We start from the raw sequence: 230,686 nt of genomic DNA on the forward strand, positions 1-230,686 counted from the left end.
CTGAGCATGGTTTCATCTCTCATAAACCATGCTGCATTTAATGCAAACCCAGCATGGTGAGCGCAATATCATTATGCGCTTTAGCCTTGGTATTTTTGGAACACCAACGATGCATTAGTACCGCCAAATCCAAAGCTGTTAGACATCACGAGATTGAGCGCCTGTTCACGGGTTTTCGTCACAATGTCCAAGCCTTTGGCAGCTTCATCGAGTTCGTCAATATTGATTGATGGTGCAATAAAGCCATGTTCCATCATAAGCAGGCTGTAAATTGCTTCATGCACGCCAGCAGCGCCTAGCGCATGACCTGTCATAGACTTACTGGCGCTTATGGCGGGGCTATTATCCCCAAATAAGCTTTGGATTGCTTCAAGTTCTTTTACATCACCCACGGGTGTAGATGTGCCATGGGTGTTCAAATAATCAAGCGGTGCATCAATGCCTTGAAGTGCTTGTTTCATGCATCGTATCGCGCCCTCACCCGAAGGTGCAACCATGTCGTAACCGTCGGAGGTTGCACCATAGCCTACCAATTCGCCGTAGATTTTAGCGCCGCGTTTAAGCGCATGTTCAAGCTCTTCCACCACCACCATGCCGCCGCCCCCGGCACTAACAAAGCCGTCGCGATTGGCATCATAAGTGCGCGAGGCCACCGCGGGATTTTCGTTGTACTTAGTAGAAAGCGCGCCCATAGCGTCGAACTGACTCGATAAGGCCCAGTGAAGCTCTTCGCCACCACCGGCAAAAATCATATCTTGCTTACCAAGCTGTATCATTTCCCAAGCGTTACCAATACAGTGCGCACTGGTTGCACAAGCCGATGAAATTGAATAATTAACGCCTTTGATTTTGAAAGGGGTCGCTAAGCAAGCAGATACTGTGCTGCCCATACAGCGGGTAACCATGTAAGGCCCCACTCTGCGGACCCCTTTGTTTCTCAGGGTATCAGCGGACACAACCTGATTGTCTGAAGATGCCCCGCCAGACCCAGCAATAATGCCCACGCGCTCACTCGAGTATTGGGACTCTTCGAGGCCGGCATCAGCAATCGCCTGCTCCATTGATAAATAAGCATAACTTGCAGCATCTCCCATAAAGCGCAGTGCCTTGCGGTCAATATGTTCTTTTAAGTCAATTTGCGGGTTACCCCACACATGACTACGCATGCCCATCTCGGCAAACTGCTCAGAATACCGAATACCTGATTTGCCCTCACGCAACGAGTCTAAGACTTCCTGTGCATTATTGCCGATACTAGATACGATCCCCAGACCAGTGATCACTGCTCGCTTCATATTTCACCTTTAAATTAAACCTGTTGCTCGTCTGTGCGAGGCTTTATACTCAGCCCACGCGCAAGCACGCTTTATCGAGAAAGTGGTTATACTGGCATATAACCCATTACAAATTAAGCGCTGATTGTTAATCATTCATTAAATCTTTACAAATATTCTAAAGAAGCTGTATGAAATTACACCACGCCAAACTCTCGTTTAATCAAAATGGAACGCCATGCTCAGACGCCTTTGACGACGTTTATTATTCTAAAGATGATGGCCTTGCAGAGAGCCGTTTTGTATTTATAGATGGCAATGATTTAATGCAGCAGTGGCAAAACTGGCCTAATACCCGCTTTTGCATTGGCGAGACCGGCTTTGGCACCGGTCTAAATTTCATGCTGACGTGCAGGCTTTTTGAGCAATTTTTAAGCGACCACCCAAATGCTCCCCTGCAACATCTGCATTTTGTTAGCCTTGAAAAATACCCCATTGAAAAGCGCATGCTCGAAGCGATACATCAACAGTGGCCAGACTTGCACTCAATAAGCAAGGCCTTAATAGACCAGTATCCCCCTGCGCTTGAGGGCATTCACCGCAGCCTTTATACATTTAACACCGCCCATCACATTACGCTTGATTTAGTGCTCGATGATGTGATGAGCGGCATAGCTCAGGTTCCTCGTGATGAAGCGGGCTTGGTGAACGCTTGGTATTTAGATGGCTTTGCCCCTAGCAAGAATCAAAGCATGTGGCACGACGATGTATACAAGCAAATGGCATATTTAAGCGCACCTAATGCCACGCTTGCGACCTTTACTGCGGCTGGCGCGGTAAAACGTGGACTGCTTGCTGCTGGTTTTTCAGTGCATAAAATCAAAGGGTTTGGACGCAAGCGCGAGATGATTAAGGCTGTATTTTCAAGCGCCAACCAAGACCTGAAAAAACCTTCAAACACAATACCTGCACAGGCGCCATATTTTAACCGACACCAGCAAGCTAGCTATCCTAAAGACGCCCACATTGCCGTGGTGGGTGCGGGTATTGCCGGCGCTATGTTAGCCCTGCGACTAGTTGAACAAGGTAAGCGAGTAAGCCTTATTTGCAAAGATAAAGAACCCGCTCAGGGTGCGTCAGGAAATCCGGTCGGCGGATTTTACCCACAACTTAATGCCGAGGCTGGTATTAACAGTCAGTTTTTTGTACATGCTTTTTTATACGCTAGGCGCTTTTATGACAGTTTGCTGGCAAAAGGCATCCATTTTGACCATCACTGGTGCGGCGTTTTACAACTGGCTTTTAATGATAATACGCAGCTTCGTTTAGATAAAATGCAACAGCGCGAACTGTGGCCTGATGAGCTTGCACAAGTGATTAACGCGCAACAAGCCTCTGCTATTGCCGGTGTACCGCTGATTCAAAATGCCTTACATATAGGCCTTGGCGGCTGGATTGCGCCTATTAGTTTAGTTAAGGCCTGTTTAGCCCATGCAGAAAAAACCCAGCGCTTGAGACTGCGTTATGAACACACATTGTCTGCTTATAAAAGCCTAGAAGATGAAAAAAGCGGGGTTGAGCTTACTTTACAAATGGCCTCTGGCGAGACTCACAAAATGCATGCAGACGCACTTGTTATGGCTGCAGGAGCAGACACCGATTCGCTTTGCCAACACAAACTGCCCATGCGCCTGACTCGCGGTCAGGTTGAGGCCATGCCTGCCCATAGCGTGACCAAAAACTTAAAAGCCGTGTTATGCCACAAAGGTTACTTCACACCCGCGGTTAACGGACACCACGCCTTAGGCTCGAGCTATGTGAAAGATGATATGAACACTGAACATAGGCAAGCTGAAGTGAGCAGCAATATTCAGATGCATAAAAAAGCCATGAAAATGTCGGCCTGGGTAGATGCTTTAGAACAACAAGAAAAAACCAACATTAGCGGCCGAGCAGCCATTCGATGCAGCACCCCCGACCATTTACCGATGGTAGGCGCCCTACCCGATATAGACAGGCAACGTGTTGAGCTTGCTGATTTGTACAAAGCCTTACCGCTTAGTCACTATGCACAGGGCAGCAAACATCAGCACGTGTTTGTGCTAAGCGGCTTAGGCTCACGCGGGATTACCACTGCTCCGATTTTAGTCGACACACTGGTTGCTCAGATTTGCCAGCAACCATTGCCGCTTAGCATTAAGCTACTTGATGCACTAAGCCCTAATCGCTTTTTAGTACGAGAGCTTATTCGTCAACAGCCTTCATCTGATTAACATAGGCCTTAACGAAGCACATAGCCTGTGCTGGCCGCTTGCGCAACAAAACTAGGAATAAGCATTGTTGCTGATGAAACCACTTGGTTAGTCGATACCGAAATAATACGAGCATTTACAAATACGCCGTTTGCCCGCTCAATCAAGGTGCCAGACAGCACGTGATCCATCACTTTGTTTTTACTTAAGCGCATAACATCGCGAGAAAAGGCTATATCGCCTCTAGCGCTTACTTCTAGCGCCGGCATCAGTTTATGGTCAACAACAGGCAAGCCTAACTGCTGCATTTCACTGATAAGATATTCTGCCAGTTGGTTCCCCAGCACAGTAGTGTTTTGTAAGCTTTCATCTAGCTTCACAAATGAGCTTATTCCCACGCGTGACTGCGCGCTCAAGCCATAACGATTTTTCATCAAATCCATCGCCAATTGAGCGGCATAATCCTCTATTGATTTATAGGTAAATCGCGGACGAAAGGACTCTAGCTGATGATAGGCAGACATAGCGTGCATATCGGCGGTGCCGGTGGTGACATCTAAATGTTCATTGCCCGAGGCATAATCGCTGGCATCTATTTGATTATACTGTTCACCGGTCATAGCCATCTCTGGCGGAATGCCACCCGCGGCATTTTGCTGTTCGCGCATCAAATCTGCAATGGTTTGCGGCGGCGTGTAACCCGACATAAGCAGTTTACCGGCCGCGCACCCCGTTAGCAGCACTACCGTAACGCAGGCGAAGGCAGTCTTAACTATGTTCATACTATTCTCCCTGAATGATGCGAACACCATCAACAATCTCGTTCTGACGACTTGATTCACTGGGTAATAAAGCTTCAACAACGTAAAACGGAATAAAGCTTTGGGCGCTTGCAACCACCACCTTAGACTCCATGCCCAGCATTCTTGCATTTACAATAAAACCACCTTGATGCTTGGTCATTGTGCCGGTAAGCACATACTGAATGGGCGTACTGTTGTTCAGGTCTAAGAAGTCTCGAGATAGCACATAGTCGCCGGTCTCAGTGACGCGAATAAACTGCGTCGCTTTAAATTCAACCACAGGCATTCTGAACTTATGAAATTCGTGCACAAACGACTCTGCCATTTGCTGGCCAAGCAGGTTTGTTTCTCGTAGGTCACTGTCAATGAGAGAAAAATGCGTAATGGCAACAGGTGTGCGTTCGGTCACATATTCCATATTTCCCACTAAGTCTTGCGCCATGTTGCGAACGTAATGCCCTACATGACGAGTGAGCGGCAAGCTTTTGAATGCCCCCGGCGTGCTGCCAATCATCACTGGCTTTTCCATCGAACCAAATGCATCGATACCGCCGTTATTGGCGTTTGGTAAGGGCTGGTTAGCTTGAGCGGGCACGTCAACAATAGCAGAACTGAGTTGGGCGTTTTGCTCTGGTTCGGGCGTTTTACCGCTTATATGATGCATTCCCGGGATGCTTGAGCATCCGGCAATAACAAGGCAGCCTAATAAAGTGCTAAACAATTTCATGGACTAATCTCCAGAAGGTAAATAAGGTTGTGTAGGGTGACTGCTACGGTAGAGCATACCGTTGCGCATAGTGACTTGCTCTTGTTGCCAAAATAACTCGGCGGGGAAAAACTTTGTGGCTGCTGCAATCACATCTTTGTTACGCACGTTAATAATTCGTGCATTGACCATCGCACCGTTTTGTTGTTCGGTGATGGTGCCGGTGATGTAGTAATCAATCGCTTGAATCGCGCGCAAATGCTCTACATTACGTGAAAGTGCGCGTTCAGAATCGCTGCCCATGATTATCGTGTTAGTGGCTTTGTAGTCTTGCGCGATGAAACCGCGACGCACCACTTCGGTCGTTAAGCCCTGCTCTAGCTGATGGCCCAACAGCATTAAAGGACCTTGTTGTGATAAGTCTTGCTGCATAGTTGCCACTGGCACAAAACCTACCACCGCATAGCGGTACTGTCGGTCTGCGGTGAGGTTAGCAAATAACTCTTGCGCTAATTGATGAGTATAAAGCTCAGCGTTGCCCAAAGCAGCCGGCCATGCTTGACTTGCTCGCGCAGGTTTTTGTACTTGAGCCGAATTATTGGCGCAACCGCTGAGGCCCAATAGCACCAACATACTGAGCATACACAGTACAAAAGCCGCCGCACTGGTCATAGAATTTCGCATAATTATTGCCGCTTTCAGTCTTAAATGAGTATCCATGGTCACGGCTTTGCAAAAATGATTCCAAAATGTCGAATGGCTTGAGTGATTAATTTATAAGGTGTTAAAAGCCGCGTATTGCTTATGCTGACCAAGCGGATAAACGCGTTTGCGAGCATGTTCAATTAGGAAAGCACGATGTAAATCAACATGCGAGCGGCAAAATACCTGCTATATTTTCGCATGGCGTCACCGCATGAGGCGGACAGGTTTTGCCGCTTTTGTGCATACATGAGTTTACGCTTCTCGTTTTTTCAGCACACACCGTGTTAATGCAGTGACTTGACGACATTATTGTTTGATTGCATTCTCGTTGCAATATTATTCCACCGTCTTAAATCAATAAAACATCAAGGATGTGACACATGAAGTACCAACTTGCCCAAGTAAATATAGCCCGCTTCAAAGTGCCCGCAGAAGACCCAGTTAATGCAGATTTTGTGAATAACCTCGACCGCATCAACGCCATCGCCGAAGCGCAAGATGGATTTGTGTGGCGCTTTAAAGGAGCAGGCAATAATGCGCTTGACATACAACCCTTTAAAGACCCTAACATGGCCATAAACATGTCGGTTTGGCAGGATATGGACAGCCTAATGAGTTTTGTCTACCGCAATGTTGAACACAGAACGATTATGCGCAGACGCAAAGAGTGGTTTGATAAACTAGACATCTACATGGTGCTTTGGTGGATTGAGCAAGGAACCCTACCCACCACACAAGATGCATTAGACAAGCTGGCGCATTTAACAGAGCACGGTCCTAGCCAACACGCATTTACTTTTGCCAAGCCCTTCGATGCGCCCAGCGCATCATCAAAAAATACGATGTAGCATGATAAGTTAAACAATATGTTATCTGTGAACAAAACTATCTACACTTCTGTTTGGAAATCAACTACAAAGCGGCCATCACTCACAAAGTGCTTAGCCGCGCACCTCTTAAACGTGTTATATGTATTTAACGTAAGGAACCCAAAATGAAAATGACTGCAAAAGTAATGATTTTGCTCATTAGTGCTGTATTTGCGCTGTCGGTTAATGCCAAGGTATCTATCAGTTTTTCACAGAGCGCAACATTGGAAGCTAAGACTGGGGTGGTCTTTGTCGACGATACGGCAAGCCTCAGCGGTGAAGCAGCAAACATAGATAGTAAGAGCGAAGGTAGACTTAGTCAGCTCATTGCGCTTAATGACTTTACCGGAGATTTCGGAAAAACCCTTCACGTCCAGCTCATAGCCGGTTTTGACAACCTATTACTCGTCGGCGTCAATACGGACGAAGCCTTAAGCGCCGCTAAATTACAAAATCTTGGCGGCATTATTGCGAGTGCCTTAGATTCAAGTAAAACAGATACAGCGGCAACAATATATGTCCCGAACATTGACGCTGACGGAACGCTTGTTAGTGCACATATCGCCTACGGCTTTGACTTAAAACACTACAACTTTAATCGCTACAAGGCTGACAAAAAAGATGTCACCGCGACGCTGCAGTTTGTGAGCGCTGATGCAAGCGACAGCCGTAGCCTTTACGAGGGCGACCTTCAATATCTGGCCGACGGCGTTCACCTCACGCGCGACTTGGCATCAGAGCCGGGTAAAAGCATCTATCCACAGGCTTTTGTTGAGCGTGTTAGACCACTTTTCAAAGGCGTCAAAAACATCGACATTGACGTGCTCGATGTGAGAGATATGCAAAAGAACAACATGGGCGCGCTGTTGGGCGTTGGCCAAGGTTCTATTCATGATCCACGCATGCTCGTAATCAGCTACAGCGGTGCCAATAAGGGCGACGCCCCTATTGTGCTAGCCGGGAAAGGCATTACATTTGATACTGGCGGGATCAGTCTCAAAGGCAATAATGGCATGTGGGCGATGAAATCAGATTTAGCCGGTGCAGCCGCAGTTGCCGGAACATTGTACGCAATTGCTAAACGAGGTGAGAATGTAAACGTGGTAGGTGTGATGCCGCTGGCAGAAAATATGCCGGCCGAAGATGCTATTCGCCCAGGCGATGTACTCAACACGATGCAAGGCACCAGCATTGAAATTATAAGTACCGATGCCGAAGGCCGTCTCATCCTTGCCGATGCAGTTTATTATGCACAAGAAACCTTTAATCCTAAGCTTCTGTTAAACATTGCTACGCTTACAGGCTCAGCAGGGCGCGCATTATCGGATGAATATGCCGCAGTTATCACGCGAGACTTCTCTCTGTCCGAGCAAATGATGCAGATAGGTGAACAAAGCGGTGAGCTGGTTTGGCCCTTACCGCTGCACCCCAATCATTTTGAGCAAATAGAGTCGGATATTGCCGATATTAAGAACTCAGGCGCGGGCAATCCTGGTGCAAGCATTGGCGCTGCCGTTGTGGGTACATTTGTGAAGGATGACTTGCCTTGGGTGCATTTGGATATTGCCGGGGTAGACTGGTTGTCTGCCGATATTGATGTAGCACCAAAAGGAAGTCAGGGATGGGGTGTACGCTTCATGGACCAGCTAGTACGCAGTCAAATAGCGAGCGAAAAGTAGATTTTATTGTACTAAGTTTAATTAAATTAAGTTAAATTACGATGCGTCCTATTAAGCGCTATAGGACGCAATATTTCAGACTGTCTTTTGTTTTTTTACCTTGTACGTCGCACCGTTAAGATTGACCATGATATTGACCATAATAGTGACCAACAAACTACTTAAAAAGTGAGTTGAGCATCGCCACTACGCCTTTTGCATCAGATTCACTTAGCTCTTGATTATCAATGGCTTTTTGTATGTCGGCGCTAAGCAAATGGCGAAACGTATTAGCAAATGTCGTCATGTCTTCAAGTGCTTCTGCATCTTTTGCACTCATTGAGCTTGGCTCATCGCCATCTGGTGCTAACTCAGCCGTCGAATCGGCCGAATGCTGGGCATGTGAGAGGGCTTTCGATAGCTTTGCTGCAACCACAGAAAAGTGCCCATGAATATAACTCGACTCAAATAGTAACTGCTCATCGTCTTTCTCGATAAAGCTATCTAGGTAGGCCTCTTTAGCATCTAGGTAATCGTTTTGCTGTGTATTAAACATCCTCTCCTCTTACAAAGTATAAGACTTTGTCTTTAAACCCGGTAATGATAGATATTGGCCCACTGAGCTGGGCATCAAGCTCGCCATCGCCTGTATCGGCAATAAGTCCTTTTTGACCAAGCGCGTTTAGCTTGGTTTTAGTGGCAACAATATGAATATTTTCTCTGCCTAATTGGCGAATAAACTCGGCGGACAGCTGCTGATTGCCTCTGCCAAAAATATGTCCCTGTCCGCCAATCAGCGTAATAATGAGCCTAACGCGCTGCCCTTGTGTGAGTTCGAGTAATTGCTTGGCATTTACGTCCTGTGTCACAACTTCCATATTTTTCACAATATCGACCCCAAGCAGCGTGTTGTCTAAGCCGTTCGCCTGCATTATCGCGTCAACGGTGCTGCCTGAGCCCATTACAAACAAACATTCTGGGTCATCTTCCATCATATCCGTGACGTGAGCGGCAATATCGTTAAGCACCAACTCGTCTGATTCCTTTCCGCCGGCCTTTACTGCTTGGATATAATTGAGGGCTTCTGGCACCTGCATTTCACCAAAATAACGCGCAATCACCTCGCCTTTGCGAAAGCGAGATTCGTCTATGTCTTTTACCTCAGCGTCTATTAAGCTCACCAACTCACCGCGTATTACTTGCGACAGCACTTTGCCCGCGCTTCGAGGCGTAATGGCATATACACCTGAATGAATCTTGCACCCCGCGGGCACACCTAACACAGGAATTTTGTTCCCTACGGCGGAATATACGTTTCTGGCGGTACCATCGCCACCAGCAAATAAAATGATATCAACCTTGTGTTCTATAAGCTTAAGGGCAAGCTGCAGCGTATCATCTTGTTCGGTTTGTGCCGCATTTGGTGCATATACACACTTTGTGCTAAAGCCCATGCTGAGCGACAGTGACTCGCCCATATCGCCTGATGCAGTATAAATGACGATATCATTTTTTAAGGCGCTGACTTGCTCAAGCGCACGCTTGGTTTTTGTTCCGGCAAGCTGCTCAGCCCCCATCGCAAGCGCCTTTTCTCGAATCTCTTTGCCATCGCTTCCCTTAAGAGCCAACGCACCACCTATGCCAGCATAAGGGTTGATTATTAAGCCCAGCTTAAAACGTCTTTGGCGATAGTCTGCCCCATCGCCAGGGGCTTTTTCTTTAGTTGCCACTTCGCTTACTTTAGCCATGTTTACAGACATAAATTGCGCATATTATGCGTGGATTGCTGACTACGGGTGAGTGTCATCGACTCGTTTGATTTAGCAAGCATCGATAAATTAGGTAAGCCGCCTTTATCGTTTTGCTCGGCTTTCTCGGCGTTCTCGGCTTTCTCGGCTTTCTCGCCGTTATAGTGAGCGTTAAGAATATCTAAAAACCTCTGTGCCCGCGGCATAAAACCGCGCTGCTGATAATCGCAGAGCTGCTGATAAACCGCGTTAGCAAAGCTGGTACAGTCATGATCAGGCAGGCTCAGGTTGTCATTGCTCACTTTAAATGGCTTATTACAGGCAAGCGAAAAGGCCCATTCAATTGCCTGAGGTTTAATTTCAGCTTGTTCAAAGGCTTTTTGTTGTTCAAGGCTGCGGCCATCAGGGGCATACCAATAGCCGTAATCAACCTGCCTACGTCTTGTCTTGCCGGCAATACACCAATGCGCTATTTCATGTAAGGCGCTGGCGAAGTAATCGCAAGTAAAAAAGATTTTATTGCCGCTGGGCAAATCGCTGAGAGCGCCGCCCAAATAACGCAGTGTATTTTCTTGAGCAAGCTGTTGATGTGCAAAATAATGGTGGGGCGCAGCGTCATAAGGCAAATAAATAGGCTCACTCGCCTGCGCGATTAAATAACTACGTTCACTGACCGGTAGCTCATCTGAAGCAAACTCAGCATTAAAAAGTGCTACCAGGGTGTCGGCGGCGTCAGAAAAAACACTTGGGCTAGTGTCCGAAGTTTGGTTATATTGCATATATGAGGTACTTGGGTCTCAATAAATTTGTGTTTAGTTGCTTTAGAAACTAAATAAGCGCTTTGGCAATTTGCGGCTGACAATTTGCAACTAACAATTTTCAACTAACAATGTGCAGCACTAAGTAGCATGCACAAATATGCCTTGGTCATTTTGCGGCACATTATAACTGAAATTAGATTAAATTAAGAGCCTAAGGCAACACTCGGTCATTTAATGCCATTTAACAACAAAGAGCGACTATGCTAGAAAATATTCAGTGCGCAAACGAGCAAAATCATTGGCAAGAGCTCGACTGGAAACATACCAAGCCTTTTATCATGCAATGGCATGTGCACAGCGACGATATAGACCATTACAAACACGCTAATAATGTTGCCTACATCAGGCAGCTAGAAAAGCTGGCGTGGGCACATTCAAATGCCCTCGGTTTACGGTTTGAAGATTACGAGACGCTCGATAGAGCAATGGTGATTCAGCATCATAACCTTTACTACCATGCCCCATCTTTTAAAGATGAGACGATTGCATGTGCCACGTGGATCAGCAAGTGCGACAAGCGATTTAGGCTTCAGCGTGAATTCCAGTTTATTTCAGTCCACTCACAAAAAACGGTATTTTCTGGTTTGACGGATTTTGTTTGCGTAAAACTTTCCAGCGGTGCACCAAAACCCATGCCCCAATCCTTTATTGATATTTACGGCGCGCACGCCATTAACGAAACATAGCTAAATGAAAAGCTTGCTGATATGGCTACTTATTGCGTCTTTGAGCCTCAACGCATATCTGCTTTGGGTTGATAGTCACGACACCAAAGAAAAGCTCAATACACGCATGGAAGGTCAAAGGAGCGATGAGCCAGTCTCAAGCGTCGTCAGCGCTAATGACTACACACTAGAAGAACTGCCAAATACTAACAATACTGATGGTGGTTTGGAGCAAAACGCTGCGCAAAATGTTAGCCCGCCGCCAGAGGGTATTACAATGGCATTTTTACAATCGCTCAAAAAAGCACAAAAATATGAGAGCCTAGCCTTTTATGTTCGCGGCTACCTGCGCGAGCACCCTCAAGATATTGACGCGCTTATGCTAGAGGCACACGCATATTATTATACCCAGCCTCTAAGCGTAGCCTTGGTAAACTATTATGGACTGCGCGACGCGCTCATTTCAGATGCGCAACTAGCCGAAATAAATAAGATCATAGACGTTAACACTACCCGCATTATCCAGCAGTTTAGTGGTGATGGGAGTTGGGATTTACTGGCAAATTTTTTAGAGCCGCTGGTTCAGGTAGACCCTTTAAATAGACGGTATCTAATCGCATTGGCAAAAGCCTACGGCATGCAACAGCAAACCGTACTGATGGAAAATGTGCTCGCATCTTTACTACCTAATGACCCAAGAGCTATGCGTCTACGAGAGAGTATTTATCAGTCGGCAAACAATGAGACTAGCATCACTGAAGATGTATTTGATGTGAGCGAGCAAACGCTTGAAGGAGAAGTGCCGCTTATCGCAAGACGCGGTCAATTTTATACGCAAGTTGAAATTGCCGCCGTAAAAGCTGAACTGCTTGTAGATACCGGTGCCAGCACTACCGCCATTGCCGAGAGCATATTCAATCAAATTGACATTAAAGACACCTCATACCTAGGTACCTTTAATGTGCAGACCGCTGGTGGCAAGGTGTCGAGCCCGCTGTATAGAATCACCGAACTCTCCCTCGGCGACCAAAGCCTTAAAAATATAGCAGTGATGGTGCTAAGCACTGAAAATATGCAAAACTTCGACGGACTTTTAGGTATGAATGTGATTCAGCACTTCAACGTTACCCTCGACCAAGCCACGGGCAACATGCGCATGTATAAGAGCAAATGACCGTGGCAACAGCAATTAAGGATGAGGTGTTAACATGCACATGCCAAAGCATGAGGAATCGCCGGCTCGCGTTATACCGCTATCGTACCTGTATGTTCTTACAAAGGTAAAGGAAGAGGAAGAAAAAACGGCTACCGTTGTGCCGCTGCCGTTCGGACCCCAACGATTATAAGCATTACGGTGCAACCTATTCCACCTACCTGCACTACCTCCGCCATGAAGTGCTTGTAATGAGTCTTCAGTTACGGTTATTACCTCAACAACCTCTTCCTCATCCTCAGGTTCATCAGTTGATAAAATCTCTTTAACTAACTCCTCGCCTTCATTATTTGTTCTTCTTGAAGCCGCCAAGTCTAATTGATTATTTATGCGAACAAACTTAATGAGTAACTGATAAAAATCGGCAGTATCTACTCCGATGTCTTGCGCAGCAAGTTCGAAATTATGCTGGGAAAGTAAAGAAAGTTCATCGTTAACGGCATCAGGGATTTCAGTAGAGCTATCGCTTAAAAAATGATATTTAATCATCGCCGGATGACTAGTAATATCAATGAATCCATCTAACGAGCGAAACATACTCGCTCCGCTTGCCGCAGCTTGCAGCATCGCGTACTGCGCTTTATTTACTCCGAGCATTTTCATCTTGCTTTTGGCTAGACTGTTAATTAAATCTCGCTTAAGACTTTCTTGCTCTGCATTTTCTGGATGGTTTGTGTTTTGTGAAGTGGTGTTTTTCAGGTAGCCAATTGGTAGAGCGTTGCTCTGAACGGCACTATTTTGAACGGTGCTGCCTTGCGGGTCCAGCAATGCATTCGCAGACATTGCCGTAAGTAGAAGTGAGGAGCTAATTAGTGCGGTGCTTGCCAGTATAATGCTGTGTTTCTTTTTCATATGATGTCCTTATTGCTAGAAATGTATTTGCATTACGTCAATAAAAGCGTAGGCCACAAAGGATATTCTGACAAGTTTATGTGCAGGTGCCTCATACCTTGCGGCCGAGGTACAATAAATATCTTGAACAATGTGTGCATAAACAGCTATGTCTAAGACTAAGAAACTGCAAGAGCACGCAGTAATTACCTACTCTTTTGCACCTGCATATTTTTGCGCTCTCACTTTGGCGGCGAGACTTATAGTCTCGCTGCCAATTTAGTGCCCTGATCAATAGCGCGCTTGGCGTCGAGCTCAGCGGCCACGTCTGCACCGCCGATGAGATGATGATTGGTTTTAAGTCCTTCTGCTAAGGTTTTTAACGGCAACTGGCCGGCGCAAACCACAACGTTGTCTACATTTAGCACTTGAGGCTCGTCATTGACTCGAATATGCAGGCCGTCATCGTCGACTTTCACATATTCAACCCCGCCCATCATTTTGACGCCTTTCATCATCAAACCTGCGCGATGTGCCCAACCTGTAGTTTTACCAAGCCCAGAGCCCACTTTGGTGGTTTTGCGCTGTAGCAAGAATATCTCTCTAGGAGACGGCTCCGGCAAGGCCTGAACGCCCTCAACACCGCCTCTTGCTGTAAACTCCATATCGATGCCCCACTCCTTCATAAAAGCGGGGATATTGGTAGAGGTTGAGACTTTGCCGTGGGACAAAAATTCTGAGGTATCAAAACCAATTCCGCCAGCGCCTATAATAGCAACGCGTTTACCCACGGGCTTTTTATGTTTAATCACATCTATATAGCTAAGCACTTTTGGATGGTCTATGCCCGGGATATCAGGCTTTCTGGGTTCAATACCGGTGGCAATGATAACTTCATCAAAGCCCATATCGTCGAGCATTTTTGCGTCTACGCGTGTGTTTAACTCAATCTTCACGCCATGCAAATTGAGCATGACTTGAAAGTAACGAATGGTTTCGTAGAACTCTTCTTTACCCGGAATTTGTTTAGCAATATTAAATTGCCCACCCAGCTCACTGTCGGCATCAAACAAAGTAACCTTGTGACCTCGAGCGGCTGCAGTGCTGGCCGCAGCAAGTCCAGCGGGACCACCTCCAACCACCGCAATCTTTTTGATGTCGGTTGCGGGGGTGATCTCAAGCTCAGTCTCATGACAAGCTCTAGGGTTAACCAAGCAGCTCGTCATTTTGCCGTCAAACACGTGATCTAAACATGCTTGATTGCATCCTATGCAGGTATTGATATGACTGGCCTGATTGTTTTTTGCTTTATTAACAAATTCAGCGTCGGCTAGAAATGGTCGCGCCATCGACACCATATCGGCATCGCCGCGAGCCAGCACCTCTTCAGCCACCTCTGGCGTGTTAATGCGATTTGACGTGATAACAGGAATATTGAGTGCTTTGCGAAACTTAGCCGTTACCCAAGTAAATGCAGCTCTTGGCACTTTTGTCGCGATAGTTGGGATGCGCGCTTCATGCCAGCCTATTCCTGTGTTGATAATCGTAGCACCCGCTTTTTCGATGCGCAGGCCTAGTTCAAGAACTTCATCATAGGTGCTGCCGCCCTCCACTAAATCTAGCATCGACAAACGGTAGATAATAATGAAGTGCTCGCCAACGGCCTCTCTTACTCGACGCACAACTTCTATCGGAAGCTTGATACGATTTTCATATTCCCCGCCCCATTCATCTTTGCGCTGATTGGTGCGCTGGGCAATAAATTGATTAAGAAAATAGCCCTCTGAACCCATAATCTCAACGCCGTCGTAACCAGCTTTTTTGGCTTGCAGGGCAGTAAAAACGAAGTCATTGATTTGCTTCTCAATTTCTTCGCCGCTGAGTTCTTTTGGCGTAAACGGATTAATTGGCGCCTGAATCGCCGAGGGTGCCACTAAGTTTTTATTATAGGCGTAGCGGCCGGTATGCAAAATTTGCATGCAGATTTTTGTATCATATTGATGCACAGCATCGGTGACTTCTCTGTGATGGGCAACCGCTTCATCTGAATCCAGAAGATGCGTATTGGCATGAGTTGCGCCCTCATCATTTGGGCCAATACCACCGGTTACAATCATCGCTACACCGCCTTTAGCCCTTTCTGCCAAAAACGCCTTCATGCGCGTATGACCGTTAGGCACTTCTTCCAAACCTGTGTGCATAGAGCCCATGATGATGCGATTAGTTAAGGTCGTAAATCCTAGGTCGAGTGGACGAAAAATATGAGGATAAGGCGTATCGACAACAGCTTGCATGAATAACCTCTGATAATGTGATTGGCGAATGAAACTAGCGCAATTGAGGACGCGCTAGTCTACTAAATTGTTTGGCATGTCTTTGCGAAACTCACTCCACAGCTTGCCGCTTTCAACACCGTATTTACGCACTACTGAAACAACGCGATCAGGCTCGTCGTTATCAAGTACGCTTAACAATTGCTCATAGTATTTAATGGCGGCTTGGCGCGCCGCTTGTTCGGAGAAAAACAAAGAGCCTAAGCGCGCATAAATAGTCTTAAAACCATTCATCATCAGCACATATACCGGGTTGTTTGAGGCAAAGGCTAAATCGTGATGCATCTGGTAGTCATGATGGGCAAACTCAACGCCGTCTTCGGGCACCGATTTGTAACGCTCAATGATATCTCGGCTTTTTTCTGGGTTTTGTCTAAACGCGCCCCTAATAAATACCGCACTTAAGTTGGTGCGGGCAGAGAGTAGGTTATCTAGTAAGGCCGGCTGGCCTTCTTGGTCTAAACGCGCCAACGTTTCTAGAATATTCAGACCGCAGGTTTCCCAATAATTATTTACTTTGGTAGGTTTGCCGTGCTGAATGGTTAACCATCCATCTCTGGCAAGGCGCTGCAATACTTCTCTTAAAGTGGTTCGCGTCACGCCAATGAGTTCGGAGAGCTCGCGTTCGGCTGGCAATATTGTGCCTGGAGGAAATCGCCCGCTCCAAATAGACTCTACGATATACTCTTCGGCGAACCCGGCAGGACTCTGAGACTTGTAAATCATGCTCGCTCTGCAATCTGTTAACGAAAATTTAACTGATTGTACCAGATGATTTGCACAAGAAAAGCTTTTAAGCACGACAAGCTCTGTGCATTTTACAAATAAACATGAATTTATTTAATTTAGGTGGGATTCACGTTAAATTAGGGCGTAATACAACATGACACATGAGAATAATATGCACGCACTGCACACCCTAGCCGCTTGGAGTCAAACAAGAACACCGTGGGCCATTGTGTGTGTCAGTGCGCTAGCGCTTTTGCTGGCAGCCTTGTATTTTCAGCACGTGTTAGGTCATGCTCCTTGCGTGCGCTGCATTTACCAGCGCACGGCGGTAATCGGTATTTTCTTTGCCACCTTGCTGGTGCTCTTATATCCGCACTTTGTCATCCGAGGGATTGCTCTGATCCTTTGGGGCACATCGGCAATATGGGGATTATTTCAGGCACAAGAGCATCTAGAAGTCATATTCCCGGAGACTTTTTTTATACCGCCCTGCCCGTTTTTCCCAGAGTTTCCCGGCTTTATGCCGCTCCACGAATGGTTGCCCATGGTGTTTGACGCACCAGGAAGCTGCAGTGCTAACGAGTGGCAATTTTTAGGCATGGGCATGCCGCAGTGGATGCAGGTTGTTTTCTCTCTGTATATTGCAGGTTGGGTAGTAGCGCTGCTTGCACAAACCGTGTCGGCTAGTCTATCTCTGAAAGCGGCCAAGTAACGATATAATCCTCAAAATCGTCAAGATTAACCTTATCTTCACTTATCACTTTGTTACGCACAGTAATGCCCAACTCGTGCATTTTTGTTTTTTTGCCCTTGTTTAATAAGGGATGCCATGAGGCAAGACCTTCTCCCTTATGCATTCGCCGATAGCTGCATGAAGGCGGCATGAAGTTGATGTCTTTTAAATTATGTTTGTTCAGGCTTACGCAGTCAGGCACCAGCTCTTTGCGCTTCTCGTACGATTTACACGCGCACGTTTTCTCATTTAACTGATAGCAGGTGATGTTGGTGTAAAACACCTCGCCTTGCTGACTGTCTATGGAAGTCACTTCGCCATCTTCAGGCACGCTTTCGCTGTCAACAAACTTGTGCAAACAGCAGCGGCCGCAGCCATCACAAATTGCTTCCCACTGCGCCGTGTTCATATTTTCAAGCGACAGCTCTTCCCAGTATTTTGAGGCGATTAAGGCTTTGCTATACAGCACCCCCTTCATGAGCGCTCACCGAGTTCTTTTGCGATTCGCTCCGATAAATACGCCACCGAAATGCCAAAGTAATAAGAGCGATTCCATCGCATCAGCGTTTCAAAATTGCCGTACACCAAATATACTCTGCCGCCAATGTCATCAGGCAAGATTAAGGAAGCTGGTAGACTCAAAGCCGGTAAGGGTGAACCATCAAATTTAGTCACGCCCATCTTAGACCATTCACGCAAAGACTTTTTACGCACTTTGGTCAGCCCCTCCAGTGAGGGCAACTGCGCAACAGGAAAGTCTTCAGTGAGTTTTACCTGGCGTCCCCATGTTGTTGCATCATTCCAGCCTTCAGCACTTAAAAAGTTAGCGATAGAGGCGAAGACGTCCTCTGGTGTACCCCAAATGTCCTTTCGGCCATCTGCGTTTGCATCCACCGCGTAGCTCAGAAAAGACGAGGGCATAAATTGACTTTGGCCCATTGCACCGGCCCAACTCCCGTTAAAATCAGCTAACGCAATATGGCCTTGCTTAAGGATCTCCAGAGCGGCAAAAAATTGTGATTCAAACAACTCACGCCTGCGTCCCTCGTAGGCCAGAGACACTAAAGATGACATCACAGGATGATTCCCCTGAATGCGACCGAAATTACTCTCATTACCCCAAAGCGCTACAATAAATCTTGCTTGCACGCCATATTGCTTAGCAATGCGCTCCAAAGTATTTTTATGCTGTAGATACTGTTGAACGGCTTGCTCAACCTTCCAATCAGGCACCCGAGTCTGTAAATAGGTATCTAGGGTAAGTTTACGCTCAGGTTGATTACGGTCTGCTTTTACCACCGCCCCTCGTTGCTTCACAGTAGCAAACACCTGTTCTAAAAACTGCTCATCAAAGCCTTTTTGCCGCGCCTGATTTTTTAGCGTTTGGGCATATTGTTCAAAGCTTGTCGCATCAGATGCTTGCGATGCGTGCGCAGCCGTGACAGTCGATGAGGCGACCAATATCAGCCAGCCAAAAAACAGAATGAAATAATAGTGCATAAATAGGTCTCAATTAGTCTCGCTGAAGCTTGCCATCAAGGCCTTGCTGCTCCCTGTGAGCCGCCAACAAGCTTTCTACCTTCGGAGGCATTTGCAGATAAAATCCATCACGTTCAAGGGTTGAGACAAATTTATCTCTGGGAAGTTGCGCTATTGTGATGCGCTTTGCAATCGGTAGAAGCATTACAAATACAGGCGTGCCGAATGCATTTAATAAGGCGTTTGGCACCTTTGAATAGTCACCTTTGTCTTGCACGTATAGATAGGTATCTGCTTTTTTGGACGATTTATAGACTGCGCAAAGTTTCATATTTTCCTTGTTGCTCACTGCCTTTTTCAACAAATAAGGTCTCAAGGTCTCCAATAAAAAGTTCGCGACGCCATCCACTTAACAAGTCAGGCCGTAAACCGTGTAACACCGTTTCATCTAATTCAAACCAGCACCACTTCAACACTTGCGAAATCTGTTTTTTAGACGCAAGCACTGCCGCAGGAATGTCATGCTTAGCGGCCACACGTTCGACAAGTTGCTTTATATCACTGGCGGCTTTTTTCGACAGTGGAAATTCAATGAGTCGCTTGATTTTAGGTACAAATTCGTTCTCATCTATGTGCTTGGCTTTGTGGGTGATGGCAAGAATATCTTGCCCATACAAGCGTACCTGCTTTCCGTATAGGTCATGGATCTGATGAAGCCCAGAGGTGCTCTGTGGGAGCTTCACAGCAATGTCTAACATCGACGCTTCTTTTATCACAAAATTAATCGCAATATCGTTTTTTCTTGCGGTATCCAAACGCCATTTCGCGAGCTGTTTTAATGCATATAAACTGCGCTCCGATAGCTTCCAGTTATTAGATAAGGTCAAATAAGCATACTCTGAGGGAAATTCAACGGTCTTTTTTTCTATCAGTGCCGCAGATTCTGCGAATACGCAGTGCCTTAAACCTTTTTCATCTAGCTCGGCTGCCAACTCATCAAAAGCAGCCATTAGGTAGGTCACGTCTGCAGCCGCATAGTCTAACTGATTAGACGACAGCGGACGAGCCATCCAATCGGTTCGCGATTCCCCTTTGTCTAGCGCTATATCAAAGTAGGTTTCAATCAAATTGGCATAACCGATACTTGCGCCTTTACCCAGCATACTTGCTGCAAACTGCGTATCAAATAAGGGATGTGGTGTAACGCCAAGGTTCGAATGCAAAGCATCGATATCTTCAGAACAAGAGTGCAGTACCTTAACAATATCAGGGTTTTGCAAAATGGCGGTAAACGCCGATAAGTCATTAATGGCCACAGGATCTATTAGCGCTAAATGATGACCATCAAACACTTGCAGTAGCCCTAACTGCGGCTTTAAGGTCCGCGTTCGCACAAATTCTGTATCAAGGGTAATTACCTTGGCTTTGCTAAGTTCCTTACACAAAGCCTCAAGTGCAATTTCGCTGGTAATATAGTCGTATTGTAATTGCGCAAGCTTAGCAATTTGCTGTTCATTCAAGAGGCTTAGTCCCTCAATTCGCGGCGAAGTATCTTACCCACGTTAGATTTTGGTAATTCTTCTTTAAATTCGACTATTTTCGGTACTTTATACCCAGTTAATAAAGACTTGCAGTGCGCAATTACCATTTGTTCGGTAAGGCTTTCATCACTCTTAACAACAAAGAGTTTGACCACCTCTCCGGATACTTCATGGGGAATACCGATGGCAGCGGCTTCTAATATGCCGTCGTGCATTGCAGCGACTTCTTCAATCTCATTTGGGAACACATTAAAACCTGACACCAAAATCATGTCTTTTTTGCGGTCAACAATGTACAGATAACCCTGTTCGTCTGCCTTGGCGATATCGCCGGTTGCAAGCCACTCGTCGTTTAATACCTCGCGGGTTGCTTCCTCTCGATTGAGATAACCCAACATGACCTGCGGACCTTTAACAAACAGTTCGCCGGCTTCACCGATTGGCAATTCTTGACCTTGCTCATCGCATATTTTGATCTCAGTAGAAGGCACAGGCAAGCCAATAGAACCCTTATACTCTGAAGAATTGACAGGATTTACCGACACCACTGGTGAACATTCCGTCAGGCCATATCCCTCTATCAGTACTTTGCCGGTGACCGATTCCCACTTTTGTGCAACAGGGCGTTGAACAGCCATACCGCCACCTAAGCCAAACTTAAAATGTGAATAATCAAGTTCAGCAAATCCGGGGGTGTTCAACAAACCGTTGAATAAAGTGTTTACACCCGTTATGACTGCAAAGGGATAACGGGAAAGCTCTTTGACAAATCCAGGCATATCGCGTGGATTGGTGATTAATAAGTTAGGGCAGCCATATTTGAGGAAGGTCAAACAATTACTGGTAAGCGCAAATATATGGTAAAGCGGAAGTGCCGTTACCACCATATCTTTCCCCGGCACTAATGCCGACTCTAAAATACCGCTTACCTGTTCTAAATTGGCAACCATATTTCTGTGGGTCAGCATAGCCCCTTTTGAAACACCGGTTGTGCCACCCGTGTATTGCAAAAAGGCAATATCACTTCCACTCACGCTCGGTCGTGAGTAATCGTGCTGCTCACCAATAGCAAGCGCTTGAGAAAAAGACGTCGTGTTTTGCAGGCTGTATGAGGGCACCATTTTTTTGATGTACTTAACTGCAAAGTTAACTACCCAGCGCTTTGGAAGGGGCAGTAAATCGCCGAGACTGGTGAGCACGATGTTTTTGACTGGGGTATTTTTTAGTACCTTTTCTAAGGTGCAGGCAAAATTTTCAACAATCAATATCGTACTGACGTTCGCGTCGGTAAGTTGATGCTGTAGCTCTCGTGGTGTATACAATGGATTAACATTCACCACCGTCAAGCCCGCGCGTAATACGCCAAATAAAGCCACCGGGTACTGCAGAAGATTTGGCATCATAATAGCCACCGCATCGCCTTTTTTAAGACCTAGATGCTGTAAATATGAGGCAAACTGCATTGACAGTACGTCTAAATCTTCAAAACTTATTTTATGTCCCAAATTGATAAAAGCGGTCTGATTAGCATATTGGCTAACCGCACTTTCAAATATATCGATTAGGGAAGGAACTCTATCTGGGTTGATCTCAGCGCTTACAGATTCGTCGTACTGATTTATCCAAATTTTTTCCACAAAAAACATCCTACGCTATGGATTGGGTACATATCACCAGACTCAAAATTGAGAATGGTCATACCATTACAAGTTAATAGCTTAATACTAAAGGAGTACAAGGCAAAATGAAACGATAGATTAGTCTACTTGTGTGCGTAAAACACCTAGCAGAGCGACTCTATGCACCGGTTGATGCACGCTGCTACTTCTTCAGGCGAATCTAAATGCACATGATGGCCGCCAGAAAAGGTATAAAATTTAGGTTTTCTTAAAGCGGAAAGGCGATGTTTATAAAGGCGCTTAATCTTAGGAAATCCGCGGTCTGCAAGTAAAATGTGATAGGGACATTGTATATGCTGCAAAATGTCCAAGGCTTGATTAGGCGTGAATCTAAGTGCTGATTTGGTGCGCAGGCGTTTGTCGGTTCGCCAGCGCAATTGACCCTCTTTATATTCGGTATTCCGAGATAATATAAGTTCGCAATCTTGCTCTGTCATGTCGCTTACGCGCATGCGAGCGGCGATAATTTGAGCCATCGATTCAGGATGACGGACAGGTTTGTCAGCCGCCATACGGCTGAGCATACTCGCTCTTAATTGCTCCGTGCTGGTAAATTCATGTTCAGTTAAGGGGCCAAGACTTTCAATGGATATGACCTGCGAGACGTAATCTGGAAAGGTAGCGGCGTAAATACTGCAGATAATACCGCCTAAAGAATGCCCTACTAAAGTAACGCTATCCCATCCACTCTCAACAATTAGCTTGTGCACATCAAACACATAGTCGGTCAGGTGGTAGTGCGCGTCTTCGCTTCTGTGAGAAGAATGCCCGTGCCCGGGCAGGTCTATTGCGATGCAGTGGGCGTTTTTAATGAGCGGTAAAAGCTTTGAAAAGCTGGCGGCGTTATCCAGATACCCGTGTATAAAAAGCACTTTTTGTGAGTACTCGGCGCCGCACTCAAGTGCACTGATGGTGCCTTTTACCAGACTCTTTTCGTTGACGGACATCAAATTATCATCGCTCTAGATACCGCTGCTGTGATGCCTCTCTAACTAACATAGTCGGTGTTTATTTAACGAACTTGCGCCGCAGGCTCTGGTCGACGAGGCCTTGGCTCTGAAATATTAGGAGGATTAGTGCGCGTTTTAGTATCAACTCTGTTGACTGAACCGCCTTGAGAATGGCCGTTGTACTTACTTACGCGCAATCGTGAGCGATAATAGTTTGGACGCCATGGATTATGCCATGCACTCCAACCTCTATTGTAAAAAGGCGATGCATAAAAGAAAGGCTGATACCCTACATTTCTAACTTCAATATCGGTGCTTTGCTTCCACATATGATAGCCCGCCGCATTGAGCGTGGGATAAGTGTAATTTTGCTCGCCAATAATGCCCACCTCAGGCGCACTTACATTACCCACTATGGTGATAAGTCGGTCTTTTTCGAATACAAGCGGGTCAACAAAGCCTGGCACAATGGCTTTAAAGCGCCCTTCACTTTGCTGATCTGTTTTTGGTTTGCCGTTATGGCCTTCAGGAAAGTAAATAACCTCTATTTCAGACACGTCTTTTTTGTTTTGCACGCTTACAATACGTCCACCCCAACGTGCCTTCTCGCCTTGCGCACTTAACGCATCATCGCTGTTTATGACCTTATCAAAACTCATTAAGGGTGTATTGTCTGCAATTTGAATGGGCTCTGGCACCATAGAACAAGCGCTTAAAGTCGCTAGAGCAGCTAGTATGGCAAAATATTTTTTCATAGGGAGCCTCAGCATACATTTGAAAGGATAGTGGAAGTAAGACAGCATTTGTAAATGCAAAGTTCAAACATTCATTGCAATACAATTTAGGCGTATAAATCTACACCCATTAGTTCGCTAAGCGCTTCGCGCTTCAACGATAACTCGACTGATTCGTAAGCCTGTAGGTTTTTCTGCACTTTTGCAGAAACGTCGCTGTAACTGTTTGCCCGCGCAAAAATAGCTTCAGCGTCTGCCATCGTTTGATTAGAGCCAGTTTTGATCACCTGCTCTGAAATTTTACTCGCCGGCGTTTGCGACCCAGATGCATCGTTGTTTTGCGAAGGTGAGCGCGGCTTTCGGGTCGCATTGAGCTCATCGTTCACATACAAGCTTTGTTTGATTGTTGAAACGCTTTCCATCTTTATTCCCTGTTAGGAAGTTTCTTCCAGGTTACCTTATCGCGAAGGTATACCGGTTGTATCTGCTCAACGCTGACTTTAACCCCGTTTGCAAACTGCCACTTGGCCAGCGCTAGCATATATCTCGCATTCGGGTAGTTTACCGCTAATTTATGTGATTGCAATTGCAAGGCAAGCTCTTGCTGATAAGCATGAAACCCTGTGCCAACAAAACTTTCCTCTACAATGTTCGTGTCATTGTCTGTGTAAGCGCTCAATACTGAAAGCAATGCAGACGGCAAAAGCACAGCTTCTTCGCCTGTGCATTGGGCAACGCCAGCTTCGTTAATGAAGAATTCGCCGCAATAGACTTCACTCATGCGAGCGTCTATCAATGCAAGTGTCTTTTCGACCTTGTACACCTCAAAGTTTTCTTGTGCCATCGCCGCAAGCGTGGACACTTCAATTACCGGAAGGTCGCACCCAAGTGCCAAACCTTGCACGGTGCTTGAAGCGATACGCACACCCGTAAAACTGCCGGGCCCGCGTCCATAGGCAATAGCATCAAGCTCAGACACTTTGACCTTATGACGCGTCAGTATTTCGTCAATCATGGGTAAAATACGCTGGCTCTGCTGCTGAGGACAAACGTCAAAAATACCATCACAGACATCATCGAGCATGAGCGCAGCGCTGCAGGCTTCTGTGGCGGTATCAATACACAGTATTTTCATTACTTATTCAATCTCTTGTAAAAACGAAACAACCTTGTCTAGGTCTCGCGTTCGCTGCATGGCAGGCAAAGAGCCAACGAATGTTTGGCCGTATTGCTTGGTCAACAATCGGTTATCGCAAATGACTAAAACGCCTCTATCATCGCTGTCGCGTATTAAGCGTCCTGCCCCCTGCTTTAACGTAATCACTGCTTGCGGTATCTGTATACTTGCAAAAGCATTGCCACCTTTGTTCTTGCAGTCTTTTATGCGCGCCTGCAATAAAGGATCATCGGGTGATGCGAAGGGCAGTTTATCAATCAACACACATAAAAGCGCATCACCTTTTACATCAATGCCTTCCCAGAATGAGCCCGTTGCAAATAAGGGAGTTTGTGTTTGCGATTTAAAGGCCGCCAACAAGCTGCTTTTGCTACTTTCCCCCTGCACCAGTATGTCTTTATATTGGCGCTCGCGCACCTGACGGGCCACTTCACGCATCATGTAATGACTGGTGAATAAAATAAACGCCCTGCCTTTACTCGCATCAATCAGCCGCATGGAAATATCCACTAGATGAGAGGCAATGCTGCGCTCATGAGGTTCGGGCAAATAACGCGGCACACACAACATGGCCTGATTGGGATAATCAAAAGGGCTTTCCATTTCAATGACGCGCGCATCTTGTAAGCCCATTTGCGCTTGATAATGTTCAAACGAAGCATTTACCGTTAAGGTGGCTGACGTAAACACCCAAGAGGCTTCACTTTGTTTAACAATAGCCGAAAAACGCTTGGCTATGCTCAAGGGCGTAATATGCAGAACAATATGACGACGGGTCGTCTCATACCAATAGCTCACATCAGGCGTTTTTGTGTCCATCAATCGGTGAAAGGTCTCTGTCATTGCAAGCAGCTTTTCGGCATACTGATCAATATCTTTGTCTCTACTAGCATGCACTTGCAGTACCGCTAGCAACTGCTTTAACTGCTGATGAATTTGCTCCAGCAACGGCATCAGATTCTTTTGCGAGATAGCCTCGTCCCAATCACCCCGTTTTGGGTCAATATCAAATTCCATTCGCAGGTCTGCAATCAACTGACGCGTCTTTTCGCCCACTAAATGAATTTGGTCAGCATCTTTTAGCGAGACTCGCTGTTGCTTACTCAAATCAGACAAGACATCGTCTAATTGACGACTTGAAATAGCCTCGCCAAAATACTCACTAGCAATGTCGGGTATTAAGTGAGCTTCGTCAAAAACAATCAAATCGACCTCAGGAATAAGCTCACCAAAACCACTTTCTTTTAAAGCCAAATCAGCAAAAAACAAATGATGATTGACCACAATAAGGTCAGCTTCCATAGCCTTTTTACGCGCTTTCATTAAATAGCAATCTTGGTAATCTGAGCAGTCTTTTCCCAGACAATTATCTACAGTAGAAGTTACCAAAGGAATAACTTTGGCATTATCGGGCAGCGACGAGACTTCAGCTATGTCTCCGGTATGTGTAGTCGTGCTCCATTTTTTAATAATGCTGTATTCGTTGAGCGTTTCTTTTTCCAGACGGATGTACTCGGCACCGTTCAGTTTCAAGCGATGCAAGCATAGATAGTTTGAACGCCCCTTCAAAAGCGCTGCGTCTTGGGTTTTATCAATTGCATTTTTGATGAGCGGCAAATCTCGCGTGTAGAGCTGCTCTTGTAGGTTTTTTGTACCCGTTGAAATAATCACCTTTTTCTTTGATAACAAAGCAGGAACTAAGTAAGCGAAGGTTTTTCCGGTCCCGGTGCCCGCCTCTGCTATTAGAGTGGCTTGAGATGCGATAGCGTCGCCAATTGCGTTTGACAGGTCTACCTGAGCTTGGCGAACCTTATACCCTTGAATAATCGACGATAAAGCGCCGTGTTCGTCAAAAAATTCGTTAATAGTAGTCATTCATTCCTAACTTTACTTACCTAATAAAAAACATCTAACTAAAAATATCTAACGTAAAATACCTGACCAAAAATAAAAACGCAGCCACATCGAAGGGCTGCGCGTATTTAGTTAGACTGCATTCTACAGTCAGTCTTATCTGAATAAGACCTTTTCTTGTTTAAACCAGTAAACGCAAAAACCGATTAATGCACCTGCGATGATGACCGAAGAACCAAAAATTGCGAACAGCTGGACATAATCCATCGTGCCTTTAATCAGCTCTTTTATCGCCAGCGCCACGTTTGTTAACGGCACCCAAGCCCATGCACCTTTTAGCTCTATGCCCGGAAGTGCTGCAAGTATCACCGGTACGATGACAACAAACACCAGCGGTGTCATATAGCCCTGCGCTTCCTTATAGGAGCGTGCGTAAATAGACAGTGAGAGTAAAATGGCTGCAAACATAGAGACAATGGGCACCAGCATCAAAAAGACCAGCATCAAATCAACGATGCCAATTGATGCCATAAACTCTGTCACAAAGTCTATGGCCATACCTTGACTCAACACAATTCCCCAAATAGCCATACTTAACACCGTTACCAATGCTGACACTGCGCCCGCCGTAGAAATGGTCAAAAACTTGCCCATCACAATGTCGGTTCGACTCACCGGCGATAATAGCAAAGTCTCTAAGGTACCGCGTTCTTTTTCACCGGCGCCAATGTCTGCAGCGGGAAGCATTGCACCTTGTAAACACAGCAAAAATAGAATGTAGGGGATCATACCGCCTATCATCGCACCCACTGACTCACGTTTATCAGCTACATTAACCTTTTCAATCACCATTGGGTCGAGCAAGGTTACTTGTTGGTCTTCATTCATACCCAAGCGTGCAAATGCTTCACGTTGAAAGGTCGTTTCAACCTCATCAATAATATCACTTAAGCGGTCTTGCACAGAGTTTAGCTCTGAATCGTTCAGGTAAATTTTAAAGATAATTTGTCCGCTTGTTTCAATATCCGCACTGTAGTTGTCAGGGATTTGGATAATAAAATCGAGCGTGCCTTCTTTAATAGCAGCTTTCATTTGCTCTTCGGTCACCACATCGGATGGTAGTGCCTCAAGCGCCAGATTTTCTACCGTTTTAAATTGCGTCACAAGGTCAGGCGCATACTGCTCCCCCACAATGGCATAGCTTAGGGTTTTAGTTTGAGCGTCCGACACTGCTTGAGAGGCAAAATACATTGCACCACCAAACAAAAGCGGAAACACGACAATAGGAAGGGCAACCATGAAAAACAGCGTTTTGCGGTCACGCAGTAATTCCAACATTTCTTTTTTAAATATCAACCACATCTTATTTAACTCCCTGTTTTAAGCTGGCCATAAACGATGCATGAAGCCCGTCTCCAGATAGCGCCTTAAACTGCTCTAGAGAACCATCAAAGGTTGTTTCACCGTGGTCGATTACGGTAACTGAATCACACAGTTCGGTGACTTCTTCTAAATGATGCGTTGAAAATATCACCGGTATCATTTGGCTTTTTAAGTCGCGGATAAAATCAATGACAGTTTTTGCCGCCATAATGTCGAGACCCGTAGTAGGTTCGTCTAGCACAACAACATCGGGAGAGTGCACAACCGCACGCGCAATCGATGTTTTTTGCTTCATCCCTGTAGAAAACGTTTCACAGCGCCTATCAAGAAATGACAGCATGTCGAGCGTTTCGCCCAACATCTGAATACGCGCATCAATGTCTTCTTCGCTCATGCCGTTCAAGCGACCAAAATAGGCAATATTTTCACGCCCTGTTAGTCGTCCATATAGTCCTGTTGAACCCGACAAAAAACCAATCTTTTTACGTGCCGACACCGGATCGTTAACTACGTCCGTGTCGCCAATCATAATGCTGCCCGCATCTGGATGAAGCGCGGTAGACAAAAGCCTCAGTGTAGTCGTTTTACCCGCGCCATTAGGTCCTAATAAACCCAACACTTGCCCTTTTTCGCAGCGTAAGCTTACATCTTTAACAGAGTGAAAAAAACGACCGGCTAAGCGCGGGTCTTTTTTATCTTGTTCGCTCAGTTTTTTGGGATTTTCTACTTTGAATTTTTTAGCTAAGCCTGAAATTTCTATCATATCGGTCTCTCTTCCTTGCGATTGTTAAAGCTTAAGCTATTGATGCATGATTATCGAATGATTTTAACTGCCCTTAGAACGTATTTTGTTTCAAAACGTGACAAATTCAAGCGCAACACGATAAAACTGGTCAAACGGTCAGTATTGAGAAATCACTAAAATCAATTCATACTTAATATCACTGCAGAGCTTGGGTTATTTGTTTACTCACTGCAGACATTGAGGTCTTAATTAAATAAGGAGCAGTATTTCATGCAAGAAAATAACCCTCAGCAAGTCAGTAATCCTATTCAAGCGGCAAGCGAAATTTTTTATAAGCCTACCGCCGTATTCGACGCCATTGCAGTAAAAGACAATTGGTCTTGGATACCTTTTATTCTGGTCACTGTTTTGTCTATTGTGCCCACCTATTTATATTTTAACTTGGTCGATTTTCAGTGGTACACCAATATGATTGCGACCGCTCAAATGCCGGATGCCAGCCCTGCTGAAACCGAAGCGTTTGCCAATGCGATGGAGCTTGGTTCAACGCAAATGATCTCGGTCATTGGTTTGGCAATTGGCCTGCCGATTATTATGGCAATTTTGGCTGGATATTATACCTTGTGGACTCGTAACGACGAAAAAAGCATACACGGCTTTACTGATTGGTACGGCGCGATGTGGTGGATAGCCATGCCGGCAATCATAAACGCTTTAGCCTCGTGTATATACTTGACCTTGCAAGCGCCTGGCTCAGAGATAAGTCAAGCGGGCCTCGCTCCTTTATCACTGGCATTTTTGGCGGGTATCGATATGGAGTCAACCTGGTTCGGACTCACCAGCTCGCTGCGAATAGACAGTATTTGGACAATTCTATTGGGCGCATTGTGTTTAAAATCATGGACAAATTTCAGTTTTAACAAGTCTTTGTTTGTGTCCGCCCTTCCCAGTGTTTTAATTTACACCGTGACCGCACTTTTTGCCTTAGGTTGATAAGCACAGCCAGCGTCACCGGCCTTATAGGGAATTAACCAAGCCTGCTCAATTGAGCAGGCTTTTTTGTGCGAAAACCTAAACATAAAAAAACAACTGCCGAAAACATGATATGAATCTAATTCAAATCGTGAACAAGCATGTGAACAGGCATAAAAACGACGCCCTTGTGTGTGCGCTGCTCAGCGTGTGCGCGATACTGATTAACACCTATACCTCTATTTCTATTTATGGCAGCATCAGTATATATGTCGGTAGTATATTTGCGCTGATTGCTCTGCTCACACTTCCGCTTAGATTCAGTCTTATTGTACTGATATGTAGCCTGAGTTCATTTGCGCTTCAGCTTGGTTCGATGTCTTTTGTGGTCATACAGGCAATGGAATTTGCCGTTGTTTGGGTCCTCAGCCGATTCCTGTTTAACTTTTTACTGGCTGTTTTTCTGTTCTGGTTAATACTTGGCTTTCCCAGCGTATTTGGCATTCTTCATTCACTAGCCGGTATGAGCTTTGACACGGCGCTGTTTACCGCTATCACAATAGGTTTAAACGGTTTTGTATGCGGTATTATCGCTATGTTGATCTATTGGCTTTTACCCATTGATAGTCCATTCAAGCGCTTTAACCCTCCACCGCCAAAGTTTGCAAATGTGGTATTTGAACTGTGCATTGTGAGTGTGATTCTCCCTACTATTTTGGTTACCTTGGTGTTTACATGGCGCTCTACCGATGAAACCGAAACCTTAATTAGTAATCAACTTGCCAGCAGCAATGTGCAGTTGGAGAATGCATTAACCAACCGTATGAGTCATAGTTTGGAGTCGGTTAGCGCTGCTGCACAGGGGATTGCGGCACAAAATGATTCGCAGCTTGCTAGTTTGATGCTGCACGCGATTGCAACAGCAAACCGAGACATCGAAGCTATGTTGGTAACAGACAGCAACGCAGTTGTTACCATGGTAGCTCCCGAGAAATATTCAAAAGATTTTGTATACAGTCCCGATTTTAACTTAAGCACAAGAGCATACTTTTACGACACACAAAAAAATCGCCAACCCCAAGTTTCTCAGGTGCTAGAAACATTAGATAGCGCAGACATTGAGATTGTTGCCGTCACCGCTCCCATTGTCAAAAACAATACTTTTGAAGGAATTGTTCAAGCCTCTATTTTTGCTGACCAACTTATTGACGCTAACGTCAATCTGTCTATTGAAAATAGCGGCATTCAAATTATTATTACTGACGTGTCTGATGCCATCATCTACGCCACGCATGAACTTCAAATAAACGGAGACAAGCGCTTTGAAGTTGAGCGGACCGGACACCCGTTTTTGCGCTATTCTCCGGTGATGAAGGTTAATAACGAGCCTTTCATTTACCATGCAAGCAGCAATGAATTTGGATGGAACATTTATACCGTCGCCCCTCCCAATATGGTGTTTGCGAGTATCGTAAACTACTTTTTGTTTATTGGTTTGACTCTGCTGGGGAGTTTGATCTTGATAGCTCTTTTAGCCAATCGCTTATCGAACAAAATAACAGCCCCATTGGTGAACCTTGAAAAATACATTGCCGATAAAATTGGTCCTGACTCGCTCGGCCCACAGGCACAAATTAGTCGAGAAATGGCTAACGTGACGAGTAATTTCGTGAAGGCGCACGAACTTTCATTGACCTTTCAAGCTCAGTTGAAACAACAAGTATCAGTGAAAACAAAAGAGCTCAAAAAACTAAATAAACAGCTTGAGCTCAGTTCTCAACAAGACGCGCTCACGGGCATATACAACCGCGGCGCATTTGACCAACTCGCCATGAACTCATTTAAAACATGTGTTCGTAATCAACTTCCTTTCACCATGGTGCTGCTGGATATTGATTACTTTAAAAAAGTAAACGATACCTACGGTCACATCGCAGGCGACAAATGTATCATTTCAGTTGCGCAAAGCTTAAAAGAACGTTGTAAGCGTGGCACTGATATAGTTGCGCGCTATGGTGGCGAAGAATACATCGTGCTAATGACCGGAAGTGATTTTGATAGTCATCTTAAGTTTATAGAGTCTATTCATGCTGCCATTGCAGAAAAACCTATTGATATAGGCGAAAAAACTGTGAACTTAACCGTGAGCATTGGTGTGGTAAGCGTAAGCAAAGATTTTACCTTAAGCTTTGATAAAATTGTGCAGTTAGCAGACGAACAGCTTTATAAAAGCAAAGGCGCTGGGCGAAACACCGTTAGCGCAATCGATATTTAGGCACTATTTGCGTTTATCACACGTGCCGCGCTGGGATGGATGGGGCATAAAGTAGTTTTGGTCACGATAAAACGCTGAGGTCTGCTCTTCAAAATGCCAACCAGGAATACCCAACAGCGGCAAGGGCATTAAATGCCCTTTTTCTGAAAAAATCTTATCTTTTTTGAGTTGCGCAACAAGGGCCTCATCAATTAAGGCAGTCTTCTCAAGGGATTCAGACTCTGAGGCATATTTATGCGTCAATAGCGAACAGGCTACTTCAAGCAAAGATTCACTGTTGATCACCATCGCTTTGGCGGTAAGTCCAATAAACGGTTTGCACAACATTTCTAAATTTGCATGACCAAAATGCAAAGGAACAATCCCGTGTTTCGGTCGGAACCAATGCTCTCGCTTATCTACATACACATCTTGCCAATCATGGCCTTTCAGCGACGCTTTCAAATCAGGTAGGTCAGTCACTAGCACAATGCCGCACTCGTCAAAATGCGTAACTCTGTCGCGCAGCGGACTGCGTTTTTTGAGCGAGTTGCCTTGAATTTCATGCCAGTGTAGCTGATTTAAATATGCCTTTGTTTTCGGATACTGCAGCCACACTAGGCCGTTGAAGTAGTCGTGTAAATTAGACGAGCGCGTGGGAATGCATTTATCTTGAAAAATTATCTCCTCGTAGTACCGCTGCTCCTTATCAAGCTTATTCTCATCAACCTTATAGGCACTGTCTTGACACACGAATGTGTAGGCCAGATTGTTGCCGGTATTGGGCTTTGCATTCGCTGGATTTGGCCGTTGTTCAGCAGACACCGCCCTGATTTGGCGCAAATGTTGTAGTACATCTGCATTGAGCAACGATGCATCGATAGATGGCTTATCGATACAGGCGGTGTATTGAGCTGTTTGCTCGATTAGATGGGCAAACTGAGCAAAAGCTGACGCATTGGCCTGTGAGGATATTCTTGAACGAATGAGGAATTACCTTATACTTTAGGAGGTGACGACAGGTAACTTACCTCCCGCACGCTTTAGTTATGATATTAGCGTTATGATAAAAACTAAGGCGTTTGATAACAACAATATAATGGACCTTTCATGAAAAACTTAACAACAGCCAAGGCATTGGCCCTAGGCGCATGCATTGCATTAGGCGCTTGCAGCGAACCGAGCCAAATAGACGAAGCGCAAAGCCAAGATGCCAAAGAAAATTTTAAAGAAGTCTACACCAGCATTTCGACCCAGCGCATTACAAACGACATAAAAACCCTTGCCTCAGATGAGTTTGAAGGCCGCCTTCCTACCACCGAGGGGGAAAAAAAGACGCTTGAATTTTTAACGACCGAATTAAGCGAAGCGGGCTTTATGCCAGGTAACGATGGCAGCTTTTTACAAGCCGTGGACTTAGTGCAAATTACAGCAAACGATGACATGACATTGCGCATGGGCAGTAACGAATTTGCCTATAAAGAGAATATGGTTGTGGGTTCGAAGCGTGAAGTTGACACCATAGACTTAAGCGATTCTGAAGTTGTCTTTTTAGGTTACGGCGTAAATGCCCCTGAGTATGATTGGAACGACTATAGCCAAGTAGACGTAAAAGGTAAAACCGTGATTGTGCTGGTGAATGACCCAGGTTATGCCGCGCCCGATTCAGGAAAATTTCAAGGTTCTACCATGACCTATTATGGACGTTGGAGTTACAAATATGAGGAAGCGAGCCGTCAAGGCGCTGATGCCGTTTTTATAGTGCATGAAACCGCACCGGCGTCATACGGATGGTCGGTTGTGGCAAATAGTTGGAGTGGACCTCAATACGGCCTATTGAGCCCCGATCAGGGCGAAAGCCGTGTTAAAATCGAGGGCTGGCTATCAAGAGAAGCCGCGCTTGCTGTATTTGCTGAAGCTGGCCTTGATTTTGACGCTGAAAAACAAAAAGCGCTGGAAGGTCCATATGCAAAAGCGCTTGATTTAACCGCGTCAGTTACAGTTAAAAACAGCATTGAAACCTCCAAAAGCTATAACGTTTTTGCCACATTGCCCGGCAGCGAGCGTCCAGACGAGCACATTATTTATACCGCACATTGGGATCATTTAGGGAAAGACGAAAGTAAAGATGGCGACCAGATATACAACGGTGCACATGACAACGCCACTGGCACCGCTGCGATACTCGAAATGGCAAGGGCCTTTGCAAGCTTAGAAACGCCTCCAAAACGCTCGATTAGCATGCTTATTGTAACGGCAGAAGAGCAAGGTTTACTCGGCTCAAAATACTATGCCGAGAACCCCGTAATAGCGCTCGATAAGACCGTTGCCAACATCAATATGGATGCGATGAACGTATTAGGCAAAACTCGCGACGTATCGGTAGTTGGCATGGGCAAATCGGAGCTTGAAAACTACCTACGAGAAGCCGCTGCTAATCAAGGCAGAGTGCTGACTCAAGAAGACCGACCTGAAGCCGGATATTATTACCGTTCAGACCATTTTAGCTTTGCAACGTTAGGTGTACCCGCCCTTTATGCTAAAGGCGGTAATCAGCCTATTGATGATGAGACAGCGCAGTACCGTAAACGCATGAATGTGATCGTAACGGGTTGCTACCACCAAGTCTGTGATCAATACCGAGACAATTGGGACTTAGGCGGCATTACTGAAGATACGCAGTTGCTATTTGAGGTAGGCTTTGACGTTGCCAATGCCGATTCGTGGCCCGCTTGGAATCCAAGCAGTGAGTTCCAGCGTTAATAAAATGTAAACATTTAAGGTTAAAAAAGGCGGATTCTTCTCGAATCCGCCTTTTTTTTATAAAACTCTAGCTTCCTCGCAATTAATACTTGCAATTCATAATGAGCATGGCACATTCGTGTCGTGTGTAGCGATATTTTGACGGCAATCATTGCACAAATGTTCACGTTAATTGCTGCTTATTTCAGCAGGTGCACACTACAACAATAAAAATAATATGGATTGTCAACACCCCCTGGGCTGCAAACTTCCGACAGAACACAAGAGCATCACTTTTACTAGTTGAACAGAGGCGACCCTATTTATGTGTGGTATTTTCGGTATCTTAGATATCAAATCTGACGTAACAGACTTGCGCACCAAAGCGCTTGAACTGTCTAAATTATTGCGTCACAGAGGACCTGATTGGTCTGGAATTTGGCACGATGAACGCGCCATTTTATGTCATGAGCGCTTGGCAATTGTCGACGTCGACACGGGCGCACAGCCGCTGATAAGCGACAATGGCAATCAAATCTTAGCTGTAAACGGCGAAATTTATAATCATAAAGAACTGCAAAGCGCCCATGCAAAAGACTATCACTTTGCCACTCGCTCTGACTGCGAGGTCATTTTGCCTCTTTATCAAAAACATGGCGTCAATTCTATTGACCAGCTACAGGGCATGTTCGCCTTTATACTTTATGATAAAGCAAGCGGCGATTATTTAGTTGCGCGTGACCATATTGGCATCATTCCGCTTTATACCGGTTTTGATGAGTTCGGTAATTTCTATGTGGCCTCTGAGATGAAGGCCCTCGTACCCATTTGTAAAACTGTTCAAGAGTTTCCGCCGGGGCACTATATGCTCAATGGTAAATTGGTCAAGTATTACCAGCGCGATTGGATGGACTACGAGCAAGTTAAAAATAATGAAACCAATCTTGAAGACCTAAAACACGCCTTTGAAAAAGCGGTAAAATCGCACCTAATGTCTGACGTACCTTATGCAGTTCTGCTCTCGGGCGGACTAGACTCTTCTCTTGTGTCTGCCGTTGCGGCGCGCTACGTAGCAAAACGCGTTGAAGATGAAGATAAAAGTGATGCGTGGTGGCCTCGACTGCACAGTTTTGCTGTGGGACTTGAAGGCGCACCTGACTTGCTCGCCGCGCGCAAAGTCGCCGACATGATAGGTACCGTGCACCACGAAATTCATTTCACAATTCAAGAAGGTTTAGATGCTATTCGGGATGTGATTTATCATCTAGAAACCTTCGACACGACGACTATTCGCGCCGCTACGCCCATGTATTTAATGACGCGTAAAATTAAAGCGATGGGAATAAAAATGGTGCTTTCGGGTGAAGGCTCTGACGAGATATTCGGTGGCTATTTATATTTCCACAAAGCACCGAACGCCAAAGAGCTTCACGAAGAAACCGTGCGTAAGCTCGACCGCCTGCACATGTTTGACTGCGCTCGGGCAAACAAGGCTACCTCAGCTTGGGGTGTAGAGGCTCGGGTTCCGTTTTTAGATAAGAACTTTATGGACGTTGCTATGCGCTTAAATCCGCAGGATAAGATGTGCGTAGATGGACGCATGGAAAAATGGATTCTGCGCAAAGCCTTTGACGATGAGTCCTATCTGCCAGCAGAAGTGCTCTGGCGACAAAAGGAACAATTCGGTGACGGCGTAGGTTACTCATGGATTGATTCAATTCGTGAATATGTCGACACTCAGGTTACCGACCAACAGCTGGCTACCGCTGAATATCGCTTCCCGATAAATACGCCAGATACTAAGGAAGGGTATTTTTACCGCACCGTATTTGAAGACTTCTTCCCTCAAGAAACCGCAGCAAAGTGCGTACCGGGCGGAAAATCAATCGCTTGCAGCACGGTAGAAGCCCTCGAGTGGGATGCATCATTCAAAGAAATGGCTGACCCTTCTGGCCGTTCGATGAAATCTGTACACAGCGGTGAATTCAAAGGAAGTTAGACTGAAGCCTTGAACAAGGCCATCGATAGCTTTTTTATGTAATCAAACGCATGAACGCAAAAAAACGCAGCTCGCTGCGTTTTTTTATTTCTTATTGGGGCAAATACCAAAGCTCACGCTTAGATGTTGGCGTAAGGCGCGGCAACAATGGGTTAGCAAGCTCGAAGTATTTTACGTTCTCAAGATTCAAAAGCTCAATAGTTTCGCCAAAGTGCTCATAAAACAGCGCATCAAAACTACCGTCGGCAATGGCGCGCTCCAAACCCGTTTCAATTAATTTGGCGAGCGTCACATTTCGCTTGTTCACAAAAAAATACATCGCAGTTGGGTACTTCAGAGCCAGTCCATTTCGCAGTATCAATTGACTGTTTGGATTGGTTTCTATTTCTCGCTCAATTTCAATCACCGAGCGTGGGAAAAAATCTGCCAAACGGCTTGTGATCATCTGCTCTGCCTCGATGTAATCGCGCGCGGTCACCACGTTGAAACCATTTGCCTGTAGAATTTTAGTATCAGGCCAAGAAATACCCTGTACCGGTTCGTACTTGAGTAAGTCGCTCAGATTGTCAATATTCGCCGTCAAAAATGCGCTGTTTTTCGGCGCTAAAAACATTCGCCACCCAATTAAGCCCTTGGCAATAGGAATACGGATAGGCAACAACTGCTCTTCACGCATGACGTCGGTCATTGACCACAACACGTTGATTTCTAAATTTTCTTCCAGCCGCTTAACAGAGCGCGCTTGCCTCATGCCGCTAGCAGATGGTTTTAATTCGTAGCGCACGCCCGTTTTATCAAGCGCTAAACGCAGTAATTCCAATGGATATTCGTAGCGTAAATCGTTGTCGAGTGTCGACTGAGGATAGGTAATGACCCACACCGCCGCATTCGCAAAGCTCACTGCTAAAGAAATACTCAATAGCAGTATCGTTAATAGTTTTGCCACGACAGCATTCACCTATTCCACTCCAATAAATTTATGTGTTTGTAACGATAGTCGCCAATTTCGTTTGATACAAGTAGCAACTGCAAGCTCGGTCGCTCGCTTTTGCATGCTTATTGGTTGAAGGTAAATCACAGGTTTGCTTGTTAACACTTGCCTTGCTAATAGCTCATCAAGCTCCTCAATATGCTTATCCATAGCAATAGCATGTTTAATTTCATTTGCTCTGACCAGCGCATCATCGCGTACTGCGTAACCGCCTTTCATGTTCATTTTTGGTGATAGCGTGACCCAAGTATCAGCGTGACAGCGCACTTCAAACGTGCCGCTGGTTTCAATTTGCACGCTGTATCCTTCTGCTATTGCTTGTTGCGTAAGCTCTGTTAAATCAAACATGCAAGGCTCACCACCGGTAATAACGAGATGTTTGGCAGCATAGCCATGGCGCTCGAATAACGAAAATAAGGCTTGCGGCGTTGCACTAAAATACTGCTCAGTTTCTTCATTTTGCCGCATAATAATTTCGCTGCTTACAAGCTTGTCGGGTTTAACTTCCCAGGTATGTTTGGTGTCACACCAAGGGCAACCCACAGGACATCCCTGCAGGCGCACAAAGATAGACGGGACCCCTGTAAAAGACCCCTCCCCTTGTATGGATTCGAATACTTCATTTACCAACAGTTCGGTCATGCTCTGCTTATTCCTTGTGCCCTCGAACGATTTTGCTATTGCCTGAGCTTAGATATTTCGCTCTATTTGCTATTTACCTATATTTGACATGGGATTTTGAGCGGCAATGGCTTAAGATCCAAATTATACACATAAACCTTATCAAGGTGAGCATGAGTCAATCGCAAAACACCCACAAAGCTAAAAAAGTCGTGATCATTTATTCCGGCGGCATGGATTCTTACACGGTACTTCGACAAGCCGACCATGAAGGCTATCAGGTATTTCCGGTGGCGTTTAACTATGGACAGCGCCACAGCAAAGAGCTCGATGTTGCAAAGCGCGTATGTGAGCGCTATGGCTATCCTTTCCAATTAGTGGATGTGTCAGCTATTAATCCCTTACTCAAAGGCTCTGCACTTACCGATGACATCGACGTCCCAGAAGGGCATTACGAAGAAGCGTCTATGCAGCAAACCGTGGTGCCCAATCGGAATATGATTATGCTCTCCATGGCGGTTGCATACGCAGTATCTATTGGTGCTGAGGCGGTTTATTTTGGCGCGCATTCGGGCGACCACGCAATTTATCCTGACTGCAGAACTGAATTTGTAGAGGCAATGAATGCGGTATGTCAGATTGCCAACTATGACGCCATTGACATCAGAGCGCCTTTTATTGGCAGCTCCAAAATCGATATTTTGCGCACTGGACTGGCACTAGGATTTGACTATAGCGAAACGTGGACATGCTATAAAGGCCTTGAAAAGGCCTGCGGAAAATGTGGTTCTTGTCAGGAGCGACTTGAGGCCTTTGCATTAAATGAAGCGATAGACCCTATCGCCTATAGCTAGGGCGTATTGAACAACACGCCCTTGATTGAGTGCTTGTTAACTTATTTTTGGCTTTCAGACACAAAATACTCAATTTCTTTGATGCAGTATCTAAGCACAGGATTCAAGCGAGTATTTTTACCGTTCATAACAAACAAATCGTGCGCAAATGGAAACATCGAGCCTTTGGCAATGGGCACAAGCCCCGTTGCCGCTCCTTGCTCTTTGGCGATGTAATCTGGCAACAGGCCAACATACTCGCCAGTCATTACCGCTGCCATGCATACATCAAAGGAGTCAGAAAACGTTTGAATGCTTAGCCGCTTATCATTGCTTATGTAATTTGAAGACGACAAACCTGAAATACCAATCGCTGGATAGTCTTCAATATTCACTGAATCTGGTAAGGCATCTACATCACGGAATTTAGCAAGCGGATGACTAGGTGAACAGTACAGTCGGCCTTTGCACTGGATGCCAACTGGATGAAACATGACCGATTCGGGCTTAACCATGTCGTAGGTTGATAAAACCAAATGACATTCGCCCGACAGCGCTACATGCTCAACCTCGTTGTACAAACGGGTTTGAATATTCACGTGAATATCGTCGAACTTTTTCATCGTACTCTTCACGGCTTTAGCCACGGCTAATTGCATTGAAGTAGCTAGGCCAGCCATCAGTACAATAGTAATGTGGCCTGAATAATCGTCGTGGAGGCTTTTAAGGTTAAATACAAAATTATCGAAGGCATTGAAAATGCGTTTGGTTTCTTGAAACACCACTTCACCTTCTTTTGTCATCTGAAATCCGCCGCGACCGCGATGACACAACACCAAGTCTAATCGTTCTTCTAATTTTTTAATGGCAGCACTGATGTTGGGACGCTGCATACGCAGCACAGGCTCGGCTGCGGTAAAGCCATTGCATGAGGCAACTGCGTAAAATACGCGCAATAACTTAATATCCGACTCTTGCAAACGATTAAGCATGGATGTTCCTTAATAACAAAGTGTAACACTAATATTCGTGCGCGGTTTTTGCACCACGACACGAATAAGTCATCTATATCTATTAAGTTATCGTTTTGTATAACTTAAACTTTACACTTTTCTATTAATTTGGGCAAAATTAAGACAATTTTACGACTTCAGCGCGCAATGTCTCCACCTCATCCCGCAATGAAGCGGCCTTTTCGAATTCTAAATCTCTGGCATGTTCGAACATACGTTTTTCTAATTGCGTGATTTGCGCCATCATATCGGTGACCGACATGGCTTTTTGCGCTTTTTGCTTATCGCCCATTTTCTTCAGCTTAATCTTGCCCGAAGCAGGATGAGCAGAGCTGTCGCCTAAGTCCATTATATCGGTAATTGGCTTATTAAGCTGTTGCGGGACTATGCCGTTTTCAAGGTTGTAAGCACGCTGTTTTTCGCGGCGACGGTCAGTTTCATCTATCGCTTTGCGCATTGATTTGGTGATGGTATCGCCATACAAAATAGCGTGACCGTTGAGGTGGCGAGCCGCCCTACCAATTGTTTGTATAAGCGATTTTTCAGCGCGTAGGAAGCCTTCTTTATCTGCATCTAATATTGCCACTAAAGACACCTCTGGCATATCTAAGCCCTCACGCAGCAGGTTTATACCCACTAGAACGTCAAATTTACCTATACGCAGGTCACGAATTATTTCGATACGCTCAACCGTATCAATATCAGAATGCAGATAGCGCACTCTGACCCCATGTTCGTTAAGATATTCTGTCAAATCCTCAGACATTCGTTTTGTCAGCGTGGTAATGAGAACGCGCTCGTTAACCGCAACTCGTTTATGAATTTCAGAGAGTACATCATCAACCTGTGTTGCTACCGGCCTTACTTCAATTTCAGGGTCAAGCAAGCCTGTCGGACGCACTACTTGCTCTATCACGTCACCGCCAGACTTCTCAAGCTCATAGTTTCCAGGCGTGGCCGAAACATATATCGTTTGCGGGGAGATACGCTCAAACTCGTCGAACTTCAAGGGCCTATTGTCGAGCGCCGATGGCAATCTAAATCCATATTCTACAAGTGTTTCTTTGCGCGAGCGGTCACCTTTGTACATTGCGCCAATCTGAGATACCGTCACATGCGACTCGTCAATAAACAACAATCCGTCTGCGGGGAAGTAATCGAGCAAGGTAGGGGGAGGCTCGCCCGGAGCACGGCCAGAAAGATAACGCGAGTAGTTTTCAATACCCGAGCAATACCCTAACTCTAGCATCATCTCAATATCAAATTGAGTGCGCTGAGATATACGCTGTTCTTCAAGTAATTTGTGGTTGTCTTTAAGCTGCTTTTGCCTTTCTTTTAATTCAGTCTTAATAAATTCGATAGCATCAACAATTTTCTCACGCGGCGTCACGTAATGCGTTTTCGGGAACACAGTAGTACGAATGACGTTTTTATCAACCACACCGGTGAGTGGATCAAATAGGCTAATTTGCTCTATTTCTTCATCAAACAGCTGTACTCTCACCGCTTGTTTTTCGGAGTCGGCAGGAAATATATCGATAACGTCACCGCGCACCCTAAAAGTACCGCGCTCAAAGGCGATATCGTTGCGTTTGTACTGCAGTTCGGCCAAGCGACGTAAAATGTCGCGCTGGTCCATTAAGTCGCCTTTTCGCAAATGCAGGAGCATTTTCATATAGCTTTTAGGATCGCCCAAACCGTAAATCGCCGATACCGAAGCGATGATCACCACGTCTCGACGTTCCATCAATGCCTTTGTTGCCGACAAACGCATCTGCTCGATGTGATCGTTTATCGAGGCGTCTTTTTCAATAAAGGTGTCAGTGCTCGGTACATACGCTTCAGGCTGGTAGTAATCGTAATAGGAAACAAAGTATTCAACCGCATTGTTCGGAAAAAAGTCTTTCATCTCACCGTATAGCTGCGCCGCCAAGGTTTTATTGTGCGCAAGAATTAAGGTGGGTCGCTGCACTTGAGAAATGACGTTTGCCATCGTGAATGTTTTACCGGAGCCGGTTACCCCCAGCAGCGTTTGCGTGGCAAGACCGCTTTCAAGGCCATCGACCAATGACGCAATCGCATTTGGCTGGTCGCCCGCGGGCGAATATTTTGAGACTAAATCAAAGCCTTTACTCATTAGTGGCCTTTTTGTTGATGTTAATAACAGAAGAAGCGTGGTTTTGTTCGTATATCGTCTTTTGTTGGTTCACTTCTTTCATAAACCAATAGTATGAAAGCGCGGCTGTCACGAAGTTCGCGATTACGCAGCCCCAGAACAAACCAAGCAGACCAAACATTGTGCTGCCTACATAGGCAAATGGAACATAGCATACAAATAAGCGAACGATACTCAACACCAATGCCCCCATGGGCTTGTGCATCGCATTTAATGATGAATTCGTTAAAATAATGATGCCCTGCAAACCGTAACCGAGTGGCACAATAAACAAGAAAAGCTGAATATACTCGCTTACTTCTTGTTCTTTGGCAAAAATAGCCGCTACCCATGGCGCAGTTATCGCAAGCACTGCAAACATGAACAGCTGCCAGGCCATCACAAATTTAAGACTTAACTTGTAAGAATCAATTATGCGTTCAAACTTATTTGCGCCAAAGTTTTGCGAAATGAAAGGCGGCAGTGACATGGACAGTGCGAGCACCAAAATACTTGCCATAGACTCTAACCGGCTGCCTACTCCCCATGCGGCAACTGCCTCAGCGCCGTAGCTTGCTACAATAGCGGTTAATATAGCGCCAGCGATAGGCGTGAGCATGTTAGCGCCAGCCGCTGGTAAGCCAATGCTGAGTACGCCGCGTGCCGCTTGCTTGAAATCCTCAAAACCAAGTAGCCTTGACTCGATTAAATTTCGCTGTACCGCGAGCAAATATAAAATCCATACCGCGCAAACAGCCCAAGCGATGCAGGTCGCAATGGCGGCTCCTTGAATGCCAAACGCCGGTATTGGTCCCATTCCAAAAATCAAAATTGGGTCGAGCAGAGCGTTAATGCCTCCGCCAGTTGCCATAATAATACTTGGGGTTTTAGTATCTCCGGCGGCACGTAAAATACTATTTCCGACCATAGGAATGGCTAGAAATACGCCAGATAAAAACCACACCGACATGTAATCGTGAATGTATCCTAGGAGTTGTTGGCTTGCGCCCATCGCGGTGAAAACGGGCTGAATCATCCAATACCCGAAAAGACACAAAACGCTAACGAGCAAAACCGACAGCATGATTGAGCCGCTCGCAATAGCTTTCGCATGACTAGTTTCGCCGCTACCTAAGAATTTGCCAATGACTGCAGATGTGCCTATCCCTAAGCCAATGTTTAAGCTAATTACGGTAAAGGTTACCGGGAAGGTAAAGCTGATAGCGGCGAGCTGATCGGTACCCAATAGACTTACAAAATAAGTATCGACCAAAGAAAATGTCATCAACATAATCATGCCGAATATCATAGGCACGGTCATGTTTTTGAGCGTTGATGGAATGTCGTCTGAAACTAAATTCCGAGCACTAGTTGTTGACTTCACGAGTGATTGTTTACCAAAGTAGTATTTACCTAATTAAGCACAAACAAAGCGATATCGCTTCACTATACATGACTTATACTCATACTGGCGCAGTAAGTGCACTTTAGTAGGTATAAAAGTCTGCATAAATCATCAAGAACTTACTTGCCAGTCGCAAATACCGGCCTTAACCTAGCTGTCACATTTTTGACACATATGGCGTCAATTCGCCGTCTGCCTCATTCATCACATGAATAGTCGCAAATTTAACACACAGGCAGCGAGGTACTACGCCCTTTTGCCTGTTGACAAATAAGGGCAATATCAATAAACCCTTAAGCATCTGATTTTGCTTATAAAATTAAATTTAATCAAAAAAAATTGAATTCATTATTGACAAGCCATCGATTTATACTGACCAAATTTTAAAAATTTAATACACATAGTTATCCACAGAAAACGTGGATAACTGGCTGCGCCTTAATAATGGCGCTAGTTACAAACTTGTTTAGTTTTTTCGATGTAAGTTGTTACTAACCAGTTAATTCCGATAGGACTATTACAGTTTTATGAATAACTGTGTAAAGATACAGTAATCAACTAAAAATTAATATCTTTTTATTCGGTATTTACTGAAATAATGATTATTAAGTTATAAGTAGCAAAAACAATATCTCAGGTTTTTTAAGACAATTAATTAATAAAATTAGCGTGATTTCTCTTGCTTATTTTTTAACTTGTGTGTTCCGAAAATACACTTAAATACAGTATGCTCTGCTGTAAAAACCATCAGTCGAAGTGCTCTACTTCGGATATTATTTAAAAAACCGCAATTGTTTATTGACAGTTTACTGCATGCTCTTTAATATGCGCATCCGTTAAAAGTCAGGTCCCCCTTAGCTCAGTTGGTTAGAGCGACGGACTGTTAATCCGCAGGTCCCCCGTTCGAGTCGGGGAGGGGGAGCCAACTTTTAATGCACTTTTTATGATAATTCCCCCTTAGCTCAGTTGGTTAGAGCGACGGACTGTTAATCCGCAGGTCCCCCGTTCGAGTCGGGGAGGGGGAGCCATCATAAATCGAGTCTCTCTTATCTATTCTATACTCCCCACCGAATCCATCAATTAGCGAATACCCTTACGTTTAACGTGTTGTTTAATCTGTCTGAAAAGGCGATAATTCTAGACTTCGAAAGACGCGCAGATTCAGACGTAAAATAAGCAAAGGTTCAAGTATTCGACAATGATAGAAATATTACTGCTACTGCTAAGTACAGTTTTGGTGAACAACTTTGTGTTAGTGCAGTTTTTAGGACTTTGCCCCTTCATGGGTGTGTCTGGAAAACTGGAAACTGCCATTGGAATGTCGATGGCGACTACGTTTGTGCTGACCATCGCATCTATGAGCAGTTATCTTGTGGAATCTTACATCCTTCAGCCGCTCGGAATAGAATACCTGCGTACCTTAAGCTTTATATTGGTGATAGCGGTAGTGGTGCAGTTTACCGAAATGGTAGTGCGAAAAACAAGTCCTAGCCTCTATCGCCTGCTCGGCATATTTCTCCCCTTAATTACCACTAACTGCGCCGTGTTAGGCGTGGCCCTTTTGAACACCACTAAACAACATAATTTTTTAGAGTCGATAGTATATGGCTTCGGTGCCGCTGTGGGCTTCTCGTTTGTGCTTATTTTGTTTTCAGCTATGCGCGAGCGACTTAGCGCAGCCGATGTCCCAGTGCCTTTCAAAGGTGCCTCTATCGCTATGATTACCGCCGGTCTAATGTCTTTGGCCTTTATGGGCTTTACGGGCCTAATAAAATGACGTTTACCCTCATCGCCATTATTATATTCTCGAGCATTGCTTTGGTGTTTGGTGCTTTGCTCGCTTATGCATCCATTCGCTTTAAGGTAGAGAGTGACCCGCTTGTTGAACAAATCGACAGCGTGTTACCACAAACGCAGTGCGGCCAATGTGGCTACCCGGGCTGCCGTCCTTATGCCGAAGCAATAGCCAATGGCGATGAAATAAACAAATGTCCTCCTGGTGGGGAGGCAACGATAAAAGAATTGGCCGACTTAATGGGCGTCGAAGCAAAACCTTTAGATGCAGACCACGGCACTGAGGATATTAAGAAAGTAGCGTTTATTCGCGAAGATGAGTGTATAGGATGCACAAAATGCATTCAGGCCTGCCCGGTAGACGCCATTATTGGCGCGGCAAAACATATGCACACCGTGATTATTGACGAATGCACGGGCTGCGATTTATGTGTTGCCCCCTGCCCTGTCGATTGTATCGATATGGTACCGCTAAACGACAATGCTGAAAGTTGGCAGTGGGATTTTACACACGTAAGCGTGGGCGAAATCCCAGTTAAGCAGCTATAGGGAGCCAATATGTTTGCCGATTACGACCAAATAATGGAACGCCTTGCTCTGCAGCAGTTGTGGGATTTTCCGGGTGGAGTACACCCTGCTGAAAAAAAATCTTTATCTAATCAAAGTAATATTGCACGCCTTCCTTTACCCGATGTCGTTCACATCCCGCTTAAGCAACACATCGGTGTGCAAGGCGATGTTTTAGTTAAAGTAGGCGACACCGTAAAGAAAGGTCAAGCACTTACCGCTAGCGAAAATGCCTTTGCAGTCCCGGTGCATGCATCGAGTTCTGGAGAAGTCATTGCGATAGATGAACATGTGTCTGCACACCCCTCTGGCATGAGTGAATTAACGGTTACCATAAAGTTAGATGGGCTAGACACGCAGGCTGAATTTACCCCTCTTACTGACTATAACAAGCGCAGCAAAAGCGAAATCATAGAAGCAATTTGTCGAGCGGGCATCAGCGGCATGGGCGGCGCGGGTTTTCCAACGCATCTTAAGTCGAACAATGTGCAACCCATTGAGTTTTTGATTATAAATGGCATTGAATGCGAGCCCTACATAAGCTCAGACGACCGTTTAATGCGAGAACATGCTTGGCAAATTAGACAAGGCATCGATATTTTGTGCTATTTGCTTAACCCCAAACAGGTCATTGTGGCGGTGGAAGATAATAAACCAGAGGCGCTTGAAACACTTTCCATCGCATGCCAGCAGCAAGACACTTATCATGTTGTTAGCGTGCCTACCAAATATCCCGCTGGTGGCGAAAAGCAGCTCATACAAGTATTAACCTCCCGTGAGGTCCCAGCGACCGGACTGCCAGTAGACGTGGGATGTTTAATGTATAACGTGGGGACGTGCTATGCCATTGCAGATGCTGTTATGGAGGGCAAGCCATTAATAGAGCGCGTTGTCACTCTGACAGGCGAGGCACTGAGCGCTCCAAAAAATGTATGGGCACGCCTTGGCACACCGATTAAACATCTTTTAAAGCACGCCGGATACGAGAGCGAGAAACAAAGCTATCCTCGTATTATTATGGGCGGCCCAATGATGGGCTTTACCTTGAGTTCAGTGCAAGTACCGGTGGTAAAAACTACGAATTGTATTTTAGTGCCTGCAAAAGGAGAGCTTCCCTTAGTAGAGGATGAGCGCGCCTGCATTCGCTGCTCCGCATGCGCTGATGCGTGTCCTGCATCGTTGCTGCCGCAGCAGATGTTTTGGCACAGCAAAGCGAAAGAATATGACAAAGCACAAGAGTATAATTTATTTGACTGCATAGAGTGCGGTGCATGCGCATACGTGTGCCCTAGCGAGATACCCCTCGTTCATTATTACCGCAAAGCAAAAGCCGATATTCGTCAACAGCGTGTTGAGAAAGAGCGGGCCGAAAAAGCGCGTATTCGTTTTGAAGCTAGACAAGAAAGGTTGCTTAAAGAAAAACAAGCGCGTGAAGAAAAACATCGCTTAGCAGCACAGGCGCGGCAAAAAGCCATGAAGACCGACGGTGGTGCGGCCAAAGATAAAATTGCTGCGGCACTGGCCAGAGCAAAGGCAAAAAAGGCTGCATTAGCCAAACAATCCGATTCTGCGCAAACACTTAATGATTCAAAGGCAAACGATGAGTAAACTACAAGTAGGCAGCTCACCGCATCATCATAATATGCGCGATACCGGACAAGTTATGCGTATTGTGATGTATGCATGCATACCGGGTATTGCCCTACAATGCTGGTTTTTTGGTGTGGGAGTACTCGTTCAAATTGGGCTTGGCGTACTCACCGCCGTCATCACCGAAGCGCTTATTTGCGAGCTGCGACGCAAACACACAGAGCGTATCATAAAAGACTCAAGCGCCGCGCTGGCGGGTTTACTGCTTGGCATTTGTATTCCACCGCTTGCTCCTTGGTGGATAGTGGTTATTGGTAGTTTTTTCGCCATCGCCATAGTAAAACAAGCTTATGGCGGTCTTGGCTTTAATATGTTCAACCCTGCCATGGCCGCATACGTCATGCTGCTAATTTCGTTTCCTGTGCAAATGACCGCATGGCTCCCGCCAATGGAATTAAGCGAGCAGAGCTTTACCGCGCTGGATGCTATTTTTACCGTGTTTACCGGTTTTACCGTAGATGGCTACAGCATTGAGCAGTTGCGTATAGGATACGACGGCATGAGCATGGCTACACCACTTGATCATGTCAAAACCTCTCTTACAGAGGGCTACACCGTACAAGAGGCCTTGCAGCATCAGATGTTCTCGGGGAGTTGGGGCCTAGCATGGGCGCCTGTGTCCATAGCCTATTTAATTGGCGGGCTTGCACTGATTAAGCTTAAGGTGATTAATTGGCATATCCCTGTGAGTATGATTATGGGTGCCATGAGCGTCGCACTTATTTTGAATTTAGCGGATAGTTCTCAGTTCGCATCTCCTTTGTTTCACTTGTTAAATGGCTCATTGATCATTGGCGCATTCTTTATTGCGACCGATCCGGTGTCAGCGGCCACCACCAATCGCGGCCGCTTAATATTTGGCGGGGCTATTGGCGCGTGGATCATTATTATTCGTACTTGGGGCAACTACCCTGATGCAGTGGCCTTTGCAGTACTGCTTCTGAATATGGCAGTACCGCTCATAGACTACTATACGCGTCCTCGAACATACGGCCATAGGCTTAAGAACAATGAGCCGCGTATAAAGGAGCAGCGCTAACATGATGAAATATATCAGTAAAAATGGCGCGATTTTGGCAGGATTCGCATTTGTCAGCACTGCGCTTATTGCCCTCACTTTTTATGCAACAAAAGACAAAATAGCCCTCGCAAAAGAACAACAACTCATGAGCGTGTTAAATGAGCTTGTTCCAGAAAGCCAACACGACAACCTATTACATACCGACTGTATTGTTGTAGCCCCAGACCCATTACTTGGAGACCAAAAGCAACGCATTTTCAGGGCCACAAACGATGGCAAGCCAATTGCCGCTATTATTGAGACCACTAGTCCAAACGGCTACAGCGGCGATATTGATTTGGTAGTAGCAGTAAGTCCTGAGCAAGTCGTTCTGGGCACCCGCATAATTGATCACAAAGAAACACCCGGTCTCGGCGATAAAATTGATATTCGTGTAAGTGATTGGATTAAGTCTTTTAACAATGTGCCCTACTCAGAAGCTAACGAACAGCGATGGCAGGTGAAAAAAGACGGCGGACAGTTTGACCAATTTACCGGCGCTACCATCACGCCGCGTGCGGTTGTAAACGCCGTTAAAGATGCGGCAATTTATCTTGGCCAACACCAAACGCAAATTTTTGAACGCGAGGCTAACTGCTCATCAGGTGATATGCGAATGGAGATAGCCGATGAGTGAATATAAAAATTTAAGTATTCAAGGTTTATGGAAAAACAACCCTGCCCTTGTGCAACTATTGGGCTTGTGCCCTTTACTTGCCGTTACCGGCACGGTTGTAAACGGACTTGGGCTGGGTTTGGCCACAACCCTTGTGCTGCTTGGGTCGAACATAACTGTGTCGCTGGTTCGTAATTTTGTTCCGAATGAAATTCGAATTCCAATTTTTGTGATGGTGATTGCGGCCTTTGTGACGGTAGTTGAGCTTATTATGCATGCCTACACTTTTGAGCTTTATCAGGCCTTAGGCATATTCATTCCGCTGATTGTTACTAACTGTGCCATTATTGGACGAGCCGAAGCCTACGCGTCGAAAAATCCAGTGCAGTTTGCCGCCTTTGATGGATTAGCCATGGGGATTGGCTTTACCCTCATATTAGTCGTGCTAGGCGCCATGCGTGAACTACTCGGTTTAGGTACGCTGTTCAGCGGCGCTGAGCTGTTATTAGGCGACTGGGCCAGTACACTAAAAATTCAAGTATTCACCACAGATGCAAACTTTTTGCTGGCCATTTTACCTCCAGGCGCATTTTTAGGCATGGGCTTGCTAATTGCGGCAAAGAATATAATCGATAATGTCATGGCGAAAAGAGCGGCTCAAACCAGCAAAAAGGTGGTTCAGCGTGCCCGCGTTACCGGAACAGATTTATGAACAAACAAAAACGCTTTGAGATACTGTCTCGTTTGCGAGCTAATAACCCGCACCCTACTACCGAGCTTAATTACTCAAGTCCGTTTGAATTGCTTATTGCTGTTATTTTATCTGCACAAGCAACCGATGTGGGCGTAAACAAAGCCACCGATAAGCTTTTTCCAGTTGCCAATACACCAGAGGCAATTTACGCCTTAGGGCTAGACGGCTTGAAGGAATACATTAAAACCATTGGTTTATTTAATTCTAAAGCGAAAAACGTGCTGGAAACATGCCGCATCTTGATTGAGAAACATCAGTCGGTGGTCCCTGAAAACAGAGAGGCGCTAGAAGCCTTGCCTGGTGTAGGTCGTAAAACCGCAAACGTAGTGCTCAATACCGCATTTGGCTGGCCCACGATTGCGGTAGATACCCATATTTATCGAGTGAGCAACCGCACCAAATTAGCGATGGGTAAAACGGTTGAAAAAGTAGAAGAAAAACTGCTTAAAGTCGTGCCAAAAGAATTTAAAGTCGACGTGCATCACTGGCTGATACTGCATGGACGATATACTTGCGTGGCCCGAAAGCCACGCTGCGGTTCTTGTATTATTGAAGACTTATGCGAGTTTAAAGACAAGACTGAGTGACCGTTGTGTTGTTAGCGGTCGTTTTAGCTGTGTCCGAGCGGTCCGTATGAATCACAATACCCGCTATGCTATTTTTAATCTCGTTCAATCTCGTTCAATCTCGTTCAATCTCGTTCAATCTCGACAATTTAGTTAACTGAATAATCACAAGTACAACTAAAATGGCTGCGACTGACAATAAAAAATGGGTCTGCGACGATTCAACAAACGATAAAATCATTGAAGGTATAGTTGCAGAAGCTTCCTCTTTTACAAAGATTATCGGGGTTGTGGCTGCCATAAACAATGCGGCTAGCGCAAATACCGCATGATCAACGATATAGGCTATATAGCTACGTCTCTGCCAGTAGGTCTGGGTTAATCGATAAAGCGCTTGTATCAGCGACTGCACGCAAAGCACCGTCAAAATAATTCGCCAATGCTCAGCCGATGGCGCTAGAGAAAGCACTTGCTGCTGATACACATCGTTGCTCATCCATAAGTGCGTCCACAAAATAAGTAATAAAAAACTGTTGGTGATGATGTCGGTGATGGTGTCTGAATTACTTACCTTAAAACTAGGATCAGATGGGAGTTTATCCAATGTCCATGTTTTATAAAGCCTACCTGAAATTGAGCCTGATTTGCCCAAATAGTAAAAAGTAAGCGTTAAAATCAAAAAAAGCAGACTGACTTTATCAATAAATATCATCAAAGATTGCAGCAACAGCCTGATTGGATTGATTGAATCGTCTTGTAGCATCGCAAATACGGTTAGCACTACCGCATATGTAAACAAAAACGCCGCGCCGTGAAATAAGACCTTTTTATATAGCGCCATATCTATACCTGCGATTAATGCAGGGCGTTCGTAAAAGCGATTTGCGGTGAGTTCTGGGTGACCATATTTTTTTAATACAGCTTGCACATTGTCATCACTGCCCCCGTTTTGGGCGTTCATGGCGTCAATGTCATCTAAAATATTAGCTTTAAGTTCTCGCCCTATTTCGTCTTGCTTATCAGCAGGTAAGGCTTGCTGTACCGCCGATATGTATCGGTTTACTAAATCCATTATGTGTTCTCCAATAATACAGAAATACTATTATTCAATTGTTGCCAGTCTTTAGTGAGTTGCTCGAGCACCTCATGGCCATTTTCATTTAGTAGGTAATAGCGGCGCTCTCTCGTGCCGATATTTTTCCATTCGCTATCAAGCAGACCTTGCTGTGCCAATCGCCTGATAAGTGGGTATAAGGTTCCTTCATCAATGTCTATCCCCGCCTCGCCTAAGTGCTTTCTTAATGAGTATCCATATTGTGGCTCTCGGCTCGCGGCAAGCACACTCATAACTAGGGCGCCCCTGCGTAATTCTAGCCTTAACTTATTTATGCGTTCATTGCTCATTTTTCACTCTGCCATTTACACTGTGTGTAACACAGTATAAATACTATGTGCCAAACAGTATCCTTGTCAACATTAAATATTGACGAATCTCTGTGAACATGAAAAACAAAAATCCCCTCTTGCGACGTGATACCGCTCTGCTCATGCGTTTGCGCCTGCATACCTTTAGCTGCTTTTTTTTCGCGCTGGTCTTCGGCATTTTAGTTCCTTCGCTGGCCTATGCGCGTGTTTTGGACCCTAAAACTGTTGGTCCTTGGCCATTAGTGGCTCCCGAAAACCTCGGAATAAAGCCAGATAAATTAGCTCGCGCCCTTGATTATATTCAAAGCAATGCCGGTGATGACGGCATAAGCCAAACGCTTATATTGCATGGCAATAAAGCGGTGTTTGCAGGGTCGAGGGTGGATGTTGTGCACAATGTTTATTCGGTCACCAAAAGTTTTACCAGTACAGCACTCGCCCTGCTAATAGCAGAGAACAAAGCAACTTTAGACACTTTAATTTGTGATATTGATGCGCAATATTGTGATGCCTATCCCCAAGTGAGCTTGCGCCACCTTGCCACTATGACATCGGGTTACAACGCGAGCGGTGAAAATCGTTGGCAAGAAAACAGCGAAGACTGGTCGGTAACGCCTTTCGCTAGCGGCACACCATTATTCCCGCCCGGAACGGCCTTTGCTTATTGGGATGAAGCAATGATTGTGTTTGGCGATGTATTAACACAGCTAGCGCAACAGTCATTATATGACTACTTAAATGAAAAGCTCATGCAGCCTATGCAAATAACAAATTGGAAGTGGTGGCACGAAACAAATCGTCCGCATGGCTATACGATGAATTACGGCGCAGGCGGTATTGAGCTCTCGGCCATTGATTTGGCCAAGTACGGCTCACTGATGCTCAACGGCGGCAAATGGCAGCAAAATGGCGAAGCAAAACGACTCATTAGCAAGCAATGGGTGGAGGCAGCCAGTCGCAATCAAATTCCGCTGTCAATCAAAACAGCAGACACCGACCGTAAGAGTATCGACGGCGTGGGCTACTATGGTTTCAACTGGTGGGTGAATGGGGTAAATGCAAGCGGCCAAAGGCAGATGCCAAACGCGCCTAGCGACACGTATTACGCTCGAGGGTTTAATAACAACATGCTGTTTATTATCCCGCAGTGGAATATGGTGATTGTGAGAATGGGCATGGACGACGAAAAACGCATAGACAAAGTCGCCTTTTACAATGAATTTTTTGGGTTGCTACGAGAGGCCGTTGAATAATGCCGACGATTTGCATGTTTGGTTTTGAAATTGATATTAGAGTGCTGACGAAACGGTGCTTTTGCGATAAAGCGGACGTTTTACGCCTGTAAGTGAATTAATTTATGCAATGTCGCTAACCATAGCGGGTCGCATTGTTTGGAGAACTCAAATTGTGCATGTGCCGTGCGAAAAGTGATCGGTTTTTATGAATCTCGTTTTCTCAGGTTGAGCAGTATATTTATAAACGCAGAACTGCAAAAAACAATCAATATGAATATAACATCACCAACTATCGACAAAGTGCCAGCTTTACATTGCTTTGCTTTAATAGTGCACTCGATATAAATAAAGAGCTCAAAAGCAATGAGGGAACCAAGGCAGCAAAGCACTAATAAATAGCCTATCTCACCCCTTGTGTTAAAGAGGTATCGAACTACACCCACGATCGTAATAACAGAGATAATAATATAAACCCAGATGTCATACATATTGTGTAACCAACCAAAGTTGTCAACTAGTCAGTCTAATTCGTACCGATGAAGGTGATGCTTTTCGTGCGTCTGTTAAATTCTTTGATTTATAGTTCTGAAGTTCGAAAGGAAGATGACCTCGTAACAGCTCATCCTTTGCTTTGCTTACCTTGACCATTAATCGCTGCATAAATTGCAGTTCAACGCCATTTAGCGCTAAAGTTCCGACAGGGACTGATTTCACGTTTGACTTTTCGTACTCATATACTATCTTGCGGACTGAGTTATCGTCTAAAAATATCATGTAAACCTGCCCTTCACTTCTTGATAGGCATTCTGTTTCATTCTTACGCGACATACAGTGTATAAAATCTTGTAGGTTAACATTTTTATTTAGCTTTTCAGCTTGCAACAAATCTGATTTTTCAAAGTACATGTCGCTGAGTTCTTCTTGGCTGAATACGCCATATAGTTCACTTCGGTCAACCGCTATGCTTTGTTGAGAGTAGACTACTATTATCAGCATCAATAAAATAAAATTCATAGCTAATCTCCGTATCGTTTGAATATTACACGCTTTTGGGTTGCTCGAATAAACACTATCGATTGGTTAAAATATAAACAATCACATTGACCGTACTAAATGATTTTATAGAAAGCAAACATAACTTTTGCAGAGAAGTTAATCAGCAATGGCAGCAAAATGGCGAAGCAAAACCACTAATTAACAAGCAATGGGTGGAGGCAGCGAGTCGCAATCAAATTCCCCTGTCAATCAAAACAGCAGACACCGACCGTAAGAGTATCGACGGCGTGGGCTACTATGGTTTCAACTGATGGGTGAATGGGGTAAATGCAAGCGGCCAAAGGCAGATGCCAAATGCGCCTGGCGACACGTATTACGCTCGAGGGTTTAATAACAACATGCTGTTTATTATCCCGCAGTGGAATATGGTGATTGTGAGAATGGGCATGGACGACGAAAAACGCATAGACAAAGTCGCCTTTTACAATGAATTTTTTGGATTGCTAAGAGAGGCCGTTGAATAATGCCGACGATTTGCATGTTAGGTTTTGAAATTGATATTTCAGTGCTGACGAAACGGTGCTTTTGCGATAAAGCGGATGTTCAATGCCTTTAAGTGAATTAGTCTCTACTTAACATAAAATCGGCGGTGGAGCTTAAAAATGGTGAGCGTTTTCATAACTCGTCCTGTGAACTTATACTGCTTATTTACAGCAAAAAATTTCTCATACTCACGCAAATGACCAAAAGGGTCGTTCATCACCTTAGACCATTTTAAATATGCGCACAAAGGAATAGGCCTAGCAAAGAGTTAGGTAATTTGGTAAAAACCTAAATAGGATTAAAATAAAGCGATTGCTAGAAGAAAAATCCCCCACTAGTGTAGTGGTCAACTGTTTTTGGCCACCGGTTTATAGTAATTCCAGTACCTTTTCTCTGACTCATTTGGCGTCAGTCCACCATTGTATGAATGTGGCTTGATTTCGCTGTAGTAGCCAATGATGTAATCATTAATTCGACGTTTGGCTTCTTCAAAACTTTTGTAGCCTGTCGTCGGTATCCATTCTGTTTTTAAGCTTCTGAAAAAACGTTCCATTGGGCTGTTGTCCCAACAATTTCCTCGTCGACTCATGCTTTGCGTCAAGCGATATCGCCAGACAAGCTGTCTAAATTGGCGTCTTGTGTAGTGACACCCTTGGTCGCTATGAATCATAACGTCCATGGGCCTTCCTCTGCTTTCGAACGCCATTGTTAACGCCTGACATGTTAGGTTACTATCGGGTGAATGACTCATAGCCCAACCGATAGGTTTACGTGCAAACAAGTCAATGACAACCGCTAAATACGCCCATCGTTTACCTGTCCAGATAAAACTCACGTCGCCACACCACACCTGATTGGGTGCGGTAACAGCAAATTGCCTATCCAACGAATTAGGAATAGCTACGTGCTCTTGCGTCGCTTTCTTATAGCTGTGCTGCGGAAGCTGACAACTGACTAAATCCAGCTTCTTCATTAACTTTGTCGCTCGATATCGCGACAAGCTCACTGTGTGAGACTCATCATTCGTCACGATATCAGCAACTGTTCTTGCCCCAGCAGAGCCACCACTTAGGCGGTAAGCTTCTTTTACCAAACTGTGTAGCCTGGCGGCCTCTGGTGACAAGCGTTTATCACGCTGATGCCAATATTTATAGGTGCTGCGATGGACGTCCAATCTTCACACACCACTTTGACCGGATAATGGTCCTTATCGCTCTGACTCAGCTTCTCGATTAACGAGAGTGTTTCATGGAGTCCGACATCAACAGAGCGGTAGCCTTTTTTAATATGTCCTTTTCTAGCTCGGCGCGTTCCAGCTTCTTCTTCAGCTCTCTAATCTCAATCTGCTTTGGCGTCATTGGGGAATGTCTACCAGGATTCCCTTGGCGTTCTTGTCGAAGTTGTTTTACCCACAGTCCAACAGTAGAAAAGCCAACATTCATAGCTTCAGATGCTTCTTTTTGGGTGTATCCTTGATCGACGACCAACTGCGCGGTTTCTAATCTAAATTCGGGGCTGAATCTGCCTTTCTTTTTTTGGCTCATTGTTTCACCTAATCTTGCTATGCTTGAAGCATAACACTTAAAGTTAGATGGCCAAATTCAGTATGCCACTACAGATAGACTAAGCAGACACACTAAAAACTCATGCGATGAAGTGTCAGTAAAAAAGTTGACAAAGCTCTAATTAGGATGTTTACTTTGTAAGCAACGTACATGAATATTTACTAATTATGTTATGTAAAAGGAAGACTCTGATATGCTAGGAAAGTCAACAAGTCAACAATACTAAAAATTCTCCTAAAAATATGCTCTCTTACATCTTGTGGAGCTCTTTTTTTCTAATACCAAACCTTTCTCAAGCTGAATTACCTCCCTGCCCGCCTGAAGTTATAGAGTGCCATGAAACTCAAGGTAATGGGCCATCAAACGAGGATTCATTTCAGCCTGGCTCAGGTGGAGGTGGTGTCGGAGCACCTCCCGGTGGCGGCGGGGGTGGCGGCCAACCAGGCGGAGGTATTGGTCCGAGTGGTGGACAAAATCCGGCCCCGTCCGATCCCCCGCCAGAAGATGAAATAAGTGAGAAGGAAGAGTGCAAACTCGAATCAGGTAGGACGAGACTCAACTGTCGTACTGTGGCGCAAGGCGTTGCCAGTGCTACAGCTGCGGGATGCTTAGGCTTGATTGGCTTAACTCCTGCTACCGTTGCTGCTTGTGAGATAGCTAATCTTGCGCTGTTAGCAGTCGAGTTGGACATCTGCGATACAGAACATTCAGAGCGTTTGATTCTAGTGTGTAAAGTGTAACCGTAATTCATACCTAAACGGGACCGCCGGGATTGCTGCGGTAGAGAGTTTTTTTGGAAGCCGAAGACACTACGAAAGGCAAATTTCTATGCAAGGCTCACTGTTGTTAGAGCCTATATCTAATTAAGATTTGGAGTTTGACGCATGTCTAGCTTGACTAAATTAATTTTCACAATAGTTGCAATCTCTGTTGCGGCATTCGCCTACTATTACTTCAGCGTTCATAGTTCATCAAATAATGAGTCGCAAGGAGGGTTGCAGGCCGCTAAAAATGGTGAGCCAGATAATGTAGCTCCGCTGCCCATAGGTGATTCGAAAGTAAATAATCCAAATATCATAGTTCCATCTCAAAAAAGCACAAATACTAGAGATTCGCAGGTGGTCGAAGAAGATAACAGCGTTTATTCACTTATGAGCCCTGCCCAATTTTCGGAATTATCAAGTGATGAAAGGATGAAATATCTACAACGTGCAAAATCAGAATTAGCGAAAACACTCGGTTCAGAGGACTCAACTGCTAGTCGCTCAGCAAAAAATATCCAAGACCTTTTCAGTTCGTCAGTAAGTAATGATTGGGAAGCTTTTATGCATAGCGTTAATTATATGCATGAGAACGGGCATTTGAACAATTCTTTAGCACTGAGCCTAGCAATTCAACACAGCGCGCCCAACGAAACGATAACTTCTTTGTTAGAAATGGGAGCGCAATTTACCGGCGAACATATTGCGATATTAGCGTCCAAAAGCCAATGGAAAAAAATAGAAGAATATCAAAATTATGGGCTGGATATAACGATGACCGACTCCGAAGGTAGGAATGCACTGCATTATGCAATGCTTAATGCTAATGACGTCAGCACGTTCGATTTCCTGCTAAACCAGAATATTCCAGTGAACCTTGGCCAAAGTGACTTGTTAAGCGAAGCTATCAGTAAGGCTATCATTAACCCTAGAGCGATATATTTTGTCGAGCGGTTGATCAACTCTGGTGCAAATATAAAGAGCGAGCATACTAATGCGGTTAATGGTCTCGCTGTCAGTGATGCTGAGCTCTACGATAAATTCATGATGTATGCTCCTGAACTTATTAACAAAGATGGTTAAGCTTATCACTCTAGTTCTTTATTTTTTGATGCGCGGAATACTGTTAGTTTGCAGACGGTCCTGTCAGGCAATGTAATAGGAGAGAATATGATTGAAGACTATATTAAGTTGTTACAAATTGGTTTAATAGCAATCGGGTTTTTAGCGAGTGTTAGTCTAATATTAATAGCAAATATTTTTCTATTTAATCATCACAATATTAGCTATTACAAACTGAATAGAAACCAAAGGTTTAAGAGAGCGAGTCTTGTGGCCGTATTGCCTGTTTTTTTTATTCTTAGTGAACAAATTCCTGGGGTTGCAATTTTGATGTTGTCAATCCTAATTTGGTTTGTTTTTGTGCTAAAAGAACCGCAATATGGTTTCAAAATGTCTAACTCACGACAAAAAGATTGAGAGCATAGTATGCAATATTATTATTAACCGTGCTAGCTTTTCCAACAAGCAAGCAAAAACCAGAGCAGTGCTGCTTATTCAGCACTTTGGAAGTTCGCTTAATCTAAACTTTTCTTCCATATGCTGTTCCTCGAAGATGCGATTAGCGAAAATGCTTGGGGCGGAACTTCGCTCACTCGCGTCAAGGCACCCTCACATGTCGATATGGTTGCTCTCGTGCATACCATCAGTCAACGTATTGCTAGATATTTAGAGAACGTCGGCTTTGTTCAGCGCGATATGGAAAATAGCGAATTGAATTTACCGGTAGATGACGAGGATAGTCTACTGCAAATACAACCCTGCTGGGTGGGGCCTCTGTTAGCTAGCTAATTGCTCCGGACCCCAACGAGGGCAGAAAGTGTTTACCTTGCAGACTTTGCCAACCAAACCAAAGGGGTCAGAGTCTTTGAAGAAGCCAACCGTTGGATTATCCAAGAAGTCTGTCCCCTTGATATGGTCAACCAGATTGCTAGTAACGCCGATGTATAGTGTGGTATTTCAATCGTTGGTGATTATGTATACGAATGGTTGCTTTATGATTGAATTCCTTTTCAATCATAAATTAACAGTAGAGCAATTTTATCGTTCTGAAAAGTACTGTTGTTAAGTTTTCTAGGTGATTTGCGAGGTTCCCAATCGAGTTCTAGCTCTTGATCACATTTCCAGCTTGAGCAGCTCAACAGCTTCTAATAAGTTATCTAACTTGGCTGGGCCCTCGTGGAGAGTCTTCCATCCAACCCGTTCCGTCTGTTTACTGTCGTTCCATCCGACCAATTTACCCAGTGATTGATAAGCCCATTTAACGCTAGGAAGTTTGTCTTGCTCGGGTAATTTTTTGTAAATTGCTTTGTATACCATTGGCCACTGATTTGTGTTCAAACATAATGTGCAAGGTGCCGTTTCACCAAGTTTACTGTCGCCCATGTCTTTCAATTGCATCAACCTACAGGCGATAAAGGCCAGTATTACAGCCAGTTTTTCGAGGCTTTCGAACTGGTGCATTTTTAGTTTCTCGACGTTAGTCCCCTCACTTTCCCAGACTTTATGAAACAGCTCTACCTTCCACCTAGCTTCATAGAATGAAACGATTTTTCTGGCTTGCTCTGAGCAAGTCACTGGCTCAGTGGTGAGTAGCAGTAAGTGTAAACCTTTGTCTGAATCGCACTGACTTTCTTGGCATGATATGGCATAAATCGGTAGAGGCGGGTAAGTCGTTTGTTTACGCTCCGGTGCTAATACATTCACCTGAGCATATTGAATCGATAATTTAGCCTTTCTACTTTTTCGCCCTCCACGCTGTGGGATGTCTACCGTATATAGCCCCTCAACTTTTTGTGTGCCCATCTCATCAAACAAACGACCGCCATCTTGTGAGGGTCGGTTTGACTTGGTTCGCACAACAAACCGTTGATTGTTAATGCACTTGTAAGATAGATATTCAACTACGTCAGCTTCTCTATCGCAGGCACTAATACATTCGTTCATTTTATCGCCTAGGCGCTCACTCATCGCACGCGAGGCAAGCTCCCATTTGTAGCTTTCTTTATCATGATATGCTCGTTTACCATTGAACTTACTGTTACCAAAGCTCTTAGCGTCACACATCCATCGGCGCTGTTCTATTAACCCGATGGTGTGTTGGTGAGAACAGTAAAATGCTGTGGGCTTCAAAACCGGTGTATTTGGCGTTAAGTGAGTTTGAGGTATAGCCCAACTTATCCGGCAAATTTTCGCGGTTGTATGTAAGAGAAGTAGTATCTTCCAAGGCTAATATCTCACCATAATTTTGCGCCTGCGTCGCAGTCGCAGCGAAGCCACTTTCTGCGATTGGTTCAGCGGTGATGTGCTTGCTTCTTATCAAACGGTAGTTTCCTTCAACCACGGCATCGTCTTTACTTGACTGTACCACTGATTTACCGACATTTTTAGCAAGACCACACACCATTTTTATTAGTCTATTTGTTCTGCGACTATCTCCAAGCTCACTTGCATGAAAAGTAAATTCTGCCCACTGTTGAATATCTTTAATCATCAGAAATCCCAAGAAGTATCAATTCCGGGATCTGATCATACGAAAGCAATAAAGTTCATAATTGTGTAGAAGAGCTAGAATCGAGTTGGGAATGACGTTTCTTTGTGGTCGCTAGTAGTTAACTTTTGCATGTGACATTTTGAAACGTTCGCTTTCTTCTGCAATGCAAATAACTAAGAGGCTGATATATTGGCTTTTGGCACTAAACGCTCATTTGATAGAATCACGCTCGTACGGCCGCAATTGCCTTACAGGAGACTGTCGAGTCTGGTCGGACTCTCAATTTTAAATGGTCTAATTGAGTCTACGCTAATACATATCATGCCTGTTAACACCAAGCGACTTTGTCGTACTTTAATTACCAAGCGATTCTGTCGTAATCGCTAATTACCAAGGGAAACTGTCGGTCACTTTTTTACATGTCTGGTAATGTTCTTTTTTTGAATATTTGAGGCATGTTGAGGATGATCGTGATGGATTCTAAAGCTCAACTCACAGTTGATATTATTGCTAAAGTGGTCGAGGGCAGGATAACAATTGCCAACGCTGCTAAGTTACTCAGTAAGTCTCGCCGCTCCATTGAACGCTATGTGAAACGATATCAGCAAGTCGGTATTCAGTTTGTCGTGCATGGTAATAGCGGAAAATCCCCACCGAATAAAACACCTGTTTCAATTAAAAAAGCCGTGCAGGCCTTAATCAAAGAAAAATATTCTGATTTGAATTTGCTCCATCTTGCTGAAAAATTAGAGGTTGATGAGCACATTGTCGTGAAGCGAGAAACACTGCGTGGTTGGGCACATGACATTCATCATGTGAAGCGCGCTAAACGTCGACGTGGTGTCGCTCGTAAACGTAGAGAACGCATGTCAGCACCGGGCCTTATGATGCAAATGGATGGCAGCCCGCATCGCTGGTTTGGAAATAAAAAGCACTGCTTAATCGCCATGATTGATGATGCCACCAGTGAAGTGCATGCTGAGTTCTTTCCTTCTGAAACTACCGTGGGCTGCTTAAAAGTTATGCGTGATTGCATTGAAACGAAAGGTGTTTTTAAAACGCTATACGTGGACAGAGCCGGTATATTCGGTGGACCCAAACGTTGCAACTTCTCTCAAATGCAGCGGGCCTGTGATGAGCTAGGTATCGAAATTATCTTTGCTAATTCACCGCAGGGTAAAGGCCGCGTTGAACGCGCCTTCGACACCTTCCAAGACCGTTTAGTGCCTGAGCTTAGGCTAAATAATATCAACGATATTGCTGCCGCCAACGCCTATCTCAAACATGTGTTTATTCCGCAGTTCTGGCAATCGAAAGTCCAAGTTAAATCAAAACAAACACCTGAATTTACTCCGCTATCAAAACACATTAACCTTGATGATATCTGCGTGATCAAAGACCATCGCAAAATCCGCAATGATCACACCTTTAGTTATGGCAATAAGTTCTATTTGATTGATTCGCCACTTAAACATTCCATTGCGAATCAGAAAATCGAAATTAGAAACACCAGCAAAAAAGCCTTCACAGCCCACTTCGCGGGGAGAGAATTGGCTATCTCTGAAGTCAATGAGCCTAGCAAGTTGGCACGTGAAGATGTAGAGATCCAAAAGAAATTAGAGGTGCTCGCCTTGGTCGAGAAGCTCGGCAACGTCGCTAAAGCATCGCGACAAAGTGGCGTGTCACGGGACACTATCTACCGTCATTTAAAGTTAGTTGCGCAAGGCGGACCTGATGCCTTAAAACGCCAAGAGACGCCTAACATACGGCATAAAAACTGTGTGGATATGGAAATTGAGAAGGCGGTTATCCATTTCTCAATTGAGAATCCTCATCTCGGTCAACAACGAGTTGCGTTGAAAATGACGGAGGCGCTAGGCATCGATGTGAGCGCAGGCGGCGTGCGTAGTATGTGGCTCAGGAACAATCTTAATACAACAGCGTTAAGAGTTGAAAAATCCCAAGCAGAACAAAAAACCGCATAAAACATAGCCAGTTTAGCAACTGGCTGATATGCTTGTTACGACAAAGTCGCTCGGTAATTAGACCGACATAATCCCTTGGTAATCACACTAATACATATCATTCCATAATCCGGTCACTCGTTAACCGGGTGTTGGTATGACTCCCTCTGTCAACTAAAACGTGCCAATCCCTGACCTCATTTCAATCCATGTTTAGTTTGTATTTTTGCTTCTCAATAAATTGAGTTAACACATCGGGTGAAGCGGTAATTTCGTCGATTTACATGGCGGAGCGCCGCAGCGGAGGATATTCGTAGATTATTCATTTTTCAATCAACAGAGCTGACCTTACTTATTCCGCGCTTGGCACCTTCTCTTCACTCTATGCTCGTGGATCAATTATGATTTACACAATTGCCATCCTAACACCCTCTTAGGTTGTGCCCCTTTCCGCGGCTTGACCCAATGCACTAACTCAAAACTGGTTTTTATCATGCAGGCACTCTAGCTATCTGCAACTTGGGATTAACAGGTGCGAGCAGGACTTCTTTTGTAATCGCCCAAATGTAAGCTACCATTTCTCTGGCGATAGCAGCCACAACGGTATTTCTATGTTTACCACGCTGTATCAACCATTGATATCGTCGACACAAACGGACTTGGGCTTTCCAAGCAATGTCAATAATCTGCTTGGGTAAACCTTCTTGTCGCTGCTGCATTTCTTTTGAGATATTGGCGCTAAAACGGTAAGTATGAGCGCCCTCGACGATTAAGCGTCTCGCGCGTCCCTTACCACACTTAGTGATACTGCCTAAGCGTTGCTTCCCTCCGCTGGAGTGTTCAGAAGGGACAAACCCTAAATAACTCATCAGTTTACGCGGATGGTCAAAGCGGGTGAGGTCGCCTAGCTCGGCAACCACACCAACCGCAATGGTCAATCGGATACCTCTCATCGCCTGTAATGCCTTTACCACAGGGTAGTATCGCCATTGCCTGACATGGTGTGTTAATTCATTTTCAATACGTTCGTGGCGTTTTACTCGCTCTTCAATAGTATGTATATATTCTTGCAAGACAAATTGTTGAGAAGGATGGGGCAAGACTAATTCAGCTAACCAGCGTAGGTGTTTTGCTGACCAGTTATCGGTGCCTGGATAGCGAATATTATTACGAAGCAAAATAGCTTTGAGTTGGTCTTTTGCATCTTTTAGGTCTTTCATAGCGACTTATCGTGCACGTGATAAATCACGAATAGCTTCATCTTCTGATTCAGGCACATAGATAGGTGTTAGGTCTTCAGATTTTAATAGCTTTGCTAATTTAATCGCATCACGCTTATCAGTTTTAACGCGCTCACCAGCTTTTTTAGGGATAAGGGAGGGCGCGACTACATAACAGCAATGATCAAGGCTGGTAATAAGTCTGTAGATCCAATAACCGCAAGGACCAGCCTCATAAACGAATGTAAGGTTGCGTTAGGGTATTTCGATTCAAACTGACGAACAAGCTTCTTTAGACTCATTTTGGTTGACTTGATCCGTCCTAAATGGACTACTTCAGCTCCGCGTTGCTTCTTGCAGTATGCTACTTCGTAAAACTCTTTGTGGGCATCCAATCCAATAAAAACTATGTTATGTTTGCTCATGCTAGTCACCTATTTGTTTTAGTCATTTAACAAACTAATTATGGCTCTGGCTGATTGCTAACCCAAGAAAAAATAGGTTGGCTAGCACTTTCAGAGGGAGTCATTATGTTTATGCGCAAAGATTCAGAAGATTTTTTTCACATCGCGATAAAAATTTTCATGCGATCCAAGCGCGAACAGCTCTAGCACCACAGTTCCATTTTCATGGCTATATTCGAGCACTGTCAGTTGCTTGACCATTTTAAACTTGTGCACGCGTAGAAACGACAAATCTCCCCTCTTCTGCTCTCCAAGTAAGGGATCTTCCATGATTGCTTTTACTGCTTTGTCTAAATCGAATTTTTGATTTTTGTGCAGTTTTTTAACTGCTTTTTTAAAATTTTGCGTTTGTAAAACGGTAATAATTTTAGCCAAAGCTGTATGGCTCCAACTTACCCGCTTCTTTCTCAGCTTTAGAGATGATTGCTTGTTTCACAAATTCATAGGGTAGGTCTGGGTTATCTTCCATCATTTCACCGATCTTAGCCCAATGTTCAATCTGCTTTGGTGTTGTGCGATTTAATGCTTTCCCCATGATAGTGGCTTTTTCTACCAATTCTTGATCTAGCCTTATGCTTGCAGTTGCCATAACAAAACTCCAACAAATTATTGTGCAATGTAGCAAGATGCATCAGATGTAGCAATTTGCGCATAGCAAAACGTTGCTCAGAGATTATCAGCTCATGTAATACTACTTGCACTCGCAAGAGCCACGTCATAATCTGATAACTCGTTAAATTGGCGCTAGTTTTTCTAGGGAATGATATGAATTATTCAAAGTTTTTAATTGTTTTACTTTCGTTTATCTTAAGTGCCTGCGCAGCGAGAGGACAGCCGTTTCAAAACTTAGTCGAGCCTGCAGCTGGTAATGCCGTTATTTATCTGATGCGTGATAGTAGTTTTGTAGGCGGTGCTTATTGCCCGAATGTCGAAGTGAATGAAGAAAAAGTAGGTTGTTTAAAACAACAAGGGTTTATTCGAATAGAGGTTCCAGCCGGTAATCACAAAGTATGTTTTTGCAAAGGCATTACTGAAATCGGTGATGATGTGATTTTAGCCCTAGACCTTTCTGAGAACGAAGTAAGATTTTTTGAATGGATACCAGAAGTTGGTGAAATGGCATTTGTGGGCTCGAATGTCTATGCTACTGGAGGGAAAATGGAATCGATAATTCAGCATAACCGAAGTGAGGCGTTATCAAAACTGTCGAACTATAAAAGGTCAAATTAACTCTAGAGCAGAAGCTACCAAGTCAATCAATTGGCAGCGCTGGCATGCTGCTGCGCGTCACCCACTATTGAAGCGTTAACTGCCTATCAAACCTATTACACTCGCTGCAGTCACGCCATAACGCTCATAAAGCGTTATTGGAGCCTTAAATTCAGGCAAACTTCCACGTCACCTAAAATATCAATACCCTTCGAGTAACTTGAAAATCACAGGCTATTGCCTGGCACATAAAGTTAAATCTCAAACGAATTGTTGACCTAGATCAATATCTGATATAAACTTTCAATAATTTCTGAATGTTTAGAATGTTCAATATTAATAAATGCGCATTTCATCATAGGGTAAGCTGATATGAACAGAAAAATGACTCCCATGCTAGAGAGCTTTGTTTATCACTTTGGTGAAATGGGTAGCCGATGGGGTTTTAACCGCACCGTCGGGCAAATTTATGCGCTCTTGGTGTTAAAAGAATATCCCCTTTGTGCCAATGAAATTGCTGAAACCCTTGGTATATCAAGAGGTAATGTGTCGATGGGGCTGAAAGAGCTTAATTCTTGGCAACTCGTCGGCACTGTTCATAAACCCGGAGATCGCAAAGACTATTACCATACTAAGGGCTCCATTTGGGACATGGCAAACAAAGTGTTTGAAGAGCGCCGCAAGCGCGAAATCGACCCAACTATGAGTTTGTTACGCGATAGCCTGATGGACTCTCCGGGTAATAAAGAGGAAGAGTACGCACAAGCTCGTATCCAAGAAATACACGATCTGCTTGAGAACATTACGAAGTGGACACAGAGTTTGCAGTCTTTAAGTCCTGAACAATTGAATGGATTAATGAAGCTAGGTGCCGGCGTGAGTAAGGTTATTGATTTAAAGCAGAAGATTGGTGGTAAAAAGGCTAACTAGACGTCTTTCCGGCGAAGGCCGGAATCTCCGGAAACATCCACCAGATTTTCGACTGCTCGAGAATGACGAGAAAATAAATACGACAATAACGAGGCAACGCGTTTTGATGAAAAAGCATTTCACACAAATGCATTTTGATGAAAACTCCCTTGTTAACAACAATAAAAATAGCGAAAGCATAACACCTGAGTTTGACCGGTTTTTAAATTAGTAATTATGGTCGAGGTAAATTATGTTGGATGTACTTATGCTATCAAGGTTGCAATTTGCAGCGAATATTAGCTTTCATATTCTCTTTCCTACCATCACTATTGCTTTGGGATGGCTGCTGTTTTATTTCAAAGTACGCTACGACATATCAAAACATCCGGTATGGATGCGTGCCTATCGCTTTTGGGTAAAGGTATTTGCGCTTACATTTGCCTTAGGCGTGGTGAGCGGTATTACCATGTCGTTTCAATTTGGCACTAATTGGCCCGGCTTTATGGAAAGTGTGGGCAACATAGCAGGCCCGCTACTCGCCTATGAAGTGCTTACCGCCTTCTTTTTAGAAGCTACTATGCTTGGCATTATGCTATTTGGCTTTACCCGAGTACCCGGCTGGATGCATACCACCGCCACTTTTTTAGTTGCCTTTGGCACGACTATGTCGGCCTTTTGGATTTTAGTGCTTAACTCTTGGATGCAAACACCTGCAGGTTACGAGCTTATCGATGGTGTAGTGCACGCTAACGATTGGTCTGCGATTATCTTTAATCCCTCTTTCCCGTATCGCTTTACGCATATGCTGATGGCCTCTGCCTTGACCGTTTGCTTTTTAGTTGCGGGGATTTCTGCCTACCGTATTTACCGCGGCGACAATAAAAAAGCGCCTAAAGTCACCTTAAAAACGGCTTTGTTTAGCGCGGCTTTATTAGCACCTACTCAGGCATTTATTGGTGACTTGCATGGCTTAAACACACTAAAGCAACAACCACAAAAAGTAGCAGCAATGGAAGGTTTGTGGGAAACATCAGAATCTGTTCCTCTCATCCTGTTTGCTATTCCCGATGAAGAGACTAAAAGTAATAAGTATGAAATTAGCATTCCTTACTTAGCTTCGCTTATTTTAACGCATGATCCTAAGGGCGAACTCAAAGGCATTAATGAATTTGAAGGTGCCCACCCGCCCGTTGCACCGGTATTTTATAGCTTTAGAGTGATGGTTGGCCTAGGCATGCTGATGATTGTTGTGGCTTGGTGGTGCAGTATTTCACTTAAACGCAAAAACAAGCTAAGTAAACTTCAGCTTAGAGTACTGATGGGCATGACCTTTTCAGGTTGGATAGCCACCCTAGCTGGATGGTATGTGACTGAAATTGGGCGCCAGCCATATTTAGTCAGCGGCGTGCTTAAAACCGCCGATGCGGTAACGACCATTGCTAGCGAAAACGTTATGTTTACATTCGTGATGTACTTGAGCGTGTATATCGTGCTGTTAATCGCCTATATCAAAACCATATTTTTGCTCGCGCGTAAGTCAGTATTGGTTGAAGAGTACGACTTACAAGTGCCAGGTTTGCCTGATACCAAAGCATGCGCCGATTCAAACAGCGATGCAAATATAAGAAACCAGCAAAAAGCACACATCAACAAACAACAAGAGGCTTATTAACATGCACTATTTAGACGCCAACACCCTAGCCTTTATCTTCGCTGGCCTAACTTGTTTTTCACTTTTGCTCTACGCCATTTTAGACGGTTACGACTTAGGCATTGGCATTTGCTTACCTATGCATAACCTACAATGGCGAGATAAATCGATTGCCGCAATCGGCCCGTTTTGGGACGCAAACGAGACATGGCTAGTACTCTCAATTGGCTTATTGCTAGTGGCGTTTCCCGCCGCACACAGCGCGATTTTGTACCAATTGTACATACCCACATCTGTTTTACTCATTGGTTTAATTTTAAGAGGCGTTGCCTTTGACTTTAGAGCCAAAGTAAAACAAAAAAGACAACGATATTGGGACTATGTATTTAAAACAGGCTCGCTTATTTCAACCTTCAGTCAGGGCTTTATGTTGGGTTTATACATAATGGGTTTAGAGTACACATTAGCGAGCGTCACATTCGCCATATTCTCTGGCGTGTGCGTAAGCGCAGCCTATGCCCTAATTGGCAATTGCTTTTTAATCATGAAAACAAGCGGCGATTTGCAATTGTATGCCATCAAACAAGCTAAAAAATATGGCGTGTTTACCTTTGGCGGGATTTTGGCAGTTTGCTTGATTAACCCCTTAGTCAACCCGAGCGTGCAACAGATTTGGATAGACTCACCATGGGCGATTTTGTACGCAGCCATACCGCTTGTTTGCTTCAGTATGCTTGTCATAGGCTATCAAGTGCTTAAACGGCTGCCTTTAGCTGGCGATGCGGGTAATTGGCTACCGTTCTTAATTACTATTGTTGTCTTTGTATCTTGTTTTGCTGGTTTGGTGGTGAGCTTTTACCCCTACGTAGTGCCGGGGCAGCTCACGATGTTCGAAGCCGCAAGCTCACCAGAAAGTCTAAGAATAATATTGATTGGTGCGATTATCGTTATACCAATTATCTTTTTATACACTGCGTTTACCTATTATGCGTTCAGAGGTAAGGCAGAAGACCTGCGATATTATTAAGGGCAATTAGTTAAAAGCCTGACGTTAAGAGCCATAAGTTGGGAGCATAAAGTTAAGATGCACATCGAACACGCATCGCAAAAACATTAAATCTAACGCTTCTTTTTCATGCGCTGACTTTGTTCAGCGCGTTTTTGTTCGCGCACTTCCTTACGGTCTTTTTTATCGGGGGTGAGTGAGCCGTCTTTGAATTTTTGTTTTCGCTTTTGTTTATCTGCTATTTTTTTCGCGGCTAATTCGGCCATTTCAATTTTTTCTTGTATTAACATTTCAGGGGATTCAAGGGTGATGCGACCCAATTTACCACTTCTTAATTCATTAATTAACACCTCACAAATTTTATGCAAATTTACCCTGCCGCCCGCCATCAAAGCCCCGCGTTTAGCTGCGGCAAGCTCCAAAAAAGCCAATTCAGTATCCGGTAGGCTGTCTAATTTAAAGCGGTCTTTCATCAAATCAGGATATGCTTTAATCAAAAAATCAGCCGTAAAAAAACCCACATCATCATATTCCATCGCCGTGTCTTTTACCGCGCCAGATGCAGCAAGCCGATAGCCGGTGTTAGGGTTTTCTAATTTAGGCCAAAGCACGCCTGGGGTATCGAGTAATACAATACCGCTCCCCAAATTGATTCGCTGCTGATTTTTGGTTACCGCTGGCTCATTACCAGTTTTCGCGATAGTCCGCTGTGCCAGTATATTTATTAAGGTAGACTTTCCCACATTGGGTATGCCAATAATCATGGCGTTGATTGAGCGAATAGACGCATCTTTTTGGGCACAGGTTGCCCGTATCATATCGATGATTTGTTTGGTCTTTGCTGGGTTGTCGGTAGAATTGGTAAAGGTTTTTACGCCAGCATCTTTTTCAAGATGAGTCTGCCATTTTTCGGTCATCTCCGGGTCAGCTAAATCGCTCTTGTTTAAGATTTTCAAACACGGCTTATCACCACGCAACTTCGCAATTTCCGGATTTTCGCTAGAATAAGGAATACGAGCATCGAGCACTTCAATCAGCACATCTACTTGCGATAAGCTTTGTTTTATTTCGAGCAATGCTTTGTGCATATGCCCCGGGAACCAATGGACTGCCAATGTTTTTCCTTAAAATTCGAATCAGGCACAAAACGCACCTTTATTTCGACAGTATAAATCAATCGTCACATAATCAACACATTCACTTAGTATCATGTAATGAGCCATTCGTTATTGATTTATGCTAGCGCATCTTAGTTACCTATAGAGTTAGGGAGTTTTTGTGAAATTGTTTATATCTACATGTTTTTTGCTCGTCTTGCTGTCGTTTTCTGGCGTTGCAAAGGCCATCGACATTATTGCGCATCGCGGTGCGTCAGGTTTCTTACCCGAGCATACTAAAGAGGCGCTAGTGTTGAGTTTTATGCAAGGCGCTGACTATATCGAGCAAGATTTGGTCGCGACCAAAGACAAGCAGTTAATAGTACTGCACGACATTCATCTTGAGACGGTGACCAATGTGGAGCAAATGTTTCCGTCACGCGCGCGAGACGACGGGCGTTTTTATGCGATTGACTTTAGTTTGAACGAGCTAAGAACGCTGAGTATTCACGAGCGTGAACATACCGATAATACCCTCGTATACCCAAATCGCTACAACGGAAAAGCACATTTTACCGTAGCGACTTTTCAAGAACATGTTGAAGTCATCAGGCAACTCAACCGCGCCTTTGGCAAAAATGTAGGGGTATATCCTGAGATAAAAGCGCCGAGCTGGCATACATCGCAAGGCATCGACATTACCGCGCTATTCATGCAAGCGCTAAACGACCTCGACCTTAATAGCGCCAGTGCTAATATTTATGTGCAGAGCTTTGAGCCTGAAGCACTTAAACGCATCCGGTTTGAATATAAAAGCAAGGTTAAACTGGTGCAATTAATTGCTGAAAACGATTGGAATGAGTCTAATACCGACTACGATTTGCTTAAAACCGTCCAAGGTCTTGATAAAGTAGCGCAATACGCCAACGGCATTGGCCCGTGGATACCGCATCTGATAGATGAAAAAACCAATACGCCCACTGACTTAATCAAAAACGCGCAAACACTAGGGTTGGTGGTGCATCCTTATACGTACAGAGCTGACCTTTATAGCGACAAGGAAGAGGCAATACGCGCGTTTAAACGGCTTAAAGCGCTAGGCATCAACGGGCTGTTTACCGATCAGGTAATGCCTTATATGCACAACAAAAACTCGCCTAGCCCTTAGACAAACGCACCACTACCCTACGGTTTTTTGCTCTATCTAAGCGAGTATCATTTGGCGACACATGTCGTTTTTCACCATGACCGGTTATTTCAATTCTGTCAGTATCAACGCCCAGTGCGGTAAAATAGTTTTTTACTTCATTGGCGCGGCGAATTGAGAGTTGCTCATTGTTCCAAGAGCCGCCATAACTATCGGTATAACCGTCGAGTAACACAAGCTCTAAGTCGAGGTCTTCTTTAAGATACTCACCAATCATATCGAGACGTCGTTGTGAGTACTTGGTAAGGTCGGCGCTGTTTTTCTTGTATGCGAGCACAGTGTACTCAATGTCTTCAAAACTATAGGGTAACAAGTTTGAAATGCAGCGACTAAAATCATAATACGAGGCTTGGAACTGACCGGCATTTAAGGATACCGCCACCGCGTCATTGGGATTAAGCCAATCTTGGTAGTGAATAGTGGGCCAAAAACCCTTTTCAAGCTCTGTAAGCATTTGCCATGCAGAATCAGAGGGTAAATCGCCGTCGTATTGTTTACGCAAGTCCATGCGGCCTATCTGTCGTTTACTGACGCCAGGCATCCAGCTCGGTGGCATTGAATACACAACAGCAGAATCGTAGCGACCGGGCAATCGCAGCATATCTAGGTAAAATTCCATATTAAGCTGTTTAGAAGCTTCTGTGATAAACGACGCTGTACCATAACCGGGAATTTGATGACTCAACTCACACTTCAAACGCGTCTGCGATGACAAACTCCACTCAGATGATTCTACATCTACCTTGTAGTGGCGCATATTCGCTGCTGCGTTTGGCATCCACAGAAGTGATACAAACAGTGCTATTAAAACAGCAATTACCGGGCTAACACGCAAGGCTCTCATGGCTACTTGCTTTTTTATTCCCGGTACGGGTGCGTCGGTTTGCTGCATTTTGTTGGCCTAAATTGTCAGTGTTCTATGTTGTGATTATCGGCTTATGTGGCGAAAGGTTTAGCAACCAAGATGGAAGTTCGGCATACTAATGACTATAAACAATAGCGGCAGAAATATAAGCACGCCGTAAGACATTAAATTATGAAGCCGCTATGTTGCAGGCCTCTCTCATCGCTTTTATTAAGGAACACATGAGCCAAACAGTTTCAACGCTAGCAGAACGTTTTCGCGGTTACTTTCCGGTAGTTATCGACCTAGAAACCGCTGGATTTAATGCCAATACCGATGCCATTTTAGAAATTGCTGCCATTACTTTGCGGATGAACGCCGAAGGAGAGTTTGAGCAACATACTATTTTTCATGAACATGTTGCGCCGTTTGAAGGCGCTAATATCGAAAAGGCCGCCATTGAGTTTAACGGGATAGACCCCTTTTGCGCCCTGCGCGGAGCAAAAACAGAAGAAGAAGTTTTTAAAGACCTGTGTAAAACGGTTCGAAAAGCGCAAAAAGAGGCAGATTGCCAGAGAAGCGTCATCGTTGCGCATAATGCAACATTCGATCAAAGTTTTGTAAACGCTGCACTTGCACGCACAAACATTAAACGCAGTCCTTTCCATCCCTTTGTTTCGTTTGATACTACGTCGTTAGCCGCGCTGTGCTTAGGACAAACAGTGCTGGTAAAAGCATGCGAAGCTGCCAACATCGAATTTCAACAGTCGCAAGCCCATAGCGCTCTGTACGACACACAAAAAACTGCAGAGTTATTTTGTTTTATGCTTAATCGCTACCGGCAGCTTGGTGGCTGGCCCTTGAGTAAAGACGAAGATAATTAAGCTCATATCTGAATAAGGTTAATCAATAGTAATATCAATTACTTAGCCTTATTTTGAGGCCATTGATCAATAAATATGCATAAACTCACTTGCCTTTAATCTAAATAACAACTATTATCATTTGCAGTGTTATTAAGATGATTGAGGAGAGTTATGTTTGTATGTATGTGCTACGGCATAACCGATAAGCAAATTGAGCGAGCGGTACGCGAAGACAGCGTCGGCAATATCCGAGATTTGAAAAAGCAGCTAGGCGTAGGCTCACAGTGCGGAGCATGTGTCGATATGGCTGTATCAATTATTGATCAAACTATTATTGACGATAGTTTATTCAAAGACGTGGGTTGATATAGTTTATTCAAGAACATCAACCCAACCCTAAAACCACTTAAATGCATCAACAAGAACACTAACTTCAATTTCACGAATAAGCTTGAGACATATTCTACGCAGCTACCTTCGTAACTACCCTTCATAAAAACGCTCAAAATAACCCCTCAAAATTCCCCCTCAACATTACTCTTCAAATTTACCGTTCACAAATAACTTTAAATATCGCTTCTGAAATACTTTAAGACGGCTTAGGTGTCTTTTACATTTGGTTCTTTTACTTTTGCGTTTTGGGTATTTTACTTTTGGGGATTTCACTTATGGGTCATGTGCGTGTATAGCTTAGAAGGCCAATAACTTGTGCTGTTAAACCTAAAATTTTAATACTTAAATAAAAAAACGTCGAGATTTGAGCAAGCTCTAAATCTCGACGTTTCTGTGTATTACTTTGCGACTGGCGCTCTCTAAGATATCCGTTAGGCGCTATCGTTCTGCGCTATCAGTCTACGGAAAAGAACGCTATGCGTCCGCCGCGGGCGTATCTGAACTGCCTGCCGCCTCTTTGATCAGCGTTTGCAGCTCGCCTTGTTGAAACATTTCCAAAATAATGTCGCAACCACCAATCAACTCACCTTTTACCCACAACTGCGGAAAAGTCGGCCAATCAGCATATTTTGGCAGCTCAGCACGAATATCAGGATTTTGTAGTATGTCTACGTAGGCAAATTGTTCCCCGCATGACATAAGCGCCTGAGTGGCTTGCGCTGAAAAGCCGCAGCTCGGAAGTTTAGGCGAACCTTTCATATATAAAAGGATGGGATTTTCGCTTATTTGTTCTTTGATTTTATCAATAGTTTCCATAGTACAACCGTTTTCAATGAGACTGGCTAAAGGGTATGGGTGAATGCGCCCAATATCAAGCGCTGTCTAGCCTTATTTTATTCAATGAATATAAATAAGTGTGATCTTGTTTGCCTTAATTTACGAAATAAAGAAGCACACTGATCAAGTTATTTAAGTTTTTACGGCCAAAGGGTTTAAAACCTAGCGTTTGACCTTAGATATAGCTCATGCAGGCAATACATACTCATAACACAATGGAGACTACACATGGCTTTTGAATTACCCGCTCTTCCGTATGAAAAAAACGCGCTCGAGCCGCATATTTCTGCAGAAACATTAGATTTTCACTACGGCAAGCATCACGCAACGTACGTAACTAAGCTTAACGGTTTAATTGAGGGCACTGACCTTGCCGAAAAGTCTTTAGAAGAAATCGTAAAAAACAGTGACGGTGGCGTGTTTAACAACGCTGCTCAAATTTGGAATCACACCTTTTATTGGCACAGCTTAAGCCCTAATGGCGGTGGCGAACCAACGGGTGCGCTTGCAGATGCAATCAACGCTAAGTGGGGTTCGTTTGCAGACTTCAAGTCGGCCTTTAACGATAAAGCCGTAAACAACTTTGGCTCAAGCTGGACTTGGTTAGTAAAAACAGCCGACGGCAGCTTAGATATTGTGAATACTAGCAACGCTGGTACGCCAATTACCGAAGACGGTGTAACGCCTCTACTAACGGTTGATTTGTGGGAACACGCTTACTACATAGACTATCGTAACGTTCGTCCAAACTATTTAGAAGGTTTCTGGGCTTTAGCTAACTGGGATTTTGCTTCAAGCAACTTTGCCTAAGTGCTAGCTCTACAGTAAATGACTAAAAACCCAGCAGTGCTGGGTTTTTTTATGCGGGTTTATTAAGTTTTTTAAACTTAATAAACACATATATATTTTAACTAATTTTAGTAAATAAAAGCGCTGAGCATTGCCTGAAAGGCTCTTATCTCTTACCATTAAAAAAAATTTGAGAATGGATGCTCATGTATAAACCACTTTGTATACGCTTATGCTGCCTTACGCTCTTGTCTTTGGCACTACTTAACACGCCTGTTTTTGCTTCATCATACGACTTAAGTGTTGATGATTTTCATGCTCCGCCCGATATGCTCACCGCCAAATTATCGCCCAACGGTAAGTACGTTGCGTCGGTTTGGAACTATGATAAACAGCGAGCGGTGGTCATTTTCGATATCCAAAAATCTAAAGTCATTCATCGCTTTGGTGACGACATCATACGACCTTATAGCGTAAGCTGGGCTAACGATAATCGTCTCCTAGTAAAACTCTTAGTACCTTATAAAACTGCGCAAGTACGCCGCGATGCTAAACGCAAGGATGACTTTGATATCGACGACTACTTTATGTTTGGCCGCATCGTTGCCACTGACATCGATGGTGAGGGTCTGGTATCGCTGATGAACGACGACCGCAATGTTAAAGGGAATGTTAACCTTGCAAATATCACCCATATATTGCCCGACGACCCTGAGCACATACTGATGTCTGCATGGCGCAGAGACCGTATGACGCTTTACAAAGTCAATATCAACTCAGGAGAATCTGACCGCGTTGTTACCGGCGGAAGATTTACCGTCGCTTTTACTAACGATATAAAACGCCAGCTATTATATCGCTATGACTATCGACGCATTTCAAAAACTCTCGAAATTTTGAAATACACAAAAGAAAGCGATGAGTGGGTCAGTGTTGACACCCTTTACTTTGACGACGACGATAGAAGCAAAAATAAAATTGAGTTAGAAGACTTAGCGGGCCTCAAAGACGGCTACCTTGTGTATAGAAAGCTTAATGAAGACACGGGGTTTCATGAGCTAATTCAGGTAAAAGACGGTGAAAAAAGCGTGCTGGTATCGCTGGAAAACACCGATATAGTTGGAGTGATTACCTCAGGGATGGACAATGAAGTTATTGGCTATACTACTCTGACTGATGTTTACCGCTCCGTCTATTTTAACCAAGAAAGCCAAAACATTTACGCAAAGGCGGCAAAGTATTTTCAAGATGAAAACTTTCGCTTTAGCAATATCGCTAAAAATCAGTCTTATGCCGTCATAAAATCTTGGGGTGCATCTAATCCGGTCACCTACTTTACCTACGATATAAAAGAAGATGCGATTACTCGTTTTAACTACCCCTACAGTAGCTTACCGAGAGATCAACTGGCAGATGCCTATAAAATTCAATATCTCACACGTGACAAAGCAAGCATTACTGCCTATTTATATGCGCCTAGCGGTTTTGACTTCTCTGCACCATTGCCGCTAATCATCATGCCGCACGGCGGTCCGCAGGCGAGGGATTCACTCAATTACGATGACCTTACTCAGTTTTTATCCACTCGAGGATATATTGTAATTAAACCTAACTTTAGGGGCTCAACTGGCTACGGAAAAGCGTTTGAAAAAGCGGGCCATAAGCAGTGGGGTTTAAGAATGCAAGAGGATTTAGAAGATGCAGTTGCATTTTTAGAAAAAGAGCGCTTAATAAATCCAAACAAAGTGTGCATTGTAGGCGCATCTTACGGCGGATATGCCGCCTTAATGGGCACGATTAAAACACCGTCACTTTATGCCTGTGCCGCGAGCATTAATGGTGTGACGCATTTACCCGAACAGATCGAATTCGATTTAGACAAATTTGAAGGCAACGCAATATTAACAAGCTACGTAAAAGATACCATTGGTGATCCACAAACCGATGCAGTGATGCTGCAAGCAAGCTCTCCTGCGCTGAACGCACAGCGTATTAACACGCCCATTTTGCTGGTTCACGGTGAGGAAGATTCAGTGGTACCCTATGAACAAGCTGAATTAATGCAGGACGCTCTTGAAGCGCACAATAAAAATTTCAAATTTGTCGGCATAGAAGATGCAGGTCATAATATTTTTTATTATTCAGACCATTCTCGTCCTGTTTATGAGGCGCTAGAAACCTTTCTTTCAGAACATTTGGGCGAAGCAAAGTAGTCGCGTGTGCGTCTTATATTTTGATGAGCGCTTATTTAGACACTGAATCTAGATGTTTCGTTTAAACATACTTGGTTTAGATGCTTAGTTTAGGCGCGATTGGGCAAGGCCAGCATGCATATACCTGAAGCAAAGGCTATAAGCGCGGCAAATGCAAAGCTCACCAATGCGCCCTCTCCTTGCGCCCACATCAAACCAGACAAATAACTCCCCGAGGCCCCGCCTATCCCAAAGGCAATACTTACATACAAGGCCTGTGCTCTACTTTGAAACGCTTTAGGAAAGGTTTGCTGTAAATAATAAACCGATGCAGCGTGGGTTAAGCCAAAGCTTAAGGCGTGAATCAATTGCGTGAAGACAATAATGCTCGTATGTTCGGCAAAGACCGCTAATAAGGCCCAGCGTAAAGCGGTAAAAAACACGCTAAACACTAGCAGGCTTTTTACACCAAATCGCTTAATTAAACGCATAGCGTAGATAAAAATAATTACCTCGGCAGCCACACCTAAGCCAATAAAAACACCGGTTTGCATGCCTGAATAATCAAGGGCGCGCATATACAGCGTGAAAAAATTATAGAAGCTACCAAAACTAACTTGCAAAAAGGTATTGCCAAGTAAAAAAACAATAAAGCCAAAAGACCAAATCTTCATCTTGCTGTGAGCATCTAAAGCGTGATCCTGAGTCTTGGTGTCAGTGACCGTTTGTTGTGCTCTTGATACCACTAATAAAGAGCTTATGAATAGGCCCAGCAGCATCACAATTGACGCATACACGATTACCTGCGCGGAAAAATTATCTAACAACCACCCTACTACGAGTGTGCAGGCAATAAATCCTATGCTGCCCCAAAGCCGTATCGCCCCGTAGCCACCCTTTGAGCGCTCCGTAGCATGCGATGTAATCACCTCCAACTGCGGCAGCACGGCTGTCCAAAACATCATCATACTGGCAAACGCTATGGTGATACCTATAAATCCTTCTACCCATAAAATGCTCGAAAAACTCAAAAAGGCAAGCAAACAGCCGAGTCTAAGTACCTCGCCTACCTGACCGGTTTTATCGGCGAAGTGCGCCCACATATTTGGGCCAACAATACGAGAGAGTGAAACCACCGCCAACAGGGTGCCGATTTGGGCAGATGAAAAGCCTTTGGCATCAAGATAAATACCAACATAAGGAATGAATACGCCAAGCTGACCAAAATGAAAAATATATATAAGCGCCAGCAATACACGATTGCGGCGCTCATCGATTTGTGTGTTTGCTCTATCGGCAAACCATGACAAATACACGTCAGCTAGCGCTGAGCAGGTATAACCGGTGTTGGTGAAACAATCCCGGCGTTTTGTGCGCGATGACGCAACAAGTGGTCCATCAATACCAAGGCAAGCATAGCTTCGGCAATAGGCACGGCTCTAATGCCCACGCATGGGTCGTGTCGGCCTTTGGTAATGATGTCTGCAGACTTTCCGTCTGCGTCAATAGTTTCGCCCGATATAGAGATACTCGAGGTGGGTTTAAGGGCCATGTGCACTAGAATTTCTTGTCCGGTAGATATACCGCCCAATACACCACCGCTGTGGTTGCTATGGAAACCCTCAGGCGACATCTGGTCGCGATGATCAGTGCCTTTTTGAGTGACCACATCAAACCCATCGCCTAACTCAACGCCTTTTACTGCATTGATACCCATCATGGCGTGGGCAATCTCTGCGTCTAGTCGGTCAAACACTGGCTCGCCTAAGCCAACTGGCACATTGACTGCCGACACGCTCACTTTCGCACCAATAGAGTTACCCTCTTTCTTCAAATCTCGCATATAGGCATCTAGCGCCTCTAGCTTAGTTTCATCAGGGCAGAAAAACGGGTTGGTATTAGTCACGCTATGGTCAACACAATCAATCGCAATTGGCCCAAGTTGCGACAAATAACCGCGCACCTCAATACCATAGATTTGTTTTAAATACTTCTTCGCAATGCCGCCGGCGGCAACGCGCACAGCCGTCTCTCGCGCAGAAGACCGGCCACCGCCGCGGTAATCCCGAAACCCAAATTTTTGCTGGTAAGTATAGTCTGCGTGTCCGGGCCTAAAGGCATCCTTAATTTTTGAATAATCTTGGCTGCGTTGGTCGGTGTTATTGATAAGCAGGCCAATGCTGGTGCCCGTTGTTTTACCTTCAAATACGCCTGATAAAATTTTTACTTCGTCTTCTTCGCGCCGTGCGGTGGTATAGCGTGACGTTCCAGGCTTGCGTCGGTCTAAGTCGCCCTGCAAGTCATCTTCACATAGCTCAAGGCCGGGAGGACAGCCGTCCACCACACCGCCGATGGCGAGTCCATGGCTCTCTCCAAACGTGCTTACGGTAAAAATTTTTCCGAAGGTATTTCCTGACATCCTAACGCTTACTCCAATTCGTCCAATATATCTTGCTGCGCAATCAACTGCGCTTTACTCACGGCAAAAATGCCGCTACCGCCTTGTTCCAATTCGCACCACGTAACCTGTAATCCGTTAAAACGCTCGGCAAAGTTCACTTCGCTATTACCCACTTCAACAAATAGCCATCCGTCATCACGAAGATGCTCTATAGCGTGTGAAACAATTTTCATGGTGAGGTCTAAACCATCGGCGCCAGACGCCAATGCATGTTCGGGCTCGTGATGATATTCCTGAGGCAAATCAGCCATATCTTGGGCATCTACATAAGGCGGATTGGCAATAATTAAATCGTATTGCTGGCCCTTAAGCTCAGTGTAAACGTCAGACGATATGGGGTAAACACGCTCTTCTAACTGATAGTTTGCAATATTAATCGAGGCGACTTCAAGGGCGTCCATGTCGATATCGACTGCATCTACCGCGGCATCTTCAAACGCTTTGGCCAAGATAATAGCGATACAGCCACTGCCGGTGCACATATCAAGGATATGGGTCGGGCTGAAGTGCTTAGATACAAAGGGTGCAAAACGTTTATTGATCAGCTCAGCAAATGGAGAGCGAGGTATAAGCACTCGCTCATCCACATAAAACGGCATCTGCGCAAACCAAGCAATATTGCTGATGTAAGGCAAAGGCTTAGCATGCTGCGCGCGCAGGCGCACCCACGTATCGAGCTTATCAATTTCATCTTGTATCAATCGGCTTTGATACACCACGCTCTTTTGCGCTTGGCCAAGCATCAAAGGGATGTCTAAGGCTTGAAACACTAAATGCTCAGCTTCATCCCAGATGTTATCGGTTCCGTGACCTAAAAAAATATCGTTTCGATGACATTCGCTTATGGTAAAGCGAATCCAATCACCAATCGTGAGCAAATTGTGTGTATCGCTGTTGTGATCGTGTGTTTGCATGTTTGCTAGCTTGCCAGAATGTCATTGGCAACACCTGAAACGGTGTATGCGTTTGCCGTGTATTTGTGGCAATATAATACGCATTATTTACCGGAATTTCGCTGATAATTTAAAAAGATGGATAAAAAAGTCTCAAAGTTAGCCCAAGACCTAAATTTTAGCGAGATGTTTGCCGACGCCAAGCCCGTGCAGCACACTCAATATGTGCAAGACCCAAAAGAGAAGCGCGCCTTGAACAAACGCCCAGCGGTAAAAACGAGTAAAGAAGGTAAGCGCCGAGCAGCTAGCTTTGAGTTTTCTGATGGCTTTGAAGCCTATTTTGACCCTAGCAAAGCCTTGAAATTTGCGCGTAAAACAAGCGAGGCTGAACAAGGTATTAAACGCATTCGACGCGGTGAAATTGTGCCCGAACTTGAGCTAGATTTACACGGCTTAACCACTCAACAGGCAAAGCTTGAGCTTGCAGCGGCTATCGATGAGGCGGTGCGCCGACATTATGAATGCATTCAGGTCATACATGGCGTAAGCGGAGGCGTGCTCAAACAAAAAGTGCCCAATTATTTAGTTCAACATCCAAAAGTACTTGGCTTTCATCAGGCACCCCTTGAGTGGGGCGGAAAAGGCGCAGTACTTGTACTGATTGAATTTATCGCGCCCCTGCCCTAATACGCAGGCGCATTTAGCGGCTTCACAAAGCTTAATTAGTTATCTTCGGCAACATTGTGTAAAAACAAATACACATAGTATGCGCAAATAGCAACCACAACAAAAATACCGAACACTGAACCCCATGCGACTGGATCTGATAATAGAAGGTCTAACATACTGTTTCCTGCCTTGTTGATTAAAAAACAACGATATTGTGGCAAAACGTCAGAAAACTAAGCTGATCTAGATCAAGCAAATTTACGCTCAAACAACCGAAGACATTTGTTTATTAATCCAGATCAATATTTAGACGATTTAGCGCTGAGATGGCACGCAAAGCGATGGGGCATGAATAATAACTTACCCATCTTGCTCAGAAGAGCATCTCAGCAGATATATGAAAGGTATTAAGTGAAAAGGCGCATAAACCAGCCTTTGTTTAACTCGTCTTCACACGTTTTCAGCTGGGCAGCATAGCGTTTTGAGCGAGCGTCTACCTTTTGCGCAACCTTTACAAGCCACTGCTTCTGTCGATACGTTTTGCGTTTGTATCCGCCCCACCCTTCATGATAGTTGAGATACTGAGCACCCGCATCCCACTTAGAAATACGATTTATCGTGTGAGTTTTGCTAATAAACCAGCCCATAAAATCAATCGCATCATCAAAGTCATCGCGGTCTGCAAAACGGCTATTAGTCTCGCGCTTGTAATCGTCCCATGTCATCGTTTTCGCCTGCGCATAGCCGTAAGCACTGCTCACTCGCCCCCAGGGTATTAAGCCAAAAAAAACATAATCTCGAGGAGGGAGCGCGTCGTGTCGAAATGAGCTTTCTTGGTACATCATTGCCATAGGCACATGAATGGGAACGCCCCATTTGTCACGCATATCCTTTGCGGCATCATACCAATCACGCTTTTCTTCAAATATGTGACACAGATTCTCACGACTCGAAGGCTGAGTAGTGGCGCAGCCCCCTAGAATAAAGACACTGAGCATTGTTAGCGCTATGTAGATGATTTTTTTTGACATTTTTTTGAACTTCTTAGTAGCTTACGTACTCTTATGTACAGATTAAATGTGTTTCCCTAAGTGTGTATTGACCCAGCGATTTCGCTGGGTTTTTTTTGCCTAAATTTTCACCTTTGGTGAGTAAGCGCATAAGCGCATAAGATGCGACTCTATCGCGTTTTACTCGACCCAAAATAATCTTTAATAAAATCGTTAAAAGACTGAGTATCACTGGCCTCAATGTCAGCCTGCTTTAGCATGGATACTTTTGCCTGTTCTTCAAAATCGACTTTCGAAATATTGCGATAGTCCATTTCTTGAATAAACGTTTTATATTCTTTTGCCAGCTCCATACCTAAAATACTGTTGTCTATTTCATTTTCTTGCAGAGTATTTAACCAGCGCCCTGAAAAGGTTTGCGACGCATCGACAAATTTATGCGCCTGCGTTGTAACCGCTTGGCTAAATTTTTTGCTTGCATGAGCCTCATCTAAAACAGAGGCAACTTGCATCAGGTCTTCCATAAGCGTCTCGCCCCATTTTGCGAGCGAAATTGACTGACCGGCATTACTTAGTTGCAAATCAGCTTGGCGACCTTTGAGCACAACGTCTACAAAATTCGCCTGATTCTCTTTGTTGGCAGCATCTGAAAAATCGACCGAAGGCAGCGCCAAACAATACAATAAAAATACGTCCAAAAAGTCAATCTGGTGCGCATCTAAGCCCACCGGCGAGAACGGGTTAACGTCCAAGGAACGAATTTCCAAATAGCTCACGCCTCTATCTTCAAGTGCGTCGGTGGGCTTTTCCATCGAGTTAGCCACTTGCTTTGGACGAATAGGTGAATACAGCTCATTTTCAATTTGCAGTACGTTTTTATTCAACTGCTGCCATTTGCCATTTTCGCCCGCACTTATGTGCGCATATTGCTCTGCCGGCAAATTAATCGCTTCTCGAAGGGTACTGACATAGGTTGATAAATCGTTGTAGCAGATGCGCAAATTTGACTGTGCTGTACTGGTATATCCAAGGTCGCTCATACGCAGCGATGTAGCATGCGGTAAAAACAGCGTACCACGGCCAATTTTTTCAAAAGGATGTGGAACCTTTCTGTGGCTTATAAATGAGCCGCATAGAGCGGGCGACGCACCGAATAAATAAGGAATTACCCATGCCAGACGTTTAAACTGGCGGACAAGTGAGAAATACTGAGAGGAAATGCCAATTTTGTCTGCCGGCATTTGCATCTTGTCGCACCATAGCTGCCAAAAACTCTCTGGCAGTGAAAAATTAAAGTGTACACCACTAATTACCTGCATCATGCTGCCATAGCGATTATGCAGGCCGCTTCGGTACACTTCTTTCATCTTCGCAATATTTGATTTCCCGTATCGCGCAATGGGAATATTCGTTTGAGCGTCTATAAAACAAGGCATACTCATAGGCCATAAGTATTCGTCGCCTATGTTGTCGTATGTAAACTTATGAATATCAATAAGCTGCTCTATGGTCGTCGCCGTATGCGACTCAGGCGGCGTAATAAACTCAAGTAAGGATTCTGAAAAGTCGGTGGTGATTAGGTCATGCGTTAGCGCTGAGCCGAGCGCTTGAGGATGTGAGCCGGCAGCGAGACCACCGCTTTGATTGACTCTGAGTGTTTCTCTCTCTACACCATGTTTTATATCTTTTAGGGTGGCGCAAATGTTGGTTGACGCCAGTGTCGCTAAGCGCTGTTCAAATGTTGTGGGTAATGTACTCAAAAAATCTATCCAATACGTTGTACGCCCTATCGCAACGCTAGAGCGTAATTAATGTCACAGTTCTCGTTAACGAGGCACATCGAGCATAACAATTTCACGCCCCAGTTCTTTCAGTTGAGGCGCTATGTTGGCGGCATCTCCCACCACTACAATATCCATCGTTGTGCTGTCTAGCCATTTTTTCGATAAGGCGTTTAACTCTTCAGTAGTAATCTGTTGAATAATAGCTTGTTGTTTAGCACCAAAGTCTTTGTCTAAGTTTAGCGAAAGAATCCGAATTAGATAGCCTGCTTTCTGTCTTGGTGTTTCATAGCTCAATGCATCGGATTGTGAATAGGCATTTTTCAAAAATGCTAGCTCGTCTTCGGTCATGCCTTGGTCTTGATAGCGATTTATTTCAGACAAAAACTCATCGATGCTTGCTTTGGTAAACTCTCCAGAAACATCGGCTCCAGCGCTGAAATAGCCTAAGTTTTTACCGCCAACAAAACCACTGCGCGCCCCATATGTGTAGCCTTTATCCTCTCGCAGATTCAAATTAATACGACTATTGAACATGCCCCCTAAGGGGTAATTGGCTAGCGTAAGTTGAAAGTACTCATCATATGGGTCAAACACTGGTGCTTGCTTAAATATCGAAATAACCGACTGCACTGCACCGGGGTTATCTACGATAAATATTTTACCCTCGTCGTTTGATGCTTCAGGGGAAAAACTTGGAACGCTGTAATCTTGCGCTTCCCATTGCTCTAAAAATCCAACAAGTTCAAGGGTACGTTCTTGGCTGGCATCTCCTACCATGACCACTTGTGCATGATTAGGCCGATAGAACGAGTCATAAAACTCTCTCACGTCATCTAGGGTAATATCATTGATACTCGCCAAGGTACCGCTGTCGGGCAAACCTATTCGAGTCTGCGTGCCGTAAAGCACAGCATCTCTGGCTCTAGACGCTAAGACTGAAGGATTTTTAAGCTGTTGCTGTAAACCCTGTAAGGTTCGCTGCTTCGCCAACATAAAATCCGCCTCGCTGAATGCCGGCCGAAACAAACGATCTTCTAACAGAGCCATCGTTTGTTCTGCGTTTTTCACCAGCGTGCTTACATATACATTGGTGTAGCGTCCGGATGTATCAACACTTATTGAGCTACCCAGAAGGGCTAAGGCATTGGCGAAGTCTTCTGTGCTGTAATTTTGCGTGCTTTCGTTCATCAACTGTGCAGTAAATGCGGCCAGTCCGGGTTTTTCCACGCTATCGAGCAGCACACCACCTTCCATACTTATGGTAAAACTCAAGGTCGGCGTTTCGCTGGTTTGAATACCTACGACTTGCAGTTTGTTAGGCAATTCGCTGCGCCAAAAATCAGGAATGCTAACGGGTTTATTGACGCTTGCATTGGGGATTTTACTGCGATCAAAGCTATCATCTGCCTTTACCGGCGATGCTTGCAGCGAGCTATCTGGCTCACTCGCTTCGGTTATGCGTCGAGGCGGCAAGTCAAAGTTCTGTGGTGCAACAGCTAGCGCTTCCGCGCCATGGGGAACGATGCTTAACACAACCGCCGGTTTTTGCTTCACGTATTGTTGATACACGCGCATAACATCGGCTTTGCTGACCGCATTGTAGCGCTCAATATCTTCCTTAATTCGATCAGGGTTATTTTCAAAGGTTTCACTGCTGGCAAGTGCCCTGACCTTGCCTGATACGCTCTGCAAACCAAATATGGTGCTAGTTTCTATGCTAGCCTTAACGCGGTTCAAGTCATCGTCTTGCACCCCGCGCGTTTCAAATTCGGTCAACGAGTTTTGTACAATATCACTAAGCTGCTTTAAGTTTTGCACCGCCTGAGGATTTGCCAAGGCAAAGATTTGAAATTCACACGCGAGCTCACGGCATGGATGCCCTACAAAAGCCTGCACAGCCAAGCCATTTTTCACCATGTTTTTATACAACAAGGATGTTTTACCACCGCCGAGAATATTGGCCAAAACATCAAGAGGAGCCTCATCAGCATGCCCTGCATACACAGTGGGTAGCGTAATTTGCAGTAAAGGAAGGTGAACCTTATCTTCTAGCGTGAGGTAGCGGGTTTCAGATAGCTTTGCTGGCTGTTTCGGCGCATCTGTGACTTCTGGGCCTCTGGGAATGGTGCCGAAATACTTTTCAATCCATTGCTTGGTTTGTTCAATATCAATATCGCCGCCAATGGTGATAACGGCATTATTTGGACCGTACCACCGCGCAAAAAAGGCTTTGAGGTCGTCAAGACCTACTCGGTCTAAATCTTCAACATAACCAATAGTTGACCATGAATACGGGTGACCAACAGGATACAAAGCCTCTCCAATACGCTCTGAGCGTAAGCCATAGGGCTGATTGTCGATTCGTTGCCCACGTTCGTTTTTAACGGTCTCGCGCTGATTTTCAAACTTTTCTTGGGTAACAGCCGGCAGCAAAAAGCCCATGCGATCGGCCTCGAGCCACAGCACTTTTTCTAGCTGGTTTGCCGGCACGGTTTGATAGTAATTAGTGATATCACTGTTAGTAGAGCCATTTAAATTACCGCCCGCCTCGGTAATAATTTTGAAATGCTCCTCGTCTGCAACATTTTGTGAGCCCTGAAACATCATATGCTCGAAAAAATGCGCAAAGCCCGAACGCCCGTATTCCTCGCGAGCTGACCCTACATGATATGTAACATTAACATTTACCAGCGGATCGGAATTATCAGGATGCAAAATCACTGTTAAGCCATTAGCAAGCTCATACTTTAAATGAGCAATAGTATCGCCTTGCAGCTGCAGAGCCGCTGGGCCTTGCGGCTCTTTTTGCACATTAAGATGTGAACTTGGGTTGCTACATGCCAAAAGAAGTGTTGTAGAGATAAGCGCTATAGCGAAATGGAATATTTTAAGCATGAAAATCCAGCGTTCGGTTATAAAACAGTAGGTATGATGAATAATAATGGTCAATTTGTAAAAGACTTTGTTGTCGCCTCCTATTTGTATTAAGCTTAATGCCAATCAAAGCACTGATAATACAAGTAAAAGGTTATAACGTGTCAGAAACAAAGCCCCTCGTAGACTATGATTTTGGCCTGAGCCAATTAGGCGGAAATGCAGAACTATTGAATAAAATGCTGGGTAAGTTCAAAGGCGAATTCAGAGAGGCACCGCAGTATGTGAAGCAACAAATGCAAGAGGGTAATTTTGACCAAGCCAAAATGAAGGTGCACACCACCAAAGGGATCACCGGTAATTTAGGTTTACTCGCCTTGTTCGAATGCAGTAAAACCCTCGACGCACAGCTCAAACAAGCCATTGCAAGCGACGATACAATTGCTGAGTTTGAGTCCATTACGCAAGCTACCTGCGAACGTATCGATGAGCTTATTTCAGCAAGTAAAAACGACAGTGGGCAAAGCGACACGGCAAAACAACATAAGCATGTCGATGACGCTAAACAAAAACTATTGGAGCTGCTAGAGCGCCACGAGTTTATTGATGATTCACTTTTGCGCGATTTAATGGGTTCTTTGAATATGAGTGATGCTGACAAAACACAGATTGTTGACCTCATAGAGCAGCTACAATACGAGCAAGCTGCTTCAATGCTTAACTCCCAATAAGCAATGCTCAACAGTAAAACGTCAACCCTTCCCTTGGCTGAAATGTGACGCTACCTATACCTGGCTCAGTACCGGTGGTATTTGAGCATTCTGATTTTATTGTTGTAGACAAACCTGTAGGCGTGCCTATGCACGATGCACAGCAGGGCATTACTTCTGTGCTTACACAGCAAGACCCAAATCATCAATGGCATTTAGTCCACCGATTAGACACCGCAACAAGCGGTTTGCTGATCGTTGCCAAACACAAGAACAGCGCCAGCGCGCTCAGCGAACTATTTGCACAACGACGAATAGAAAAGTACTACATTGCCTTGAGTGACAATAAGCCAAAGAAGAAGCAAGGACTTGTAAAGGGCGATATGCAAAAAGCCCGCGGTGGTTCATACAAGCTGAGCACGTCGTTAAAAAATCCAGCTATCACTCAGTTTTATTCGTGCTCACATAGTCCTGGCATAAGAGCGTTTTTGCTAAAACCGCACACCGGCAAAACTCATCAAATTCGAGTTGCGCTTAAATCACAGGGCGCGGCTATTTTGGGCGATGAGCGCTATGGAGGCAGTGATGCAGACAGAATGTATTTATGTAGCTACGCTCTGCGATTCATGTATGAACAACAGCCCATTGAAGTGATTCATTTAAGTAAACACGGTGCGTTATTGCACGATTTTGAACTGCCAGCGCAATGGCAACAGCCTTGGATAATGCCATGGCCGCCTCTATGAATCCCAAGAGTGAGCGCAAGCACATTGGCGTGATTGGCTGCGGTGCGATTGGGCTTAGCTTAACGCATTTGCTGTGCAAGTCAGGGCATGATTGCACTGTGCTAACGCGAGACGATAGCCAACAAACATTTACGGTATTAACGCCAGATGGAAAAAGCGAGACTATTGCCACTGCCCAGCGCGTGTTAAAAACGCTTACTACAGAAGATTTTGACCGTTTTGATTTACTGATAGTGCCCGTAAAACACTACCAACTTGCGCCTCTTCTAGCGGATATAGCACATTTACTTCCTCAGCGTCTCCCGCTTTTGCTTTTGCAAAATGGCGTTGGAGGAGATGAACTGATTGGCAAATACCTAGCGCGCAACCCACGCTTTGTTGGCATCACGACAGATGCCGTTGTAAAGACAGGTGCATCATGTATTAAGGTAAACGCAAGAGGTGAACTACTGATTGGTTACTCGCTCGTGAGCGAATCAGGCAACTTAAGCACTGAGAATGTTGGCGCACAGGCACACTATCAACAGATGCCATCCGCAATGCACGGGCTTATAGCGGCGCACCCCAATGCTCATTGGAAGGCCAACATTGCGCAATATGTATATCGAAAACTGGCGGTTAACGCCGTTATTAACCCTATTAGCGCTAGATATCGGTGTAAAAATGGCGAAATACGTAACTACCCTGAGTTACTAAATGGACTAAAGCAAGAAGTGTTTGCGATATATACGCATTTGAACCTTGGATTAAATATCAGCGAGTTGAACGCCTATATCGATGAAGTCATAGCTTTGACCGCCGAAAATTACTCATCAATGTATCAAGATATTACGCATCAGCGACCAAGTGAGTTAGACGGTATACTCTCTAGTCTTCTACAAAAAGCGGCACAAGAAAATATTCAAGTGCCGTTTATGCAAAGCCTCTTTGATGACTTACAGGCAGAAATCAGCGCTTATTTAAACGCTTAACTATGCTCTTAAATCGGCTCTACACCTTTTCATCTTGCTTTGACGGCGCCAGCGGACGCATGTGAGGAAACAGGATTACGTCTTTTATCGTCGGGCTGTCTGAAAACAACATTACCAGTCTGTCTATACCAATTCCCTCGCCGGCGGTTGGTGCAAGACCATACTCAAGTGCAGTAATATAATCTTCATCAAAGTGCATGGCCTCGTCATCGCCCGCGTCTTTTTCTTCAACTTGCTTTTTAAAGCGAGCGGCTTGGTCTTCTGGGTCGTTGAGCTCTGAAAACCCATTTGCCAACTCGCGTCCGCCCACAAAAAACTCAAAGCGGTCGGTAACAAAGGCATTTTCGTCGTTACGGCGCGCCAAAGGTGATACCTCCCAAGGGTAGGCGGTGATAAAGGTGGGTTGGTCGAGCTTCTCTTCAGCCGTTGCCTCAAAAATTTCGCATAAATATTTACCCGCACCCCAAATGCCGTCTACCTCTGGCTCTTTGATATGCAGTTGCTTAGCCATTGCTTTTAGCTCTGGTAAATGGTTTTCAGGGTCGTTGATTGCTTGCTGGTTTGCCTCGGGCCAATATTTGATAATGGCCTCGCTCATAGTCAAGCGAGCGAAGGGCTGACCAAAGTCATATACTGTTTCACTGACGACTTCACCATCGGCGTTTTTCTGCGTATTTTTTACTTGCGTGGTGCCCAGAACACTTTGAGCGACCTCACGCAGCATCTCTTCGGTTAAGTTCATCAAGTCCTTGTAATCAGCATAGGCTTGATAAAACTCTAGCATCGTAAACTCAGGATTATGACGTGTTGATAAACCTTCATTTCTAAAGTTACGGTTTATTTCAAAAACGCGCTCAAGCCCGCCTACCACAAGGCGCTTTAGATATAACTCTGGCGCAATGCGCAAATACATATCAATATCGAGTGCATTGTGGTGGGTCACAAAAGGTTTTGCAGTTGCGCCGCCGGGGATAACCTGCAGCATAGGCGTTTCAACTTCAATAAATCGACGCTGGGTTAAAAATTGACGGATACCATTCACTACCTGCGAGCGGATTTGAAACGTGCGGCGCGTATCAGGATTAGTAATCAAATCAACATAACGCTGTCGATATTTTGTTTCTTGGTCGGCCAAGCCGTGAAACTTTTCGGGCAATGGTCTCAGCGCCTTTGTGAGTAACTGATAGCTCTCCATATTGACGTATAAGTCGCCTTTGCCCGATTTATGAAGCTGGCCCTTTACGCCAATAATATCGCCAATATCCAAACTACCATATTGCTCTTTAAGCGCTTTTTGCACGGTCTTATCGGCATAGGCCTGTATGCGCCCAGTCATATCTTGCAGCAGCATAAACGGGCCCCGTTTAGCCATGATACGCCCCGCTAAACATATTTGATGATTGTTTTGCGCTAGGGTTTCTTTATCAAATTCACCAAACTCGTTCTGTACGTCTTGTGCGTAATGTTCGCGTCTAAATTGATTCGGAAAACCATTTGAATCGCAGCGACTTCTTATATCGTCAAGCTTAGCTCGTCGCTCTGCAATTAATTTGTTTTCGTCTTGCGCTTGCTCGGTCATGAATCTTCCTAATGAGTAAAATTACTAAGTGAATATTGACTTATAGCCCAGACTTTAAGCTGGCTATAATAAATTTGTTTAAATCGCCGTCGAGCACCGCTTGCGTATTGCGGGTTTCAACGCCAGTACGCAGGTCTTTAATGCGCGAGTCGTCGAGTACGTATGAACGAATTTGACTGCCCCACCCGATATCAGATTTATTGTCTTCTAACACCTGTTTTTCTGCATTTTGCTTCTGCAGCTCAAGCTCATAGAGCTTTGCTTTAAGCTGCTTCATAGCCTGATCGCGGTTTTTGTGCTGCGAGCGATCGTTTTGACATTGCACCACCGTGTTTGTAGGCACGTGAGTAATACGAATTGCGGAATCTGTTCGGTTAACATGCTGTCCGCCTGCGCCAGATGCTCGGTAGGTGTCAATACGTAAATCGGCAGGGTTTATCTCTATTTCAATGTCGTCGTTTACCTCAGGGTAGGCAAAGGCTGAGGCAAATGAAGTATGTCTGCGATTGCCAGAATCAAAAGGTGATTTTCGCACTAAACGGTGTACACCGGTTTCGGTGCGAAGCCAGCCAAATGCATACTCACCGGTAAACTTAATGGTCGCACTTTTTATGCCGGCCACATCGCCATCAGATACCTCAATTAGCTCTGTCTTAAATCCGTTATCCTCACCCCAACGCAAATACATTCTAAGCAACATATTAGCCCAGTCCTGCGCTTCGGTGCCGCCAGAGCCAGACTGAATATCAATATATCCGTCATTAGCATCGTTAGGGCCTGAAAACATGCGTCTAAACTCAAGTTTTTCTAAGGACGCGATAAGTGTTTCAAGCTCACTTTGCGCTTCATTGAAGGTTTCTTCATCTTCTGCCTCAAGGGCGAGTTCAACTAGGCCTTCAACATCTTCAGTGCCTTTTTCAAGCTCGACGATTGTCTCAACAACTTGTTCAAGCGCCACCTTTTCTTTGCCGAGTGCTTGCGCGTAGTCAGGATTATCCCAAACTTTAGCGTCTTCTAGCTCTCGACTTACTTCTTCTAAACGCTCTACTTTGACATCGTAGTCAAAGATACCCCCTAAGCGACGTGGTGCGCTCACGAATATCAGCAATGGCGTTATAGACGGGATTCACTTCGAACATATTTATTGGCTTTCTTGTAAGAGGATAAAAATTGCGCCTAAGTTTACCGAAAGATACCAACATTTGACAGAGCTTCGTCAAATACTCTCGTGCGCTTACGTTAAGATATTCATATCCTGTTACGCTTTTACACTTGTTAAAAAGTGTTATATCCCATATGTTTAGATAATCATTAAGAAAGTAGACGTTGATACTGTAAAGGAGACGACGAATGGCAGGACAAGGTTCCGGCGGCAATGTGATTGCGGCGATTTGTAATATATTTTTCCCCGGTTTAGGGCAATTGGTACAGGGGCGTATTCTAGCAGCCTTGGCGTTTTTTGTGATCACTGCCTGCTGTTATGCGCTAGCGGCAACAGTCGTATTAGCCATTGTATTTTGGCCGCTGGGCGTTATCTTTCATCTGTGGTCTATTATTAGCGCGGCACGCTATCGGCCTGAAAGTTTATAAGCTCAGCTAAACATGAACTGGCGTTTGAAAAACGGGGCCAGTGCAGATTGGCACAAGTAGCCAAAATTATATGCCCCGTTTTGTTATTTAAGGTTTGTTTTCAATAAGTTGGGCTTATTTAAGCATTGACGCAAGCTGCTTACCGATGTTGTGCAACTTTTTGACCGTGACTTCATCACTGATTTGATGCTCATCGTTAACCAAATTACCTACGTTACTTATAGCTAATTGATCGCCCAGCACGTTTACGCCGATATTGCTTAGTAATAAACGCACCGGAACCAACACCCTGATGCCGCCTAAACCACCTGGTGAGGCCGCAATCAATGCTGCAAACTTACCTTTAAACGCCTCAAGAGGTTTTTCACCTTCTTCTTTGCGCGAGGCCCAATCAATCGCATTCTTAAACAAGGCGCTATAGCCGCTGTTATATTCTGGGCTGGCTATTAAAAAGGCATCATGACTTTTTAATAGCTCTTTGAGGGCCTTAGCCTTTTCTGGCATGCCGTGCTCGGCCTCTAAATCTTCGGTAAAGATTGGAATGTCAGCATATTCAGACATATCAACTACCGTAACGTCACAACCTGCTTGAGTTGCGCCCTCTGCAGCCTTCTTTACCGCCGCAAAGTTGTATGAATGTTTTCTGCCTGAGCCGGCAAAAGCGAGGATTTTGCTCATGAATATTCCTTATTGTATGCGATGTGATTATATGGTCGTTACTTCTTACGCATGCAAACAAAAGACGTTCATTTTTTAACAATCAGTGCGTGCAAGCTTTAAGGCCTGCACTTGATTGATGGGGTGCTTTTTATATCTTCTCCTACAAATGCTTGCTTACATATGCTCAAGAGTATCGATACCCAGCATATCGAGGCTTTGTTTTATAGTGCGGGCGCTAAGAGCCGCAAGGCTTAGGCGACTTCCTTTGGTGTCTTTGTTTATGCCGTCTTTTAATATTGGGCTTGCCTCATAAAATGTCATAAATAAGCTAGCCAACTCGTATAAATACGTGCACAACAGATGAGGCGCCGCTTCATTAGCTGCGCTGTGCAGCGTGTCTTCAAACTGCAAGAGCTTCACAGCAAGGGCTTTTTCAGACGCGTTTGTCAGCACTACAGGGGCATTTTGAGCGAGCATGTCAATATCGGCCTTACGAAAGATACTGCGGATGCGGGTATATGCATATTGCAAGTATGGCGCGGTATTGCCTTCAAAACTAAGCATCGTATCCCAATCAAAAATGTAGTCGGTTGTACGATTTTTACTCAGATCTGCGTATTTAACTGCACCAATGCCAACTGTTTGAGCAATGTGCGTATTATCGTTTTCTAGGTCTTTTACATCACGTTTACTGAGTAAATCAGCCGCGCGCTGAACCGCCTCGTCAAGCAGGTCAGCTAACTTGATTGTACCGCCGGTGCGGGTTTTAAAGGGCTTTGAGTCCTTACCCAACATCATGCCAAACGGACAGTGCTGATAATGATGACCTTGCTCCATATAGTTAGCTTTGCGCGCTACCAATTCGGTTTGCTTAAAATGCAGCGCCTGACGCGCATCTGTGAATATTAAGGTGCGCTGAGCTTTGAGCTTTTGACAGCGATAACGTATAGCCGCTAGGTCGGTGGTTGCATATAAAAATCCACCGCCCGACTTTTGAATAATATATACCGCAGGCTTTCCTTCTTTATCAGCCATTTCGGGTAAAAAGACCAGGGTCGCGCCTTGATCCACAACCGCAATTTCACGGTCGAGCAAATCCTTAACCAGTACAGGTAAGTCTGGATTATATGCGCTCTCGCCCATTACATCTTTACGCGTCAGCGATACGTTAAGCTTCTGGTAAACCTCTTCACTATGCGAAATAGACACATCAATAAACTCTTCCCACAAAGCTAAACACTGTGGGTCGCCGCTCTGTAGTTTTACCACGTACTCTCGCGCTCTGTCGGCAAATCCGTCTTCGGTGTCAAAGCGTACCTTTGCCTCACGGTAAAAATCTTCTAAATCTGATAGTGCAGTGCTTGCTTGGCTTTCGCCGAGTTTGTCAGACAAATGTGCCAGCAGCATACCAAACTGCGTGCCCCAATCGCCCATATGGTTTTGGCGAATAACATCATGTCCTAAAAACTCAAGCACTTTTACCACAGCGTCGCCGATAATGGTGCTGCGTAGGTGCCCCACATGCATCTCTTTAGCCAAGTTCGGAGACGAATAATCCACCACTATTTTTTGCGCTTGCAGTTGAGCCACGCCCAAGCGGGCGTCTTTTTGTGTGGCGTCTATATGCTCGGCAAGCCAAACATCAGACAAATGAACATTGATAAAGCCAGGGCCAGCTATCTCTAGTTTGCTGGCAATGTCACTTACATCTACCGCCTCTACAATGTCTTGTGCAATATCTCTGGGCTTTTTCTTTAAGGCCTTTGCTAGCGCCATTGCGCCATTAAACTGATACTCTCCAAATTCAGGGCGCGTACTTTTACTGATAGGAATAGGGGCATCAACCACACCTAAAGACGCTACGGCTTGCTTAAATCGTTCGGCTAAAATCGCTTGTATTAACATGAAAACTCTCTTTTGTAGCGGCTATTGCTCGCGTGTGGCGGCAAAAGTAATGTCTGGATATCGCTCTTGAGACAGCGATAGATTAACCATGGTCGGTGCGATATAGGTCAGATTGTCGGCACCGTCATAAGCAAGGTTTTGCTCTGCTTTACGCGTGAACTCGTCGACCTTTCGGGGATCGCCATATACCCAGCGCGCGGTAGCCACATTGATGTGCTCATACATGGCGTCTACGTTGTACTCCGCTTTTAAACGCGCAACCACCACGTCAAACTGCAGCACGCCCACAGCGCCCACAATTAAGTCATTGTTGATTAAGGGTCGAAACACCTGCACCGCGCCCTCTTCAGACAGCTGTATTAAGCCTTTTAAAAGCTGCTTTTGTTTGAGTGGGTCGCGCAGGCGAATACGCTTAAACAGCTCTGGTGCAAAGTTAGGTATACCGGTAAAACGATAATCGCCGCCTTGCGTAAAGGTATCGCCGATGCGCATAGAGCCGTGATTGTGCAAGCCAATAATGTCTCCTGCGTAGGCCTCCTCTAGCAGTGCCCTGTCGCCGGCTAAAAAGGTAAGCGCATCAGATATTCTTACATCTTTGCCAATGCGGGTATGGCGCATTTTCATGCCCTTTTCATATTTACCCGACACAATGCGGCAAAACGCGATGCGGTCACGATGTTTTGGGTCCATATTCGCCTGAATTTTAAATACGAAGCCAGAAAAACCTTTCGACTCTGCCGGCACAAAATCCTCAGTGTCGGTCGCACGACCCTGCGGTTTAGGAGCCCACTGAACCAAACCATCTAGCATATGGTCTACGCCAAAATTACCCAGTGCCGTACCAAAAAATACAGGCGTAAGCTCACCTTTTAAAAAGGCCTCAAGATCAAATTCGTGCGAAGCACCGCGTACTAGTTCGAGCATCTCTCTGAGTTCGTCAGCATAATTGCCAATCGCTGCATCTAGCTCTGGATTATCAATGCCCTTAATCACGCGTTTTTGCTGAATTGTGTGTCCTTGACCACTCTTGTAGAGCGTAGTTTCGTCACGCAGAATATGATAAACACCCTTGAATTCTTTACCCATACCGATGGGCCAAGTAATAGGCGCACATTTAATTTTAAGAACATCTTCAACTTCATCGAGTAGGTCAATTGGGTCTCTGGTGTCACGGTCAAGCTTGTTCATAAACGTGATAATAGGCGTATCGCGCAAACGCGTGACTTCCATTAGTTTAATGGTTCTATCCTCAACACCCTTCGCAGCATCAATAACCATTAAACAAGAATCCACCGCAGTAAGCGTCCGATAAGTATCTTCCGAGAAATCCTCGTGTCCTGGGGTGTCTAACAAGTTAACAAGATGATCGGCGTAGGGAAATTGCATTACAGAGGTGGTTACTGAAATACCGCGCTCTTTTTCCATTTCCATCCAGTCTGACTTTGCGTGCTGTCCCGATTTTTTTCCTTTCACGGTACCGGCTACTTGCAAGGCGTTTCCGAATAGGAGTACCTTTTCAGTGATGGTTGTTTTACCCGCATCGGGGTGAGAGATGATAGCGAAAGTTCTTCGCTTATTGATTTCATTAAGAAGATCGGCGTTTGCCATGTATCTAAATTCCCGTTTTGCACAACAATGTGTACAAAAACATAAAGTTAACGCTAAGCCTCGACGTTCAAGCAGACTGCAACGGCCTATCGCCGGCAAAGCCTCATATCAAAGCATTGAAAATTTGTGCAGTATTCTAGCAAAATAACGAAGCACTATAAATCAAACACTCAGCACTTCTTTCAGTCTTTCTAACACCGGCAAACACAAAATACTCTATGGTGCAGTGTACAAATTTGCGCAACGCGCTATCCTTGCCTGCAATAAGCTAACGTAAAATCCAAGACTGGGCACCAACATTCATAAAATATGAAGCCACCCTTAGCACATGAATCATTAGTACCCGGTATTTTACTGGCCCTTGCGGGCACGTTTATGTTCTCGCTCAAGCCAATTTTAATAAAGCATGCGTATGCAATGGGCGTATCAAGTGAGCAGCTCATCACCTTACGTATGTTGTTTGCCATCCCTTTTTACATCGGCGTAATTCTTTATTACAGCTTTCGTAATGCACATATTCGGCATCTATATGTTCAATATATGTTGCCAGTGGCGGCACTGGGCGTGCTTGGCTACTTTGTTGCCAGTTATCTCGATTTATTGGGCTTACAGTATATCAGCGCCCAGCTAGAGCGAGTCGTGCTGTTTTGCTTCCCCACTATCGTCGTACTAATGTCATATTTCTTTTTTAAAACTCGTTTACCTAAAAACATATGGCTCTTACTGGGCATGTCCTACGCCGGCATTCTCCTCATATTTGGTCATGACTTAAGCGTACTCGGCACAGAGGTAGCTAAGGGCACCGCATTGGTATTTTTAAGCGCCATTGCTTTTGCCATTTACGTGCTGTGGAGCAAACCCATTATGAGTAAAATTGGCAGTCAGGTCTTTACTAGCATGGCAATGGTTGCCGCAAGCATCGTTATACTTGTTTTCTTTTTTGTTAGTCAAAGCACTAACATTGGCAGCATCAAAGGCTCTGGATTGCTTGTGAGTAAAGAGGCTTACTTGGTCTGCGCTGCCATCGCGTTTTTCTGTACGGTCATCCCCTCACTTTTAGTTGCTGAAGCAATTCATAAAATCGGCCCAGAGCGCACCAGCATTGTGGGTACAAGCGGTCCTGCGATCACCTCAGTTTTTGCTGTTACGTGGTTGGGCGAACCATTTACGGTATACCATGGTGCTGGTTTAGGCTTAATTATGTTAGCGGTAGGGTTAATGATGAGGCCTGCATCATCTGCATCATCTGCATCATCTACATAATGAGCGTCAAATCACACAACATACATGTGGCGCACTTATGTGTGGGCCATGCGTATATCCAAACGATAAAGCAAGGCCGACTCCTTTTGCCCATCGTCAGTATCGTAATAATGCTTGCGCGTTCCTTGTAAAGCAAAGCCCATGCTTTCATACAGTCTTATCGCAGCAACATTACTTTGCCTCACCTCAAGGTGTATTTTTTTATAGCCCTTGGTTCGCAAAATAGTAAGGCACTCACTCAGCAGATAACGCGCTAAGCCTTGACGCTGATGCTTTGGGTTCACACAAATATCCTCTATTTCAGCTTCATCAAGCACATTCGATACTAGCAGCACCGCTGAGACCTCACCTTCGCTTACCTGAAGCATTGAAAACGGCTGCTGTAGAGCTTGTTGAAACAATTCGAGTGACCATGGCTTGCTGCGAAACTGAGAAAACAGCTGATAGGCTTGTTCAATATGCACATCATTATTAACAAACATCGTTAAATAATGGCTTATTGAGGTACGTCGGCTTGTATGTGTTGCCATATCTCGCGTTTGAGTACCGCGTCTTCATTTTCGATAGTAAAGGGCAATACAAGTTTCTTGTTGATGGGGTCGAAAGATATTGGCAGAGAGTCGCTAAACTGACAATCGTGCTCGGTGATACCTAACAGTTCAATTAAACTCTCAAACCAAGGTTTTTGGGCCAGCGCAGGGCGCTCACTTTCCTCTTGATAGGCATAGTAAATATCAATTCCCATTGCCTGTAGTGCTGCAGCTTGCGCTCTTGCAATCGCCATCTAGTTGCCTTTGAAACGCTTGAAGAAAGTGGCAGGGGTGGAGGGACTCGAACCCCCAACCATCGGTTTTGGAGACCGCTGTTCTACCAATTCGAACTACACCCCTAGAAATCTCGTGCATTATAGCGAGCAGGCTAAATAAATAAAGTCTTTATTTTGTCACTTTGTTGCGCTTTTGCGTTTGATATTCGTTTGCTTGCCACCAAAGCTGATAGGTAAATATCACCATGGGCTGTAAATAACGTACACGCTGTAAGACCTCTTCTCTATGATAATCCGACAGCTCAATATATCGGCGAATGAGATTATTCGCATTTTCAGGCTCAAACTGATTGGCTAAGATACAGGCTATAAGGTCAAAAAACCGACAGCCGAATGCGCCATACTCCCAATCAAAAATAATATGTTTACCCGAATTGAGAAAGCCAACATGACTAATATGCAAGTCGTTATGACATAAAGTGAAGTCGTTTTGATAGCGTTGCTCGTAGTCGTGCCATAGCTTTGCATATTCTCGCGATTTATTTCGCCATTTACGCTCGGGGTCGTGCATGTATTTTAAGTAATGCTTCCACTGCATCGGCAAAGACAATGTCTCAGCGCTTATGGTACATGCATGCACGTCAATCAATGTGCTTGCGAGCAAATCAATTTCGGCATGTCTGGTCAAGGGCTCAGACCCATCATCTGCATGCTCAGCACTCAAAGTGCTGTGCTCAATCCATTGCTCGATATAAACATCTTGTTTGCTCGATAGATGCAAAGGACGAACTGCCATACCAACGTTTGCTAACCTAGTCTGCAAGTCATATTGGATTTCGCGCTTTATCGGTAGCCACTTATTACCCACAAAGTGCTTCACTAAATATTTGCGGTCGTCTATTACCAGACAATAATTCTGATTGATAGCGCCCATGTTTATTTTTTCGAGCTTGACCTGAGAGCCGCTACCAACCTGCCCAACACAATACTGCAATAAATGATAAAACTGCATGAAGTTATGCTATTTGCTATTGAGTGGATAAGGAGTATCGTCGGGAGCGATGTCTTGAGACCAATTTATATACCCTCGCATTGCAATGGCAATATAAATCAGCATGAGTATTACCGTTAGGTAGAGCCCATTTGCAACGAATAGATAAATACTCAAGAAATTAATAATGCTCCAATACATCCACGACTGTAGATACTTTTTCACGGTGAGGTAGGTCGCTAGCAGTGAGAACATAGTAATACCCGCATCTAGATACAGGTACTCATATCCAAACCACTGGCCGGCTAATTTTTTAGTAAGGAAAGTAACCGCAAAGGTTAACAATAACCCAGCACCCAAAATAGTGGCATGCAATTTAAAGGGCATTGTCAGCGCGACAAAACCCTCGTCATTGGAACGCCGCCAGTGCATAAAGCCTACGACGGCCATGACTAAGTAATAAAGATTAAGCATGAGCTGGAAAAGCAGTGAAACATCCCAAAACACAAAAACAAACAAGCTTGTGGAGATAAAAGCGGCTGGCCAGCACCAGATAGACTCTTCAGCGGCCAGCCATACATAGGCAATCGATAAAATAACCGCAAAAATCTCAAACACACTTTGCTGTTGCCATTGCTCGGTCACAATTGCCTGTATTGTTTCCATTAATCGAGTTCCATATTTGTACCATTTAAAAACTTACATACAAAAATCGCCTGCCCTACCTCTTCATGCGTAACTTGCATTTCTTCTTGCAGGATTTGCATCAAACGCACATTGTCGCCGGCGACGACAGTGCTGGTTGCCGACGTTTTCACATATAAGTCTTCATACCCGTTTAAACGCTCTATGAAACTCTGAATAGGCTTTAAATAGGCCTGATTAAGCGGGTATAACGAAATTTCTACTACTAAACGCATGCTGTCTCCCTAAAATTGATATTCGTATGATACGCCCACCTGACGCGGCTGACCAAACTGAAAATAGGGCTCAACAAACGCATATTCATCACGCGGGTCATTGCTAAACCCGCCAAAGCCTCGGGTATAAATTAGCTCATCGCTTAGGTTTTTAACCCAAAGACGTACTTCATGGTGCTCATGTTGCCACGAAAGATGAGTGTTTATTACCACCGTTGAGGGTGAGCGTTCATCATGGCCATCTGAAAATCTAAACTCGTCTTTTGCATCCACATCCACAAAATAACGCCAGCTATCAGACAATACCCATTCTGACGACAAATAGAAAGTGTAGCTCGGAGCTTGTGCCTGATCTTGTTTTGGCACAAAACTGCCATCTATGCGCGTGTAGTCACCGAACGTCGCATCTAAATACCCAACATTTGCGTTTATTTGCCAGTTGTCGCTAAGCTGCCATGCGCTCGTGAGCTCTATACCTTTATTTACACCCGTGTCGGTATTGCGGATAGCATCGGCAAATGCAGTCACCACCGACCCATCCTCTAAAACATTCTCAAAGGTGGCAAAGTCACTCACCTGCGCATCTTGTCGTCGCATATAGAACGCACTTAGCTGATAATTAGCCAGCCCCTCTACTAAGGTGCCTTTTATGCCCGTTTCAATATTCCAATTATATTCAGGCGCAAAGGTACGGTTGTTAGCGCTTAGACGCTGGTCAAAGTTAAACCCACCGGCCTTATAGCCGCGAGACAAGCTAGCATAAACAATACTCCCCCTTGACAAGCCTGAGTCTGGGCTGTCATCTAAGCGATAGTCTAGAGATATCGACCCCGCTACAAGGGTATCGTCAAGCGATTCATCAAAACCGTCAGAATCGTCGTAATCTGCTCTAAAGCGCTCCAATCTAGATGCAAGTGTGAGCTGTAGCTTTTGTGAGAGCGCGAAGCTATATTGACCAAATGCTGATGCAGATTGAGGCTTATATTGGCTGACAAAGTCACCGCTATTAAAGGTGTATTCACGCAATAAATCTTCCGTCGCATCACGCCAATTTAAGCCAAAGACCCAAGAAGCGTCGTTGAGTAAGCCGGTATCGCGGCTTGAGAGTGTAAACTCAATGCTGCTGCGCTTTACATCACGAAGATAGCGGTCAAATGAGCTGTAGGTAAATGGGTGAAACGCCGGATAAGTCCAGTCTTCATCGTAGCCATAGTCAAACTCACCATCTAAGTAGGTCAACACCACTTTTGCCAAGCTATTGTCAAAGCCGTGTTGATATTTAATACTGCCGGCAACGGCATCTGAGCGGTCAAAACCGGGCTCATCTGATTGCGTGACTTGATCGTTATCTAACGAGAACGCATCGTAACCATTGTCGATATTAAAATAATAGAGGTTTAATCCTAACTGCTGACTATCTTTGAATGTTTTGTTGATAAAAAACGTTGCAGTGGTTTCATCAATGTTATTTGTATCGTCTCTGTCTAAAAACGCGTTGTACACATCCCCATCATCTTTATTTAGCTGCGCGCTTGCTCTAATAGACAACCCATCACTCAAGCTTGCGCCATAGGCACCACCTAACTGATAAGCGTTATTTTGAGCGATGCTGGCAGAAAATCGACCGCTGTTTTGTTCTTCAGCGGGCGTGCTTAATAGCTTAACGACGCCACCTAGGCTGTTTACTCCTACCGCAACTGATTGCGGCCCAGATAAGACCTCAAGCTGACGTAAGTCATAGAGCGTTGCCAGGCTTCCAAGGCCAGAAATATCTATGTCGTCTAGCAATAAACCAATTGAAGGGTTAACTGGCTCCGAAAACTGGCTTCGCTCCCCGATGCCACGAATCTGTATGAATTTACCGCGACTGGAGCCAGCGGTGAAATTAACATTGGGCACGACGGCAAGAACATCTTGAACATGGCGCGCTTGGCGGTCGAGCAATACAGCATCGCTGAGCACGATATTGCTACCGGACAGCGAGTATAAATCGCGGTTGGATAAACTCGCGCTAACTTCTATACGCTCCACTTCTTCGATTTGCTCCGGCGAGGATTGCGCCAATGCAGGGTAAGTACTTGAAATAGCGAGTGCACAAAAAAGTGGATCGAGGGCAAAGTGCCTCGTTTTTGCTGAAGGTCGTAAATTGCGTTTAATTGTCATATTGGATCTCTTCTGGTTGAAAAGATCCGGTATTGCGGCAGGTTTTAGGTGAAGTATGTCAACCATTCCTACGCCGGTACTAACCGGATCAGGTAAATAAGGGTTTTCGTAAGAATCTCAGCTGCCATCAAGTGCAGCACCCCTTGGTTACTTTGTAAATTACGCCTATAAATATTTAGGCGGTAATTTCAAGCGTGGTAATACTAACAGGCGTTTGTGGCTTGTCAATTGTTAGCCAGACAAAACATGCCTATGCTACAACTGTTACAAATTAAGCTTGGTAATTTCAGCCTTCGTTTGCTTCTCAAGTTCGTCGGCCGTTTTACCGTGGGCTCTTGGTAATCGAGTGTTAGGGTCAACAGACACAAACACTATGTCATCTGCCAAGCAGATTGTTTTTTTGGTCGCTTTGTTGCGCACTAAACAACTGACCGTGATAGAAGTACGACCGACGGCTTTTGTTTCTAAGCCAAACTCCACGATATCGCCTTTCGCTGCTGGCGATTCGAAGCTTATTTCACCAATATGTTTGGTCACTAAACAGTTTGTCTCGAGTTGGCATATTGCATAAATTGCAGCCTCTTCGTCAATCCACTCTAAGGCTCTACCGCCAAATAAGGAATTGGCGTAATTTAAGTCTTGAGGCATTACTAAACGTCGCGATAAAAACCGCATATTTACTCTCCTAACATAGTAAGATAATACTTAGATTAATTCAGATCATACCCCATTTATTTGATGAGTGACGACTTTATGCCTTGCGGAGAGTTTGAAGAACTTCGCCGATGGCTGCACAACAGAGCAGTATCACCCAGTCGTTCTGATGAGATTACGACAGAACATTCACGCCCTGCAACGAGCAATCCAGACTTAAGACTAACAAACGCCGCTCGGCAACTTCTTATTTTAGAGGTGGATGATACAAGAACAAATCACACAACAAATAACCTAACCAATACCATAAGGAATCATCTAACTGAAATTGAGGCAGCCCTTGCCAAAACATTTGTGCATATTTTATGGATACACAATGATGAAAAGTCAGCCGTGCGCACAAACGCCATCACAAATAAGCAATCAAACAATGAGGTAGTGCACATTCAAGCAGACGGCCTGCGTAAACATTTGGGCTTTCAGTATGCATCAGTCGTGCTTGACTGCAGGAAAGGCTGGCTACCGAACGATATGCTCGCCAGCGCTGGACTTGTAAAAGCAGGTGGATTGTTAGTTCTCATATGCCCTCCCCCTTCAAAATGGACGCGCTATTTTGCCGAACATACTCGCTTAAGATTTAGCTATGCCGACAGGCATCAGATTAGTCACTTCTCCGACCTTCTACTAAAGCACTTTTATAATGACCCAACGATTGCTTGGTGGACGAGCGAAAAACGAGTTTTACCGGTCGTAGACATGAACGAATATGTAAACGGTAAAAGCAAGAGTCGCACTGATGGAGACTCGAGCAATGTTTTAGGAGACATATCAAATCAGCATTCAAAAAAATCGTTAAACGAGAGCTCAGTTGGTGAGAGCTCAGTCGGCGAGAGCCTGGCTAGCGAGCTCAGCGAGGAACAGACCTCAATTTACCGTAGCGTATTTTCGCGTATTGAAGAAGCTGACAAAAGTTACCATCTCATTACAGGCGGCAGAGGCAGAGGAAAAACCACGCTGCTAGCTCACATAGGGGCGACGGCATCTTTACTGTGCAATGCCGCAAATGCGGGTGCCAGTGCCAACGCCAATGCCAAAAAGGACGCTACAGCGACTTTAACTGCCAGCACTAACAAGCACCTAGAACAAGCATATGATGAAGTGTTTGTGTGTGCGCCAACCCTCATGCAGGCTCAGCACTTAAAAAAACTAATTCAGAAACATTCTGCTAAAAACCTCACAATATCGTCGCTTGCGCCTGAACGCATAGACCTATTGAGCAACAAAGCACTTTTACTCATTGATGAGGCCGCGGCCATAGCGCCCCAGCTTCTCGATGACTTAACACAAAAAGCCGCGCACAGCGTGCTGTGCACAACTATTGAGGGCTACGAGGGCAGTGGAAAAGGCCTGTTGTATCGCTGGCTACCGCGAGCGCTTGAGCATAAGTATCAGTATACTTTACATCGAGCATTTCGCTGGCAGGACGGCGACCCCTTAGAAAAGCTCATGCAGCAAATATATCAACCGACCGTATCCGCATTCGTAAATACACAACAGAATAAATTTACACTTCAACCATTGCGTAAGTCAGATATTGCCGAGCAGTCGCATCTTTTTGAACAGTGTCATGCGCTTTTAAATAGTGCCCATTATCAAAATACACCCAACGACTTGATGCGCATTTTAGATGCCGCAGACCATATGCTATGGATATATATTAGCAACAGCGGCACAAAAAACACTGTTGTTGGTCTTATATGTGCCGTTGAGGAAGGTGGTGAGTGTTTTGAACCTGATAGTTGCATAGGTCAGGCTAAAGGTAAGGGTACAACCACGAGCATAGATACGAACGTAAGTACCAGCATGGATGGCTTTGTAGACAGTTGCGCAGATAGCAGCATTAACGATAGTGACGACGATTCGCTGCAGCATGCCATAGCGCGAGGACAGCGCAGAGTGCAAGGACACATGACCAGCCAAGCGATGGCATTACTTCTTAACGAACCGGATTATTTACGCGAGCACATAGTTCGAATTCAACGGATCGCAGTACACCCTCAGATGCAAGGTAAAGGACATGGAAGTGCCATGTTAATGCAGTTTCGTAAAATCCTTGAGGGTAACAAGTATAACAATATTGCGACAAGCTATGGCCTCACTGCATCGCTTAGCAATTTTTGGCAAAAGAATGGCTATCACTTAGTAAAAATAGGCCAGCGCATTGATACTAGCAGCGGAACTTTAAGCGGATTGCTTTTTCATACAACATCACCTGCATTCTTAGAGCATCAAACACAAGCGGCGTTCTATTTAAGCATCGACATCTATTATCTCAAAGCCTACCACCCCAGGCTGTACCGTTTGATACCGCAGACTTTGATTGCTACAACGCCAAAAGCAACAAAAGAATATTTGGAAGATGAATGGCATTTAATAAGAAAAAAATTAAGGCTTTTTGTTGACGACAAACTGGCCTTTTCGTTGGTCAGAGCGCTATTATTTACAGTAAGCGATACCTTTAAGCTTGATACCACAACAGCAATCATAAAAACGCTTCATCAAAAGCATATTCACAAAGCGCAAAAGCTTAACCTAATACAACGATTAAAAGACGAATGTGACATACTTTTGCGCACTAAGGCGTGATGACGTTTGCTTTATAATTTTGGAGCAGTTTGTGCGTTGTTTATTGTTCGTTGTACAGATAATGGGATAGTAGTTGAAGTTCAGTCATCTGCATGTAGGAAATAAAAAACCCGCAGTTCAGCGGGTTTTTTTATTAGGAATGTAAGACTTAGAGTCTTATGCCTCGGTTTTTCGCTTTTTCCTTAATGTAAGGGATCCAAGCGCTAGCGTTACGACGCATCGAAGCATCTTTTCTTGCTTCCTCAGCGTGCTCAAAGGCCTTGCGGTAATTACCCGCGTAAAAATTGGCCTCCATTAACGAAAAGTGTACCTTAGACTTGTCGTCAATGTTGCTATTAAGAGCCGAGTTTAAGGCTGTAATAGCGCCTTTATAATCTTCTGCAGTAAGAAGTAAAGCGCCTTGCTTACGATAATACTCTGGGTCCTTCGTCATTTTAGCGGCTTGCGCATAAAACTTCGCAGCTTCCTTATACTCCTTCGCTTGGTGAAGCGTATTTGCTAAGGATGCAACCGAACTACCATCGTTCTCAATCTCGCCTGCCATCATATACTTTTCGTGAAGTTCCGCTGATTTAAACGGAATGTCGTTTGAAGCATATAACTGAATTAGGGCTTTGTACTCGCTCTTCTTGCTCAAATATCCTTGCTTATACGCCAATGCGAAAGTAGCCAAGGCTTTATCGTAGTTTTCTACCAACATGTAGAAGAATCCTAGCTGAGTCCACCAGTTCTTCTCTTCAGGGAAGAGCTCAACTAGCGTTTCAACCGTTTCCACGGCAGCCGGATAATTCTTAGTTTCATGAAAGGCATTAACTTTGAGAGCATAAGGGTTTTTGTCTGGCTTATCTGCTAAGGCGATTGCCTTGTTCGCAGCTTCCACAACCTTGTCAAACTCTTTAAGCTCGGTATAACCCTTTGCAATCTTGGTGTACGTTTGAGCGTCTTCTTTGCAGGTAAACTCCATCCATTGGTTATACCATTTAACCGCATTGCCGTACTTTTCTTCTTGCAAAGAAAGGTCGCCATTGAGCTTCATCAAATCTGCTTGGTCTCGGTCGTTCAATACCTTACGTCCAGCAGCTGACTCGAGTAGCTTAAGTGCTTCAGGTGCATTATCACCGTCCATAGACACCAAAATTTGACCTAAGAAGCGCTCAACAGATGCTTTATCGAATTCTTCTTTCGGTTCAATTTCTCTCAGCAAGCTAACGGCATCGTTAAGGCGCTCTTCATTATACGCCTCGAATGCTGTTTGCAACTTTTTACCCGTGCGCTCGCCTAATAGTTGTGTTTTCGGCTGTTTGTAGCCTGGACACACTATTGCGGCTTCTTGCTGTGCCTGCACTAAAGTAGGTGCTGCACTCATTACTAGTAACGAACATAGCGCGACAGATTTATGAATATGCTTATTTAAGTTTTTCATAATTAGTTTCCTGCCAATGTAAAGTCTAGACGAACCTGTAGACCGGGCTGCTCTTGAGCAACACCATCTACAACCTTCGGACGATACTTCCACTTGCGAAGCGCTCGTTTGGCCTCACGGTCGAATACACGTTTAGGGTCAGCATCGAGTACTTCTACGTCTTTCACACCACCAAGTGTATCGATAGTGAATGACAACAGCACCCAACCTTCTTTACCATCGCGAGCAGCGTCAGGTGGATATTTAGGGTCGATACGTACGATGGGTGTTGCATCACCGTCACGCATCATGTCACCTATACCACCAATACTTACACCCACTCCACCTGTATCAACGTTTGGAATGTTGAGGCTGAATCCATCTGTATTCGCTTCCGCAGCATCAGGCTCTACCATTTCAACCTTGGGTGGTTCCTGAGGTGGCGGTGGTGGAGGTGGTGGCGTACGAACACGAGTATTCGCCTGATCGTCCGGCTCATTCATCACAATATCAATAACCGGAGGCGGTGGCGGCTTTTCGCCCGGCTCACCTGTATTTTCAACCAGCTTTGCCATTACAACGAAAAGCGCAAACGCTACTCCTGCGCCTAATAAAATAGATATTAAAAACCGTACCATATTATTCGCCTCTCACTGCAACAGCAACTCGGTCTATACCTGCCGCTTTGACTTGGTCCATAACTTCAACTACCAAGCCATGCTTAGATTTCATGTCAGCTTGAATAAAAACCACGTCAGTGGGTTGCTCAAGCAACAGCTTCTCTAAGTTAGCACGAACGGCATCGGCTGAAATCTCACGGCGGTCCATCCATACGTCACCATCTTCAGTAATTGCAATAAAGATGTTAGCGTTTTTGTACTGAATCGCAGTTTCGCCATCCGGTTTGTTAACTTCTATACCAGCTTGTTTAACAAACACGGTCGTTACGATGAAAAATATCAACATGATGAACACGATGTCTAGCATCGGCGTCATGTCAATTTGTGCATCTTCATCCGGCTCTCTTACTTTACGTCCCATAACAACCTCTTTTAATGATGCGGCAAGCTATCTATTAGCGACTCTTTCAGCATTTTTGCTTTAGCTTCAATTCGTGAACTGAAGAATAAGCCTGAAAGCGCTGCCACCATTCCCGCCATAGTGGGTATGGTTGCCATAGAGATACCTGCGGCCATCAATCTGGGGTTACCTGTACCTTGGGTAGACATCGTTTCGAATACGCCTATCATCCCGGTAACAGTACCCAATAATCCTATTAGAGGACACATTGCCACTAAAGTTCTAATAATTAACAAACGCGCTGTTAATCCATCAGAGGCTTGTGAAATCCATGCGTCACGAATTCTATGCGCATACCAAGAGGTAGTGTCTGTTCTCGCTTCCCAATCAGAAATGATTTTTTTTCTGATGCCTGGAAAAACAGACGTCAAATACCAATAACGCTCTATCATCAAAGTCCACATTAGAAAGAGCGCGCCGGCAACGAAATACAACACGTTGCCGCCGGTTGCGATAAATTCCCTGACAGATTCCCATAATCCAATCAGGTATAACATATTATGCTTTCTCCGATTCTGCGTGCTGAGCAATGATACCGGCAGTCTGCTCATCTAAGATATGAACAATAGACTTACTGCGACCAGCAACGATGCTGTGCATTAGAATTAACGGTAGCGCTGCAATAATACCTTGCGCAGTTGTTACTAGTGCCATTGAGATTGAACCAGCCATGATGCGCGGGTCACCTGTACCGAACAAAGTAATTTGTTGGAAGGTTGCAATCATACCCAATACCGTACCAAGTAGACCTAGTAGCGGAGCAATCGCGGCAAAGATTTTGATAATATTGATACCCGCTTCAATGCGCGGTAATTCTTTCAAGATAGCTTCGTCTAACTTAAGCTCAAGACTCTCTGAATCAACCGTTTTGTTCGCCTGATATACAGTAAGGATGCGACCAAGAGGGTTTTTGTTAGACGGATTATCGATATTGTTAAGCTGGCTTCTCATCTTGCCTGCAACCGCAGTAAGAGAGATTATTTTAAACAAACCGATAAGTAGACCAATAATTAGCATACCTGTAATGATGTAACCTACGATACCACCTGCGTGATAACGCTCCATCATGGTTGCTTTTTGCTTGAACAACTCAAGAATCGCGCCACGTGATGGATCGATAAAAGTTGCAACAATACCGCTGTTAGCGCTGAGTAAGTCCTGCGTAGTAGCTACTTGGAAACCTTCTGGCTGGCGTCCTAATGGCTGCACTTTGTTATCTTCGTCGTTAAACGTTAAATAACCTGCCTCGCCCACTAGGTTGAAGGTACCAATTCGGACCACTTCTTGCGTCGTAGAACCACCGTTCAAATCAACAACCTCAGTGGTGAAGCGTGCTACTTTACCAGACTCAGTCATTTCAGTTTGAAGCGCTAACCATAGCTCTTCTAACTCATTGATGTTAGGAAGACCTTTTGAATCTTGCGCCATTTCCGCTAAGAAAGTTTCACGACCAGGATACTGTGCGCTTACGATAGACGTTGAAATCACGCCGTATGCGTCTGCAGAAGCTTGACGCACAACACCAAACATTTCACCTAAGGTACCAGAAGCTTGGTCTAGCTCTTCTGTTTTATCGATAATAGTCTGTTCGTTGTTTGCGAATGCTGCGGTCAATCGGTCACCACGGTCTTCTTCAGCTTTAAGTGCTGCTTGTGCACGGCGTAATAGCGCCTGCTTGTCAGCTCTTGCGTCTAAAAATTCACGTTCACGAGCTTCGTTCAAACGTTGCTCTGATACGCGGTCATTTTTCACTTGCTTGAGAAGGTCATCAAGCGTAGTTGGTGCCTGTGCATTTGCGAAACCTGCTACCAAAGCAATGGATGCAGATGCGACAAGTGTCTTTATTGTTGTTTTCATTAACCCTTACTCCGCTGCTTTGATAGGTAATTTGATAAGATCTTCTGGTACAAGGCCTTGAGCCATGCGGACTGCTGTGATTACAGAGTCAAGATACTCACCACCAAGTTCCTGCCATTGGCGTGCTTCATTGTCCCAAACGTATGCTGCTGATTGGTCTAAGGTAAGCGCCATAAGCGCGGTACGACCTAAGTTAAAGAAGTCTACCGAAATGTCTTGGCCACCCACGTTAATGGTACCGTCGTAAGACTGGATAGTACGACCATATTGGTTTTCGATTGAATAGGCGTCTAGCACTAAGCGGAACTGCTCAGATACAGTAACATCAGAGCGTGTCATTAGCGCTCGCAGTCTTTCGACACGGGCTAAACGCTCGTCTAGATTGATAGGCACGTCTAATTTAATAAACTGCTCTAGGCTATCAATCATCTTGTACATTAAAGGAACGATTTTTTGTTTGGTGTCTTCAATAGAATCAATTTGGCGCTGAAGTGAGTCGATAGCGCGCTGTTGGTCTGCAACTAGACCGGCAAGATAATCGTTATAAATCTTCAAGTTTTCAGTCTGGTCTACAACGCCGCGATACTCTACGAGCAACTCCTGAGACTGTTCAAATAAACCGTTAATTTTTTCTTGTGACTTTGCTGCAGCGACTTGAATTTTACGTTCTTCTTTTTGTAATTCTTCAAGTGGGCCTGCGAATGCAATGCTGCTTGCTGACAACGCGAGCGCGCCGATCACACAAGAAGCAATTTGAGTTCTCTTGCTCATTTTGGACATATTCCCAACCGTTTTTAGTCTATTAAAATGCTACAAATGACGAGTTGTCATTGCACTTATTGTTATTCAATGTTTTGCCCTGTCTGTTAACAAATACACAGAGGGCAATACACAAATAGTCACAGGATGTTACATAAATGTCAAGAATTGCTAAGGCTTGGATGATAAAAACTTCAATATTAAGAAGGATTTTAGTCTTTTACTTCTTTATCTGTATAAACAATGTCACATGCAATCGATAAGCGCAGTTCGTTTTGCTTAAACGGCACAGTTCCATGCCAAAGCATCGAAGGGAATAACACCAGTTTGCCCTCTTGCGGCATGACTTCTTTTAATGCAGGCAAACCTAAGCCATCGTTGGCTAAATTGGGAATGCCCACTTGAAAGTAACCCGCATTACTGCTCTGGTCAAAGTCTGGCAACGAAATATAGCAAGCCGAGCTTAGCCAGCCCATAGGATGAATGTGGTTATTATGAAAGCCGCTCTGGCGAAGAGCAACTGACCAAGAGCCACTAAATGTAAAAGGCTTCTCTTGCCAAAACCCAGGGTATAGTTCAGGCAGCTTCGACAGTGCATGTTTATAGGCAACTACAGCTTGTCTATACTCGCTCATAATATGTGCAACAAGCGGGTGAGGCTTTGCGAATAAATTTCCGCGCGTTTGCGTGCCGTGGTGAAGTGTCTGCTCAAGGGGTTGTTCTTTGGATTGATGCAAAGACAATAAATGTACCTTTAAAGCCTGTAAATATTCAGTCAGGCTACTGCCAGATGGCGGCGAGATTTGATACTCAAACACGTAATTCTCAACATCTTTAAACGAATAGGTTTTATCAGGCAATACTCTTTGACAAGTATGCAGCAGCGCTAACAGCCATTGGTCATTAGGATGACTTCGCTGAAGCCAAATAAGCTCGTTGTACGCAGTCTCAAAAGCCGCTTTTTCTAGCGCATACTCAATACACGACAACTTATCATTGAGGTCTACTAGGGGCTCTCGGCAAATCTTCTTAAGCTGTGTACTTAAATCTTCCAGCTTGATTGTTTCAGCGCCAGTTTTTGTATAACAACTGAGCGCTATACGGTTAACGCTTGTTAAGGGATGAGCCGGAAACATGTCTTGGCTACGAGAAAAAACAACGCGGGCCGCTTCTATGTTATTAGTGCGTAACAACTTTTTAATATAATCAGAAATTACTTCGGGGCGAATGTCATCACGTTTCATTGCCACTTCATAGGCGGCAAACATTTTGTCACCCTGACCCGACTCCCACATCAAATCACACCAATTAAGCAGCGTATCTCGTGCGGTTGGGTTGATGCTGAGCGCTTTAGAATAGTATTCCAACGCCAAATCATGCTGCGATACATCACTCAATGCATTAGCGTAATTGTGAAAGAACACCTCTGATGTATAGCCTAAGTTAAGAAGCTGCTTATAATGCGAGATGGCCTCATTAGAGCGCCCCATCATGCGTAGTAGCAATGCCAAATCGTGAAAGATCACTGCTTGGTTTGGTGCAAGTTCCTTTGCACGCTCAACACTCTTAAGCGCAAGCGCAAGACTTCCCTGCGCTTTTTGCAACAGCCCCTGTAATCGCAGCAACTGCCAATTTGAAGGACAATGTTTAAATGCCTCAATTAAATACGCCGAAGCATCTGTCAATTGTTCCTGTTGAATTAACAACTGGCATAGATTGATATAAGGGTCTGCATAGTCGGGCTTCATTTGAATTGCGCTATCGTACTTCTCCCGGGCGCTGTTAACGTTGCAAAGTGCTTTATAAGCATTGCCGAGGGTATTGAGCACGTGCGCTTGATTTGGCTCAATAGACAGCGATGCTAGCAACAAGTCGATAGCTTTTTCATATTGACCGGCTTTATGCAGCAGCGCGCCGTAAAGCTGTAAGGTTTCGTAATTGCTGGCTTGCTCGCGCAAACTTCTGTCATAACACAGCTTTGCTTGTGAAAAATCTCCAGCGCGATGAAACTGCAGTCCTTGCTGCATCCATTTAATACTAGCTTGATTGAGTACCATGTATTTCCCAAGCAACCGGTGGGTCTTGTGCGCGCAAATAGAACGGTTCTGCTTTATCTATTACAAGCCCTAGCTCGGCTAAGTTATTTTTGAGTGTGTTTATGTCGTTTTGATTCATCGCTGCTTTATGCATGGAGCTAAGTCTTTCAATATTTTCATTCATTTGCACAAGCGCAGTTTCAATCCAAGCAATCAGTTGACTGTGATCGTATTGATTGTAATTTGACAGCATAGTTTTAACGCCGTCATATAAATATTGATGATGCCCACTTGGCACCTCGTCGCAGTACTTAGCGACCGGGGGCTCTACTGCCATAAATGCTGTAACAGCCTCTTCAACCAAAGACCTTTGGTCTTGTTTAAACGCCTCAGCAACAACACGCGCTTTTTGCAAAAACTGACTGTCGGCAATTAGCTTCAAACCTACTAGGCTTTGCTGGGTAGTAATGTCTACTGCTCCGTCTTCTATATGGCATAAGAAAACGCATTTTGCGCCTGCATGCAACAGCCTCGGCACCTGTGAAAACCCAGCCCACCCTAAATATTCGATGCCAAACTGACTAATTACCATATCAAATGTGGTGTCAGAAAAGCTTGTGTCGTTTAAGTAAGTCGCATGCACGGTCACACTCGGCATGTCTTGCTGCAAAATAGCCAGTGCATCTGCTGAAATATCGAGAGCATGTGCGTCTATCTCAGACAAATTTGTTAAGCATCTAAACACAGCCCCTGCGCCCGACGCAATATCAATGACAGAGGTATTAGTAGACACCTTACCAAGGTTTGCTTGCCAAAATTCAAGTAACGCTTGATGCTTGTTTCCGTTTTTATCGGTAAACACATCTGGCTGTAACTTATCTTGTTGCCAGTACTCTAGCCACTTATCCATAGCGTTCCGTTTACATCTTTTTTATTAATAATAATCGTTTTACTGACTTTTTCATATCCATAAAAAAAGAGAGCCTAAGCTCTCTTTTTTCAACATATTCCGTTTTACTTAGAATGAAGCACGGAAGCTTACATAATAAGTACGACCGAATACATCATAAGTTGCAGGGTAAGTATTTGCCTGCTCGTCGTTGTCACCGATTACTGGTGGCTCTTCGTCAAGCAAGTTGTCAATACCCGCAGTTACGCGATAGTTATCATTGATGTAGTAAGTACCAGCAAGGTCAAAGTAATGTGTACCGTCGATCTTGTCTACTGTGTACTCAGTTTCTAAATCGTCGTCATCAACTTCACCTACATAGCGCCATAATAGCTGAGCAGAGAAATCATCCGTGCTGTAGCCAAAGGTCATGCGATGCTTGTATTCAGGCGTAGGCTCACCACAGTTAACACCGAAGTTACCCGCACACTCGATAAGGTCAGGAGAACCATCGAAGGGCAAGAAGTCGCTTTCAGTAGTATAAGTACCAATGTAGTCAACGCTTACATCACCACCAAACAACTCAGTGTCATAACCGGCGATTAAATCCCAGCCTTTAAGTGTAATAGAGGCCACGTTTTGAGATGAGCTCTCGATGAAATCGATAGTACCATCTGGACGACGGTTAACGGCATTACAGAAGTCACCACCTAAACCAGAACCTGCTTTTGACGAATCATAACAGGTGTTCAGGATGTTGTTAGTACCACCACCAAAGGCTGCAACCGCATCATCAATCTCAATATCGAAGTAGTCTAGTGAGAAAGTGAATTCTTCAGTTACGTCGTATACGATACCGACAGTTAGGGTTTCAGCTTCTTCTTGAACCAAGTTCGGGTTACCACCGCTGATGGTACGAACCTGACCAGATGCCGGGTTAATTGCCGCAGAAAATACAACGTTAGCAGGTACGCCGGTCTGTTGGCATAACTGACGCAATGCATCATTTTGTGGCAAGTTGCCGTTGCCGGCACAAGGATCGTTTGCACCAGGGAAGCCTTCACCACGTGGTGAGAATAATTCACCAATGTTAGGCGCACGTACCGCCGTATTAAATCCAGCGCGGAAACGGAAGGATTCAACCGGTGCCCAAATACCTGCTACTTTGTAAGAATCTACTGAACCTGCAGTTGAGTAATCTTCTGTACGATATGCTAAATCTACTTCCAACAAGTCAGCAAATTCTACGTCACGCAAGATTGGCAATTTCATTTCAACCGAGAAACCAGAAACAGTGAAACCACCTTCTAGGCCAGGCGCACCATTAAATCCGGCAATTGTACCTGCAGCTAAATCCTGTGAAGGTAAGAATTCAAAGTCTTCTTGTCTATGCTCATAAGAGAAACCGATAGCGATTGGGCCGCCCGGTAGCTCAAAGTAGTCAGACGAATCACCACCGATTGACGCACCAAAAATTTTCTGTTCAAACAAGGCTGTTGATGCAACAGCTGTTCTTAGGAAAGCTGCAGACTCTTCTGAGATGTTGCCTTCACCAAAAATGTTCAACGGTGAACAGCCGCTTGTTGCGCCATTCGCAGAAGGGTCAGCACAAGAAGGGTTGCCGTTAGCATCTAAAATTACTTGGCCAGCATCGTCAGTAGCTAACAATAGCGACTGGTCAAAGCGACCACGGTTGACGTTACCCAACTGAGCGGTAGAGTTATTCACTTTACCAGTTTGATAGTAAGCGTCATAGAACCAAGGAGAATCGCCGATATCACCGCGAATACCTACTTGGAACTGGAAGGATGTGAATGCATCTTCAGAACGACGTGGACCAACTTCCTCTAAACGACGACGCAATAATGCACGACCTTCATCGTCAATGCCGTCACCGTCTGTATCAACACCCAAGCCAATCGCATCAGAAATGATTTGCTGAGCTTCAGGCGTAATGAAGGGGTTGCCATCTACGGTAAAGGTAGAAGTTTGGAAGATTGGTGTAGGTGCCAACTGCTGTGGTACACGGCTGTCAGTAAACATAACACGACCGTATAGTTCTGAGTTTTCAGAGATCTCATATGAACCTAGCGCCGTTGCTTGGTGACGCTCTTGTGGTAACTGAATATAGTTAACTGGCGCGTAGTTGTAGAAGTCATTGACCTGACCACCAGTCACGAATGGACGAATGCCACCGTTTTGGTCAAAAATAATACCGCTTGAATCTGGTGAAAAAGTACCAAAACCGCCAGCAAAAATCGCGGTTTGTGGAACACCTGATGAACCGCCTGGCTCTAAGCCGCCGTTACCATCATCAAATAAAGCAGTGTTCGCGAAGTCACGATCGCCTTGGAAAAGATCTTCACGATCGGTGTAGGCTAGGTTAAATACTACGTTACCTTTACCGTCGGCAAAGTTACCACCGATGGTGAAGTCGGCGTTAAAGATTTCAGCATCGCCTTCTTCAGTAGTTTCATAACCTGCTTGTACTTCAACGCCTTCAAAATCATCTTTAAGGATGAAGTTAACAACACCTGCAACCGCGTCTGAGCCGTATACTGCTGATGCACCACCGGTTAATACTTCAACGTTTTTAATTAGTGCTGTAGGAATAGAGTTAATATCAACCGCGCCGCCAGCAGTAGTAGGTACTGCGCGTGTGCCGTTAATTAGAACGAGTGTACGGTTTGTACCAAGACCACGTAAATCTACTGTGGCAGTACCGTTACCTGGGTTGTTAGACGTTCTGTCTAGGCCAGGAACAACCTGTGGTAATGTGTTAAGAAGTGATTCGGTATTTACGGTAGCCGTTAATTCAAATTGCTCTTGACCAACAACCGCGATAGGCGCTGCCGATGCAAACTCAGCTTGACGTAAACGTGAACCTGTAACCTGAATTTTTTCAACTGCTTCTTCAGCGCCATTCTCTTGTGATATGGCAGAACCAGTGAAACCGATTGTAGACGCAGCGCCGAAGGCGCAAGCAATCTTAACTGCTTTCGCTAATTTATTGTTTGTAAACATTCATGTCTCCCTAGACATTATAATTTTTTATCAATTATTTATTGATTTATTATCATGAGCTTTCGCCCAATATCCTTACTATATACGGTTTAGCAAGTATCGGTCAACATACTAAATGTTCTATACAGCGCCTTAAATGGGCGTGTAGCGCATTTAATGAATTAAAAGTTATACAAAAGCAGCTTTGGCCGATAACCAACTTATTGTATGTATTTACTGCTATGTTAAGGAAATATAACGTGAAATTAGATGATGATATTCATAATTATTATGAGCACCTGATGCTTGAGAAGCTAGAGTCCATGGGCTTAAATAAATCTAAAAATGATGACTATTTAGCCGATTTATCATGCCTAATTCTTAACCAACTGCCGCCACGCTACATTCGCCATGAGGTTGATATGGCCTTTTATCTGCCCATTTCAGAGCGCCAGCAAATGGAAATGAACGTGGTAAGAGCTGTGCATTCAGCGATTGAGTATCTTGACGCGCATCCGAAGAAGCAGAGTTAATTTCTCACTGGGCTCTACAAATGATTTTGCATATGGCCCACATACGGCCAGAAAGGCTTATTAAAATTTAAAAAACACATTAGCCATCGACCATAAAAAAAGCGCCCATATTGAGCGCTTTTTTATTTCGTGTAGTCGCTAAATTATATAGCAAGCTTTTAATGCAGTATTAGAATCTGAATGTTACAGAGCCTACAACGCGACGACCAAGAAGGTCATACAGTGCATTAAAGTTATATGGTTGAGTCACTTTGTTTGCAATGTTACGCACACCAAAACGCACTTCCATCCAATCGTCGTGCAGATAAGCGGCTGACAAATCATGCGTCCAGATTGACCCTACAAAGCCTGGGTCTGTATCTTCTGGGCTACCGCCACCTGGCGATACATCAAACAAAGCAGAATTGTTGATGAAACGACTGGTGTAGTTAAATGCCCAATCGTCTAGACGATAATCAACACTTGTACGGAACTGCAGGTCTGGATCGCCAATTTCGCCATCTTCTACGTTAATTTCGTCAGGTCGGTCTTGGAACTCAAATACGTTAAGTTCAAGGAGTTTGTTACCTGCGATGTTAAAGCGTAGCTCACCGGGTAAATCAAACGCTGACAAATCTGTATTATATAAGATTTGCGCTTCAATACCGCGAGTCGTTAATGATGACGCATTGATATAACCAGAACGCACTAACTCTACATCGTTAGTAACCGGGTCACGGTCAATAGAGGCACAGAAGTTTGCATCTGGACCACCTGTAGCATCTACACAGTTATCTAGAATATCTTGCGCACCAAGGAAGTTAATCGCGTTGGTAATCTCAATATCATATAAATCAACTGTAATTGAGAAGTTCTCAATATAAGATGGCGTATATACAATCCCGACCGTTTTAGACTCTGAGTCTTCTGGTAGCAAGTCTGGGTTACCACCAGAGACTAGGTTAATAGATACGTTATCGTTCGCTTGGAAGCCAGGCGGAATACCTAATGCTGCACAGTTAGCGCTACGGTCTGGATCATCATTGATGTTGTCTGCGTCACACGGGTCATTGATGTTGGCAAAGCCTGGTGACTGTGGAGAAAACGCCTCAACAATGTTAGGAGCACGTACTGACTCACCGAAAGTACCACGAACAGTCAAATCTTCAATAGGTGACCACTTCATACCAACCTGCCATGCTTCTGTAGAGCCTGCATGCGAGTAATCTGCGCTACGAAATGCGCCGTCTAGCGTTAATTCTTCTGCTAAGAACACACCTTTTAGGATTGGAAGGTTAACTTCCACAAAGTATTCCTCGGCATCAAACTCACCGTACTCATCTGGCGTTGCTGCATTGGTAAAGAAACCAGCTTTGGTAAACTCGTCAGTGGTTGTTTCAGACGTTTCTTTGCGGTACTCACCACCAAGTGCGATACCGATTGGGCCGCCCGGCAGCTCAAAAAACTCAGCAGTATCGAAGGTTAAGCTCGCGCCGATTACTTCTTGCGTTACCACGTCTTCACGGGTTACATCACCTGATATAAAATCATATGCTTCAGCTGAACCCTGTCCGAAACCAAAGGGGTTGAACGGCGCACAATTATCGCCATTTACCGCGGCTGGGTCGGTGTAACCGTCTGGTTGTGCGCTTGCAACTTGGCTACGACATGCGGCTTGGCCTGTGGCTGGGTCGATGACTGAGTCAAGTGCTGCGGTTAGATTGGTCGGAATCAAGTCGTTAAGTGTACGACGCGTGTTGGCGGTTTCGCCTTTGTTCACGAATACGTCAAAATCGAACTGCGTGTCAGAAAGTTCAAAGAAACCTTTTGCACCAGCAACCACACGATACAATTTACGATCATTCTCTGCAGAGCGGTTACCGATGTCGTCAAAGAAACGAGCGAATTGGACGTTGCCAGTTTGACCATTTTCGAATAAGCGCTGACGCGTGACCGGGTCTAAGAAAGCGTTGTCGGTGGCGTTGATGCGAATATTACCGAAACGGAAAGACGGCTGGAATTGCTGCGCGATATCTTTGTCAACGTATTTAAAATCACCATATAAACGCACATTGTCATTTAGGTCGTGACGGAATGTAGACGCTAAAGTGATGGTTTCTTGTTCTGGAATATAGTTGATGTACTCGTCGGTAAAGAACACGCTGTCGTAACGCTGGTCAAAATTACCAAAAGCAAAACTGTTGGTGTTGATACGCGAAACCTGGTCCATCGGTGTACCGTCTGGCATAAAGGTAATGCGCGGGCCGCCGCCGAACGGGTTAAGTACACCAAAGGCATTGATCATTTCTGAGCCTACAAAGGGTACGCGTAAGCGATCTGGTATGCCGTTGTTTTCAGTGTCTTCAGACCCATCAGCATCTAAGGGGTTAATGATTGTGCCGTTCGCTTCAGCTTGTTGTAACTGAGGTCGCAACACTTCTTTGATGCGGTCGTAAGCTGCAAAGAACGTAACGTTGGTTTTGCCATCGTCGCTGGTTGCACCTGTTAATAATGAGAAAGAGTGAGTTTTGTAGTCAACACTCTCGGTATCTTGAGTACCGCTAATATTTACCTCAGTACCCTCGTAATCATCTTTCAGAATAATGTTAACAACACCAGATACCGCATCTGAACCATAAATAGCTGATGCGCCACCGGTAATAATTTCAACACGGTCTATCATGGCTGCTGGAATAGCGCCAGTATCTACCGCGGCAGTGCCTGGGTCGCCAGCAACGTGGCGAATACCATTAACAAGCACCAGAGTACGCGCTGAGCCCAAGCTTCTCAAATCAAGCGAGCTCAAACCTGCGTTAGCATTGCTGTTGTTGTTACCAATCAGCGTACTACCAGCAGCAATTGCCGGAAGTTCGGCTAGCACCGAGCCTAAATCGGGCGTACCGAAACGCGCGATTTCTTCAGCACTGATAGAAATAATTGGAGCGGGTGTAGAAAGTTCAGTACGTTTAATACGTGAACCGGTGATTTCAATTTTTTCAACTGTCTCTTCAGCGCCAGCTTCTTGTGCAACTGCTTGAAACGACAAGGCAGTTGAGGCAAGGCTTAAAGAAAGGGCAGCAGAAACACAGCAAGATAGTTTTGCTTTTGTAAACATGTGATTTCCCCGTTTGTTATAGTTTTATTTTGCATGGTGTCGGTAACTACAACCTAACTGTCTGTCGTTGTCAGGCACAACACCATAGTTTTGATACTAACTGCATTTTATTGAAAAATCGATGCTATAAGCCAAGTTTTTTGGGGTTTTATGTGATTATTTTGTTGCAAATATTAGCGTTGTGTAAAGATTAGACTACGGGCGTAAAGTCATGATTAAGAATAAGAGGAACCTGAGGAATTGGGTGGCAAACCCCAGCTACACCCCGGCACATAAGTCCCTTAGTACGGCTGCTCCCTTCCGGGCCTGACCGAGTTCCTAAGTTGTTATTGCGGGAGAACCAGGGTTCACCATAGATATGCGACTTCGACCCTTGGGTTCAGCAAAATGTTAAATGCCAGAGCCAAAACGCGCTGTATTATGACCAAAGAGCCAATGCTATGCAAGGCTACGATTGTTGCGGGCGAAACTTTTCTTCTGCGATTTGGTCTGCAACTTGCTCTGTAGGGCAATTTTGGTCTCTCGCCCTATTTAGAATTTCGCTTATCGTTTGACCAATTTGTTCAATCTGCATGCGCATGGCGTGTGCGCTACTTTCATTGCGTTGGTGATATATATCGATAATGCCACCTGCATTAATCACATAATCTGGCACATATAAAATGTCTCGCGCAAATAAAGCCTCGCCCATTTGCGGCGAACTTAATTGGTTGTTTGCCGCACCTGCCACAATCGCCGCACGTATTTCAGGTAGGCTCTTTGGATTAATCGCGCCGCCCATTGCACAAGGAGCAAACACATCAGCCTTTGCAGCATGTATCTGTTGAGGGTCTATAACTGTCGCGCCCAATTCGTTTTTCGCAACTTCTAAACCTTCATTAAAAATGTCGGCAACTATGAGGTTTGCTCCCGCGTTTTTAAGGTGTCTGGCCAAGCGCAGTCCAACGTGACCTACCCCTTGAATGGCAACCGTTTTGCCCTCTAAGCTTTGACCGGTGGCATGTTTAACCGCCGCTTGAATACCCATAAACACGCCGTATGCCGTCGACGGAGCAGGATTGCCATCTGCTGGTGTGCCGTCATAGGCGAACTTTGCCGACGTACCCGCAACGTGATGACTTTCAGACGCCATATATTGCAAGTCTTGCACAGATATACCCGAGTCTTCGGCAATAATATACTGGCCTTTAAAGGTATCTACACTGCGTCCCATCGCATACATCAGCTCTTGGGTTTTATCAGCACGAGGATTACCAATAATTACCGCCTTACCGCCGCCTTGAGGTAAACCGGCTACCGCCGCTTTATAGGTCATTCCTTTGGATAAACGTAATACGTCTGTAAGCGCTTCTTCTGAACTTGCGTAAGGCCACATTCTGCACCCTCCCAAGCTTGGACCAAGATGCGTATTATGAACCGCAATCAGCGCTTTCAAGCCGGTTTTTGGGTCGTGAAAAAAGGACACTTGTTCATGTTGGTCAAAATCAGGATGTTCAAAAAGTGACATGGCAAAACCTTAGGCCGAGGCGTTTTTATTAGTATGCAAAGATAGTAGCTGACTTATTTGAGGATATGTATTGCGATAATGGCATGGGCACAAAAATAAAAATCGAAAAATCGTTTTTATTACTTCGCCTTTCTAGGATAAGCATCCTATAATATCGACGAAATTAAAAAATGATGGTCGCAGTGTGTAGCCATGCTCATATTAAATAACCTGATTTGAGATAGCGGTAGCCTAACATTATGAAGCTAGATAAATTTGATCGTGAAATACTCCGCGTTATGCAGCGAGACGCCACTGTGTCGATGGCAGAACTGTCGCAATATGTAGGCTTGTCTCATACGCCATGTTGGCGACGAGTAAAACGCATGGAAGCCGACGGCATTATCCGAGCAAAAGTGACCCTGCTCGACGCTAAAAAGCTCAATTTAGGGGTGTCGGTATTCATTTACGTCACTTTAAAAAATCACGATGGCGACTCACTCACCAAGTTCGAAACTGCCGTACAAGATATTGATGAAATTATTGAATGTCACACAACAAGTGGCGACAAAGATTATTTGTTAAAAGTCATCGTTCGAAGCATTGAAGAATACGAGCAGCTCTTAAAGACGAAGCTTACCAGCTTGCCTTTAGTTGACCATTTGAGCTCTACCTTTGCCTTAAAGCAGGTCAAAATCACTACGGAACTGCCACTATAGTGAGCTAACGAAGTATCGTTCAAATATTTTGCTCTCGGGTTTCAACTTACATCAGACGCGCTAAACGGCGTCCGGTTGGTTTTCGGGCGCGGCTTGGGCAAACGCGTCTAGCGAAGTACAATTTTTGTATATTTTATGTATAAGCGGGAATGCCGTCATATCAACGCCAAAGCGCAGAGCGTTGTACACTTGCGGTACAATGCAAATATCCGCCAAGCTAACTTGGTAGCCATATGCATACTTGCCTGCTCTTGTTTCTATTTTCTTACTTAAACCGTTAAAGCCCTCCGTAACCCAATGCTGCACCCAAGCTTTTACGGCTGCATCATCGGCATCAAAATCACTCTTTAATCGATTTAATACTCGTAAATTCGCTAGCGGTTGGGTATCGCAGGCCATGTCGTAGGCAAGCATTCTAACCCTTGCTCTATCTTGAGCGTGCTTGGGCATTAACAAACATGGTTCAGGATACTTCTCGTCTAAATACTCGATAATTGCCAAAGACTGGCTCAAAGTAATATCAGCGTCACTATCAACAAAGGTAGGCACAAGCTTGCTAGGATTTAAGCGCTGATACGCGTCGCTTTTTTGCTCTCCACCATTATTGACCAGATGCACAGGGACGTACTCATAGTCTAGCTGTTTCAGATTGAGCGCAATACGCACCCGATAACTGGCAGATGAGCGCCAATAGCCATGTAAAGTCAAACTCATATTAGTGTTTTACCGTGCTTTTATTAATGCCGTATTCGCGTAATTTATTCGCAATTGCCGTATGACTCAAGCCTAACTTTCGGGCCAACTGCCGAGTACTCGGGTATGACGGATACAAGCGTTTTAGCATATCGCGTTCAAACTTCTTAACTTCTTGCTCTAGCGTTCCATCAAAATTTTCGTCGATATAGGTTACCGTTGCACTGCACGACGGGACTTGAATGGACTCTTTGGTGATCTCATTGCCGTCAGCTAGTGAAATGGCGCGATAGAGCGCATTTTTCAGCTGGCGAATGTTGCCAGGCCACGGATAGCCCTGCAAATATTCGACGCACGACTTACTCAGTTTAGGAACCTGAATGCCTAGTTTTTTGCTGTGCTGTAATAAAATACGATTCGATAACGAGACAATATCGGCCTTACGCTCGCGCAAAGGCGGCACAACTAGCGAGAGAACATTTAAACGATAGTATAAGTCCTCTCTGAAAGTCCCCTCTTCAACGCAGTCGGCAAGCTCTTTACAGGTTGTACAAATAATTCGGCAATCGATAGATTTTACTCGACTGTCTCCCACCTGATGATAAGTGCCATACTCTAGCACTCGAAGTAATTTTGCTTGCAGTTGAGACGACATCTCGCTGACTTCATCAAACAGCAGAGTCCCACCAGCCGCCTGCTCGAATAGACCCATTTTGCCGTCTTGCTGCTTAAACGCGCCAGGCGCGTAGCCGAACAGTTCCGTTTCTGCAACATCATCGGGTAACGAAGCGCAGTTGAGGGATACAAACTCACCAATACTTCTGCGGCTGTTGTCATGGCATGCTTTTGCAATCTGCTCTTTACCGGTTCCTGTCTCGCCGGTAATTAGAATATTGCCGTCTAGCTCAGACATACGTTTAGCCTCTCGTATGACTTTTTTCATTGCCGTTGAGTGGGCATCAAATGCATCAAAACTGTTGCTTGAGCTTCTATGAAAAACCGATACCTGCTGGCCCAAGCGCACCTCGGATTTAAGCATTATAACCGCACCGGCGAGTATAGTTTTATCCGAATCGGGCACGTCAACCGGCAATAAATCGGCAATATAGTCTTGCTCGATAAACTTAACGCGCCGGGTTTGAGCGTATATCTCTCTGCCTTCTAACCATTTGGTAAAGTTAAAGCCGCTTAGCACGTCGTCTATGTGGAGATTAATGATGTCTTCAGCAGGTGTTTCTAGTCCTCTGATAACTGCATCGTTAAAGAGAATGATTCGACCCTGTGTATCAATCGAAAATACAGGGTCTGGCAAGGTTTGCAACATCGCCCTGAGCTGATTGCGCTCACGCTGGATGGGCATAAAGGGGGTTGTTTTAACGTCGGTAATACCGTCTACCCGCCTTAATTTTTGCATCAGCACCTGAAAGTCGGTGAATTCGATAGTAGGAAAATCCAGAAAAATTTTACCGAGCGCGTCAATTTCAATACCACGCAAGTCAATATGATAATCACTTAAGATGTCGAGCACGTCTTGGGTGATCCCGAGCCTGTCTTCGCAATTAATTTCCAAACGCATGAAATGTCGTTCCTTTTGTAAGAGCATTAATGGTAAACGTCGTTCTTCCAACTAAAGAAGCGCATAAGGTGCATGAACTTCACCAACAATGTGCCCAAAGCGATGATCGCAAACCGATGGTCGCAAAGAATCATTGTAAAACGACGTTTACCTGTATAGATATGATTACGGACAAGCGCATAGCTAGATCACACAAATACCCCCGCTTTAAGTGACATTTTTTTAATGTTTTACAAACGTTTTAAAGCCTCATTTTCCGGTGAAGATTGAATAATAACTCGTCAAAGTCAGGGGCGTATGCAAGTTTAAAAGCATGCGTGCACAGGGATGTGCGCGCCTGAGCGGCCAGGATGGCGAACAGCGTCTTTTTAATTTGCAGAACGTAGTTGGACTGGGCAATGACTCGGCAAAGTTAGGAGCGTATGCAAGTTTAAAAGCATGCGTGCACAGGGATGTGCGCGCCTGAACGGCCAGGATGGCGAACAGCGTCTTTTAAACTTGCATATGCCCGTAACTAAAACGCTCGCGCCCTTAACTAGCTTGCTTCAGTTTTGGCTCAAATTGCGGCTCAAATAAACCGAGTGATTTTGCCTGCTCAACTAGCGACATAATATCGAGTTGTGAGAGCTCAAAAAGCCCGTCAAAGCTATCCAAAATAAAATAGATTGGCTGCATAATGTCAATTCGGTAAGGCGTACGTAACACATCCAGTGCCTTTAAAGGCTTACGTTGCGGTTTCTCGCTCTCGAGGGCATACAGTGTTTCACCGGGAGATGACAGTATACCGCCGCCGTAGATGCGCAAGCCTTGCTCAGTTTGCACCAAGCCAAACTCCACAGTGAACCAGTAAAGTCGGGCTAAAAACGCCCTGTCCTCTTTATTAGCAGCTAGCCCTAACTGCCCATAAACATGCGTAAAATGAGCAAAGGCCGGATTGGTCAGAAGCGGACAATGCCCAAAAATCTCGTGAAAAACATCTGGCTCTTGCAAGTAGTCAAACTCTTCTTCACTCCTGATGAAGGTTGCCACCGGAAAGCGTTTGTTGGCAAGCAGCGTAAAAAATTCAGTGAAATTTATAAGCGCCGGCACCGCAGCCGTTTGCCATCCCGTTGCTTCCATCAACACTTTGTCGATGTCAGGCAACTGTGGGATCTGGTCTTTGGGCATATTTAATAGCTCAATTCCCCGCATATATTGCTCGCAAGCCCGCCCTTGCAACAAATTAATTTGGCGCTCATACAGCCTTGCCCAACGTTGGTTTTCTTCTGCCGTCCACTCAATATAACCTTTGTCATTAATAGATTTTGAAACGTATTGCGTTTGCTTTGACATAACACTCTGTTGACGTAAATGAACACCGTTCAATGGTAATCAAAATCTCGCTACTAAGAGAGAGGCTGCCCTTCAATCAATCTGGTACGACCAGCAGTTTTTGTAACTTGAATTTTACATCTAAAATAAAAAAGCCCTAAGCTTCATGCTTAGGGCAAGTACAACTCTAGGGGGAGATAAGATGTTATATTAGATTTGCGGTTATAGGCCATTAAGCTCGCGGTTAATTTGGAACTCTTTGCTGGTAACGTAGCTCTCTAATTTGCGAAGGCGATTCTCACTGCGAATAAAGCGCTGCTGAATATTTAAAAAAGCCTGTTTAGGCGGCATACCAGCTTGCCACACCTTTGCTTTTACGTTTACTTTTTGAGAATTCACCGCAGGGTTAGTGTAGCCTTTTCCGCTGTAGCTTTGCCCTTGTGCACCGCTTGGAACATAACTATTTGAAGCGCCGGTTTTCAGCTCTGACTTTTTATCTAAAATAAGCCATGCCGCCACATACCCTACTAACACAAATGAACCGCTCGTGAGCAAAAACGCAGTAATTGTAATAATACGAACCAACCAAACCTCTACGTTAAAGTAATCGGCCAAGCCTGCACACACGCCTGCCACCTTTCCTCTTTTTGGATCGCGATATAACGACTTTTGAGTGTTCATGCTCTCTCTCTCCAGTTTGGAGCTTCTGCGTCTAATATCGCCTCTAAGGTCTTGATGCGCTCAGACATTTGCTCTTCTTTTGCCGCTAAATCTTGCAAGGTATGCACTTCTGTTTCACTCAAACCTTGGCTTAATTGCTTTTTGCTGCGGTAATGCAAAATCAGCCAAATAGGCGCCACCATTAAGGTGAAAATAATTAGCGAAGTGCCGGTGAGTATGACAAACAATTCTTCCATTAGTGTTCTCCTGTGAACCTATCAATCGATAGCGTGTGCTTTGTTAAGTATGAAAGCACACGCTCAAAATCGCAAATTAAGCTTTTTTCGATTTAGATTTTACTTCCGTCACGTTGGTCGATTTTGTTTTACTCGCCATTTTTTGCTTCAGCGCTGCTAACTCGTCATCAATTTTGCCGTCTGATTCTAAGTTCGCAAATTCATCCTTCAGCGAGTTTTTACCCACATCATAGGATTCAACCTGCGACTCTAGGTCGTCTATTTTACGCTCAAACTGCTCGAACTTGCCCATTGCAGCATCTACGGTGCCAGAATCTAAGCGCTTTTTTACCTGCAAACGCGAGCTCACTGTGTTCTGACGCATGATAATCGTTTTTTGGCGACTTTTTGCGTCTGCGAGCTTCTCTTGTAGCTGCGCGGTTTCGCTTTGCAACTTAGCCAACTCGTCTTCGATTAGCTCAAGCTCGTGAGCTAGCGCATCTGCTGCCTCTTTCGCTTTTGACTTCTCTTGCAGCGCAGCTCTTGCTAAATCTTCGCGGTCTTTTGACAGCGCCAGTTCAGCTTTACCGGCCCAGTTGTCGGCCTCAGTGTTGTATTTGTTGATTTGATGCGACACATCTTTTTTTGCCGCGATGGTTTTAGCCGAAGCGCTACGCACTTCTACCAATGTATCTTCCATTTCTTGAATAATCAGACGAACCATTTTTTCAGGGTCTTCTGCTTTATCAAGCAATGCATTGATGTTTGAGTTAATGATGTCAGTAAAACGTGAAAATATACCCATGGTATGTTACCTCTACTTGTATAAAAAATTCTTCACTTAGAATTTATTGGATTAACTTGCCTTGACTTACTACTGACTATACAAATTGCTTGCCAACTAATGAAATTCCTATAAGCCCATGTTTTATTTGAATTTAATACTTATTTAAAAAGCGGTGGGTATTCTATTGATTTTGAAGTACACTATTAATTAGTCGATTTGACTAACAAATAAGGAATATCTCGTGGGCATGTTCTCCAAGACCGATAATCTTATTGGCGAAGCTAACTCCTTCCTCGAAATACTTGAACAAATTTCCCAACTCGCCCCGCTAAACAAACCCGTGTTAGTCATTGGTGAGCGCGGCACGGGCAAAGAGTTAGTTGCCGCGCGACTTCACTTTTTGTCTAAGCGTTGGGAGCAAAACTACGTCAAACTCAATTGTGCAGCGTTAAGCGATAGTTTGCTAGAGAGCGAGCTCTTCGGTTATGAGGCTGGAGCATTCACCGGCGCCAGTAAACGCCGCGAGGGCCGATTTGAATATGCTGACCAAGGCACCTTGTTTTTAGATGAGCTAGCAAACACCTCCGCCCTCGTCCAAGAAAAACTGCTTAGAGTTATTGAATACGGAGAATTTGAGCGTGTTGGCGGCACCCGCACTGTTAAAGTAGATGTGCGCCTCATTGCCGCCACCAATGAAGATTTGCCCACCCTCGCTGAAAACGGCGAATTTAGAGCAGATTTACTCGACCGTTTAGCTTTTGATGTAGTCACCATTCCCCCGCTAAGAGAAAGACGCGAAGATATTCTTACTCTTGCTGAGCACTTTGCCACTAAAATGGCGCAAGAGCTTGAAATGGAGCTATTTACAGGGTTCAGCAAGCGAGCCAGAGAGACCCTGCTAGACTACCATTGGCCTGGCAACATAAGAGAGTTAAAAAATGTGGTAGAACGCGCCGTATATCGCAACTCTCCGCATCTGCCGGTTCACGATATTACCATCGACCCGTTTGAGTCTAAATTTAGGCCGCAGGGGCGCACTAAAGCGCCGCCGGCAAACGCGTCGTATGTTGCACAAAACAGACCTCCGGCACCTGCAAACTCTGCATCTGTAAACCTTGCAGGTAGTGAAATGCACGAACAGGCATCTAGCGAAAAACCCTCTGCTTCTGTGCCACAAGCCCTCAAATTCCCTGTAGACTTGAAGCAGGTATCGCAAGACTTTGAGGTTGATATGATTAAACAAGCGCTAAAAGAATCGCAATTTAATCAGAAAAAGACTGCAGAAAAACTGTCATTAACCTATCATCAGTTAAGAGGGTATTTAAAGAAGTACAACTTGCTAGATAACAGCGACGTCGCCTAATGTCATTATGCCTTACCAAACGATACTATAATGCCTGCTTGTGCATGGCGTGTTTGTTTTTGTTTGGCTGCGAAAAACAAACCCTTCACGACATTAACGCCATCACTTTTTGTTCCGAAAGCAATCCCGGTTCGTTTAATCCACAGCTCGATACCTCTAGCACCACAGCAGATGCCTCCGCACATCAAATTTACGACCGCTTACTTGAGTTTAACCCAAGCAATGGCATTATTGAGCCAGGGCTGGCGAGCAGTTGGTTGGTGAGTAGCGACGGACTCACCTATACCTTTCAATTACGCAGAGGCGTTGAGTTTCATAACACTGACTATTTTACGCCCACGCGCACGTTTAACGCCGACGACGTCATATTTAGCATTGACCGCTGGCGCAATGCTGCACACCCATATCATGATGTGGGTGGCGGCAATTATCCCTATTTTGACAGTTTACGACTCGACCAGCGCATTAAAAGCGTAGAGCGCATCAACGGCTATCGCGTCGAAATCACGCTGTTTAGACCCGACAGTTCATTTCTGGCTAATTTGGCAACCGACTTTGCCGTAATACTGTCAGAAGAATATGCGATTGAGCTTATGGCTAAAGGCCGCCCCACCGATTTAGACCGTTTACCAATAGGCACCGGCCCTTATAAATTTAGGGAATTTAGGCAAAACCAATATATACGCTTTGAGCGCCATGAAAACTATTTTTCACCCTCCGATGGGCCAGACCAATTGGTCTTCGATATTACTGCAAAAAGTAGCTTACGCATGGCAAAGCTCATCACCGGTGAATGTGATGCGGTTGCATTTCCTTCGCAAAGTGATTTGTCGGTTATTGAAGATAGACCCGACTTAACACTGTTGGAAAAACCCGGGCTCAATATCGGCTTTTGGGCGTTTAATACGAGCAAAGCGCCCTTTAACAATCCAAAAGTGCGCCAAGCGCTTGCGCTTGCGGTAGACAAAACCTCATTGCTCGACGCGGTATATTTAGGCCAAGCCACACGCGCCAAAAGCTTAGTGCCGTCGGCATCATGGGCATATCAGTCAAATGCAAGTGAATTCGGCTACAACCCTGTGCGCGCGAGAGAATTATTAGATGAAGCGGGTGTACCCTATAACTTTTCTATGGATATTTGGGCGATGCCGGTGCAGCGCGCATACAACCCCAACGCACTTAAAATGGCGCAATTGATGAAAAGCTATTTGTCTGACGTGGGGATCACAGTGAATATTGTGAGCTACGACTGGAACATATTTCGTGAGAATTTGCGCTTAGGCATGCACGACAGCGTACTCATTGGATGGAATGCAGACAACGGCGACCCCGATAATTTCTATCGCCCGCTGCTAACTTGTGATGCGATCCCCTCTGGCACAAATAGGGCAATGTGGTGCAACCGCACGTATGATGCACTTGTAGAACAAGCCCTGCTAACCGACGATTTTGACAAGCGTACCGCGATTTACCATCAGGCCAATGCACTTATTTTTGAACAGATGCCGCTTATGCCTATTGCCCATGCGTTTCAGTATCAGGCGGTTAGAAGCAATGTACAAAATATGCAAATTAATCCATTTGGTGGGATTCGCTTCGACGAAGTAGGAAGAAACAAGTGATTAAGCTTTTTATTCGCTACCTTAATCTTATGGTGATCACTATTTTCACCTTGATAGTGTTTTCGTTCTTGCTTCCGTTTATGTTTCCGGGTGACCTTCTCACCAATATCTCTGGCATTGTGCCGCAAAGCGAAGAACAGCGTTTGGCGCTAGAACAAGCCTACTTATTAGATGAGTCCATATTTCATCAGTTTGGCTTTTATATCGAGAGCTTAGTGCAAGGAAACTGGGGCGTGAGCTTAAGCGACAATGCGCAGCTCTCAACTGAGGTGGCGGTAGCTGTGCCTGCCACCTTAGAGCTTGTGTTTTACGCGCTGCTGGTATCAGTGGTTGTTGGCATTCCTATCGGCTTTTTAAGCGGACTTAAAAATCATAACCCTTTTGATTTTTCAGTCGTGAGCTTTTCAATTGTAGGTTATTCGTTCCCCGTATTTTGGCTGGCATTAATATTTATCACGATTTTTTGCCTGCAGCTAGAATGGTTGCCAATATCGGGCCGCATTGACTTATTGTACGACGTGCCTATGCACACCGGCTTTGTATTTATCGATATCATGCGCTCGAGTATTGATAACAAAACTGGCGCGTTTATCGACGCCTTTCACCACTTAATTTTACCAACAGCCTCGGTTGCTATTGTTACCACCGCATTGTTTATACGCTTTACACGCCGCAGCATTATGGACGTTATGCAAAAAGACTATATTATTGCGGCAAAATCTCGTGGCTTCACCCAAAGTCAGATTTTCTTCAAACACGGACTGAAAAACGCCCTACTGCCTATATTGCCAATATTAGCGCTTCAGGTGTCGACTCTCATCACAAATGTCATGATCATCGAAACTATATTTTCATGGCCGGGTGTGGGTCGTTGGTTAATCCAAGCAATTTATCAGCAAGACTACCCCGCTATTCGCATCGGCATGCTAGTTGTCTCGTTGTTCGTGATGTCGCTGACCATTACCATTGAATTTATAACCCGCGCAATTGATCCTGCGCGTGAGCGAGCAGAAAGTGCAGCGGTTTAATTTATATCAAGAAGAGTATCATCCCTCACCGTTGGTCAATATTTGGCTAGAGTTTAGGCGCAGCCATATCGCGCTGGCAGGCTTTGTGCTGTTAGTAATATTTTTGCTTATTACCGTATTTGCACCGCTGCTTGCGCCCTACGACCCACACTTGCAAAACACCAATGCTATTTTATTGCCTCCATCATGGGAGCCAAACGGCACGGTAGCGCACTTACTCGGTACCGACGGCTTAGGGCGAGACGTGTTTTCGCGCATTATGTATGCTTGCCGCACGACCTTTGGCAGCGGCTTATTAATCGTTATGATTGCTGCATTTATTGGCGTTAGCGTGGGCGCATTAGCGGGCGTGTTAAGCGGTGTGCGCTCTAGTGTGGTCAATCACCTCTTTGACTCAATCATGTCTATTCCTACCTTGCTAATTGCCATTGTGATTGTCGCGATTTTAGGGACGGGTTTATTTAATTCGATGATGGCGATTACGCTTGCCTTAATTCCGCAGTTTGTGCACCAAACGCGCACCTATGTGCGCAACGAATTACAAAAAGATTATGTACTGCTCGACCGTTTAGACGGAGCCTCATCATTGCGCATCTTTACCCATTCAATATTGCCCGGCATGTTTGAGTTAATAGTTGTGCAGGCCACCATCGCCCTGTCGGTCGCGATTATCGACATATCTGCACTAGGTTTTTTGAGTCTAGGCGCACAAGACCCCACCATTGAACTTGGCGCGATTTTATCTTTGGCGCTTGATGTAGCTTATGTGGCCCCATGGCTGATAACGCTCCCAGGATTGTGCATTTTTTTGATGATCTTTAGCATTAACGTAGTGGGTGAAGGCATGCGCTCTGCACTTAGAAATAGGCTACACCACTAATGGCTTTGCTAGATATTAAAAATCTTACCTTGTATATCGATACCGGCAACACAACGGTAAAGGCGCTTGAGAAGGTAAACTTAACGCTGAACGAGGGCGAAATACGCGCGCTCGTGGGTGAGTCGGGCTCTGGCAAAAGCCTTATGGTGCGCTGCATTATTGGGGCTATTCCTGACTATTGGTCAATTAAGGCTGACCGTATTACCTTCGACGGACAAGACCTGCTGAATATGTCTTACGAACAGCGCCGGCAAATTATGCGCCGAGAAATTGCGGTGGTGTTTCAAGAGCCTACATCTTCGTTAGACCCTTCGGTGACTATTGGCGAACAGCTTGAAGAAAGCATTCCAGACGAATTTATTGAGAAAGGCTGGTTTTGGCAAAAAAATCGGCAGCGCCGACAAATAGCCATTGGCCTAATTCATAAAGTGGGCATTAAAAACCACGACCAATATTTATCATCGTACCCGCATGAAATTCCAAAAGACGTAAGTCAAAAGATCATGATAGCGATGGCTCTGGCCTCTGAGCCGAAAATTCTGATTGCCGACGATTCGACCCGCGGCATGGAATCGACCACAAAAACACAAATTCTGCGCTTACTGGTAAAACTGAATAAAACCAAAAACCTTGCCATCTTATTTGTGAGTCATGATTTGCTGGCCATTACCAGCATTGCGCAGTCAATGACGGTATTATACTGCGGACAAACCGTTGAATCAGGTAAGGTAAAGTCTTTATTAAAACGCCCACTGCATCCGTATACAAAAGCGCTATTAGACAGCGCCCCAAGCTTTCAGCTATCGCTCCCAACCAAGTCTCCCTTGGTAGCCTTAGACGGCACCATTCCGACTTTGCAACATTTACCTGCCGGTTGTCGTTTGGGGCCTCGTTGCCCTAATGCCAGAAAAGAATGCGTGCAAGTACCGGTGCCCCGCGCCATTCAAGAGCATACCTATAGCTGTCATTTTCCGCTGCATTTTCCTGACAAGCTTGCAAAAAAATCACCGCGTCATACGCGCGGGCTCACGGCAGATGAGAACATAAATGAGTAAAATACTTGAAGTGAATAACATTGAGTATACGCACAGTAAAAAGCGCGGGCTGTTTGGCGCGCTGCAGACTTTTACGCTAGGGCCCATTTCGTTTGATATGCACAGCGGCGAGACCATCGCCATTATAGGTAACAACGGTGCCGGAAAAAGCCTACTGGCCAAGGCCCTAGTAGGCGCTGTCTCCATACATAAGGGCAGCATTAAGTTAGGACCTACCGAAGATTTTAGCCACAGTGCTCAACAAGCTCGCAGCAACGATGGTGATGCTAATGCCGATAGTGATGATAGGGATGGCGGCGACAGCGATAGCAGTAAAAGCAATAACAGTGAGCAAGCTCACCAGAAGCTCTCTATGCCAAATGCAAATGGCAGCGAGCGGGCATCAGCATCGCGCACCCGCGGACAAGATATACGCTTAATTTTGCAGCACAACCCCGATGCTCTGAACCCCTCTCTTTCTATAGGCACCATTCTTACACAAACCCTGCGTTTGAATACCGATTTAAGTGACAGTGAAAAACGAGAAAAGATAGAAGAAACGCTCGTGAAGGTGGGTTTATTGCGAGAGCACTACTATTTTTACCGGCACATGCTCTCTGACGGACAGCAACAACGGGTGGCACTTGCGAGAGCGCTTATACTCGACCCTAAAATCATTGTTGCCGACGAGCCTTTTGCCGCGCTCGACCCTTCGGTACGCTCGCAAACCATCAATCTGATTTTAAAGCTGCAAGAAGAGCTTGGTTTGGGCTTTGTGTTTATTTCTCATAATATTGGCATTGTGCGTCATATCAGCGACAAAGTATTGGTCATGGAAAAGGGCCAAATTATTGAACAAGGCCCTACCGCGGAAGTCTTTACCGACCCGCAGCAGCCGCTTACCCAAAAACTTATACAGTCACATTTTTCTATGGTGGAGAAGCACTTTTCGCGGCTATAGCAGATGTATGAGAGGGTGCTATTCATTTGAAGGTTAGAGCAAGTGCTTTCTATAAGAAGGTCCTTAACAACAAAAAGAAAAGCCGGCTAAAGAGCCGGCTTTTGAATGACGTCGTGCAAACGCATTTAAACGTTTAAATGCAGTTGTTTAGTAAACTACTTCCATTGTGTACGAACCAGAGTAAGTACCGTCAGCGTATACTGCAGTCGCAGTAGCGTCAGTAGTAAGCACACCGCCTAGGTTGAAGCCAACAGCACCTGTGCCGTCAGTAGTCAAGTTAGGTGTAGCTGCATCGTAAACGTTGCCGTCTTCTGCGCCACCCACTACGAATGTGGTTGCTGCTGCAAGGGTCACTTCAAAAGCAGGCGTTGAAGGTGGAGCAGTAGTGTTAGTTAAATCAAAGGCCGCTGGAAAGTTGATAGTCAGAGCCGTAAATGGCGCTGCGCCTGTGATGTTAAACAAGCCAGGTGTACCCTGCGTTAAGATGTTACCGTTTGCTTCAGCAGGCGTTGATGCGTTCGCTAAGGTCATCGGGTTTGCGTTACCTGGAATGGTCACTGTGACTTCACCGGTTGTGGCGTTATCAACATCTGTGGCTACTTGGATGTTACCAAAATCTATTGGCGTAGTTTCAACAAGTGAAAAAGCGTTTGTCACTATGATTGAAGCAGAGCCAGGCGTAGTTTCTGCAGAAGCAGCGGCACTCAACAACAATGCAGAGGAAGCTACTAAAGCGATATGTAGGTTTTTGCGTTTAAACATGGATATATCTCCGTTGCTAAATAATTTAAAACAGATAGAAACACTTCGGTGATTCTTACTGCCTTCACAGAAACTGTAGATTTCTGTACCAAGGCAACTTTCTGCCCTCGAGATATCTATCGGCGTTTGATATTTTCTCTTTAGAATTATTTAACAAAAAACAACTAACAATGGTCAAATTACTGAATTACAATGCTTTTTTCAGCTAAGGTTTTGCCTAGTGATTCGTAAATACCCTCGTATTTAATAGTGATTGGCCCGCTTAACGGCGTATTCGGATCCATTAAAACAAGCTCAGCGGTGCGCTTATTCGATTCATGGAAGATATTCACGTTATTCAGACGAGCTACAACCTCTTGCTGACTATTTCGCTGCTGAAGCGCAACTAAATTGCCAGATGTGCTCCATTTTGTATCTTTATATAGCTCTGTGCGCAGTTTATATTTTCCACCTTCTTGAATAAGCGTCGTATCGCCAATATTCACCAGCGCGTCTTCTATACCATTTCGTACAATCACCGGAATGGAGTAACTTAAAAACATATGCATCTTCATAGCGATGCCGTCTGTTACCTCATCCTCGCCCGAATCGAGCGTTGGGGGGATCGCAACAAATCTTAAATGCGAGCGGTATTCGCCCTTGGCAAGATCAGCAGGCTTTCGCAGCAGAAGCTTGATCACTTGCCGCTCCCCCGGCGCTAAACTTACCTGTCGAGGCGAAAAGCGAATCAAGCCACTTGCCCTATTGAAGGTATCTTCTTCGCTTAGCTCGTTGTAGGTGCCGTTCTCATTTGCCGAGCGTTCTACCCACTCAAGGCGGTATGTGTGTCGTTTGTCGCTTTGGTTAATGAGGATAACCTCTTGCGTGCGTTCTCTATTTTCAAATGCCACTCTTAATGGTGCCACTAAAAGCGCAGCAAAAGCGCTCTGCATGCCGATAAACAACATAATTGTCAGTACTAAGACCTTAATTAACAGCGTTTTCATGTATCTATACCTTTAAAAGTCAATTGTGATTTGGATGTTTGAGGAATAAACGGCATCAGCAAATGTCAGTGAACCATTTCCAGATGTAGAGACCGTTCCTCCTACGGGGATGTCAGCGGTACCGTCTGAACGAGTGAATACCGATGGCGGAACGTTTAAGGTGCTTAAGTTTGGATATTCACCAGACACTACGCCCGGATTCATCGTTGAATTTAATATATTGCTCGTAATAAATAGCTGTACGTTACCTGCAAAGCCGCTAGCACGGAACAAACCGGGTGTTCCCCTGCGCAGTATCCGTATAGATGAGTCTGTATTTATATTGCCTAAATAGTCCATCCTTATAGACTGCACAGAGTTATTCGACACAATCGCTATCTCACCAAAATCCACTGACCTGACTTCAACGAGTTGGGCATGGACGACGGTTGGCAGCAGAAGAAAAAGCACACATAAGGATTTAAATATAAAATCTTGATTCATCAGTTTAAGTGCCATTAAAAGTGCTATTAAACGTGACATTAAATAGATTCGCCTGTAAAGCTTGTTACCTTGCAATAACGTCCCTGAGTACGCACACTACTGCATGCCTGCGTCGCTTCCTCTTCACTTAAGTAGGGGCCAAAGCGGATGCTGGAATAATCTACGCCGTTTACCTTCACTAAAGCTGTTTTAACCTGTTTATTACACAGTATGTCGGAAAACGTGGTGCTTAAATCATTAACAGCACCACGCACATTTGCCCGATTGCTAAGGGAGCTAAGATGGATAGCGAAGCTGCCTGACTTTAATAGAGAGTTTTGACAAACACTGTTTTTATTTCTTTTAGCAATATTCCTTGGAGCAACGTTCCCATTCGCTACGGAGCTGTCTCTGAATTTGTCAGTTGACGCGAGGCTGGTTGAATTATTAACCTGCTTAATATTGACACCAGCTGAGACGCCCGTTGAACGGCTGTCAGAAAGCGATGAGAACTTATCGTCATTTACCCCTTGGCTTGGTATTGACTTACTGGGCATCTTTGTTATTGCTTGCGCGCTTCCAAGTACAAGCTCCGATGAGGGCTGGCTTTGTGAGTATGGTACGGAGATATTATCGGCAGTTTCACCGGCCTCATTTGTTGAAACTGGTTCGCCAAAAATCTTGAGGAGCTCACCGGGAGCATCTAGGGCGCCGTAACCCTCTTTACTCTGCACAACACCGGCTAGTTCGGCCGCACTGCTGCTTTCCAAAAGCTCAGTATCGCTATCAACAAATCTATCGATTTCTGAGCTTTTGTTAAACGAATCAACCAAATATGCAAGCTCGCTCTCTAATTTTATCACTCGATTTATCTCAGGTTTTAACAGTTGCCACTCTTCTAGCACGCCATTAACAATACGCTTGGTCTCTTGCAAATCTGCCTGTTCAATTGCGCTTTGCATCTCACCTTGAGCAGCAGGTTCAAAAGCGTTTGAGGGAGGGTTTGTATTATTATCATCAGATGAAAAACTGAGCATCTCAGGAAGTGAAACGCAGGCACTTAGTAGCGATACGCCTATGGCATAGCAAAACACTTTTGCTGTAGATTTAATTCTCATGATTAACTCACTTTTTCTATTTTTGGTATTATTACAGTAGTACAAACTATAAATACTGACAAAATTCCGACACTCGATAGCTCGATGTTGTCATTTAAATACTGTTTAGCAAATTCGATACCAAAATGCAGTTAGGTGCATTGCCCTAACGAGAAGCGCGACTTGGGAGCCATTCAGCTACTTTCTCAACGCTGCAAGGTAGATTTATTACTCTTACCACATCACAGGCTTGTTGCGCAGGTATGCTGTCGGTAGACGAGTGCAGAAGGAAGCTAAAGGTAGCGTCAGGATTTTGTTTAACACCAACTTTTTTACCGCGCGGAAGCCCGGTGCGAATTGCTTTCTTGTTTAAATTCCAATATGCAGTCAACATCGACTTCGATGAGAACTTGCCTGCTTTAGCCACATAAAACTCCGCTTTTTCAAGTTGCTCAAGGATGATGTCTTCATTTGAAATAAATGATCCAGCATGCTCTAAATTTAGCCATTTAGGTGCGCTTTCTATCAAACCATTGCTTGTCGCATCTTGCATACTCGGTTTGATGTAGTACTTGCCCGGCTTTATGCCGTCAAATAGGTAGAAGCCGTCAAATTCTGTTCGAGTAGACTCTACTAACTGATGATCTTTATCGAATAAATCTAGGTTTATATACGCCGCTGGAGATTTTTGTTGATTGCTGTCTGATATATAAACCACACCATCAATTTCGCCGCTATTGAGCAGCGGGAAGTCAATCATATCCACGAATGCCGCTCTTGGGGTGACTGATATGCCCATCAGTGCAGGAACAATAAATGGGTCACTTATAGAGCTAGCGTCTATTTCAATGTCGGTAGTCTTAAATGCCTGTAGATTAAGTAGCTCTGCAACACCATTTTTAGAAGTTACACCTGTACTTGCACTATGTTTAGACAAGAATTTTAAGCCCTCAACTAAGGTTTCGCCCTCATCGAAGGTGTAGTTTCCATTTGTATCAATAAATGCTCGAATTAACAAACTTCCGGTATGAGAGAGCCCACGATTGCTGCCAACAAATTCACCATACTCAGGCGTACCGCCAAAACTGAAGCGTCCAAACAAACCAAAAGTGGTTCCAAAAAGTTCCGAGTAGCTCGCGTTGGCCGAGACATTCCACCAATCATGCCGCCAATCTAAGTCTAATCGGTATCGAGAACTGCTGTCGACCAGAGACTCCAAAGCCGAAACTCTTGCGCGCAAAGAAGGAGAAAATGAATAACTTACCTCCCCGCCGTAGCTAACAATGCCCCATTCTTCTTTTGTTTCAAGTTGAGGGTCGTCTGGCGCGATTAGAGGACTACCTATGCCTGCATCATCGACCGGTAGTATTGGCAACTGGGTTTCTATTAGGTCTGAGTAATTAATAAATGCCCTTGCAAATAGCCCCCAAAATCCTCCTTGCAAGCCAAAACTGCCAAAAACCTGCTCGCGACTGGGCGCATCATTATCAAAATCTACCTGCCTATATTCTAATTGGTTATAAACATACAGGCGCGATAAAGACAGACCGAGATTGTTTTTTAGAATCAACTCTTTGCTGCTATCTCGTGTTCTAGATTCAAGCTCACTTAAATGAGTTAAGCGAAAACCGCCCTGACGCCAAATAGGGCCGCTGACTGACAGGCTAACAAGGTTGTCGTTTGTGTCATCTAAACCGTTTTCAACTGGAGTAGTTGTGCGCGACGCTCTGAGGCTGACTGCTTGGTTAAAATAAGATGTTCGCAATTGCGCATCCACTATTTGTGCATCATCGCCGTCACGCGTGTAACTTGTATTCAAGATTAAGCGGTCGAACAAAACGCTACTTAAGCCTACATTAACCAGCCAGTCTGAATCGTCACCAAATTGATTAACGTGCCCAAAGTTAACTTTGGTCCCCGGTGCAAGATTATAAGCATAATTGCCTGATACAGAATAAGTGTTTGGCAAAGCGCTCGGAAATGATTCGTCTTTTATTAAGACTGAGTCATCTTTGTTAATCGATATGCCATAGGTAAATCCTTGAGATGCCAAGCTTTCTCGCGTTAAGTACCGGGTGATCGTTTCGCGTTTCACCTGTCCTTGTGGACCATAACTTACAATTTCAAAGGCATTTTCGCCAAACAACAATGGAATATTGTTAAATTCATAGCGACCGCTTTGCACACTTACTAATTGCTCAATTAAAACGCCATTTCTGTAAAGCTCTACATCCCAGTCGGGCAGTATTTCACCGGCAAAATCCGTCACTTCGTTGTTGATTGATGAACCGGCTTTTTCATTAGAAATTGCAATCCCCGCTGTTTGACGTCGGTTATCTAAACTACCGACCCTAACAGGGGTAACATCGCCAAACTCGTAGCTTGACGCTTTCATAAATCCTAATAGATTATTTTCTTGACTGCGCTTGCTAATGTTAAGGCGTGCGATCGATAGCGGTACCTCGTTGTTACCCGCAGCAAAAAAATTTACATTATGAAAAGCAATCTCTCTCGCACCCAAAACTGAGTAACTTCCATTGACTTCATCTTCTGTCGCAGTCAGACCCGCTTGAATATCAAACACCTGAGGCGAAAATAATTCATAACCTCTATTCAAAAAAGGTCTCACAACTTCACTGGTGTTTGTATTATTGTTGATAATGCTTTTGTTTTTTCTGGCTAGGGCCAGCTGAATGGGCAGTTTTTGTTTCGGGTCGAGCGTTAAAGAAAGCTCTTCGTAATCTATTGAAGCACCAAGCTCAAACCAAGCGTTAACGTCTTGAAGCCCCACATACAAATCGTTAAATATAAAATCATAATTACCATTGGGTATCAAAAACTCTCGGTCCGACACCGACACAATAAGCCCATCGTCTAAGCTCAACAAACTAAATTTGTTGTCTTCGGAAATATACCAGCCTTCATACTGATACGTTTGTAATGCCGTGATAGGAAAGTCTAGAACTTGTAAAAGCTCGGAAAGCCCGAGTGTTACGTCACTGTCTCCAACAACTACAATTACCTCACCTAGAAGCAGATTATCTACCTTCACCGATAAGATTAATTCCTCGCCGACGCCAAAACGACTGTTGTTATTAATCGAATCTGACTCTGCTTGAGCATATGCGACCGAAAGGCATGCACTAAAAGCGGCAATAATGAAGAGGAATTTTGTATATATTGATACCATTGCGCAGGGTCAGTTGATTGAGATAAACCAACCCTTTGCAAATACTAGACCAAAGCTAGATTATTTTATCCCACCAAAGCCAACAGGATCCCAGCTGCCACCGCAGAGCCCAGCACGCCCGCTACGTTTGGCCCCATCGCGTGCATCAACAAAAAGTTATGCGGGTTGGCTTCAAGCCCTACTTTATTGACCACCCGCGCAGCCATAGGCACCGCAGATACGCCTGCTGCGCCAATGAGCGGGTTGATATTGTCTTTGCTTAATTTGTTCATTAGTTTTGCCATAAGCACGCCGGCTGCGGTGCCAATTGAGAAAGCAACTGCCCCAAGCGCCAAAATTCCGAGGGTCTCAACCGTCAAAAATTTATCGGCACTTAACTTTGAGCCCACCGCTAAGCCCAAAAAGATGGTAACGATGTTAATGAGCTCGTTTTGTGCCGTATTGCTTAGGCGGTCGACTACACCGCATTCTTTTAACAGATTTCCAAAGCAGAACATGCCAACCAAAGGGGTTGCAGAGGGCAAGAATATCAGTGTGAGTACCAGTACCGCTAACGGAAACAGTATTTTTTCTTTCTTACTAACGACTCTGAGCTGTGCCATAGGCAGCTTTCGCTCTTGTTCACTGGTAAAAGCTTTCATAATTGGCGGCTGAATAATGGGCACCAGCGCCATGTACGAATAAGCAGCAACAGCAATTGCACCTAATAAATCGGGCGCCAGCTTAGAGGCTAAAAATATTGCAGTGGGGCCATCTGCGCCACCAATAATGGCGATGGCTGAGGCATCTTTTAAGGTAAATTCAAAACCGGGGATTGCGTTTAATAATATTGCGCCAAACAAGGTAGCAAAAATACCAAACTGGGCGGCAGCGCCTAATAAGAGCATGCGAGGATTAGCGATAAGCGCACCGAAGTCTGTCATTGCGCCCACGCCCATAAAAATGAGCAGCGGGAAAATTCCAGTATCAACGCCTACATAATAAATGTAGTGGAGCAGACCTCCTACCTCAGAAAATCCTGCTAAGGGAATATTAGTTAACAGTGCGCCAAAACCTATTGGAAGTAAGAGCAAGGGCTCAAACTTTTTCACAATGGCTAAATACAGCAAACCAAAGCCCACCAACATCATCACAATTTGGCCAATTTCAAAATGAGGCAAAGCCGTGCTTTGCCAAAGGGTCATCAACTTATCCATGCTAACTATCCTAGGGTTAAAATAGGCTGGCCAGACTGCACGGCATCACCTTCTTTAACATTTATAGCGTTGATGGTTCCTGTATGAGCACTGCGAACTTCGGTTTCCATTTTCATCGCTTCGAGCAGCACAATCACGTCACCTTCTTGTACCTGCTGGCCATTGCTCACCATTATTTTTACAATATTGCCCGATAGCGGCGCGTTTATCGTGTGTTCTGTGCCAGATTGAGCCCCAGCCCCTGAAACTGACGCTTGGGCGTTCGCTGTAACCCCTGATGTAGCGGCTGATACTCCCTCTGATATAGATGAGAGCGCACCGTCTGGGGCTACTTCTACTTTATACACCTGACCATTTACTCTTACTGCATAGCTGTGAGTATCGAGTTCGTTTGCAGCCGTTTGAGCGTTCGCAGAGCCACTTTCTTGGGTCACTTCGCTTGACTTTGATGAAGATGGTGCAGGCTCAAATGCATCTGGGTTGTCTCGATTTTCTAAAAACTTTAAACCAATTTGATTAAACAAAGCATAGGTAAGCACGTCATCAATTTTGTCATCGGCCAAGCGAATCGACTTCTCTTCAGCAAGTTCGCTCAACGCTGAGCTTAAGCTTTCAAGCTCCGCTTCAATTAAGTCTGCGGGACGACACACAATAGGCTCGTCGTTGCCCAACACTCGCGCCTGCAACTCTTTGTTTACCGGCGCGGCAGTCGCGCCGTATTCGCCTTTTAGTATGCCCGCGGTTTCTTTTGAAATAGACTTATAACGCTCGCCAGAGAGTACGTTGATCACCGCTTGCGTACCAACTATTTGCGACGTGGGCGTAACTAGGGGAATAAACCCTAAATCTTCACGCACCTTCGGTATTTCAAGCAATACCTCGTGAAAACGGTCTTGGGCACCCTGCTCTTTTAACTGACTTTCCATATTAGTTAGCATGCCACCAGGCACTTGAGCGTTAAGAATACGCGCATCTACGCCCTTTAAACTGCCTTCAAACTGCGCGTACTTAAGGCGAATATCGCGAAAATAGTCAGCGATATCTTCAAGGCTGTCTAAATCAATTCCGGTATCGCGTTGGCTGCCTTGAACAATCGATACCATGGTTTCTGTGGCAGTGTGGCCGTAGGTCATCGACATTGGCGATATCGCGGTGTCGAGCATGTCTATTCCTGCGTCTACCGCTTTTTGGTAACTCGCCGTGCTCAGACCGGTAGTAGCATGACACTGCATCGCGATTGGAACGCCTACTGTGTTTTTAAGTTCTGTGACCAACTCCTCACAGTCGTAGGGGTTTAACAAGCCCGCCATATCCTTAATGCAAATCGAGTGCACGCCCATATCTTCTAGCTTTTTAGCCATGTCGAGCCAAAATGGCAGTTTGTGAACGGGGCTGACCGTATAGGCCAAGGTGCCCTGCGCATGCGCACCCACTTTTACGGCGCTAGCGATGGCAGTTTCCAGATTTCTAACGTCGTTCATGGCGTCGAAGATACGAAACACGTCAACACCGTTAGTATGTGCGCGCTCAACAAAGGCTTCAACTACATCATCGGCATAGTGGCGATAGCCAAGAAGGTTTTGTCCTCTGAGCAACATTTGCTGTTTGGTATTCGGCATTGCTTTTTTAAGGGCGCGTATGCGCTCCCATGGGTCTTCGCCTAAGTAACGAATGCAGGCATCAAAGGTTGCCCCTCCCCACGACTCAACAGACCAATAGCCTACAGCATCAAGCTTTTTGGCAATCGGTAGCATATCCTCTAAGCGTAAACGCGTGGCGAGTAAAGATTGATGAGCATCGCGCAGCACCAATTCGGTGAGCTTCAACGGATTTGACATAAGCGTCCCTATTTAGATTTATTTCGATGAATGTGCACAGCGGTACTTATTGCTGCGACTATGTCAGGGTTTACTGTCGTCGCCGATGGCTTATTATTATTTTTGTTTTGGGTATGTGTTTGTAATTTGTTTTGAGCGTCTGCAGGAGATGGGTATTGTGCAGCATACCAAGCAATGACTTTAATGCCGGCGATAAGCATCGTTAAGAATGCAAAAACAACCGTCATCCCTACTGCTAATAAAATGGCCGCCTCAATAAGTTGTTCGGTCATGCGAGCGACCTCCATGTATGATCTCAAAAACAGCCGTATTAAATATCACGCCGATTTTGAAAAAACAACTTAAAATGTAGGGTCTTTAGGTGATTTTAGACATTTTATGCAAAATTGATGCATATTTAAGCAAGAGTCTACGCAGTGCACGATTTGTCGAACCTATGAGGTCCGGCACCTGCTGCAAGCAGCACAAACAAAAATACCACCCTTTGGGTGGTATTTTTGTTTGTGGCGCGTGCGGAAGGATTCGAACCTCCGACCGCCTGGTTCGTAGCCAGGTACTCTATCCAGCTGAGCTACGCACGCGCAGAACTTATTGGCTGTTGTGAAGTTTGAAAGATGGCGCGTGCGGAAGGATTCGAACCTCCGACCGCCTGGTTCGTAGCCAGGTACTCTATCCAGCTGAGCTACGCACGCGCTGTACTCTCAAAACCCAAAACATCACACTCGTTTACATACACTTTCAGTAAACACAATCGCCAAAAAAAGAATGGCGGAGAGGGAGGGATTCGAACCCTCGATACCAGTAATAGGTATGGTTCCTTAGCAGGGAACTGGTTTCAGCCACTCACCCACCTCTCCTAAATGTGGTGCGCAAGTTTACTTAATCAGCACCCGAAGTCAATGGTTTTTTGCCGATAAATCTGCAACCGGCAGTTTTTTAAACAAACAAAATCAATAGCGTACAAATAAGCATCATATTGTGCGATTAGGAAACAAAAAGACCCAGCAATTTGCTGAGCCTTCTTTAAAATATACGCGTCTCTACTTCGCAGTACAATTGTGCAATATACCGTTTTAACGAGGTAAATTACTCAGCCTGATTGCCTTGGCCTTTTTCTGCCTGAATGCGCATGTAAATTTCTTCTCTATGCACCGATACATCTTTTGGTGCATTCACACCAATTCTTACTTGGTTTCCTTTTACGCCTAACACGGTCACGGTGACGTTGTCACCCACCATTAAGGTTTCACCTACTCTACGAGTCAAAATAAGCATTTGTTGCTCCTTTAATTATGACCATATTGTTTTTTTAGGACTGGTCAAGCTTATGTATCCGCTTTCCCGTAACTATAATGCAAGATTGCTTAATTATCCAAAAAATTCCAAACTATTGCTTAATTTAGCGTTCTTGCAATTTTGCTGAATAACCCGAAGCAATGCTTATATGTGGATTACCGCACACTAACTTGCAAGTAATTGTTCTAAATAGTCATTAACCGAGGCTAATGCGCTGTCTAGAGACTCAGGATGCGTTCCTCCAGCTTGTGCCATGTCAGGGCGACCTCCGCCCTTACCGCCTACCTGAGATGCTATATGGTTTACCAAATCACCTGCTTTTACTTTCGAGACTAAGTCTTTTGTAACGCCGGTAATTAAATTAACTTTGCCATCATTTGCAATACCCAAAGCGATAATTCCCGACTGCAACTGATTTTTAAGCTCGTCCATCATTCCCCGCAGCGCTTTAGGCTCAACACCCTCAAGCTTTGCGACCAAGACATTCACGCCGTGAATCTGAACTAAGTTAGTCATCAGGTCTTTAGATTTTTCACCCGCCGCTTTTGCTTTAAACTGTGCAAGTTCTTTTTCAAGCTGCTTGGCGTGAGCGATACTTTGTTCTAATTTACTTAACACTGACGCTCGGTCTGACTTAAGCATGCTCGACACTTGGCTCAAGGTTTGCGCTTCGCTTTGTACATAACGCAGTGCGCTTTGACCAGTAATCGCTTCTATTCTGCGAACGCCGCTTGAAATGCCGCCTTCTGAGACAATTTTAAACAAACCGATATCGCCGGTACGATTGACATGCGTACCGCCGCAAAGTTCAGTAGAAAACTCGCCCATTTTCACAACACGTACTTCATCGTCGTACTTTTCACCAAAAAGCGCCATGGCTCCTGCAGCTTTTGCTTCGTCTAGCGCCATCATGGTGGTATCTAAACGATGGTTACTGCGAATTTCTTGATTAACTCTATCTTCAATTGCCGTTAGCTGCTCTGCACTTATGCCTTCAAAATGAGAAAAATCAAAACGCAGTTTTTCTTCGTCAACTAATGAGCCTTTTTGCGTAACGTGCGTGCCTAAGAGTTCACGCAGCGCAGCATGCAACAGGTGAGTGGCGCTATGGTTAAGCTTAATCGCCTCTCGGCGATTGCCGTCTACCCTTAGGTCAACTGTATCGCCTATGCTCAAAGTCCCCTCTAAGCTTACTTGATGAGCAAAAGCCTTACCCATTTTTTGCGTATCGCGCACACGGCCTTGCGCCGACTTACTTGTTAAGGACCCACTATCGCCAATTTGACCGCCAGACTCGGCATAAAAAGGGCTTGTGTCTACAAATACCAGCACATCGCCGCCGGTAACCGCATCTACGGCTTTGTTATGTTGCACCAGTTGAATTACCTGCGCGCTGGCGCTCAGTGCGTCATATCCTGAAAATGCGGTATCTTGTTCAACCTTGACAACATTTGCGTAGTCAGCACCAAATTTACTGGCAGATTGCGCCATTTCTTTTTGTTTCTGCATGGCTTTTTCAAAGCCATCTTCATCTACGGTAAGGCCCTTTTCACGCGCCACATCATTGGTTAAATCCACCGGAAAACCATAGGTGTCGTAAAGTTTAAATGCTAAATCACCTGGTACCTGTTTGCCTTCGAGGGTCTCAAGCGCCTGATTCAGAATGCTCATGCCGCGGTCTAAGGTGTTTGCAAATTGCTCTTCTTCAACTTTCAGCACTTTTTCAATCACCGCTTGCTGTTCACTCAACTCTGGGTATGCTTCGCCCATCTCGGCGACTAACTGACTCACCAATTGATAAAAGAACACTTGGCTGCAGCCTAACTGATAGCCGTGTCTCACCGCGCGGCGAATAATGCGGCGCAGCACATAGCCTCTACCTTCGTTTGACGGCATCACGCCATCGCAAATCAAAAAGCTGCATGAGCGAATATGGTCGGCAATTACCCTAAGAGATTTATTGTTTAAATCATCACTACCCACTATTTGAGCCGCCGCCTTTATCAAGCGCTCAAACAAATCAATTTCATAATTACTGTGTACGTTCTGCAAAATCGCAGAAATCCGCTCTAGCCCCATTCCGGTGTCAATTGAGGGCTTGGGTAAATCTTCCATCGTACCGTCTGCCTGACGGTTAAACTGCATAAATACCAAATTCCAAATCTCAATGAAGCGGTCGCCGTCTTCTTCTGGTGACCCTGGTGGTCCGCCCCAGATGTGCGCGCCGTGGTCGTAAAAAATCTCAGAGCATGGACCGCAAGGGCCAGTATCGCCCATTGACCAAAAGTTATCAGACGTTGCAATACGGATTATTTTGTCTGCAGGCAAACCTACTTTTTGATGCCAAATGTCGAACGCTTCATCGTCTTCATGGTAGATAGTCACTAACAGTTTTTCTTCAGATAAACCTAACTCTTTGGTTAAAAAATTCCATGCAAAGTTAATCGCCTGCTCTTTAAAATAATCGCCGAAGCTAAAGTTACCAAGCATTTCAAAGAAGGTGTGGTGACGAGCGGTATAGCCAACGTTTTCTAAATCGTTGTGTTTACCGCCAGCGCGAACGCAGCGTTGAGACGATACCGCACGTGTGTAGCTGCGTTTTTCGGCGCCTAAAAAGCAGTCTTTAAACTGGTTCATTCCCGCATTAGTGAACAACAAGGTGGGGTCGTCGTGAGGCACGAGTGACGAGCTAGGCACAGCTTGATGTCCATGTTTGTTGAAATACTCAATAAAGGCACGTCGAATATCGGCGGTAGAGCGGGTCATGAAGATTCCTATTAGTGTTAATGTTGCTATTAGTTTGAGAATGCTAGGCGCGCAACAATATCACGAAGGTGCGGTAAATTTAAGCCTGAAATCACACTGCAAGCGCTATTTTTGTTGCGGTGCAGCGATCATTCAAAACACCTCATCAATATGCGACTGATAAAAGCCGCGATACTGCAAAAAACGCTTCTGCTTTTGTATGTCGTTCCAATCGGTAGGCATATCCTCACCAAAGCGCTTTTGGCGCACCCGCGCCGCCGCCTCATACCAATCAAACTCGTCGCTTTGCATGATGTCGCGCGCACTTGCTGAATCTATGTCTTGCTGCTGGAGGCTTTGCTCAACAAATACTGGGCCTTTGCCTCTTTGGTACGCACTTTTTACAAAGCTTTCAATATAACGCTGATCAGACTGAAGACCCTTCTCAGCAAATTGCGCAATAAGACTTAAGCACTCATCTTCGGGTAACTCTTTTTGCTTCAGCTTAGTGAGCAACTCAAATTGACTATGCTCGCGACGAGAAAGCAGCCGCGTGATGGTGTGGCGTATTACCCTTCGTGTATCTGAGCTGTTGTCTGCACCATTATCTAAATCATTACCTGAATCATTACCTGAATCATCAGCTGCGCGAAAACCCGCTGCGTTGCTGTTACCCGCTTCAGCAGCTTCGCTCAGTTGCCCCTCTATCGACTCAGCTTTGTTTGTATATTTCATGCGTAAGTTTACGTTTAATTAGCGTTTACAAGACAAATAAAAATTTCACTAGTGTAACGCTGAGTACCAACTTAGTGAATACTTATAAACAGCGAACACGTCTAAAACAAAAAGCAGCACTCGTTCACCAAAAACATGATTTAACCCTTAAGATTGTTAATCTTTCAGCGCTACTGGGCGTATATCTTGTTAGCAGTAAACGCGAATAAGGGAATTTACATGCAAGAAGGCTGGCAGTACTCAATAATCACTGAGCTTGCAGATTTATCGGATAAAACCAAATCGTCTCTCTCCCAAAGCGCAGAATCCGGCGAAGCAACGCCTTTTTTAAGCTTTGCTTTTTTAGAGCTCCTTTCGAGCAGCAAAAGCGTAGATGGTGACAGTGGATGGTACTCACACCATTTACTTATTCGTGATGCATCGCAAACATCAGAAGAAGATAAAATGCCGGTGGTTGCGCTTGTTCCTTGTTATTTAAAAACCCATTCGTATGGCGAATACGTGTTTGACCATTCGTGGGCCCACGCCTACGAGCAACACGGCTTGGCATATTATCCAAAGCTTGTATGCGCCATCCCCTTCACTCCGGTAACAGGAGCAAGAGCGCTCATCGATGAACGCTTTCGCGCCGAAGGTGTATCGCAAACTGATGTATTTACGTTTATCAACCGACATAAGCAAAGCATTCTAGATAGCGCTAAAGCCTCATCGCTACATTTACTTTTTAGCCCGCAAACATGCAGTGATTCTCTTAACTCCTTAGGCATGCATCAACGTTTGAGTGTGCAATTTGTTTGGAGCAATGATGGGTACAAAAGCTTTGACGACTTTATGGCGGCGCTCACTTCACGCAAGCGCCGCAGCATAAGAAAAGAGCGCGCACCTTTTGCTGATGCAACACCAGCAAGCGAGGCAAACACATCAAGTACCATTCAAATCAATACCTTATATGGGGATGCACTTACCCAAGATGTGATTGATGCTTTTTATTTATGCTACCAACAAACCTATTTCAAGCGTTCTGGGCATGCTGGCTATTTACGAGCCGCGTTTTTTGATAATTTGCTCACCGCCATGCGCGATTCTGTGTGTATTGTCGCCGCGTTTAAGCAAAACGAGATGATTGCTGGCTCATTATTTTTTTACAACGAACATGCATTATTTGGTCGCTACTGGGGCGCTCTCGAAGAAGTATCGGGGCTACATTTTGAGTGCTGCTATTACCGCGGCATTGATTTTGCGATTAAGCAAAACATTCAGACCTTCAACCCAGGCACTCAAGGCGAACATAAAATACTCAGGGGCTTTAGGCCCACCTTCTGCTTTTCGAATCATGCCTTATTAGAGCCTGCTTTTGATAAAGCGGTTGAAGACTTTGTTAAACGTGAACGGTACTCCATTGAGCAGTATCACGCGCAAGCGAGCGAGGTTTTGCCTTATAAGCAAATAGAACAATCAGAACACAAAGCAAACGATGCCCATCGCAACATTGCTGATGACCAATAAATGCAGAACAGCGCGTCTCCCCTGCACGGCCCTTAACAGCTCGTACAAGACATTTAATTGTTACAGAATTTTTCAGACTATTGCTTTAAAGGCCGATTCAGCCTATTTTTACCGTCGACAGAATTAAAAATTTATAACTCAATAATAATTAATCATAAAAGGATGACAATGAAACCCTCCATTTTAGCACTGGCTATCGCCAGTTCCTTAGCGGTTATGGCATGCGGCCAACCACAAACTGAACAATCAACAGCGCCTGTTGCAGTTGAACAAACGCAAGAGGCTCCACAAAAAGCGGAGTTAGGTGACTTCGGCATAGAGCTTGATGCTCGAAACCTTGATGTTAAGCCTGGCGATGACTTTTTCATGTATGCCAGCGGCACGTGGTACGACACCTTTGAAATCCCTGCGGATAAAACCAGTTATGGCGCATTTACAAAACTGGCTGATCGTTCTGAGGAACGCGTCAAAGAAATTATTGAAGGCGCTGCGGATGTCCCTAACAAAACGTTAGAGCAGCAGCTAATCGCAGATTACTACACCGCTTATATGAACGTAGATGCTGCGAACGAAAAAGGTATTGAGCCCATTCGCCCAATGCTTGACGATATCGCCAGTATTGAAAACACCAAAGCGTTAACCGAGACCTTTGGGAATGCATGGTTAACCGGCACCAACACGCCGATTGCCGGTGGTCTAGGGTTTAATCGCTTGAATCCAGACGAATATCAACTTTCGTTAGGTGTATCGGGTTTAGGGCTACCAGACCGCTCATACTACCTAGAAGAAGCCGAGCGTTTTGAATCAATTCGTCAAGCCTACCTTGAGAATATTGTGACGATGCTAGGCTTTGCCGGTGTTGACAACGCGGCCGAAAAAGCCAAAGAAATCTTAGCCCTAGAAACCAAAATTGCTGAGATACAGTGGCCGCGTGAAAAACGCAGAAACCGTGACCTCACGCTTAACCAAGTTTCTCGCGAAGAGCTAGCCAAAGAGTATCCAGGCTTTGATTGGGATACCTTTTTTGCGCCATCAGGACTTCAAGTACCTTCACTCAACGTTGCTCAGCCAGAGCCGGTAAAACAAGTGATTGCACTGATTAACGATACTTCATTAGATGTGTGGAAAGACTATCTTACCTATCATCTTGTGAGCGGCAATGCTGCTTGGTTGTCAGACGAAATCAACAACGCCAACTTTGAGTTTTATGGCAAAACGCTAAGCGGACAACAAGAGCAGCGAGACCGATGGAAACGCGCAATCTCTGCGATGTCGGGGACCAGTTCACTCGGTTTTGCCATTGGTAAAGTATATGTAGACGAGTACTTCCCGGAAAGCTCAAAGGAGAAGATGGTTGAGTTGGTAGAAAACTTGCGCAATGCCTTGGGCGAGCGTATCACTAATCTTGATTGGATGGGCGAAGAAACAAAAGTAGCGGCGCTTGAAAAGCTCGAAGCGTTTAATCCTAAAATTGGTTATCCAGACGAGTGGGAATCATTTGAGGGCTTAGCGCTCACAAACGACGACATTATTACCAACGTACATAATATGCGTAAGTTCTTCCAAGCCAAACAGGTAGAAGATGAGCTTAAGCCAACTAATCGCAACGACTGGTTTATGGCACCGCAGCGCGTAAATGCTTATTACAACCCGTCGTTTAACGAAATTGTGTTTCCTGCGGCAATTTTGCAGGCGCCTTTCTTTGATCCAGCGGCCGACGATGCAGTGAACTACGGGGCCATTGGCGCGGTTATTGGTCATGAAATGGGCCACGGATTTGACGATCAAGGCTCTAAATCTGATGCCAAAGGTATTCAGCGCAATTGGTGGACAGACGAAGACCGCGCAGCCTTTGAAACCAAAACCCAGCAGCTCATCGAGCAATACAGCGCTTATGAACCCATTGAAGGTAACTTTGTAAACGGTGCTAACTCACTGGGCGAGAATATTGGAGACGTTGGCGGATTGGCGATGGCTTATCACGCTTACAAACTAAGCCTAAATGGTGAAGAAGCTCCAGTGATTGACGGCCTCACTGGCGACCAGCGCTTCTTTTTAGCGTGGGCACAGGTATGGCGTATTAAGTTTACTGAAGAAGCAATGCTCAACCAGCTTCGCGCAGGTACCCACGCCCCTGGTCGCTACCGCGCGCTCGCACCACGCAACCACGACGCATGGTATGAAGCGTTCGACGTGCAGCCGGGCGATGCCCTTTATTTAGCGCCTGAAGACCGCGTACGTATTTGGTAAGTGCTACACGATGCCTAGCGACGGTAAAACGTCGCTAGGCAATTTTTATAAGCTTATCTAACTTTTATGCCACACTAACAAATGATTGTTCGCAGGCATATCTACTATTTTATGCAGGCTTAGTTTGGGCGCCCATGCGCGTAGTTCGTCAATATCTCGATAGCCTCCCCGCCCGCTTGCGATAAGTTTTTCGTGAAAGTCGATATTGCTCTGACTGTTAAATTTACCTTGCTGAGTGAAGGGACCGTACTGGCAAAACACTCCCCCGCTGGGCAAACGCTCATTAATGCGGGCCATTAAGAACTCAACCTCGTTTTTTTGCATAATATGTGCGGTATTAGCACTGAAAAAACCATCGAAGCTGCGATCAGGAATATCATCAATCGGAAGCCGTAAACTAATCGGTGGAAGTAAGTTCTCAGAGGGATAGCGCGCCATCCAATAGCGTATACCTTCATGATAGTCATCTTGATCGGCAGTTTGCCAGCGAATATGTGGCAAGTGCTTTGCAAAATGCACCGCATGTTGCCCGGTACCGGAGCCAATCTCCAAAACATGAGATAGTTTAGCAAAAGCAAGTGTTAGCTCTTCTAATATATAGCCTTTATTATTTTCACAGGCCTGACTGAAAGGGATTTCATCTTCATTCATTAAAACATTCGCCTTTATGTTAGCCCTTAGCCCTTAATCTTGCAGGTTAGGCATCAGCCACTTTTCAGCTTCTTCAATAGACCAGTTTTTGCGCGCAGCATAGTCTTCTAACTGATCGCGCTGAATTTTTGCAACAGCAAAATAACGTGAATCCGGATGAGCAAAATACCAGCCCGACACAGCGGCTCCTGGCCACATAGCATAAGACTCAGTGAGTTTCATACCAATACTATTTTCTACGTCTAGCAAGTCCCAGATGAGCTGTTTTTCGGTGTGTTCAGGGCACGCTGCATAACCTGGCGCAGGGCGTATACCCTGATATTTCTCGCCAATTAATGCGTTATTATCAAGTTTTTCATCTTTAGCGTAACCCCACAGCTCTTTACGCACTCGCTCATGTAGGTATTCAGCAAATGCCTCGGCCAGGCGGTCGGCTATGGCTTTGCTCATAATAGAATTGTAATCGTCACCATCGGCTTCGTATGCTTTCGCTAGCTCATCTTCGCCAATGCCGGCGGTAACGGCAAATGCGCCGATATAGTCATGGCCGTTCACCCCCTCAGGCATTACATAATCACTCAAGCAATAGTTAAAGCCCTTGGGTTTTTCTGTTTGCTGGCGACAGTGATGAGACACGCCCAACAAAGCCTCTCCGTCTTTTGGAGAGTACACCTTAATATCTTCATTATGGCTATTAGCCGGAAATATCCCCACACGACCTTTGGCCTGTAACTTGTTGTGCCTAATGATGTCGTCGAGCATTTTATTGGCATCATGAAAAAGACTGGTGGCCTCTTCACCTACTACCTCGTCATTTAATATGCGGGGGTATTTGCCAGCCAGTGACCATGTTAGAAAAAACGGCGTCCAATCGATATATGGACGCAAGGTATTTAAATCGACCGATATGGTTTTTACCCCGATAAAATTGGGCTTTGGCACGTCGTAGTTTTGCCAATCGCAAGTGAAGCGATTTTCCCGTGCCTGCGCAAAACTTATGGCACGAGTACGCGGCTTTTTACGAGCATGCTGTTGACGCACAACTTCATATTCTGCACTGATTTGTTTGGCGTATTCACCTCGGTGCTCTTTTGATATTAGCTTCTGACACACACCCACGGCGCGGCTTGCATTAGGTACATACACCACCGGATGCTCATAATTTTGCTCAATTTTAACCGCGGTATGGGCTTTTGAGGTAGTCGCGCCACCTATTAATAAAGGTAAGTCGAGCCCTAAGCGCTGCATTTCTTTTGCAACGTTAACCATTTCGTCGAGCGAGGGCGTTATAAGGCCAGATAAACCTATCATATCGGCCTTCTCATCAATCGCGGTTTGAATAATTTTAGCCGCCGGTACCATAACCCCTAAATCAACCACTTCAAAGTTATTGCACTGCAGCACCACGCCTACGATGTTTTTGCCAATGTCATGCACATCGCCCTTCACAGTGGCCATGATAATTTTGCCATTAGACTGATTTTCGCCAGACTTTTCAGCCTCAATGTAGGGCTGTAAATGCGCTACTGCTTTTTTCATTACGCGGGCAGATTTAACTACCTGAGGCAAAAACATTTTGCCCTCGCCAAACAAATCACCTACTACGTTCATGCCGTCCATTAAAGGCCCTTCAATCACATGCAAAGGGCGTTCAGCGGCAAGTCTAGCCTCTTCCGTATCTTCAATAATGTATTCGGTGATGCCCTTCACTAGTGCATGTTCAAGGCGTTTATTCACGTTTTGCTCGCGCCAGCTCAAATCTTCTACGGCCGCGGCTTTGCCGTCACCTTGATATTTGGGCGCAAGTTCAAGGAGGCGATCGGTGGCTTGGTTATTGCGGTTTAAAATTACGTCTTCGACGGCGTCTTTTAGCTCAGGCGGAATCTCATCGTACACTTCAAGCTGCCCGGCATTAACAATGCCCATGTCCATGCCCGCTCGAATTGCGTGATACAAAAATACCGAATGCATGGCCTCGCGCACCGGATTGTTGCCCCTAAACGAAAATGAGATGTTCGATAAGCCTCCCGACACGTGGCAGTGAGGAAGTTCACGACGGATTTGACGGGTTGCTTCAATAAAATCAACGGCGTAGTTGTTATGTTCTTCAATACCCGTGGCAACCGCAAAAATATTGGGGTCGAATATGATGTCTTCTGGCGGAAAATCTAGCTCTTTTAGCAGCAAATCGTAGCTACGCTTACAAATTTCAAATTTGCGCGCTTGCGTATCTGCTTGGCCTTTCTCATCAAAAGCCATAACGACTGTTGCCGCGCCGTAGCGCTTGATTTTTTTTGCCTGAGCAAGAAAGCTCTCCTCGCCTTCTTTTAAACTGATTGAGTTTACAATGGCTTTGCCCTGTACGCATTTGAGGCCCGCTTCAATCACCGTCCATTTAGACGAATCAATCATAATCGGCACTCGAGAAATGTCAGGCTCTGAGGCAATTAGGTTTAAAAAGCGCACCATTGCCGCTTCTGAATCCAACATGGCTTCATCCATGTTGATGTCAATAACCTGCGCGCCATTTTCAACCTGCTGGCGGGCAACATCTAGCGCGGCCTCATAGTCCTCAGACATGATCAGGCGCTTAAACATGGCCGAACCGGTCACATTCGTCCGTTCGCCTACGTTAACAAAGGTAGAAAATTGTGATGACACGTAACTGCTCTCTTGTTGTATTGCAAATGTGTTGCAAAAGCCCAATTAAACGCAATATTGCCTAATCGAGCCGATAAAATTCAAATTTTTCTCGGGCTAAGCGTATTAATGAATGAAAGGCTCTAAACCCGACAGCCTTAGCTTAACCTCCACCTCCGGAATACTTCGCGGTTTTGCCTTTGATACCGCATCACTTATCGCTTTTATATGCGCTGGCGTACTGCCACAGCACCCACCCACAATATTGACCAAACCAGAGTTGGCCCACTCCTGAATGTGCTCAGCCATTTCGTCAGCTTCCATATCATATTCACCAAACTCATTTGGCAGACCGGCGTTTGGATGGGCCGATACCAAGCATTCGCTCACGCGCGACAATTCAGCAACATACTGACGCAGTAAGTCGGGACCTAGCGCGCAGTTCAAACCAAATGAAAGTGGATTTACATGACGTAGAGAATGATAAAAAGCCTCGGTGGTTTGTCCTGAAAGCGTACGCCCTGATGCATCTGTAATAGTGCCTGAAATCATTACCGGCAATGTAATTGCGAGTTCTTCAAACACTTCGTCTACCGCAAAGGCCGCCGCTTTTGCGTTCAGTGTATCGAATATTGTTTCGAGCATAATGATATCGACTTTGCCGGCAATCAAGGCCTTAGTGGCCTGCTTATAGGTGAGCACAAGTTCATCAAAGCTTACGTTGCGTTTTCCGGGGTCGTTTACGTCAGGAGAGATAGAAGCAGTGCGGCTTGTTGGACCTAATACGCCAGCTACAAAACGGGGTTTGTCGGGTGTTTCTATGCTCACCTCATCGGCTGCTTCGCGTGCGAGTTTGGCTGCCGCTAGATTTATTTGCTCAACATGGTCTTGCATGTCGTAGTCGGCCATGGAGATGGCGGTTGCATTAAAAGTGTTAGTTTCAATAATGTCGGCGCCGGCGCGTAAGTAGGCCAAATGAATGTCTTTTATAAGCTTTGACTGCGTGATTGCAAGTAAGTCGTTGTTGCCCTTTACATCGCAATGCCAGTCTTTAAATTGCTCGCCCCTGTAGTCAGCCTCTTCAAGCTTATGTTCTTGAATCATAGTGCCCATGGCGCCATCTAGCAGCAATACGCGCTTGGCGGCAAGTTCACGAATTTTATTGGCGGTTGTGGTCACTGCATAATCCTGTCAATCGAGGGGGGTTAATCTTACTTGCGCTACGTTAACTTGCGCTGCTTTATCTGCGTTGTTTACCTGCGCTATTCTATATTGCACGCACACGCCTAATTTAATCGTTTTTTATGTCATTTAGATCAAATGGCGTTGTCTGATACACGTAGTAATTGAGCCAGTTTGTAAAAAACAAATTACCATGAGACTTCCATCTCATCATAACATCTTGTTGCGGGTCGTCGCCTTTGTAATAGTTATTAGGTATATCAGGAGACAAGCCCGCCTCTAGGTCACGTTGATACTCTTGGTCAAGCGTGTTTGGGTCGTATTCAGGATGGCCCGTGACGTATACCAAACGTTTGTCTTGCGTAGCCGCGATGTAAACACCTGCGTCATCAGACTGCGCCAACACCTCTAAGCCAGGCACTTTTTCATAATCGGCAGCGGGAATTTCGCCCACTCGCGAATGCGGCGCCCAAAAGTAAGGGTCAAAACCGCGCATCAATTCGTTTTTTTCATCTAAGACTTTATGTTCAAACACACCAGATAATTTTGCGCTGCGTAATACACGCTCCACCCCATAGTAATGATACATCGCGGCATGCGCTGCCCAGCATAAAAAGATGGTGGACTGCACATTACGTTTACTCCAGTCCATCAGCGTGGTCATTGTGTCCCAGTACTTTACATCTTCGTATTCAATGTTGCCCAAAGGCGCACCAGTAATTATGAGTCCGTCGTACTTTTTATCTTTTACTTCGTTAAAAGAGTGGTAAAAAGCATTCATATGCGAAGCTGGGGTGTTTTTAGGCGCGGTTTCATCGATACGAATCAAGTCTATATTTATTTGTAAGGGCGTATTGGAGAGCAACCTGAGTATTTGCAGTTCGGTTTCAATTTTGTTGGGCATCAAATTTAAAATACCCACATTTAACGGGCGGATGTTTTGCTTAAGCGCGCGCTCGTTATCCATCGCGAAAATGTTTTCGGCAGATAGCCCCTCAAGCGCGGGAAGTTCAGCAGGTATTTTTATTGGCATGGCCAGTGATAAACCGTGTGATTAAACATACGGCTATTTTGGCTCAATGGTATAGAATGTCAAGAATAAACGTCTAGACGTCTAAACGTTTATTCAGAAGCAGCATGGACAGCCGCCAAAGTTAATAAATTTATTTGCTTGCAAGTGCCGATTGCAGTATCTGAGCGTGCTCGGCTAAATCATGACCTAAATCAGTTAAATAGCCGCCGTCTGCTTGCTGCACTATGCCCTTTTCGTACAAACGTTGGGCTGCCCCGATTACTTCTGGTGCAGCATCTTTATGCACTTTAAGCCCCTGCATCAGGCTTTTATTGGGAAACTTTAAAATCAGGTTTAACTCTGCAAGCATATTTGAATCGAACGACATCGAATACCTCTTTTTGAATTGGGTTAGTCATGGCTAAGTGCTGTTTGCATCATTGGCTATAATTGAGATTGAGTCAAATCATTCGCGGCGTATTTAAATCAATTGCTTGCGCTGGGGCAACTCTGTTAGTTGTCTCACAAGCCTTCCACGTACGATGTTCATGCACTCACGCAGAAAACAAGCATCGAAATTGCCTTATTATGGGGATTTCCAAATTCAGAGATCGCGGCTCATAAAGTGGCTGTTAGGATCTAGTTTGTAGTCACTAAATGGACCACAGTCTGCGAAACCAAATTTTTTATAGAGGGTACGGGCCGGCAGAAAATATTTCTGAGTGCCGGTCTCTAGACTAATTTTTTGATACCCCTGTTGTTTTGCGAAGCTTAATAAAAAAATAAGTAATTCTGATGCAACCCCCTGCCCTCTAAAATGATGAGATGTTCGCATTGATTTAATCTCTGCGTTTTGAGAGTCAAGATTTTTGATGGCAACACAGCCAGCAATAGTGCCGTTTATCCATGCGCTAAAGAAAGTTATGTTAGACGAATTAAGCGCTTGAACGTTTAACGCGTGAACACTTTCAGGCGGGGACGTTGCGTACATATCTGCCAGGTGTTCTTCCAGTAACATGATGACTTCGCCGTCATCTAAATTGTCCCTTTTTATTTCCATCTCAAAATTTCCTTAAGATATTTATGGCCATTACTTAATTTGAAAATTCGCTGTTCAGTTTTATCCGCTTTACACTTTTGTTATTCATCAATTATCTCTGAAGCTAATAATTCAGTAATCGAAAACGATTTCCAGTTTGAGCACAGACTCAAACTTTTCCCATTAATATCGTTATATCCATAAGAGCCAATAATATGGGCTTTCTGGAACATATCTCTAGCAATCTTTAGATCAGCCTGATAGTAGTCCTGCAATGATGTGTCAACAAAAGTATTTAGCTCTACCGATAATTTATTTGGTAAATGCAGAGTAAGACTGTCCAAATACATCGGACTTTGCGCTTTGTCACTTATAGGAAAAAATATTCTTAGCTCCACCAAGGTTTGGTTCTCAGCCACTTCTATAACGAATGGTTTAAAGTCAACCGAAGCCTCACCGGAGCAAGCATATGACTCAAAGGCACTCAGAAAACACATAACTATAAATAATCTCAATGATCTTCCTTAGATTTGTAGAGCCTATGCAAGCCGTCAGCTCTAATGGTTAGAGTCAGCAAAAACTGAGAAACTAGCCAAATTGGTGTATGAACCTAGTTGACTACCACACGGACGCGGTTTGAGGCTAATTGGTATTTGTGCATAATAACCGCGCAGTTTAATTCGGTGTTAATAATCTCAGGAAATGACAATGAATGTAATAGATATAAAATCATTTGTTCCGAGCAAGGACTATGAGATATCAAGATCTTTCTATTCGGAAATCGGATTTAGCGGGGAACGGGTAAGCGATGACCTTACGCTTTTTGAAAACGGGGATTGCCTGCTCTTTCTCCAGCGCTTCTACAATGAAGAATTGGCCAAAAATTTCATGCTGCAAATTTGTGTAGCTGACATTCATGCAGCATTTGAGTTGTGTTCACATTCCAAATACAAAACTAAAATCACCCCCGTACAGCAAGAATCATGGGGTAAGGTGTTTTATCTGTGGGGGCCAGTTGGTGAGCTGTTGCACATAACGCAATTAGATACCTAATGGCAGGTTAGCTTCGCGAGCTGATATTTCAAGGATGCCCCATTTATCAATATGTATGCATATTTGTTACAAACAGAAACATTATAATTTTGACCTATTGCTTAAATCAGGTAATGCTTGTGGGTGTTCGCTATTGCATTTTTACGATTAAGGAAGGCATATGGAAGGCACCACATTTGTACTTATGATTTTGTTCTTGTTTGTATTACCCATTACGCTGTTTGGCATATTTACCGGGCACAAGCGAGAAATGTTGAAAATGAATGCCAAGTTAGGCAGCTCGGAAGTCACAAATATCAAAAACGAGCTTGAATCGGTCAAAACGCGTTTAGAAGTCTTAGAAGCGATTGTCACCGACAAGCAATATCAGCTAAATCAAGACTTGGATGCCTTGAACAACAGTTAACGGTATTCTGCCGGCAAGTCTAGTCATCCCCGCGCGTTATTGCTTTCAATTGTGCTGCATCAACGAGCGCAAACTTACGAGTAAACAGCGCTCCACTCTCATCAAAAAATAAGAGTTCAGCACTTTGCGCGTCGTAAGTTTTTATTATCTCGTCGGTTTCAGGGTAGCCAGTACGGGCGACTAAAAAGTTTACATCGCCGTCAATTTCCTCCCTCGCTTTGTTAATCTCGATGGTTTGCTGGTTGCTCACCACTCGGTTTAAATCATAAATAAAGACGACCGACTTTTTGCCATTTCCAATTTTACTTAAATCGTTATCAATCGACGCTGGCAACGACCAAATAAATGCAGCGATAAACACAGCGATTAGGCTAATGACCACAAGGGCTTTTTTCATTATTTGGTTTCCATATTGTTTACGAAGATATGCATGCTCTGATAATTACGGTTTGCTTGGTAATTAGTACCCATTTTGCGTAGTACCAATTTGCGTCATCGGCGCTCGCAGCAATGCTTAAATTTTTTACCATTTTCACAAATACATGCGTCATTTCTTTTAATTTTAAGCCTGCCGCTGTCACCAAGCATATCCCCGCTGTCATAGCGCCATTGCTCGTTTTCTTTCACAAAGTATGAACGTTCATGCATGCAGTAAACAGTCGCTTTTTCTTTTGAAAACGCTTTGAATTCAACAGTATCTTGGCTCGCCTCAACGATACTTAAATGTAGCCAAATGGTTGTGCCAGCGCTCTCGCGTAAAGCCTCTGCAGTGATGTTTTGCTCTATACGCGCACGCTCGGAGTAAGTGTGCGCGATATACGCATAATCGCCAATGCAGTATGCGCTGTAGCGAGAACGCATAAGCGCTTCAGCGCTGCCAGTTGGTTTTTCACCTTTCAATAGGGGCTGGCAACAACGCTCAAACGATGCTTGGCTCTTACACGGACATGGTAAGGTTGAACGTGAGTTTTGATTGATGTTGTGATTAGCCTTATCAGTGGTGCTGTCTAAACTAATAGATTTATTCATTTTTTAGCTCTGCTTTGTGATTCAGCGCATCGACTTGCTCTGCTGACAAGACTAACAGGTATTTATCATCTAAACGCCAGTTTACTTGCTCATTTTTGAGCTCTTGCAGTGTGTTGAATAGAAGCAATTGTTTGTCTTGAAAATCAACTTGGGCTTTAGCGTCACTTCTGGCTTGTATTTCAGCTTCGGCAGCCGCCTGGTTATTGTCTTTGCGTGCAGGCTGAGTCTCGAGCAATGAACCGTCTAGCTCATTGTTTTTCTCTTTGTTTATCTCGTTGTTTATCTGAGTGTTTAGCTCACTACCGAGCTCGCTGACCACCTCATCCTCCATGCCCAGCTGATTTGCCCCTTCAGGCTGTAAATAAGCCATAAGTGCAGTAAAAATGATCTCCGCTTTTTCTTCAAGTGCTTGCACTCTCATACTGGTGCTGCTTGCTTTGGGGGTCGGAATATTGGTTTGAATAATGGATTGCATTACCTGCGATTCCAGTACCTCCGATTCCAGCACCTCAGATTTCTGCGCTCGAGCCTCAAGCCGCGCATTGCTTGGCGACGGTGCACTTTCAGCAAACAAGTCAGCCGTGCCCATGCGTTTGGCTTGTTCTACAGATGCAGGAATTTGTAGAGCCTGAGTAGTGACTTCCTCGGCTGTAACTTCTGGTGCATTTACTTGGCTGTCGCTCGCAATGATAGGTGCACTTAATGCGTGGTCGAAGGATTCTTGCTGCCCGCGCATGTCCTGTTCCGATATATAATCCCACGGCATATCCTGCACCAATAGCACAACTAACAAAATACTGGCGGCAACGGCGCCGCTGTACTGCCATGCTAAAAATGAACGTTTAGGTGCTTTCTTTTTATCTTGTTGGGAAGTTGCATCAGCATTTTTACGAACATCTTGACTCCGGCTGTGAGCTTTTGCCATAGCCAAAATTCGTTTATCTAAATCATTAGACGGTATTTCTTTTTCAAGCTCTTGGTAAAGTCCAGAGACAATATCTATATCGTCATTGTTTTTTCGGTTTTTGTCGCTCATGTCGCGGCTATCACTCATGGCTCTGCCTCTTTAAATTGGCATCGGCAACGGGCTGCACTAAACCACTTATATCTAATTTGCGCGCTAAACACGCTCTCAAGTTGCTATAGGCTGCCCGAAATCGGCTTTTTACCGCCTCTAAGCTAGCGTCGACCACCACCGCAATGTCGGCGGCAGTGAGCGCTGCTTCTTCTTTTAGCAAAAAGCAGTCGAGCTGATGCTTAGGTAGCTGATTGAGACATTGTAAAATAGCTTCTTTTTGCGCTCTTTGTTCAAAAGCTGACTCTGGTGTAGAGCCTAGGTCGCGATTATTGGCATGTTCATGCTCATGTTCAGACTGAAAATTGAAAAATCCGTCATCACAATTGTCATGATATGCATCGCTAGCATGGTCTGTAGCGCCGTCTGCACTGTGATTTGTTACATGATTGCTTGGAAGGTGCGCTTTAGGCACTGACTTTAAATGGCGGATATGATCAATAAGCTTGTGCCTGGCAATCGTAAATAGCCACGTTGTAAATTTGGCCGACGCCTCATAACTGTGGGCATGGCTAACCACCTTACCCCACACGTCTTGGAACATGTCGTCCACGAGATTTTTATTGTGCAGTTGCCTGCGCAAGTAACGGTACAGCGGACCTTTATTTTTAGCGTAAAGCTGCTCAAAGGCGGCAAAATTGCCACCTTTGTACTGCAACATCAAGTCTTCGTTACTGACTTGTTTCAAGGCCTATCTCCATGTTTATTAAATTGGACGGCTAAGGCTCGTTTGGTTCTTTTATTTTTCGGCCGCATCGACATTTGCCAGCACCTGCGCATTTGTGCTTGTTTGACTATTAGACAGTAAATCCAATGCTTGTGCTGTTTTTACGAGCTGCACAAACTCATGCCTATATCCAAATTCGTCTTTGCCTTTCGCCTCATTAGCCGCATGGGCTATCCAATCTAAGCCCAAATTACCCGCATACTTGCTACTTTTAAGCTGTTCGGCAAAATTTGCTACCGCTACAGCAAACTTAAATTCCGTATCTTGCTGCTCAAAAGGGCTAATCTGCGCTTCGTTTACTGTTTGCACAAGCAAGCGACTCTCATCATCGCTTTTATTGTTGTGTATCGCCTTGTATCTAAGCTTAATTTGAGCAAGCTCTTTTAAATCTGCGGTGTCAATCCTAGGTCCGCGCGCTTGGTATTTTAAGGGCTCAAAATAAGGGCTCTCGCTGCCATGCAGCACCACCTCATAGAGTGCGGTTACTTTGTGTCCGGCGCCAATGTCGCCAGCATCCACCTTATCATTGTTAAAATCTTCATTTGCAAGCGCACGATTATCATACCCAATTAATCGATATTCCGACACTACAGCCGGATTAAACTCAACCTGCACTTTTACATCTTTAGCAACAATTTGCATCGTTGAACGTAGTTGATTTACCAAAACTTTGCGCGCTTCGTTAATGTTGTCGATGTAAGCATAATTGCCGTCTCCGGCGTCGGCTAATTGCTCCATAAGGTAATCGTTATAGTTGCCCTGACCAAAGCCTAATGCTGTTAGGGCAATGCCCTTTTCTCTTTTTTGCTCGATAAGCTCAATTAAGGCCTCATGATTGGTCATACCCACATTAAAATCGCCATCGGTCGCCAGTATTACGCGATTAATACCACCATCAATAAAGGCACTCTCAGCAAGTTGGTAGGCCTGCTCTATACCCGCTGCGCCATTGGTTGAACCGCCAGCTCGTAAACTGTTCAAGGCCTTAGCTATGGCCTGCTGATCATTACCCGCGGTAGGCTTAAGGACCACTCCAGAAGCACCGGCGTATACCACTATAGACACCTTGTCTTTAGCGCTTAGTTGTTTACTGAGCATCAGCAAAGAGCGCTTTAAAAGCGGTAACTTGTTGGTATTATTCATAGAGCCTGAAACATCGAGCAAAAATACCAAGTTGCTTCCCTCGTCGCTCGCATTTTTATCAACATAGGCATTTAAACCAATGCGCAATATATGACGAGCCTCATCCCAAGGCGCATTAGCTATGGCAGTATCAATAACAAATGCCTGCTCAGGGCTTTCTGGCGTGCTGTATTGATAATCAAAATAGTTTAAAAACTCCTCTACCCGCACCGCGTCGGCCGGCGGCAATTGCCCTTGGTTTAGCATGCGTCTGGTATTGGTATAGCTACCTGTGTCGACGTCTACTGAAAAGGTCGATACCGGCTCGTTTTTCACAAGCTTGACACTGCTCTGCGCTATGTTTTGATAGCGTTCATTTTGCACTTCACTTGCTTGACTATCATCATAAGCTAGATGATAGACGGGCATAGACGCTGCGCTTATTGCTGATGCGTCGTTAAGAATATTTGCGGGCGCGCGGGTTCGGACACCAAGCAATGCACTGCGCTGCGTGTTTTCATGCATGAGTTCTGGCATGTTTACTGGCATATGCTCAGCCAGAACAGGTTGTGGGGACTTGGTTTGTAAGGAAGTAGTTTGTAGGGAATTGACTTCGCGCTTTTCAATCGATTGTGCCTTGTCTGCGGAGGATGAGTCTTGAGCAGAAGCATATTGTTCCCGCCCGGCGTTTGTTTTGACGCTCGCTTCTGCTTTAGTTTCTGTCTGAGATTTAGAAAGACTATCTACTTTGTTCTCAGTTCTGGTGTCTGGGCCTGCACAGCCACTCGCTAAAAAAATTGCTAACGAAAGAGCGCTTAGATTTAAGTGTTTGATTGATGTCGCGTTGCGGTGGGTCATTATTGTCATCCTTTAGGTAATGCTGCTTATGAAATTGGTTAAGGTATTTTTTAAAAAATTTAAATAGGCACAAATAATGTTCATGCCTGTATAAGCGCTACTAACGGATGACTTTTGAGAAAGGGTTTTATTTTTTATATTTTTATTGTTCGTGTTTTATTGTGGTGTTTTCAGAGCGTTTTTTGGTTCTGCGTTTTTAGCGAGGAATGTTTTGCTAGGCGTTCTTGCCAAGTTGTTTCTGATGAGGTGTCATTTTTGTACTGCCGTTAACAGCGGTATTCTTTGTCCCTTCAGATTAGCGGGATGTTACAAGCAGTCGTGTTCGTCGCTCAGCACATGGACTTGAAAACTACTTTCTGGCATGCAGTGAAATGAGTACTTCTACCTCGGCGCGGGGCAAACCACTTGCTTCAATAATGTCATCCATGTCGGCGCCCTGCTCCACCAGTTTGCTGGCTTTACTATACATTTTAAGAGCTGGGTCTTGCTCTTCGAGCCGCTCAATAGTTGCGCCCATCTTTTCAAGCTGTGCTTCGAGGTTTTTTTCAAAATTTCCATAAGCTTTTTTGAGCTCTTGATTTAAAGCTTTGTTTTTATTGAGTTCAGACCGCAAACTCTCAAGCTGCGTTGATTGTGAAGTGTTAAGTTTATACAACTCATCGATAAGGCCGACAGATTGCATAAGCTTAGTCTTAATGTTTTTTGCATACAGCCACTGCACCACTACCAGTACGATACATAATAGTGACAGTGCAATGCTAATAAACAATACCGGCGAGCTTTGCATAATACATCTTTGCGCTTAAGGAGATATGTATTTGATTATATAGCGAAAGTAGTAAAGCTCAAGTCCACTGCTACAATGAGCATGAAAGGTCCTAGGTCTGGTGAAGCAGAAAATCAGATATGAGCCGCACCGCGTCGAAAACTGGCGAGAAGAGGACCGACAATACGAATTTACCCAAAGCTTCACGTCTGAGCATAGCGGTTCGTATGAGCCTGAGTTGAGCACGCTGTGAAATACAGACTAATTATTAATAACGCACATCTACGATTGCCAAGAGCGACTATTTATTCTCACAATATTAGAGTTGAGATTATTTAAGTATGTAGTGGCAGAATAAACACGCACTCCTTGCTTGTATTTCTTTTTTTAACCGCATCATTAAAAGAGTATTAAATGTTTACTATTGAAGACTCAAAACCCTCTTTGTAGCGCCGCGAGAGTCTAATCTTTTTACCTGAATGCATTATAATCTCGGCATCCCCACTGCTAAGAGTTTCAATCGAGTCTACATAGTTAATATTAACCGCAAAGGATTTGTGGGTCCGAACTAAGCCCAGAGCACTGCCTTTGTCGACTAAGTCTGACAAGGTGATACGCATTGGATAAAGCTGGCTTTGAACATGCAAGTTAGCGTAATTTCCACAAGCTTCTACCCATTCGATATATTTGCTTTTTACAATAAACTCTTTTCCTAGTTTTTTCACTAGCAAGAGGCTTGCGAGTGTCTCTGTATTGTTTGCAGAGGCATTGGTGTTTGCTTGCTCAGTCAGAGGACTTGCATCGCCAAGCCACTGAGATGTTAAAAAGCGGTAAATAGCAATCATCGCCACAAAAAAACAAAAGCTCCATAGGTCTTTGCGCAGTTCGTAAAACAACTCAAAAAAAAGAGCTTGTATGCTGTGGGCAAAGTCATAATTGCTTGAGGTAAAGGAGTACGCAAATTCACGCATTGACACCATAAGAGACACATGTAAAACGCTGTAGACGATGGCGGCTAAAATGTATCTCAATAAACTGACTTTAAACGAGTGCCAATCCCATTTGTATTGACGCATAAACCAAGCAATAAAAGGAATAATAAGAAATGAGGAAAATGCGCTAGAGTATTCCCATACAAAGGGCTCCCAACTTTCGAATGATGGCGTGAGTTGGCGCGCATCTTCCATCAGTACAGTAGTAGCATTGACTGTTGCATCTACTGCAAAATAGCAACACAAAGCACTCGCCTCATAGACAGTTTTGTGCTGTTGAAAATGAATTTTTGAAAAAAACATGCTAGTGCCTTATCTGCTTGTCCCTATTATCCACCGCTTATCACTTATACTTTATTTTCAGGCACTTATGACATCGCAATGTTACTATTTGTGGCAGTATGTCGTTTTACAATGTACCGCATTTTATAAAAAATACACAAGGGAAAACATGGTTGAGTCTCATTCTGCCTCTATGCCTCGATTACACTGTTTAGATTGGTTGCGAGTATTTGCCATTGGGGTGCTGGTGGTTTATCACATTGGCATGGTGTATGTGCCTGATTGGGGGTATCACTTTAAAAACCCCTTGAACAGCGACCTTATTCAATCGTTTATGTTATTGACCTCTCCTTGGCGTATGGGCCTATTATGGCTGATATCGGGCATGGCTTTTGTTCATATGTGTCATGGTAAAAGCTTGTTTGGCTTAGCGCTTAAACGTAGCAATCAAATTTTACTCCCATTGCTAATTGGCGTGCTGTTTGTCGTGCCGTTCCAATTGTTTGCGCAAATGAAACAGGCTGGCGACATGCCATTGGACTTCATCGACTTTGCTTATGCTTTTTACATAAGACCTCAAGACTATTTTGTGCAATATTCATCAGGAATTTGGCCGCGCTTTGATGTGAATCATCTTTGGTTTTTGCGCTCTCTTTGGCGCTACAGCATGGTGATATTGATATTGTCGCCTTTTCTCAAATCGGCGTTTGTCAAAAAGGTTTGTTCATTGATTGCATCCAATATTGTCTATCTTGTATTGGTCATTGCGATACCAATTGCTGTCATCGAGACGTTTTTAGAAGGTGAAGACGTACGTGAGTCCTACGGCTTAACGATGCTGCTCATTGGATATTGTTTTGGCATGCAGGCAGCATTTTGGCAAAGCCTTTCTCGACACTTAGTGAGCATGTGTATTTTAAGCCTTGTAGCAATCTTGGGTTTGCAAATTGGTTTTGTACTTATTTGGCAAAATGAACTGCATCAAGCCAACCAAGCTCTTGCACTTATCATCGAGACTATCTACCTTGCTAACAAAATATTGCCATTGCTAGCTATCCTTGGTTTATCTTATCGGTTTCTAAATCACCCAAATACATTGATAAGAGCGCTGAATCCTTATGTTTTTGGGCTGTATGTTTTGCATCAAAGTGTCATTATTTTTGTGGCTTATGTGGCTACCACTTGTTTGCCTACCAAAAGTCCCGTGTCGTTTATACAAGCAGCCGAATATCAAATATGGATTAATATGCTGGTGACGCCTCTTATTTGCGCCGCATTATTATTGGCAATTGCTCGGTTTAATATCTTACGAATTTGTTTTGGGATGCGATGGAAAAATAAGGCAGACCCATACCAAAGTGGTTTGACTAACACTATTGTATTTTTGGTCTGTCTACCCTTGATGATAGCTTTAGTTATATGAGGTAAATTGCCGGTCTTGATTTGAAGCAAAGACAAACGCTTCCCTGCATTAATAACCATATTGTTAATGCCAAGTGGAATGGATACTGAACGCAACGTCCAGCTAGCGCCACAGAAATAGCAATAAACTGAAAGATGGTTGTGTTTTATTGTGTGTACGAAGGCTACAAGAATGCGTGAAAAAACGTGGGATATCGTTGAGAATTAAGCGGCAGATATGATTGTCTGCCGCTAGAAAGTTGTCTGATGATAAACATAGGGCTACATGCCCAACACGTCATCCCATTCGTCGTCGCTAAGCAGTTTGTTGAGGTCTACTAGAATCAACAGTTCATTGTCACGATTCGATACGCCTTGAATAAACTTAGCGCTTTCTTCTGTGCCTACATTTGGCGCGCTGTCTATTTCAGATGAACGTAGATAAACCACTTCGGCCACGCTGTCTACCAAAATACCTACCACATGTTCATCAGACTCAATGATCACAATTCGTGAATTATCGGTTATTTCTGATGGCGGCAATCCAAAGCGCGCTCTTGTGTCGATAACCGTCACCACGTTGCCGCGCAAATTAATTATGCCCATTACGTAGTTCGGTGCACCCGGTACTGGAGCAATTTCAGTATAACGCAGCACTTCTTGCACCTGCATCACATTGATGCCGTAGGTTTCCTCGTCAAGACGATAGGTTACCCACTGCAAGACTTCATCATTTGGATCGCTAGCTGATGCTGTCGCTTGTTTTTCAGACATAGATTTTACTCCGTTACCACACTTGATGCGTTTTTCGTCGGCCTAGCTTCTAGCAAGCGTATGAGCTGGCTTGCGTCAACTAAAGCACACATTTTCTGTTTAATCATTCCAGCTAACCAAGGCCGTTTGGCGTCTTGGTCTCGCCATTTAATATCGTCGTGACTGAGTTCATGCGTATCTGCTAACTTTGAACAGGCCAGTACCCACGGCGTTTTTCCTAACTGTACAGCATAAGCATAGTTGAGCGAGTCGGCCAGCGCCTGAGTATACTTCTCGGGCATAATCCAGCGGGCTGTATCTACACAATTATACTTTTGATCTAGCTTCACGAGCACGCCCATCAACCACTGCGCTTGCCCTGGCATAGGACTCAACCCAGAGTGCTTTGCACCCTTTGACGGATTAATTTCACTATCCAAAGCAATGATCCCGCCTAATTCAACCAACGGAATTGCTAAAGTTAAACCTGCTACTTCAAAAAATAGCGCATGAAACCTCGGCGGCAGCTTTTGCTTTAACGGCATAAGCTCAAGCTTTGCTTCTCTGTTTACTGTTTCGACCGCAATCGCAATTTCTTTACTATCAATCTCGTTTATTGCTGAATCGCTTGCCACTTCAGGACTTTCTTGCAAAAGTGCTTGGTTTGCGGTTTCTAGTAATCGAGCTGCGGCGGCGAGCTCATCGCTTACCTTTGCCTCTTCCGTATGCGTAAGTGCCTGCAGGTAGCTTTGCATGGCCTGTTTCGCGCTTTCATGCGGCATATTTAAGTAGCTCGTTGGTTAGCTTATCGTAGGCAAACGCACCGCGACTGTCTTTCACTATCATGTTTATCGGCAACCCTTGCTGGCTGGCGTCTCTGAATTTGGTGTCTACCGGAATATAGCCGCGCCACATATGCGCCTTATAATTGTCTCGCATCTTCGTATATGAGGCCAAACAAGCATTCACGCGTCGGTCAAAAAGCGTCGCCACCACTAAAGTGAGCACCTCGTCTTGCAGCGTCGGTTTGAGCTGCTCTAAGGTTTGTAACATTCTGTCAAGACCCCTAAGCGCCAAGTATTCTGTTTGTGTTGGCACCACAATGGCGTTGGCGGCCACTAAACCATTAACCATAAGCACCCCAAGCACCGGCGGACAATCAATTATGGCAATGTCAAACTGCGAGCCCAGTTGTTCCAAGGCTTTTTTAATAACAAGCCCTTTGCCTGGTGCGGTGCCAAAACGTTTGTCTAAGGTCGACAAGGCAATATGCGAGGGTAATAGGCCCACGTTTTTAATCTTAGTGGCCTGCAGCGCTTGTTTTATGTCAAAGGGCTCGCTGGGTGTTTGGCAAAACACGTCATATAAGCTACTTGTCAAATTCTCGGCGTCAAACCCTAAATAGTAAGTAAGTGAGGCGTGAGGGTCTAAATCGAGCAATAAAACCTTATAGCCCTGCGCCGACAAGCTTCCAGCTATAGAAATAGTGCTGGTAGTTTTACCCACGCCACCTTTTTGATTAACAACTGTCCAAACTTTCATCGATAATTAGCAGCACTTTGACATAAACAGAATCTGTGACATAAACAAAGCAAGAAGCATGCACAGATGTCGCAGCGCATCGCTAATAATTATCAGCCTTAGCCGGCAGTTGAAAACTCTAAGCTAGTAGCATCGGGCGGCTTTTGAGATAAAAAAATCGCGCTGTAGTGAGCGCGATTTTTAATTGTTGTCTGTAAAGGCTCACATGGCCTCTAACAACAGCTTATTATGCATAGCGTTTTAATAGATTTGGAATATCCAATATCAGCGCAATGCCCCCATCAGATGTAATGGTCGCACCGGCCATACCTGCCGTTCCTTGCAGCAAAGCATCTAATGGTTTAATGACCACTTCTTCCTGACCAATTAACGAGTCCACTACAAAGCCAATTTGCTGGGTGCCAATCTGCACTACCACTACGTGGCCTGCGGAACGGTCTTCAACTGGGCGCATGGGGTTGAGCCAGTCGTTCAAATAAAACAGCGGTATGGCTTTTGAGCGCACAATCATAGTCAACTGTCCGTCAACGGTGTTGGTGCGTTTTAAATCCATATTGATAATTTCATTGACCGCGCCCAAAGGCAGCGCAAATGTTTGTTTGCCAACCACAATCATGAGCGTCGGCAAAATAGCTAGGGTAAGCGGTACTTTTATTTCAAGCGTCGTGCCTTTACCCAGCTCCGAGTTGATATTTACAGACCCGTTGAGCTGGTTAATTTTAGTCTTGACCACATCCATGCCAACACCACGACCAGAAATATCACTGATCTCAGTTTTGGTTGAAAAGCCCGGTGCAAATATTAAGTTGAATGCTTCTACATCCGACATTCTTGCTGCAGAGTCAGCATCTAACACACCACGACTTATGGCAATTTCTTTTAGCTTTTCTGCGTCCATGCCCTTGCCGTCATCGGCAATGGTCAACAAAATATGATCGCCCTCTTGCGACGCGGCTAGGCGCACGGTACCCATTCTGGGCTTACCTGAGGCCTCGCGATCTGCCGGCATTTCGATGCCGTGATCTACAGAGTTTCTTACCAAATGCACGAGTGGGTCGGCCAAAGCCTCCACGAGGTTTTTATCTAAATCGGTCTCTTCACCTTCAAGAACCAATGTAATTTCTTTTTTCAAAGTCCGTGCTAAGTCGCGCACAACTCGCGGGAAGCGGCCAAATACCTTTTTAATAGGCTGCATGCGAGTTTTCATTACCGCGCCCTGCAAATCGCCCGTTACTACATCTAAATTTGCGATGGCTTTCGACATGCTTTCATCAGCATTATTAATACCAAGGCTCAACAATCGGTTTCGCACCAATACGAGCTCACCCACCATATTCATAATTTGGTCGAGACGTTTGGTATCAACACGCACAGTAGTTTCGGCTTGCGGTGCGGCAGGTTTATCTGATTTTTTAGCCGGCGCTTTTGCCGCTGCTGGCGCTTTAGCAGCCGCGCTTGGTGCAGGTGCTGCAGGTTTCTCGCTTGCTTTATTACTAGGTTCAGCGCTTGCGCTTTCGCCGGTTTTTTCGGCCGGGTTTGCACTGGGCGTTTGCGCCGCCGGTTTACTTTCGGTATCCGCTTTAGTGGGCGCATTGGCGCTAGCTGAATCAGCCTCGCCTGCTTTGCTTACTGAGGCAATGGGTGACTTACCTGACCCGTGTAAATCGTCAAGTAGTGCTTCAAATTCTTCGTCAGTGATTTCATCATCGTTGCCCGATGAGGCTTTTTCATCAGGTGCGGCTTGTACTTCGGCCGCTGGAGTAGCTTTAAAGCTTCCTTTACCGTGCAGGTCGTCTAAAAGCGCCTCAAATTCGTCGTCGCTAATATCACCGTCGCTGCTATCAGCAGTATCAACACTTGGTTCGTCTGTTTTTGCCGGTGCAGGTGCACTGGGCGAACCGCCATGAAGCTCATCGAGTAAGGCTTCAAATTCGTCTTCGGTAATCTCATCAATACCGTCGCCGCCGCTCGCCGCGGGCTTATCTACCACTGGCGCATCATTGCTGACTTCAACCGGCGTAGGTTCTGGTTCAACTGGGGCAGCGGCTTGGGCTTGTTCGGCAGGCTGGGCGTCAGTATCAAATATTTTTTCGTCGGGAGTTTCAGGCGCACTCAACTTATGTAGCAAGTCGATTAAGTGAGCAGGTGCAGGCGTGAGAGGTTCACGCGCTTTGACTTGCTCAAACATCTCAACTACCACGTCGGTTGCTTGCAAGATAACATCCATTAATTCGGGGGTTAACGTGCGTTGGCCATTGCGCATTACGTCAAACACGTTTTCAGCGCCGTGACAAATGTCGACTAGCTCGCCAAGAGACAAGAAACCTGCACCGCCTTTTACCGTGTGATAGCCACGGAATATAGCGTTCAGTAAATCTGAATCCTCTGGATTATTTTCTAAATCTACGAGCTGCTCTTGCAATTGTTCTAAGATTTCTCCGGCTTCCACCAGAAAGTCTTGCAAGATATCCTCGTCAACTTCAAACGACATTCGTTTGCTCCCCTAAAAACCTAAGCTAGACAGTAAATCGTCAACATCATCTTGGCTTTGTGCCACGTCGTCGCGATTAGCTGCATCAATAATTGGCCCTTCGGCTTTAACTTTATCGTCAGATTTCTCAGAAGGTTGAGCGCTAACTTTTTCAACACCCTTTTCGTGGCGCTCTTTTTTAGCTTCTTCTTCGCTGAATGCTGACAACATATCAACTAAGGACTCTTCCACGTCTTTTACCAGCTCAATAACTCGTCGTATAACTTGGCCGGTGAGGTCTTGATACCCCTGTGCCATGAGCACTTCGGTGAGCATAGAATTTAATGTGGCAGAATCTTCATGGGCATCGCTTAGTAATTTATCTAAATCTAAACACAGGCTTTTAAATTCGCCGAGTTCAATTTGGCGCGACATTAGCTTCTTCCATTCAGGCAGAACGCTCGATAAGCGGCCGTTGAGTGCTTCTGCTATTGGCATGCTGCGTTCAACAGCGTCCATGGTAGAGTTTGCCGCTTTTTCTGTTTCTTCAATCACGTACTCTAGCCGTGAGCGAGCGTCAGGAATTTGCAGCTTGGTCAAACTTGAAATGCGTTCATCGAGCTGAAAGTTGCTCAACGAATCGTGTAGTTGGCGTGTTAATTTACCCACCTCTGAGAATAATTCCGTAGATTCTCTTAGGGTAATGCTGTGCACAATATTATTGGCAGATTCAATCTCGTCTGACTCTAAGTGTGCAACTAGCGCTTTCGCTTCTTCTAGCGAAATGAGCGATGCTTCATTCGTCATAGGACGTCACCTCTTTAAGCGATTGTTAGCCTAGACGTTCGAAGATTTTGTCCAACTTCTCTTTTAGCGTGGCTGCAGTAAAGGGCTTAACAACATAGCCGTTTACACCCGCTTGCGCGGCCGCAACGATTTGCTCTTTTTTCGCTTCAGCAGTCACCATCAAAACCGGTAGATGCTTCAACTTATCGTCTTTACGAATCGCTCTGAGCAAGTCAATACCCTGCATGCCCGGCATATTCCAGTCGGTCACGACAAAGTCGAAATCGCCCTGATTCAGCATAGGCAAAGCCGTATTACCGTCATCCGCTTCTTGAACATTAGTAAAGCCTAAGTCTTTCAGCAGGTTTTTAATGATGCGCCGCATTGTTGAAAAATCATCAACAACAAGGATTTTCATATTCTTATCCAAAACTACCTCCGCAATGGAACATTTCATTTAATCTATTTAAATAGTCTTACTTTCACAAACACGCTGCTGTGTTATTGAACGGTACGCCAAGACTGCATTTTTGCTTTAAGTTTTAACATTGCCTGACTATGTATTTGACTCACCCGAGATTCACTCACCTCAAGCACTTCGCCAATTTCACGCAGGTTTAACTCTTCATCGTAATACAAAGACAGCACAATCGCTTCACGCTCTGGTAATGTTGTTATCGCCCGAGCTAGCGCTTTCTGAAATGATCCTTGCATCATTTCTTCAAAAGGTTTGTCGGCGCCTTTGTTTTCTTCGTTGGTGAGCACGTCTTCACTCACGCCTAAATCCTCAATACCCACCAATTTTCCGGCATTTACTTCATTGAGCATTTGGTGATATTCCTGCACCGACACATTCATAATTTCTGCGACTTCGGTATCTCTGGCATCTCGGCCGGTCTCGCGTTCAACTAAGTTAATTGCCTCAGTAATCGCTCGAGAGTTTTTATGCACCGACCTAGGTGTCCAGTCGCCTTTGCGAATTTCATCAAGCATCGCTCCGCGTATACGTATACCGGCAAATGTCTCGAAACTGGCTCCCTTGGAGCCGTCAAAATTGCGCGCGGCCTCAAGTAAGCCTATCATGCCAGACTGGATCAGATCGTCGATTAACACGCTTGCCGGAAGCCTTGCCATCAGGTGATGCGCAATGCGTTTCACCAGAGGAGCATGGCGCTCAACCAATTGGTTTTTGTCTACTTGCTGTTGATATACTGTCACTTTATTACTCACTTTAATTACCTACTCATGCAAGGACACGAGATTTTCAATGAAAAACTCAAGGTGTCCGCCTGCTTGCGTCGGAATGGGCCATGTCGACGTGCGTTCAGCCAATTTCGCAATGGCTTTAGCGGCTGGCGACCCAGGAAAAGCATCCACAATCGCGGTTTGCTTTCGTATTGCTTTTCTTACGTTTTCATCAAAGGGGATAATACTTACCAACTCAAGAGCGACATCTAAAAATCTGCCCGTAACCTTTGATAGTTTACTAAAGAGCTCACGTCCTTCCCGCTCAGAGCGCACCATATTGGCAACGACCTTGAACTTAAATACTCCGTGCTCTCGATTCAAAATTTTAATTAGCGCATAGGCATCAGTAAGCGAGGTCGGTTCGTCGCATACCACAATGATGACGTCTTGGGCAGCTCGCGAAAAGCTCACTACCATGTCAGATATGCCTGCCGCGGTATCTACCAACATCATATCGATGGGTGTTTGCAGCTCACTAAATGCTCGAATTAAGCCTGCATGTTCGTGTGTGCCTAGCTCCGCCATCGACTTGCTGCCTGAGGTCGCGGGCGCAATCTTCATGCCGTAGGGGCCTGTGACGAGCACTTCATCTAAGGTGCATTCACCTGAGAGTACATGCGATAAGTTTCTTTCAACGCGCAAACCGAGCATGACATCCACATTCGCCAAGCCGAGGTCGGCATCTAGCACCATCACTCGCTGGCCTTGTTTAGCCGCTGACACAGCAAGGTTGAGCGTTAAGTTAGTCTTACCCACTCCGCCTTTGCCGCCGGTTACAGCGATTACTTTAATTTGTTTAGTCTGATTCATGGTTCTCAGGCTGCTTGCTTGGTCGATTATCATAGGCCACCAGCGTTAACGGCAGGCTCCTGACCTTGCATAGGCAAGCCATACTTTTTATAAAGCTTGGCGGCTACAAGGGTCAAATTAGCGGAATCTGCAAGTTTGATATCTTCTGGCACGCGCTGGCCGTCGGTCACATAACTAAGTGATAAATCATTCTCAATGACGACGCTAAGCGCTTCACCAAGGCTGTAGCATTCGTCGAGTTTGGTAAAAATACAGCCTTGAATATCGGTACTGTGATAGGCTTTTACGGTTTGATTTAGCACTTGATATTGAGCGCCTGCTGGCAATACCAGATATTTGCGAATATTCACAGACAAGCCTGTTTCATATTCGTTAAGTTGTTCGATTAAACGTGCATCACGCTGGCTGAAGCCGGCAGTGTCAATAAGCACGAGTTTTTTGTTGCGCATTTGATAAAGCAGTTGATTAAGCTCTTCTGCGCTTTGCGCTTTTTTGACGCTACAGCCAATTATTCGGCCATACGTTGCAAGTTGCTCAAATGCAGCGATACGGTAGGTATCGATGGTCACCATAGCGACTTGGTCAGCGCCATATTTTTGCGCATACTTTGCGGCAAGCTTTGCTAAGGTTGTCGTCTTACCCGTGCCAGTTGGGCCAACGAGTGCCACTACACCAGATTGATTTAGGATGTCGTTTCCACCTACATGAAGGCGATTAGAAAGCAGGTTTAGTAAATATTTCCAGCCTTGCTTTTCGTCTACATTGTGCGGCAGAAAATCAATAAACTGACGGGCAAGTTTGCTGCCCAAACCCATCCCAAGCAATTGTTCATGTAAATAGTGATGAGTGGGGTTATGACGCTTTTTACGTTCGTCAGCAAGCTCCGACACTTGAAACTTTAATACGTTTTTAATCGATTCCAGCTCTGCTCTAATGGTATCCATTTGATCAGGTTCAAGCACGCTGGGCGGCGGTGTTAAGCTGGCCGCTTGAGAGTTCTCTAAAGCAATATCGTCACTCATCGATTCCACAAAAGCGGGCGAACGAACCATAGATTCATCGGCTCTTTGCGCTTCACGCTGCTGTAGCACTTGCGCTTGTTTTGAATCACTGGCTTTATGGTAATTTTGAGCGCTTGCGCCCTGCTGGCTATGTTGCTTTTCATGCTGTTTAGCGAGTAAGGCCTGCAAAGAATCGGGAATGTCGTCGCCTATGACCTCGCTCAAGCTAGGCGTGGGTTTGTGCAACTGGCCTTTAGGTGAGGTTTGTGCAGAAGCGGTGTTATTAGGAGCTGGGTCTACCGCAGCAACTAGCTCAACACCACCAGATACCTTCTTATTAGACATAATAACCGCTTCGCCACCTAGCTCGTCTTTAACTTGCTTGAGAGCTTCGCGCATATCTTTGCCAAAAAAACGTCTAATCTTCATACATTCCTCATTAATATTTTAGGCTCTTTCGTGTTGAGCACGTGTCAGTTTATTGACCGACCGATGACACTATTTTTATCTGTTTGTCGTCAGGTATTTCTTGATATGACAAAACATGTAATCCACTAACCGACTGCTTTAAGAACCTAGACAAAACTGGGCGTAACATACCCGAGGTCAGCAGCACTGCAGGCTCGCCTGCTAATTCTTGCTGTTGATATGCCTCACCAAGAGAATCTTGCAGCTTTTCAGCGAGGCCTGGTTCAATGCCTGCGCCATCTTCTCCGCCTGCTTGAAGTGACTTATGCAACATCTGTTCCAAATCTGGTGCCAACGTGATTACCGGAATTTCCATCGCGCCGCTTGTGATGTCCTGAACAATTAAACGCTTTAACGCGATGCGAAGTGCTGACACCAAAACGTCAGGGTCTTGGCTCTTTGGCCCGAACTCGGCTAGGGTTTGCACGATGGTGCGCATATCGCGAATGGGCACACCCTCAAATAAGAGCGTTTGTAAGACTTTCACCACCGTGCTTAGCGGCAAAATATCTGGTACTAAGCCTTCAACTAGTTTCGGATGTGTTTTCTCAAGCATATCTAATAGCTGCTGTACCTCTTCATGACCAAGAAGTTGATGAGCATGATTGGTGAGCAACTGACTTAAATGGGTTGCTATCACGGTGGCTGAATCGACTACCGTGTAGCCTAATGTTTGTGCATGGTCGCGCTGACTGGCTTTAATCCATACCGCATCAAGGCCAAATGCCGGGTCTTTTGTGACTTTTCCTTCAAGAGTGCCAAAAACCTGACCTGGGTTAATCGCCAGTTCACTGTCATGTGTCACCTCTGCATCGCCTACGCTAACGCCTAACATCGAGATGGTGTAAGCATTTGGAGAAAAGTCTAAGTTGTCTCTTATGTGAACAGGTGGAATTAAGAAGCCCAACTCTTGCGAAAGCTTTTTACGCACACCTTTAATACGCGTGAGTAGCTCCCCGCCTTGTGATTTGTCTACCAGAGGGATCAGGCGATAACCTACTTCTAACCCAATGATATCTACCTGCTGAACATCATCCCAACCAAGCTCTTTAACTTCTTGCGTGCCTTTTGACACCTCTGGGAGAGCCTCTACCCTAGCAGCATCTTCCAGTGCAAGTTTGCGTTGATGTTCGCGATAATACGCGTAGCCCCCGACCAAGGCTGCAAACGACAAGAAGGCAAAATGCGGCATGCCCGGCACAATACCCATAATAAATAAAATACCGGCGGTAATATAAAGTGCTTGCTTATTTGACAGCTGCTCTTGAATCTCTGCGCCCATTTCTTGCGTGTCATTTTCACGCGTCACGATGATGGCAGTTGCGACCGACAGTAACAAAGAGGGAATTTGCGCCACAAGGCCATCGCCAATGGTCAGCATGGTATAGACTTGCATCGCGTTAGAAAAATCTAGGCCGTGTTGATACATGCCAATAAATAAGCCACCCACGATGTTAATCATCATGATGAAAAGGCCTGCCACAGCATCGCCTTTTACGAATTTTGACGCACCGTCCATCGACCCGTAAAAATCAGCCTCAGCGGTGATTTCTTCGCGTCGCTGGCGCGCTTGGTCTTGGTCGATATAGCCGGCATTTAAGTCTGCATCAATTGCCATTTGTTTGCCTGGCATCGCATCTAGGGTAAATCGAGCATTTACCTCCGATATACGGCCAGCCCCTGCGGTCACTACTTTAAAGTTGATGATTAATAAAATGGCAAAGACCACTACCCCTACTGCATAGTTGCCGCCAATTACCACTTCGCCAAAGGCTTGAATAACTTTTCCGGCAGCGTCACCACCTTCATGCCCTTCAAGCAAGACCACCCGCGTTGACGCCACATTCAGCGCCAGCCGAAGGACCGTAGCCACCAGTAAAACAAGGGGGAAAATACCAAAATCGATAGGACGTGAGGTAAAAATACAGACCAAAATTATGACCAGCGAAAGCGCGATATTGAAGCTAAACAATACGTCAAGCAGCACCGCAGGCATCGGTAAAATAACCATCCCCATAAGTGCTAAAACAACAATCGGAGCACCTAAACCAGAGGCAAACTGTTTTAGCTGATTTTTATCAACTCGCTGAAAATAAGAGGCTAATTGCATACAACAAATTTTTGACTACTAAGGATACTTAACAGCGGCTGTTACAACTTACGTGCCAGTATGTCGTACGTAATGAATATTGCTATTAAATAGTGAGGCAAACCGGTGCATAAATGGCTGAAATGGCTGAAATAACACAAGTATTCAAAGCGTTGGATGGCAAATCAGGGCTCTGGTATACTCTGAGCCAACATGATTATTCGTTTTTTTAGAAGATTTAAGTCTGCACTTTGTTGGTCGTTAACACTCTAACAACAGTAAACACATTGTATAAATCATGGCTCAACAGCATTACGCTGATATCTTAAATCATTAAGATTGTGATAGGAGCCCACCTTATAACTTACAGCAGTAGATATCAGCGCTTATGACACACATCAAAATTAAAGCACCACTTGCCATTGGATTTTTTATATTTACGCTCGCTGGATGTGGTGGCGGCGGCAGCAATACCCCAACGCAACCTCGACAGCCTACACCGCCGGTAGCCTCTGGCCCAACTTGGCAGCCAGGTGTATACGAGCCCAGCGCCAATTTTGCAGCACGATGTGCAAGCGTTCGTACCGGCAATGACCCTATAAGCGGCCTGCCTTATCCTGACGTAGCCGGCTCAGCACTGACCGAAAAATTATGGCTGCGCTCATGGACTGATGAAACGTATTTGTGGTTTGACGAAGTACCTGACAACAATCCTGCCAACTTTACCGTTGCCGCTTACTTTGACCAGTTAAAGACAGACGCTCGTACCGCGTCTGGCAAGCTTAAAGACAATTTTCATTTTAGCGAGCCAACAGATGAATACAATGAGCGCACCCAAGTTGGCACTAGCTCTGAATATGGCATCAAATGGGAGTTTGTTTCGTTGCGCGCGCCGCGTGAATTGATTGTGCGCTACACCGAACCTGACTCTCCTGCAGCCGCAGCGCAAATTTCTAGAGGCGCTAGCCTCAAGCGTATTAACAATATAGATTTTGTTAACACCGAAAACGATAATGAAATCGACACGATAAATGCGGCGCTTTTCCCAAGCGACCCAGGCGCATCTTATACCTTCGAGTTTGAGGATTTAAACGGCGAGCTATTCAGCGTTGATTTAACTTCCGCTAATATTGAATTAAGCCCAGTTCAAAACGTCAGCATTTTAAGCACCAATGTTGGTCGCGTAGGTTATATGCAGTTCAATACCTTTATCACCCCTGCGCAGGGTGACCTGATTGATGCTTTTCAACGATTTGTTGATGAAAACGTGAGTGAGCTGGTAATTGATTTACGCTACAACGGCGGCGGTTCGCTTGCGCTGTCTTCACAAATTGCCTATATGGTCGCTGGGCCAAATCAGACGAATAATAGCGACTTTGAGCGCATTTTATATAATTCAAAACGTTCAGCGCCCGACCCCATCCCCTTTTACGACCGCGAAATCGACTATGTGAACGGTTTCTTTACGGATAATACGTTGCCCAGCCCTGCGCTCACTCGCGTATTTGTGCTGTCGTCAGACAATACCTGTTCTGCAAGTGAGTCTCTTATAAATGGCCTACGCGGAATTGATGTAGAGGTCATTTTGATTGGCGATACCACCTGCGGTAAACCCTTTGGCTTTTTTCCTGAAGATAACTGCGGGACGACTTACTTTACCATCCAACTGCAAGGCGTAAATGAGAAGGGCTTTGGCGACTATGCAGACGGGTTTTCACCGGTCGCAAGCCCCGTATTTGATGATGAAGTGAGAGGATGTTCGGTAGCAGATGACTTTACTCAAGCATTAGGTTCACCTGATGAAGCCATGCTCGGCGCCGCACTGTATTTTGCTGAAAACGGCACTTGTCCAGAAGGTCTTGCTAGCCCCCAAAGCGATATCGACTCCTTGCAACAAGGGACCGGCCCGGCTATTGCTGCACCTAATCGCTTTATAGAGTCTATTGTTAATGATGACAGAACGATTATTAAAAAGAGAGCGAACTAAACCGTGCGTAAACCTTCGCATTCGTTCGTATTGTTAGTCAGTGCATGTGCACTGACTGCATGCTACAACACCTCCAATCAACCTACGCCAGATGACACATCTGCGATGGTTGATGCTCGTTTTGTTGAGCAAGATGCCAGCAATGTTGTGGCCGTGCAAGACGCCATCGCACCGCTTTTTAACGGGCAGAAGATCAGGCTTGCTGATGACGTGTTTATGAAACGCTCCGATGTAGTGCTTAGCTCACAAAACCGCTTAAACAATCGCGGACAAGCAATCAACGACCGCGACGTGCCGCGCATTGAGGACGGTAAGCTAGTGGGTTCAGGTCAGCGCTTTTATCTCAAAAAATACGAGGGTAGATGCGCTTTGCTGCATGAACAAAGCGACAGTCTTTTGTGGCTTTCAAAAAACGTTCGCTGCGAATAAAACGCGATGACATAGCGGCAACGTAGCGATAACGTAGCGATTAGATAAATAGAAGCGCTATTGCCCGTCGTCGTAGCCGCTCAAAACGCCATATGTGGCTTTGTGCATTTTTTTATAAGTTAAGTCAGCAACTTTAAATTCGATGTATTTGCCTTTCAACTGTGAGTCTTTGTCCAGAAGTGTTTGAATCTCTATTACAAGCTCTTCTCGTTTCTTATCCGCCTCTTTATTGCCCAACTGACTGACTGCAAACGCATCGAACATATTGCCCTCTCGCACCTGTCTTTCCTTGATTTCATCTTCAATTTGCCACTGAAATTCGTTTTTACACACTTCATGTTTCATTCGAGAGGCGACTTTTTGTTTGCGCTCACAGCGAAACTTAAAATCTGGGTGGCTCACCACCTCATTAAAATGATTCATAAAGGCAATTCGCTTTTGATTACGAAATTCACGATACTGATAGATAGGACGCACGCCCTGCACTTCTACTACCTCAACGTTTCCTTCGTTGTCGTATTGAATAATGGGTGTTTGTGCATCAGTAGGAGCAGACGCAGAAGCATGTAAACTGATAGCAGCGCTTAGTGAAGCGACTAAAAAAATAGATTTAATCATAATAAACATCCTGTTTAATGGCGAAAAGTCGGTAGTCTAAACACCAAGCGCAATTTGCGCCTGCGTGTTTTTTAATTAATATAGAATGATATCTATATTACTGCCACTGTCTCAAAGGTCAGGTTTGACAGCCGCCGTCATTAAGGATTGCCACCTACCGCTTACTAGCGTCTAAGCTCTGGTGGGATTGGCAGGTCTTTCTTCAGCGATTTGGGGCGTTTTCCTTTGCCCGATTTATACGCTTTTAACTGATAAACGTACGCCAATATTTGAGCCACTGCCATAAAGAGCTTCTGCGGCACTTCATGATTGACTTCTGTTGAGTAGTAAATAGCACGCGCTAATGCAGGAGACTCCACAATGGGCACATCGTGTGCTTTACCAATTTTACGAATATGCATGGCCAGCTCATCAAGGCCTTTAGCCAGCACTACCGGTGCACGAGAGCCATCTTGCTCATATTGAATGGCAACCGAATAGTGTGTCGGGTTAGTGACAATGACATCGGCCTGCGGCACGTCTTGCATCATTCGGTTAGCTGCGGCTTGATACTGCAGGCGACGCACGCGACTTTTAACCTGAGGGTCACCCTCTGAGTTTTTGCGCTCGTCTTTGACTTCTTGCAGCGTCATTTTCATTTCTTCGTTGTGTTTGTAGCTTTGATAAGGCACGTCAATTAGGGCAATGGGGATCATCGCTGCACATAAAAGCAAAAATGCCCATTCAATCATATTCATCGCGTGGAACAGATTTAAGGGATAGAGCTCAACGTCTAAATGCAGCGCCTCATCTTTAAACACAAGCAAGGCGATATAGGTCATAAACATCACTACCACCACCTTTGCAATCCCTTTTAGCAGTTCAACAAGGGCGTCTTTACCTAACATTCGTTTAAAACCGCTAATGGGTGAAAGCTTGCTTGCTTTAGGCCCTGCGGCTTCCCAACTGAAGTTGTAGCCGCCCATCGCAATGCTGCCGTAAATACCGCCAATCATCGAAATGACCATAAAAGACATCAGCGGCCATGCACTCTCCATCACCGACATTTCAAGGATTTGGAACATATGATTAAGGTCATAGGTTTCGTCACGCGAAAGCGTAAAACTACGCTTGGTAATGGTATACATTGCCTCGGCAATAAAGGAGCCTATAGCAATCAATGCAACGGCACTTGCTAGCAATACAAGCGCGGTCGACAATTCTTTGGATCGCGCAATCTGCCCTTTCTTTCGGGCATCGTCGAGTTTTTTGGACGTCGGTTCTTCTGTTTTTTCCTGCGCGTCTTTATTTTCAGCCATCTTAAACTCAGCAGGTTAACAGCAGCTTGCACATAAACTCTTGTGCTCTAAGCCACTGGGCATTGAAGTGAAACATCTGGTTTGAAAGCGTGATCCAGATAATGATTAAGCCGGTGATTTGCGCAATAGCAAAACCAAGGCTGAAGATATTCAGTTGAGGTGCAGCTTTTGTCATTACACCAAAGGCAAGATTTACAATGAGCAGAGATACAATTGGTGCAAGTGCAATGGTTACTGCAGACACAAACATCCATCCTGCCCAATGTGCAATCAGTCTAAACTGCTCGCCTGTCCACCAGGGCCCGTCAATAGGAAAGGCGTCAAAGCTAATCACTATCATATTAATCAACAGCAAATGTCCGTCTACCGTCCAAAATATGAGCGTGGCTAATATTAAATAAAACTGACCTATTGTGGTCACGTTAACCCCGTTTACCGGGTCAACAATTGACGCGAAGCCTAAGCCGGTTTGCATTGCAATAATTTGTCCAGCCAGCACAAAGGTATCAATCACCATCATGGAGATAAAACCAATGCCTATCCCCACTAGCAGTTGCTTTAAAATTTCAAAAAAGGTGCCCAACGACACAATTTCTTTGACCGGCACTGCTGGCAGCATGGGCACAATCATTAGGGTAAGCAAAATCGCCAGCAGGTTACGCACTTGAGGCGGCACTGTGCGTGCACTAATGCCCACCATTGCGATAAACAATCCGGAAATGCGCATAAATGACAACATGTAGTTGCCAATGAGCTCCATGATTGAACTGCTGAGCAAATCCATTATTAACCAATCACCGAGGGAATACTGAGTACGATATTATTGGTGAAATCCATCATTTTGGTCACCAACCAATTGCCCAAAAAACTCAGTGCCATCAAGGTCACCAGCAGCCTAGGCAAGAAGCTCATGGTTTGTTCATTAATCGACGTCGCAGCTTGAAATACCGCTACTACCAAGCCAATTAACAAACCTGGCACAATTAGCGCGCTTACAATTACTATGATTAAGAGCATCGCGTCGCGCATAATTTCAACAAAGGCCTCTGGACTCATGTCAGACTCCCATACCAAAGCTATTCGCTAAGGTTCCTAAAATAAGATTCCAACCGTCTACCAAAACAAACAACATCAGTTTGAACGGGAGCGACACAATCATAGGAGAGAGCATCATCATACCCATTGCCATCAGTATCGACGCAACCACTAAATCCAGAATCAAAAATGGAATAAACAGCATAAATCCAATCTGAAAAGCGGTTTTAAGCTCGCTTGTCACAAAAGCAGGTATGAGCACGGTAAGCGGCACTTGCTCGGGTGAATCAAACTGACCTTCATAGCCACCAATGCGAATAAAGGTGTCAAGGTCGGTAACACGCGTCTGGCTCAACATAAACTGACGCATAGGCTCTTTTGCTTGCTCAAACGCCTGAATTGATGTCATCTCTTCGTTTAAGTAAGGCTGCAAAGCCTTCTCGTTCATTTGCTCAAACACCGGGGCCATAATAAACATCGATAAAAATAAGCTAATGCCAATTAAAATTTGGTTTGATGGGGATTGCTGCAAACCAATTGCTTGGCGCAATATCGACAGCACAATAATAATCCGCGCGAACGAGGTCATCATCATCACAAAGGCTGGAATCAAACTCAGCGCAGTCATGATAAAGAGCGCTTGCAGGGTCATAGAGTATTCTTGCGAGCCGTCGTTGTTAGTCGTTACCGTAACCGCCGAAATACCGCTTTGCTGTGCAAGCACGTCGAAATTTACGCCAATTAACATGGCAACTGCTATGGCGAGTTTAAGTATTAAAGAGGGTTTTAAAAGCATGCGCATCAGGGCTTACTCCCATTTGCATCAAGCTTTTTGCCGGTAATGGTTTGTGCCATAGCGCGCACTAAGGTCTGTTGAAAGCCCGCCTTACCTTCTAAGGGCAATGCTTTACTGCTGCTTTCAAGTGGCGTATTGAGCGTCGCTAAATGATTAATATTGTGGGCGGTAACACCGAGCAGGTGCTGCTCGTCGCCAACCTCTATCACCATGATTTTCTCTTTGCTACCCGCCATAAGGCTTGCTACTACTTTCATCTGACCGTTTCCGGCTTGAGTGACAGTAAACCGTCGCATGATAAACGCGAGCGCAAAAATAATGGCGATCACTAATAGTAGTGATAGGAATATTGAGATAAATGAAGACGCGCCGCCAAACTCAGAACTTGTCTCTTGGGCCTGAGCAGGTACCCAAAGGGAAGATAAGAACAGGGCATAACACCCTGTTTTTATGAAGGTTTTAAGTTTATAGCTACTTAAGCTTTTTGATTCTCTCGACTTGACTAATAACATCTGTTAACCGGATACCGAATTTATCGTTGATGACCACTACCTCTCCATGAGCAATCAACGTGCCATTTACTAAAACATCTAATGGCTCTCCGGCAACGCGGTCTAATTCAACTACAGACCCTTGATTTAACTGTAATAAATTTCTGATGCTAATATTAGTTCGACCTACTTCCATAGAAATCGTCACTGGAATATCTAAAATTGTATCCAGTTTGCTCTCTTGCTCGTCGGTCATGGGTTTATCTTCGGTCAGCTCATCAAGCTCTGCGGTTTCTACCTCAGATGCCTCTGATTCTGCTTGCTCGGCCATTGCCTCACCCCATGCGTCTAAGCCATCACCTTCTTCACTCATATCTAAACCCTCTTTTATTGTTTCTCTAAGATGCCTAACAAATCTTCTTCAAGCACCTGTAATTCTGAATCACTGTCAATTTTCTTCCCGCCCTTGGTAAAGGAATTCAGTTCAGATTTAACCGACACCGGACGCGGAATTTTGTTCGCTATTTGCAGCGCGACGCAGTCGCGCGATTTACCCATTTTAGCTCTGAAGGTCGGTAAGTCTTCTACCGACAGCGTCACTGTTTTGGGCATATTGATAGGAATGATATCGCCATCTTTGTAGTTCATTAGCTGTTCTAGAGTGACTTCTACGTCTAAGAAATGCGTCGACAGTCCCACTTTTACATCCATTATTTCGTCGCGCAGCGCTTTGCTCCATCTAAAGTCGGTATCTTCTTTATCGGTTTGTACGCCTGCATCAAGCGTATCCCTGATGGGTTCAAGCATTGCATACGGCAAAGACACGTGAAAATCACCGCCGCCGCCATCTAACTCAATATGAAACGAACTAATTACAACCACTTCTGATGGCGATACGATATTTGCCATCGCGGGATTCACCTCTGAATCCAAATATTCAAACGAGACATCCATCACAGGTGCCCACGCTTCTTTATAATCTTCAAAAATTAGTTTGAGCAGCATCTGAATAATGCGCCGCTCTGTTGGCGTAAACTCTCGGCCCTCAATCTTGGCGTGGTATCTGCCGTCGCCACCAAAGAAGTTATCCACCATAATAAAGACAAGTCGAGCCTCCATGGTTATTAAGCCGGTGCCTTTTAGCGGTCTAAACCTCACCATATTTAAGCTAGTGGGTACAAATAAGGTATGTATATACTCGCCGAACTTAATCATCTGAATGCCGTTTATCGACACCTCGGCGCTACGACGCATCATGTTAAATAAACTGATGCGCATGTGCCGCGCAAACCGCTCATTTACGATTTCAAGCGTGGGCATTCGCCCGCGCACAATTCTATCTTGCGACGAAAAGTCATACTCGAGGGCGGAGCCATCGTTCTCGACCTCTTCGACTTCTTCCTCTTCAACATCATCAACACCGTGTAATAGCGCGTCAATTTCGTCTTGTGATAATAAATCGCTCACTTTACTTCTCGCTTATTGGCTCAATGACATCGTTATTGAATAACAAAGCCGGTAAACAGCACTTCTTCTACTACCGCGCTCTTCTCAAGGTCGTTCATTACCTGCCTTACCTGTGATGTTGATTTAGTACGCAACTCAGTTTTTCCAGCTTCTGTTACTAAATCATCGGCATTCGAGGTGCTAAACACGCGCAGTAGCGTGCCTTCAATCATCGGGATATGGCGTTTCGCCAGTTCTTCGTTTTCTTGTCCGCGCACCATCAATTGCACGTCTATTTGTACCAGACGCTCACGCGTGATCCCCGGCGCGTTGAATTGAAAGGGCCGAGGCATCGCTACATACATCGCTTTGCCCGAATCATTTTTCACGGCAAGCTGAGCAGAATCGCCCTGCTCTAGACTCGCGGCTTGTCCATCATCACCCGCGAATAAAAAGAAATATGCGCCTGCTCCACCGCCGCCAAGCACTACTACAGCCACGATGATCACTAGCATCAGTTTACTTTTCTTTTTACCAGCATCTGGTGCTTCTAAATCTGGCTCTGCCATGGCTAAATCCTGTTATGTTGTTTGTTATATATAAATTAAGTTTGCAACTTAAGCGTAGTAATCAATGCCGCCCAAACTTGAGCCTGCAACACGCTGCTCAATCACCTGCGATGATGCGTCTTGCATTTCATCACCTGCATCTACCTGCGCGGCGCTGCGCGAGGATGCATTTGAGCTTGGATTGTCTTGCGTATCTGACTGTCCAGAAGCCTGCTGCTCAACTGATGACTGCCCTAACTCAATGCCTTGCTCCTGCAACATATCTCGCAATTTAGGCAAGGCTTGGTCTAATGCGTCTTTCGCTTGCGCCGACTGTACGGTAAAGCTCACCGCTGCTGCATCAGCCGTCATATTCACTTTAATTTGCATTGCCCCAAGCTCTGGCGGGTCTAAACGAATTTCCGCCGCTGGATTACGAGCATTTACCATCCATCTCACCTTTTCAGCTAACTGCTGCTGACCTTCTGGCTTAAAGATGTTTACCGCTTTGTCAAAGTTGCTTGGAGTCTGTTGAGCAAGTTTCGTACCTTCTGCGTGCAAAACATTAGATTCTTTTACCAATTGTGCTTCGGTGAGCCCAAAAAGCTGATGAGACTGCGCCTGAGCCGACTGATTAACAGAGTTAGCAAGATTCAAAATTCCAGCAAACTGCGTAAGCGCACTGTCAACTTTTGGCTGATTTTGTGTTGGGATTTCGACGTTGGCTTTTGCGATTGCGTCAGAAACCAGTGCTTTTAAATCAATTCCTGGCTCACGTCCGCTCTGTAGCTGCTCTTTGAATTCCTTCAAGCCGGATTGCATCGCCGCAACAAATTCACTGCCCTTGGCATTGTCGCCCGATAAATCAGCCGCAAATTTTTCGACCCGAGACTTTATGTTTTCAATGATATTGGTTTGTGAGCGCTCGTCTAACAGCGCCAATTGCTTGACCGATTCGCTGGCATCATCGCCGTTTGGTTTTACTTTAATTGGTGTAATAGCGTCCGATTTAGGCTCAGTCACAGCTTGACCTAGCTGTGAGGCCTTATTCGAAGCCGTTGTAGCCTCATCGGCAGTTTGAGCCAAGCCAGAAACACCTGATAAAGCACTCTGAAGACTGTCATCTGTGCTGTTGGACAGCGGGTCCACTTGATGTTTTGTTTCTTGCGGCAGCAACTGATTCTGCGCTGTGGCAAGTTCTTCGGATGCACTAGCCTCTAACGCTGCGGCTTTCAAACTGGCATCGGTGGCCAATTTTTCAGCCTCGATCACTTCTTTGGAAGTTAAGGCCTCACTTGCTTCCACTTTCATTTGACTTGAAGCTAGGCTACTTGCCAAGTCTACCTGTGATTTTTCAAGCGCAGTAACATCTGCATTTGAGTCAACGCCATGTCCTCGCGACAATAATGTCTGTAGGAGCTCTGCATCAAGTTCACCGCTATCGTTAGCATTATTGGTGAGCTCATTAGCTGTTTTAGTTTGCTCATGATATTGCCCGAGCATTCGGTTGATAACATCATTAAGTTTGGCGAGTTGCTCTTCACTTAGGTTACTTTTTAAGTCCACATCTGCATTTTGTGCATCTAAAATAACCTGAAGCTCGTCTTGGCTTAAGTTAAGCGTTGCCAGAGATTCGTTTGTCTGCTCTGCGATAGCGGCCGATAAATTTTCACTGTCAAGGCTATCAGTATCGCTTAAAGCCTGCATCTCGGTTACAAAATCAATGTAATCAAATTCACTTGAGGTGTCAGACTCTAGAATTACCTCAGGCCTAAAACTACCAATAAGGTCTGTGACATGGGGTGAAGCGTTCTGGGCGGTGTTCTCTGCGGTGTTCTCTGCTGCACTATCTGCTAGTTCACCTATCTTTGCCGATAAGTCTGCAGCATCGTCTGAGACTTCGCTATTTTTGAGGGGCGTAATTTTATCAGCGCTGTCTTGCGCGTCATTTTGATTCACTTCCCCATGAATATCGCGATTATCCTCCGAAGATGCCGAGCGTGTATTGTTATGGGATGATGTTTGAGTATCAGCATTTGCATGAGACTCGGATTGCTCGGCCTTGTTGGTCTGAGCAACTTCGTCTGATGAACGCTGCCTAGCCTGCGACACTGCATCGTCAGCGTGATTGTTTGGCTGACTCGGGCGTTCAACGGGTTGGGTGAATGCTCGCTCTTTTACACGCAGTTTTGCATCATCGCGGCCTTTCTCTTTAGCAAAAGCCCCCTGTTCTGCCGTCACAAACGCTTTTTCAAATGCACTACGCGGGCTATCTAGCCCTGCTATACCGTCTTTTGAATATAGGTTTTCAGATGACGTATCGAAAGGCAGCGCATTTGCGGCAAGTTTTGATGATGAGGTGGCAACTTGTTGCATCATAACAAAGGTGTCCTAGTTTTGAATTTATGTAAACCACTGTAAATACAACGTTTTTTATACGTTTCAGAGGTAATTGATATAAACTTAAGAGGGATTTTGCAAATGCCGTACCAATTGCGAAAATTCGTCTAAATGGTTGATTTTGCTCTTTTTAATAATGACATGCTGGCAAGTTCATCAAACATTTTTTGTTCTTGCTTCGCCGCAAGCGTGTTTTGTATGCGTGATTGTTTTTCAATAAGTTTTACAATAGCTTGCGCTTTTGTTTGCTGCGCTAACCACTGCGTTTTTCGCTGCTGGCTAACCAAGGTAGCTTGGTTAATCACATTTATTTGCTGTTCGCATGCGCGGTCGAGTTTTCCCACAAAGCTCTGATGCTGAATCAATGCCTTTGCAGCTAAGCCTTCACTTGCTTTTTTCTTGATCAAGTTCATATAGTCAAGACGATATTGCTCAAGACTGCTGAGCTTTTGCTGATTATCAAATAAATGCTGTTTTGCCTGCTGGTATTGTTTGGCTAAGGCTTGCTCTTTATCTTTTTCGAGGTTTGCGACTAATGTGAGTTGCTTAATGCTCGCCATCTAGCCCCTGCCTTGTGTTTGCTGTTCTGCTTGGCTTTGTCCTGCCTCTCGTAAACCTTGACCGAGGGTTTGTAACGATTCAGAGCCTTGTTCAAAGCTAATAATTTGCTTAGTGCTCTGCTGTAAGAAAGCGTTTATCGCAGGCGCTGCTGCTATAGACAAGTCGATGGTTGGGTCAGAGCCTCGAGCATATGCGCCCAGATTAATAAGGTCCTTGTTCTGCTGGTAGGCGGAATAAACCCGTTTAATACTGCGAGCGTTTTGCTCGTGTTCGCTGGTTACCACCTGCGGCATGACTCGCGAAATAGACGCCTCAATGTCAATTGCAGGATAATGACCAGACTCAGCTAAAGCACGAGAAAGTACAATATGACCGTCTAAAATAGCGCGAGCAGAGTCAGCGATGGGATCTTGAAGATCATCGCCTTCTGTTAGAACGGTATAAAATGCAGTAATCGAGCCTTGATATTGGTTGCCATTGCCCGCCCGCTCCACTAGTGCCGGAAGCTTGGCAAATACCGAGGGCGGATAACCTTTAGTGGCAGGTGGCTCGCCAACTGCCAAGGCAATCTCGCGCTGCGCCATTGCATAGCGGGTTAGCGAATCCATAAGCAGCAATACATTTTTGCCTTGGTCTCTAAAATATTCAGCAATGGTAATGGCCGTTTCACTGCCTTTTAATCGCATAAGCGGCGACGTGTCGGCAGGCGCCGCTACAACAACAGCTCGCCCGCGCTCGTCTTCACTTAGAATATCTTCAATAAATTCTTTTACTTCACGACCGCGCTCACCAATTAAGCCCACCACAACAACATCAGCATTGGTGCCGCGGGTCATCATGCCCATCAATACACTTTTACCCACGCCGGAGCCTGCAAACAGGCCCATTCTTTGACCTTTGCCTACGGTTAAAATTGAGTTAATGGCTCTCACCCCAACATCAAGGGGTTCAGATACAGGTTTGCGTTGCAGTGGATTAATAGGCGCAGGCTGCGTAGACACACGTTTATCATGCGCAATGGGGCCTTTGCCATCGAGAGGTTCACCATTGCCGTCAATTACTCGCCCTAAAAGCCCCTCACCAACGCCTAAACCAGCATCATGCGAGATGGGCTCAACCAGTGAACCTGGTACTATGCCCTTAATCGATTCTACCGGCATTAAATAGGTAATGTCGTTGGCAAAGCCCACTACCTCAGCTTCTACTTTTCCGTTCATGGTCTGCACACGGCAACGCCCACCAATTGGAATTTGACAACCAATCGCTTCAAGCGTCAAACCAACACCGCGCACGAGCTTACCTGAGGCAACCGGACGGCTCTGAGGCAGGGATGTGCGAATTTTTTGCAGCGAATCAAGCAGAGCGTGGGTCATCTGCTAGGCCTTGGTTTAATAAAATTTGTTCAAATACTTGCTCGCAACGTCGTGCAATTGACATATCCACCGCATTGGACTGACTCACTATTTTGCAGCCTCCGCGCTCCATATCAGCCTGACTAACTAGCTGCCAACGGTTATTTTGTATCGTTTGCTCACCAAGATGAGCCTCTAATGCGGCTACGTCATCTGCGTGCAGGTGTATTTGATAGTGTTGCTCCTGAACCGGTAATACGGCGAGGCTTTCATGTATGACTTGTAAAAGGCTGTCGGTAGACTGAGTCACTTCTACTTTGAGCACCGCTTTAGCCAAGCTAACAGCCAAAATCACAAGCTCGTTTTGTACCTCTTTATCGACCTTCGCTAAGGGTGATTCAAGACTTTTGAGAATATTTTCAATAGCATCAAGATGTGTCTTCGCATGCGCATCATTTTCCCCCTTGCTAAGCTCAAATCCCTCTTGTTTACCAAGCTCAAGTCCTTCAGCTTTTCCGCTTTCAAGACCTTCTTCTCGCCCTTTTGCAAAACCTTCCTCATGCCCCGCAGCAAGGCCTTCGTCAAACGCAGCTTTGCGAATTTCTTCAATTTCTTGAGCGGTTAATGGCGATAAGTCTTGCTCTTGTTCATCGTCTTGTTCAGGGGCTTCAAATTTCCACTTCCCGATGGGTCGGTTAAATGCATTGGTCTGCGCTTCTTGCTCAATGCGTAAACGCTCTTGTTCGTCATCAACACTTGGTAAATCCCAGCGCTTTGCCTGCGAAAAATCTTCAGGTTCAGGCGAGTTTATATTGCTTTTGTTAGGCTGCATTAAACAAACTCTTCACCGCCACCGCCACTCAACACAATCTCACCGGCATCGGCAAGACGACGTGCAATCGACAAAATTTCTTTTTGTGCGGTTTCCACTTCACTTAAGCGAACCGGACCCATAGCTTCCATGTCATCAATTAGCATCTCGGCTGCACGTTTTGACATATTGCCTGTTATTTTATTACGAAGCTCTTCATCAGCTCCTTTAATCGCTTTCATTAGCGACTCTTGCTGTACTTCACGCAATATCGCTTGAATGCCTCTGTCGTCGACGTCAATCAAGTTATCAAATACAAACATCAAGTCTTGGATTTGCTGGGACATTTCTTCGTCTTGTTCACGAATAGCATCCATCAGCTGCGCTTCAATATTGGTATCTAGGTAATTCATGATATTCGCTGCAGATTTCAGGCCGCCCATCTTCGCCGCCTGGGCGCCAGCTTGTCCGGCAAACTGTTTCTCCATAATTTCATTTAGCTCTTGTAGTGCCGCCGGCTGCACTTCTTCAAGGTTAGCCACACGCATCAGCAGATCTAAACGAACCTTTTCAGGGAACTGCGCCATAATCTCAGCAGACTGTTCGGGCTCTAAATACGACATAACAATGGTTTGAATTTGAGGATGCTCATTGCGAATAATATTTGCCACTTGCTTAGAATCCATCCACTTAAGGGACTCGAGACCCTTCGCACCTGCGCCGGCCAAAATTTGGTCAAGTAAATGCGCAGCCTTGTCTTCACCAAGGGCGGTGGTAAGCGTTCGGCGCACAAAATCTTCACTCTTAAAGCCAATGGTTGAATAATTTTGAATTTCTTCGATAAAGTGCTTGTGCACTGAATTAATCTTGGCTTGAGTCATGTCATCCATAGCAGCCATCGCCGAACCTAATGCTTGCACTTGCTTGGGCTGCATGAATTTTAAGATTTCAGCAGCGTCGTCTTCAGACAAACTCAGTAGCAAAATTGCGGCTTTTTCGATGCCGTCGAGTTTGCTCACGTCATAAGCCGGCGCTGCCTCTGTGGTTTGTAATTCTGTATTCTCTGCCATGTGTGTTTACTCGTCTTCTAATAGCCAGCCACGCACCACCTGCGCAGATAACTCTGGTTCATTGGCTACTAGCGCCCTTACTACTTTTAAGATGTCTTCGTCTTTATTCAGATTCGGCAAGGTGAGTGAGCCATCTGCAGCAAATCCAACCTTCGTTTCATCAAAATCTTCGCTGAGCATGCTCATAGTTTCGTCGCCTAAATCAAGCTCAATATCTTCATCCGTGCTCAATTCGGTCATGTCTGCCTCTGGGAAAATCAAACGTTTGAGCATCGGTCTAACCACGGCCAAAATAAGCACGATGATCACTATCGCCCCAACGACTAATTTTAAAATCGGCATAAAAAAGTCTTGCTGCCAAAACGAAGGCTCAACAACTTCACCTACGTCCATACGATTAAACGGAATGCTCACAACTTCAAGAGAATCACCACGGGTCACGTCAAAACCAATCCCGCCTTGTAACAAACGACGAATATTTAATAGCTCTTGCTGCGACATAGGCGTAGACACGGTCTCGCCTTCAGCGTTTGTACTAGATAAATGGTCTACCGCTACCGACACGCTCAAACGCCTGATGACGCCCGTTTGCTGTTTGGTATGACTAATGGTGGTGTCAAGCTCATAGTTTCGCGTAGACTCTTTGCTAGAGTTACCGGGAACAGGCTGCCCGTTGCCATTACCACCTTGGGCTTGCTCTGGAATATTAGCATCTAGCGGAGGTTGATTAGTTAAGGCGCCCGGAATGCCTGCAATGACGGCACCCACGCTGTTTTGTTCTGAAATCATTTCACTGCGCACGGCAGGCAAATCAGGGTTGTAGCGGCGCTGGGTTTGTTCCACAGCGGTAAAATCCATGCTCACATCAGCTTGAGCGGTGTAGTTGCCGATGCCTAAAACGGGAATTAAAATTGAGTCTATCTTTTGCAAATACTCATCTTCACGCTTTTTCTCAATTTCATATTCTTTACGAGCGCGAGCACTCATTGAATCTTGCGAGCCTGAGTTTAGTAGGCGTCCGTTACTGTCGGTAACGGTTACGCGACTTGGCTCCATTCCCTGCACAGCAGAGCCAACAATATCAACAATGGCGTCGACTTCTTCACCCGATAAAAATGACCCGCGTGTTGGCGTTACCACTACCGTTGCGCTGGCTTGTTTTTCTTTACGTGCGAATACGTTTTCTTTAGGTATGGCAAGAAGCACCCGCGCCTTACTTACCGTTTTCATGTCTTCGATAGTACGAGCAATCATCTGCTCACGAGCATGCTTTAAGCGCTCCATCTCCACACGTTGGCTAACACCAAAACCCATGTCCTGCATGATAATATCGGAACCGCCGGATTCCTGTGCACTGATCCCCTGGCGAACCATGCCCATGCGAATGTCTTTAAACTCGGTATCAACAACAAAAATAGTGTTGCCTTCAATTTTGTACTTCACTTGGTTTTGGTCAAGATAATCGAGCGTTTCAATCATCTCTTGCGTCGGCATTTGCGCCAGCGGTCGGTAGGTAGGCTCTTTTGACCATAAGAAGATAAAAATAGCGATAGCGACACAAATCACCAAAGTAACAATCATCGTCATTTGACGAATTGTCTCGGCGTTGCTCAATGATTCCAAAACAGGGTTCTTTCGACCATCAGAGACTTCTCTTTCACTGATGTCGTCAGAAATTGCTAATTCGGTACTTGCTGATTCAGCCACAATTTACTTCCTTTTTTATACCGGCATATTCATGATGGTTTTATAAGCTTCAAGTAACTTGTTACGCACCTGAACCGTTGCTTCAAAGGCAATGCCTGATTTCTCTTTTGCCACCATTACATCGACTAGACTTAAATCGGGGTCGCCCATTTCAAAGCGTTTTTGCAGCTCTCGCGACTCACCCTGCAGGCCGTTTACATTATTAATCGCTTGGCTAAGCATGTCTGAAAATTCGCTGCCAGCAGGATTCACTTCCATACGCTGCACAGGCGCGGGACCGGCACCGGCCTGCATCGCCATCATTTGCATTTCTTGGTATAGAGAGTTTGCTTTTACGTCCATCAGAAGACCTCGACCGTCAGTTTTTTGTTGCTTAAAGACTATTTGACGGTGAGTTTGCAATAAAAATGCCAGATATTGCCACAGTGGCAATACTTGTCGTTAAATGAGGGCAATCTTAGGCAAGTGTTTGCATGGTACTGAACACGTGATGCAAAAAAAAACCGCCCAACATGTGGACGGTAATAGGGAGTGATATCCGTATCATTCTGCTTACAAAATCGGTCGCTAATTAGGCACTTCAATGCCCGACTCACGCATTTTCGCGAGCTTATAGCGCAGGGTTCGTGGACTAATACCAAGCTTCTCGGCAACGTCTTTACGCTTGCCGTTATATGCTTGTAGTGCATCTAAAATAATTTGATGCTCTTGGTATTTCAGCTCTGACCCTAGTAACTTGTTATCGGAATCTTCCGCTTCAACTTGAGCAAAATATTGCGGGTGAGTTACCTCACTCATGCCGCTTGTTACTTCAATCAATAAATCTGACGCGTCGATTTCTGCGTTTTCAGCAAGAATCAGGGCTCTTTGAATAACATTTTCAAGCTCGCGCACATTGCCAGGCCAAGTGTGATTTAAAAGCTTGTGCTGGGCACTGGCACTTAAGCTGGCAATAGGCAGTTTTTGTGCTTGGCTGTGTCTTGCAATCAGATGATTGGCCAGTGGAACGATATCGCCTTTGCGCTGGGCTAGCGGCAACCATGTAATCGGAAATACGTTAAGTCGATAATATAAATCTTCTCTAAACTTACCTTGGGCAACCGCCTCTTTTAAATCACGGTTACTGGTTGCAATGACGCGAACGTTTAAAGATATTGTTTTGCGTGCGCCTAAGCGCTCAACCTCACGCTCTTGCAATACTCTTAAAAGCTTAGACTGCAAGGCCATATCCATTTCGGTGATTTCATCAAGCAGTATGGTGCCCTCTTGAGCCTGCTCAAATTTACCTGGACAGGCTTGGATGGCACCGGTAAACGCGCCTTTTTCGTAACCGAACAATGTAGCCTCTAACATATTCTCTGGAATGGCAGCGCAGTTGATAGCTACAAAGGGGCATTCGCTACGTGAGGATTGGTCATGAATATAACGAGAGATAACCTCTTTACCCGAACCACTTGGCCCTAATACCATTACCGTCGCGTCCGACTTTGCGACCTTGCGCGCGAGGCTCAGCATATTAATGCTTGTTTCATCTGCCACAATCGGTTGAGTTGACTCTACTTTTTGCGCAGGGGCATAGCGGCCCACTAAATTAAGTAAAACTTGAGGCGCAAAGGGCTTAGATAGATAATCGGTTGCGCCATCGCGCATGGCTTGAATTGCGTCGTTTATGTTGGCGTAAGCGGTCATCAAAATCATCGGCAGTTTTGGATATTTGGCCTTTACACTTTTAAGCAAAGATAAGCCGTCCATGCCCTGCATTTGAATATCGCTAACAATCAAGTCAAATTCGGCCTTTGAGAGCTTCACCATAGCCGATTCAGCGCTTTCAACAGGCGTAACCTGATAACCACCTAACAGAAGAGTATCGACTAATGCCTCTCTAAGGCCGTGATCATCTTCTACAATGAGTACTTTTGTTTTGGTCATGCGCTGACTCCTTGATTAAATGCTTCGTTAGCAGGGACGGATGCCTCGACCATATTAAGATTGGCTGCTGGCATGTTCATCAATGGCGTAACCGGCACTGATATTGAAAATGCAGCGCCTAGAATGTCGTGTTGGCTGTCATTGTTTTCGCTGTGAACGTTTTCACAGTGCACAAAACCCTTGTGTGATTTGGCCACTGTATTAACAACGGCTAGGCCTAGGCCCGTGCCTTGTGATTTAGTGGTATAAAAAGGCTCGAATATGCGCCCAATAGCGCTAGGTTCAATACCAGGTCCGCTATCACTTACGCAAAATTTCACATACTGTTTGTCTTCTACGGTTTGCCGGCTAACGTGCAGAGTGACTTTATGCTGCTTTTTGGGAGCCAGTGTTACAGCCTGCAAGGCATTGCTCAGCAGGTTGCTAACAGCGCCTGACAATGCAGTAATATTGCATAACAAGGGCGCATCCTTATCGGTGTTGACCACCTCTAAATTGACCTTCGCTTGCGCAAACTGCGCCTCCAAGCTTTGAATACTCGCCTGAGTCACATCACCTGCTCGCATCGATTTTACAATTTGATTGTCGCCGCTTTTTGCAAACATGAGCATGTCATTGACCTGTGACTCCAAGTCTTTCAAGCGCATGATAAGTTTTTCGCTGAAACGTGCGGTCGTGCTTTGAGCTGGCTGTACACTTTTGATATTTTCCGCATACAGCATGGCAGATGATAGCGGCGTCCTTACCTGATGCGCTAACGAGGCGACCATTTTACCCAATGAAGACAAGCGCTGCATGTGCCCGAGGCGATGCTGTAGCTCTCGCGTTTCGGTGAGGTCGGTAATGACTATCAACTGACCCTTTTCTTCGGTTAAGGGAGAGATGTCAATTTTTACGCGCTTGCCGTTACGCATCGATACTTCGTGACCGTCATCGGCCTGCGGTCTAAATGCACGGGCTATGACGTCTCGCCATAACTCACCCTCGAGCGGTTCTTCTAACAAAATACTTGCTTGCTTATTAGCTAAGCTAACGACTCCGCGATGGTCAATAACTACCACGCCAGCAGGCATCACCGACAACAGGTGAGAAAATCTATTTGGATTTAATTGTTGCTGCGCGCAATCGCTTGCAAGGCCAGCATTATCATTTTCCTCATCGATGCGTGCTTCAGCAGCCGCTTCTTTTCCAGCGCTGACTTGATTGGCAGATAAGGCGGTGCGTTTAGCGTAGACGTCGCGAATAGAAGATACCATGCGGTATTTTACTGTGGGACGTGTTTGGCCTTCGGCCTTGGAACTAAATGATAATGTGGACATATACTGCGATACTCATATGACTGTTTTTCATGAGTAATGCATCGAATATGCCAGTTTTTATGTTAATAAAATCAGGAGCTTAGGGAGAATGGAAATTTTGACGCCGTCAACTTATTGTCAAAATGACGGCGTTTTTTTTAGATTGAAGTAGTGTCGTCTACTTCTTTATGACGCGCAATTTCGTACTTACGCATTTTTTCGACTAAGGTGGTTCGGCGCATACCAAGCTGGTCTGCCGCTCTTGCCACTACCCAGTCTTGCTTATCGAGCGCTTGACGAATTAAGCTGATTTCTAAATCCGACAGATATTCTTTTAAGTTGACCCCATCGTTTGGCAAGGTAGTGTCGGCAGCAACTGGTAAATGCGTTTCGGTGCTAACTGGGTTTGCCTCGGCATACTTGAACATCGCGTTTATCGCATCGCGCTCGGCGTTCTCATCTTGCTTGACCGCGGCCAGCGGTTGCTGCTGGCCATCTTCGTCGTATTGATATTTGTGCGGCAAATGCTCAATGTCGATGACCTGCTTAGGGTGCAATATTGAAAGTCGCTCAACGAGGTTTGAAAGCTCTCTTACGTTGCCCGGCCACGAGTGCGCCATTAACGAGCGCATTGCCTCTTGGGTAAAGCGCACAGAATTTTGCTTGCTGCCTTCTAAGCGAGACGCTAGCTCTTGCAACAACAAGGGAATGTCTTGCGCACGCTCGCGCAATCCGGGCGACTCTATAGGAAATACATTTAATCGATAGAACAAATCCTCTCGGAAACTGCCGTCGGCAATCATACCTTCAAGGTTTCGGTGGGTCGCTGCAATTATACGCACATCGCACTGCAGTGTTTTAGTGCCGCCTACTCGCTCGAAAATACGCTCTTGCAACACTCGCAACAGCTTTACCTGCATTTGTAGCGGCATATCGCCAATTTCATCTAAAAAGAGCGTTCCGCCTTCTGCCATTTCAAAGCGACCTTTACGCGCGCTTACCGCGCCGGTAAATGCACCTTTCTCATGACCAAATAATTCGCTTTCAAGCAAGTCACCAGGAATTGCGCCACAGTTAACCGGCACAAACGGGCCTTTTTGACGCTTAGACATATAGTGAACGTTACGCGCAATCACCTCTTTACCCGTGCCTGACTCACCGAGAATAAGTACATTCGCCTCAACCGGCGCAACCTGTTCAATAAGTTCGCGCACCTCAGTGATACCGGCGCTGTTACCCACTAGGCTTCTAAATAGCTTGGTTTTGCCTGATACCAGCGCGTCAAGCGGGCGGTTTGCCGTGTAGTAATCGCTACTTTTTTGCAAAAGTTCGTTTAGATTTGGATAAGTGATTGGCTCAAACAGTGAACCCATCAAATTTTTAAAGCTACGCTCACCGCTGAGTTGAAAACCCACATTGATAAACGGCGTTTCTGGGAATTTTTCAATAATGTCTTCTGCGAGCTCTGGCGTTTCGCCATCAATAAGCACAGCAGACCAGTTATCACCTTTGCCGAATGCTTCAATCGCATTAGCATAAGTACAAAAACGGCAATTTTCGCCTAAAAAAGTCAGGATGGTGTTGAGATAATCTATGCGAGTTTGATTGTCGCTTATAATTAAAATATCACTCATAGCCGCTGAATTTTTCCATTATTGTGTTGTTTGAGCGCTAGATATTACCGAAAACATGGCTTTAATGACACAAATAAATACATTTGATTAAGGCTTTGTAAGTTTACGCTTTGCTGCTAACCGATATTTCGTTGACGTGCAAAGGACCAGTTTTTAAGCCGCTGTGAATTCATACACGGGCGCTTAGCAAATAACACGCCCTAATACTCAATAAACTCTTTATTGTCATCGGGCACATCAGGAAACCTGCCGGCTCGCCAGTCCGCTATTGCTTGGTCAATTCTCTCCCTGCTGTAGGCGACAAAATTCCAAGTGATATGCGGCGCTACCTCGAAGGCTTCACCACCTAACAACACAACTCTTCCGGCTTCAACAAATTTAAACCCGGTGTCGTTGCTATCAAATAGTACAAAATCACCTTTTTTATAACACTTGCCTGACACCTCAACTTCACCGGATATAACATAAAGGGCGGTTTCTTGATCGGCATGGGGAAGCTCAATAAAGCTTTGGGCACACGCAGCAACGTCTAAATAAAACATAGGAGAGTAGGTTTTTATTGGCGCACTCATGCCATAGGCTTCTCCCACAATCAGACGCATCATCACGCCTTCTTTTGTTAGAGTAGGAAGCTGTTGTTTTTTAACATGCTGAAAGCTCGGTTCAAGCTCGCACATTTTTTCAGGGAGTGCGACCCAGCACTGAAGGCCATCAATCGCGTGAGGGTTAGCGCGCACCTCAAAGGTTTCTCTCTCCGAATGCACAATACCTTTACCGGCCGTCATCCAATTTACATCGCCTGGAAATATCTCAAGATGATTTCCTAGAGAATCGCGGTGTAATATGCTGCCTTCGAATAGATAAGTGAGTGTAGAAAGCCCAATATGTGGATGCGGTCTAACGTTAATACCTTGGCCCGCAGAAAATGATGTTGGTCCCATGTGGTCGAAAAAGATAAACGGACCAATCATCTTTTTTTGCATGTGCGGAAGCACTCGCTTGACGGTAAGTCCGCCTAAATCATGCTCTTTTGCAATCAGTAATGTTGCCATAATACCGTCCCTTTGTTTGAGTCGCTATTACGATACTGCATCTGTCAATAAGACGCTATGAAAAACAGTCCCAGGTCACAGGGTCGCCCCGCTCCACCGCTTTTGTTAGCGATTGCCCCATAATCTTGTCGAGGTGTTTAGGGGCTAAGCCAAAACCTGGGCGAATCCTTCTTACTGCATCTTGAGTAATTGGCGCACCCTCGGGTAAGTCTTTAACAAAATAAAGTGAGCGCCTAAATTTACTGTTGTCGCTCTCAGCCTTGGTTCTTTCAAAATCACCGTCGCCTAATGCAAGTGATGCTTGTTGGCAGTCTTGTACCAGAGAACTTAGCTGCGATGGTAACAAAGAGAAGCTAGCGTCTGGGCCGCAGTCTTTATCATCCAGTTTGAAGTGTTTTTCAACTGCCACTGCGCCAAGCCCGATAGACATTATTGCCGCCAGATTGCTGATGGTATGGTCCGAAAGGCCAAGCTCAACGTCGAATTCTTTGGCAATCGCGGTAATATTTAACAAATTTGATTCTTCGGTGGGCGCGGGATAACTACTGATGCAATGAAATAACAATATTTCATCATTGCCCTGCTGCTTGCATGCCTGAACGGCCTCAGCAATTTCTGCCAAGCTCGCCATGCCGGTCGACATGAACATCGGTCGCTTTTGCTTGGCAGTATATTCAATTAGCGGAATATCGGTCAGCTCAAATGACGCGATTTTATAGGCTGGCGCGTCTAAACTGGCTAATAAATCAACGGCAGTCTCATCAAAAGGACTAGAAAAAAGCGTAATACCAATTTGCGCGGCATAAGTAAACAGTTCTTGGTGCCATTCGTAGGGTGTGTATGCCTGCTTATACAAGCTGTACAAACTACTTCCCTTCCACAAGCCGCTTTTTATTTGAAAGTCTGGTTTATCGCAATCAATTGTCATCGTATCAGGCGTATAGGATTGGATTTTAACGGCGCTTGCGCCAGCGGCTTTTGCCGCCTGTATAGACGCTTTTGCTCGTTCAATAGAACCGCCATGATTGGCCGACAGCTCTGCAATAATGTAAGGAGGTAGCCGCTTGCCGATGGCTTGTCCGTTTACTGTAAACATGTAGGCTCCAAACTATTCATTGATACATGTGTAATTGATATATGTGTAACTGATATATTCGCTGCGAAGGCGCATTGGCTAACTACTTCTAAAGCTTCGAAAACATGAGCTCTGCGCGCTTCCAATCATCTGGAGTATCGATATCTTGGACAAGATAAGATGGCAAAATGACCGGACTAGCTTGCTTTGAAAACATCGCTTCACCTGACAAAAACCCTGCGAGTGTTCCCCAATAAAACTGACCAGCATCGTGATACCTAGCCGGTAAATCTTGTGACCGTGTACTGCTAAATTCTGGCGAAACAGGCGCTATTTCACCGTTTTCAATAGATAAAGCTCTTTGTATAGGAAAGCGATATTCAGTCACCGAAAAGGCAAACATCTTACTAGGGTCAGACAGCAAGGCATCGTGTCCCTGCTTTAGATACTTTGCTTGTAAAAAGGGTGCGGTGGGGTAGATGCAGCAACAGTGTGAATATTCAGGGTTTTTATCTTGCATAAACTGCACGGCATGGGCGATTACCGCGCCCGTGGTCGCATGGTCGCCCGCTATATCCGCAGGTCTCAAAAACGGCACGCTAGCGCCGTACTGCAATGCGAGTTCACCGATTTGTTCACAATCGGTTGATACAATCACTTCATCAAATAAGCCACAATTAAGCGCAGTTTCAATAGAATAGGCAATGATTGGCTTGCCGTGAAAGGGTTTAATATTCTTTTTGGGAATCCGCTTACTGCCGCCTCTAGCCGGTATGAGCGCAAAACTCTTGGTACCGCTCACCGCAGTACCTGCTGCAAAGCAAGAATAACCCTGTCTTGCTCGGCTGCACTTAGCCCAGCATATATCGGCAGCGTCAGGGCATTTTCATAAAATTTGACCGCAGCAGGGAAATCATCGCGTTCAAAACCAAGCGCCTGATAGTAAGGATGGCAATGGATGGGAATGTAATGCACATTAACGCCAATGCCTAAGTCGTGAAGCTGTTGATACACGTTTTTTCGTTGATGCTCGGTGAGCTCAACCATAAACAAATGCCAACTGCTACTTTGCAATACCTTGGCTTGCGGAAGTGCTAAAGGTAAATCAGCGAGGCGTTCAAAATACCGCTGTGCAATGACTCTTCTCTGCTCAATAAAGTCATCTAAGCGTGTTAACTGGCTCAGTCCAAGTGCCGCCTGCATATCACTTAAACGATAGTTATAGCCTAAAACTAACTGCTGATAGTACCAAGGGCCGTCAATCTCGCCCTGCATCAATGCTGGGTCTCGGGTAATGCCATGCTTAGCAAACAGCGCACAGGCGCGTGCGAGGTCTGCATTATTGGTCACAATCGCCCCGCCCTCAGCGGTGGTAATCGACTTTACCGGATGAAAACTAAACACGGCCATGTCAGAAAACTCACAGCTTCCTATAGGCTTGTTATTGTATTGAGCCCCTAAGCTGTGGGCAGCATCTTCTATAATGGCGATATTGAGCGGGGAGCACAAAGCATGGATAGTTTGCAGATCGCAACTTTGTCCTGCAAAGTGCACCAGCACCAATGCTTTAGGCAGTTTACCGGCCTGTTGCGCTGCCAAAAGTTTTTGTTCGAGCTTTATTGGGCACAGATTGCGCGACTGCGGGTCAATATCAACAAAGTCTACATCCGCGCCGCAGTAAAGGGCACAATTGGCAGAGGCTGCAAAGGAATTTGGCGAGGTCCAAACAATATCTTTTGCCCCAATGCCTAAGGCCAAGCAAGCAACATGCAGCCCTGACGTACCACTGTTCACTGCCGTACAAAAGCTCGCACCGGTATAGGCACAAAGCGCTTGCTCGAATTCGGGGACCTTTGCTCCTTGCGTCAAAAAGTGATTTTGCAATACGTCAACAACCGCGTCGATGTCGTTTGCATCGATGTTGTGCTTGCCATAAGAAATCATTTTTTGTGAATCTGTCATACCGTTACTTTATCTAATTCAACAAGTTGTTCAACCGTTAAGAACTGAGGGTTAGTACCCGAGTGATATTCGAAGGCTTCTGTGACCTGCTTGCCTTTTTCATTCAGGGCATTGTGCGCGTAGTTAACATGCACCCCACTGAATTTAATTGCCGGCGTAATAACGTAGTGGTCGTCAAATTCAACACAATGATGCGCGAGCTCTTCAGGCACCATAACTTCGTGTAACTTCTCGCCTGGACGAATACCAATAATCTCATGCTCACGATGCCCTTGCATCGCTTCAACTAAATCTAAAATTCGGATAGACGGAATTTTCGGCACGTATATTTCGCCGCCCTGCATGCGCGAGAAGTTTTTAATGACAAAATCAACGCCGTCATCGAGCGTGATCCAAAAGCGCGTCATCGCTTCGTGAGTCACCGGAAGCTTTGTTGCTCCCTGCTTTATTAGGTCTCTGTAAAACGGTACAACAGAACCGCGCGAACCCACCACGTTACCATAGCGCACTACCGCAAAAATAGGGCCGTCGGCTCCGGCAATATTATTCGCGGCAACGAATAATTTGTCCGACACCAGTTTGGTCGCGCCATACAGGTTTACAGGATTGGCCGCCTTGTCTGTCGACAGCGCTATGACTCGTTTAACACCGTTGCTTATTGCTGCATCTATGACGTTTTGCGCACCATTAATATTCGTTTTAATACATTCATTAGGGTTGTATTCTGCCGCCGGTACTTGTTTAAGTGCGGCTGCATGCACCACTAAATCTACGTTTTTCATTGCCGTTACTAAGCGGTCTTTATCTCTTACATCGCCGATAAAATAACGCATCATCGGCTGATTAAAGCTTTGCTGCATTTCAAACTGCTTGAGTTCGTCTCGAGAATATACAATCAGTCGCTTGGGCGAATAATTATCAAGAATATGCTGAATAAATCGTTTGCCAAATGACCCTGTGCCGCCGGTGATCAAAATACTTTTGTTATCAAACACTGTTTATATGCTCCTGTAAGTCACTGCGAATCTGTTCAGCTTGTGAAGATTTATACCAAACACCCAATAGCTCATAAGCTTGGATATCTCTTGGTATATGCAGTCCTCTATTGCCCAAAGCGTCCAATAATGTTGGCTCTGGCTCATCTGTTTCTATGTATGCTATGTATCGAAAGAACGAATAAGCCTGTGTGCTGGTGAGCGCTGGTTCAAAACAGGCCGCCAAATAATCAACAGCTTCACAGTTGTATTCGTCTTTTTTATTTGCATAAGCATGAATCAAGCCAGCTTCATCAAATCGGGCACGAAAAACGATATGGGTAAAGCGCAAGGCGTCGTCTATTCGGGCGAGCAGAAAGTGCAAAGCATCGTCAAGAGCGGTGAGCGGCATACGCGTATCTTCAGATGTTTGCTGCTGACTTGCGCTCAACCAAAACGGCACATACATTAGCGCAGCATTGACGGGAAGCAAGTGTTTTAGCTTGTTATCAATGGTTTTATAGAGACGTGCGTCGGTATAGACAAACAACATTCTCTCTTGTGTTCCAGACTCTGTAAGACGGCTATTGGCCCCACTGCTAAGTGAAGCAACAACACGGTCAACATCACAGACCTCTGTTAAAAATACGCAGTGTTTTTCACACTCTGAGGGCATTGAAAACTCAAGTAGATGTTCAAATTGTGCATACTCACTGTTTGTAATGTAAGCAGCCAAGCGAGCATCAAAGGCCGTAAACGTGACGGTGTCGCTAGAGAGCATTAACATCTCGCGCTTTTCCGCAAAGGAGGTACTGGTATCGAGCAACCACCCATTGTGATTAAGCATCAGCTTTGCGTCATTCAACAGCCTATTCCAATAGCGAAGTATGTTGCTGGCAACTTCTAAAGCCTGCTCTTCATCTGATGACATGAGCGCCTTACTCAAGGTCGCCCGCAAATAATTTAAAGAACCATAGAAATAATAAATAAATAAAGACCGGCCTTTAATGATGTTATCGTCGATTAATTCACCGGCGGCTTCAATAAGCGATTCTATGTCTTCTTTGTTGCAGAACTCGGCGCTGCAAATAGCGCTGAGTTTGTCCATCTCGTCGTTTAGAATAGTTTGGCTGAACGCGCTTTTATATAAATCTCGGATATTAGCTTGCACCACAACAAATCCGTTTTTGATATCAACAATCACTTCTTCACGGTCAATTGGCTTGTTGATGATAAGCACTTCGTCCGCGTGCAGCGGCGTGCTTGAACTCACGTAAGCACCATCAGACATGTTAAAGCAATCGGCCTTATACTGCGCAAGGGCTTGCTCCAACATCATCCGCGATATGTTAAATTCAGCTTTGGTATATACCTGTGGTCTAAAATTCCCCTTTACAGGTAGGCTTTTTGCGAGATTTTCTTGGTAATTATAAATCTGCTTCCCGTTTTCAAAATATCCAGATTGTTGGCTATGATGCTTTGTATAATCAACAAAACCTAGGTCGACTCCGAGCAAATATAGATTGGTAAAGCCCAGCTCCAAGAAAAAATTAACGGCTAAGTTGGTCACCGTTGGGTAAGCTTTGTTTAAGGTTGCAAAACGCTCCTTACCCAAAATGGAAAGTGCAGACATTGCAGAGGACTCACCTTGTTTAAACGCAAACAAAGTGTCTTTGTAAAGCGCGCAAGTATCAGGGTGTATGCCATTTACGCTCACCAGCGTAATTGCTTTAAGGTAGGCCGGGTCTGCTATACGAGAGGCCCAATCAAAGGTGGCTCGACATTGCTCTACCTCAGCATGAAAATCCGGCGTAATGCCATAACGATGCAGCGCCTGTAAGGCTGTACCGCAACTAACCACTAAAACTTGTTCTCTGTGCGCTTTTAGCACCTCAATGGTGTCATCTAGCGACGGCCCATTTCCCACAATAAATAAGGGCAGGCCCCGTGTGCGCTTTGTAATATGCCCAGAGGCATTCGCGGCCATCGCGGGTACTTTATGCTCCAGCGCGTATTGCGTGTGCGCAATACCGTAAAGAGCATGGTCTAAATTTTCACTTAATGAAAAGGTAATTCTGAGCTGGTCTCTTAAGTCTTTTATAATGCGGCTTAACAGGGCGTTGTCGTAACCTTGATAAAAGTAGGTATCAGCGAGTAAATGAGGTCCCGCCGCTAGAAACTGAGAATTAATATCGGCATATAAGTTAGAACTCGCTTCACCGATATTGAGATATATACGCCGTTCAGTCTTATCGATATGCTCAAGCAGGTATAACCAATCGATGGCAAACAATGATGCAAAGAAAAAGTCAGGATTGGGCTCGCATACAAACAGATTTGCCACCTCAGTTTTTTCTGTAAATGCCTCAAAGGCATAGCCGGTATCTAAACCAAACATAATGAGTGACTTGATATTTGCAGGCAGTTCACCCTTTTCATCTTTTTGATGAGTAAGAACGGTGTTAGCTCGCCTAATGAAGATATTGTGCATATAGTGTTTTAATTTGACGCTCTCACAACCAAAAATCAGACCATCTTGGTTGGGATATTTAGCAAAGTGAGCAAACATCTCGCGGCCGTGGCGCTTTGTATCTTCAATGGAAAACACCGTACAGCTGCGCTTGTGAAATAGAGCGACGCAGCCAGTTTTCATATGCACAATGGGCTCCCACGCTTGGCACTGATATTCAGAAAACGTCGTTGCCAAGGCTGGAAAGTATTTGGTGAAGGCCTGAATATTGTTTTTAAAGCGTTCACTTTGCTTTGAGGCACATGCATATGCAGACACATCGAACGATGGTGTCCAGGGCGGCACCCATTGCTTAAAATCACTTTCAAACTGTGCCGCGCTAGGATGCATCAGGACTGCATGGCGCCCGCTTCGCAGTTCATTTATGACGTGGTCGAAGCTCGCTTCGTTGTAATGTTTAAAAAATAAGATTTGCTTGATATCAAACGCGTCGGCTAGCTCTTTTAAATCGGCGTGGAGCGTTGCAGCATTTTGTTCAATCTGAAGAAATAATCGTCTGGAGGCCCGCGCAGCCTCGTCTAAAATAAGGTGCCAATCGGTACAAAACAGCGAGCAGTAAAAAAGCTCCCAGTTAGGCTCATATATAACAATGTTCTGCGCTTTTTGCGTGTCGAACAAGTGTTCAATATGCGTGCCCTTGCCAATGCCAAAAACAACTAAAGTGTCGGGGCAAGCGCGCTCAAGTTTTTCGCTAAGGTGTGTGCTGTACTTTAAAAATTCGTCAAATCCGCTCACAGGCGTGCCAGAATTTTGACCCGCTTTATAGTTTACCAATGCGCTATGGCAACTGATCTGCTGAACTTGCTGCCTGATTTCCTTATCAACGTCAAAATGATAAAAGGTGGTGCCCGTGCGTATTTCAACAATATTGGTTTGACTGTGCTTATCTAAAAAGATGCTGTACTGCTTGAGTGGCGTGTGCTGCAGTTTTTCGCCGATACTGGGAATATGCCGTAGAAATGCAGCCAAGTTAAGGTCAAAGCGCGCCTGCAAAGATGCTGCATGGGCAGCTTCAATCTCGTTTTGTTTTTCTTCGTCGTCTGCTAAGTGAAGTCTTATATCATTTTGCATTAGTCACACTTGTTGATATTGTTTAATTGCTCGAGATGAACTAGCAACGCTGGCTAAGGCCTTTTTTGCGGTATTGCGCAAGCAAGTTACATGGTCAACTAAGCGTTGATTTGTTTGTAATTCATCTTGTGCAAACAGCTTTTGCTGCTGTATGTTCATGCTCTTAAGCAATTTATCGACCAACTTTTTGCGTTGTTCAATCAATATCTGCAAGTGTGCTTCATCTACTTCATCAACGAGTAGGCACTTAGTAAGTGCCTCATTGATAGTAGCTAATTCTTCTGGGGTGTGGTTATGATTAAGGTGAAGTTGGCGCATTATATGCCAGATTGCGCATAAGCCTGCTGTTTGGCCGCTTCTGGAATTTGCGCCCAAGCGTCTTTGATGGGCAAGAACAATTCGCTCACTTCACTGATCACATCAGCGCCATTTTCACTGGAAATGGTCGATAGCTTTTCCAAAAAATAATTATATAGCGCATATAGGTTTTCAGAAAAATCGCCGCCTACCTCAAGGTCTAAAGTGTCGCGCAAATTAATGAAAATTGCGGTGGCTTTTGACAGGTGTTCAGAACGGCCTTGATAATCGCTCCGCTCGATACATCCTTTGGCGTAGGCAAGTCTATCAAGTGCCCCTTGCATTAACATTAGCGTTAATTTATGCGGGTCAGCGTTAATAATATCTTGTTTTAACGTGCCTTTCTTATAAGCGTTTATTGCCTTTAATGACATACTAGTTTCCTAATGCTGCAAACAATGCATTACCGGTGTTCTGCAGGTCTGCAATGGTTGAATCTAAACTTAAATAGCGAGCGCGAAGCGTTGACTCTAAGCTTTCCATTCTTAGTTCAAACTGTTCTCTTTCTGTTTCAAGGTTGCCCTGCTGCTCTTTAATGCTGTCTTCACGCGATTTAATTAAACTGGAGCCTTGAGTGTACTCTTCTGTAAACGCGATAAGCTGTGTCGCCATGCCGTCTTCGCCAGAAAACAGTTTTGCGACATCATCAAAATTATCGGCCAAAGCATCGTCTAGGCGTTTTGAGCCCGAGCCTAGGCCAAAGTCTGTGCTGCCAATTTCTAGCTTGCCGTCAGCGGTCAGCTCAATACCTAATGCAAATAAGCTACCAATTGTTGACCCAGGCACGCTATTTCCTAACAAGGTAGATAAACCTTGCTGGATTCCCCTTACCATAGAATCACCGGCGAGCGCGCCGTCTTCGTCTTCATCGGTTTCGCCGTAGCGTGTCAGTCTGTCGAGTTCATCAACAAGGCTGTTGTACTTTTCAATAAAGGTATCGATGTTTTCTTTTAAGTTTTCCGTGTCAAAGCCAATAGTGAGTTTTGATGCAATAGGGTCGCCATTGGCATCTCTGTCGGATAGTGACTTGGCGTCAAACCTAACATTCTGAATAGTGTTTTCGAACTTATTCGTGTCGCTTTCAACGCGGATATTATCGACCGTTGCAATCGCATTTTGTGCGCTTAGCGTTGGCGTTAGGTAGGTGGTCGTTTCTGTTGAATTGCTTGTTGATAGCGCATTTAGTTCTGCGTTATCGTTGTCATTTACAATTTGTAAATCGTTGCCCAATCCACTGACGTTAGAAGTGAAGACCAATTTGGAACCACCGGCAGCGGTGCCCGTATTGATAATATTGGCCGAAACACCAAAATTATTTTCGTCATCGTTGATTTGCTGGCGAAGCTCTTCGAGCGTAGTGCCAGCGGCTACAGATATGGTAAACGTATCGCCTGTATTACCAATTTTGAAGGTGAGGTCTGCTGTGCCTGAGCTCAGCACAACCGCATCTGAATCAGCAAAAGCCGCATCTGCAGTCTCAATACGACTGCCACGGGCGAGCTGTTCTACTGCAATTTGATATTCACCGGTCACAGCCGAGTTGCCCGGGCTTGCGGTAATGGGTTCATTAGATTCGGAGGGGTTATCTATTTGAGGGTCGCGTCCGCTTAAATTGTCGGACTCTTGTAAAGCCTTCATGGCATCTTCAAATTCTGAGAGCTTTGACTTTACTCTACCAAGGGCGGATATCTCTTGGTCAAGGGTTTCCTCACGAGCATTCAACCTTTGCTCTTTAGGACCACGCTCGGCTGCTAATAAATTTCTAACAAGACCCTCAAGGTCTAAACCAGATCCTACACCTAAAGATTGAATGCTCATGTGCTACCTCATAATTAAGCTTGTCCGTTTATCAACACTCCTTTATTTGTGCCAACATCAGACTGTAAATCTCGAATCCGCTCGGCAAAATTTAGTACCTCTTCGGAAGGTATTTGCCGTATAACGTCTCCGCTTGCCGCATCTTTAACAGTCACTACTTGCCTTTCGGTCGCTTCATCCACACTAAAGGATATCGCTGTACCCTTGCTTTGCAGAAACGCCCCTACTCCGTCAAGTTCATCTGATAAATCTACCGTCTCCTCTCTAGTCAGTGTATCGGCTGAAAGGCCCTGACTCTTTAGCTTTTTCTCTTCTTCGAGACGCTTTTGCTCAGGCAACTGCGAGACGCTTTTATCTAAATTTCTAACTTGTTGAGTAAGCGCTGCATTTTCACTTCTCGTGAACTGGCTTACGCCTGTTTGCATGCCTACTAAATTGTTACTGTTAAATGTTTTTTCATTCACAATACTTGCCTGTTCCCTAGCAATATTTTGACCAATCTGCGAATTAATATTATCCATAACTTACTCCTACGCTTTGTCACTTCATTTTAAGTAAATAAAAGGAAGAGCGGTTGCACCTAGATTTGCCGGTGAACCGCCCGTTCAACGCAACTTTTGCCGTGCGGCTTGTCTAACTAACTGCGCGAATACTACCCCAACAATGCTAATGCTGATTGAGGGCTTTGTGAGGCCTGCGCTAAAATAGAGAGCGAGGCTTGTTGTAATATCTGATTACGAGTCAGGTTTGCCGTTTCAGCGGCAAAATCGGTATCTCTTATTTGGCTTCTAGCCGCCGACAAGTTTTCAGACACATTCGATATATTGCGGATAGTAGACTCAAAACGATTACTCACCGCACCCAAATCAGCCCTGGCTGCTCCAACGGCCGAAATCGCAGTATCCAAAGTAGCAATTGCACCCGACGCGCCGGTAACGGTCGACACACTAACGCTGCCAACGCCTAAACCAGAAGCACCAAACCCGCCCGTGCGCGATAAATTAACTGAAATATTTTGATTTGCATTCGCACCCACCATAAATTTAGCAGAGTAAGTGCCATCTAAGATGTTGTTATTATTAAATTGGGTATCAGCACCAATACGCGATAGCTCTAATATTAACGCAGAAACTTCTTTGTTGAGCGCTTCCCGGTCGTCTGCCGAATTAATACCATTTTGTGACTGCACTGCTAGCTGCCGCATGCGCTGCAGGATAGTCGTGGTTTCGCCAAGTGCGCCTTCTGCAGTTTGCGCCACAGAAATGCCGTCATTGGCATTACGTACCGCTTGATTAAGACCTTGAATTTGCGACGTCATGCGGTCTGTAATTTGCAGCCCTGCAGCGTCGTCTGACGCTCTGTTGATGCGCTGGCCTGAGGATAAACGCTCGAATGATTGACTCAATGCGTTAGAAGAATCAAATAACTGCCTCTGTGCGCTAAGCGCAGACACATTTGTATTGACGAATATTGACATACTACCTCCATAAGCCAGCGTTGCGTGAACGTGAACATGGCGTTTGCGCTGGCTACTTTTCTTTTTATATTAACCTTAGGTCACTACTCCCGGGGTCAATACACCTCTTTTAGTAATTCAAATTTTGAATGAATTACCTCTCAACTAAGGGTATCGGCAGCGCCAACAGCTTCTTTAGAGGAAATTTGAAAAAATTGACAAGTAATTTATAAGCAACTGAAAAATATAAAGTATTAAAACTCAGGCTTGCGTCGACTACGTACGCGTAAACGAAGCAACTAGGCTGAGATGCCGCAGGGCTTGTAGGGGGCATGACCAAAAGTAAAGTACGAATGAAAATTGTGAGTTCGGAAAAATTGGCACAGACCATGCTTTATATTTATTGTTAGCAAGTCTTATTTCTGTTCAAGAAAAAAAGGCCGAGCCATGGGGTGGCTCGACCAAATTGCTCACGTTAGGAGTTGGAGCAAACTTTTCCGTCGACTGGCAGGATTGTAGAACGTAAGTACTGGCCTCTCAACCAAATGTCCTACACTCTCAGTCTTGTTAGTCGACCTTTTACTTACGATATTCCGCGATAAAGCCGCCTTCCTTGGCAATTTACTGGGCCTCTCAAGCCTTCCAAATCGGATTATTACTGCTTTACGCTGTCGAATAAATACGGTTTTGCATACTGCGTTGTACTATTTATCTATATATCTATCTAGCTAATAATTAGCCTTGTAGAAGAGACAATGCGGCCTGCGGACGCTGGTTAGCCTGCGTCAAAATAGTGGTACTGGCCTGCTGAATAATTTGCAGGCGGGTAAGATTTGCCGTTTCAGCGGCAAAGTCTGTATCTTTAATTCGACTTCTGGCAGCTGATACGTTTTCAGATATATTGCTGAGGTTACGAATGGTCGACTGAAAGCGATTTTGAATTGCACCTAAGTCTGCGCGCTTACCGTTTACGGCTTCAATGGCGTTGTCTATTGCCGTGAGCGCTCTTGATGCACCGACTGTTGTTAGCACCGACAATGTTGCCGCGCTCGCGCCGAACAATCCAGACGTTCCATACCCATCGGTACGCTGAACATTTACGCTGATTGTTTGACCTGCATTGGCACCTACCAAAAACTTAGCTGAAAACCCGCCCTTGAGAACGTCCACTCCCCCAAATTGGGTGGTTTGCGCAATTCGGCTCATTTCAAGCTTCAAAGCCGACACCTCTTTTTGTAAGGCACCGCGGTCCGCGTCTGAGTTAATCCCGTTTTGAGATTGTATTGCCAAAGTTCGTATGCGCTGCAAAGCGTTAGTAATTTCAGTCATCGCGCCCTCTATAGTTTGCGATAAAGATATCCCGTCGTTGGCATTTCTCACTGCTTGATCTAGACCTTGAATTTGCGAGGTCATGCGGTCAGAAATCTGTAAACCTGCCGCATCGTCTTTAGCGCTGTTGATGCGCAACCCAGAAGATAAACGCTCAAAAGCCGTGCTTAAATTGGTATTGGTGTCCGACAAATAACGACGGGCACTGAGTGATGATATATTAGTATTAACGAATAAAGACATAACAATCTCCTAACGATTTTCAGTAAATATTTAGCGCCCTGCTCTTTTTGTATCACTTGGCATTTAAGCGGCTAAAGTTTTCATTTATGGCACACATTGTGCTTTGTACATATGGAATCATGGACTGATTCATTTCATCAACTGTTCACTACATTTGATGAAGCATATATGCTGTAACAGAGCGAAAGCTCTTTGCTGACGGCAGGTATGATGTTCCAGACCTCATACCTCTCACTACCTCCTGGCATCATTCCTGTCAGTCGGCAGTTCAGCGTATATATTCTTCAACTTCCCTTGATAGCCTTTTTCAGGCCGCACTTATCCTTCACGCATTTTGTGCGTTGAATTTTTTCATTTATTTTTGACAACAAATTGACGGGCTTACTGAGCGCTGCTCTCGTAATAAGTCAAGTTAATATGCGTATGGAAGATGATGAGGGCTGCTATCGCCAAATATTTGATGCATCGAAAATTAGCTTCAATATTCAGTGACGCACATTCAGGCAATACCGTATGGGCTTGGCTGCTCGTTTATTCATCCTAACGCTATTTGCTAAGTAACTTTTTGCTAAGTGACTTTTTGCTAAGAAACTTTTTGCTAAGAAACTTTTTGCTAAAAAACTTAGCGACATCGTATTGTTTTTATTATTGATGTTTGCAGGGTCTTCAGTTTTTATTATTGCTGTATTGCCCTGCTTAAATAGGTTATCGCCGCATGCGCAAAAAGCTTTAGAAAAAAACTAAATTAGATGAAAAAAGAGGGAAATAAGCGGCCAGGCAATGCCTGGCCAATCGCTCAAGGGATAGAGTGAGCGCGCTCTAAGTTCTGTTTGGCTTGTGAATACAAGTTACTACCTCCTGGCTTCATTCCCCAAACAGTAGGGTCGAGCTACTTATTACTGGCGTAATTAGCCAAGAAGCTGTAGAGCTGCCTGTGGACGCTGATTAGCCTGTGACAAGATAGTTGTGCTAGCTTGCTGTAGAATCTGGTTACGAGTTAGGTTTGCAGTTTCTTTAGCAAAGTCAGTATCAAGAATCTGTGAACGCGCTGAAGACATATTTTCAGATACGTTTGATAGATTACGGATAGTAGACTGGAAACGGTTAGTTAACGCACCAAGGTCTGCGCGAGTCGCACCCACCGCTGAAATAGCAGTATCAAGTGCAGCGATTGCAGCTGATGCTCCGGCAACAGTTGATACTGACAACGTACCAATCAATGCAGACGCACCATATCCTCGACCGCCAATTGGGCCGGTACCAGAAAGATTAACTGATATATTCTGGTTGGCGTTAGCACCTACCAAGAATTTAGCAGAGAAGTTTCCGTCAAGAATGTTAACCTTGTTGAATTGCGTATCAGTTGCAATTCTAGAAATTTCAAACTTAAGGGCAGATACTTCTTTTTGAAGTGCCAAACGGTCATCTGCAGAGTTAATACCGTTTTGTGATTGTACCGCAAGCTGACGAATTCGCTGCAAGGCAGTGGTAGTCTCGCCTAAAGCGCCTTCTGCTGTTTGAGCAAGAGAAATTGCGTCGTTTGCGTTGTTAACTGCTTGGTTTAGACCGTTAATTTGAGTGGTCATTCTGTCGGTAATTTGAAGACCGGCCGCATCGTCAGATGCACGGTTGATTCTCATACCAGAAGATAGACGCTCAAAAGACGTACCTAGTGAATTACTTGAATTGAATAACTGACGTTGGGCGTTTAAGCTTGACACGTTAGTATTTACGAACATAGACATAAGTCTTCTCCTACACTCTCAGTCCAGCGCTTGCTGGCAGCCGGACGGATTCCGGTATTATTTTCAAATTGTAGAACATGACTCTTCAACTTTTGAAAAGTACATGTACTGGCTCTCTCGAAGACTGTATCGACACTCTACAAATTCCCTTTAGTCTAATTTCGAAAAAAAACGCAAAAGGCGGCAAAAAATTGCCGCCTTTAAAATTTGAACTTCACGATGAGATTGTTAAAACAAACAGTTAGCTTGTAAGAATGACCAAATTTTAAGTAAGAAAATTTTTTAATATTCTTTTGAAGAACTAATGAGCAAACGCATGAAAGTTGGGGGTATAGGCAAAAATAAAAGCATGCGCGCACAGGGATGTGCGCGCCTGAGCGGCCAGGATGGCGAAAAGCGTCTTTTATATTTGCCTATGCCCCCCGACTTTATAATTCTCTACTTATCGGAACGGTCTTGGTTGAGAGTTTTGTTTGGAATTCTTGATTGAGATTATTGATTAAAGGTACGGGCGCGATAATGATGTTAGTCGCGCCGAGGACCAGCGCGATTGTTAGATATAGTTAAAAAGCGACAAATTAGCAATTCGAGGAAAACTCGCAAAGGCTGCTTCAAGCGCGGTTTCCTGTCGGGCAAAATCTGAAGATGCTTGCGCATAATCTACGTCTTGAATGGCTGAGCGCGCCTCTTGGTTGGTTACTTCGCTGTCGAGTAAAGAGTTTCTTATAGACTCTGCAATATTCAAACGCGCACCAATGGAAGAGTTTTCTCGCGCTATCTGCGCTAAGCCGTTGTCGATGCCAACTAGAGTGTCATCAATGACCGATGAAAATGCTTGAGATGAAATGTTAGGGTCGTTTAAGGCCGCCGACATTTTATGTAGGCTCTCTGCTAAGTTTGTTTTTTCAGGACGTTTTAGCTCAACAGTCAACGAATCCCCTACATTGCCGTTAAGTTCAAATTCAAAGCCATTAAAGTTCATTTGCTCTGCGGGATCGTAGGGCAAGGTTGCTTCAACATTGCCTGTACCCACATTGCTGATGGTGACTAAATTTGCTGCGGTAATGGTAAAGCTATATTGGTTATTTACAGCATTTACCGGGTCGTAATTTCGTTCATGGAAACTATCAAAGCTACCCTGATTACGGATGCCATAGGCGCCTAGGCTCGCGCCATTATTGGTCACTAAGTCAAAATTCAATCGACCGTTTACATTTTCAAATACACTTTTGCCCGAGCTGGTGGTTTGAATGCTTACGCTGTCAGAGATTTGGATACGATTGGTTCCGTCATCGCCCTGAAACTTAATAGGTTCGGCTTTGTTGGCTGGATTAAACGCAAAGGCCTGTTTTTGTGACTGATAGCCCGAAAAAATATAGTCGCCGCTGGCGTTTTGAGTATTCATCAAGTCAATCACTTGATTACGGATTTGGTCAATCTCGGCGGCAACCGCTTCGCGATCGGGTTGTGAAAAGATGCCGTTACCCGACTGAACAGTCAACACGCGTGCGCGATTTATCACATCGGTGATGGAGCGAAGCGAGGTTTCTTGCAGTTCAAGATTGCTTTTCGCCATGTCGATGTTACGTTCATATTGATTGGTTTTTTCTAAATCCTCAGTCAATCGAATAACTTGTGAGGCCCCCACCGGATCATCAGATGGACGCAACAAGCGCTTTCCGCTCGCAAGTTGACTCTGTAAGTCTGACAACTCACCTTGACTTGTATTAATAGCCCGCAAGTTTTGATCAAATATTAAATTAGTGGTAACTCTCATCTATCGTTCTCTTTGTTTCTTTTATTCTGTGTGACTATGGTGCCTACATTTCTATAAATGCGGAGTAAGGCACTCTGCGCTGAGTATCTCATTATCTGGTGACCGACAAGATAGTCTGAAACATTTCTCTGGCTGAACTTAAAATCTGAGCCGCCGCGGCATATGACTGCTGAAATTGAATCAAGTTGGCGGCCTCTTCATCAAGACTCACCCCAGCGGTAGACTCAAACCATTCAGATGATTGAGTGCGCATTACCGTTGCCGCTTCTAAATTAACGCTGGCATTAGCCGTTGCCGACCCCACGCTGCCCACAATAGAGGAGTAGGCCTCATTTAAGGTTGTTTTGTTTTGATTTGATGCACTGCCCTGGCGAACCAATGAGGCTTGTTGCAGCTGCGCAAACTCAACCGCATTGCGGTTATCATTAATTCCGTCAGTGTTGTAGGCAATGGTAAATACATCGCCTGCTTTTGGCTCACCCTGCAATGAAAAGTCATAACCGGGATAATCACTCAGTGCAGCAAAATCAGCAGGCCATGCCGGAGCGCCGCCCGCTTTTGCTTTCTCAATAAGATTGTTTAAATCAGTCACGCCTGAAACCGTTGTAATAACCTGTGCTGGCGTTGAATTATCAAGCACTTGATATTCATCAGATGCGATAAACCTGATTGTAACGGGTGCACCATATATATTTGAAGGTGAATTAGCTGAGGTGTTTAAACCACCTAAGCCTGTGAACGCAGATGCATCATTACTGGTAAAAGTACTGTCAACAACGGTATTGCTAGATGTGGTGGCAACCAACTTTGCATCGCCTAAGTTATTGTCACCTGAATCTACGCGAATGGGTTTGGCAAATGCCCAATCTTCTGAGCGTGTCGTTGCCATACCTAAGTTGGCGGCTGCGGTGCGGGTAGGTTGAATCAAAAAGCTGTCCCCTACCTGATACTGCGAACCGCTAGCAAATTCGAGCTCTATCCCGCCCATAGTTTTGTTGAATGATCCTAAACTTGCATCAACCGTCAAGGTTTCTACAATGGGATTTCCGCTTGCATCAAGCTGCGGTCGACCATCACTTTTCATGGCCTCAACCTGAATATCAAAGGTTGCCGGTGTACCGGTGCTCGGAGTAGTCATCACCGTCACTTTGTAATCGTTGTTTGTGACTTCACCGCTTGCACCCGGGCTGATACGTCCGCGCATTTGTAAGCTCAGGTCGCTGTTTGTCGGATAATTAATGGAACTGAACTCGGCAATCTTAAAAATATCGCCGCCTAGCTGCTGGTCTAAATCCATGCCTTGGCGGTTCTGCGTATTCACTGCATCTGCCAAGCTTGTTGCAAGTTTACCAAGGTCGCGCTGGGTGGGCTCAAGCACCTGTTCACGGTATTTAAATAAACCGCCCAAGCCGCCCCCTAAGTTTTCTTCTAGAATGTTGATTGTTGCATCATTTTTTGTGAGCGACTGAAAATCAGTTTTGAGCGTGAGCTGACGGTTAGTAAAATCTGGCTCGCCACCAACGGCAAATACGTTGAAGCTGCCGTCGGCCATTACAAGTGATTCTCCAGTGGTTAAATTAACGACTAAGCCATCATCGCCATTAGGGCTGTTTCTTACTTCTAGCGCAACGATGCTTGATAACTCAAGTATCGCTTGGTCACGCTGATTGAGCAGTTTAGTAGGCGTATCGACCACAGACGAACCATTTGCAATTTGTACCGCTTCATTTAAATCGCCAATTTGCTTAATTAAGCTATTCGCGCGGTCTACCGATTGTTGTATTTGCAGCTCGACTTCATCTTCTTTGGCTTTCATAAAATCGCCAAGCTGGTTGATACGATTTAACATGCCGGTGGCTCTGCCCATAATGGCATCGCGAGCGGCGGTGTTTGTTGGGTCGTCTGCGGCGGTTTGAATGGCGCCAAAAAAGCTTGTCATTGAGCTGGCAATACTGTTTGCCTCGCTTGCCAACACTCTATCTAATCCCTCAACGCGGTCAAAATAGGCTTGAGACTCGCCCACAAAAGAAGTATCTCTGCGCAGTTGATTTTGCGCAAACACATCGAAGACTCTGTCGGTAAACCCAAAATCTACACCGCCATTCATATGATTGCTGAAGGTTGTGCGCTCGCGCACATATCCTTCGCTATTCACGTTGGCTATATTGTTACTGGTGGTATTGAGCAGCTTATTGCTGGCGTTAATACCGGTTTTAGCAATCGAAAAAAGATCCGCATTTCGAATCATGGTAACAATTCACTCATAGTTGGGCTGTTATACACCGACATCACTTTGTCGGCATATTTAGGGTCTGTGGCGTAGCCGGCTCGCTGCAGCTCTTTGAAGTACTCATTAGGTGCTTGGGCTTTTTCTAAGGCATGTTGATAACGCGGGTTGCCGCTCACAAAATCCACATAATCATGCAGCGATTCTTCAAAATTGCTGTAGGTTCTAAAAGCTGCCTGCTGCTTTTGTGGAATATTATTTTTAAACTCTAAGGTATCGATAACCGTTTTATTGCCGTCCCAGCGCTTGTCAGCTTTGATACCGAACAGGTTGTGCGCATTGTTGCCATCCCCTTGGTGGATCATAAATTTGCCCCAGCCGGTTTCAACCGCAGCTTGTGCAATAAGCGCTTTTGCTGAAATACCTAATCGCTCTGCTGCAGCCTGCGCTTGAGGATAAAGCGCTTTTATAAATTCTTTAGGCGACGCAAAAGCGGCTTTTTTTGTAGGCTGAGCATCTTGCACTTTGTTTTGCGCCTGCGTAGCCTGACCATTTTGAGAAGCCACCTGACGAAGCTCAATGCTTTGCAACAACGATGATGAACTTTGATTGGGAGTTTGTTGAGCGTTCTGATGAGGACTTTTCCCAGATAAGTCTTCTATAGCCGACTTTTCCATGAATTGTGCACGCAGCTTTGCATTGCGATTTAGCATAGATAAATCAGCGTCATTTCTAACCGCACTGGCTGGCATTACGCCATTGTTTAAGCTCATTTGCTGCACAATAACGTCGGCTAAGCCTAGGCTACCTTTAGTAGAGAGGTCGGTGGCTAGCTGCTGGTCGTGCATGTCACGGTAAAACTTCACCTGCTCTGAGTTAAACGGACTGTCTTTGTCGGCCATTGCATCTTGCGCCTTGCGCATCGATTTCAGCAGCATTTGAACAAAGATTGCTTCAAACTGCTTAGCGGCTTCTTCAAGCGCGCCTTCATCGCCTGATTTGGCGGCCGCACGCAAAGTATCAAGACTACCAAGGTCATGTACCGACCTTGACATCTCTAACTGCGATTTTGCGTTCGACGACAAATCCATGCTACTTCTCTCTTTCTTAGCTTAAATAAATCACATAAAGCTGAATTAAATTACAATCAGCTCGCCTTGTAGCGCACCCGCTTGACGCAGCGCTTCAAGAATGGCCATTAGGTCTCCGGGTGCAGCGCCTATTTCGTTCACCGCTCTTACGAGCTGGTCGAGCGTAACGCCTGGGTCAAACTTAAACATGCGGCTGTCGTCTAAATCGACATCAACAATTGAGCGAGGAACAACCACCGTCTCGCCGCCCGCAAATGCATTTGGCTGGACAACCTGTGGGTCTTCAGAAATGGTAACGGTCAAGCCACCATGGGTAATTGCCGCTGGCATCAATCTCACGTCTTGTCCGATTACGATGGTGCCGGTGCGGCTGTTCACAACGATGCGAGCAGGCGCGGTAGCCGGCTCAAATTCAAAGTTTTCAATAGTGGCCAAAAAGCCCACTCGCTGCGCTACATCGCGCGGTGCCATGACTCTAACCGAAGCTGCATCTAGGGGCGTGGCAATCGCATAACCATTATCGGGATCAGCGCCTAAGCGCTGGTTAATTTTGTCTGACATCGCTTGGGCGGTGCTAAAATCTGGGCTGTGTAAGTTCAGCGTTAGATAGTCGTTTTGCATAAGGCCGCTTGGCACTGACCGCTCTACCACGGCGCCATTTGCAATCGTGCCAACGGTAGGAGTATTGCTGACAATACGAGAACCATCATTGCCCTGCACGCCAAACCCACTCACCACCAGTGACCCTTGTGCAACGGCGTAGACTTCTCCATCAAGTCCGCGCAGAAAGGTTTGTAGCAGCGTGCCGCCCTGTAAACTGGCAGCCTCACCTACCGACGACACGGTAATGTCTATGGTTTGGCCAGGTTTGGTAAATGCCGGAAGCTCTGCGTGAACGGCTACGGCCGCTACGTTTTTAATTTTTGGCTTAACGTTGTCATCTAAGCTTATGCCAAAATTACTTAACATGGTGCGAAATGATTGCTCGGTGAACGGACTGGTTTCTCCCGTTCCCGGTAAACCAACCACCAAACCATAGCCTACCAACTGGTTAGAGCGTACGCCCTGCACGCTGGCAAGGTCTTTGATACGCTGGGCGCTGTAGGCTGGCAGCACAGACGTTATACCTAACGAAAGGGCTAACGAAAAGGCTAACACCCGGGCACTGAAGCACGAGCCTAAAGAAGAGACACGTATCATAGTGGCCACCATGTAGATGAGAAAAATTGAGTCAACCAACCTTTTTCTTGAGCTCTTGCAAAGCTGCCCGTGCCGCTATACTGAATGCGCGCATTAGCAATTTTAGTCGATTGGATTTCGTTAGTAGGCGTTATGTCAGCCGGTCGAATCACTCCGGTCAAACGGATGTATTCATCGCCATTGTTTAGCGTCAACCACTTCTCACCGCGAATGATTAAGTTTTGATTAGGCAGAACGTCTACCACCGTCACCGAAATATTGCCTTGCAGGCTATTGCTTTGACTAGCTTGCGCATCGCCAGTGAATTCATTGCTTGAGTCCATACCGAGTTGAATGGCTTCTTTACCGATTTGTATGGCATTGCCGCCAAGACCCACTATCGGTTGCAAATCAACACCTGATTCTTTTGAGGTAGAGGTACCGGCACTTTTCGTGGCATTTGTATTTTCACTTAAGCGCACCGTAATGATATCGCCGACCCTGCGCGCCTTTACATCTGAATATAAACTATTGGCCATCGCCGGCGTGAATAAACTCCCGGTCTGTGCGATTTGTTCGCGTTTGACTACCGGCACCGCCGGTGCGTAAAAGGGGTCGTTCGCCGCTATTGGCTCTGATACCGTTGACTTACATGCGCTAAGCGCAATGATTGCCAGCAGTAAAAACATCATATGACCTTTCATACTAAACCTCTTATAACTGCTGAATAACCTGACCAAGCATCTGGTCAACCGACGAAATAACCTTTGAGTTCATTTCGTACAAACGCTGACTTTCAATCAGATTTACAAGCTCTTCGGTTACGTTGACATTAGAGGTTTCAAGCGTACCTTGTGCTATGGTCCCTAAGCCCTCTAAGCCGGGCACACCCTGAATAGGCGCGCCAGATACCGCCGTCTCGGCATATAGATTTTGTCCAATGGGTTGCAAACCTGCCGGATTAATAAAATCGGCGAGATTTATCTGACCCAGTACTTGTGGTTCTGCTTGTCCACGCAGCTGCGCTGAGACTTCACCATCTTGAGAAATCGTCACCTGCTGTGCATCTGGCGGTAAGGTAATAACTGGTTGTAAGACAAAACCTGCGCCAGGGGTAACCATTTGACCCTGATCGTTTAATGTAAACTGGCCGTTTCGCGTATAAGACGAGCTGCCGTCGGGCATCTGAATTTCAAAAAATCCGCGACCTTGTACCGACATATCAAGGGCGTTTTCTGTTGTTAACAAATTACCTTGTGTATGCGTTTTTTGCGTCGCGACCACCTTCGAACCTGCACCAAGCATAAGGCCTGAGGGCAGTTCGGTGTCGGCAGAGCTGCGCCCGCCCGGTTGATTAATATTTTGATAGAGCAAGTCTTCAAAAACCGCGCGGTCTTTTTTAAAGCCAACGGTACTGGCGTTGGCCAAGTTGTTTGATACCACCGCCACATCTGTTTGTGCGGCGTCTAATCCCGTTTTACTAATCCAAAGAGCTGGGTGCATATTAAATACCTTAGCGAGCTAATCGCTGTTAAATCATTCTTAGTAAGGCGTTGCCGCGCATAGACAGTTGGTCTGCTTTGTTCATTAGCTTGACCTGCATTTCGTAGTGACGCTGAAGGCTAATCATTTGCACCATTTCTTCTACCGCGTTGACATTGGAACCCTCCAACATGCCTGATCGCACAGATACCGTAATATCTTGCTGGGCAAAACCACCTTCTTTAAGTTCAAATAGTCCGTCTTCGCGACGCTTGATTTGGTCTACGTTAGGATTGACCAATTTTAATCTGCCCACGTCTTCAATTGCGTTCTCAGGCGCGCCTTGTAGACGAGTAGAAATCGTGCCGTCGCCGGCTATGGTGATATTCTGAACTGGCACAGGCAAAAAAAGTGGCCCGTTTTCACCCAGCACTAAATTACCTTTTGAGTCTTGTAGCGCGCCCTCGGCAGTCATTGTGAAGTTGCCGTTGCGGGTAAATGCTTCACCGCCCTGCGGGGTTTGTACTGCAAACCAGCCGTCGCCTTGAACAGCAACGTCTAGCGGACGGTCGGTGGTAATCATTGCACCGCCGTCATAATTATTGCTAGGACTTTCAGTCATGCTAAATACGCGAGACGGCAAACCTTCGCCGTAGGCCGGCATTGCTCGTGCTTGTTCAAGCTGCGCTTTAAAACCGTTAGTTTGCGCATTCGCCAGATTGTTGGCGCGCACGCCAGTGGCCAGTAAGTCTTGATTTGCACCGCTAGCGGCGATGTAGAGTAGCTTATCCATTATACTGCCTTAATATGTCAAAAATCGACCTTAACTAAGACTAAGCAATTAAAATGCCAGAAGTGGCGTTGGGGGATGATAAGTGGGTCTGCAATGGCGGACTACAGTCCTTGTATCAAAAAATGAATAAATGATTGAGATGTAAAATCAGCGTCATACTCGGCATTCGTTCACCTTCGATGAGAATGAAAAAGTGTTACGCGCCTTTGTAACTTAATGATGTTAAAGCAAGCTGAGATTTTATTAACCTCAGCTTACTTAAACATTAGGTTTATCGAATGTTCAGGATGGTCTGGTTGAGCTGGTTATTTACCTCAAGCGCTCTTGAGTTTGCCTGAAAGTTTCTCTGCGCAATAATCATATCAATAAGCTCGGTGGTTAGGTTTACGTTTGCCTGTTCAAGGGCTGACGAATTAATGTCACCAAATGTACCGGTCGTCGCTTCACCTGCTAAGGCTTCACCCGATAAGATACTCTCCTTCCATGCTGTACCCGACTGCTGCGTCAAACCTTGCTCGTTTGCAAAGCGTGCTAACGCTACTCGTACAATAGGTTCAGATGTTCCGTTTGAAAACGTTGCTCGCACCAAACCGTCTGGACCGATGTCAATACCGGTCAATCGTCCTACCGGTAGACCATCTTGCTCCAGTGAGGTCACTTCAAAGGCTGACGCGAACTGAGTGGGCTCATTTGGATTAGCGCCATTTGGGTCAAGATTAAAATCAATGGCAATTTGCTGCGTCGCATCAGAGCCATTCGCCAAAATAACGCCGCCAAGCGCCTCGGTGACAATTTTTCGGTCAAGCTGCGCAATACCATCGGCCGACTCTATGCCAATAAAGTCGCCGCCGTCACTAAATTTTAGTTTTGCTGCGGTTACCGCATTGCCCGTGGCTGTACCAACTGAGTTAACGGCTGTAGCAGGATCAGCATCACTTCCATCAGAATTGGTCATGTCTACTAACACATCGTCTACAGAGGCTGCCACATACCATTCGTTAACATTGGCTGGGTCGTTGTCTTTCATAAAGTAATAAGTCATGACGTGACTATCGCCAAGTGAGTCGTACACGGTGACCGATGTTGCCGCGTTATAGGTGAGCGGATCTGAAGGGTCAAAATCTGCAGGGTCTTTTACTTGGTCACCCGCAGGTAAGTTAAATCGTAAGTCTACTTCTGATGTTTTTTGCGGTGAACCTGATGAATCAGGAATACGAACTGGCACCGTTGTACTCAAGGCCACAGACGCAGACGTGCCGTCAGGGTTTACTGGAAATCCCAATAAATTGTCTCCGGCAGAATTGACCACAAAGTTATTACTATCTAATTTAAATTGGCCGGCCCGTGTAAACGAAAAGTCGCGAGAGGTAATTTCAGGTACTGTAGCGAAAAAACCATTTCCGGTTATTGCTAAATCGAGCGAGTTATTGGTAAAACTTAAACTACCTTGAGAAAACTGCTGAGACACTTCTTGTGTCAATGCACCGTCACCTACCTTGGTTTTACCTGAGGCAAGCAAAGAGGCTGCGTAAACATCTCCAAACTCGGCGCGTGATTCTTTAAACCCGACCGTATTCACGTTGGCGATGTTGTTTGCCGTTGTGTCTAAATCTTTTTGTGACGCAGATACACCACTGAGTGCGATATTAAAAGACATGCTTTTCTCCTATGAATTACCGATTTGAATGACGTCGTCTAGCTTGATACTGACATCACCATCTAAATTAAGCACCACGCCCGCGCCCGAGCCTGATAGGCTAACGCTGTCAACGTGGCGATGAATCGCTGTAGGAAGCGCTTGGACTTCGCCAAACACTTCACCTTGAACCTGAACGGCATAATCACCCGCCGGCAATTTATTGCCGTTTTTGTCGGTGCCGTCCCAGTTAAATTCGATATTGCCAGCAGGCTGAGTACCCACCTGCATTGTGCGCACTACTTCACCGGCGCCGTTGTAAATATTAATTTCAGTATTTTGTGTGCTTTGCTCGTTAATAATAACGCCGCTAATAGAGCCGTCAGCACTGTCTTTGTGCCCGATATTACCGGTTACCAGCACTTCTTGACCGATTAAGCTCGACGCCTGAAGGGCTTGGTTCGACGTCATAGACGCTGCAAAACTGGAAAACTGTTCGTTTAACTGCGTGATGCCTTCTGCCGTGCTGAACGATGTCATCTGCGCTACCATTTGGTCGTTATCAACCGGTTTTGTTGGGTCTTGATTTGCTAACTGCTCGGTCAGCAGGGCAAAAAAGTCTTCCTGATTTAAGGTTTGCTCGGTACCGTCGGACACCTTTACTTCTTTTTCGGTGTTCCAATAAAGGTCGCGATTAAGGCCTTGTTGTTCTAAAACATTCATAAAATATCCTCTATATGACAGCTGCGCTTAAGCGGCTAAGCTGACTACTGCCCTTGACCGAGTTGTAAGACTCGACGGAAAATACGTTTGGTGGTGTCGGCTACTTGCACATTGGTCTCATAAGCCTTTGATGCTGACATCATGTCGGCCATTTCTTCGACGATGTTGACGTTAGACTTATAGATGTAGCCATTTTCATCAGCCATTGGATTGCCAGGCGCATACTCGATTTGCAAGGGTCGCTGACTTTCCACAATACCTTTCACCTCAACGCCAACGCCTTTTGACTGGTCGGCCGATGCCTGATCCATTGCCGCAGCAAACACAGGATGACGCGCGCGATAAGTATCTTCGTAACTGCTGCTCACACTGTTAGCATTGGCAATGTTGCTCGCGGTGGTATTCAAGCGGACATTTTCTGCCGCCATGCCGGTGCTTGAGATTTTCATCACATTAAATAGGCTCATTATTGACCTCCGCTGCTAAGTGCTTTTTTCATGCCGCTGAACTTGCCGTTTAACAACATTAAACTGGCCTCGTAACGCATGCCGTTTTCAAGAAAGGCGTTACGCTCTTTTTGAACGTCGACGTTATTGCCGTCACCGGTATCGGGTTGATCTTGAATTCTAAATTTCACGTCAAAGTTTGGACCGCTGCCGCCTGCGATGTGCTTATCGTTAGTGCGAACCAAGCTTGATGCGCTTGGCTGAGAACCTTGAGAGCTTTGCATGGCAGTTTTCATCGCGCTTTGGAAATCAATATCGCGCGCCTTATAGCCAGGGGTGTTGGCATTGGCAAGATTGCCTGAAATGACTTCCATTTTATCAGCACGCACCTTCAATGCGTTATGATGAAAGCCAGCTAAGCGGTCTAAGTTAATGGCCATATTGAATTACCTGAACAATGACTATGATTTGAGTATTGCTGAGGATTTAGCAAGTGCTATGCCAAATAAAAAAGGAGGGGGGATGTTTTTATCGCTTTTGGACCGATTGCCTATGCACGACGTCTATAATAAAGGCCTCTAGCGCATTTTTCCATTTTTAAAACGTCTTCTGCCCCGCTGACTGACTCTGCCGCACCTAACATCACAGCGCCATCGGCTGGCAACAAAGCGGCGAGTTTTTGCAGTATGCTTGCCTTATTATCGGCATCAAAATAAATCAACACGTTGCGACAAAAAATAATATCGAATTTACCCAAGGCATAAAAACTGTCCAGCAAGTTCACGCGTTTGAAAGACACCATAGATTTAATCGACTCATTTACTTTTAGCTTGCTTTTATCAACTCTTGAGAAGTATCTGTCTTGCATGGCAGTAGGCAATCCGCGCGCAATGGCAAGCTCGTCATATATACCATCGCTAGCGAACTTTAGTACTTTTTGCGAAATGTCTGATGCAATGATTTCAACGCCGGCACTAAACGCACTGGGCTGACGCCGTTTAAATTCAGAGATTACCATCGCGATAGAATAAGGCTCTTGACCGTATGAACAGGCACTGCTCCAAATTCGCAGCTTTTGCGTCGTTTTGGCGATAGCCGGCAGTAAATCGTTAGCTAAAATCTGATAGGGATATTCGTCGCGAAACCAAAAAGTTTCGTTTGTCGTCATCGACTCAAGTGCGCGCTCCGTCAAACTGGTATTTTTGCCATCGATGGCTCTAGCGATAAATTCGTTGATATCAAGCGCATCAAACTCACGCATCACCATAGACAAACGACTGCTCACTAAATACTGTTTGTTCTCACCTAGTGTAATGCCAAGCCGCTGCGCCAAAAAACGAGCAAACTGTCCATAGCTCACGTCGTTTAAT

The 230,686-nt window shown here is 45.1% G+C and carries 212 protein-coding genes, 6 tRNA genes, 1 other RNA gene, 2 pseudogenes and 1 riboswitch (2 of these 222 running past the window's edge); of the genes and pseudogenes, 60 read left to right on the forward strand and 161 right to left on the reverse strand.

Features of this window, described 5'->3' with window-relative positions; translation table 11 throughout:
• Both ACFO4O_RS06205 and fabB read right to left on the reverse strand, forming a co-directional pair.
• Positions 1-23, reverse strand: partial view of an alpha/beta fold hydrolase gene (locus tag ACFO4O_RS06205; RefSeq protein ID WP_382406556.1) — the beginning only. 952 nt of this gene lie to the left of the window's left edge; the window shows 23 of its 975 coding nt (coding positions 1-23); the start codon lies at positions 21-23; its stop codon lies beyond the left edge, outside the window.
• A 57-nt stretch (positions 24-80) separates the two neighbouring features.
• Positions 81-1,295 (reverse strand): beta-ketoacyl-ACP synthase I, encoded by a 1,215-nt coding sequence (gene fabB, locus ACFO4O_RS06210; protein ID WP_382406558.1) that lies wholly within the window; start codon positions 1,293-1,295, stop codon positions 81-83.
• A gap of 170 nt (positions 1,296-1,465) precedes the next feature.
• Between fabB and mnmC the strand changes: the two genes are divergently transcribed.
• Positions 1,466-3,547, forward strand: coding sequence for a bifunctional tRNA (5-methylaminomethyl-2-thiouridine)(34)-methyltransferase MnmC2/FAD-dependent 5-carboxymethylaminomethyl-2-thiouridine(34) oxidoreductase MnmC1 (gene mnmC, locus ACFO4O_RS06215; protein WP_382406560.1), 2,082 nt, complete (start codon positions 1,466-1,468; stop codon positions 3,545-3,547).
• 8 nt (positions 3,548-3,555) lie between these two features.
• Here the strand turns inward: mnmC and ACFO4O_RS06220 are convergent, their stop codons facing one another.
• Genes ACFO4O_RS06220 through ACFO4O_RS06230 form a run of 3 tightly spaced genes read right to left on the reverse strand, consistent with a single transcriptional unit; the run spans position 3,556 to position 5,755 of the window.
• Positions 3,556-4,308 (reverse strand): FlgO family outer membrane protein, encoded by a 753-nt coding sequence (locus ACFO4O_RS06220; RefSeq protein ID WP_382406562.1) that lies wholly within the window; start codon positions 4,306-4,308, stop codon positions 3,556-3,558.
• Between the two features lies 1 nt (position 4,309).
• Complete coding sequence (locus ACFO4O_RS06225; protein WP_382406564.1) at positions 4,310-5,056, reverse strand: FlgO family outer membrane protein; 747 nt, start codon at positions 5,054-5,056, stop codon at positions 4,310-4,312.
• Positions 5,057-5,059: 3 nt separating this feature from the next.
• A complete protein-coding gene (locus ACFO4O_RS06230) occupies positions 5,060-5,755 on the reverse strand; it encodes a FlgO family outer membrane protein (RefSeq protein WP_382406566.1) in 696 nt (231 codons plus the stop codon).
• Positions 5,756-6,120: 365 nt separating this feature from the next.
• Between ACFO4O_RS06230 and ACFO4O_RS06235 the strand changes: the two genes are divergently transcribed.
• Complete coding sequence (locus ACFO4O_RS06235; RefSeq protein ID WP_382406568.1) at positions 6,121-6,588, forward strand: DUF3291 domain-containing protein; 468 nt, start codon at positions 6,121-6,123, stop codon at positions 6,586-6,588.
• A gap of 146 nt (positions 6,589-6,734) precedes the next feature.
• On the forward strand, positions 6,735-8,288 hold the full coding sequence (locus tag ACFO4O_RS06240; RefSeq protein WP_382406570.1) for a leucyl aminopeptidase family protein: 1,554 nt from the start codon (positions 6,735-6,737) through the stop codon (positions 8,286-8,288).
• A 157-nt stretch (positions 8,289-8,445) separates the two neighbouring features.
• Here the strand turns inward: ACFO4O_RS06240 and ACFO4O_RS06245 are convergent, their stop codons facing one another.
• The 3 genes from ACFO4O_RS06245 to ACFO4O_RS06255 are packed head-to-tail and all read right to left on the reverse strand — an operon-like array spanning position 8,446 to position 10,794.
• Positions 8,446-8,823, reverse strand: coding sequence for a YfcL family protein (locus tag ACFO4O_RS06245; RefSeq protein ID WP_382406572.1), 378 nt, complete (start codon positions 8,821-8,823; stop codon positions 8,446-8,448).
• A complete protein-coding gene (locus tag ACFO4O_RS06250) occupies positions 8,816-10,015 on the reverse strand; it encodes an ATP-NAD kinase family protein (protein WP_382406574.1) in 1,200 nt (399 codons plus the stop codon). The genes ACFO4O_RS06245 and ACFO4O_RS06250 overlap by 8 nt, the downstream gene beginning before the upstream one ends.
• Before the next feature lie 2 nt (positions 10,016-10,017).
• Positions 10,018-10,794, reverse strand: a complete 777-nt coding sequence (locus tag ACFO4O_RS06255) for an elongation factor P hydroxylase (RefSeq protein ID WP_382406576.1) — start codon at positions 10,792-10,794, stop codon at positions 10,018-10,020.
• 242 nt (positions 10,795-11,036) lie between these two features.
• Here ACFO4O_RS06255 and ACFO4O_RS06260 point away from each other — a divergent pair, with 242 nt between their 5' ends.
• Both ACFO4O_RS06260 and ACFO4O_RS06265 read left to right on the forward strand, forming a co-directional pair.
• Positions 11,037-11,522, forward strand: a complete 486-nt coding sequence (locus ACFO4O_RS06260; RefSeq protein WP_382406578.1) for an acyl-CoA thioesterase — start codon at positions 11,037-11,039, stop codon at positions 11,520-11,522.
• Between the two features lie 4 nt (positions 11,523-11,526).
• Positions 11,527-12,675, forward strand: a complete 1,149-nt coding sequence (locus ACFO4O_RS06265; RefSeq protein ID WP_382406580.1) for a retropepsin-like aspartic protease family protein — start codon at positions 11,527-11,529, stop codon at positions 12,673-12,675.
• Positions 12,676-12,690: 15 nt separating this feature from the next.
• On the opposite strand, the gene ACFO4O_RS06270 is transcribed toward ACFO4O_RS06265, so the two are convergent.
• The 3 genes from ACFO4O_RS06270 to fadR all read right to left on the reverse strand — a co-directional run bounded on the left by ACFO4O_RS06270 (position 12,691) and on the right by fadR (position 16,604).
• Positions 12,691-13,566, reverse strand: coding sequence for a hypothetical protein (locus tag ACFO4O_RS06270; RefSeq protein WP_382406582.1), 876 nt, complete (start codon positions 13,564-13,566; stop codon positions 12,691-12,693).
• 239 nt (positions 13,567-13,805) lie between these two features.
• The gene (locus ACFO4O_RS06275) at positions 13,806-15,839 is read right to left on the reverse strand and encodes an oxidoreductase (protein ID WP_382406584.1); all 2,034 of its coding nucleotides are present in this window, start codon (positions 15,837-15,839) and stop codon (positions 13,806-13,808) included.
• A gap of 54 nt (positions 15,840-15,893) precedes the next feature.
• On the reverse strand, positions 15,894-16,604 hold the full coding sequence (gene fadR, locus ACFO4O_RS06280) for a fatty acid metabolism transcriptional regulator FadR (RefSeq protein WP_382406586.1): 711 nt from the start codon (positions 16,602-16,604) through the stop codon (positions 15,894-15,896).
• A 157-nt stretch (positions 16,605-16,761) separates the two neighbouring features.
• Here fadR and dsbB point away from each other — a divergent pair, with 157 nt between their 5' ends.
• Positions 16,762-17,319, forward strand: a complete 558-nt coding sequence (gene dsbB / locus ACFO4O_RS06285) for a disulfide bond formation protein DsbB (RefSeq protein WP_382406588.1) — start codon at positions 16,762-16,764, stop codon at positions 17,317-17,319.
• Here the strand turns inward: dsbB and ACFO4O_RS06290 are convergent.
• The 12 genes from ACFO4O_RS06290 to ACFO4O_RS06345 all read right to left on the reverse strand — a co-directional run bounded on the left by ACFO4O_RS06290 (position 17,291) and on the right by ACFO4O_RS06345 (position 28,900).
• On the reverse strand, positions 17,291-17,818 hold the full coding sequence (locus tag ACFO4O_RS06290; RefSeq protein WP_382406590.1) for a YcgN family cysteine cluster protein: 528 nt from the start codon (positions 17,816-17,818) through the stop codon (positions 17,291-17,293). The two genes, dsbB and ACFO4O_RS06290, sit on opposite strands and share 29 nt — an antisense overlap.
• Positions 17,815-18,840 carry a lytic murein transglycosylase gene (locus ACFO4O_RS06295; protein ID WP_382406592.1) on the reverse strand — a complete coding sequence of 342 codons (1,026 nt, stop codon included), beginning with the start codon at positions 18,838-18,840 and terminating at the stop codon, positions 17,815-17,817. Before ACFO4O_RS06295 ends, ACFO4O_RS06290 begins: the two co-directional genes overlap by 4 nt.
• 13 nt (positions 18,841-18,853) lie before the next feature.
• Entirely contained in the window at positions 18,854-19,150 is a 297-nt protein-coding gene (locus ACFO4O_RS06300; protein ID WP_382406594.1) for a YcgL domain-containing protein, read from the reverse strand.
• Entirely contained in the window at positions 19,128-20,339 is a 1,212-nt protein-coding gene (rnd, locus tag ACFO4O_RS06305; RefSeq protein WP_382406596.1) for a ribonuclease D, read from the reverse strand. The genes ACFO4O_RS06300 and rnd overlap by 23 nt, the downstream gene beginning before the upstream one ends.
• Before the next feature lie 5 nt (positions 20,340-20,344).
• Entirely contained in the window at positions 20,345-21,997 is a 1,653-nt protein-coding gene (gene fadD, locus ACFO4O_RS06310; RefSeq protein ID WP_382406598.1) for a long-chain-fatty-acid--CoA ligase FadD, read from the reverse strand.
• Positions 21,998-22,143: 146 nt separating this feature from the next.
• Entirely contained in the window at positions 22,144-22,986 is an 843-nt protein-coding gene (locus ACFO4O_RS06315; protein ID WP_382406600.1) for an alpha/beta fold hydrolase, read from the reverse strand.
• A 65-nt stretch (positions 22,987-23,051) separates the two neighbouring features.
• Complete coding sequence (locus ACFO4O_RS06320; protein ID WP_382406602.1) at positions 23,052-23,744, reverse strand: Slp family lipoprotein; 693 nt, start codon at positions 23,742-23,744, stop codon at positions 23,052-23,054.
• A gap of 86 nt (positions 23,745-23,830) precedes the next feature.
• Positions 23,831-24,145, reverse strand: coding sequence for a hypothetical protein (locus ACFO4O_RS06325; protein WP_382406604.1), 315 nt, complete (start codon positions 24,143-24,145; stop codon positions 23,831-23,833).
• 2 nt (positions 24,146-24,147) lie between these two features.
• Positions 24,148-24,858: a tRNA (adenosine(37)-N6)-threonylcarbamoyltransferase complex dimerization subunit type 1 TsaB gene (tsaB, locus tag ACFO4O_RS06330; protein WP_382406606.1), complete on the reverse strand. Its 711-nt coding sequence runs from the start codon at positions 24,856-24,858 to the stop codon at positions 24,148-24,150.
• 3 nt (positions 24,859-24,861) lie between these two features.
• The gene (locus ACFO4O_RS06335) at positions 24,862-26,775 is read right to left on the reverse strand and encodes an ATP-dependent DNA helicase (RefSeq protein ID WP_382406608.1); all 1,914 of its coding nucleotides are present in this window, start codon (positions 26,773-26,775) and stop codon (positions 24,862-24,864) included.
• Positions 26,776-26,910: 135 nt separating this feature from the next.
• Positions 26,911-28,116, reverse strand: coding sequence for an ABC transporter permease (locus ACFO4O_RS06340; protein WP_382406610.1), 1,206 nt, complete (start codon positions 28,114-28,116; stop codon positions 26,911-26,913).
• Between the two features lies 1 nt (position 28,117).
• Positions 28,118-28,900, reverse strand: a complete 783-nt coding sequence (locus ACFO4O_RS06345; RefSeq protein WP_382406613.1) for an ABC transporter ATP-binding protein — start codon at positions 28,898-28,900, stop codon at positions 28,118-28,120.
• Positions 28,901-29,152: 252 nt separating this feature from the next.
• Here ACFO4O_RS06345 and ACFO4O_RS06350 point away from each other — a divergent pair, with 252 nt between their 5' ends.
• The gene (locus tag ACFO4O_RS06350; protein ID WP_382406615.1) at positions 29,153-29,875 is read left to right on the forward strand and encodes a YIP1 family protein; all 723 of its coding nucleotides are present in this window, start codon (positions 29,153-29,155) and stop codon (positions 29,873-29,875) included.
• A 112-nt stretch (positions 29,876-29,987) separates the two neighbouring features.
• The gene (locus tag ACFO4O_RS06355; protein WP_382406617.1) at positions 29,988-32,129 is read left to right on the forward strand and encodes a sensor domain-containing diguanylate cyclase; all 2,142 of its coding nucleotides are present in this window, start codon (positions 29,988-29,990) and stop codon (positions 32,127-32,129) included.
• A 3-nt stretch (positions 32,130-32,132) separates the two neighbouring features.
• On the opposite strand, the gene ACFO4O_RS06360 is transcribed toward ACFO4O_RS06355, so the two are convergent.
• Positions 32,133-32,951 (reverse strand): DUF3025 domain-containing protein, encoded by an 819-nt coding sequence (locus ACFO4O_RS06360; protein ID WP_382406619.1) that lies wholly within the window; start codon positions 32,949-32,951, stop codon positions 32,133-32,135.
• Positions 32,952-33,218: 267 nt separating this feature from the next.
• On the opposite strand from ACFO4O_RS06360, the gene ACFO4O_RS06365 reads away from it, so the two are divergent.
• Positions 33,219-34,871 carry a M28 family metallopeptidase gene (locus ACFO4O_RS06365; RefSeq protein WP_382406621.1) on the forward strand — a complete coding sequence of 551 codons (1,653 nt, stop codon included), beginning with the start codon at positions 33,219-33,221 and terminating at the stop codon, positions 34,869-34,871.
• Positions 34,872-35,175: 304 nt separating this feature from the next.
• Positions 35,176-36,849, forward strand: a complete 1,674-nt coding sequence (asnB, locus tag ACFO4O_RS06370) for an asparagine synthase B (RefSeq protein WP_382406623.1) — start codon at positions 35,176-35,178, stop codon at positions 36,847-36,849.
• A 91-nt stretch (positions 36,850-36,940) separates the two neighbouring features.
• On the opposite strand, the gene ACFO4O_RS06375 is transcribed toward asnB, so the two are convergent.
• Together ACFO4O_RS06375 and queE are read right to left on the reverse strand one after the other, a co-directional pair.
• Positions 36,941-37,795 (reverse strand): amino acid ABC transporter substrate-binding protein, encoded by an 855-nt coding sequence (locus ACFO4O_RS06375; protein WP_382406625.1) that lies wholly within the window; start codon positions 37,793-37,795, stop codon positions 36,941-36,943.
• Positions 37,796-37,807: 12 nt separating this feature from the next.
• Positions 37,808-38,482 (reverse strand): 7-carboxy-7-deazaguanine synthase QueE, encoded by a 675-nt coding sequence (queE, locus tag ACFO4O_RS06380; RefSeq protein WP_382406627.1) that lies wholly within the window; start codon positions 38,480-38,482, stop codon positions 37,808-37,810.
• Positions 38,483-38,634: 152 nt separating this feature from the next.
• Here queE and queC point away from each other — a divergent pair, with 152 nt between their 5' ends.
• Positions 38,635-39,315, forward strand: a complete 681-nt coding sequence (queC, locus tag ACFO4O_RS06385; RefSeq protein ID WP_382406629.1) for a 7-cyano-7-deazaguanine synthase QueC — start codon at positions 38,635-38,637, stop codon at positions 39,313-39,315.
• A 41-nt stretch (positions 39,316-39,356) separates the two neighbouring features.
• Here the strand turns inward: queC and ACFO4O_RS06390 are convergent, their stop codons facing one another.
• The 3 genes from ACFO4O_RS06390 to ACFO4O_RS06400 all read right to left on the reverse strand — a co-directional run bounded on the left by ACFO4O_RS06390 (position 39,357) and on the right by ACFO4O_RS06400 (position 43,846).
• The gene (locus tag ACFO4O_RS06390; RefSeq protein WP_382406631.1) at positions 39,357-40,286 is read right to left on the reverse strand and encodes a LysR family transcriptional regulator; all 930 of its coding nucleotides are present in this window, start codon (positions 40,284-40,286) and stop codon (positions 39,357-39,359) included.
• A gap of 139 nt (positions 40,287-40,425) precedes the next feature.
• Complete coding sequence (uvrB, locus tag ACFO4O_RS06395; RefSeq protein ID WP_382406633.1) at positions 40,426-42,444, reverse strand: excinuclease ABC subunit UvrB; 2,019 nt, start codon at positions 42,442-42,444, stop codon at positions 40,426-40,428.
• Positions 42,437-43,846 (reverse strand): MATE family efflux transporter, encoded by a 1,410-nt coding sequence (locus ACFO4O_RS06400; protein ID WP_465253831.1) that lies wholly within the window; start codon positions 43,844-43,846, stop codon positions 42,437-42,439. Before ACFO4O_RS06400 ends, uvrB begins: the two co-directional genes overlap by 8 nt.
• 869 nt (positions 43,847-44,715) lie before the next feature.
• Between ACFO4O_RS06400 and ACFO4O_RS06405 the strand changes: the two genes are divergently transcribed.
• The 9 genes from ACFO4O_RS06405 (at position 44,716) to nth (ending at position 50,895) form a co-directional block, all read left to right on the forward strand.
• Positions 44,716-44,792, forward strand: a tRNA-Asn gene (locus ACFO4O_RS06405).
• A gap of 26 nt (positions 44,793-44,818) precedes the next feature.
• Positions 44,819-44,895: transfer RNA gene (locus ACFO4O_RS06410), tRNA-Asn, on the forward strand.
• A 170-nt stretch (positions 44,896-45,065) separates the two neighbouring features.
• Positions 45,066-45,644, forward strand: coding sequence for an electron transport complex subunit RsxA (gene rsxA, locus ACFO4O_RS06415; RefSeq protein ID WP_382406635.1), 579 nt, complete (start codon positions 45,066-45,068; stop codon positions 45,642-45,644).
• Complete coding sequence (gene rsxB / locus ACFO4O_RS06420; protein ID WP_382406637.1) at positions 45,641-46,210, forward strand: electron transport complex subunit RsxB; 570 nt, start codon at positions 45,641-45,643, stop codon at positions 46,208-46,210. The genes rsxA and rsxB overlap by 4 nt, the downstream gene beginning before the upstream one ends.
• Before the next feature lie 9 nt (positions 46,211-46,219).
• Positions 46,220-47,836 carry an electron transport complex subunit RsxC gene (gene rsxC / locus ACFO4O_RS06425; protein WP_382406639.1) on the forward strand — a complete coding sequence of 539 codons (1,617 nt, stop codon included), beginning with the start codon at positions 46,220-46,222 and terminating at the stop codon, positions 47,834-47,836.
• Entirely contained in the window at positions 47,829-48,917 is a 1,089-nt protein-coding gene (gene rsxD / locus ACFO4O_RS06430; RefSeq protein ID WP_382406641.1) for an electron transport complex subunit RsxD, read from the forward strand. The genes rsxC and rsxD overlap by 8 nt, the downstream gene beginning before the upstream one ends.
• A gap of 1 nt (position 48,918) precedes the next feature.
• Positions 48,919-49,575 carry an electron transport complex subunit RsxG gene (gene rsxG / locus ACFO4O_RS06435; RefSeq protein WP_382406643.1) on the forward strand — a complete coding sequence of 219 codons (657 nt, stop codon included), beginning with the start codon at positions 48,919-48,921 and terminating at the stop codon, positions 49,573-49,575.
• Positions 49,568-50,266, forward strand: a complete 699-nt coding sequence (locus ACFO4O_RS06440) for an electron transport complex subunit E (protein WP_382406645.1) — start codon at positions 49,568-49,570, stop codon at positions 50,264-50,266. Before rsxG ends, ACFO4O_RS06440 begins: the two co-directional genes overlap by 8 nt.
• Positions 50,263-50,895, forward strand: a complete 633-nt coding sequence (nth, locus tag ACFO4O_RS06445; protein ID WP_382406647.1) for an endonuclease III — start codon at positions 50,263-50,265, stop codon at positions 50,893-50,895. The genes ACFO4O_RS06440 and nth overlap by 4 nt, the downstream gene beginning before the upstream one ends.
• A 94-nt stretch (positions 50,896-50,989) precedes the next feature.
• On the opposite strand, the gene ACFO4O_RS06450 is transcribed toward nth, so the two are convergent.
• Positions 50,990-51,946, reverse strand: a complete 957-nt coding sequence (locus tag ACFO4O_RS06450; protein ID WP_382406649.1) for a hypothetical protein — start codon at positions 51,944-51,946, stop codon at positions 50,990-50,992.
• Positions 51,946-52,221 (reverse strand): PadR family transcriptional regulator, encoded by a 276-nt coding sequence (locus ACFO4O_RS06455; protein ID WP_382406651.1) that lies wholly within the window; start codon positions 52,219-52,221, stop codon positions 51,946-51,948. Before ACFO4O_RS06455 ends, ACFO4O_RS06450 begins: the two co-directional genes overlap by 1 nt.
• Before the next feature lie 155 nt (positions 52,222-52,376).
• Here ACFO4O_RS06455 and ACFO4O_RS06460 point away from each other — a divergent pair, with 155 nt between their 5' ends.
• The gene (locus tag ACFO4O_RS06460; RefSeq protein WP_382406653.1) at positions 52,377-53,552 is read left to right on the forward strand and encodes a serine hydrolase domain-containing protein; all 1,176 of its coding nucleotides are present in this window, start codon (positions 52,377-52,379) and stop codon (positions 53,550-53,552) included.
• Between the two features lie 492 nt (positions 53,553-54,044).
• Here ACFO4O_RS06460 and ACFO4O_RS06465 read toward each other — a convergent pair whose 3' ends face one another.
• The gene (locus tag ACFO4O_RS06465; RefSeq protein WP_382406655.1) at positions 54,045-54,548 is read right to left on the reverse strand and encodes a hypothetical protein; all 504 of its coding nucleotides are present in this window, start codon (positions 54,546-54,548) and stop codon (positions 54,045-54,047) included.
• 86 nt (positions 54,549-54,634) lie between these two features.
• On the opposite strand from ACFO4O_RS06465, the gene ACFO4O_RS06470 reads away from it, so the two are divergent.
• A complete protein-coding gene (locus ACFO4O_RS06470; protein WP_382406657.1) occupies positions 54,635-54,841 on the forward strand; it encodes a hypothetical protein in 207 nt (68 codons plus the stop codon).
• Positions 54,842-54,844: 3 nt separating this feature from the next.
• Positions 54,845-55,054 (forward strand): hypothetical protein, encoded by a 210-nt coding sequence (locus tag ACFO4O_RS06475; protein ID WP_382406659.1) that lies wholly within the window; start codon positions 54,845-54,847, stop codon positions 55,052-55,054.
• A gap of 365 nt (positions 55,055-55,419) precedes the next feature.
• Here ACFO4O_RS06475 and ACFO4O_RS06480 read toward each other — a convergent pair.
• A pseudogene (locus tag ACFO4O_RS06480) lies at positions 55,420-56,617 on the reverse strand (IS3 family transposase).
• A gap of 357 nt (positions 56,618-56,974) precedes the next feature.
• On the opposite strand from ACFO4O_RS06480, the gene ACFO4O_RS06485 reads away from it, so the two are divergent.
• The 4 genes from ACFO4O_RS06485 to ACFO4O_RS06500 all read left to right on the forward strand — a co-directional run bounded on the left by ACFO4O_RS06485 (position 56,975) and on the right by ACFO4O_RS06500 (position 59,250).
• Positions 56,975-57,151, forward strand: a complete 177-nt coding sequence (locus ACFO4O_RS06485) for a hypothetical protein (RefSeq protein WP_382406661.1) — start codon at positions 56,975-56,977, stop codon at positions 57,149-57,151.
• 371 nt (positions 57,152-57,522) lie between these two features.
• Complete coding sequence (locus ACFO4O_RS06490) at positions 57,523-58,482, forward strand: ankyrin repeat domain-containing protein (protein WP_382406663.1); 960 nt, start codon at positions 57,523-57,525, stop codon at positions 58,480-58,482.
• A gap of 87 nt (positions 58,483-58,569) precedes the next feature.
• On the forward strand, positions 58,570-58,878 hold the full coding sequence (locus ACFO4O_RS06495) for a hypothetical protein (RefSeq protein ID WP_382406665.1): 309 nt from the start codon (positions 58,570-58,572) through the stop codon (positions 58,876-58,878).
• A gap of 120 nt (positions 58,879-58,998) precedes the next feature.
• Entirely contained in the window at positions 58,999-59,250 is a 252-nt protein-coding gene (locus tag ACFO4O_RS06500; protein WP_382406667.1) for a hypothetical protein, read from the forward strand.
• A gap of 324 nt (positions 59,251-59,574) precedes the next feature.
• On the opposite strand, the gene ACFO4O_RS06505 is transcribed toward ACFO4O_RS06500, so the two are convergent.
• Together ACFO4O_RS06505 and ACFO4O_RS06510 are read right to left on the reverse strand one after the other, a co-directional pair.
• Positions 59,575-60,525: an IS4 family transposase gene (locus ACFO4O_RS06505; protein WP_382406669.1), complete on the reverse strand. Its 951-nt coding sequence runs from the start codon at positions 60,523-60,525 to the stop codon at positions 59,575-59,577.
• Complete coding sequence (locus tag ACFO4O_RS06510; RefSeq protein ID WP_382406671.1) at positions 60,518-60,952, reverse strand: IS4/Tn5 family transposase DNA-binding protein; 435 nt, start codon at positions 60,950-60,952, stop codon at positions 60,518-60,520. The genes ACFO4O_RS06505 and ACFO4O_RS06510 overlap by 8 nt, the downstream gene beginning before the upstream one ends.
• Before the next feature lie 464 nt (positions 60,953-61,416).
• On the opposite strand from ACFO4O_RS06510, the gene ACFO4O_RS06515 reads away from it, so the two are divergent.
• Positions 61,417-62,937 (forward strand): ISNCY family transposase, encoded by a 1,521-nt coding sequence (locus ACFO4O_RS06515; RefSeq protein WP_382406673.1) that lies wholly within the window; start codon positions 61,417-61,419, stop codon positions 62,935-62,937.
• 470 nt (positions 62,938-63,407) lie between these two features.
• On the opposite strand, the pseudogene ACFO4O_RS06520 reads toward ACFO4O_RS06515, so the two are convergent.
• The 3 genes and pseudogenes from ACFO4O_RS06520 to ACFO4O_RS06530 form a co-directional block, all read right to left on the reverse strand.
• Positions 63,408-64,561 (reverse strand): annotated as a pseudogene (locus ACFO4O_RS06520) (IS110 family RNA-guided transposase).
• Positions 64,562-64,684: 123 nt separating this feature from the next.
• A complete protein-coding gene (locus ACFO4O_RS06525) occupies positions 64,685-64,975 on the reverse strand; it encodes a type II toxin-antitoxin system RelE/ParE family toxin (RefSeq protein ID WP_382406675.1) in 291 nt (96 codons plus the stop codon).
• Positions 64,968-65,189 carry a TA system antitoxin ParD family protein gene (locus tag ACFO4O_RS06530; protein ID WP_382406677.1) on the reverse strand — a complete coding sequence of 74 codons (222 nt, stop codon included), beginning with the start codon at positions 65,187-65,189 and terminating at the stop codon, positions 64,968-64,970. Before ACFO4O_RS06530 ends, ACFO4O_RS06525 begins: the two co-directional genes overlap by 8 nt.
• A gap of 176 nt (positions 65,190-65,365) precedes the next feature.
• On the opposite strand from ACFO4O_RS06530, the gene ACFO4O_RS06535 reads away from it, so the two are divergent.
• The 4 genes from ACFO4O_RS06535 (at position 65,366) to cydB (ending at position 69,399) form a co-directional block, all read left to right on the forward strand.
• Positions 65,366-65,830 (forward strand): DUF2846 domain-containing protein, encoded by a 465-nt coding sequence (locus tag ACFO4O_RS06535; RefSeq protein ID WP_382406679.1) that lies wholly within the window; start codon positions 65,366-65,368, stop codon positions 65,828-65,830.
• A 351-nt stretch (positions 65,831-66,181) separates the two neighbouring features.
• The gene (locus ACFO4O_RS06540) at positions 66,182-66,739 is read left to right on the forward strand and encodes a GbsR/MarR family transcriptional regulator (protein ID WP_382406681.1); all 558 of its coding nucleotides are present in this window, start codon (positions 66,182-66,184) and stop codon (positions 66,737-66,739) included.
• A 232-nt stretch (positions 66,740-66,971) separates the two neighbouring features.
• Positions 66,972-68,393 carry a cytochrome ubiquinol oxidase subunit I gene (locus ACFO4O_RS06545; protein ID WP_382406683.1) on the forward strand — a complete coding sequence of 474 codons (1,422 nt, stop codon included), beginning with the start codon at positions 66,972-66,974 and terminating at the stop codon, positions 68,391-68,393.
• Between the two features lies 1 nt (position 68,394).
• Positions 68,395-69,399 (forward strand): cytochrome d ubiquinol oxidase subunit II, encoded by a 1,005-nt coding sequence (cydB, locus tag ACFO4O_RS06550; RefSeq protein ID WP_382406684.1) that lies wholly within the window; start codon positions 68,395-68,397, stop codon positions 69,397-69,399.
• Positions 69,400-69,491: 92 nt separating this feature from the next.
• Here the strand turns inward: cydB and ylqF are convergent, their stop codons facing one another.
• The gene (ylqF, locus tag ACFO4O_RS06555; RefSeq protein ID WP_382406686.1) at positions 69,492-70,493 is read right to left on the reverse strand and encodes a ribosome biogenesis GTPase YlqF; all 1,002 of its coding nucleotides are present in this window, start codon (positions 70,491-70,493) and stop codon (positions 69,492-69,494) included.
• 163 nt (positions 70,494-70,656) lie between these two features.
• On the opposite strand from ylqF, the gene glpQ reads away from it, so the two are divergent.
• Positions 70,657-71,643, forward strand: coding sequence for a glycerophosphodiester phosphodiesterase (glpQ, locus tag ACFO4O_RS06560; RefSeq protein ID WP_382406688.1), 987 nt, complete (start codon positions 70,657-70,659; stop codon positions 71,641-71,643).
• Here the strand turns inward: glpQ and ACFO4O_RS06565 are convergent.
• Entirely contained in the window at positions 71,633-72,460 is an 828-nt protein-coding gene (locus ACFO4O_RS06565; protein WP_382408255.1) for a flagellar protein MotY, read from the reverse strand. The two genes, glpQ and ACFO4O_RS06565, sit on opposite strands and share 11 nt — an antisense overlap.
• A 308-nt stretch (positions 72,461-72,768) precedes the next feature.
• Here ACFO4O_RS06565 and rnt point away from each other — a divergent pair, with 308 nt between their 5' ends.
• Together rnt and ACFO4O_RS06575 are read left to right on the forward strand one after the other, a co-directional pair.
• Positions 72,769-73,410, forward strand: coding sequence for a ribonuclease T (gene rnt / locus ACFO4O_RS06570; protein ID WP_382406690.1), 642 nt, complete (start codon positions 72,769-72,771; stop codon positions 73,408-73,410).
• A 153-nt stretch (positions 73,411-73,563) separates the two neighbouring features.
• On the forward strand, positions 73,564-73,758 hold the full coding sequence (locus tag ACFO4O_RS06575; protein WP_382406692.1) for a (2Fe-2S)-binding protein: 195 nt from the start codon (positions 73,564-73,566) through the stop codon (positions 73,756-73,758).
• 501 nt (positions 73,759-74,259) lie between these two features.
• Here the strand turns inward: ACFO4O_RS06575 and ACFO4O_RS06580 are convergent.
• Positions 74,260-74,601 carry a Grx4 family monothiol glutaredoxin gene (locus ACFO4O_RS06580; RefSeq protein ID WP_382406694.1) on the reverse strand — a complete coding sequence of 114 codons (342 nt, stop codon included), beginning with the start codon at positions 74,599-74,601 and terminating at the stop codon, positions 74,260-74,262.
• A 249-nt stretch (positions 74,602-74,850) separates the two neighbouring features.
• On the opposite strand from ACFO4O_RS06580, the gene ACFO4O_RS06585 reads away from it, so the two are divergent.
• Positions 74,851-75,432 carry a Fe-Mn family superoxide dismutase gene (locus ACFO4O_RS06585; protein ID WP_382406696.1) on the forward strand — a complete coding sequence of 194 codons (582 nt, stop codon included), beginning with the start codon at positions 74,851-74,853 and terminating at the stop codon, positions 75,430-75,432.
• A gap of 185 nt (positions 75,433-75,617) precedes the next feature.
• Positions 75,618-77,624 (forward strand): alpha/beta hydrolase family protein, encoded by a 2,007-nt coding sequence (locus ACFO4O_RS06590; RefSeq protein ID WP_382406698.1) that lies wholly within the window; start codon positions 75,618-75,620, stop codon positions 77,622-77,624.
• A gap of 89 nt (positions 77,625-77,713) precedes the next feature.
• Here ACFO4O_RS06590 and ACFO4O_RS06595 read toward each other — a convergent pair whose 3' ends face one another.
• The 3 genes from ACFO4O_RS06595 to prmB are packed head-to-tail and all read right to left on the reverse strand — an operon-like array spanning position 77,714 to position 80,978.
• On the reverse strand, positions 77,714-78,919 hold the full coding sequence (locus tag ACFO4O_RS06595) for an MFS transporter (RefSeq protein WP_382406700.1): 1,206 nt from the start codon (positions 78,917-78,919) through the stop codon (positions 77,714-77,716).
• A gap of 5 nt (positions 78,920-78,924) precedes the next feature.
• Positions 78,925-80,022, reverse strand: coding sequence for a chorismate synthase (gene aroC / locus ACFO4O_RS06600; protein WP_382406702.1), 1,098 nt, complete (start codon positions 80,020-80,022; stop codon positions 78,925-78,927).
• A gap of 8 nt (positions 80,023-80,030) precedes the next feature.
• Positions 80,031-80,978, reverse strand: coding sequence for a 50S ribosomal protein L3 N(5)-glutamine methyltransferase (gene prmB / locus ACFO4O_RS06605; protein WP_382406704.1), 948 nt, complete (start codon positions 80,976-80,978; stop codon positions 80,031-80,033).
• A 117-nt stretch (positions 80,979-81,095) separates the two neighbouring features.
• Here prmB and smrB point away from each other — a divergent pair, with 117 nt between their 5' ends.
• Positions 81,096-81,644: an endonuclease SmrB gene (gene smrB, locus ACFO4O_RS06610; RefSeq protein ID WP_382406706.1), complete on the forward strand. Its 549-nt coding sequence runs from the start codon at positions 81,096-81,098 to the stop codon at positions 81,642-81,644.
• Between the two features lie 35 nt (positions 81,645-81,679).
• Here smrB and ACFO4O_RS06615 read toward each other — a convergent pair whose 3' ends face one another.
• The 4 genes from ACFO4O_RS06615 to ACFO4O_RS06630 all read right to left on the reverse strand — a co-directional run bounded on the left by ACFO4O_RS06615 (position 81,680) and on the right by ACFO4O_RS06630 (position 87,315).
• Positions 81,680-81,802 carry a DUF3149 domain-containing protein gene (locus ACFO4O_RS06615; RefSeq protein WP_382406708.1) on the reverse strand — a complete coding sequence of 41 codons (123 nt, stop codon included), beginning with the start codon at positions 81,800-81,802 and terminating at the stop codon, positions 81,680-81,682.
• A gap of 231 nt (positions 81,803-82,033) precedes the next feature.
• Positions 82,034-82,657 carry a transglycosylase SLT domain-containing protein gene (locus ACFO4O_RS06620; protein WP_382406710.1) on the reverse strand — a complete coding sequence of 208 codons (624 nt, stop codon included), beginning with the start codon at positions 82,655-82,657 and terminating at the stop codon, positions 82,034-82,036.
• A 149-nt stretch (positions 82,658-82,806) separates the two neighbouring features.
• Positions 82,807-84,396, reverse strand: coding sequence for a glutamate--cysteine ligase (gshA, locus tag ACFO4O_RS06625; RefSeq protein WP_382406712.1), 1,590 nt, complete (start codon positions 84,394-84,396; stop codon positions 82,807-82,809).
• A 66-nt stretch (positions 84,397-84,462) separates the two neighbouring features.
• On the reverse strand, positions 84,463-87,315 hold the full coding sequence (locus ACFO4O_RS06630) for a M16 family metallopeptidase (protein ID WP_382406714.1): 2,853 nt from the start codon (positions 87,313-87,315) through the stop codon (positions 84,463-84,465).
• Positions 87,316-87,455: 140 nt separating this feature from the next.
• Here ACFO4O_RS06630 and ACFO4O_RS06635 point away from each other — a divergent pair, with 140 nt between their 5' ends.
• From ACFO4O_RS06635 to ACFO4O_RS06645, 3 genes are read left to right on the forward strand one after another with little or no spacing between them, the layout of a single operon-like run.
• Positions 87,456-88,025 (forward strand): hypothetical protein, encoded by a 570-nt coding sequence (locus tag ACFO4O_RS06635; protein ID WP_382406716.1) that lies wholly within the window; start codon positions 87,456-87,458, stop codon positions 88,023-88,025.
• Positions 88,026-88,069: 44 nt separating this feature from the next.
• The gene (locus tag ACFO4O_RS06640; RefSeq protein ID WP_382406718.1) at positions 88,070-88,750 is read left to right on the forward strand and encodes a TIGR01621 family pseudouridine synthase; all 681 of its coding nucleotides are present in this window, start codon (positions 88,070-88,072) and stop codon (positions 88,748-88,750) included.
• Positions 88,735-89,721: a ketopantoate reductase family protein gene (locus ACFO4O_RS06645; protein ID WP_382406720.1), complete on the forward strand. Its 987-nt coding sequence runs from the start codon at positions 88,735-88,737 to the stop codon at positions 89,719-89,721. Before ACFO4O_RS06640 ends, ACFO4O_RS06645 begins: the two co-directional genes overlap by 16 nt.
• A gap of 19 nt (positions 89,722-89,740) precedes the next feature.
• Here ACFO4O_RS06645 and lysS read toward each other — a convergent pair whose 3' ends face one another.
• Both lysS and prfB read right to left on the reverse strand, forming a co-directional pair.
• Positions 89,741-91,300, reverse strand: a complete 1,560-nt coding sequence (gene lysS, locus ACFO4O_RS06650) for a lysine--tRNA ligase (protein ID WP_382406722.1) — start codon at positions 91,298-91,300, stop codon at positions 89,741-89,743.
• A gap of 40 nt (positions 91,301-91,340) precedes the next feature.
• A protein-coding gene (prfB, locus tag ACFO4O_RS06655) for a peptide chain release factor 2 (protein WP_382406724.1) occupies positions 91,341-92,439 on the reverse strand; the annotation gives its coding sequence in 2 pieces (ribosomal slippage) (positions 91,341-92,363 and positions 92,365-92,439; 1,098 coding nt in all).
• A gap of 211 nt (positions 92,440-92,650) precedes the next feature.
• Between prfB and ACFO4O_RS06660 the strand changes: the two genes are divergently transcribed.
• Positions 92,651-92,890 (forward strand): hypothetical protein, encoded by a 240-nt coding sequence (locus ACFO4O_RS06660; RefSeq protein WP_382406726.1) that lies wholly within the window; start codon positions 92,651-92,653, stop codon positions 92,888-92,890.
• Between the two features lie 114 nt (positions 92,891-93,004).
• Here the strand turns inward: ACFO4O_RS06660 and ACFO4O_RS06665 are convergent, their stop codons facing one another.
• From ACFO4O_RS06665 to prfC, 3 genes are all read right to left on the reverse strand, one after another.
• Positions 93,005-93,568 (reverse strand): NADPH-dependent FMN reductase, encoded by a 564-nt coding sequence (locus ACFO4O_RS06665; RefSeq protein ID WP_382406727.1) that lies wholly within the window; start codon positions 93,566-93,568, stop codon positions 93,005-93,007.
• A gap of 156 nt (positions 93,569-93,724) precedes the next feature.
• Positions 93,725-95,455, reverse strand: coding sequence for an arginine--tRNA ligase (gene argS / locus ACFO4O_RS06670; RefSeq protein WP_382406729.1), 1,731 nt, complete (start codon positions 95,453-95,455; stop codon positions 93,725-93,727).
• 21 nt (positions 95,456-95,476) lie between these two features.
• A complete protein-coding gene (gene prfC, locus ACFO4O_RS06675; RefSeq protein WP_382406731.1) occupies positions 95,477-97,063 on the reverse strand; it encodes a peptide chain release factor 3 in 1,587 nt (528 codons plus the stop codon).
• A 309-nt stretch (positions 97,064-97,372) separates the two neighbouring features.
• Between prfC and ACFO4O_RS06680 the strand changes: the two genes are divergently transcribed.
• The gene (locus ACFO4O_RS06680; protein ID WP_382406733.1) at positions 97,373-98,326 is read left to right on the forward strand and encodes a DMT family transporter; all 954 of its coding nucleotides are present in this window, start codon (positions 97,373-97,375) and stop codon (positions 98,324-98,326) included.
• A gap of 35 nt (positions 98,327-98,361) precedes the next feature.
• Here ACFO4O_RS06680 and rimI read toward each other — a convergent pair whose 3' ends face one another.
• From rimI to ACFO4O_RS06720, 8 genes are all read right to left on the reverse strand, one after another.
• Positions 98,362-98,856: a ribosomal protein S18-alanine N-acetyltransferase gene (rimI, locus tag ACFO4O_RS06685; RefSeq protein WP_382406735.1), complete on the reverse strand. Its 495-nt coding sequence runs from the start codon at positions 98,854-98,856 to the stop codon at positions 98,362-98,364.
• Positions 98,823-99,110, reverse strand: a complete 288-nt coding sequence (locus ACFO4O_RS06690) for a hypothetical protein (RefSeq protein WP_382406737.1) — start codon at positions 99,108-99,110, stop codon at positions 98,823-98,825. Before ACFO4O_RS06690 ends, rimI begins: the two co-directional genes overlap by 34 nt.
• A 29-nt stretch (positions 99,111-99,139) precedes the next feature.
• Positions 99,140-99,216 (reverse strand) — tRNA-Trp (locus ACFO4O_RS06695).
• Positions 99,217-99,261: 45 nt separating this feature from the next.
• Entirely contained in the window at positions 99,262-100,104 is an 843-nt protein-coding gene (locus ACFO4O_RS06700; RefSeq protein ID WP_382406739.1) for a phosphotransferase, read from the reverse strand.
• Positions 100,105-100,113: 9 nt separating this feature from the next.
• A complete protein-coding gene (pnuC, locus tag ACFO4O_RS06705; protein ID WP_382406741.1) occupies positions 100,114-100,749 on the reverse strand; it encodes a nicotinamide riboside transporter PnuC in 636 nt (211 codons plus the stop codon).
• Positions 100,749-101,003, reverse strand: a complete 255-nt coding sequence (locus ACFO4O_RS06710) for a hypothetical protein (RefSeq protein ID WP_382406743.1) — start codon at positions 101,001-101,003, stop codon at positions 100,749-100,751. Before ACFO4O_RS06710 ends, pnuC begins: the two co-directional genes overlap by 1 nt.
• Positions 101,004-101,012: 9 nt before the next feature.
• The gene (locus tag ACFO4O_RS06715; RefSeq protein ID WP_382406745.1) at positions 101,013-103,166 is read right to left on the reverse strand and encodes a TonB-dependent receptor; all 2,154 of its coding nucleotides are present in this window, start codon (positions 103,164-103,166) and stop codon (positions 101,013-101,015) included.
• A 48-nt stretch (positions 103,167-103,214) separates the two neighbouring features.
• Positions 103,215-103,320: riboswitch (TPP riboswitch) on the reverse strand.
• A gap of 110 nt (positions 103,321-103,430) precedes the next feature.
• A complete protein-coding gene (locus ACFO4O_RS06720; RefSeq protein ID WP_382406747.1) occupies positions 103,431-103,841 on the reverse strand; it encodes an acyl-CoA thioesterase in 411 nt (136 codons plus the stop codon).
• Between the two features lie 63 nt (positions 103,842-103,904).
• On the opposite strand from ACFO4O_RS06720, the gene ACFO4O_RS06725 reads away from it, so the two are divergent.
• Entirely contained in the window at positions 103,905-106,466 is a 2,562-nt protein-coding gene (locus ACFO4O_RS06725; protein ID WP_382406749.1) for a tRNA(Met) cytidine acetyltransferase TmcA domain-containing protein, read from the forward strand.
• Between the two features lie 148 nt (positions 106,467-106,614).
• On the opposite strand, the gene ACFO4O_RS06730 is transcribed toward ACFO4O_RS06725, so the two are convergent.
• From ACFO4O_RS06730 to ACFO4O_RS06770, 9 genes are all read right to left on the reverse strand, one after another.
• Entirely contained in the window at positions 106,615-107,889 is a 1,275-nt protein-coding gene (locus ACFO4O_RS06730) for a tetratricopeptide repeat protein (protein ID WP_382406751.1), read from the reverse strand.
• Positions 107,890-107,891: 2 nt separating this feature from the next.
• Positions 107,892-108,506: an energy transducer TonB gene (locus ACFO4O_RS06735; RefSeq protein WP_382406753.1), complete on the reverse strand. Its 615-nt coding sequence runs from the start codon at positions 108,504-108,506 to the stop codon at positions 107,892-107,894.
• A gap of 1 nt (position 108,507) precedes the next feature.
• On the reverse strand, positions 108,508-108,909 hold the full coding sequence (locus tag ACFO4O_RS06740; RefSeq protein ID WP_382406755.1) for an ExbD/TolR family protein: 402 nt from the start codon (positions 108,907-108,909) through the stop codon (positions 108,508-108,510).
• 11 nt (positions 108,910-108,920) lie between these two features.
• Complete coding sequence (locus ACFO4O_RS06745; protein ID WP_382406757.1) at positions 108,921-109,445, reverse strand: MotA/TolQ/ExbB proton channel family protein; 525 nt, start codon at positions 109,443-109,445, stop codon at positions 108,921-108,923.
• 1 nt (position 109,446) lies between these two features.
• Positions 109,447-110,805: a MotA/TolQ/ExbB proton channel family protein gene (locus tag ACFO4O_RS06750; protein ID WP_382406759.1), complete on the reverse strand. Its 1,359-nt coding sequence runs from the start codon at positions 110,803-110,805 to the stop codon at positions 109,447-109,449.
• 6 nt (positions 110,806-110,811) lie between these two features.
• Positions 110,812-111,576 carry a DUF3450 domain-containing protein gene (locus tag ACFO4O_RS06755; RefSeq protein WP_382406761.1) on the reverse strand — a complete coding sequence of 255 codons (765 nt, stop codon included), beginning with the start codon at positions 111,574-111,576 and terminating at the stop codon, positions 110,812-110,814.
• A gap of 200 nt (positions 111,577-111,776) precedes the next feature.
• A complete protein-coding gene (locus tag ACFO4O_RS06760) occupies positions 111,777-113,621 on the reverse strand; it encodes a 2OG-Fe(II) oxygenase family protein (RefSeq protein WP_382406763.1) in 1,845 nt (614 codons plus the stop codon).
• On the reverse strand, positions 113,602-114,510 hold the full coding sequence (locus ACFO4O_RS06765; RefSeq protein WP_382406765.1) for a class I SAM-dependent methyltransferase: 909 nt from the start codon (positions 114,508-114,510) through the stop codon (positions 113,602-113,604). Before ACFO4O_RS06765 ends, ACFO4O_RS06760 begins: the two co-directional genes overlap by 20 nt.
• Before the next feature lie 108 nt (positions 114,511-114,618).
• Positions 114,619-117,513: a TonB-dependent receptor domain-containing protein gene (locus ACFO4O_RS06770; RefSeq protein WP_382406767.1), complete on the reverse strand. Its 2,895-nt coding sequence runs from the start codon at positions 117,511-117,513 to the stop codon at positions 114,619-114,621.
• Between the two features lie 239 nt (positions 117,514-117,752).
• On the opposite strand from ACFO4O_RS06770, the gene ACFO4O_RS06775 reads away from it, so the two are divergent.
• On the forward strand, positions 117,753-118,025 hold the full coding sequence (locus ACFO4O_RS06775; protein ID WP_382406769.1) for a late competence development ComFB family protein: 273 nt from the start codon (positions 117,753-117,755) through the stop codon (positions 118,023-118,025).
• 169 nt (positions 118,026-118,194) lie between these two features.
• On the opposite strand, the gene ACFO4O_RS06780 is transcribed toward ACFO4O_RS06775, so the two are convergent.
• The 3 genes from ACFO4O_RS06780 to ACFO4O_RS06790 form a co-directional block, all read right to left on the reverse strand.
• Complete coding sequence (locus ACFO4O_RS06780) at positions 118,195-121,119, reverse strand: TonB-dependent receptor plug domain-containing protein (protein WP_382406771.1); 2,925 nt, start codon at positions 121,117-121,119, stop codon at positions 118,195-118,197.
• Between the two features lie 249 nt (positions 121,120-121,368).
• Positions 121,369-121,465, reverse strand: an RNA gene (ffs, locus tag ACFO4O_RS06785) — signal recognition particle sRNA small type.
• A gap of 102 nt (positions 121,466-121,567) precedes the next feature.
• The gene (locus tag ACFO4O_RS06790; RefSeq protein WP_382406773.1) at positions 121,568-122,626 is read right to left on the reverse strand and encodes a Glu/Leu/Phe/Val dehydrogenase dimerization domain-containing protein; all 1,059 of its coding nucleotides are present in this window, start codon (positions 122,624-122,626) and stop codon (positions 121,568-121,570) included.
• A 239-nt stretch (positions 122,627-122,865) separates the two neighbouring features.
• Here ACFO4O_RS06790 and ACFO4O_RS06795 point away from each other — a divergent pair, with 239 nt between their 5' ends.
• On the forward strand, positions 122,866-123,324 hold the full coding sequence (locus ACFO4O_RS06795) for an Lrp/AsnC family transcriptional regulator (RefSeq protein WP_382406775.1): 459 nt from the start codon (positions 122,866-122,868) through the stop codon (positions 123,322-123,324).
• A gap of 60 nt (positions 123,325-123,384) precedes the next feature.
• Here the strand turns inward: ACFO4O_RS06795 and maiA are convergent, their stop codons facing one another.
• From maiA to pspA, 6 genes are all read right to left on the reverse strand, one after another.
• Positions 123,385-124,038 carry a maleylacetoacetate isomerase gene (gene maiA / locus ACFO4O_RS06800; RefSeq protein ID WP_382406777.1) on the reverse strand — a complete coding sequence of 218 codons (654 nt, stop codon included), beginning with the start codon at positions 124,036-124,038 and terminating at the stop codon, positions 123,385-123,387.
• A 1-nt stretch (position 124,039) separates the two neighbouring features.
• Positions 124,040-125,593: a transcriptional regulator TyrR gene (gene tyrR, locus ACFO4O_RS06805; protein ID WP_382406779.1), complete on the reverse strand. Its 1,554-nt coding sequence runs from the start codon at positions 125,591-125,593 to the stop codon at positions 124,040-124,042.
• Between the two features lie 531 nt (positions 125,594-126,124).
• Positions 126,125-126,925 (reverse strand): phenylalanine 4-monooxygenase, encoded by an 801-nt coding sequence (phhA, locus tag ACFO4O_RS06810; protein WP_382406781.1) that lies wholly within the window; start codon positions 126,923-126,925, stop codon positions 126,125-126,127.
• 201 nt (positions 126,926-127,126) lie between these two features.
• A complete protein-coding gene (pspC, locus tag ACFO4O_RS06815; RefSeq protein ID WP_382406783.1) occupies positions 127,127-127,585 on the reverse strand; it encodes an envelope stress response membrane protein PspC in 459 nt (152 codons plus the stop codon).
• Positions 127,582-127,821 carry an envelope stress response membrane protein PspB gene (pspB, locus tag ACFO4O_RS06820; RefSeq protein ID WP_382406785.1) on the reverse strand — a complete coding sequence of 80 codons (240 nt, stop codon included), beginning with the start codon at positions 127,819-127,821 and terminating at the stop codon, positions 127,582-127,584. The genes pspC and pspB overlap by 4 nt, the downstream gene beginning before the upstream one ends.
• A 76-nt stretch (positions 127,822-127,897) precedes the next feature.
• Entirely contained in the window at positions 127,898-128,605 is a 708-nt protein-coding gene (gene pspA, locus ACFO4O_RS06825) for a phage shock protein PspA (protein WP_382406787.1), read from the reverse strand.
• A gap of 229 nt (positions 128,606-128,834) precedes the next feature.
• On the opposite strand from pspA, the gene pspF reads away from it, so the two are divergent.
• The 6 genes from pspF to ACFO4O_RS06855 are packed head-to-tail and all read left to right on the forward strand — an operon-like array spanning position 128,835 to position 135,475.
• Positions 128,835-129,950 (forward strand): phage shock protein operon transcriptional activator, encoded by a 1,116-nt coding sequence (gene pspF / locus ACFO4O_RS06830; RefSeq protein WP_382406789.1) that lies wholly within the window; start codon positions 128,835-128,837, stop codon positions 129,948-129,950.
• Positions 129,950-131,572 (forward strand): ABC transporter substrate-binding protein, encoded by a 1,623-nt coding sequence (locus ACFO4O_RS06835; RefSeq protein ID WP_382406791.1) that lies wholly within the window; start codon positions 129,950-129,952, stop codon positions 131,570-131,572. The genes pspF and ACFO4O_RS06835 overlap by 1 nt, the downstream gene beginning before the upstream one ends.
• Entirely contained in the window at positions 131,569-132,600 is a 1,032-nt protein-coding gene (locus tag ACFO4O_RS06840; RefSeq protein WP_382406793.1) for an ABC transporter permease subunit, read from the forward strand. The genes ACFO4O_RS06835 and ACFO4O_RS06840 overlap by 4 nt, the downstream gene beginning before the upstream one ends.
• Positions 132,587-133,480 (forward strand): ABC transporter permease subunit, encoded by an 894-nt coding sequence (locus tag ACFO4O_RS06845; RefSeq protein WP_382408257.1) that lies wholly within the window; start codon positions 132,587-132,589, stop codon positions 133,478-133,480. The genes ACFO4O_RS06840 and ACFO4O_RS06845 overlap by 14 nt, the downstream gene beginning before the upstream one ends.
• Complete coding sequence (locus tag ACFO4O_RS06850) at positions 133,480-134,535, forward strand: oligopeptide/dipeptide ABC transporter ATP-binding protein (RefSeq protein WP_382406795.1); 1,056 nt, start codon at positions 133,480-133,482, stop codon at positions 134,533-134,535. Before ACFO4O_RS06845 ends, ACFO4O_RS06850 begins: the two co-directional genes overlap by 1 nt.
• Positions 134,528-135,475, forward strand: a complete 948-nt coding sequence (locus tag ACFO4O_RS06855) for an ATP-binding cassette domain-containing protein (RefSeq protein WP_382406797.1) — start codon at positions 134,528-134,530, stop codon at positions 135,473-135,475. The genes ACFO4O_RS06850 and ACFO4O_RS06855 overlap by 8 nt, the downstream gene beginning before the upstream one ends.
• A 147-nt stretch (positions 135,476-135,622) precedes the next feature.
• Here the strand turns inward: ACFO4O_RS06855 and ACFO4O_RS06860 are convergent, their stop codons facing one another.
• The 14 genes from ACFO4O_RS06860 to ACFO4O_RS06925 form a co-directional block, all read right to left on the reverse strand.
• Entirely contained in the window at positions 135,623-136,237 is a 615-nt protein-coding gene (locus ACFO4O_RS06860; protein ID WP_382406799.1) for a hypothetical protein, read from the reverse strand.
• 179 nt (positions 136,238-136,416) lie between these two features.
• The gene (locus ACFO4O_RS06865) at positions 136,417-137,223 is read right to left on the reverse strand and encodes a fimbrial biogenesis chaperone (RefSeq protein WP_382406801.1); all 807 of its coding nucleotides are present in this window, start codon (positions 137,221-137,223) and stop codon (positions 136,417-136,419) included.
• 12 nt (positions 137,224-137,235) lie between these two features.
• Positions 137,236-137,745 carry a hypothetical protein gene (locus tag ACFO4O_RS06870; protein ID WP_382406803.1) on the reverse strand — a complete coding sequence of 170 codons (510 nt, stop codon included), beginning with the start codon at positions 137,743-137,745 and terminating at the stop codon, positions 137,236-137,238.
• A complete protein-coding gene (locus tag ACFO4O_RS06875) occupies positions 137,745-138,803 on the reverse strand; it encodes an SPOR domain-containing protein (protein ID WP_382406805.1) in 1,059 nt (352 codons plus the stop codon). Before ACFO4O_RS06875 ends, ACFO4O_RS06870 begins: the two co-directional genes overlap by 1 nt.
• A 145-nt stretch (positions 138,804-138,948) precedes the next feature.
• The gene (locus ACFO4O_RS06880) at positions 138,949-141,972 is read right to left on the reverse strand and encodes a hypothetical protein (protein ID WP_382406807.1); all 3,024 of its coding nucleotides are present in this window, start codon (positions 141,970-141,972) and stop codon (positions 138,949-138,951) included.
• 65 nt (positions 141,973-142,037) lie between these two features.
• Entirely contained in the window at positions 142,038-143,168 is a 1,131-nt protein-coding gene (locus ACFO4O_RS06885) for a sodium ion-translocating decarboxylase subunit beta (RefSeq protein ID WP_382406809.1), read from the reverse strand.
• 5 nt (positions 143,169-143,173) lie between these two features.
• Positions 143,174-145,006: a sodium-extruding oxaloacetate decarboxylase subunit alpha gene (oadA, locus tag ACFO4O_RS06890; RefSeq protein WP_382406811.1), complete on the reverse strand. Its 1,833-nt coding sequence runs from the start codon at positions 145,004-145,006 to the stop codon at positions 143,174-143,176.
• A gap of 8 nt (positions 145,007-145,014) precedes the next feature.
• Entirely contained in the window at positions 145,015-145,278 is a 264-nt protein-coding gene (locus ACFO4O_RS06895) for an OadG family protein (RefSeq protein WP_382406813.1), read from the reverse strand.
• 232 nt (positions 145,279-145,510) lie between these two features.
• Positions 145,511-145,587: transfer RNA gene (locus ACFO4O_RS06900), tRNA-Arg, on the reverse strand.
• A gap of 34 nt (positions 145,588-145,621) precedes the next feature.
• Positions 145,622-145,698, reverse strand: a tRNA-Arg gene (locus tag ACFO4O_RS06905).
• Positions 145,699-145,772: 74 nt separating this feature from the next.
• Positions 145,773-145,863 (reverse strand) — tRNA-Ser (locus ACFO4O_RS06910).
• A gap of 229 nt (positions 145,864-146,092) precedes the next feature.
• On the reverse strand, positions 146,093-146,281 hold the full coding sequence (gene csrA, locus ACFO4O_RS06915) for a carbon storage regulator CsrA (protein ID WP_382406815.1): 189 nt from the start codon (positions 146,279-146,281) through the stop codon (positions 146,093-146,095).
• 186 nt (positions 146,282-146,467) lie between these two features.
• Entirely contained in the window at positions 146,468-149,068 is a 2,601-nt protein-coding gene (gene alaS / locus ACFO4O_RS06920; protein ID WP_382406817.1) for an alanine--tRNA ligase, read from the reverse strand.
• 132 nt (positions 149,069-149,200) lie between these two features.
• On the reverse strand, positions 149,201-149,782 hold the full coding sequence (locus ACFO4O_RS06925) for a regulatory protein RecX (RefSeq protein WP_382406819.1): 582 nt from the start codon (positions 149,780-149,782) through the stop codon (positions 149,201-149,203).
• A 219-nt stretch (positions 149,783-150,001) separates the two neighbouring features.
• On the opposite strand from ACFO4O_RS06925, the gene ACFO4O_RS06930 reads away from it, so the two are divergent.
• Together ACFO4O_RS06930 and ACFO4O_RS06935 are read left to right on the forward strand one after the other, a co-directional pair.
• Positions 150,002-151,288: a GNAT family N-acetyltransferase gene (locus tag ACFO4O_RS06930; RefSeq protein ID WP_382406821.1), complete on the forward strand. Its 1,287-nt coding sequence runs from the start codon at positions 150,002-150,004 to the stop codon at positions 151,286-151,288.
• Between the two features lie 168 nt (positions 151,289-151,456).
• Positions 151,457-153,538 carry a M13 family metallopeptidase gene (locus tag ACFO4O_RS06935; RefSeq protein WP_382406823.1) on the forward strand — a complete coding sequence of 694 codons (2,082 nt, stop codon included), beginning with the start codon at positions 151,457-151,459 and terminating at the stop codon, positions 153,536-153,538.
• A gap of 57 nt (positions 153,539-153,595) precedes the next feature.
• Here the strand turns inward: ACFO4O_RS06935 and ACFO4O_RS06940 are convergent, their stop codons facing one another.
• The 7 genes from ACFO4O_RS06940 to ACFO4O_RS06970 form a co-directional block, all read right to left on the reverse strand.
• On the reverse strand, positions 153,596-154,189 hold the full coding sequence (locus tag ACFO4O_RS06940; RefSeq protein ID WP_382406825.1) for a DUF938 domain-containing protein: 594 nt from the start codon (positions 154,187-154,189) through the stop codon (positions 153,596-153,598).
• Between the two features lie 33 nt (positions 154,190-154,222).
• Positions 154,223-156,850 carry a methionine synthase gene (metH, locus tag ACFO4O_RS06945; RefSeq protein WP_382406827.1) on the reverse strand — a complete coding sequence of 876 codons (2,628 nt, stop codon included), beginning with the start codon at positions 156,848-156,850 and terminating at the stop codon, positions 154,223-154,225.
• 105 nt (positions 156,851-156,955) lie between these two features.
• A complete protein-coding gene (locus tag ACFO4O_RS06950; protein ID WP_382406829.1) occupies positions 156,956-158,008 on the reverse strand; it encodes a homocysteine S-methyltransferase family protein in 1,053 nt (350 codons plus the stop codon).
• Between the two features lie 112 nt (positions 158,009-158,120).
• The gene (locus ACFO4O_RS06955) at positions 158,121-159,044 is read right to left on the reverse strand and encodes a homoserine O-succinyltransferase (RefSeq protein WP_382406831.1); all 924 of its coding nucleotides are present in this window, start codon (positions 159,042-159,044) and stop codon (positions 158,121-158,123) included.
• A gap of 130 nt (positions 159,045-159,174) precedes the next feature.
• Entirely contained in the window at positions 159,175-159,411 is a 237-nt protein-coding gene (locus ACFO4O_RS06960) for a TIGR02647 family protein (protein ID WP_382406833.1), read from the reverse strand.
• 216 nt (positions 159,412-159,627) lie between these two features.
• On the reverse strand, positions 159,628-160,083 hold the full coding sequence (locus ACFO4O_RS06965; RefSeq protein ID WP_382406835.1) for a GNAT family N-acetyltransferase: 456 nt from the start codon (positions 160,081-160,083) through the stop codon (positions 159,628-159,630).
• A gap of 80 nt (positions 160,084-160,163) precedes the next feature.
• A complete protein-coding gene (locus ACFO4O_RS06970) occupies positions 160,164-160,577 on the reverse strand; it encodes a hypothetical protein (protein ID WP_382406837.1) in 414 nt (137 codons plus the stop codon).
• Between the two features lie 193 nt (positions 160,578-160,770).
• On the opposite strand from ACFO4O_RS06970, the gene ACFO4O_RS06975 reads away from it, so the two are divergent.
• Positions 160,771-161,115, forward strand: a complete 345-nt coding sequence (locus tag ACFO4O_RS06975; RefSeq protein WP_382406838.1) for a VOC family protein — start codon at positions 160,771-160,773, stop codon at positions 161,113-161,115.
• 160 nt (positions 161,116-161,275) lie between these two features.
• Positions 161,276-161,521, forward strand: coding sequence for a hypothetical protein (locus tag ACFO4O_RS06980; protein ID WP_382406840.1), 246 nt, complete (start codon positions 161,276-161,278; stop codon positions 161,519-161,521).
• A gap of 19 nt (positions 161,522-161,540) precedes the next feature.
• On the opposite strand, the gene ACFO4O_RS06985 is transcribed toward ACFO4O_RS06980, so the two are convergent.
• From ACFO4O_RS06985 to ACFO4O_RS07010, 6 genes are all read right to left on the reverse strand, one after another.
• The gene (locus ACFO4O_RS06985) at positions 161,541-161,918 is read right to left on the reverse strand and encodes a hypothetical protein (protein WP_382406842.1); all 378 of its coding nucleotides are present in this window, start codon (positions 161,916-161,918) and stop codon (positions 161,541-161,543) included.
• A 95-nt stretch (positions 161,919-162,013) separates the two neighbouring features.
• Entirely contained in the window at positions 162,014-162,550 is a 537-nt protein-coding gene (locus tag ACFO4O_RS06990; RefSeq protein WP_382406844.1) for a YchJ family protein, read from the reverse strand.
• Positions 162,543-163,604: a hypothetical protein gene (locus ACFO4O_RS06995; RefSeq protein ID WP_382406846.1), complete on the reverse strand. Its 1,062-nt coding sequence runs from the start codon at positions 163,602-163,604 to the stop codon at positions 162,543-162,545. The genes ACFO4O_RS06990 and ACFO4O_RS06995 overlap by 8 nt, the downstream gene beginning before the upstream one ends.
• Positions 163,597-164,313: a sigma-70 family RNA polymerase sigma factor gene (locus ACFO4O_RS07000; RefSeq protein ID WP_382406848.1), complete on the reverse strand. Its 717-nt coding sequence runs from the start codon at positions 164,311-164,313 to the stop codon at positions 163,597-163,599. The genes ACFO4O_RS06995 and ACFO4O_RS07000 overlap by 8 nt, the downstream gene beginning before the upstream one ends.
• 51 nt (positions 164,314-164,364) lie before the next feature.
• Positions 164,365-166,332 carry a vWA domain-containing protein gene (locus tag ACFO4O_RS07005; RefSeq protein ID WP_382406850.1) on the reverse strand — a complete coding sequence of 656 codons (1,968 nt, stop codon included), beginning with the start codon at positions 166,330-166,332 and terminating at the stop codon, positions 164,365-164,367.
• A 349-nt stretch (positions 166,333-166,681) separates the two neighbouring features.
• Complete coding sequence (locus ACFO4O_RS07010) at positions 166,682-167,119, reverse strand: DUF2802 domain-containing protein (RefSeq protein ID WP_382406851.1); 438 nt, start codon at positions 167,117-167,119, stop codon at positions 166,682-166,684.
• Positions 167,120-167,219: 100 nt separating this feature from the next.
• Here ACFO4O_RS07010 and ACFO4O_RS07015 point away from each other — a divergent pair, with 100 nt between their 5' ends.
• Complete coding sequence (locus ACFO4O_RS07015) at positions 167,220-167,351, forward strand: hypothetical protein (RefSeq protein ID WP_382406853.1); 132 nt, start codon at positions 167,220-167,222, stop codon at positions 167,349-167,351.
• Between the two features lie 157 nt (positions 167,352-167,508).
• Here the strand turns inward: ACFO4O_RS07015 and ACFO4O_RS07020 are convergent, their stop codons facing one another.
• A complete protein-coding gene (locus tag ACFO4O_RS07020) occupies positions 167,509-168,393 on the reverse strand; it encodes a LytTR family DNA-binding domain-containing protein (RefSeq protein ID WP_382406854.1) in 885 nt (294 codons plus the stop codon).
• A 148-nt stretch (positions 168,394-168,541) separates the two neighbouring features.
• Between ACFO4O_RS07020 and ACFO4O_RS07025 the strand changes: the two genes are divergently transcribed.
• Complete coding sequence (locus ACFO4O_RS07025) at positions 168,542-169,795, forward strand: acyltransferase family protein (RefSeq protein WP_382406856.1); 1,254 nt, start codon at positions 168,542-168,544, stop codon at positions 169,793-169,795.
• A gap of 260 nt (positions 169,796-170,055) precedes the next feature.
• Here ACFO4O_RS07025 and ACFO4O_RS07030 read toward each other — a convergent pair whose 3' ends face one another.
• The 10 genes from ACFO4O_RS07030 to flhA form a co-directional block, all read right to left on the reverse strand.
• On the reverse strand, positions 170,056-170,547 hold the full coding sequence (locus ACFO4O_RS07030; protein ID WP_382406858.1) for a chemotaxis protein CheW: 492 nt from the start codon (positions 170,545-170,547) through the stop codon (positions 170,056-170,058).
• 5 nt (positions 170,548-170,552) lie between these two features.
• The gene (locus ACFO4O_RS07035) at positions 170,553-171,308 is read right to left on the reverse strand and encodes a chemotaxis protein CheW (protein WP_382406860.1); all 756 of its coding nucleotides are present in this window, start codon (positions 171,306-171,308) and stop codon (positions 170,553-170,555) included.
• Positions 171,298-172,068: a ParA family protein gene (locus ACFO4O_RS07040; RefSeq protein ID WP_382406862.1), complete on the reverse strand. Its 771-nt coding sequence runs from the start codon at positions 172,066-172,068 to the stop codon at positions 171,298-171,300. Before ACFO4O_RS07040 ends, ACFO4O_RS07035 begins: the two co-directional genes overlap by 11 nt.
• 226 nt (positions 172,069-172,294) lie before the next feature.
• A complete protein-coding gene (locus ACFO4O_RS07045) occupies positions 172,295-174,559 on the reverse strand; it encodes a chemotaxis protein CheW (protein WP_382406864.1) in 2,265 nt (754 codons plus the stop codon).
• Between the two features lie 12 nt (positions 174,560-174,571).
• On the reverse strand, positions 174,572-175,345 hold the full coding sequence (locus ACFO4O_RS07050; protein ID WP_382406865.1) for a protein phosphatase CheZ: 774 nt from the start codon (positions 175,343-175,345) through the stop codon (positions 174,572-174,574).
• Between the two features lie 25 nt (positions 175,346-175,370).
• Positions 175,371-175,754: a chemotaxis response regulator CheY gene (gene cheY, locus ACFO4O_RS07055; protein ID WP_382406867.1), complete on the reverse strand. Its 384-nt coding sequence runs from the start codon at positions 175,752-175,754 to the stop codon at positions 175,371-175,373.
• Positions 175,755-175,825: 71 nt separating this feature from the next.
• Complete coding sequence (locus ACFO4O_RS07060; RefSeq protein ID WP_382406869.1) at positions 175,826-176,554, reverse strand: RNA polymerase sigma factor FliA; 729 nt, start codon at positions 176,552-176,554, stop codon at positions 175,826-175,828.
• Between the two features lie 9 nt (positions 176,555-176,563).
• Positions 176,564-177,415, reverse strand: a complete 852-nt coding sequence (locus ACFO4O_RS07065) for a MinD/ParA family ATP-binding protein (protein ID WP_382406871.1) — start codon at positions 177,413-177,415, stop codon at positions 176,564-176,566.
• Positions 177,412-178,812, reverse strand: coding sequence for a flagellar biosynthesis protein FlhF (flhF, locus tag ACFO4O_RS07070; RefSeq protein ID WP_382406873.1), 1,401 nt, complete (start codon positions 178,810-178,812; stop codon positions 177,412-177,414). Before flhF ends, ACFO4O_RS07065 begins: the two co-directional genes overlap by 4 nt.
• Positions 178,813-178,861: 49 nt before the next feature.
• Positions 178,862-180,961, reverse strand: coding sequence for a flagellar biosynthesis protein FlhA (gene flhA / locus ACFO4O_RS07075; protein WP_382406875.1), 2,100 nt, complete (start codon positions 180,959-180,961; stop codon positions 178,862-178,864).
• Between the two features lie 367 nt (positions 180,962-181,328).
• Between flhA and ACFO4O_RS07080 the strand changes: the two genes are divergently transcribed.
• Together ACFO4O_RS07080 and ACFO4O_RS07085 are read left to right on the forward strand one after the other, a co-directional pair.
• Positions 181,329-182,927, forward strand: coding sequence for a S41 family peptidase (locus tag ACFO4O_RS07080; RefSeq protein WP_382406877.1), 1,599 nt, complete (start codon positions 181,329-181,331; stop codon positions 182,925-182,927).
• Between the two features lie 3 nt (positions 182,928-182,930).
• On the forward strand, positions 182,931-183,356 hold the full coding sequence (locus ACFO4O_RS07085; RefSeq protein ID WP_382406879.1) for a hypothetical protein: 426 nt from the start codon (positions 182,931-182,933) through the stop codon (positions 183,354-183,356).
• Positions 183,357-183,413: 57 nt separating this feature from the next.
• Here the strand turns inward: ACFO4O_RS07085 and ACFO4O_RS07090 are convergent, their stop codons facing one another.
• The 44 genes from ACFO4O_RS07090 to ACFO4O_RS07305 form a co-directional block, all read right to left on the reverse strand.
• The gene (locus ACFO4O_RS07090; protein WP_382406881.1) at positions 183,414-183,974 is read right to left on the reverse strand and encodes a hypothetical protein; all 561 of its coding nucleotides are present in this window, start codon (positions 183,972-183,974) and stop codon (positions 183,414-183,416) included.
• A 164-nt stretch (positions 183,975-184,138) separates the two neighbouring features.
• Positions 184,139-185,272, reverse strand: a complete 1,134-nt coding sequence (gene flhB / locus ACFO4O_RS07095) for a flagellar biosynthesis protein FlhB (RefSeq protein WP_382406883.1) — start codon at positions 185,270-185,272, stop codon at positions 184,139-184,141.
• A 7-nt stretch (positions 185,273-185,279) separates the two neighbouring features.
• Complete coding sequence (fliR, locus tag ACFO4O_RS07100; protein ID WP_382406885.1) at positions 185,280-186,056, reverse strand: flagellar biosynthetic protein FliR; 777 nt, start codon at positions 186,054-186,056, stop codon at positions 185,280-185,282.
• A 2-nt stretch (positions 186,057-186,058) separates the two neighbouring features.
• Positions 186,059-186,328 (reverse strand): flagellar biosynthesis protein FliQ, encoded by a 270-nt coding sequence (fliQ, locus tag ACFO4O_RS07105; RefSeq protein ID WP_382406887.1) that lies wholly within the window; start codon positions 186,326-186,328, stop codon positions 186,059-186,061.
• A 1-nt stretch (position 186,329) separates the two neighbouring features.
• Positions 186,330-187,055, reverse strand: coding sequence for a flagellar type III secretion system pore protein FliP (gene fliP / locus ACFO4O_RS07110; RefSeq protein WP_382408259.1), 726 nt, complete (start codon positions 187,053-187,055; stop codon positions 186,330-186,332).
• Positions 187,056-187,108: 53 nt separating this feature from the next.
• Positions 187,109-187,615, reverse strand: a complete 507-nt coding sequence (gene fliO / locus ACFO4O_RS07115) for a flagellar biosynthetic protein FliO (protein WP_382406889.1) — start codon at positions 187,613-187,615, stop codon at positions 187,109-187,111.
• A complete protein-coding gene (gene fliN, locus ACFO4O_RS07120) occupies positions 187,575-187,967 on the reverse strand; it encodes a flagellar motor switch protein FliN (RefSeq protein ID WP_382406891.1) in 393 nt (130 codons plus the stop codon). The genes fliO and fliN overlap by 41 nt, the downstream gene beginning before the upstream one ends.
• A 14-nt stretch (positions 187,968-187,981) precedes the next feature.
• Positions 187,982-189,061, reverse strand: a complete 1,080-nt coding sequence (gene fliM, locus ACFO4O_RS07125) for a flagellar motor switch protein FliM (protein WP_382406893.1) — start codon at positions 189,059-189,061, stop codon at positions 187,982-187,984.
• 32 nt (positions 189,062-189,093) lie between these two features.
• Positions 189,094-189,609, reverse strand: a complete 516-nt coding sequence (fliL, locus tag ACFO4O_RS07130) for a flagellar basal body-associated protein FliL (protein WP_382406895.1) — start codon at positions 189,607-189,609, stop codon at positions 189,094-189,096.
• Between the two features lie 48 nt (positions 189,610-189,657).
• Positions 189,658-191,967 carry a flagellar hook-length control protein FliK gene (locus ACFO4O_RS07135; protein ID WP_382406897.1) on the reverse strand — a complete coding sequence of 770 codons (2,310 nt, stop codon included), beginning with the start codon at positions 191,965-191,967 and terminating at the stop codon, positions 189,658-189,660.
• Between the two features lie 128 nt (positions 191,968-192,095).
• Positions 192,096-192,548 carry a flagellar export protein FliJ gene (fliJ, locus tag ACFO4O_RS07140; RefSeq protein ID WP_382406899.1) on the reverse strand — a complete coding sequence of 151 codons (453 nt, stop codon included), beginning with the start codon at positions 192,546-192,548 and terminating at the stop codon, positions 192,096-192,098.
• A complete protein-coding gene (gene fliI / locus ACFO4O_RS07145) occupies positions 192,549-193,922 on the reverse strand; it encodes a flagellar protein export ATPase FliI (protein ID WP_382406901.1) in 1,374 nt (457 codons plus the stop codon).
• Positions 193,903-194,733, reverse strand: coding sequence for a flagellar assembly protein FliH (gene fliH, locus ACFO4O_RS07150; RefSeq protein ID WP_382406903.1), 831 nt, complete (start codon positions 194,731-194,733; stop codon positions 193,903-193,905). The genes fliI and fliH overlap by 20 nt, the downstream gene beginning before the upstream one ends.
• Positions 194,733-195,782: a flagellar motor switch protein FliG gene (gene fliG / locus ACFO4O_RS07155; protein WP_382406905.1), complete on the reverse strand. Its 1,050-nt coding sequence runs from the start codon at positions 195,780-195,782 to the stop codon at positions 194,733-194,735. Before fliG ends, fliH begins: the two co-directional genes overlap by 1 nt.
• A gap of 6 nt (positions 195,783-195,788) precedes the next feature.
• A complete protein-coding gene (fliF, locus tag ACFO4O_RS07160) occupies positions 195,789-197,489 on the reverse strand; it encodes a flagellar basal-body MS-ring/collar protein FliF (RefSeq protein ID WP_382406907.1) in 1,701 nt (566 codons plus the stop codon).
• Between the two features lie 15 nt (positions 197,490-197,504).
• Positions 197,505-197,831, reverse strand: a complete 327-nt coding sequence (fliE, locus tag ACFO4O_RS07165) for a flagellar hook-basal body complex protein FliE (RefSeq protein WP_382408261.1) — start codon at positions 197,829-197,831, stop codon at positions 197,505-197,507.
• 225 nt (positions 197,832-198,056) lie between these two features.
• Positions 198,057-199,418, reverse strand: coding sequence for a sigma-54-dependent transcriptional regulator (locus tag ACFO4O_RS07170; RefSeq protein ID WP_382406909.1), 1,362 nt, complete (start codon positions 199,416-199,418; stop codon positions 198,057-198,059).
• Positions 199,415-200,737, reverse strand: coding sequence for a sensor histidine kinase (locus ACFO4O_RS07175; RefSeq protein ID WP_382406911.1), 1,323 nt, complete (start codon positions 200,735-200,737; stop codon positions 199,415-199,417). Before ACFO4O_RS07175 ends, ACFO4O_RS07170 begins: the two co-directional genes overlap by 4 nt.
• 137 nt (positions 200,738-200,874) lie before the next feature.
• Positions 200,875-202,350 (reverse strand): sigma-54 dependent transcriptional regulator, encoded by a 1,476-nt coding sequence (locus ACFO4O_RS07180; RefSeq protein ID WP_382406913.1) that lies wholly within the window; start codon positions 202,348-202,350, stop codon positions 200,875-200,877.
• A gap of 200 nt (positions 202,351-202,550) precedes the next feature.
• A complete protein-coding gene (locus ACFO4O_RS07185; RefSeq protein WP_382406915.1) occupies positions 202,551-203,402 on the reverse strand; it encodes a pirin family protein in 852 nt (283 codons plus the stop codon).
• A gap of 55 nt (positions 203,403-203,457) precedes the next feature.
• Positions 203,458-204,498, reverse strand: a complete 1,041-nt coding sequence (pseI, locus tag ACFO4O_RS07190) for a pseudaminic acid synthase (protein WP_382406917.1) — start codon at positions 204,496-204,498, stop codon at positions 203,458-203,460.
• 88 nt (positions 204,499-204,586) lie between these two features.
• On the reverse strand, positions 204,587-205,279 hold the full coding sequence (gene pseF / locus ACFO4O_RS07195; protein ID WP_382406919.1) for a pseudaminic acid cytidylyltransferase: 693 nt from the start codon (positions 205,277-205,279) through the stop codon (positions 204,587-204,589).
• Positions 205,276-206,421, reverse strand: a complete 1,146-nt coding sequence (gene pseC / locus ACFO4O_RS07200; protein ID WP_382408263.1) for a UDP-4-amino-4,6-dideoxy-N-acetyl-beta-L-altrosamine transaminase — start codon at positions 206,419-206,421, stop codon at positions 205,276-205,278. Before pseC ends, pseF begins: the two co-directional genes overlap by 4 nt.
• Positions 206,422-206,435: 14 nt before the next feature.
• Positions 206,436-207,434 carry a UDP-N-acetylglucosamine 4,6-dehydratase (inverting) gene (gene pseB, locus ACFO4O_RS07205; protein WP_382406921.1) on the reverse strand — a complete coding sequence of 333 codons (999 nt, stop codon included), beginning with the start codon at positions 207,432-207,434 and terminating at the stop codon, positions 206,436-206,438.
• Complete coding sequence (locus ACFO4O_RS07210; protein WP_382406923.1) at positions 207,427-211,014, reverse strand: motility associated factor glycosyltransferase family protein; 3,588 nt, start codon at positions 211,012-211,014, stop codon at positions 207,427-207,429. Before ACFO4O_RS07210 ends, pseB begins: the two co-directional genes overlap by 8 nt.
• 3 nt (positions 211,015-211,017) lie before the next feature.
• Positions 211,018-211,332, reverse strand: a complete 315-nt coding sequence (locus ACFO4O_RS07215; RefSeq protein ID WP_382406925.1) for a hypothetical protein — start codon at positions 211,330-211,332, stop codon at positions 211,018-211,020.
• Entirely contained in the window at positions 211,332-211,745 is a 414-nt protein-coding gene (fliS, locus tag ACFO4O_RS07220; RefSeq protein WP_382406927.1) for a flagellar export chaperone FliS, read from the reverse strand. The genes ACFO4O_RS07215 and fliS overlap by 1 nt, the downstream gene beginning before the upstream one ends.
• Position 211,746: 1 nt before the next feature.
• On the reverse strand, positions 211,747-213,189 hold the full coding sequence (fliD, locus tag ACFO4O_RS07225) for a flagellar filament capping protein FliD (RefSeq protein ID WP_382406929.1): 1,443 nt from the start codon (positions 213,187-213,189) through the stop codon (positions 211,747-211,749).
• A 14-nt stretch (positions 213,190-213,203) separates the two neighbouring features.
• Entirely contained in the window at positions 213,204-213,710 is a 507-nt protein-coding gene (locus tag ACFO4O_RS07230) for a flagellar protein FlaG (RefSeq protein WP_382406931.1), read from the reverse strand.
• A gap of 131 nt (positions 213,711-213,841) precedes the next feature.
• On the reverse strand, positions 213,842-214,666 hold the full coding sequence (locus ACFO4O_RS07235) for a flagellin N-terminal helical domain-containing protein (protein ID WP_382406933.1): 825 nt from the start codon (positions 214,664-214,666) through the stop codon (positions 213,842-213,844).
• A 714-nt stretch (positions 214,667-215,380) separates the two neighbouring features.
• On the reverse strand, positions 215,381-216,217 hold the full coding sequence (locus tag ACFO4O_RS07240) for a flagellin N-terminal helical domain-containing protein (RefSeq protein ID WP_382406935.1): 837 nt from the start codon (positions 216,215-216,217) through the stop codon (positions 215,381-215,383).
• 908 nt (positions 216,218-217,125) lie between these two features.
• Entirely contained in the window at positions 217,126-217,962 is an 837-nt protein-coding gene (locus tag ACFO4O_RS07245; RefSeq protein WP_382406937.1) for a flagellin N-terminal helical domain-containing protein, read from the reverse strand.
• A 553-nt stretch (positions 217,963-218,515) separates the two neighbouring features.
• Positions 218,516-219,739 carry a flagellar hook-associated protein FlgL gene (gene flgL, locus ACFO4O_RS07250; RefSeq protein WP_382406939.1) on the reverse strand — a complete coding sequence of 408 codons (1,224 nt, stop codon included), beginning with the start codon at positions 219,737-219,739 and terminating at the stop codon, positions 218,516-218,518.
• Between the two features lie 91 nt (positions 219,740-219,830).
• On the reverse strand, positions 219,831-221,987 hold the full coding sequence (flgK, locus tag ACFO4O_RS07255; protein WP_382406941.1) for a flagellar hook-associated protein FlgK: 2,157 nt from the start codon (positions 221,985-221,987) through the stop codon (positions 219,831-219,833).
• Positions 221,984-223,057, reverse strand: a complete 1,074-nt coding sequence (gene flgJ, locus ACFO4O_RS07260) for a flagellar assembly peptidoglycan hydrolase FlgJ (protein WP_382406943.1) — start codon at positions 223,055-223,057, stop codon at positions 221,984-221,986. Before flgJ ends, flgK begins: the two co-directional genes overlap by 4 nt.
• Positions 223,058-223,102: 45 nt before the next feature.
• On the reverse strand, positions 223,103-224,257 hold the full coding sequence (locus tag ACFO4O_RS07265; protein WP_382406945.1) for a flagellar basal body P-ring protein FlgI: 1,155 nt from the start codon (positions 224,255-224,257) through the stop codon (positions 223,103-223,105).
• Positions 224,254-224,940 (reverse strand): flagellar basal body L-ring protein FlgH, encoded by a 687-nt coding sequence (flgH, locus tag ACFO4O_RS07270; protein ID WP_382406947.1) that lies wholly within the window; start codon positions 224,938-224,940, stop codon positions 224,254-224,256. The genes ACFO4O_RS07265 and flgH overlap by 4 nt, the downstream gene beginning before the upstream one ends.
• Before the next feature lie 10 nt (positions 224,941-224,950).
• Entirely contained in the window at positions 224,951-225,739 is a 789-nt protein-coding gene (flgG, locus tag ACFO4O_RS07275; protein ID WP_382406949.1) for a flagellar basal-body rod protein FlgG, read from the reverse strand.
• Positions 225,740-225,767: 28 nt separating this feature from the next.
• Positions 225,768-226,511 (reverse strand): flagellar basal-body rod protein FlgF, encoded by a 744-nt coding sequence (gene flgF / locus ACFO4O_RS07280; RefSeq protein ID WP_382406951.1) that lies wholly within the window; start codon positions 226,509-226,511, stop codon positions 225,768-225,770.
• A gap of 271 nt (positions 226,512-226,782) precedes the next feature.
• Positions 226,783-228,168 (reverse strand): flagellar hook protein FlgE, encoded by a 1,386-nt coding sequence (flgE, locus tag ACFO4O_RS07285; RefSeq protein ID WP_382406953.1) that lies wholly within the window; start codon positions 228,166-228,168, stop codon positions 226,783-226,785.
• Between the two features lie 9 nt (positions 228,169-228,177).
• Positions 228,178-228,870, reverse strand: coding sequence for a flagellar hook assembly protein FlgD (locus ACFO4O_RS07290; protein ID WP_382406955.1), 693 nt, complete (start codon positions 228,868-228,870; stop codon positions 228,178-228,180).
• Positions 228,871-228,914: 44 nt separating this feature from the next.
• Positions 228,915-229,337, reverse strand: a complete 423-nt coding sequence (gene flgC, locus ACFO4O_RS07295) for a flagellar basal body rod protein FlgC (protein ID WP_382406957.1) — start codon at positions 229,335-229,337, stop codon at positions 228,915-228,917.
• Complete coding sequence (flgB, locus tag ACFO4O_RS07300) at positions 229,337-229,756, reverse strand: flagellar basal body rod protein FlgB (RefSeq protein ID WP_382406959.1); 420 nt, start codon at positions 229,754-229,756, stop codon at positions 229,337-229,339. The genes flgC and flgB overlap by 1 nt, the downstream gene beginning before the upstream one ends.
• A gap of 110 nt (positions 229,757-229,866) precedes the next feature.
• Positions 229,867-230,686, reverse strand: partial view of a CheR family methyltransferase gene (locus ACFO4O_RS07305; RefSeq protein ID WP_382406961.1) — the 3' portion only. The gene runs 23 nt beyond the window's last position; 820 of the gene's 843 nt are visible here — the last part of the coding sequence; its start codon lies off the right edge, out of view — the gene reads right to left on this strand; the stop codon is at positions 229,867-229,869.

It is taken from the genome of Glaciecola siphonariae (assembly GCF_042652645.1).
GTDB lineage: Bacteria > Pseudomonadota > Gammaproteobacteria > Enterobacterales > Alteromonadaceae > Glaciecola > Glaciecola siphonariae.

Excerpts from the sequence above, each read along its gene's own strand:
- ACFO4O_RS07240 (WP_382406935.1), bottom strand. The coding sequence starts at position 216,217 with ATGTCTTTATTCGTTAATACTAATATATCATCACTCAGTGCCCGTCGT.
- fliO (WP_382406889.1), bottom strand. The coding sequence starts at position 187,615 with ATGTTATTAGTCAAGTCGAGAGAATCAAAAAGCTTAAGTAGCTATAAA.
- pspA (WP_382406787.1), bottom strand. The coding sequence starts at position 128,605 with ATGGGTATATTTTCACGTTTTACTGACATCATTAACTCAAACATCAAT.
- ACFO4O_RS07010 (WP_382406851.1), bottom strand. The coding sequence starts at position 167,119 with ATGCAAAGCTCGCCGGTATTGTTTATTAGCATTGCACTGTCACTATTA.
- queE (WP_382406627.1), bottom strand. The coding sequence starts at position 38,482 with ATGACCGAACTGTTGGTAAATGAAGTATTCGAATCCATACAAGGGGAG.
- aroC (WP_382406702.1), bottom strand. The coding sequence starts at position 80,022 with ATGTCAGGAAATACCTTCGGAAAAATTTTTACCGTAAGCACGTTTGGA.
- ACFO4O_RS07040 (WP_382406862.1), bottom strand. The coding sequence starts at position 172,068 with ATGAAAGTTTGGACAGTTGTTAATCAAAAAGGTGGCGTGGGTAAAACT.
- ACFO4O_RS06730 (WP_382406751.1), bottom strand. The coding sequence starts at position 107,889 with ATGAAAAACTTAAATAAGCATATTCATAAATCTGTCGCGCTATGTTCG.
- ACFO4O_RS07215 (WP_382406925.1), bottom strand. The coding sequence starts at position 211,332 with ATGCGCCAACTTCACCTTAATCATAACCACACCCCAGAAGAATTAGCT.
- ACFO4O_RS06995 (WP_382406846.1), bottom strand. The coding sequence starts at position 163,604 with ATGAGTGATAGCCGCGACATGAGCGACAAAAACCGAAAAAACAATGAC.
- ACFO4O_RS06690 (WP_382406737.1), bottom strand. The coding sequence starts at position 99,110 with ATGGCGATTGCAAGAGCGCAAGCTGCAGCACTACAGGCAATGGGAATT.
- rsxD (WP_382406641.1), top strand. The coding sequence starts at position 47,829 with ATGAGTAAACTACAAGTAGGCAGCTCACCGCATCATCATAATATGCGC.
- ACFO4O_RS06795 (WP_382406775.1), top strand. The coding sequence starts at position 122,866 with ATGAAGCTAGATAAATTTGATCGTGAAATACTCCGCGTTATGCAGCGA.
- ACFO4O_RS06350 (WP_382406615.1), top strand. The coding sequence starts at position 29,153 with ATGCAAGAAAATAACCCTCAGCAAGTCAGTAATCCTATTCAAGCGGCA.
- ACFO4O_RS06580 (WP_382406694.1), bottom strand. The coding sequence starts at position 74,601 with ATGGAAACTATTGATAAAATCAAAGAACAAATAAGCGAAAATCCCATC.
- oadA (WP_382406811.1), bottom strand. The coding sequence starts at position 145,006 with ATGTCAAATCCGTTGAAGCTCACCGAATTGGTGCTGCGCGATGCTCAT.
- fliN (WP_382406891.1), bottom strand. The coding sequence starts at position 187,967 with ATGAGTGAAGAAGGTGATGGCTTAGACGCATGGGGTGAGGCAATGGCC.
- fliI (WP_382406901.1), bottom strand. The coding sequence starts at position 193,922 with ATGACCCACGCTCTGCTTGATTCGCTGCAAAAAATTCGCACATCCCTG.
- ACFO4O_RS06255 (WP_382406576.1), bottom strand. The coding sequence starts at position 10,794 with ATGCAATATAACCAAACTTCGGACACTAGCCCAAGTGTTTTTTCTGAC.
- ACFO4O_RS06535 (WP_382406679.1), top strand. The coding sequence starts at position 65,366 with ATGAATTATTCAAAGTTTTTAATTGTTTTACTTTCGTTTATCTTAAGT.
- flhF (WP_382406873.1), bottom strand. The coding sequence starts at position 178,812 with ATGAAGATTAGACGTTTTTTTGGCAAAGATATGCGCGAAGCTCTCAAG.
- phhA (WP_382406781.1), bottom strand. The coding sequence starts at position 126,925 with ATGTCAAAGCAAACGCAATACGTTTCAAAATCTATTAATGACAAAGGT.
- ACFO4O_RS07035 (WP_382406860.1), bottom strand. The coding sequence starts at position 171,308 with ATGCCGCATGAAAGCGCGAAACAGGCCATGCAAAGCTACCTGCAGGCA.
- ACFO4O_RS06530 (WP_382406677.1), bottom strand. The coding sequence starts at position 65,189 with ATGGCAACTGCAAGCATAAGGCTAGATCAAGAATTGGTAGAAAAAGCC.
- ACFO4O_RS06710 (WP_382406743.1), bottom strand. The coding sequence starts at position 101,003 with ATGCGTTTAGTAGTAGAAATTTCGTTATACCCGCTTAATCAGGCCTAT.
- ACFO4O_RS06505 (WP_382406669.1), bottom strand. The coding sequence starts at position 60,525 with ATGTGTGACGCTAAGAGCTTTGGTAACAGTAAGTTCAATGGTAAACGA.
- ACFO4O_RS06665 (WP_382406727.1), bottom strand. The coding sequence starts at position 93,568 with ATGAGCAAAATCCTCGCTTTTGCCGGCTCAGGCAGAAAACATTCATAC.
- flgF (WP_382406951.1), bottom strand. The coding sequence starts at position 226,511 with ATGGATAAGCTACTCTACATCGCCGCTAGCGGTGCAAATCAAGACTTA.
- queC (WP_382406629.1), top strand. The coding sequence starts at position 38,635 with ATGAGTCAATCGCAAAACACCCACAAAGCTAAAAAAGTCGTGATCATT.
- flgB (WP_382406959.1), bottom strand. The coding sequence starts at position 229,756 with ATGGCCATTAACTTAGACCGCTTAGCTGGCTTTCATCATAACGCATTG.
- ACFO4O_RS07080 (WP_382406877.1), top strand. The coding sequence starts at position 181,329 with ATGACACACATCAAAATTAAAGCACCACTTGCCATTGGATTTTTTATA.
- ACFO4O_RS06315 (WP_382406600.1), bottom strand. The coding sequence starts at position 22,986 with ATGTCCGTCAACGAAAAGAGTCTGGTAAAAGGCACCATCAGTGCACTT.
- ACFO4O_RS06875 (WP_382406805.1), bottom strand. The coding sequence starts at position 138,803 with ATGAGAATTAAATCTACAGCAAAAGTGTTTTGCTATGCCATAGGCGTA.
- ACFO4O_RS06355 (WP_382406617.1), top strand. The coding sequence starts at position 29,988 with ATGAATCTAATTCAAATCGTGAACAAGCATGTGAACAGGCATAAAAAC.
- ACFO4O_RS06590 (WP_382406698.1), top strand. The coding sequence starts at position 75,618 with ATGTATAAACCACTTTGTATACGCTTATGCTGCCTTACGCTCTTGTCT.
- ACFO4O_RS06630 (WP_382406714.1), bottom strand. The coding sequence starts at position 87,315 with ATGCTTAAAATATTCCATTTCGCTATAGCGCTTATCTCTACAACACTT.
- alaS (WP_382406817.1), bottom strand. The coding sequence starts at position 149,068 with ATGACCCGCTCTACCGCCGATATTCGACGTGCCTTTATTGAGTATTTC.
- ACFO4O_RS07210 (WP_382406923.1), bottom strand. The coding sequence starts at position 211,014 with ATGCAAAATGATATAAGACTTCACTTAGCAGACGACGAAGAAAAACAA.
- ACFO4O_RS07230 (WP_382406931.1), bottom strand. The coding sequence starts at position 213,710 with ATGGATAATATTAATTCGCAGATTGGTCAAAATATTGCTAGGGAACAG.
- ACFO4O_RS06295 (WP_382406592.1), bottom strand. The coding sequence starts at position 18,840 with ATGCACTATTATTTCATTCTGTTTTTTGGCTGGCTGATATTGGTCGCC.
- rsxA (WP_382406635.1), top strand. The coding sequence starts at position 45,066 with ATGATAGAAATATTACTGCTACTGCTAAGTACAGTTTTGGTGAACAAC.
- ACFO4O_RS07030 (WP_382406858.1), bottom strand. The coding sequence starts at position 170,547 with ATGTCTGAAAAACAAGCGACAGCATCAGCTAGCGATCCAAATGATGAA.
- ACFO4O_RS06860 (WP_382406799.1), bottom strand. The coding sequence starts at position 136,237 with ATGTTTAAACGCAAAAACCTACATATCGCTTTAGTAGCTTCCTCTGCA.
- ACFO4O_RS06660 (WP_382406726.1), top strand. The coding sequence starts at position 92,651 with ATGGCAGGACAAGGTTCCGGCGGCAATGTGATTGCGGCGATTTGTAAT.
- ACFO4O_RS07005 (WP_382406850.1), bottom strand. The coding sequence starts at position 166,332 with ATGACCCACCGCAACGCGACATCAATCAAACACTTAAATCTAAGCGCT.
- ACFO4O_RS06735 (WP_382406753.1), bottom strand. The coding sequence starts at position 108,506 with ATGGTACGGTTTTTAATATCTATTTTATTAGGCGCAGGAGTAGCGTTT.
- nth (WP_382406647.1), top strand. The coding sequence starts at position 50,263 with ATGAACAAACAAAAACGCTTTGAGATACTGTCTCGTTTGCGAGCTAAT.
- ACFO4O_RS06250 (WP_382406574.1), bottom strand. The coding sequence starts at position 10,015 with ATGGCTAAAGTAAGCGAAGTGGCAACTAAAGAAAAAGCCCCTGGCGAT.
- ACFO4O_RS06935 (WP_382406823.1), top strand. The coding sequence starts at position 151,457 with ATGAAACCCTCCATTTTAGCACTGGCTATCGCCAGTTCCTTAGCGGTT.
- ACFO4O_RS06390 (WP_382406631.1), bottom strand. The coding sequence starts at position 40,286 with ATGCTTAATCGTTTGCAAGAGTCGGATATTAAGTTATTGCGCGTATTT.
- ACFO4O_RS07170 (WP_382406909.1), bottom strand. The coding sequence starts at position 199,418 with ATGACCAAAACAAAAGTACTCATTGTAGAAGATGATCACGGCCTTAGA.
- ACFO4O_RS06345 (WP_382406613.1), bottom strand. The coding sequence starts at position 28,900 with ATGATAGAAATTTCAGGCTTAGCTAAAAAATTCAAAGTAGAAAATCCC.
- fliD (WP_382406929.1), bottom strand. The coding sequence starts at position 213,189 with ATGAGCATTCAATCTTTAGGTGTAGGATCTGGTTTAGACCTTGAGGGT.
- ACFO4O_RS06465 (WP_382406655.1), bottom strand. The coding sequence starts at position 54,548 with ATGAATTTTATTTTATTGATGCTGATAATAGTAGTCTACTCTCAACAA.
- fliJ (WP_382406899.1), bottom strand. The coding sequence starts at position 192,548 with ATGGCGAGCATTAAGCAACTCACATTAGTCGCAAACCTCGAAAAAGAT.
- ACFO4O_RS06725 (WP_382406749.1), top strand. The coding sequence starts at position 103,905 with ATGAGTGACGACTTTATGCCTTGCGGAGAGTTTGAAGAACTTCGCCGA.
- ACFO4O_RS06485 (WP_382406661.1), top strand. The coding sequence starts at position 56,975 with ATGAAACTCAAGGTAATGGGCCATCAAACGAGGATTCATTTCAGCCTG.
- ACFO4O_RS06870 (WP_382406803.1), bottom strand. The coding sequence starts at position 137,745 with ATGTCACGTTTAATAGCACTTTTAATGGCACTTAAACTGATGAATCAA.
- ACFO4O_RS06755 (WP_382406761.1), bottom strand. The coding sequence starts at position 111,576 with ATGAGCAAGAGAACTCAAATTGCTTCTTGTGTGATCGGCGCGCTCGCG.
- ACFO4O_RS07265 (WP_382406945.1), bottom strand. The coding sequence starts at position 224,257 with ATGATACGTGTCTCTTCTTTAGGCTCGTGCTTCAGTGCCCGGGTGTTA.
- ACFO4O_RS06615 (WP_382406708.1), bottom strand. The coding sequence starts at position 81,802 with ATGTTAGACCTTCTATTATCAGATCCAGTCGCATGGGGTTCAGTGTTC.
- ACFO4O_RS06740 (WP_382406755.1), bottom strand. The coding sequence starts at position 108,909 with ATGGGACGTAAAGTAAGAGAGCCGGATGAAGATGCACAAATTGACATG.
- dsbB (WP_382406588.1), top strand. The coding sequence starts at position 16,762 with ATGACACATGAGAATAATATGCACGCACTGCACACCCTAGCCGCTTGG.
- fliE (WP_382408261.1), bottom strand. The coding sequence starts at position 197,831 with ATGGACGTAAAAGCAAACTCTCTATACCAAGAAATGCAAATGATGGCG.
- ACFO4O_RS07135 (WP_382406897.1), bottom strand. The coding sequence starts at position 191,967 with ATGATGCAACAAGTTGCCACCTCATCATCAAAACTTGCCGCAAATGCG.
- maiA (WP_382406777.1), bottom strand. The coding sequence starts at position 124,038 with ATGAGTTTGACTTTACATGGCTATTGGCGCTCATCTGCCAGTTATCGG.
- ACFO4O_RS07245 (WP_382406937.1), bottom strand. The coding sequence starts at position 217,962 with ATGTCTATGTTCGTAAATACTAACGTGTCAAGCTTAAACGCCCAACGT.
- ACFO4O_RS06885 (WP_382406809.1), bottom strand. The coding sequence starts at position 143,168 with ATGGATAAGTTGATGACCCTTTGGCAAAGCACGGCTTTGCCTCATTTT.
- fliP (WP_382408259.1), bottom strand. The coding sequence starts at position 187,055 with ATGTTAATTGGCGTAAATTTCGACGTGCTTGCACAGCAAAGCGGTATT.
- rnt (WP_382406690.1), top strand. The coding sequence starts at position 72,769 with ATGAGCCAAACAGTTTCAACGCTAGCAGAACGTTTTCGCGGTTACTTT.
- ACFO4O_RS06620 (WP_382406710.1), bottom strand. The coding sequence starts at position 82,657 with ATGTCAAAAAAAATCATCTACATAGCGCTAACAATGCTCAGTGTCTTT.
- ACFO4O_RS06985 (WP_382406842.1), bottom strand. The coding sequence starts at position 161,918 with ATGAAAAAAGCCCTTGTGGTCATTAGCCTAATCGCTGTGTTTATCGCT.
- flgH (WP_382406947.1), bottom strand. The coding sequence starts at position 224,940 with ATGAAAGGTCATATGATGTTTTTACTGCTGGCAATCATTGCGCTTAGC.
- ACFO4O_RS06510 (WP_382406671.1), bottom strand. The coding sequence starts at position 60,952 with ATGATTAAAGATATTCAACAGTGGGCAGAATTTACTTTTCATGCAAGT.
- rimI (WP_382406735.1), bottom strand. The coding sequence starts at position 98,856 with ATGGCAACACATACAAGCCGACGTACCTCAATAAGCCATTATTTAACG.
- ACFO4O_RS06720 (WP_382406747.1), bottom strand. The coding sequence starts at position 103,841 with ATGCGGTTTTTATCGCGACGTTTAGTAATGCCTCAAGACTTAAATTAC.
- ACFO4O_RS06960 (WP_382406833.1), bottom strand. The coding sequence starts at position 159,411 with ATGTCGTTCGATTCAAATATGCTTGCAGAGTTAAACCTGATTTTAAAG.
- pspB (WP_382406785.1), bottom strand. The coding sequence starts at position 127,821 with ATGGAAGAATTGTTTGTCATACTCACCGGCACTTCGCTAATTATTTTC.
- ACFO4O_RS06440 (WP_382406645.1), top strand. The coding sequence starts at position 49,568 with ATGAGTGAATATAAAAATTTAAGTATTCAAGGTTTATGGAAAAACAAC.
- tsaB (WP_382406606.1), bottom strand. The coding sequence starts at position 24,858 with ATGAAAATACTGTGTATTGATACCGCCACAGAAGCCTGCAGCGCTGCG.
- ACFO4O_RS06460 (WP_382406653.1), top strand. The coding sequence starts at position 52,377 with ATGAAAAACAAAAATCCCCTCTTGCGACGTGATACCGCTCTGCTCATG.
- uvrB (WP_382406633.1), bottom strand. The coding sequence starts at position 42,444 with ATGAGTAAAGGCTTTGATTTAGTCTCAAAATATTCGCCCGCGGGCGAC.
- prfC (WP_382406731.1), bottom strand. The coding sequence starts at position 97,063 with ATGGCAAACGCCGATCTTCTTAATGAAATCAATAAGCGAAGAACTTTC.
- flhB (WP_382406883.1), bottom strand. The coding sequence starts at position 185,272 with ATGGCTGAAAATAAAGACGCGCAGGAAAAAACAGAAGAACCGACGTCC.
- flgL (WP_382406939.1), bottom strand. The coding sequence starts at position 219,739 with ATGAGAGTTACCACTAATTTAATATTTGATCAAAACTTGCGGGCTATT.
- ACFO4O_RS06235 (WP_382406568.1), top strand. The coding sequence starts at position 6,121 with ATGAAGTACCAACTTGCCCAAGTAAATATAGCCCGCTTCAAAGTGCCC.
- ACFO4O_RS06565 (WP_382408255.1), bottom strand. The coding sequence starts at position 72,460 with ATGCCAAACGCAGCAGCGAATATGCGCCACTACAAGGTAGATGTAGAA.
- ACFO4O_RS07045 (WP_382406864.1), bottom strand. The coding sequence starts at position 174,559 with ATGTCGTTTGAAGTTGACGAGGATATCTTGCAAGACTTTCTGGTGGAA.
- ACFO4O_RS06965 (WP_382406835.1), bottom strand. The coding sequence starts at position 160,083 with ATGGAAATAAAAAGGGACAATTTAGATGACGGCGAAGTCATCATGTTA.
- ACFO4O_RS06715 (WP_382406745.1), bottom strand. The coding sequence starts at position 103,166 with ATGACAATTAAACGCAATTTACGACCTTCAGCAAAAACGAGGCACTTT.
- ACFO4O_RS07065 (WP_382406871.1), bottom strand. The coding sequence starts at position 177,415 with ATGATAATCGACCAAGCAAGCAGCCTGAGAACCATGAATCAGACTAAA.
- ACFO4O_RS06645 (WP_382406720.1), top strand. The coding sequence starts at position 88,735 with ATGGCCGCCTCTATGAATCCCAAGAGTGAGCGCAAGCACATTGGCGTG.
- ACFO4O_RS06340 (WP_382406610.1), bottom strand. The coding sequence starts at position 28,116 with ATGTGGTTGATATTTAAAAAAGAAATGTTGGAATTACTGCGTGACCGC.
- ACFO4O_RS06365 (WP_382406621.1), top strand. The coding sequence starts at position 33,219 with ATGAAAAACTTAACAACAGCCAAGGCATTGGCCCTAGGCGCATGCATT.
- ACFO4O_RS06500 (WP_382406667.1), top strand. The coding sequence starts at position 58,999 with ATGCTGTTCCTCGAAGATGCGATTAGCGAAAATGCTTGGGGCGGAACT.
- ACFO4O_RS06455 (WP_382406651.1), bottom strand. The coding sequence starts at position 52,221 with ATGAGTGTGCTTGCCGCGAGCCGAGAGCCACAATATGGATACTCATTA.
- pseI (WP_382406917.1), bottom strand. The coding sequence starts at position 204,498 with ATGTTTACAGTAAACGGACAAGCCATCGGCAAGCGGCTACCTCCTTAC.
- ACFO4O_RS06790 (WP_382406773.1), bottom strand. The coding sequence starts at position 122,626 with ATGTCACTTTTTGAACATCCTGATTTTGACCAACATGAACAAGTGTCC.
- ACFO4O_RS06855 (WP_382406797.1), top strand. The coding sequence starts at position 134,528 with ATGAGTAAAATACTTGAAGTGAATAACATTGAGTATACGCACAGTAAA.
- pnuC (WP_382406741.1), bottom strand. The coding sequence starts at position 100,749 with ATGGAAACAATACAGGCAATTGTGACCGAGCAATGGCAACAGCAAAGT.
- argS (WP_382406729.1), bottom strand. The coding sequence starts at position 95,455 with ATGTTAATACAAGCGATTTTAGCCGAACGATTTAAGCAAGCCGTAGCG.
- ACFO4O_RS06700 (WP_382406739.1), bottom strand. The coding sequence starts at position 100,104 with ATGCAGTTTTATCATTTATTGCAGTATTGTGTTGGGCAGGTTGGTAGC.
- ACFO4O_RS07185 (WP_382406915.1), bottom strand. The coding sequence starts at position 203,402 with ATGGCAACATTACTGATTGCAAAAGAGCATGATTTAGGCGGACTTACC.
- ACFO4O_RS06540 (WP_382406681.1), top strand. The coding sequence starts at position 66,182 with ATGAACAGAAAAATGACTCCCATGCTAGAGAGCTTTGTTTATCACTTT.
- flgK (WP_382406941.1), bottom strand. The coding sequence starts at position 221,987 with ATGATTCGAAATGCGGATCTTTTTTCGATTGCTAAAACCGGTATTAAC.
- ACFO4O_RS06765 (WP_382406765.1), bottom strand. The coding sequence starts at position 114,510 with ATGGATAAGTGGCTAGAGTACTGGCAACAAGATAAGTTACAGCCAGAT.
- ACFO4O_RS06515 (WP_382406673.1), top strand. The coding sequence starts at position 61,417 with ATGATCGTGATGGATTCTAAAGCTCAACTCACAGTTGATATTATTGCT.
- tyrR (WP_382406779.1), bottom strand. The coding sequence starts at position 125,593 with ATGCGTTTGGAAATTAATTGCGAAGACAGGCTCGGGATCACCCAAGAC.
- ACFO4O_RS06290 (WP_382406590.1), bottom strand. The coding sequence starts at position 17,818 with ATGAAGGGGGTGCTGTATAGCAAAGCCTTAATCGCCTCAAAATACTGG.
- fliH (WP_382406903.1), bottom strand. The coding sequence starts at position 194,733 with ATGCAGCCTAACAAAAGCAATATAAACTCGCCTGAACCTGAAGATTTT.
- flgC (WP_382406957.1), bottom strand. The coding sequence starts at position 229,337 with ATGAGCCTATTTAATGTGATGAAAATCTCAAGCACCGGCATGGCGGCA.
- ACFO4O_RS06585 (WP_382406696.1), top strand. The coding sequence starts at position 74,851 with ATGGCTTTTGAATTACCCGCTCTTCCGTATGAAAAAAACGCGCTCGAG.
- flgE (WP_382406953.1), bottom strand. The coding sequence starts at position 228,168 with ATGTCTTTTAATATCGCACTCAGTGGTGTATCTGCGTCACAAAAAGAT.
- ACFO4O_RS06850 (WP_382406795.1), top strand. The coding sequence starts at position 133,480 with ATGGCTTTGCTAGATATTAAAAATCTTACCTTGTATATCGATACCGGC.
- ACFO4O_RS06680 (WP_382406733.1), top strand. The coding sequence starts at position 97,373 with ATGAAGCCACCCTTAGCACATGAATCATTAGTACCCGGTATTTTACTG.
- rsxG (WP_382406643.1), top strand. The coding sequence starts at position 48,919 with ATGATGAAATATATCAGTAAAAATGGCGCGATTTTGGCAGGATTCGCA.
- pspC (WP_382406783.1), bottom strand. The coding sequence starts at position 127,585 with ATGAACACTCAAAAGTCGTTATATCGCGATCCAAAAAGAGGAAAGGTG.
- ACFO4O_RS07020 (WP_382406854.1), bottom strand. The coding sequence starts at position 168,393 with ATGTTTTTTTCAAAAATTCATTTTCAACAGCACAAAACTGTCTATGAG.
- ACFO4O_RS06495 (WP_382406665.1), top strand. The coding sequence starts at position 58,570 with ATGATTGAAGACTATATTAAGTTGTTACAAATTGGTTTAATAGCAATC.
- flgJ (WP_382406943.1), bottom strand. The coding sequence starts at position 223,057 with ATGGATTTGTCGTCGAACGCAAAATCGCAGTTAGAGATGTCAAGGTCG.
- fliL (WP_382406895.1), bottom strand. The coding sequence starts at position 189,609 with ATGGCAGAGCCAGATTTAGAAGCACCAGATGCTGGTAAAAAGAAAAGT.
- ACFO4O_RS06545 (WP_382406683.1), top strand. The coding sequence starts at position 66,972 with ATGTTGGATGTACTTATGCTATCAAGGTTGCAATTTGCAGCGAATATT.
- flhA (WP_382406875.1), bottom strand. The coding sequence starts at position 180,961 with ATGCAATTAGCCTCTTATTTTCAGCGAGTTGATAAAAATCAGCTAAAA.
- ACFO4O_RS06265 (WP_382406580.1), top strand. The coding sequence starts at position 11,527 with ATGAAAAGCTTGCTGATATGGCTACTTATTGCGTCTTTGAGCCTCAAC.
- ACFO4O_RS06240 (WP_382406570.1), top strand. The coding sequence starts at position 6,735 with ATGAAAATGACTGCAAAAGTAATGATTTTGCTCATTAGTGCTGTATTT.
- fliR (WP_382406885.1), bottom strand. The coding sequence starts at position 186,056 with ATGGATTTGCTCAGCAGTTCAATCATGGAGCTCATTGGCAACTACATG.
- ACFO4O_RS06925 (WP_382406819.1), bottom strand. The coding sequence starts at position 149,782 with ATGAAATATACAAACAAAGCTGAGTCGATAGAGGGGCAACTGAGCGAA.
- ACFO4O_RS06490 (WP_382406663.1), top strand. The coding sequence starts at position 57,523 with ATGTCTAGCTTGACTAAATTAATTTTCACAATAGTTGCAATCTCTGTT.
- ACFO4O_RS06880 (WP_382406807.1), bottom strand. The coding sequence starts at position 141,972 with ATGGTATCAATATATACAAAATTCCTCTTCATTATTGCCGCTTTTAGT.
- fadR (WP_382406586.1), bottom strand. The coding sequence starts at position 16,604 with ATGATTTACAAGTCTCAGAGTCCTGCCGGGTTCGCCGAAGAGTATATC.
- fliS (WP_382406927.1), bottom strand. The coding sequence starts at position 211,745 with ATGTCATTAAAGGCAATAAACGCTTATAAGAAAGGCACGTTAAAACAA.
- ACFO4O_RS06930 (WP_382406821.1), top strand. The coding sequence starts at position 150,002 with ATGCAAGAAGGCTGGCAGTACTCAATAATCACTGAGCTTGCAGATTTA.
- ACFO4O_RS06955 (WP_382406831.1), bottom strand. The coding sequence starts at position 159,044 with ATGCCAATAAAAATACCTGCTGAACTTCCCGCGCTTGAGGGGCTATCT.
- pseC (WP_382408263.1), bottom strand. The coding sequence starts at position 206,421 with ATGATTTCTTATGGCAAGCACAACATCGATGCAAACGACATCGACGCG.
- cydB (WP_382406684.1), top strand. The coding sequence starts at position 68,395 with ATGCACTATTTAGACGCCAACACCCTAGCCTTTATCTTCGCTGGCCTA.
- ACFO4O_RS06990 (WP_382406844.1), bottom strand. The coding sequence starts at position 162,550 with ATGAATAAATCTATTAGTTTAGACAGCACCACTGATAAGGCTAATCAC.
- ACFO4O_RS06230 (WP_382406566.1), bottom strand. The coding sequence starts at position 5,755 with ATGGATACTCATTTAAGACTGAAAGCGGCAATAATTATGCGAAATTCT.
- ACFO4O_RS07090 (WP_382406881.1), bottom strand. The coding sequence starts at position 183,974 with ATGATTAAATCTATTTTTTTAGTCGCTTCACTAAGCGCTGCTATCAGT.
- ACFO4O_RS06245 (WP_382406572.1), bottom strand. The coding sequence starts at position 8,823 with ATGTTTAATACACAGCAAAACGATTACCTAGATGCTAAAGAGGCCTAC.
- ACFO4O_RS06450 (WP_382406649.1), bottom strand. The coding sequence starts at position 51,946 with ATGGATTTAGTAAACCGATACATATCGGCGGTACAGCAAGCCTTACCT.
- ACFO4O_RS07175 (WP_382406911.1), bottom strand. The coding sequence starts at position 200,737 with ATGTCCACATTATCATTTAGTTCCAAGGCCGAAGGCCAAACACGTCCC.
- fliQ (WP_382406887.1), bottom strand. The coding sequence starts at position 186,328 with ATGAGTCCAGAGGCCTTTGTTGAAATTATGCGCGACGCGATGCTCTTA.
- rsxC (WP_382406639.1), top strand. The coding sequence starts at position 46,220 with ATGTTTGCCGATTACGACCAAATAATGGAACGCCTTGCTCTGCAGCAG.
- ACFO4O_RS06865 (WP_382406801.1), bottom strand. The coding sequence starts at position 137,223 with ATGAAAACGCTGTTAATTAAGGTCTTAGTACTGACAATTATGTTGTTT.
- ACFO4O_RS06780 (WP_382406771.1), bottom strand. The coding sequence starts at position 121,119 with ATGTTTACAAAAGCAAAACTATCTTGCTGTGTTTCTGCTGCCCTTTCT.
- pspF (WP_382406789.1), top strand. The coding sequence starts at position 128,835 with ATGTTCTCCAAGACCGATAATCTTATTGGCGAAGCTAACTCCTTCCTC.
- ACFO4O_RS06270 (WP_382406582.1), bottom strand. The coding sequence starts at position 13,566 with ATGAAAAAGAAACACAGCATTATACTGGCAAGCACCGCACTAATTAGC.
- mnmC (WP_382406560.1), top strand. The coding sequence starts at position 1,466 with ATGAAATTACACCACGCCAAACTCTCGTTTAATCAAAATGGAACGCCA.
- ACFO4O_RS06225 (WP_382406564.1), bottom strand. The coding sequence starts at position 5,056 with ATGAAATTGTTTAGCACTTTATTAGGCTGCCTTGTTATTGCCGGATGC.
- ACFO4O_RS06895 (WP_382406813.1), bottom strand. The coding sequence starts at position 145,278 with ATGACCGAACAACTTATTGAGGCGGCCATTTTATTAGCAGTAGGGATG.
- ACFO4O_RS06940 (WP_382406825.1), bottom strand. The coding sequence starts at position 154,189 with ATGAATGAAGATGAAATCCCTTTCAGTCAGGCCTGTGAAAATAATAAA.
- ACFO4O_RS06335 (WP_382406608.1), bottom strand. The coding sequence starts at position 26,775 with ATGACTACTATTAACGAATTTTTTGACGAACACGGCGCTTTATCGTCG.
- ACFO4O_RS06300 (WP_382406594.1), bottom strand. The coding sequence starts at position 19,150 with ATGAAACTTTGCGCAGTCTATAAATCGTCCAAAAAAGCAGATACCTAT.
- ACFO4O_RS06575 (WP_382406692.1), top strand. The coding sequence starts at position 73,564 with ATGTTTGTATGTATGTGCTACGGCATAACCGATAAGCAAATTGAGCGA.
- rsxB (WP_382406637.1), top strand. The coding sequence starts at position 45,641 with ATGACGTTTACCCTCATCGCCATTATTATATTCTCGAGCATTGCTTTG.
- ACFO4O_RS07025 (WP_382406856.1), top strand. The coding sequence starts at position 168,542 with ATGGTTGAGTCTCATTCTGCCTCTATGCCTCGATTACACTGTTTAGAT.
- smrB (WP_382406706.1), top strand. The coding sequence starts at position 81,096 with ATGGATAAAAAAGTCTCAAAGTTAGCCCAAGACCTAAATTTTAGCGAG.
- ACFO4O_RS06220 (WP_382406562.1), bottom strand. The coding sequence starts at position 4,308 with ATGAACATAGTTAAGACTGCCTTCGCCTGCGTTACGGTAGTGCTGCTA.
- ACFO4O_RS06750 (WP_382406759.1), bottom strand. The coding sequence starts at position 110,805 with ATGAAAACAACAATAAAGACACTTGTCGCATCTGCATCCATTGCTTTG.
- ACFO4O_RS06260 (WP_382406578.1), top strand. The coding sequence starts at position 11,037 with ATGCTAGAAAATATTCAGTGCGCAAACGAGCAAAATCATTGGCAAGAG.
- prmB (WP_382406704.1), bottom strand. The coding sequence starts at position 80,978 with ATGCAAACACACGATCACAACAGCGATACACACAATTTGCTCACGATT.
- ACFO4O_RS07050 (WP_382406865.1), bottom strand. The coding sequence starts at position 175,345 with ATGACGAATGAAGCATCGCTCATTTCGCTAGAAGAAGCGAAAGCGCTA.
- ACFO4O_RS06980 (WP_382406840.1), top strand. The coding sequence starts at position 161,276 with ATGGAAGGCACCACATTTGTACTTATGATTTTGTTCTTGTTTGTATTA.
- ACFO4O_RS06745 (WP_382406757.1), bottom strand. The coding sequence starts at position 109,445 with ATGTTATACCTGATTGGATTATGGGAATCTGTCAGGGAATTTATCGCA.
- ACFO4O_RS06975 (WP_382406838.1), top strand. The coding sequence starts at position 160,771 with ATGAATGTAATAGATATAAAATCATTTGTTCCGAGCAAGGACTATGAG.
- asnB (WP_382406623.1), top strand. The coding sequence starts at position 35,176 with ATGTGTGGTATTTTCGGTATCTTAGATATCAAATCTGACGTAACAGAC.
- flgG (WP_382406949.1), bottom strand. The coding sequence starts at position 225,739 with ATGCACCCAGCTCTTTGGATTAGTAAAACGGGATTAGACGCCGCACAA.
- ACFO4O_RS07235 (WP_382406933.1), bottom strand. The coding sequence starts at position 214,666 with ATGTCAATATTCGTCAATACAAATGTGTCTGCGCTTAGCGCACAGAGG.
- ACFO4O_RS06320 (WP_382406602.1), bottom strand. The coding sequence starts at position 23,744 with ATGAAAAAATATTTTGCCATACTAGCTGCTCTAGCGACTTTAAGCGCT.
- ACFO4O_RS07290 (WP_382406955.1), bottom strand. The coding sequence starts at position 228,870 with ATGAATGTTTTAGAACAACAAGGCCTTAATCGCGACCTTTATTGGAAC.
- fliG (WP_382406905.1), bottom strand. The coding sequence starts at position 195,782 with ATGGCAGAGAATACAGAATTACAAACCACAGAGGCAGCGCCGGCTTAT.
- ACFO4O_RS07180 (WP_382406913.1), bottom strand. The coding sequence starts at position 202,350 with ATGAGTGATATTTTAATTATAAGCGACAATCAAACTCGCATAGATTAT.
- csrA (WP_382406815.1), bottom strand. The coding sequence starts at position 146,281 with ATGCTTATTTTGACTCGTAGAGTAGGTGAAACCTTAATGGTGGGTGAC.
- fabB (WP_382406558.1), bottom strand. The coding sequence starts at position 1,295 with ATGAAGCGAGCAGTGATCACTGGTCTGGGGATCGTATCTAGTATCGGC.
- ACFO4O_RS06760 (WP_382406763.1), bottom strand. The coding sequence starts at position 113,621 with ATGGTACTCAATCAAGCTAGTATTAAATGGATGCAGCAAGGACTGCAG.
- ACFO4O_RS06275 (WP_382406584.1), bottom strand. The coding sequence starts at position 15,839 with ATGCAAGCTGTTGTCGATACGCCTTATCCTCATATTTTTCGTCCACTC.
- lysS (WP_382406722.1), bottom strand. The coding sequence starts at position 91,300 with ATGACCGAGCAAGCGCAAGACGAAAACAAATTAATTGCAGAGCGACGA.
- ACFO4O_RS06325 (WP_382406604.1), bottom strand. The coding sequence starts at position 24,145 with ATGGAAAGCGTTTCAACAATCAAACAAAGCTTGTATGTGAACGATGAG.
- ACFO4O_RS06770 (WP_382406767.1), bottom strand. The coding sequence starts at position 117,513 with ATGTTTACAAACAATAAATTAGCGAAAGCAGTTAAGATTGCTTGCGCC.
- ACFO4O_RS06835 (WP_382406791.1), top strand. The coding sequence starts at position 129,950 with ATGTCATTATGCCTTACCAAACGATACTATAATGCCTGCTTGTGCATG.